The 230,686-nt window shown below is 36.9% G+C and carries 229 protein-coding genes, 1 other RNA gene, 1 pseudogene and 1 riboswitch (2 of these 232 cut by a window edge); of the genes and pseudogenes, 198 read left to right on the forward strand and 33 right to left on the reverse strand.

The genetic code is table 11. The features are described 5' to 3' along the window. From dpaA to glnA, 38 genes are all read left to right on the forward strand, one after another. Positions 1-354, forward strand: partial view of a dipicolinic acid synthetase subunit A gene (dpaA, locus tag NYE61_RS01175; RefSeq protein WP_095308722.1) — the final stretch only. Its footprint begins 531 nt before the window's first position; 354 of the gene's 885 nt are visible here — the last part of the coding sequence; the start codon falls outside the window, past its left edge; it ends in the stop codon at positions 352-354. Further along, positions 351-956, forward strand: a complete 606-nt coding sequence (gene dpaB / locus NYE61_RS01180) for a dipicolinate synthase subunit B (RefSeq protein WP_095308724.1) — start codon at positions 351-353, stop codon at positions 954-956. The genes dpaA and dpaB overlap by 4 nt, the downstream gene beginning before the upstream one ends. A 51-nt stretch (positions 957-1,007) precedes the next feature. Further along, a complete protein-coding gene (locus NYE61_RS01185; protein ID WP_095308726.1) occupies positions 1,008-2,054 on the forward strand; it encodes an aspartate-semialdehyde dehydrogenase in 1,047 nt (348 codons plus the stop codon). Positions 2,055-2,172: 118 nt separating this feature from the next. Beyond that, entirely contained in the window at positions 2,173-3,405 is a 1,233-nt protein-coding gene (dapG, locus tag NYE61_RS01190; RefSeq protein ID WP_095308728.1) for an aspartate kinase, read from the forward strand. Between the two features lie 41 nt (positions 3,406-3,446). Further along, positions 3,447-4,313, forward strand: a complete 867-nt coding sequence (gene dapA / locus NYE61_RS01195; protein WP_095308730.1) for a 4-hydroxy-tetrahydrodipicolinate synthase — start codon at positions 3,447-3,449, stop codon at positions 4,311-4,313. A 90-nt stretch (positions 4,314-4,403) separates the two neighbouring features. Further along, positions 4,404-5,132, forward strand: a complete 729-nt coding sequence (locus NYE61_RS01200) for a ClpP family protease (protein WP_118888909.1) — start codon at positions 4,404-4,406, stop codon at positions 5,130-5,132. Then, positions 5,129-5,335 (forward strand): YlzJ-like family protein, encoded by a 207-nt coding sequence (locus tag NYE61_RS01205; RefSeq protein ID WP_303448192.1) that lies wholly within the window; start codon positions 5,129-5,131, stop codon positions 5,333-5,335. The genes NYE61_RS01200 and NYE61_RS01205 overlap by 4 nt, the downstream gene beginning before the upstream one ends. A 199-nt stretch (positions 5,336-5,534) precedes the next feature. Continuing rightward, positions 5,535-7,811, forward strand: coding sequence for a DNA translocase FtsK (locus NYE61_RS01210; RefSeq protein WP_303448191.1), 2,277 nt, complete (start codon positions 5,535-5,537; stop codon positions 7,809-7,811). A gap of 361 nt (positions 7,812-8,172) precedes the next feature. Then, positions 8,173-8,898, forward strand: a complete 726-nt coding sequence (locus tag NYE61_RS01215; RefSeq protein WP_095308738.1) for a GntR family transcriptional regulator — start codon at positions 8,173-8,175, stop codon at positions 8,896-8,898. A 111-nt stretch (positions 8,899-9,009) separates the two neighbouring features. Then, positions 9,010-10,125, forward strand: a complete 1,116-nt coding sequence (locus tag NYE61_RS01220; RefSeq protein ID WP_095308739.1) for a BMP family protein — start codon at positions 9,010-9,012, stop codon at positions 10,123-10,125. A 446-nt stretch (positions 10,126-10,571) separates the two neighbouring features. Further along, the gene (locus NYE61_RS01225; protein WP_303451393.1) at positions 10,572-12,110 is read left to right on the forward strand and encodes an ABC transporter ATP-binding protein; all 1,539 of its coding nucleotides are present in this window, start codon (positions 10,572-10,574) and stop codon (positions 12,108-12,110) included. After that, complete coding sequence (locus tag NYE61_RS01230) at positions 12,097-13,143, forward strand: ABC transporter permease (RefSeq protein ID WP_095308748.1); 1,047 nt, start codon at positions 12,097-12,099, stop codon at positions 13,141-13,143. The genes NYE61_RS01225 and NYE61_RS01230 overlap by 14 nt, the downstream gene beginning before the upstream one ends. Further along, positions 13,144-14,097 (forward strand): ABC transporter permease, encoded by a 954-nt coding sequence (locus tag NYE61_RS01235; protein ID WP_095308750.1) that lies wholly within the window; start codon positions 13,144-13,146, stop codon positions 14,095-14,097. 135 nt (positions 14,098-14,232) lie between these two features. Further along, on the forward strand, positions 14,233-15,522 hold the full coding sequence (locus tag NYE61_RS01240) for a pitrilysin family protein (RefSeq protein WP_303449797.1): 1,290 nt from the start codon (positions 14,233-14,235) through the stop codon (positions 15,520-15,522). Further along, positions 15,515-16,798 (forward strand): pitrilysin family protein, encoded by a 1,284-nt coding sequence (locus NYE61_RS01245; protein WP_303449795.1) that lies wholly within the window; start codon positions 15,515-15,517, stop codon positions 16,796-16,798. The genes NYE61_RS01240 and NYE61_RS01245 overlap by 8 nt, the downstream gene beginning before the upstream one ends. A 15-nt stretch (positions 16,799-16,813) precedes the next feature. Then, a complete protein-coding gene (locus NYE61_RS01250; RefSeq protein WP_118888904.1) occupies positions 16,814-17,530 on the forward strand; it encodes an SDR family oxidoreductase in 717 nt (238 codons plus the stop codon). A 136-nt stretch (positions 17,531-17,666) separates the two neighbouring features. Beyond that, on the forward strand, positions 17,667-17,915 hold the full coding sequence (locus NYE61_RS01255) for a DUF3243 domain-containing protein (RefSeq protein ID WP_095308758.1): 249 nt from the start codon (positions 17,667-17,669) through the stop codon (positions 17,913-17,915). A gap of 282 nt (positions 17,916-18,197) precedes the next feature. Beyond that, positions 18,198-18,989, forward strand: a complete 792-nt coding sequence (locus tag NYE61_RS01260; protein WP_095308760.1) for a DUF3388 domain-containing protein — start codon at positions 18,198-18,200, stop codon at positions 18,987-18,989. 166 nt (positions 18,990-19,155) lie between these two features. Continuing rightward, complete coding sequence (locus tag NYE61_RS01265) at positions 19,156-20,070, forward strand: helix-turn-helix domain-containing protein (RefSeq protein ID WP_118888903.1); 915 nt, start codon at positions 19,156-19,158, stop codon at positions 20,068-20,070. A gap of 372 nt (positions 20,071-20,442) precedes the next feature. Then, positions 20,443-21,024: a CDP-diacylglycerol--glycerol-3-phosphate 3-phosphatidyltransferase gene (pgsA, locus tag NYE61_RS01270; protein ID WP_095308764.1), complete on the forward strand. Its 582-nt coding sequence runs from the start codon at positions 20,443-20,445 to the stop codon at positions 21,022-21,024. Next, positions 21,021-22,268 carry a competence/damage-inducible protein A gene (locus NYE61_RS01275; RefSeq protein ID WP_303449791.1) on the forward strand — a complete coding sequence of 416 codons (1,248 nt, stop codon included), beginning with the start codon at positions 21,021-21,023 and terminating at the stop codon, positions 22,266-22,268. The genes pgsA and NYE61_RS01275 overlap by 4 nt, the downstream gene beginning before the upstream one ends. Positions 22,269-22,441: 173 nt before the next feature. Beyond that, a complete protein-coding gene (gene recA / locus NYE61_RS01280; RefSeq protein ID WP_095308768.1) occupies positions 22,442-23,500 on the forward strand; it encodes a recombinase RecA in 1,059 nt (352 codons plus the stop codon). A gap of 427 nt (positions 23,501-23,927) precedes the next feature. Further along, positions 23,928-25,490 (forward strand): ribonuclease Y, encoded by a 1,563-nt coding sequence (gene rny, locus NYE61_RS01285; RefSeq protein WP_095308769.1) that lies wholly within the window; start codon positions 23,928-23,930, stop codon positions 25,488-25,490. 227 nt (positions 25,491-25,717) lie between these two features. Further along, positions 25,718-26,515, forward strand: a complete 798-nt coding sequence (locus NYE61_RS01290) for a TIGR00282 family metallophosphoesterase (protein WP_095308771.1) — start codon at positions 25,718-25,720, stop codon at positions 26,513-26,515. Positions 26,516-26,619: 104 nt separating this feature from the next. Beyond that, on the forward strand, positions 26,620-26,880 hold the full coding sequence (locus tag NYE61_RS01295) for a stage V sporulation protein S (RefSeq protein WP_011066027.1): 261 nt from the start codon (positions 26,620-26,622) through the stop codon (positions 26,878-26,880). A 148-nt stretch (positions 26,881-27,028) separates the two neighbouring features. Next, positions 27,029-28,588, forward strand: a complete 1,560-nt coding sequence (gene miaB, locus NYE61_RS01300) for a tRNA (N6-isopentenyl adenosine(37)-C2)-methylthiotransferase MiaB (RefSeq protein WP_095308772.1) — start codon at positions 27,029-27,031, stop codon at positions 28,586-28,588. Position 28,589: 1 nt separating this feature from the next. After that, a complete protein-coding gene (locus NYE61_RS01305; protein ID WP_095308774.1) occupies positions 28,590-29,018 on the forward strand; it encodes a YlbF family regulator in 429 nt (142 codons plus the stop codon). Positions 29,019-29,282: 264 nt separating this feature from the next. Beyond that, complete coding sequence (locus tag NYE61_RS01310) at positions 29,283-29,849, forward strand: outer spore coat protein CotE (protein ID WP_095308776.1); 567 nt, start codon at positions 29,283-29,285, stop codon at positions 29,847-29,849. Between the two features lie 160 nt (positions 29,850-30,009). Beyond that, entirely contained in the window at positions 30,010-32,589 is a 2,580-nt protein-coding gene (gene mutS / locus NYE61_RS01315) for a DNA mismatch repair protein MutS (RefSeq protein WP_303449781.1), read from the forward strand. 160 nt (positions 32,590-32,749) lie between these two features. Continuing rightward, complete coding sequence (gene mutL / locus NYE61_RS01320) at positions 32,750-34,615, forward strand: DNA mismatch repair endonuclease MutL (protein ID WP_095308779.1); 1,866 nt, start codon at positions 32,750-32,752, stop codon at positions 34,613-34,615. 555 nt (positions 34,616-35,170) lie between these two features. Beyond that, positions 35,171-35,620, forward strand: coding sequence for a DNA starvation/stationary phase protection protein (locus NYE61_RS01325; RefSeq protein WP_095308781.1), 450 nt, complete (start codon positions 35,171-35,173; stop codon positions 35,618-35,620). A 22-nt stretch (positions 35,621-35,642) separates the two neighbouring features. Continuing rightward, positions 35,643-36,575 carry a tRNA (adenosine(37)-N6)-dimethylallyltransferase MiaA gene (gene miaA, locus NYE61_RS01330; RefSeq protein WP_303449777.1) on the forward strand — a complete coding sequence of 311 codons (933 nt, stop codon included), beginning with the start codon at positions 35,643-35,645 and terminating at the stop codon, positions 36,573-36,575. Between the two features lie 40 nt (positions 36,576-36,615). Next, on the forward strand, positions 36,616-36,840 hold the full coding sequence (gene hfq, locus NYE61_RS01335) for an RNA chaperone Hfq (protein ID WP_095308785.1): 225 nt from the start codon (positions 36,616-36,618) through the stop codon (positions 36,838-36,840). Positions 36,841-37,144: 304 nt separating this feature from the next. Next, a complete protein-coding gene (spoVK, locus tag NYE61_RS01340; RefSeq protein WP_095308846.1) occupies positions 37,145-38,050 on the forward strand; it encodes a stage V sporulation protein K in 906 nt (301 codons plus the stop codon). A gap of 55 nt (positions 38,051-38,105) precedes the next feature. Continuing rightward, positions 38,106-39,338 (forward strand): GTPase HflX, encoded by a 1,233-nt coding sequence (hflX, locus tag NYE61_RS01345; RefSeq protein WP_303449774.1) that lies wholly within the window; start codon positions 38,106-38,108, stop codon positions 39,336-39,338. A gap of 69 nt (positions 39,339-39,407) precedes the next feature. Beyond that, the gene (locus NYE61_RS01350; protein WP_303449773.1) at positions 39,408-40,664 is read left to right on the forward strand and encodes a methionine gamma-lyase family protein; all 1,257 of its coding nucleotides are present in this window, start codon (positions 39,408-39,410) and stop codon (positions 40,662-40,664) included. Positions 40,665-40,794: 130 nt separating this feature from the next. Beyond that, positions 40,795-41,157: a MerR family transcriptional regulator gene (locus tag NYE61_RS01355; protein WP_118889011.1), complete on the forward strand. Its 363-nt coding sequence runs from the start codon at positions 40,795-40,797 to the stop codon at positions 41,155-41,157. Positions 41,158-41,381: 224 nt separating this feature from the next. Next, the gene (glnA, locus tag NYE61_RS01360; RefSeq protein WP_118888897.1) at positions 41,382-42,719 is read left to right on the forward strand and encodes a type I glutamate--ammonia ligase; all 1,338 of its coding nucleotides are present in this window, start codon (positions 41,382-41,384) and stop codon (positions 42,717-42,719) included. A 285-nt stretch (positions 42,720-43,004) separates the two neighbouring features. Here glnA and lexA read toward each other — a convergent pair whose 3' ends face one another. Beyond that, entirely contained in the window at positions 43,005-43,628 is a 624-nt protein-coding gene (gene lexA / locus NYE61_RS01365) for a transcriptional repressor LexA (protein ID WP_095308795.1), read from the reverse strand. A 279-nt stretch (positions 43,629-43,907) separates the two neighbouring features. On the opposite strand from lexA, the gene NYE61_RS01370 reads away from it, so the two are divergent. From NYE61_RS01370 to sirA, 4 genes are all read left to right on the forward strand, one after another. Beyond that, positions 43,908-44,546, forward strand: coding sequence for a recombinase family protein (locus NYE61_RS01370; RefSeq protein WP_095308797.1), 639 nt, complete (start codon positions 43,908-43,910; stop codon positions 44,544-44,546). Positions 44,547-44,722: 176 nt separating this feature from the next. Then, positions 44,723-44,956 (forward strand): DUF896 domain-containing protein, encoded by a 234-nt coding sequence (locus NYE61_RS01375; protein ID WP_095308800.1) that lies wholly within the window; start codon positions 44,723-44,725, stop codon positions 44,954-44,956. A gap of 228 nt (positions 44,957-45,184) precedes the next feature. Continuing rightward, entirely contained in the window at positions 45,185-47,188 is a 2,004-nt protein-coding gene (gene tkt / locus NYE61_RS01380) for a transketolase (protein WP_303449807.1), read from the forward strand. Between the two features lie 247 nt (positions 47,189-47,435). Beyond that, on the forward strand, positions 47,436-47,894 hold the full coding sequence (sirA, locus tag NYE61_RS01385; RefSeq protein ID WP_118890415.1) for a sporulation inhibitor of replication protein SirA: 459 nt from the start codon (positions 47,436-47,438) through the stop codon (positions 47,892-47,894). Positions 47,895-48,141: 247 nt separating this feature from the next. Here the strand turns inward: sirA and NYE61_RS01390 are convergent, their stop codons facing one another. Next, positions 48,142-48,366 carry a hypothetical protein gene (locus tag NYE61_RS01390; RefSeq protein ID WP_095308806.1) on the reverse strand — a complete coding sequence of 75 codons (225 nt, stop codon included), beginning with the start codon at positions 48,364-48,366 and terminating at the stop codon, positions 48,142-48,144. A gap of 101 nt (positions 48,367-48,467) precedes the next feature. Further along, a complete protein-coding gene (locus tag NYE61_RS01395) occupies positions 48,468-48,611 on the reverse strand; it encodes a hypothetical protein (RefSeq protein WP_158586315.1) in 144 nt (47 codons plus the stop codon). A 724-nt stretch (positions 48,612-49,335) separates the two neighbouring features. On the opposite strand from NYE61_RS01395, the gene NYE61_RS01400 reads away from it, so the two are divergent. From NYE61_RS01400 to NYE61_RS01410, 3 genes are all read left to right on the forward strand, one after another. Continuing rightward, a complete protein-coding gene (locus NYE61_RS01400) occupies positions 49,336-49,557 on the forward strand; it encodes a YneF family protein (protein ID WP_095308808.1) in 222 nt (73 codons plus the stop codon). A gap of 383 nt (positions 49,558-49,940) precedes the next feature. After that, positions 49,941-50,645, forward strand: coding sequence for a cytochrome c biogenesis protein CcdA (locus tag NYE61_RS01405; protein ID WP_251658864.1), 705 nt, complete (start codon positions 49,941-49,943; stop codon positions 50,643-50,645). Between the two features lie 166 nt (positions 50,646-50,811). Next, positions 50,812-51,285, forward strand: a complete 474-nt coding sequence (locus tag NYE61_RS01410; RefSeq protein ID WP_095308812.1) for a cytochrome c biogenesis protein CcdC — start codon at positions 50,812-50,814, stop codon at positions 51,283-51,285. A 442-nt stretch (positions 51,286-51,727) separates the two neighbouring features. Here NYE61_RS01410 and NYE61_RS01415 read toward each other — a convergent pair whose 3' ends face one another. Next, positions 51,728-52,186, reverse strand: a complete 459-nt coding sequence (locus tag NYE61_RS01415; protein WP_095308814.1) for a DUF2621 family protein — start codon at positions 52,184-52,186, stop codon at positions 51,728-51,730. Between the two features lie 236 nt (positions 52,187-52,422). On the opposite strand from NYE61_RS01415, the gene NYE61_RS01420 reads away from it, so the two are divergent. The 7 genes from NYE61_RS01420 to NYE61_RS01450 all read left to right on the forward strand — a co-directional run bounded on the left by NYE61_RS01420 (position 52,423) and on the right by NYE61_RS01450 (position 59,303). Further along, positions 52,423-53,532, forward strand: a complete 1,110-nt coding sequence (locus NYE61_RS01420; RefSeq protein WP_303449765.1) for an ATP-binding protein — start codon at positions 52,423-52,425, stop codon at positions 53,530-53,532. Positions 53,533-53,780: 248 nt separating this feature from the next. Next, entirely contained in the window at positions 53,781-56,492 is a 2,712-nt protein-coding gene (gene acnA, locus NYE61_RS01425) for an aconitate hydratase AcnA (RefSeq protein WP_303449763.1), read from the forward strand. Between the two features lie 627 nt (positions 56,493-57,119). After that, positions 57,120-57,731 (forward strand): TlpA disulfide reductase family protein, encoded by a 612-nt coding sequence (locus tag NYE61_RS01430; RefSeq protein ID WP_303449761.1) that lies wholly within the window; start codon positions 57,120-57,122, stop codon positions 57,729-57,731. 73 nt (positions 57,732-57,804) lie between these two features. Further along, positions 57,805-57,951 carry an FbpB family small basic protein gene (locus tag NYE61_RS01435; protein ID WP_095308848.1) on the forward strand — a complete coding sequence of 49 codons (147 nt, stop codon included), beginning with the start codon at positions 57,805-57,807 and terminating at the stop codon, positions 57,949-57,951. 101 nt (positions 57,952-58,052) lie between these two features. Then, on the forward strand, positions 58,053-58,277 hold the full coding sequence (gene tlp, locus NYE61_RS01440; RefSeq protein ID WP_095308822.1) for a small acid-soluble spore protein Tlp: 225 nt from the start codon (positions 58,053-58,055) through the stop codon (positions 58,275-58,277). A 301-nt stretch (positions 58,278-58,578) separates the two neighbouring features. Then, positions 58,579-59,004 (forward strand): thioesterase family protein, encoded by a 426-nt coding sequence (locus NYE61_RS01445; RefSeq protein ID WP_303449758.1) that lies wholly within the window; start codon positions 58,579-58,581, stop codon positions 59,002-59,004. Further along, positions 59,004-59,303, forward strand: coding sequence for a hypothetical protein (locus NYE61_RS01450; RefSeq protein WP_095308826.1), 300 nt, complete (start codon positions 59,004-59,006; stop codon positions 59,301-59,303). Before NYE61_RS01445 ends, NYE61_RS01450 begins: the two co-directional genes overlap by 1 nt. A gap of 81 nt (positions 59,304-59,384) precedes the next feature. Here the strand turns inward: NYE61_RS01450 and NYE61_RS01455 are convergent, their stop codons facing one another. The 4 genes from NYE61_RS01455 to plsY all read right to left on the reverse strand — a co-directional run bounded on the left by NYE61_RS01455 (position 59,385) and on the right by plsY (position 61,622). After that, positions 59,385-59,672, reverse strand: coding sequence for a HesB/YadR/YfhF family protein (locus tag NYE61_RS01455; RefSeq protein ID WP_095308828.1), 288 nt, complete (start codon positions 59,670-59,672; stop codon positions 59,385-59,387). Positions 59,673-59,783: 111 nt separating this feature from the next. Further along, positions 59,784-60,005 (reverse strand): membrane protein insertion efficiency factor YidD, encoded by a 222-nt coding sequence (gene yidD / locus NYE61_RS01460; protein WP_095308830.1) that lies wholly within the window; start codon positions 60,003-60,005, stop codon positions 59,784-59,786. A gap of 5 nt (positions 60,006-60,010) precedes the next feature. Next, positions 60,011-60,946 (reverse strand): GTP cyclohydrolase FolE2, encoded by a 936-nt coding sequence (gene folE2 / locus NYE61_RS01465; RefSeq protein ID WP_095308832.1) that lies wholly within the window; start codon positions 60,944-60,946, stop codon positions 60,011-60,013. A 94-nt stretch (positions 60,947-61,040) separates the two neighbouring features. Then, positions 61,041-61,622 (reverse strand): glycerol-3-phosphate 1-O-acyltransferase PlsY, encoded by a 582-nt coding sequence (gene plsY / locus NYE61_RS01470; RefSeq protein WP_095308834.1) that lies wholly within the window; start codon positions 61,620-61,622, stop codon positions 61,041-61,043. Between the two features lie 202 nt (positions 61,623-61,824). On the opposite strand from plsY, the gene NYE61_RS01475 reads away from it, so the two are divergent. From NYE61_RS01475 to NYE61_RS01570, 20 genes are all read left to right on the forward strand, one after another. Beyond that, positions 61,825-62,895 (forward strand): ABC transporter ATP-binding protein, encoded by a 1,071-nt coding sequence (locus NYE61_RS01475; RefSeq protein WP_095308836.1) that lies wholly within the window; start codon positions 61,825-61,827, stop codon positions 62,893-62,895. Next, positions 62,888-64,414: an ABC transporter permease/substrate-binding protein gene (locus NYE61_RS01480; protein WP_303449752.1), complete on the forward strand. Its 1,527-nt coding sequence runs from the start codon at positions 62,888-62,890 to the stop codon at positions 64,412-64,414. Before NYE61_RS01475 ends, NYE61_RS01480 begins: the two co-directional genes overlap by 8 nt. A 13-nt stretch (positions 64,415-64,427) precedes the next feature. Beyond that, positions 64,428-64,847 (forward strand): CoA-binding protein, encoded by a 420-nt coding sequence (locus NYE61_RS01485; protein WP_303449750.1) that lies wholly within the window; start codon positions 64,428-64,430, stop codon positions 64,845-64,847. Positions 64,848-65,253: 406 nt separating this feature from the next. Next, entirely contained in the window at positions 65,254-67,209 is a 1,956-nt protein-coding gene (parE, locus tag NYE61_RS01490) for a DNA topoisomerase IV subunit B (protein WP_095308842.1), read from the forward strand. 243 nt (positions 67,210-67,452) lie between these two features. Next, positions 67,453-69,903 carry a DNA topoisomerase IV subunit A gene (gene parC, locus NYE61_RS01495; protein ID WP_095308844.1) on the forward strand — a complete coding sequence of 817 codons (2,451 nt, stop codon included), beginning with the start codon at positions 67,453-67,455 and terminating at the stop codon, positions 69,901-69,903. Positions 69,904-70,261: 358 nt separating this feature from the next. Then, positions 70,262-70,888 carry a TetR/AcrR family transcriptional regulator gene (locus NYE61_RS01500; RefSeq protein WP_303449804.1) on the forward strand — a complete coding sequence of 209 codons (627 nt, stop codon included), beginning with the start codon at positions 70,262-70,264 and terminating at the stop codon, positions 70,886-70,888. 42 nt (positions 70,889-70,930) lie between these two features. Beyond that, positions 70,931-72,073: an acyl-CoA dehydrogenase family protein gene (locus NYE61_RS01505; protein WP_095308853.1), complete on the forward strand. Its 1,143-nt coding sequence runs from the start codon at positions 70,931-70,933 to the stop codon at positions 72,071-72,073. A gap of 24 nt (positions 72,074-72,097) precedes the next feature. Next, positions 72,098-73,732 carry an AMP-binding protein gene (locus tag NYE61_RS01510; RefSeq protein WP_303449741.1) on the forward strand — a complete coding sequence of 545 codons (1,635 nt, stop codon included), beginning with the start codon at positions 72,098-72,100 and terminating at the stop codon, positions 73,730-73,732. A gap of 10 nt (positions 73,733-73,742) precedes the next feature. Continuing rightward, positions 73,743-75,083 carry an acetyl-CoA carboxylase biotin carboxylase subunit gene (locus NYE61_RS01515; RefSeq protein WP_303449739.1) on the forward strand — a complete coding sequence of 447 codons (1,341 nt, stop codon included), beginning with the start codon at positions 73,743-73,745 and terminating at the stop codon, positions 75,081-75,083. 23 nt (positions 75,084-75,106) lie between these two features. Beyond that, positions 75,107-75,319: an acetyl-CoA carboxylase biotin carboxyl carrier protein subunit gene (locus NYE61_RS01520; RefSeq protein WP_095308858.1), complete on the forward strand. Its 213-nt coding sequence runs from the start codon at positions 75,107-75,109 to the stop codon at positions 75,317-75,319. A 224-nt stretch (positions 75,320-75,543) separates the two neighbouring features. Beyond that, the gene (locus NYE61_RS01525) at positions 75,544-76,326 is read left to right on the forward strand and encodes an enoyl-CoA hydratase (protein ID WP_095308860.1); all 783 of its coding nucleotides are present in this window, start codon (positions 75,544-75,546) and stop codon (positions 76,324-76,326) included. 15 nt (positions 76,327-76,341) lie between these two features. Further along, on the forward strand, positions 76,342-77,871 hold the full coding sequence (locus tag NYE61_RS01530) for an acyl-CoA carboxylase subunit beta (RefSeq protein WP_095308861.1): 1,530 nt from the start codon (positions 76,342-76,344) through the stop codon (positions 77,869-77,871). A 244-nt stretch (positions 77,872-78,115) separates the two neighbouring features. Then, entirely contained in the window at positions 78,116-81,745 is a 3,630-nt protein-coding gene (locus tag NYE61_RS01535) for a dynamin family protein (protein WP_303449734.1), read from the forward strand. A 15-nt stretch (positions 81,746-81,760) separates the two neighbouring features. Further along, positions 81,761-82,624 (forward strand): 5'-3' exonuclease H3TH domain-containing protein, encoded by an 864-nt coding sequence (locus NYE61_RS01540; RefSeq protein ID WP_118890421.1) that lies wholly within the window; start codon positions 81,761-81,763, stop codon positions 82,622-82,624. A 355-nt stretch (positions 82,625-82,979) separates the two neighbouring features. After that, positions 82,980-83,393, forward strand: a complete 414-nt coding sequence (locus NYE61_RS01545) for a PH domain-containing protein (protein ID WP_118890422.1) — start codon at positions 82,980-82,982, stop codon at positions 83,391-83,393. A gap of 26 nt (positions 83,394-83,419) precedes the next feature. Beyond that, positions 83,420-84,343 (forward strand): cysteine synthase A, encoded by a 924-nt coding sequence (cysK, locus tag NYE61_RS01550; RefSeq protein WP_303449730.1) that lies wholly within the window; start codon positions 83,420-83,422, stop codon positions 84,341-84,343. A 184-nt stretch (positions 84,344-84,527) separates the two neighbouring features. Beyond that, positions 84,528-85,169: a helix-turn-helix domain-containing protein gene (locus NYE61_RS01555; protein WP_303449728.1), complete on the forward strand. Its 642-nt coding sequence runs from the start codon at positions 84,528-84,530 to the stop codon at positions 85,167-85,169. Between the two features lie 45 nt (positions 85,170-85,214). Further along, complete coding sequence (gene rodA / locus NYE61_RS01560) at positions 85,215-86,363, forward strand: rod shape-determining protein RodA (protein WP_303449725.1); 1,149 nt, start codon at positions 85,215-85,217, stop codon at positions 86,361-86,363. Between the two features lie 26 nt (positions 86,364-86,389). Continuing rightward, positions 86,390-87,508 (forward strand): putative lipid II flippase FtsW, encoded by a 1,119-nt coding sequence (gene ftsW / locus NYE61_RS01565; RefSeq protein ID WP_095308870.1) that lies wholly within the window; start codon positions 86,390-86,392, stop codon positions 87,506-87,508. A 169-nt stretch (positions 87,509-87,677) separates the two neighbouring features. Further along, positions 87,678-88,394, forward strand: coding sequence for a hypothetical protein (locus NYE61_RS01570; RefSeq protein ID WP_303449723.1), 717 nt, complete (start codon positions 87,678-87,680; stop codon positions 88,392-88,394). Between the two features lie 138 nt (positions 88,395-88,532). Here the strand turns inward: NYE61_RS01570 and prli42 are convergent, their stop codons facing one another. Then, positions 88,533-88,670, reverse strand: a complete 138-nt coding sequence (prli42, locus tag NYE61_RS01575) for a stressosome-associated protein Prli42 (protein WP_095308872.1) — start codon at positions 88,668-88,670, stop codon at positions 88,533-88,535. Between the two features lie 173 nt (positions 88,671-88,843). Between prli42 and NYE61_RS01580 the strand changes: the two genes are divergently transcribed. Both NYE61_RS01580 and NYE61_RS01585 read left to right on the forward strand, forming a co-directional pair. Further along, complete coding sequence (locus tag NYE61_RS01580) at positions 88,844-89,971, forward strand: M20/M25/M40 family metallo-hydrolase (protein ID WP_303449720.1); 1,128 nt, start codon at positions 88,844-88,846, stop codon at positions 89,969-89,971. Between the two features lie 92 nt (positions 89,972-90,063). Further along, positions 90,064-91,317: a DNA polymerase IV gene (locus NYE61_RS01585; RefSeq protein ID WP_095308875.1), complete on the forward strand. Its 1,254-nt coding sequence runs from the start codon at positions 90,064-90,066 to the stop codon at positions 91,315-91,317. A 34-nt stretch (positions 91,318-91,351) separates the two neighbouring features. Here NYE61_RS01585 and NYE61_RS01590 read toward each other — a convergent pair whose 3' ends face one another. From NYE61_RS01590 to NYE61_RS01600, 3 genes are all read right to left on the reverse strand, one after another. Then, positions 91,352-92,722, reverse strand: coding sequence for an aldehyde dehydrogenase (locus NYE61_RS01590; protein WP_251658866.1), 1,371 nt, complete (start codon positions 92,720-92,722; stop codon positions 91,352-91,354). A 14-nt stretch (positions 92,723-92,736) separates the two neighbouring features. Next, positions 92,737-93,663, reverse strand: coding sequence for a ribonuclease Z (rnz, locus tag NYE61_RS01595; protein ID WP_118890429.1), 927 nt, complete (start codon positions 93,661-93,663; stop codon positions 92,737-92,739). A 184-nt stretch (positions 93,664-93,847) separates the two neighbouring features. Further along, a complete protein-coding gene (locus NYE61_RS01600) occupies positions 93,848-94,573 on the reverse strand; it encodes a glycerophosphodiester phosphodiesterase (RefSeq protein WP_118890430.1) in 726 nt (241 codons plus the stop codon). 177 nt (positions 94,574-94,750) lie between these two features. Here NYE61_RS01600 and NYE61_RS01605 point away from each other — a divergent pair, with 177 nt between their 5' ends. Beyond that, on the forward strand, positions 94,751-95,563 hold the full coding sequence (locus NYE61_RS01605; protein WP_303449715.1) for an SDR family oxidoreductase: 813 nt from the start codon (positions 94,751-94,753) through the stop codon (positions 95,561-95,563). Between the two features lie 38 nt (positions 95,564-95,601). Beyond that, complete coding sequence (locus NYE61_RS01610) at positions 95,602-95,925, forward strand: iron-sulfur cluster biosynthesis family protein (protein WP_118890432.1); 324 nt, start codon at positions 95,602-95,604, stop codon at positions 95,923-95,925. Positions 95,926-96,002: 77 nt separating this feature from the next. Here NYE61_RS01610 and NYE61_RS01615 read toward each other — a convergent pair whose 3' ends face one another. Continuing rightward, positions 96,003-96,923 (reverse strand): aldo/keto reductase, encoded by a 921-nt coding sequence (locus NYE61_RS01615; protein WP_303449712.1) that lies wholly within the window; start codon positions 96,921-96,923, stop codon positions 96,003-96,005. A 138-nt stretch (positions 96,924-97,061) separates the two neighbouring features. Here NYE61_RS01615 and NYE61_RS01620 point away from each other — a divergent pair, with 138 nt between their 5' ends. From NYE61_RS01620 to NYE61_RS01715, 20 genes are all read left to right on the forward strand, one after another. Then, positions 97,062-97,607, forward strand: a complete 546-nt coding sequence (locus NYE61_RS01620) for an NUDIX hydrolase (RefSeq protein ID WP_095308884.1) — start codon at positions 97,062-97,064, stop codon at positions 97,605-97,607. A gap of 2 nt (positions 97,608-97,609) precedes the next feature. Further along, positions 97,610-98,776, forward strand: coding sequence for an endonuclease Q family protein (locus tag NYE61_RS01625; RefSeq protein ID WP_251658868.1), 1,167 nt, complete (start codon positions 97,610-97,612; stop codon positions 98,774-98,776). Between the two features lie 87 nt (positions 98,777-98,863). Further along, complete coding sequence (gene spoIIM / locus NYE61_RS01630) at positions 98,864-99,502, forward strand: stage II sporulation protein M (RefSeq protein WP_303449709.1); 639 nt, start codon at positions 98,864-98,866, stop codon at positions 99,500-99,502. A 104-nt stretch (positions 99,503-99,606) separates the two neighbouring features. Continuing rightward, positions 99,607-100,062, forward strand: coding sequence for a Fur family transcriptional regulator (locus tag NYE61_RS01635; protein ID WP_095308886.1), 456 nt, complete (start codon positions 99,607-99,609; stop codon positions 100,060-100,062). Between the two features lie 598 nt (positions 100,063-100,660). Then, positions 100,661-100,858 carry a DUF4227 family protein gene (locus NYE61_RS01640; RefSeq protein ID WP_339317456.1) on the forward strand — a complete coding sequence of 66 codons (198 nt, stop codon included), beginning with the start codon at positions 100,661-100,663 and terminating at the stop codon, positions 100,856-100,858. A 5-nt stretch (positions 100,859-100,863) separates the two neighbouring features. Next, a complete protein-coding gene (xerD, locus tag NYE61_RS01645; protein WP_095308890.1) occupies positions 100,864-101,754 on the forward strand; it encodes a site-specific tyrosine recombinase XerD in 891 nt (296 codons plus the stop codon). Between the two features lie 94 nt (positions 101,755-101,848). Then, a complete protein-coding gene (gene deoB, locus NYE61_RS01650) occupies positions 101,849-103,027 on the forward strand; it encodes a phosphopentomutase (RefSeq protein ID WP_095308891.1) in 1,179 nt (392 codons plus the stop codon). 15 nt (positions 103,028-103,042) lie between these two features. Next, positions 103,043-103,864, forward strand: coding sequence for a purine-nucleoside phosphorylase (locus NYE61_RS01655; RefSeq protein WP_095308892.1), 822 nt, complete (start codon positions 103,043-103,045; stop codon positions 103,862-103,864). A 38-nt stretch (positions 103,865-103,902) separates the two neighbouring features. Then, positions 103,903-105,207, forward strand: a complete 1,305-nt coding sequence (locus tag NYE61_RS01660) for a pyrimidine-nucleoside phosphorylase (RefSeq protein ID WP_095308894.1) — start codon at positions 103,903-103,905, stop codon at positions 105,205-105,207. A 226-nt stretch (positions 105,208-105,433) separates the two neighbouring features. Beyond that, the gene (locus NYE61_RS01665; RefSeq protein ID WP_095308909.1) at positions 105,434-106,618 is read left to right on the forward strand and encodes a D-alanyl-D-alanine carboxypeptidase family protein; all 1,185 of its coding nucleotides are present in this window, start codon (positions 105,434-105,436) and stop codon (positions 106,616-106,618) included. 105 nt (positions 106,619-106,723) lie between these two features. Further along, positions 106,724-107,077 (forward strand): anti-sigma F factor antagonist, encoded by a 354-nt coding sequence (spoIIAA, locus tag NYE61_RS01670; RefSeq protein ID WP_095308895.1) that lies wholly within the window; start codon positions 106,724-106,726, stop codon positions 107,075-107,077. Beyond that, positions 107,074-107,514, forward strand: coding sequence for an anti-sigma F factor (gene spoIIAB / locus NYE61_RS01675; protein WP_095308896.1), 441 nt, complete (start codon positions 107,074-107,076; stop codon positions 107,512-107,514). Before spoIIAA ends, spoIIAB begins: the two co-directional genes overlap by 4 nt. Positions 107,515-107,524: 10 nt before the next feature. Then, a complete protein-coding gene (gene sigF / locus NYE61_RS01680) occupies positions 107,525-108,283 on the forward strand; it encodes an RNA polymerase sporulation sigma factor SigF (protein WP_095308897.1) in 759 nt (252 codons plus the stop codon). A 544-nt stretch (positions 108,284-108,827) separates the two neighbouring features. Further along, complete coding sequence (locus tag NYE61_RS01685; RefSeq protein WP_339316686.1) at positions 108,828-109,517, forward strand: stage V sporulation protein AA; 690 nt, start codon at positions 108,828-108,830, stop codon at positions 109,515-109,517. Next, positions 109,495-109,923, forward strand: coding sequence for a stage V sporulation protein AB (locus NYE61_RS01690; protein ID WP_095308900.1), 429 nt, complete (start codon positions 109,495-109,497; stop codon positions 109,921-109,923). The genes NYE61_RS01685 and NYE61_RS01690 overlap by 23 nt, the downstream gene beginning before the upstream one ends. Before the next feature lie 31 nt (positions 109,924-109,954). After that, the gene (locus tag NYE61_RS01695) at positions 109,955-111,418 is read left to right on the forward strand and encodes a spore germination protein (RefSeq protein ID WP_339316688.1); all 1,464 of its coding nucleotides are present in this window, start codon (positions 109,955-109,957) and stop codon (positions 111,416-111,418) included. A 95-nt stretch (positions 111,419-111,513) separates the two neighbouring features. Continuing rightward, positions 111,514-112,821, forward strand: a complete 1,308-nt coding sequence (lysA, locus tag NYE61_RS01700; protein ID WP_303449697.1) for a diaminopimelate decarboxylase — start codon at positions 111,514-111,516, stop codon at positions 112,819-112,821. 83 nt (positions 112,822-112,904) lie between these two features. Then, on the forward strand, positions 112,905-113,342 hold the full coding sequence (locus tag NYE61_RS01705; protein ID WP_095308902.1) for a peptidylprolyl isomerase: 438 nt from the start codon (positions 112,905-112,907) through the stop codon (positions 113,340-113,342). A gap of 25 nt (positions 113,343-113,367) precedes the next feature. After that, complete coding sequence (locus tag NYE61_RS01710) at positions 113,368-113,817, forward strand: site-2 protease family protein (protein ID WP_303449695.1); 450 nt, start codon at positions 113,368-113,370, stop codon at positions 113,815-113,817. 191 nt (positions 113,818-114,008) lie between these two features. Next, on the forward strand, positions 114,009-114,392 hold the full coding sequence (locus NYE61_RS01715) for a GNAT family N-acetyltransferase (RefSeq protein ID WP_095308905.1): 384 nt from the start codon (positions 114,009-114,011) through the stop codon (positions 114,390-114,392). A gap of 550 nt (positions 114,393-114,942) precedes the next feature. On the opposite strand, the gene NYE61_RS01720 is transcribed toward NYE61_RS01715, so the two are convergent. Beyond that, entirely contained in the window at positions 114,943-115,035 is a 93-nt protein-coding gene (locus tag NYE61_RS01720; protein WP_095308906.1) for a YjcZ family sporulation protein, read from the reverse strand. Positions 115,036-115,320: 285 nt separating this feature from the next. Here NYE61_RS01720 and NYE61_RS01725 point away from each other — a divergent pair, with 285 nt between their 5' ends. From NYE61_RS01725 to NYE61_RS01795, 15 genes are all read left to right on the forward strand, one after another. After that, positions 115,321-116,070 (forward strand): segregation/condensation protein A, encoded by a 750-nt coding sequence (locus NYE61_RS01725; protein WP_303449692.1) that lies wholly within the window; start codon positions 115,321-115,323, stop codon positions 116,068-116,070. 85 nt (positions 116,071-116,155) lie between these two features. Beyond that, positions 116,156-116,755 (forward strand): SMC-Scp complex subunit ScpB, encoded by a 600-nt coding sequence (gene scpB / locus NYE61_RS01730; protein WP_095308908.1) that lies wholly within the window; start codon positions 116,156-116,158, stop codon positions 116,753-116,755. Between the two features lie 245 nt (positions 116,756-117,000). Beyond that, positions 117,001-118,101 (forward strand): D-alanyl-D-alanine carboxypeptidase family protein, encoded by a 1,101-nt coding sequence (locus NYE61_RS01735; RefSeq protein WP_303449689.1) that lies wholly within the window; start codon positions 117,001-117,003, stop codon positions 118,099-118,101. Between the two features lies 1 nt (position 118,102). Next, entirely contained in the window at positions 118,103-118,687 is a 585-nt protein-coding gene (locus NYE61_RS01740; protein ID WP_095308913.1) for a nucleoside recognition domain-containing protein, read from the forward strand. A 2-nt stretch (positions 118,688-118,689) separates the two neighbouring features. Continuing rightward, positions 118,690-119,220: a spore maturation protein gene (locus NYE61_RS01745; protein WP_095308914.1), complete on the forward strand. Its 531-nt coding sequence runs from the start codon at positions 118,690-118,692 to the stop codon at positions 119,218-119,220. Between the two features lie 70 nt (positions 119,221-119,290). Beyond that, positions 119,291-120,034, forward strand: coding sequence for a pseudouridine synthase (locus NYE61_RS01750; protein ID WP_118889601.1), 744 nt, complete (start codon positions 119,291-119,293; stop codon positions 120,032-120,034). 52 nt (positions 120,035-120,086) lie between these two features. Continuing rightward, on the forward strand, positions 120,087-120,656 hold the full coding sequence (gene resA, locus NYE61_RS01755) for a thiol-disulfide oxidoreductase ResA (RefSeq protein WP_095308917.1): 570 nt from the start codon (positions 120,087-120,089) through the stop codon (positions 120,654-120,656). A gap of 36 nt (positions 120,657-120,692) precedes the next feature. Next, complete coding sequence (locus tag NYE61_RS01760) at positions 120,693-122,330, forward strand: cytochrome c biogenesis protein ResB (protein ID WP_303449155.1); 1,638 nt, start codon at positions 120,693-120,695, stop codon at positions 122,328-122,330. A 225-nt stretch (positions 122,331-122,555) separates the two neighbouring features. Then, entirely contained in the window at positions 122,556-123,746 is a 1,191-nt protein-coding gene (gene ccsB / locus NYE61_RS01765; RefSeq protein ID WP_095308919.1) for a c-type cytochrome biogenesis protein CcsB, read from the forward strand. Between the two features lie 218 nt (positions 123,747-123,964). After that, positions 123,965-124,681, forward strand: a complete 717-nt coding sequence (locus NYE61_RS01770) for a response regulator transcription factor (RefSeq protein WP_095308920.1) — start codon at positions 123,965-123,967, stop codon at positions 124,679-124,681. Further along, positions 124,681-126,447 (forward strand): ATP-binding protein, encoded by a 1,767-nt coding sequence (locus NYE61_RS01775; RefSeq protein ID WP_303449160.1) that lies wholly within the window; start codon positions 124,681-124,683, stop codon positions 126,445-126,447. The genes NYE61_RS01770 and NYE61_RS01775 overlap by 1 nt, the downstream gene beginning before the upstream one ends. 54 nt (positions 126,448-126,501) lie before the next feature. Next, positions 126,502-126,700: riboswitch (cobalamin riboswitch) on the forward strand. A 160-nt stretch (positions 126,701-126,860) separates the two neighbouring features. Then, entirely contained in the window at positions 126,861-127,289 is a 429-nt protein-coding gene (locus tag NYE61_RS01780; protein WP_240033787.1) for a DUF4430 domain-containing protein, read from the forward strand. 4 nt (positions 127,290-127,293) lie between these two features. Beyond that, positions 127,294-127,809 (forward strand): ECF transporter S component, encoded by a 516-nt coding sequence (locus NYE61_RS01785; RefSeq protein ID WP_095308923.1) that lies wholly within the window; start codon positions 127,294-127,296, stop codon positions 127,807-127,809. Positions 127,810-127,902: 93 nt separating this feature from the next. Further along, positions 127,903-128,448, forward strand: a complete 546-nt coding sequence (locus NYE61_RS01790; protein ID WP_303449164.1) for an RNA polymerase sigma factor SigX — start codon at positions 127,903-127,905, stop codon at positions 128,446-128,448. Further along, complete coding sequence (locus NYE61_RS01795) at positions 128,435-129,616, forward strand: hypothetical protein (protein ID WP_339316702.1); 1,182 nt, start codon at positions 128,435-128,437, stop codon at positions 129,614-129,616. Before NYE61_RS01790 ends, NYE61_RS01795 begins: the two co-directional genes overlap by 14 nt. A gap of 115 nt (positions 129,617-129,731) precedes the next feature. Here NYE61_RS01795 and NYE61_RS01800 read toward each other — a convergent pair whose 3' ends face one another. Beyond that, positions 129,732-129,983, reverse strand: a complete 252-nt coding sequence (locus NYE61_RS01800) for a ferredoxin (RefSeq protein WP_303449168.1) — start codon at positions 129,981-129,983, stop codon at positions 129,732-129,734. 108 nt (positions 129,984-130,091) lie between these two features. On the opposite strand from NYE61_RS01800, the gene NYE61_RS01805 reads away from it, so the two are divergent. From NYE61_RS01805 to NYE61_RS01840, 8 genes are all read left to right on the forward strand, one after another. Then, positions 130,092-131,156: a helix-turn-helix domain-containing protein gene (locus NYE61_RS01805; RefSeq protein WP_339316704.1), complete on the forward strand. Its 1,065-nt coding sequence runs from the start codon at positions 130,092-130,094 to the stop codon at positions 131,154-131,156. A gap of 23 nt (positions 131,157-131,179) precedes the next feature. Then, positions 131,180-132,730 (forward strand): ATP-dependent DNA helicase RecQ, encoded by a 1,551-nt coding sequence (locus tag NYE61_RS01810; RefSeq protein ID WP_095308929.1) that lies wholly within the window; start codon positions 131,180-131,182, stop codon positions 132,728-132,730. Next, the gene (locus NYE61_RS01815; protein WP_303449172.1) at positions 132,717-133,283 is read left to right on the forward strand and encodes a CPBP family intramembrane glutamic endopeptidase; all 567 of its coding nucleotides are present in this window, start codon (positions 132,717-132,719) and stop codon (positions 133,281-133,283) included. Before NYE61_RS01810 ends, NYE61_RS01815 begins: the two co-directional genes overlap by 14 nt. A gap of 11 nt (positions 133,284-133,294) precedes the next feature. Continuing rightward, positions 133,295-133,615, forward strand: a complete 321-nt coding sequence (locus NYE61_RS01820) for a hypothetical protein (RefSeq protein ID WP_303449174.1) — start codon at positions 133,295-133,297, stop codon at positions 133,613-133,615. Between the two features lie 320 nt (positions 133,616-133,935). Next, positions 133,936-134,514: a genetic competence negative regulator gene (locus NYE61_RS01825; RefSeq protein ID WP_095308932.1), complete on the forward strand. Its 579-nt coding sequence runs from the start codon at positions 133,936-133,938 to the stop codon at positions 134,512-134,514. Positions 134,515-134,558: 44 nt separating this feature from the next. Then, positions 134,559-135,497: a D-alanine--D-alanine ligase gene (locus NYE61_RS01830; protein WP_095308933.1), complete on the forward strand. Its 939-nt coding sequence runs from the start codon at positions 134,559-134,561 to the stop codon at positions 135,495-135,497. A gap of 108 nt (positions 135,498-135,605) precedes the next feature. Next, on the forward strand, positions 135,606-136,886 hold the full coding sequence (locus NYE61_RS01835) for a Glu/Leu/Phe/Val dehydrogenase (RefSeq protein ID WP_095308935.1): 1,281 nt from the start codon (positions 135,606-135,608) through the stop codon (positions 136,884-136,886). 183 nt (positions 136,887-137,069) lie between these two features. Then, positions 137,070-138,053, forward strand: a complete 984-nt coding sequence (locus tag NYE61_RS01840; RefSeq protein WP_118889602.1) for a YpdA family putative bacillithiol disulfide reductase — start codon at positions 137,070-137,072, stop codon at positions 138,051-138,053. Between the two features lie 496 nt (positions 138,054-138,549). On the opposite strand, the gene NYE61_RS01845 is transcribed toward NYE61_RS01840, so the two are convergent. Further along, positions 138,550-139,518, reverse strand: coding sequence for an asparaginase (locus tag NYE61_RS01845; protein WP_303449179.1), 969 nt, complete (start codon positions 139,516-139,518; stop codon positions 138,550-138,552). 88 nt (positions 139,519-139,606) lie between these two features. On the opposite strand from NYE61_RS01845, the gene prsW reads away from it, so the two are divergent. From prsW to NYE61_RS02025, 36 genes are all read left to right on the forward strand, one after another. Then, complete coding sequence (prsW, locus tag NYE61_RS01850; protein WP_095308938.1) at positions 139,607-140,290, forward strand: glutamic-type intramembrane protease PrsW; 684 nt, start codon at positions 139,607-139,609, stop codon at positions 140,288-140,290. Between the two features lie 260 nt (positions 140,291-140,550). Next, positions 140,551-141,360, forward strand: a complete 810-nt coding sequence (sleB, locus tag NYE61_RS01855; RefSeq protein WP_095308939.1) for a spore cortex-lytic enzyme — start codon at positions 140,551-140,553, stop codon at positions 141,358-141,360. 14 nt (positions 141,361-141,374) lie between these two features. Continuing rightward, positions 141,375-142,718, forward strand: coding sequence for a germination protein YpeB (ypeB, locus tag NYE61_RS01860; RefSeq protein WP_303449182.1), 1,344 nt, complete (start codon positions 141,375-141,377; stop codon positions 142,716-142,718). Between the two features lie 96 nt (positions 142,719-142,814). Next, a complete protein-coding gene (locus tag NYE61_RS01865; RefSeq protein ID WP_095308942.1) occupies positions 142,815-143,468 on the forward strand; it encodes a flagellar brake domain-containing protein in 654 nt (217 codons plus the stop codon). Positions 143,469-143,675: 207 nt separating this feature from the next. Continuing rightward, positions 143,676-144,347, forward strand: a complete 672-nt coding sequence (gene cmk / locus NYE61_RS01870) for a (d)CMP kinase (protein ID WP_095308965.1) — start codon at positions 143,676-143,678, stop codon at positions 144,345-144,347. A gap of 418 nt (positions 144,348-144,765) precedes the next feature. Next, entirely contained in the window at positions 144,766-145,899 is a 1,134-nt protein-coding gene (gene rpsA, locus NYE61_RS01875; protein WP_095308944.1) for a 30S ribosomal protein S1, read from the forward strand. A 196-nt stretch (positions 145,900-146,095) separates the two neighbouring features. Beyond that, positions 146,096-146,992 (forward strand): YIEGIA family protein, encoded by an 897-nt coding sequence (locus NYE61_RS01880; protein ID WP_095308946.1) that lies wholly within the window; start codon positions 146,096-146,098, stop codon positions 146,990-146,992. Continuing rightward, positions 146,989-147,174, forward strand: coding sequence for a hypothetical protein (locus NYE61_RS01885; protein WP_095308948.1), 186 nt, complete (start codon positions 146,989-146,991; stop codon positions 147,172-147,174). Before NYE61_RS01880 ends, NYE61_RS01885 begins: the two co-directional genes overlap by 4 nt. 248 nt (positions 147,175-147,422) lie before the next feature. Further along, on the forward strand, positions 147,423-148,733 hold the full coding sequence (gene der, locus NYE61_RS01890) for a ribosome biogenesis GTPase Der (protein ID WP_118889606.1): 1,311 nt from the start codon (positions 147,423-147,425) through the stop codon (positions 148,731-148,733). Between the two features lie 183 nt (positions 148,734-148,916). Continuing rightward, positions 148,917-149,954, forward strand: coding sequence for an NAD(P)H-dependent glycerol-3-phosphate dehydrogenase (locus tag NYE61_RS01895; RefSeq protein ID WP_095308952.1), 1,038 nt, complete (start codon positions 148,917-148,919; stop codon positions 149,952-149,954). Positions 149,955-150,013: 59 nt separating this feature from the next. After that, positions 150,014-150,274: a stage VI sporulation protein F gene (locus NYE61_RS01900; protein ID WP_095308954.1), complete on the forward strand. Its 261-nt coding sequence runs from the start codon at positions 150,014-150,016 to the stop codon at positions 150,272-150,274. A 244-nt stretch (positions 150,275-150,518) separates the two neighbouring features. Beyond that, positions 150,519-150,716: a DUF2768 domain-containing protein gene (locus NYE61_RS01905; RefSeq protein WP_095308956.1), complete on the forward strand. Its 198-nt coding sequence runs from the start codon at positions 150,519-150,521 to the stop codon at positions 150,714-150,716. 20 nt (positions 150,717-150,736) lie between these two features. Beyond that, entirely contained in the window at positions 150,737-151,465 is a 729-nt protein-coding gene (locus NYE61_RS01910) for a hypothetical protein (RefSeq protein WP_095308959.1), read from the forward strand. A 257-nt stretch (positions 151,466-151,722) separates the two neighbouring features. After that, entirely contained in the window at positions 151,723-153,201 is a 1,479-nt protein-coding gene (gene spoIVA / locus NYE61_RS01915) for a stage IV sporulation protein A (protein WP_095308961.1), read from the forward strand. Positions 153,202-153,960: 759 nt separating this feature from the next. After that, entirely contained in the window at positions 153,961-154,233 is a 273-nt protein-coding gene (locus NYE61_RS01920; protein ID WP_010650679.1) for an HU family DNA-binding protein, read from the forward strand. Positions 154,234-154,463: 230 nt separating this feature from the next. After that, the gene (mtrB, locus tag NYE61_RS01925) at positions 154,464-154,688 is read left to right on the forward strand and encodes a trp RNA-binding attenuation protein MtrB (RefSeq protein ID WP_095308967.1); all 225 of its coding nucleotides are present in this window, start codon (positions 154,464-154,466) and stop codon (positions 154,686-154,688) included. A gap of 130 nt (positions 154,689-154,818) precedes the next feature. After that, positions 154,819-155,604 carry a heptaprenyl diphosphate synthase component 1 gene (locus NYE61_RS01930; protein ID WP_339316714.1) on the forward strand — a complete coding sequence of 262 codons (786 nt, stop codon included), beginning with the start codon at positions 154,819-154,821 and terminating at the stop codon, positions 155,602-155,604. Positions 155,605-155,607: 3 nt separating this feature from the next. Further along, positions 155,608-156,315, forward strand: coding sequence for a demethylmenaquinone methyltransferase (menG, locus tag NYE61_RS01935; protein ID WP_095308972.1), 708 nt, complete (start codon positions 155,608-155,610; stop codon positions 156,313-156,315). Between the two features lie 381 nt (positions 156,316-156,696). Then, on the forward strand, positions 156,697-157,668 hold the full coding sequence (hepT, locus tag NYE61_RS01940) for a heptaprenyl diphosphate synthase component II (protein ID WP_303449196.1): 972 nt from the start codon (positions 156,697-156,699) through the stop codon (positions 157,666-157,668). A 77-nt stretch (positions 157,669-157,745) separates the two neighbouring features. Then, positions 157,746-158,192: a nucleoside-diphosphate kinase gene (ndk, locus tag NYE61_RS01945; protein ID WP_303449198.1), complete on the forward strand. Its 447-nt coding sequence runs from the start codon at positions 157,746-157,748 to the stop codon at positions 158,190-158,192. A gap of 66 nt (positions 158,193-158,258) precedes the next feature. Further along, positions 158,259-159,059 (forward strand): protein-glutamate O-methyltransferase CheR, encoded by an 801-nt coding sequence (locus NYE61_RS01950; protein WP_095308979.1) that lies wholly within the window; start codon positions 158,259-158,261, stop codon positions 159,057-159,059. 149 nt (positions 159,060-159,208) lie between these two features. After that, the gene (gene aroC, locus NYE61_RS01955; RefSeq protein ID WP_095308981.1) at positions 159,209-160,378 is read left to right on the forward strand and encodes a chorismate synthase; all 1,170 of its coding nucleotides are present in this window, start codon (positions 159,209-159,211) and stop codon (positions 160,376-160,378) included. Further along, positions 160,378-161,451, forward strand: a complete 1,074-nt coding sequence (gene aroB, locus NYE61_RS01960; protein WP_095308983.1) for a 3-dehydroquinate synthase — start codon at positions 160,378-160,380, stop codon at positions 161,449-161,451. Before aroC ends, aroB begins: the two co-directional genes overlap by 1 nt. Next, positions 161,448-161,822 (forward strand): chorismate mutase, encoded by a 375-nt coding sequence (gene aroH / locus NYE61_RS01965; RefSeq protein ID WP_095308985.1) that lies wholly within the window; start codon positions 161,448-161,450, stop codon positions 161,820-161,822. Before aroB ends, aroH begins: the two co-directional genes overlap by 4 nt. After that, positions 161,822-162,922 (forward strand): histidinol-phosphate transaminase, encoded by a 1,101-nt coding sequence (gene hisC, locus NYE61_RS01970; RefSeq protein WP_095308987.1) that lies wholly within the window; start codon positions 161,822-161,824, stop codon positions 162,920-162,922. The genes aroH and hisC overlap by 1 nt, the downstream gene beginning before the upstream one ends. Positions 162,923-162,931: 9 nt before the next feature. Continuing rightward, positions 162,932-164,032, forward strand: coding sequence for a prephenate dehydrogenase (locus tag NYE61_RS01975; RefSeq protein WP_095308989.1), 1,101 nt, complete (start codon positions 162,932-162,934; stop codon positions 164,030-164,032). Between the two features lie 30 nt (positions 164,033-164,062). Then, positions 164,063-165,349, forward strand: coding sequence for a 3-phosphoshikimate 1-carboxyvinyltransferase (aroA, locus tag NYE61_RS01980; RefSeq protein ID WP_095308991.1), 1,287 nt, complete (start codon positions 164,063-164,065; stop codon positions 165,347-165,349). Positions 165,350-165,571: 222 nt separating this feature from the next. After that, positions 165,572-166,840: a tetratricopeptide repeat protein gene (locus NYE61_RS01985; RefSeq protein WP_095308993.1), complete on the forward strand. Its 1,269-nt coding sequence runs from the start codon at positions 165,572-165,574 to the stop codon at positions 166,838-166,840. Between the two features lie 100 nt (positions 166,841-166,940). Further along, the gene (locus NYE61_RS01990; protein WP_095308995.1) at positions 166,941-167,489 is read left to right on the forward strand and encodes a ReoY family proteolytic degradation factor; all 549 of its coding nucleotides are present in this window, start codon (positions 166,941-166,943) and stop codon (positions 167,487-167,489) included. 83 nt (positions 167,490-167,572) lie between these two features. Then, positions 167,573-168,031, forward strand: a complete 459-nt coding sequence (locus NYE61_RS01995) for a YpiF family protein (protein ID WP_095308997.1) — start codon at positions 167,573-167,575, stop codon at positions 168,029-168,031. A gap of 198 nt (positions 168,032-168,229) precedes the next feature. Beyond that, complete coding sequence (locus NYE61_RS02000; RefSeq protein WP_095308999.1) at positions 168,230-168,742, forward strand: ubiquinol-cytochrome c reductase iron-sulfur subunit; 513 nt, start codon at positions 168,230-168,232, stop codon at positions 168,740-168,742. A gap of 6 nt (positions 168,743-168,748) precedes the next feature. Continuing rightward, entirely contained in the window at positions 168,749-169,423 is a 675-nt protein-coding gene (locus NYE61_RS02005; protein WP_095309001.1) for a cytochrome b6, read from the forward strand. A gap of 15 nt (positions 169,424-169,438) precedes the next feature. Then, positions 169,439-170,212: a menaquinol-cytochrome c reductase cytochrome b/c subunit gene (locus NYE61_RS02010; RefSeq protein WP_095309003.1), complete on the forward strand. Its 774-nt coding sequence runs from the start codon at positions 169,439-169,441 to the stop codon at positions 170,210-170,212. A gap of 76 nt (positions 170,213-170,288) precedes the next feature. Beyond that, positions 170,289-170,864 carry a DUF1405 domain-containing protein gene (locus tag NYE61_RS02015; protein ID WP_095309004.1) on the forward strand — a complete coding sequence of 192 codons (576 nt, stop codon included), beginning with the start codon at positions 170,289-170,291 and terminating at the stop codon, positions 170,862-170,864. Positions 170,865-171,030: 166 nt separating this feature from the next. Continuing rightward, entirely contained in the window at positions 171,031-171,303 is a 273-nt protein-coding gene (locus tag NYE61_RS02020) for a sporulation protein YpjB (protein ID WP_095309006.1), read from the forward strand. Between the two features lie 63 nt (positions 171,304-171,366). Continuing rightward, positions 171,367-172,047 carry a zinc metallopeptidase gene (locus NYE61_RS02025; RefSeq protein WP_095309007.1) on the forward strand — a complete coding sequence of 227 codons (681 nt, stop codon included), beginning with the start codon at positions 171,367-171,369 and terminating at the stop codon, positions 172,045-172,047. Positions 172,048-172,426: 379 nt separating this feature from the next. On the opposite strand, the gene NYE61_RS02030 is transcribed toward NYE61_RS02025, so the two are convergent. Beyond that, positions 172,427-173,299, reverse strand: coding sequence for a YitT family protein (locus NYE61_RS02030; RefSeq protein ID WP_303449209.1), 873 nt, complete (start codon positions 173,297-173,299; stop codon positions 172,427-172,429). Positions 173,300-173,464: 165 nt separating this feature from the next. Here NYE61_RS02030 and NYE61_RS02035 point away from each other — a divergent pair, with 165 nt between their 5' ends. The 10 genes from NYE61_RS02035 (at position 173,465) to nth (ending at position 185,129) form a co-directional block, all read left to right on the forward strand. Further along, positions 173,465-173,809, forward strand: a complete 345-nt coding sequence (locus NYE61_RS02035; RefSeq protein ID WP_095309011.1) for a nucleotide pyrophosphohydrolase — start codon at positions 173,465-173,467, stop codon at positions 173,807-173,809. Positions 173,810-173,824: 15 nt separating this feature from the next. Next, complete coding sequence (gene dapB, locus NYE61_RS02040; protein ID WP_095309014.1) at positions 173,825-174,619, forward strand: 4-hydroxy-tetrahydrodipicolinate reductase; 795 nt, start codon at positions 173,825-173,827, stop codon at positions 174,617-174,619. 215 nt (positions 174,620-174,834) lie between these two features. After that, entirely contained in the window at positions 174,835-175,977 is a 1,143-nt protein-coding gene (gene bshA, locus NYE61_RS02045; protein WP_251658880.1) for an N-acetyl-alpha-D-glucosaminyl L-malate synthase BshA, read from the forward strand. A 2-nt stretch (positions 175,978-175,979) separates the two neighbouring features. Beyond that, a complete protein-coding gene (locus NYE61_RS02050; protein WP_303449213.1) occupies positions 175,980-177,179 on the forward strand; it encodes a CCA tRNA nucleotidyltransferase in 1,200 nt (399 codons plus the stop codon). Continuing rightward, on the forward strand, positions 177,155-178,150 hold the full coding sequence (locus NYE61_RS02055) for a biotin--[acetyl-CoA-carboxylase] ligase (RefSeq protein ID WP_095309021.1): 996 nt from the start codon (positions 177,155-177,157) through the stop codon (positions 178,148-178,150). Before NYE61_RS02050 ends, NYE61_RS02055 begins: the two co-directional genes overlap by 25 nt. 241 nt (positions 178,151-178,391) lie before the next feature. After that, a complete protein-coding gene (gene dinG, locus NYE61_RS02060; protein WP_303449216.1) occupies positions 178,392-181,193 on the forward strand; it encodes an ATP-dependent DNA helicase DinG in 2,802 nt (933 codons plus the stop codon). Positions 181,194-181,572: 379 nt separating this feature from the next. Further along, the gene (locus NYE61_RS02065; RefSeq protein WP_240033788.1) at positions 181,573-182,085 is read left to right on the forward strand and encodes a DUF5590 domain-containing protein; all 513 of its coding nucleotides are present in this window, start codon (positions 181,573-181,575) and stop codon (positions 182,083-182,085) included. Positions 182,086-182,316: 231 nt separating this feature from the next. Next, the gene (gene asnS, locus NYE61_RS02070; RefSeq protein WP_095309101.1) at positions 182,317-183,609 is read left to right on the forward strand and encodes an asparagine--tRNA ligase; all 1,293 of its coding nucleotides are present in this window, start codon (positions 182,317-182,319) and stop codon (positions 183,607-183,609) included. 172 nt (positions 183,610-183,781) lie between these two features. Continuing rightward, positions 183,782-184,471 carry a DnaD domain-containing protein gene (locus tag NYE61_RS02075; RefSeq protein WP_095309027.1) on the forward strand — a complete coding sequence of 230 codons (690 nt, stop codon included), beginning with the start codon at positions 183,782-183,784 and terminating at the stop codon, positions 184,469-184,471. A gap of 4 nt (positions 184,472-184,475) precedes the next feature. Beyond that, on the forward strand, positions 184,476-185,129 hold the full coding sequence (nth, locus tag NYE61_RS02080; RefSeq protein WP_303449221.1) for an endonuclease III: 654 nt from the start codon (positions 184,476-184,478) through the stop codon (positions 185,127-185,129). Positions 185,130-185,214: 85 nt separating this feature from the next. On the opposite strand, the gene NYE61_RS02085 is transcribed toward nth, so the two are convergent. Together NYE61_RS02085 and recU are read right to left on the reverse strand one after the other, a co-directional pair. Continuing rightward, positions 185,215-187,956 (reverse strand): penicillin-binding protein 1A, encoded by a 2,742-nt coding sequence (locus tag NYE61_RS02085; protein ID WP_303449223.1) that lies wholly within the window; start codon positions 187,954-187,956, stop codon positions 185,215-185,217. Between the two features lie 18 nt (positions 187,957-187,974). After that, positions 187,975-188,559 (reverse strand): Holliday junction resolvase RecU, encoded by a 585-nt coding sequence (gene recU, locus NYE61_RS02090; protein ID WP_095309034.1) that lies wholly within the window; start codon positions 188,557-188,559, stop codon positions 187,975-187,977. Positions 188,560-189,214: 655 nt separating this feature from the next. Here recU and NYE61_RS02095 point away from each other — a divergent pair. From NYE61_RS02095 to NYE61_RS02120, 6 genes are all read left to right on the forward strand, one after another. Continuing rightward, positions 189,215-189,412 (forward strand): hypothetical protein, encoded by a 198-nt coding sequence (locus NYE61_RS02095; protein ID WP_303449226.1) that lies wholly within the window; start codon positions 189,215-189,217, stop codon positions 189,410-189,412. Between the two features lie 81 nt (positions 189,413-189,493). Continuing rightward, positions 189,494-189,844 (forward strand): DUF1798 family protein, encoded by a 351-nt coding sequence (locus tag NYE61_RS02100; RefSeq protein ID WP_095309038.1) that lies wholly within the window; start codon positions 189,494-189,496, stop codon positions 189,842-189,844. A gap of 57 nt (positions 189,845-189,901) precedes the next feature. Further along, complete coding sequence (locus NYE61_RS02105; protein ID WP_095309041.1) at positions 189,902-190,303, forward strand: cytidine deaminase; 402 nt, start codon at positions 189,902-189,904, stop codon at positions 190,301-190,303. 195 nt (positions 190,304-190,498) lie between these two features. Beyond that, positions 190,499-190,807, forward strand: coding sequence for a cell division regulator GpsB (gene gpsB, locus NYE61_RS02110; protein ID WP_095309043.1), 309 nt, complete (start codon positions 190,499-190,501; stop codon positions 190,805-190,807). A gap of 82 nt (positions 190,808-190,889) precedes the next feature. Further along, positions 190,890-191,263, forward strand: an RNA gene (gene rnpB / locus NYE61_RS02115) — RNase P RNA component class B. Between the two features lie 308 nt (positions 191,264-191,571). Next, on the forward strand, positions 191,572-192,699 hold the full coding sequence (locus NYE61_RS02120; RefSeq protein WP_095309045.1) for a class I SAM-dependent RNA methyltransferase: 1,128 nt from the start codon (positions 191,572-191,574) through the stop codon (positions 192,697-192,699). A gap of 50 nt (positions 192,700-192,749) precedes the next feature. Here NYE61_RS02120 and NYE61_RS02125 read toward each other — a convergent pair whose 3' ends face one another. The 3 genes from NYE61_RS02125 to NYE61_RS02135 all read right to left on the reverse strand — a co-directional run bounded on the left by NYE61_RS02125 (position 192,750) and on the right by NYE61_RS02135 (position 195,111). Continuing rightward, positions 192,750-194,360 (reverse strand): b(o/a)3-type cytochrome-c oxidase subunit 1, encoded by a 1,611-nt coding sequence (locus tag NYE61_RS02125; protein WP_303449305.1) that lies wholly within the window; start codon positions 194,358-194,360, stop codon positions 192,750-192,752. Positions 194,361-194,440: 80 nt separating this feature from the next. Continuing rightward, positions 194,441-194,944: a cytochrome c oxidase subunit II gene (locus NYE61_RS02130; RefSeq protein WP_303449231.1), complete on the reverse strand. Its 504-nt coding sequence runs from the start codon at positions 194,942-194,944 to the stop codon at positions 194,441-194,443. 29 nt (positions 194,945-194,973) lie between these two features. After that, positions 194,974-195,111 (reverse strand): cytochrome c oxidase subunit 2A, encoded by a 138-nt coding sequence (locus NYE61_RS02135; RefSeq protein ID WP_095309051.1) that lies wholly within the window; start codon positions 195,109-195,111, stop codon positions 194,974-194,976. Between the two features lie 413 nt (positions 195,112-195,524). Here NYE61_RS02135 and NYE61_RS02140 point away from each other — a divergent pair, with 413 nt between their 5' ends. From NYE61_RS02140 to NYE61_RS02150, 3 genes are all read left to right on the forward strand, one after another. Continuing rightward, positions 195,525-195,956: an SRPBCC domain-containing protein gene (locus tag NYE61_RS02140; RefSeq protein WP_303449233.1), complete on the forward strand. Its 432-nt coding sequence runs from the start codon at positions 195,525-195,527 to the stop codon at positions 195,954-195,956. Next, positions 195,943-196,305 carry a helix-turn-helix transcriptional regulator gene (locus NYE61_RS02145; RefSeq protein ID WP_251658885.1) on the forward strand — a complete coding sequence of 121 codons (363 nt, stop codon included), beginning with the start codon at positions 195,943-195,945 and terminating at the stop codon, positions 196,303-196,305. The genes NYE61_RS02140 and NYE61_RS02145 overlap by 14 nt, the downstream gene beginning before the upstream one ends. Before the next feature lie 269 nt (positions 196,306-196,574). Next, positions 196,575-197,036, forward strand: a complete 462-nt coding sequence (locus tag NYE61_RS02150; RefSeq protein ID WP_095309059.1) for an SRPBCC family protein — start codon at positions 196,575-196,577, stop codon at positions 197,034-197,036. A 366-nt stretch (positions 197,037-197,402) separates the two neighbouring features. Here the strand turns inward: NYE61_RS02150 and NYE61_RS02155 are convergent, their stop codons facing one another. Continuing rightward, complete coding sequence (locus tag NYE61_RS02155; protein ID WP_095309061.1) at positions 197,403-197,603, reverse strand: cold-shock protein; 201 nt, start codon at positions 197,601-197,603, stop codon at positions 197,403-197,405. 318 nt (positions 197,604-197,921) lie between these two features. Between NYE61_RS02155 and NYE61_RS02160 the strand changes: the two genes are divergently transcribed. From NYE61_RS02160 to NYE61_RS02215, 12 genes are all read left to right on the forward strand, one after another. Beyond that, positions 197,922-199,592 carry a formate--tetrahydrofolate ligase gene (locus NYE61_RS02160; protein WP_303449239.1) on the forward strand — a complete coding sequence of 557 codons (1,671 nt, stop codon included), beginning with the start codon at positions 197,922-197,924 and terminating at the stop codon, positions 199,590-199,592. After that, positions 199,592-200,182, forward strand: a complete 591-nt coding sequence (locus NYE61_RS02165; protein WP_095309065.1) for an HD domain-containing protein — start codon at positions 199,592-199,594, stop codon at positions 200,180-200,182. The genes NYE61_RS02160 and NYE61_RS02165 overlap by 1 nt, the downstream gene beginning before the upstream one ends. A gap of 299 nt (positions 200,183-200,481) precedes the next feature. Next, positions 200,482-201,438 (forward strand): thymidylate synthase, encoded by a 957-nt coding sequence (locus tag NYE61_RS02170; RefSeq protein WP_095309067.1) that lies wholly within the window; start codon positions 200,482-200,484, stop codon positions 201,436-201,438. A 17-nt stretch (positions 201,439-201,455) separates the two neighbouring features. After that, positions 201,456-201,944 (forward strand): dihydrofolate reductase, encoded by a 489-nt coding sequence (locus NYE61_RS02175; RefSeq protein WP_095309069.1) that lies wholly within the window; start codon positions 201,456-201,458, stop codon positions 201,942-201,944. A gap of 108 nt (positions 201,945-202,052) precedes the next feature. Further along, entirely contained in the window at positions 202,053-202,265 is a 213-nt protein-coding gene (tatA, locus tag NYE61_RS02180; RefSeq protein WP_095309071.1) for a twin-arginine translocase TatA/TatE family subunit, read from the forward strand. A gap of 18 nt (positions 202,266-202,283) precedes the next feature. After that, on the forward strand, positions 202,284-202,466 hold the full coding sequence (tatA, locus tag NYE61_RS02185) for a twin-arginine translocase TatA/TatE family subunit (RefSeq protein ID WP_095309073.1): 183 nt from the start codon (positions 202,284-202,286) through the stop codon (positions 202,464-202,466). 486 nt (positions 202,467-202,952) lie between these two features. Next, positions 202,953-203,720: a twin-arginine translocase subunit TatC gene (gene tatC, locus NYE61_RS02190; RefSeq protein WP_095309075.1), complete on the forward strand. Its 768-nt coding sequence runs from the start codon at positions 202,953-202,955 to the stop codon at positions 203,718-203,720. Positions 203,721-203,731: 11 nt separating this feature from the next. Beyond that, on the forward strand, positions 203,732-203,944 hold the full coding sequence (locus tag NYE61_RS02195; protein WP_095309077.1) for a YozE family protein: 213 nt from the start codon (positions 203,732-203,734) through the stop codon (positions 203,942-203,944). Positions 203,945-204,362: 418 nt separating this feature from the next. After that, positions 204,363-204,641 (forward strand): YqfQ family protein, encoded by a 279-nt coding sequence (locus tag NYE61_RS02200; protein ID WP_240033789.1) that lies wholly within the window; start codon positions 204,363-204,365, stop codon positions 204,639-204,641. Positions 204,642-204,796: 155 nt separating this feature from the next. Next, positions 204,797-205,756, forward strand: a complete 960-nt coding sequence (gene msrA, locus NYE61_RS02205; RefSeq protein WP_095309082.1) for a peptide-methionine (S)-S-oxide reductase MsrA — start codon at positions 204,797-204,799, stop codon at positions 205,754-205,756. 40 nt (positions 205,757-205,796) lie between these two features. Further along, a complete protein-coding gene (locus NYE61_RS02210) occupies positions 205,797-206,006 on the forward strand; it encodes a DUF6501 family protein (RefSeq protein ID WP_095309084.1) in 210 nt (69 codons plus the stop codon). 268 nt (positions 206,007-206,274) lie between these two features. Further along, entirely contained in the window at positions 206,275-206,835 is a 561-nt protein-coding gene (locus NYE61_RS02215) for a histidine phosphatase family protein (protein WP_303449247.1), read from the forward strand. A 94-nt stretch (positions 206,836-206,929) separates the two neighbouring features. Here the strand turns inward: NYE61_RS02215 and NYE61_RS02220 are convergent, their stop codons facing one another. After that, complete coding sequence (locus NYE61_RS02220) at positions 206,930-208,120, reverse strand: M14 family metallopeptidase (RefSeq protein ID WP_303449249.1); 1,191 nt, start codon at positions 208,118-208,120, stop codon at positions 206,930-206,932. A 143-nt stretch (positions 208,121-208,263) separates the two neighbouring features. Here NYE61_RS02220 and NYE61_RS02225 point away from each other — a divergent pair, with 143 nt between their 5' ends. Together NYE61_RS02225 and NYE61_RS02230 are read left to right on the forward strand one after the other, a co-directional pair. Beyond that, a complete protein-coding gene (locus NYE61_RS02225) occupies positions 208,264-208,503 on the forward strand; it encodes a ferredoxin family protein (RefSeq protein ID WP_303449252.1) in 240 nt (79 codons plus the stop codon). A gap of 172 nt (positions 208,504-208,675) precedes the next feature. Continuing rightward, positions 208,676-210,202 carry an FAD-dependent oxidoreductase gene (locus tag NYE61_RS02230; RefSeq protein ID WP_303449254.1) on the forward strand — a complete coding sequence of 509 codons (1,527 nt, stop codon included), beginning with the start codon at positions 208,676-208,678 and terminating at the stop codon, positions 210,200-210,202. 47 nt (positions 210,203-210,249) lie between these two features. Here NYE61_RS02230 and NYE61_RS02235 read toward each other — a convergent pair whose 3' ends face one another. Beyond that, positions 210,250-211,137, reverse strand: a complete 888-nt coding sequence (locus tag NYE61_RS02235; protein WP_303449256.1) for a LysR family transcriptional regulator — start codon at positions 211,135-211,137, stop codon at positions 210,250-210,252. Positions 211,138-211,233: 96 nt separating this feature from the next. On the opposite strand from NYE61_RS02235, the gene NYE61_RS02240 reads away from it, so the two are divergent. Beyond that, complete coding sequence (locus NYE61_RS02240) at positions 211,234-212,298, forward strand: citrate synthase/methylcitrate synthase (protein WP_339316741.1); 1,065 nt, start codon at positions 211,234-211,236, stop codon at positions 212,296-212,298. A gap of 660 nt (positions 212,299-212,958) precedes the next feature. Here the strand turns inward: NYE61_RS02240 and NYE61_RS02245 are convergent. Beyond that, positions 212,959-213,180 (reverse strand): annotated as a pseudogene (locus NYE61_RS02245) (alpha/beta hydrolase); the annotation flags it as partial. 271 nt (positions 213,181-213,451) lie between these two features. On the opposite strand from NYE61_RS02245, the gene NYE61_RS02250 reads away from it, so the two are divergent. After that, the gene (locus tag NYE61_RS02250) at positions 213,452-214,228 is read left to right on the forward strand and encodes a YqcI/YcgG family protein (protein ID WP_303449260.1); all 777 of its coding nucleotides are present in this window, start codon (positions 213,452-213,454) and stop codon (positions 214,226-214,228) included. Between the two features lie 447 nt (positions 214,229-214,675). Then, positions 214,676-215,995 carry an amino acid permease gene (locus NYE61_RS02255; protein ID WP_303449262.1) on the forward strand — a complete coding sequence of 440 codons (1,320 nt, stop codon included), beginning with the start codon at positions 214,676-214,678 and terminating at the stop codon, positions 215,993-215,995. On the opposite strand, the gene NYE61_RS02260 is transcribed toward NYE61_RS02255, so the two are convergent. Beyond that, a complete protein-coding gene (locus tag NYE61_RS02260; RefSeq protein WP_118889618.1) occupies positions 215,992-216,621 on the reverse strand; it encodes a LysE family transporter in 630 nt (209 codons plus the stop codon). The two genes, NYE61_RS02255 and NYE61_RS02260, sit on opposite strands and share 4 nt — an antisense overlap. Before the next feature lie 491 nt (positions 216,622-217,112). On the opposite strand from NYE61_RS02260, the gene NYE61_RS02265 reads away from it, so the two are divergent. Beyond that, positions 217,113-217,886, forward strand: a complete 774-nt coding sequence (locus tag NYE61_RS02265) for a hypothetical protein (protein ID WP_303449265.1) — start codon at positions 217,113-217,115, stop codon at positions 217,884-217,886. Beyond that, on the forward strand, positions 217,886-218,758 hold the full coding sequence (locus NYE61_RS02270) for a DUF3307 domain-containing protein (RefSeq protein ID WP_095306913.1): 873 nt from the start codon (positions 217,886-217,888) through the stop codon (positions 218,756-218,758). Before NYE61_RS02265 ends, NYE61_RS02270 begins: the two co-directional genes overlap by 1 nt. 245 nt (positions 218,759-219,003) lie before the next feature. Here the strand turns inward: NYE61_RS02270 and NYE61_RS02275 are convergent, their stop codons facing one another. After that, positions 219,004-221,037 carry a penicillin-binding transpeptidase domain-containing protein gene (locus tag NYE61_RS02275; RefSeq protein ID WP_339316745.1) on the reverse strand — a complete coding sequence of 678 codons (2,034 nt, stop codon included), beginning with the start codon at positions 221,035-221,037 and terminating at the stop codon, positions 219,004-219,006. A 28-nt stretch (positions 221,038-221,065) separates the two neighbouring features. Further along, positions 221,066-221,983 carry a class A beta-lactamase gene (gene bla / locus NYE61_RS02280; RefSeq protein WP_303449307.1) on the reverse strand — a complete coding sequence of 306 codons (918 nt, stop codon included), beginning with the start codon at positions 221,981-221,983 and terminating at the stop codon, positions 221,066-221,068. Positions 221,984-222,298: 315 nt separating this feature from the next. Between bla and NYE61_RS02285 the strand changes: the two genes are divergently transcribed. Then, the gene (locus NYE61_RS02285) at positions 222,299-224,068 is read left to right on the forward strand and encodes a BlaR1 family beta-lactam sensor/signal transducer (protein WP_303449309.1); all 1,770 of its coding nucleotides are present in this window, start codon (positions 222,299-222,301) and stop codon (positions 224,066-224,068) included. A 67-nt stretch (positions 224,069-224,135) separates the two neighbouring features. Further along, entirely contained in the window at positions 224,136-224,516 is a 381-nt protein-coding gene (gene blaI, locus NYE61_RS02290) for a penicillinase repressor BlaI (RefSeq protein ID WP_095306918.1), read from the forward strand. Positions 224,517-225,073: 557 nt separating this feature from the next. Here blaI and NYE61_RS02295 read toward each other — a convergent pair. Beyond that, entirely contained in the window at positions 225,074-225,844 is a 771-nt protein-coding gene (locus NYE61_RS02295) for an HAD family hydrolase (protein WP_303449271.1), read from the reverse strand. Positions 225,845-225,930: 86 nt separating this feature from the next. On the opposite strand from NYE61_RS02295, the gene NYE61_RS02300 reads away from it, so the two are divergent. Next, positions 225,931-226,629: a helix-turn-helix domain-containing protein gene (locus NYE61_RS02300; RefSeq protein WP_303449273.1), complete on the forward strand. Its 699-nt coding sequence runs from the start codon at positions 225,931-225,933 to the stop codon at positions 226,627-226,629. A 349-nt stretch (positions 226,630-226,978) separates the two neighbouring features. Here the strand turns inward: NYE61_RS02300 and NYE61_RS02305 are convergent, their stop codons facing one another. After that, positions 226,979-227,545, reverse strand: a complete 567-nt coding sequence (locus tag NYE61_RS02305; RefSeq protein WP_303449275.1) for an NADPH-dependent FMN reductase — start codon at positions 227,543-227,545, stop codon at positions 226,979-226,981. 12 nt (positions 227,546-227,557) lie between these two features. Then, complete coding sequence (locus NYE61_RS02310; protein WP_118889625.1) at positions 227,558-228,616, reverse strand: LLM class flavin-dependent oxidoreductase; 1,059 nt, start codon at positions 228,614-228,616, stop codon at positions 227,558-227,560. Between the two features lie 162 nt (positions 228,617-228,778). Between NYE61_RS02310 and NYE61_RS02315 the strand changes: the two genes are divergently transcribed. Further along, complete coding sequence (locus NYE61_RS02315) at positions 228,779-229,129, forward strand: helix-turn-helix domain-containing protein (protein ID WP_095306924.1); 351 nt, start codon at positions 228,779-228,781, stop codon at positions 229,127-229,129. Between the two features lie 49 nt (positions 229,130-229,178). On the opposite strand, the gene NYE61_RS02320 is transcribed toward NYE61_RS02315, so the two are convergent. Continuing rightward, a complete protein-coding gene (locus tag NYE61_RS02320) occupies positions 229,179-230,015 on the reverse strand; it encodes a Ku protein (RefSeq protein ID WP_303449279.1) in 837 nt (278 codons plus the stop codon). Positions 230,016-230,119: 104 nt separating this feature from the next. Between NYE61_RS02320 and NYE61_RS02325 the strand changes: the two genes are divergently transcribed. Continuing rightward, on the forward strand, positions 230,120-230,686 hold the beginning of the coding sequence (locus NYE61_RS02325; RefSeq protein WP_118889627.1) for a DNA ligase D. Its footprint extends 1,233 nt past the window's final position; 567 of the gene's 1,800 nt are visible here — the first part of the coding sequence; its start codon is at positions 230,120-230,122; its stop codon lies off the right edge, out of view.

Here is a 230,686-nt window from a genome sequence, read left to right on the forward strand (position 1 = left end):
AAGGTTTCGGTATGTGCAAGAAGTATTAGAGATTTAGCTAGAATCACCGAAATGGGATTACATGCGATTCCGTTGGAAAAGCTTTCTGATCATACCCATGACTGTGATTTACTTATTAATACAATTCCAGCCCCGATTGTAACGAAGGATGTAATCCAAAATTTGCCGCCAAATGGAATTATCATCGATTTAGCATCCAAACCTGGTGGAACGGATTTTGATTTTGCAGAAAAACGTGGAATCAAAGCAATTCTAGCGAGAAGCTTACCTGGAATTGTTGCCCCAAGAACAGCTGGGAAAATACTTGCGGATGTTATAACACAGATTCTTGATGAAACGAGGGAGTCCGAATGAGTTTAGCAGGGAAACGAATTGGATTCGGTTTAACTGGATCCCATCATACACATAGTCAGGTTTTCCCGCAGATTGAGAAGCTCATCGAGGAGCAGGCAGAAGTTATTCCAATTGTATCCTACACGGTTCAAACCACCGATACGAAATTTGGTAAAGCAACAGAGCATATTGAAAGACTTGAGGCTATCACAGGGAAAAAAGTAGTCAAAACAATTCCGGAAGCTGAGCCGTTTGGACCGAAAAATCCGCTTGATTGTATGGTAATCGCACCACTTACAGGAAATTCGTTAAGTAAGCTTTCGAATGCATTAACTGATAACCCAGTTTTAATGGCAGCTAAGTCAACAATGAGAAATCAAAATCCGGTTTTACTCGGTGTAACGACCAATGATGCACTTGGGTTAAATGGGATAAACTTAATGCGGCTATTAAACAGTAAATATATTTATTTTATTCCCTTTGGTCAAGATGACCCGTTTAAAAAACCAAACTCATTAGCAGCTAAATTAGATTACCTTGTAGATAGTGTGAAATACGCATTAAACGGAAAACAACTTCAACCACTTATTATTCCTTATATGGATGAAAATATGGTAAAATAAAATGCTATAAGATAAAAAAGATATATTCGATTTTGGAGGGAGTTATTGTAAATGGTACAGAAAACAGCATTTAATGTCGCAGTAGTAGGAGCAACAGGGGCAGTAGGACAGAAAATCATGCAATTATTAGAGGAGAAAAATTTCCCAATCAATAGAATTAAATTGCTCTCATCTAAAAGGTCTGCAGGTAAAAAGGTAGTATTTAACAATAATGAGGTTACAATTGAAGAAGCGAAGCCGGAAAGTTTTGAAGATGTGGATATTGCTTTATTCTCAGCTGGAGGCTCAATATCCAAGGCGCTTGCACCAGAAGCAGTTAAGCGTGGGGCAGTTGTAATTGATAATACAAGTGCATTTCGAATGGAAGAAAATGTGCCACTTGTTGTGCCGGAAGTAAACAATGAAGATATAGCGAAGCATAACGGAATTATTGCTAATCCGAATTGTTCAACTATTCAAATGGTTGCTGCATTAAAGCCGATAAAGGATGCTTATGGAATTAATCGTATTATTGTTTCTACGTATCAAGCAGTATCGGGTGCAGGAGCGCAAGCGGTTGAAGAGCTAAAGACTCAATCGGCACAATACCTGAATGATGAAAAAATGGAAGCAAACTTACTTCCTGTTTCAGGTGATGAGAGACATTATCCAATTGCATTTAATGCTCTGCCTCAAATCGATATATTCGAAGAGAATGGGTATACGTTTGAAGAAATGAAGATGATTAATGAAACAAAAAAAATTCTGCATGATACGGAACTATCTGTAGCTGCTACATGTGTAAGGCTTCCATTCTTTACCTCCCATGCAGAAAGTATTTATATAGAAATCGAGCAAGAGAATGTTCGTGTTGAGGATATTTGGAAACAACTTGAGAATGCTGATGGAGTGGAACTTGAAGACAATCCCAAAACACAGACATATCCAACACCGTTAAGTGCTGCAGATAAAGAAGAGGTCTTTGTTGGCCGCGTTCGTAAAGATATCGATAATGCCAAAGGATTCCATCTTTGGGTCGTATCTGACAATCTTCTTAAAGGCGCTGCTCTTAACACGGTTCAAATTGCCCAATCTTTAATAAAAAATAATTGGCTTTAAGAGGTCATAATTTCAATGTTTAAATCGAAATCAATTGAGGGAATCTGTATGTAAATACAGTTCCTTCTGTTTATGACCTCCTAAGTATCCGGTATTTGGTAATAATAGAGGTGTGATCATGCAAATATTGGTTCAAAAATTTGGCGGAACTTCTGTTCAATCAGAAGAAAATAGAGAGTATGTAATGAAACATATTAAAGAGGCTTTAATAAAAGGTTATAAATTAGTTGTTGTTGTTTCCGCTTTAGGAAGAAAGCCGGATCCATATGCTACAGATACGCTATTAGGGCTAGTTGATTACCCGCGTAATCAAAACTCCGCCCGAGAATTGGATCTCCTAATGTCTTGTGGAGAAATAATTTCTGCTGTTGTACTTTCAAATGAGCTTCAAAAATTCAGCATATCAGCAACTGCATTAACTGGATCACAAGCAGGCTTTTTAACGTCAGAGGATTTCAATAAAGCACGTATTAAAGAAGTAAATCCAACACGTATTTTAAAAGAATTTGAAACGCATGATGTTGTTGTTGTTGCAGGCTTTCAAGGTCAAAGCTATGCTGGTGAGATTACAACGATTGGTCGTGGGGGCAGCGATACAACTGCAGCTGCACTAGGAGTCGCACTTGATGCAGAGCGAATTGAGATTTTTACTGACGTAAATGGCATTATGACTGCAGATCCCCGTGTAGTTAAGAGCGCACGTCAACTTAAAATCGTCACATATACGGAGATATGTAATTTAGCATATCAAGGTGCAAAGGTTATTCATCCCCGCGCAGTGGAAATCGCGATGCAAGGGAAAATTCCGATGCGAATAAGATCAACGTACTCTGAAGATCTAGGCACGTTGGTTACTTCATCAAGAGTACTTGAAATGGGTGTAGATATACCAGATCGAATGATTACTGGAATTGCTCATATGTCCTCCATTACACAAATCAAAGTAAAAACAAAGGAATCAGCCTATCGATTACAGTCTGAAGTCTTTAAGTCAATGGCTGAAGCAGGTATTTCAGTTGATTTTATCAATATATCTCCAACAGGTGTTGTTTACACGGTTCCTGAAGCACTAACTGAGAAAGCTGTTCATATCTTGGAAGTATTAGGATTCTACCCAGAAGTAACAGAGGGTTGTGCGAAAGTCTCGGCTGTTGGGGCAGGAATGACGGGTGTTCCAGGAGTAGCTTCTAAAATCGTTCAGGCTTTAACGAATTCAGGTGTTCAAATATTACAGTCCGCCGATAGCCATACAACCATTTGGGTTCTTGTGCATCAAGTTGATTTAATTACAGCTGTAAATGCACTACATGATGTATTTGAGCTAAGTCATATAAATGAACTCCAAAGATAGAGAAGATACCAAATTTAGATAAGAAAGGTGATCGATCATTCATGAATTTTGGCGAAGTATTGACGGCGATGGTCACTCCGTTTGATAAAAATGGGCAAATTGATTTTGCGCAGACGAACGTATTGATTGATTATTTAATCGATAATGGGACTGATGCACTTGTAATAGCAGGAACGACTGGAGAATCACCCACACTGCGTACAGAAGAAAAAATTAATCTGTTTAAGTATGTCGTGAAGAAGGTGGATAGGCGAGTACCTGTTATTGCTGGAACAGGGAGCAATAGCACAGAGGCATCCATTGATTTGACAAAAAAGGCAGATGAATGTGGTGTTGACGGGATCATGCTTGTTACACCTTATTATAATAAGCCTGATCAACGCGGAATGTATACACATTTCTCTGCAATTGCCCAGGAAACGAATTTGCCTATAATGCTTTATAATATACCAGGACGTTCAGTGGTAAATTTAACTGCAGAAACTGTTATTAATTTAAGTCAAATTGACAATATCGTATCCATGAAAGAAGCAAGTGGAGATCTTGATCAAGTTGCGGAAATTATTGAACATACACCGAATGATTTCAGTGTGTACAGTGGAGACGACGGATTAACGATACCAATGTTGGCAATTGGTGCTGATGGAGTCGTTTCAGTTGCTTCCCATGTTATTGGTAATGAAATGCAGACAATGGTTCAGCAATTTAAAAATGGTCAGGTTCAGGAAGCGGCAGCGCTACATCGTGAATTGCTCCCGATTATGAACGGGCTTTTTACAGCGCCAAGCCCCAGCCCTGTTAAAGCAGCACTGCAATTGAAAGGAATCGAAACTGGCGGTGTACGTATGCCACTAGTTCCTTTAACAGATGAAGAGATAAGTAAGTTGAAGCTTCTATTAGATAAATAACAATACCGGCTATGGTTTTAGCCGGTATTTTTTGTATGTTTACGTTCATACTACCTTTATAGGTGAGTTTTTAAAAAGGAGTGTTCGTAAATGAATAACAATCCAGAAGAAAATGAAAATCAAGAGGACAAGCCCAATGCATCGTCGATTGTTGAGAAAATCCAACAGTTAGGTCAATCTAATATTCCACAAGCACCTGATTCAAATATTCACGTTCTGTCAATCATTGGTCAAGTAGAAGGACATATCCAGCTGCCGCCGCAAAATAAGACAACTAAATATGAACATTTATTACCACAGCTTATTGCTATTGAACAAAATCCAAAAATTGAAGGATTAATTATTTTGCTGAATACAGTAGGGGGAGATGTTGAGGCAGGGCTTGCTCTCGCTGAAATGATTGCTTCGATTTCAAAACCAACGGTATCGATTGTACTTGGCGGTGGCCATTCGATTGGCGTACCGATAGCAGTAGCCACAGACTATTCCTTTATTGTTCCAACGGCTACGATGACGATTCATCCAGTTCGGTTAACTGGCTTAGTTATTGGAGTACCACAAACCTTCGAATATCTAGATAAAATGCAAGAAAGGGTCATCCAATTTGTCGTCCAGCATTCAAACATAAAGGAAGAGAAATTTAAAGATCTTATGTTTGCAAAAGGTAATTTAACGAGAGATATTGGTACAAATGTAGTTGGAAAAGACGCTGTAGAATACGGATTAATTGATCAGGTCGGTGGTGTAAAAGATGCCATGAGTAAATTAACAGCGTTTATTGGAACTAATAATGGTGCAGAAGGCGGTGTCATACAATGATATTGTATACGCCATTAGCTCAACATGATATCTTTCCAGTAGAACAAGGAGGATTTTCAAATGTGGAGCATATCACATACGATGGAAGAATGATATATGCTATAAAAACGAAGGATGGCTCTTATCAAATTCAGCAGCTTGTTTCAACTGATCCACAAGATTATTTGCGGAAAGAATTTTCTCCTGGCAGTATTCTTTCATAAACATGCTATTGAAATTTAAACCCTAATATGCGAAGTAGGACTTAGCCTATCTTCTAGAGCGAATATTATATGATAGGAAATAGTCTCCACTGAATGAGGTTCTACTTTTATGGTATAATTAAGTTATTCAGTAAACCCTTGCCATTTTGTTGGTGAGGGTTTACTATTCATATATGTTGGAGTAGATAGAGGTGAAAAAATGGCGAAAAAGAGAAAGCGAAAAAGCACTAAAAAAACGAGGTCTATGCGGTTGGAACTTTTAGGTCTGCTGTTTATCTTTTTATCCATCTTCGGGAGTGGAGCAAGTGCAATAAGCGATGGTGCAATACCTGGATGGATGGAGCATTTCTTCCAATTCTTTCTTGGAATTTGGTATTTTGTTGCATCTGTTTTTCTGTTTATTACTGGTGTTCTGCTACTAGTTAAACGAAAATATCCGAATTTCTGGAGTAGGAAAATGGTAGGTTTTTATATTCTATTTGCTGGTATTCTACTATTGTCACATATACAAACGGTTGAGAGTTTACTAGTAACAGCTGGAAATGTGTCCATTATCGGAACAACTTGGAATAATTTCTTAGACTATGTTAGTGGTGCCGGTACTGTGGTGCAAACGGGCGGAGGAATGATAGGAGCAGTCATTTTTACATTTTGTAATTTTTTATTTTCATTAGCTGGCTCAAAAATCGTTGCTGTTTTTTCTATATTAATTGGTCTTATATTTATTACCGATATATCCGTTGGCGACTTATTTTCTAAACTCTTTTCGAGAATGAAAAAGAGTGCTGAGAATCAGTTTGTCAAATGGAAGGATGTTCGAGCAGCGAAAAAGCAGCAGAAGGAAGAACGGAAACTACAGGACGAAGCGGTTATAGAAACAATACAGCACGAAGAACCAGTAATTAATGATTTTACAGATATTGCCTATGCCGCAGACAATACGGAAAAAGAGCCTGCTCATGAAGCACCAGTAGCAGAAGAAAAAGCGAAAAAGAAAGAAGTGGACGAAGCGGACGACGTTCCGGAAATGGCACTGACAGAAACAGAAAACCCAGAATATATATTGCCATCTCCTAATTTACTGGCTGATCCAGCTCATAATTCACAGCAAAAGGAAAAGTCACAAATACAAGCTACTGTTCGAAAGCTGGAACAAACATTTAAAAGTTTTGGTGTTAAGGCTAGAATTACAAAAGTTCATGTAGGTCCAGCTGTCACAAAATATGAGGTATATCCAGAAGCTGGTGTTAAGGTAAGTAAAATTGTTAGTCTTCATGATGACCTAGCACTAGCACTGGCAGCGAAGGATATACGGATTGAAGCACCAATTCCCGGAAAATCCGCAGTTGGAATCGAAGTGCCGAACCAAGAGATTGCCATGGTATCATTACGAGAAGTGCTCGATAAAACGTGGAATAATAAATCTTCCAAACTACTTTATGCATTAGGTAGAGACATATCTGGTGAGGCTGTAGTAGGGGAATTAAACAAGATGCCCCATCTGTTAATTGCAGGTGCAACTGGTAGCGGGAAAAGTGTTTGCGTTAACGGAATTATTACGAGTATCCTGATGCGTACAAAACCACATGAAGTTAAAATGATGATGATTGATCCAAAGAAAGTAGAATTGAATGTTTATAATGGTATTCCGCATCTATTGGCTCCAGTAGTAACAGATCCTAAAAAGGCATCAAGAGCATTAAAAAAGGTCGTTTCTGAAATGGAAAGAAGATATGATTTATTTTCTGACACCGGGACACGTAATATTGAAGGATATAACGAATATATTCGCAAATATAATGTAGGATCAGATGAAACACAGCCACAACTTCCTTACATTGTAGTTCTCGTAGATGAGCTTGCCGATTTAATGATGGTCGCTTCAAATGATGTGGAAGATTCGATTACCCGATTGGCTCAAATGGCTCGTGCGGCAGGTATTCATTTAATAATTGCCACACAGCGTCCATCGGTTGATGTCATTACTGGTGTGATTAAAGCGAATATCCCGTCACGGATTGCATTTAGTGTTTCTTCTCAAACGGATTCAAGGACGATCCTTGACTCGGGGGGAGCCGAGAAACTGCTTGGTAGGGGGGACATGTTGTTTATGCCCGTAGGCTCCTCTAAACCAACCCGTGTACAGGGTGCATTTTTGTCCGACGAAGAAGTAGAAAGAGTTGTGGACCATTGTATTGAACAGCAAAAAGCTTCTTATCAAGAAGAGATGATTCCAGAGGATACAAATGATGCAGTAGAAGAAGTAGATGATGAATTATATGAAGATGCGGTACAAATGATTATTGAAATGCAAAGTGCTAGTGTCTCTATGCTGCAACGAAGGTTCCGAATTGGATATACCCGTGCAGCACGATTGATTGATGCGATGGAAGCACGCGGTATTGTTGGACCGTACGAAGGAAGTAAGCCTAGAACTGTGTTAGTTTCGCAGGTAACGGAGGAAAAAACGATGTAGCGTTCTATTAGTATCAATCCGAACGTCGCTAATCGAGCACTTCTGCTATTGTGTTAGCTCCTAGCAAAAAACCAAAATTGTATAAATAAGTAACCACGTATTTTTTATTAATAAGACAGGTGAAGAGTAAACTCACCTGTCTTATTTTAATAGTGACGAAGAAAACTCTTACCTGCGCGGACTTCGTTAAAAAACTTGTTGAAAACTAAGTTCCCTTGTCACAATTTGTTGATTTTTTTAAGGAATTTATCCTATTTCTATTTATTTATTTAATTAATAGTGGTAAGATAAATGACGGACAAATAGTCATACGTCAGAGGTCAGATCTCTTGGATTGCAGTTAGAGGAAAGAGGGGATTTTGTGTCGATTAAAACGGATTCAAGGCACCTATATTTACAAGTCATCGACGAAATTACAAAAGATATTGAGAATGGCAAGTATAGAGAAAAAGAAAAGCTGCCATCAGAATATCAATTGTCAAAACAATTAGGCGTTTCAAGAGCTACGTTAAGAGAGGCTCTTCGCATTCTTGAAGAAGACAATGTGGTAACGCGAAGACATGGAGTGGGTACCTTTGTAAATTCGAAACCAATTTTTTCATCAGGTATTGAGGAGCTAAGTAGTGTTACTCAAATGATTGAGCAATCCGGTAAAATTGCTGGTTCACAATATTTGTCTACAGAATTAATTGAAGCAACAGATGAAGATAAAGCAAAATTTTCCCCAGGAAAAGTGAATACTCTGGCTAAAATTGAAAGAGTCCGTACAGCTGATAATAAGCCCGTCGTTTTTTGTATTGATAAGGTACCGGAAAACTTAATACCGTTGGATCGAGTGCATGAAGTAGATTCTATCTTTGAACTTTTAGAAAATTATGCAAGTAAACGAATTGCATACGCAGTTACATACATCGAACCAATCAGCTATCATGACCGAATATACAGTATTTTAGACTGTGTACCAGATCAATCACTTCTATTGCTGAGACAGATTCACTATACAAGCAAAGATGAAGCCATCCTATATTCAGCCAATTATTTTCGTTCAGATGTTTTTAGTTTTCATGTCCTTAGAAAAAGGGTGTGACTTAAAAAACTGAATTTTTAGGAGGTGATGGGTGAAAATAGGAAAGGGTTTGCAGTGATTTTTTGTTCAACTTTAGTTTTACCTATCTCAACTAATTTAGGGGGCATTAAAATGAAGAATCGTAAGTTTATTCTATTGTTTGCTTTATTGCTTAGTTTTGGAATCGTTTTAGCAGCATGTGGAAGCGGTTCAAACGAGGACGATACAACCGCTTCAGACGATAACAATGATAATGCAGATAATACAGCAACTGAAGAAGATTACAGTATCGCAATGGTAACAGACCAGGGTGGAGTAGATGATAAATCATTTAACCAATCTGCATGGGAAGGTATCCAGGCATGGGGAGAAGAGAATGGTCTATCGCAAGGTAACGGATTTGACTATGCACAATCCGCTTCAAAAGCAGATTTTATGCCGAACATTACTCGTCTGGTTCGTGATGAGTACAACTTAATATTTGGTACAGGTTTCCTTTTGAAAGAGGATATTCAAAAAGCAGCAGAACAATTTCCAGAAACGTATTTTGCAATCGTAGATGATATGGTAGAAGCTCCAAATGCAGTAAGTGTTACATTTAAAGAGCATGAAGGTTCTTTCTTAGCTGGTGTTGCAGCTGCTAATAAAACAAATACAAATAAACTAGGATTTGTTGGTGGAATTGATTCACCTCTAATCAAAAAATTTGAAACAGGCTTTATTGCAGGTGTAAAATCTGTAAACCCTGATATTGAAGTTGATGTTCAATATGCTGAAACATTTGACGATGCTGCAAAAGGGAAATTAATTGCATCCAATATGTACAGCAACGATGTTGACGTAATTTATCATGCATCTGGTGGAACTGGAAACGGTGTGTTTAACCAGGCAAAAGATATTAAACAAAATGACCCGGACCGTGAAATATGGGTGATCGGTGTTGATGCTGACCAGCATGAAGAAGGTAAAATTGGCGACCATAATGTAACATTAACTTCCATGGTTAAACGTGTTGATGTTGCTGTTCAAGATGTTGCTAAAATGCTGCAAGCAGGTGAATTCCCTGGTGGGGAACACTTAGAATTTGGAATTGAAGAAGATGGAATTTCCATTGCTGAAACAAATACAGATGCATATACAGAAGATATCAAAAATGCTGTTAACGAATGGCAAGAAAAGATTCTTAGTGGGGATATAAAAGTACCTCAAACAAGTGAAGAATTGGATTCATTCATTGAAGCACTTTAAGTTTCTGTTCAAAAGGGAGGATAAAAAGGACCGAGAAGTTCGAGGAGGCGTAGTTTTGAGTACCGGGCTTCCCCAGGATGTGGTGACTTCTGTGTTGTCCACAGGACGTGGACGGTTTTAACAGAAGTTCATTGAATCCCTTGATACGTGAGGAACGGAAAACAAGCTAACGAGCTTCCGCAGGATGTGGTGACTTCGATGTTCGACACAGGACGTGTCGGTATTTAATCGATGGTCTACTGTTCTCGACGTGTCATTTTTACCGGACTTTTTGAACCTCTTTTAATAAATAGTGAAGAAGGCTAATCGCTTTTAGCCTTCTTCAATCATGTTAAGTAAGATCTTCAACTAAAGAGGATTAGAAACAGTAGTCCTTTTTATTTGATGATTTTATAACAACTAACTATGCAGTCAAGATGATGTGGTTAATAAAGGGGTGAAGACCAGTGGAATATGTAATTGAAATGTTGAATATACGTAAGGAATTTCCTGGAATCGTAGCAAATGATAATATTACAATTCAGCTTAAGCCAGGTGAAATTCATGCACTGTTAGGAGAAAATGGAGCTGGAAAATCCACGTTGATGAATGTTTTATTTGGTTTGTACCAACCAGAGCAAGGAGAAATTCGGGTCAAAGGAAAGAAGGCAAATATTACAAATCCGAATATTGCAAATGATCTTGGTATTGGAATGGTCCATCAGCATTTTATGCTAGTTGAACCATTTACCGTTACACAAAACATTGTTCTTGGTAATGAGCCAACCAAAAAAACAGGTGTTATTAATGTCGAGAAAGCAAGAGAGGACATTAAAGAAATTTCTGACCGGTATGGTCTAAAGGTCGATCCAGATGCAAAGATAAGTGATATTTCAGTCGGAATGCAACAGCGCGTGGAAATTTTAAAGACACTGTATCGTGGTGCAGACGTACTCATCTTTGATGAACCAACTGCAGTATTAACACCTCAAGAAATTAATGAATTAATGGAAATTATGCGTTCACTTATTAAGGAAGGTAAATCTATTATTCTCATAACACACAAACTCAAAGAAATAATGGAAGTTTGTGATAGATGTACAGTTATTCGTAAAGGAAAAGGGATTGGCACTGTTAATGTTGCCCAGACAAATACGAATGAATTAGCATCCCTCATGGTTGGTAGAGAGGTACATTTTAAGACGGAGAAGCAGCAGGCGGAACCGAAAGATACCGTTTTAACAATCGAAAATCTAGTTGTAAAAGATTCAAGAAAAGTAGATTTAGTAAAAGGACTAAACCTTGAATTACGTGGTGGAGAAATAGTCGGGATTGCCGGAGTTGATGGCAATGGGCAGTCAGAACTGATTGAGGCAATAACAGGATTGCGTCAAGCAGTTTCAGGGAGAATTAAGCTTAAAAATAAAAATATTACGAATAAGAGTCCAAGAAAGGTAACAGAAAGTGGAGTTGGTCACATTCCGCAGGACAGACATCGCTTTGGACTTGTATTGGATTATTCCATTGGTGAGAATATCGTTTTGCAAACATACTATAAGAAGCCTTATTCCAAAGCAAAAGTATTGAATTATAAAGCGATCTATGAGAAAGCAGAAAGTATTATTAAAGAATACGATGTTCGTACGCCAAGTGTCTACACAAAGGCCCGAGCGCTGTCTGGAGGGAATCAGCAAAAAGCAATTATTGGCCGAGAAGTGGATCGGTCACCAGATTTATTAATTGCTGCACAGCCAACAAGAGGTCTAGATGTAGGTGCTATTGAGTTTATTCATAAAAAATTGATTGAAGAACGTGACAAAGGAAAAGCAGTTTTATTAATTTCGTTTGAACTAGATGAAATTTTGAATGTTAGTGACCGAATTGCTGTTATGTTTGATGGAAAAATAGTTGCTGAAGTGACGCCAGAAGAAACGACTGAACAAGAGCTTGGTTTGTTGATGGCAGGAAGTCAGGTTAAGGAAGGTGATTCAAATGCCATCCAATAAATTATTTGCGCTGCTCGTCCCAATAGTTTCCGTTTTAATGGGTTTGATTGCTGGTGCAATCATTATGCTAGTATCTGGATTTAGTCCAATTGATGGCTATACTGCATTATGGAATGGTGCATTTGGAGATTCATATACAATCGGTGAAACAATTAGAAGGTCAGCTCCGTACATCCTTACAGGATTATCGATTGCATTCGCATTTCGCACTGGGTTGTTTAATATAGGTGCAGAGGGTCAGGTACTTGTAGGCTGGCTAGCAGCAGTATGGGTAGGTATAACAATTGATGCACCAATGTATATTCATTTGCCGCTTGCTGTTCTTGCTGCAGCTGTTGCTGGTGGATTATGGGCATTTGTCCCAGGTATTTTAAAAGCAAAACTTGGTGTTCATGAAGTAATCGTAACAATCATGATGAATTATATTGCTTTATTTACGACGAATGAAATTATAAGAAAAGTATTAACAAGTGGACAAACAACAACAGATTCGATTGCGCCGTCAGCATCGCTCGCTTCCGAGTGGATGCAAAGTATTACGTTTTATTCCCGTCTTCATTATGGAATTTTAATTGCATTATTTGCGGCAGCTATTATGTGGTTTATTATTCAACGAACAACAATTGGTTATGAACTGAAATCGGTTGGATTTAATCAGCACGCATCACGGTACGCTGGTATGAATGTAAGTAAAAATATTGTATTATCGATGGTTATTGCAGGTATGTTTGCAGGCTTAGCAGGTGCAATGGAGGGACTAGGTACTTACGGAAACATGTCCGTAACGGCAGGATTTTCTAATTTAGGTTTTGATGGAATCGCTGTTGCGCTTCTAGGGGCTAACACTGCGATTGGGGTTGTTTTTGCAGCATTTTTGTTTGGTGCACTAAAAGAGGGTGCAGGGGAAATGCCAACAGGAGCTGGAATTCCAACAGAGCTTGTAGATATTATTATCGCACTAATCATCTTCTTTGTGGCATCAAGTTACATTATTAGATGGGTAATCGTTCGCTTTAAAAAGGAGGGGAAATAAATGATTGAAATATTGCAATCTGTTATCCCTACAGCGTTATTTTATTCAGCTCCTTTAATTTTAACGGCATTAGGCGGCGTTTTTAGTGAACGTTCTGGTGTTGTAAATATTGGTCTTGAAGGTTTAATGGTGATGGGTGCATTTGTAGGAATTGTTTTTAATTTAACTTTTTCGGATGTACTGGGATCCTGGACACCATGGGTTTCCATCCTTGTAGCAATGGTTGTTTCAGCTATATTCTCGATTATTCACGCGGTAGCTTCCGTTTCTTTCCATGCTAGCCAAGTAGTAAGTGGTGTAGCAATTAATATGCTCGCACTAGGTATAGGGGTATATTTAACAAAACAATGGTATGGTAAAGGGCAAACAGATATGGTTGCTCAACCATTTTATACTACAGATATCCCATTACTATCAAAGATTCCAGTTATTGGGTCAATCTTTTTCCAAGGAATTTATATTACATCGTATTTGGCTATTATCTTAGCTTTCGTTGCTTGGTTTGTGCTGTACAAAACACCATTTGGTTTGAGACTGCGTGCAGTGGGAGAACATCCAATGGCAGCTGATACAAATGGAATTAATGTAAGCAGAATGCGTTATATCGCTGTTATTCTTTCTGGGGCGCTTGGAGGATTAGGTGGTTCTGTATTTGCACTAACAATTGCATCCAATTTCTCACATTCTACAATTGTTGGCCAAGGATTTATGGCACTTGCAGCTGTTATATTCGGTAAATGGCACCCTCTTGGAGCCATGGGTGCAGCGTTATTCTTTGGTTTTGCCCAAAGCTTGAGTGTTATCGGATCAAATATTCCGCTTCTGCAGGACGTACCACAAATATTCCTGTTAATCGCTCCATATGTGTTAACAATTCTTGCTTTAGCAGGATTTATTGGGCGAGCAGATGCACCTCGAGCAAATGGAGAGCCATACATTAAAGGTAGCAGATAATTATAGATGGACAATCCTGGACTGACTTGCTTATAATAGCAAGTCAGTTTTTTTTGCCGTATAATGGATGACAAATGGTAAATTTGTGCAAGATATTTGTGGTGATATAAGAATAAGTACTATCGGAGGTTGCCTATGGATACAATTCAAGAAAAGCGCTTGGACGAACAAGGTCTTAAGCTTCATTTTATTCAAACGAAGAAGTTTAAAACGATTAATATCATAGTAAAATTAAAATCAAAATTGGATAAGGAGACGATTACAAAGCGAGCGTTGCTTCCTTATATTCTGAAGCAAGGAACAAAGACTTATCCAGATAGAAGTGCTTTGCAGTTAAAGCTGGATGATTTATATGGTGCAGTATTAACTGCTGATGGTGGTAAAAAGGGAGAAAATCATATTATCTCCGTTCGCCTTGAGTTTGCAAACGAAAAATTTATTCCGGATGCATCAAACGTAATGGATGAAGCAGTTCAATTACTTAGTGAAGTGCTATTTCATCCGAATACAGGTGCAACTGGATTTGATGATGCCGTTTTCAAACGAGAAGTCGGTACATTAAAACAAAAAATAAGTGCAATACAAGATGATAAAATGAGTTACGCTAATATGCGACTTATTGATGAGATGTGTAAGGAAGAAGCGTATCAATTACACGTACATGGTTATGAAGAAGATTTAAACAACCTAACCAATGATGATTTGTTCAACTATTATCAGCACATGCTTGAACAAGATGAGATGGATATTTATGTTCTTGGAGATTTTGTTGAGGAAAAAGTAAAGCATTTAATCATGGATACGATGCAAAGGACGGAGCAGCAGGGTACAAAAGAAGCTGATCCAGCAGCTAAAAATTCGGTGATTGAGCAGAATGAAATAATCGAAAAGCAAAAAGTTCAACAAGCAAAATTGCATATTGGTTTTCGTACGAATACGACATACCAAGATGAAGCTTATTTTGCCTTGCAGGTTTTTAATGGATTGTTCGGCGGTTTTCCAAGCTCAAAATTATTTATTAATGTTAGAGAAAAAAATAGTCTTGCCTACTATGCATCATCAAGATTAGAAAGTCATAAAGGACTGTTGTTTGTTTTTAGTGGCATTGCGCCAGACGACTTTGAAAAAGCAAGGGATATTATTCGTTTGCAAGTGCAAGCAATGAAGGACGGCGACTTTACAGAGCAAGAACTAAATGAGACAAAAGATTTAATTGTTAATCAGTTAAAGGAAACAATGGATCATCCACAAGGTTTAATCGAAATACTGTACCAGCAAGTTATTGGAAATCGCCAAATGACACCAGCAGAATTGCTTGAAGGCATTCAGAATGTCACGAAAGACGAGGTCGTTCATGTGGCCAGCAAAATAGAAGAGGATACTGTGTACCTATTAACGAGTGAAGGAGGAGAACAAGGTGAATAAAGAAACCTATGAAAGTATTGGAGAGACACTTTATTCAGAAAAACTGGATAATGGCTTGACCGTGTTCTTATTACCTAAACCAGAAATGACAAAATCATTTGGCATTTTTTCCACGAATTATGGATCGATTGACCAAACCTTTGTCCCTTTAGGAGAATCTGCTGAAGTTACCGTACCAGAGGGGGTAGCACATTTTTTAGAGCATAAGCTTTTTGAAAAAGAAGACAGAGATGTTTTTGCTGATTTTGGAAAACAAGGAGCATCGCCAAATGCCTATACATCATTCACAAAGACTGCTTATTTATTTTCAGCTACAAGCCAAATCGAGAAAAATGTAGAAACATTAATCGACTTTGTTCAGGATCCATACTTTTCTGATCAATCAGTGGAAAAGGAAAAGGGGATTATCGCACAGGAGATTAAAATGTATGATGATCAACCAGATTGGCAGGCATTTATGGGAACAATTAAAAGTATGTTTCAGAATCATCCCGTAAAAATTGATATTGCAGGAACGGTAGATTCCATTACTTCTATTACAAAAGATGATCTATATACGTGCTACCATACGTTTTATCATCCGGAAAATATGACATTATTTGTTGTAGGTAATTTTGAAGTAGAGCGGATGATGGAAATGATTACATCAAATCAAAAGAATAAATCTTTTGAGAAGATGGCTGAGTTGAAGCGCGACTTTCCTGAGGAGCCCAAGGAAGTTGCGATGAAAGAAAATACGATTCATATGCCTGTATCCATTCCAAAGTGTACAATTGGGATAAAAGACTCTAATTCCGAATTGGAAAAAGAGGAATTTTTAAGAAAAGATCTATTAAGCGGTATGATTTTAAGTCATTTCTTTTCTACTGGTGGAGATTTTTATCAGGAATTGTATAAAGCAGATCTGATCGATGACAGCTTTTATTTTGAAACAAATCTTGAGAGAAATTTTGGGTATTCAATGATTGGTGGTAATACAGCTAAGCCAGAAGAATTTGCTGCTAAAATAAAAGAGCAATTATTATCAACAAAAAATTATGCGTTAACGGTTGAAGTGTTTGAACGAATGAAGAAGAAAAAAATCGGTCAATTGCTGCGTGCAATGAATTCTCTTGAGTTTATTGCAAATAAATATATCCAATACCATACAATGGGAATTAATTTGTTTGAAATTATTCCTGCAATTCAGGCGCTATCATTGGATGATGCACAGGCCTTTTTAAATGAGTGGATTGCTGAGGAACGTTTAGCCGTTTGTACGATAAGTGCATCATAAGGACAAGGAGAGACAATGGGGAAAAATATACTAATTATCGGAGCAAGCGGTGATATTGGCTACGCAATTGCAGAACGTCTAGCTCAAGATGGGTATCAATTATTGTTACATTATCATAAAAATAGATCTGGCATTGATCTGCTACGGAAACGATTAGCTAATGAGTCAGTGCTTGCTGTGATCCAAGCTGATTTAAGTAATCAAGATGAAATTAAGCATTTCCTAACGAAGCTAGTACTCCCGGTTGATGGAATTATCTTTGCAGGTGGTATTGCCTATTACGGATTATTGCAACATACTTCTGAAGAGGCTATGGATGCGATGTTAGCATTACATGTGAAAGCACCTTGGATGATTACCAAACATCTCTTGCCTCCAATGATAACGAGCAGAAAAGGGAATATCATCATGATTACATCGATATGGGGGAATGTTGGTGCTAGTTACGAAGTCATCTATTCGTCTGTTAAAGGTGCACAAAATAGCTTTGTAAAAGCCTTGGCGAAGGAAGTAGCGCCTTCTGGTATTTCTGTTAATGGGATAAGTCCAGGTTATATTGAAACGAAAATGAATAGTCATTTATCGGAGGAAGAAAGGCAAGCTATTATTGATGAAATTCCGATGAGCCGAGCCGGGCTGCCCAGTGAGATAGCTCATACTGTTAGTTTTTTGCTGGATGATCGATCAACTTATATTCAGGGAGAAATTATTAATATGAACGGAGGCTGGTAGAGCTGTTTTTATATGATGCTCAAATATCAACCGACAGAATGTTATACTTTTGATCTTATTGTTTGTGCTTTGCTTGTATAAATTATGCCAACCTTCATATACTATGCAAGATATTATGAATGGAGGAGGCTCATCAATGTCAGTATTAGATAATTTTGATACATGGAAAGGTTTTTTAGCTAATCGAATTCAGCAAGCGCAGCAGCAAGGAATGGATCAGCAAACGATGTCAACGGTTGCTGCTGAGGTAGGCGATTATCTAGCCCAAAGTGTTGAAGCTAAAAACAGCGAAGAAGCAGTTCTAAAAGAACTATGGAACGCTGCATCTGAGCAAGAACAGCAAGCCATTGCAAATATAATGATTAAGCTTGTCCAAAAACAGTAATAGTAAGAGTTGCAAACGTTATATTATAAAAAGCTATATAGACTTCTATATGGCTTTTTTGTGTATAAGCTAAAAATTATATGAAAACTATGGTAATTGCTATTTAGAAAAAATGAAAATAATGTTATATTACTTATAGAGGTTGGAAAGTTTAAACCACTGTGGTATATCATGCTAAAAAGTTTTAACAGTGTCATTATTGTGGAATATTAGTAATAAACTATTAAAGCGAGCTATCAATTGCTTAATATAAATAAAGTATGTAAAATAAAGGGGCTTATGATGGATAGAACAGAATGGTACCTTGAATATGAAATTCAAATTAACCGTCCTGGTTTACTGGGTGATATTTCTTCTTTATTAGGAATGCTTTCGATTAATATTATTACAATAAATGGTGTGGAGAACGCTCGCAGAGGAATGCTGCTCTTATCGAAGCATGATGAAAATATAATGCGGTTAAAGTCCATTCTGCAAACAATGGATACGATTAAATTATTTAAATTACGGAAACCTAAGCTTAAAGATAAAATGGCAGTTCGTCATGGGAAATATATACACACTGATAACGATGATAGAAAAACGATTCGCTTTGTCCGAGATGAGCTGGGACTTCTTGTTGATTTTATGGCTGAACTCTATAAGCAAGATGGTCATAAACTAATCGGAATTCGCGGTATGCCACGGGTTGGCAAGACGGAATCGATTGTGGCTGCAAGTGTTTGTGCAAGTAAACGCTGGTTGTTTGTATCAAGTACAATGATTAAACAGACGGTTCGTAATCAATTAATTGAAGGAGAGTATAATCAAGATAATATTTATATTATTGACGGGGTTCTCTCCAAAAGAATGGCAAATGAGAAGCATTGGCAATTAATTCGCGAAATCATGCAGTTACCATCGGTTAAAGTAGTAGAACATCCAGATGTATTTGTGCAGTCTACCGAGTACAGTATGGATGATTTTGATTATATTATTGAGTTACGCACAGATGTAGATGAAGAGATTACATATGAACCGGTAGAACAAGATCGGTTCAGCAGTAATAATGGCTTTTCGATGTTTGATTTCTAAAAGTTCATGTTTAAAAAAGAGGATTATAAGGATCGAGAGGTTTGTGGGTCATAGTTTTTTGCCAGGCTTCCACAGGACTTGTCGGTACCTAGTCGAATTCCTCTGCTCTCGATGAGTCATTTTTACCGGACTTTTTGAACTACCTATAAAATGGAAGGTGTTATATATGGATGTAGGGGCGAAGCTGAAAGAGGCGCGTCTTGCTAGTGGATTATCTCTGGATAGTTTACAGGAAACGACAAAAATTCAAAAAAGATATTTAGTGGCAATCGAGGAAGGGAATCTGCATATTTTACCTGGTAAGTTCTATGCAAGAGCATTTATTAAGGAATATGCAAATGCAGTCGGACTGAATCCGAACGAATTAGTAGAAGAACATAAAGAAGAAATTCCTAGTACAGAAGAAGAAAACGTACAATATACAAGAATGCAGCGGACAAGGAAAGAAAATCAGACGGAGAAATCATCCGGTGGCATATCTTCATTAATTCCAACTATAATAGTGGTCTTATTGATTGTCGGTATTGTCTTTGTTGCTTGGTGGTTTATTCGAGAAAACATGGCTGGGGATTCAACGAATCCTGTAGAGGAACCGGATGATAATGTTATTATTACGAATCCAAATGATACTGGAACAGGCAATGACGGTGCTGAAGATGAAGCAGATGGTTCAGATGAAAATACAAACGATGAAGAAAATGAAGATGAAACGCAAGAAGAATCAAATGAACAATCAGACCCTGAGTTTACGGTTACAGAGGAAGGAACTGGTTCTCAACCTGTTTCTACAATTGAAATGGCGAATGCTGGCGAAAAGGTAATCATTACATTGGAGTCTGCTGACCCTGAACATCATACATGGTTAGAAATCAGAGAAGAAGGTGGGGAAGCTTTCTATAATAGTAGTTTTTCTGCTGATGAATCACCGGTAGAAATTGATATCAGTGATGCCGAGACAATCTCATTTAATGTTGGGTATGCTCCTGCTTTAAAAATTTCTATTAATGGTGTTGAGCTGGAGTATCCTGTTGATGCTGGGCAGTATGTACACCAACGCTTGAATTTAAGTATTACGCGTTAACTATAGCATTTATGTTTTATATGGTGGATCGTTGTAGAAACTGAATACCATAGATAAAGTGAAACTTCATAATGTAGATTGTCTACTGCATGTAAGTTGAACAGATTCAGGAATTTATGGGCTGTTTATACCACAAGGGTATTACAGCCCGTTAATGTGTGATAAAACCCTTCCCTTTACCTATGAGGAAGGGTTTTTATATCATTTTTGAGTTAGGAAGTCCATAAGTGCAACTGAGACATTGGCCTAAAAATCCTGTACTCAAAAGTATAAGGGCTGCTAAGAAAGCAAAGATTGCTTACGTAAGAATCCCTTTAACGAATGCCAAGTTTTCAATCAATCAATTTTAAAAAATTAGGAGGAAACAAACAAATGAATTTACCAAATCGACTCACATTATCACGTATTATGATGATACCCATTTTTATACTTTTACTCAGCTTACCTTTGGATTGGGGTACTTGGGACATCGGTGCGGCAGACTTACCTATAGCACATTTTATTGCTGCATTGATTTTTATTATCGCAGCAGGAACCGATTGGATAGATGGTTATTATGCTAGAAAATTTAATTTAGTTACCAATCTAGGTAAGTTTATGGATCCCTTAGCAGACAAATTACTTGTTTCAGCTGCGCTTATTTTGTTAATTGAAATGGGATTAGCTCCTGCATGGGTTGTTATCATTATTATAAGCAGGGAATTTGCAGTAACTGGACTACGCCTTGTAGCTGCAGGTGAAGGAATTGTACTTGCTGCAGGAAAAATGGGTAAATTGAAAACAGCTACACAAATGATTGCAATCGCAGTTTTATTGCTGCATAACTTCCCGTTTGCTTATATTGACTTTCCGTTTGGTATAATTATGTTATATATCGCATTGTTCTTTACAGTAGTTTCTGGTATTGATTATTTCGTCAAAAATTGGCATGTGATGAAGGAGTCGAACAAATGAAACAATTGAAGGCTGAAATTGTAGCAGTTGGGACAGAGTTGTTGCTTGGGCAGATCGCGAATACGAATGCACAATGGTTATCTCAGCAACTGGCACAGTATGGGATTAATGTCTATAATCATGCTGTCGTGGGTGATAATTTAAACCGTGTTGAAGAGGCTTTTTTGCAAGCGCAAAATAGATCCGATATTATTATCGTTACTGGTGGGCTCGGTCCAACCGATGATGATTTAACAAGAGAGGCATTCCAGCAAATAAGTAAGCTGGAAATGGTGGAGCATAAAGCAACACTTGATAAAATTGAAAGGTATTTTAAAAATCATACTTCAAAGATGACTCCAAACAATCGCAAGCAAGCACGAATTTTTAAGGGGTGCACTGTATTGGAAAATAATGCAGGAATGGCACCGGGCATGAAAGTAGAACTGGAAGGAAGGGTATGGTTTTTCCTTCCTGGAGTTCCAAGGGAAATGAAACGGATTACAACGGACGAAATTGTGCCGTTTTTACGTGATTTGACTGGTGATGAGCAGATGATAAAATCATTAGTGCTGAAATTTATAGGTATTGGTGAGTCAACACTGGAACATGAATTAAAAGATCTAATTATTGCCCAGAGTAATCCTACTATCGCTCCCCTTGCTCAGGATGATGGCGTCGTTATTCGATTAACCGCAAAAGGGGCATCAGAGAAGCAGCTTGATGAACTGCTCGGAAAAACAAAAGAGCAGATTTTAGCAAGGGTTGGAGGTCACTTCTTTGGAGAAAATGATCAAACAATCGAGCAAGTCATTGTAGAGTTACTTCTGAAACAAAATAAAAAAATGGCAGCTGCTGAAAGTTTAACTGGAGGGATGTTTACAGAAAAAATCATATCTGTTAGCGGCGCTTCTCGTGTGTGTTCAGGTGGACTTGTTTGCTATGATACAGCAATCAAACGAAATATACTTGGTGTCACTGAGCAAACCATTCAGGAAAAAGGGACTGTAAGCGAAGCGTGTGCCTATGAGATGGCAGAACAGATCCGAATCAAGTTTGCTTCCCGGATTGGCATTGGTTTTACAGGAGTAGCCGGACCAGATGAAATGGAAGGTCAGCCAGTAGGAAAAGTGTATATTGCTATTTCTGATAAAAATGGCTACAAAAAAGTAGAGTCATTTTTATTCAATGGCGCACGTTCTGCAGTCCGCAAAAGGGCTTGTTTAAAGGGGTTAGAACTTTTGTTTAATTACTTAAAATCATAATTTAGACCAGCCTATACAATAAAAAATAATATTTAAGCGATTCAATACTATTAAAACTACGAATCTTGGATAATTTTTACTTCGAAAATATAAGAACATCTATTCGTTTTTTACTTGGCAAATACCGAAAAAACATGTATGATGAATATAGATAAATCAAGGAGGTAGTTTCGTTGAGTGATAGAAAACAAGCTTTAGATATGGCTTTGAGACAAATAGAGAAACAATTTGGTAAAGGCTCCATTATGAAACTAGGTGAAAATGAAGCTCAGAAAATAGCAACGATACCTAGTGGATCGTTGGCATTGGATGTTGCACTAGGTATTGGTGGATATCCTAGAGGAAGAGTTATTGAAATATATGGTCCGGAATCATCAGGTAAAACAACTGTGGCACTGCATGCAATCGCTGAGGCGCAAAAGCAGGGTGGACAAGCTGCGTTTATTGATGCCGAGCATGCATTAGATCCCATTTATGCGAGAGCCTTAGGTGTAAATATTGATGAGTTGCTTTTATCACAGCCTGACACGGGTGAGCAAGCACTAGAAATTGCTGAAGCACTTGTACGAAGTGGTGCTGTAGATATTATCGTTGTTGACTCGGTAGCGGCCCTCGTACCAAAAGCAGAAATCGAAGGAGACATGGGAGACGCACATGTTGGATTACAGGCGCGACTAATGTCACAAGCATTAAGAAAGCTTTCTGGAGCAATTAATAAATCAAAAACAACAGCTATTTTCATTAACCAAATTCGTGAAAAAGTTGGGGTTATGTTCGGAAACCCAGAGACAACACCAGGTGGACGTGCACTTAAATTCTATTCTTCTGTTCGTTTAGAAGTACGTCGTGCAGAAACGCTAAAAGCTGGAAATGATGCGGTTGGGAATAGAGCTAGAATTAAAGTTGTTAAAAATAAAGTCGCTCCGCCATTCAAACAAGCCGAAGTCGACATTATGTATGGTAAGGGAATTTCGAAAGAAGGAGAAATTCTTGATATCGGTTCTGAGTTGGATGTTGTGCTTAAGAGTGGTGCATGGTATTCCTACAAGGGAGAAAGACTAGGTCAGGGCCGTGAAAACTCGAAGCAATTCCTATTAGAAAACGAACCAATCATGAATGAAATTCATGGTGAAATTCGTAAGCACTATAACCTGGATGATGACGGTACAGAAGCAGAAGGAAAAGCAAGTGACAGCAAGGAAACAACTGAGCAGGAAACTTTGGATATGTAAGCATATAAAACCTTGATCGGTTGCTTATCGCATGATCAAGGTTTTTCAATTTGTAAATTATAAATGTTGAATGTTGTGGACAGCATAGCTACTGCAACAGCTATGTCCAGCGCCTAGCGAGACTTCTCTAACCTTGGTACGTCCCTATTCGAGCGCTTCCGCTTTTATTCTTTTGTAGGTTCAAGCGAAAAATAGTACAGCTTAAATATACTGATTTATTCATAATTTCAAAGACTAAAACCACAATCTGGAAAGTTTTTATACATATAGTTGTGGGTTTTCTTGACATTAGCTGTTTTCACAATTAAAATTAAAGATGTATAATTTTATAATTCTATTATAAAGTTACTTTAATGTTTAATGCATTCAGAATGTTACATGCCGACAATATGAATTGTACAATTTTATAGCAATAGGAGGTGAAATCATGGACATTATTCTTTTAATCATCTCCATTTTGCTTGCTCTGATCGTCGGTATTGTTGTTGGTTATCTGATACGTAAATCTATTGCAGAAGCTAAAATTTCCAGTGCGGAAACCTTCGCAAAACAAAAGATGGAAGAAGCTCGCAGAAATGCAGATGCGATTAAAAAAGAAGCGCTTCTTGAAGCAAAGGATGAAAATCACAAGCTTCGTCAGCAGACAGAAGAAGAGTTACGTGAGCGACGTTCCGAAGCTCAAAAACAGGAAAACCGTCTGATGCAAAAAGAAGAAAACCTGGACAGAAAAAGTGAAACATTAGACAAGCGTGAATTAATGTTAGAGAAGAAAGAACAATCTTTAACAGACAGACAACAACAAATTGAAGAAATGGAAAGCAAAGTGGAAGCTATGAAACAAGAGCAGCAAACTGAGCTTGAGCGCATTTCAGGATATACAACTGACCAGGCTAGGCAGATTATTTTAGAACGAATCGAAAAAGAAACGAAACACGAAGCTGCTGTAATGATTAAGGAAGCTGAAAATCGAGCGAAAGAAGAGTCGGATAAGAAGGCGAAAAGTCTCCTATCTTTAGCTTTACAGCGCTGTGCTGCTGATCATGTTGCAGAGACAACCGTTTCTGTCGTAAACCTTCCGAATGATGAAATGAAAGGTCGTATTATTGGACGAGAAGGTCGTAACATACGGACTTTAGAAACGTTAACAGGTATTGATTTGATTATTGATGATACACCTGAAGCGGTTATATTATCTGGTTTCGATCCAATCAGGCGAGAAACTGCTCGAATGGCACTAGAAAAGCTGGTGCAGGATGGTCGAATTCATCCTGCGAGAATCGAAGAGATGGTGGAGAAGGCCAGACGGGAAGTTGACGAATATATACGCGAAGTTGGAGAAGAGACAACGTTTGAAGTTGGAATACATGGGTTACATCCAGATCTAGTTAAAATACTCGGTCGTCTAAAATATCGTACAAGCTATGGGCAAAATGTGCTGAAACACTCAACAGAGGTTGCTTACTTATCTGGATTGCTTGCTGCAGAACTTGGCGAGGACGTGACGTTAGCAAAAAGGGCTGGATTACTTCATGATATTGGAAAGGCAATTGATCATGAGGTGGAAGGCAGTCATGTTGAGATAGGAAAAGAGCTAGCAATCAAGTACAAAGAGCACGAGGTTGTCATTAATTCGATTGCATCCCATCATGGAGATGAAGAAGCTACTTCAGTTATTGCGGTCCTGGTAGCCGCAGCCGATGCATTATCTGCTGCAAGACCAGGTGCAAGAAGTGAGACACTTGAAAATTATATCAAGCGTTTAGAAAAGCTTGAGGAAATTTCGGAGTCCTTTGAAGGAGTAGAGAAATCATTCGCTATCCAGGCTGGTAGAGAAATTCGAATTATGGTAAGACCTGATGAAATTGATGATATTGAATCTGTTCGCGTAGCACGTGATATACGAAAACGGATAGAATCAGAACTCGATTATCCTGGTCACATTAAAGTGACTGTTATTCGGGAAACAAGAGCAGTTGAATATGCGAAGTAAGAAGAGCACAGACATCCTAAATGGTGTCTGTGCTCTTTTGCATGTTAGGTGCTATATATCTTTATTAACAGCCAACTGGAATGAATTTGGAATCTGGCTCGTGAAACTCATGCTTATCGTTGATGGAAAATAAACTTATTAGACGATTGCCCCTTCGTGCTATCTTTTGACAATCAGCTTGCAATATGAAAAACTTATACTATTATAAACGATAGGATGATAGAACGATGAGAATACTATTTATTGGTGATGTTGTTGGTTCACCAGGGCGTGATATGGTGCAAGAATATTTACCTCGATTGAAGGAAAAATATCGCCCAAATATGACAATTATCAACGGCGAAAATGCTGCTTCTGGTAAGGGGATAACAGAAAAGATTTATAAACAATTCTTAGAATGGGGAGCTCAAGTAATTACGCTGGGTAACCATACGTGGGACAAAAAAGAAATCTTTGAATTTATTGATGATGCGAAATATATGATTCGTCCAGCTAACTTTCCAGAAAATAATCCAGGAAAAGGGATTGTGTATATTAATATAAATGGAAAAGAAGTAGCTGTTATTAATCTTCAAGGACGGACCTTTCTTCCGGCAATTGATGATCCATTTCAAAAAGCAGATCTATTAATCGAAGAAGCTAAAAAAAGAACGAATCTTATTTTTGTTGATTTTCATGGAGAAGCAACAAGTGAAAAACAAGCAATGGGCTGGTATTTAGACGGGAGAGTAAGCGCAGTAGTTGGAACACACACACATACGCAAACTGCGGACGAACGTATTTTACTAGGTGGAACAGCATATATATCAGATGTCGGGATGACGGGTCCTTATGATGGGATTTTAGGGGTGGATCGTGAAGCTGTGTTGAAACGGTTTTTAACATCATTACCAGTGCGTTTTGAAATTACAAAGTCGGGTAGAACACAATTAAATGGAATTGTGGTTACAATTGATGATAATTCGGGTAAAGCAACTAAGATAGAACGAATTATCATCAATGACGATCACCCATTCTTCGGTTGATTCATTGAATTCTTCTAACTTAGATACATTATAGGGAATAAGCTAACATCTCCACGAATATAGTAGCAATATAACTACAATAGCGCATGAAGGAGGTACTAGTAATGGAAGTATTAAAAGTTTCAGCTAAATCAAATCCAAATTCAGTAGCAGGCGCACTTGCGAATGTCTTAAGGGAGCGCGGCACAGCGGAAATTCAGGCGATAGGTGCGGGAGCACTTAATCAATCTGTGAAAGCAGTAGCCATTGCAAGAGGGTTTGTCGCACCAAGCGGAGTGGATTTAATTTGTATCCCTGCATTTACGGATATTTTAATTGACAATGAAGAACGCACGGCCATTAAGTTAATTGTTGAACCAAGATAATGTGACGAATTTGGCAACCTTCCTATTATCGTAGGAAGGTTTTTATTTGCTCTCTAGTTAGAAGTATTGTTAAATTTAGTTAGAAGCTTTATACTTTACTATTGTATACCTATACATAATGTGAAATTGACCTGAAAGGAGTTTCTTGATGAACGAAGAACAACGAAAACAACAAGCTCAAATTATACCAATAGATAATAACATAGAACGAATTAAAAATACGTCAAGTGATGAAATGATCTCAAAATATTTCCAGACAAGTTATGAACCACAATCTCCGGATATTAAAAAGGCAAGAAAGCGTCGGAATGAAGACGTTCAAATTCATTATGATTTTGCTATTCCAGAAGATGTAGCTACTATTGGAAAAGGAAAGAAGTTTTTAATTCGCACCTATGGTTGTCAAATGAATGAACATGATACAGAAGTGATGGCTGGTATTTTAACTGAAATGGGTTATGAACCTACATCCGATACAAACGATGCTGACATTATTTTGTTAAACACATGTGCCATTCGTGAAAATGCAGAGAATAAAGTATTTGGTGAAATCGGCCATTTAAAACCGCTTAAATTAGAAAAACCTGATCTGATCATAGGGGTCTGTGGCTGTATGTCCCAGGAAGAATCTGTAGTAAATCGAATTTTAAAGAAGCATCAGCATATCGACCTTATTTTTGGAACGCATAATATCCATCGCTTACCACAGTTAGTGAAAGAAGCGTTATTTGGAAAAGAAATGATCGTTGAAGTATGGTCAAAAGAAGGGGATGTTATTGAAAACCTTCCAAAGGTCCGTAATGGAAAGATCAAAGCGTGGGTAAACATTATGTATGGCTGTGATAAGTTCTGTACCTATTGTATTGTGCCAATGACACGTGGTAAAGAAAGAAGTCGCCGCCCACAAGATATTATCCAGGAGGTGCGTCATTTAGTCGCACAAGGCTATCAAGAAGTAACATTACTAGGTCAAAATGTAAATGCATATGGAAAAGATTTTGAGGACATTGAATATGGACTTGGAGATTTAATGAATGCTATTCATAAGATTGATATTCCACGAGTGCGTTTTACAACTTCTCATCCAAGAGACTTCGATGATCGTTTAATTGAAGTATTAGCACAAGGTGGAAATTTACTGGATCATATTCATCTTCCTGTACAATCTGGAAGCAGTGAAATCCTTAAGAAAATGAATCGTAAATATACGAGAGAAGATTATTTGGAATTAGTTCGTAAAATACGTAAAGCTATACCTAACGTAACACTGACAACTGATATTATTGTTGGCTTCCCAAATGAAACAGAAGAGCAATTTGAAGAGACAATGACCTTAATGGAAGAGGTTGGCTTTGAAGCTGCTTACACCTATATTTACTCTCCACGTGAAGGTACACCAGCAGCAAGGAAAAAAGATGATGTGCCAGAATCAGTGAAAAAGCAACGTCTTTATCGGTTAAATGAGCTTGTTAATAAACAATCGGCTGAGTCTATGAAAACATACAAAGGGAAAACGGTTAAAGTGCTTGTAGAAGGCGAGAGTAAGAAAGACCCAGATGTACTTGCAGGTTATACAGAAAAAAATAAGCTTGTTAACTTTAAAGGACCAAGATCATCCATTGGGAAAATTGTAGAAGTTGAAATAACCGAAGCAAAAACATGGTCATTAGATGGTGTAATGGTTGAAAACACAGTTGAGGTGAATTAAAATGGCTGAATATACTCGCAAAGAAGTACTAGATGAAGCAAAAAAACTGGCAACAATGTTGGCAAATACGGAAGAAATTGATCGTTTTAAGCAGGTGGAAGCTAAACTTAATGAGAATCAAAAGGTTCAAAAGCTGATTCAAAAAATTAAAACGCTGCAAAAACAGGCTGTTAATTTTCAAGCGTATGAAAAAAGAGAAGCTTTAAAGCGAATTGAATCTGAGATTGATCGACTGCAAGAAGAGATTGACAGTATTCCAGTTGTTCAGGAATTTAAAGAGACGCAAATTGTTGTAAATGATGTTTTACAACTCGTTTCAAAAACAATCTCACGTGAAGTGACGAATAACGTCATTGAATCCACTGGGGGAGATTTACTAGCGGGTGAAACTGGATCCAAAACAAATGATAAATCTGGCTGTAGCCATTAAGCAAAAAAGCGGAAGTCTCGCTACTGCTTTAACAGAAAAGCCAGGCAATTTTATTTAAATTGCCTGGCTTTTTTCTACTGTGTAGATCAAAAGTTCACAAAGTATATGTAATTGGAATAAGCTACTGAGACAATCCAAAACGCCTAGAAGTAATAATTAAAGTACTTAAAAAACCTACTATTCCTGGTTTTAATGAAATGCTATGCACTTTAGGTATTTGTCTTGCATAAAATGACTATGAAAAAAGAGGAGGTAAAAGTAATCATGACTTTTCTAGATAAAGAATATAGAGAAATCATAACAAAAGCAGTCTGTGGAAAAGGACGTAAGTTCACGCAGGATTCCCATGCCATCTCACCATCGCATAGACCTTCCAGTATATTAGGTTGCTGGGTAATCAATCATTTATATAATGCCAAGAAAAAATCAGAGGACACGGTAGAAATTAACGGTAGCTACGATATAAATGTCTGGTACTCGTACAATGACAACACGAAAACAGAAGTAGTTACAGAAAGAGTAACTTATAGTGATATCATCCCCCTATCCATTAAAGATGAAAAATCAATTAATAACGAATACGATGTCATTGCTAAAGTTATTCAACAACCGAATTGTTTGGAATGTAAGATCGCTAGTAATGGAAATAAAGTCACAATCGAAATTGAACGTGAATTTATTGTCCAAATAATTGGTGATACAAAAGTGTTTGTAAGAGTAAATCCGAATTGGGAGAAAACGGAAGAAGACGATGATGAAGCGTGGGATTTCGAAATGACAGAAGATGAAGCAAAGGATGTTAAGCCAGATTTTTTCCAAAAGAAAGACTAAAAAATGCGAGGGATAATACTCTCGCTTTTTTATTTTTTCAGCTTAAGTAAAGCGTACGATCGTGTTTCATCATTTTCAGTGTAATTTTTCGTTTCTACTATTGAGGCTGATTTATGCTATAATTGCAGAAGAATATTTTTGGGCAGTTGGAGGATTTACGATGGCTAAGCTTACACCAATGATGGAACAATATATGAAAATAAAAGCAGAATATAAAGATGCACTCCTTTTTTACAGATTGGGTGATTTTTATGAAATGTTTTATGAAGATGCAATTGATGCTGCTAGGGAGTTAGAAATTACCCTTACAAAAAGAGGTGGGGGAAAGAGTGAAGCAGAAATTCCGATGTGTGGAATCCCGCACCATTCTGCTGAAAATTACATAAAAACATTAATTGAAAAAGGATATAAAGTTGCGATTTGCGAACAAGTAGAGGATCCGAAAACAGCAAAAGGAGTAGTAAAAAGGGAAGTTGTTCAGCTGATTACACCGGGAACAGTAATGGAAAGCAATATGCTAAAAGAAGGAGAAAACAACTATATAGCAAGTCTCTCCCATTTTAAGGATGGTTCCTATGTAGTTGCTTATAATGATCTATCTACGGGGGAGAATAACCTTGCATTAATTACCGGTGGGTGGGATTCGGTTCTTCATGAACTGTTTAATCAGCCGATTCGAGAGATTGTTATTTCTTCCAATTTACCGGAAGAAATGCAGCTGCAACTGAAAGAAAGATTGAATATTACACTGTCATATCAAAATGAAGTAGCGTTCAGTGCGGAATATCGTAATCTAAGTGAGAACTTAAATGATGAACGTTTAATGAAAGCATTTAGTCGTCTATTGAATTATATTCAAGATACACAAAAGAGATCCCTCGACCATCTGCAGCCTGCAGAAGTTATTAGGTTAAAGGATCATCTCTCACTTGATATGTATTCCAAACGAAATTTAGAATTGACAGAAACGATTATGAAAAAGGGAAAACACGGTAGTCTGCTTTGGGTACTAGATAAAACTGCTACTGCAATGGGATCACGAATGCTCAAAAAATGGTTAGAACGACCATTGCTTGATCAGAATCAAATTGAAGCGCGTCTCGAAGCGGTTGAAGGATTTTATCGTGGTTTTATGGAGCGCGATACATTGCGTGAGGTTTTGAAATCCGTTTATGACCTCGAACGTTTAGCTGGAAGAATCGCATTCGGTAATGTGAACGCTAGAGACCTAATTCAGTTAAAAGTATCGCTGCAAAAGATTCCGGAATTGAAGAATACATTAGAGCAGTTTCAGGTAAAGGAACTTAGCAAACTTGCCGAACAACTTGTCTATCCTGAATATCTTGTTACATTATTAGATGATAGTCTTGTAGAAAACCCACCAATATCGATTAAAGAAGGATCGATTATTAAGAATGGCTATAATGAAACATTGGATACCTATCGGGATGCTTCTAAGAATGGGAAAACCTGGATTGCAGAACTTGAGAAAAAAGAAAGAGAAGAAACCAACATTAAATCCTTAAAAGTGGGCTATAATCGGGTATTCGGCTATTATATCGAAGTGACAAAAGCTAATATTCACCTTTTGCCTGAAGGTAGATATGAGCGAAAACAAACATTAACAAATGCAGAACGTTATATTACTCCTGAGCTGAAAGAAAAAGAAGTTCTCATCCTAGAAGCAGAAGAAAAAAGTGTTGATTTAGAATATACATTGTTTATCGAAATCAGAGAGAAAATAAAAACGCATATTCCTGAACTTCAGCAACTTGCAGAGGTTGTAAGTAAAATTGATGTATTACAAGGATTTGCAACAGTTAGTGAGGAAAATAATTACCAGCGTCCAACATTTGAAGGTACCAAATTAATGATTAAAAATGGTCGCCATCCGGTTGTAGAGCAAGTTATGAAAGAGGGCTTATTTGTACCGAATGATATTACATTGGATGAGGACAAGCGTATCTTGTTAATTACTGGTCCGAATATGTCAGGCAAGAGTACATATATGCGGCAACTAGCATTAACAGCTATTATGGGACAGATTGGTTGTTTTGTCCCTTGTGAAGAGGCTGAATTAATTATTTTTGATCAAATATTTACTCGTATAGGAGCAGCAGATGATTTGGTTTCAGGACAAAGTACATTCATGGTTGAGATGCTGGAAGCGAAGCATGCAATTGCAAATGCAACCGATCGAAGTTTGATTCTCTTGGATGAAATCGGACGAGGAACAAGCACATACGATGGAATGGCCTTAGCACAAGCTATTGTTGAATATATTCATAATAATATTCATGCTAAGACATTATTTTCTACCCATTATCATGAGCTGACGGCACTGGAGAATTCATTGTCAAATCTTAAAAATATCCATGTTCGTGCAGAAGAAAATGAAGGAACAGTTGTGTTTTTACACCAAATTAAAGAAGGTGCAGCAGATCAAAGCTATGGCATTCATGTTGCAAAGCTTGCTGAGCTGCCGGATGCTTTAATTGAACGAGCTACCGTCATTTTAGAGGAATTAGAAAGTGATGATAAACCAACACCGAGGACAGAAAAAATAGAAGATGGTCAATTAAGTTTCTTCGTTGAGGAAAAGCTTCCTGCAAAAAAAGAAAAGCAGTCTGCTAAGCAGCATATTGTTGTAACGGAATTAAAAGATTTAAATCTATTTGAACTGACACCATTGGAAGCAATGAATGAATTGTACAGATTACAGAAAATGGTGAAGCAATAAAATATGTGTTCAAAAGGAGCATAAAAAGGAACGAGATTGGCTAGTAGGTTAGAGGCGGCGAAGTTTTTGCGTGCGATACGGACTTGCACAGGATGTGATGTTCTCCACGTTCCTTTTTACCGGACTTATGAACTGTTTCAAAAAAGAAAGGATTTTTTGCATGCCTATTATACAAATGTCAGAGAGTCTCGCAAACAAAATAGCAGCAGGAGAAGTTGTTGAACGACCGGCTTCTGTCGTAAAAGAGCTCGTGGAAAATAGCATCGATGCAAACAGTACTTGGATTAAGGTAGATATCGTTGAAGCCGGCTTACAGCAGATTAAGATTACTGATAATGGTGACGGAATGTCCGAGCAAGATGCAACGAAAGCGTTCCTCCGGCATGCTACAAGTAAAATAAAAAACGAAACGGATTTATTCCATGTGAAAACCCTTGGATTTCGTGGAGAGGCTTTAGCTAGTATAGCTTCTGTTAGTAAACTAATTGTTAAAACCTCACAGGGTGATTCGGCAAGTACTTTTCTAGCTTTAGAAGGCGGAAAGGTATTAGAAAAAAAGAAGTCCGATGCACGTAAAGGAACGGAAATCATCGTAGAGAATCTTTTTTTTAATACGCCAGCTCGATTAAAGTATATGAAAAGTTTGCACACGGAATTAGGTCACATTACAGACCTGCTAAATCGATTAGCCCTATCCCATCCAGAAATACGCTTTGAGGCGACACATAATGGGAAAGGTTTATTCAAAACAGCTGGAACTGGTGACGTGCTTCAAGTTATTTCACAAATTTATGGAATGAATATTGCTAAAAAAATGCTCCCAATTAAGCATGAGACCCTTGATTTTTCAATTGGAGGCTATATTGCCAAGCCTGAAGTAACAAGGGCTTCACGAGCCTATATCTCTACTATTATAAATGGACGCTATATACGAAGTGTAGCATTGAACCAAGCAATTATTCGTGCTTACCATACGCTTTTGCCAATTGGGCGGTCACCCATTGTTGTGTTATCAATCAAAATGGATCCAATTCTGGTCGATGTGAACGTCCATCCAACGAAGCTTGAGGTTCGATTTAGTAAAGATAGGGAATTGTTTACAGCAATTGAAGAAACGATTAAACAAAAATTTCGAGAAATAACATTAATACCAGAAATGGAAAGAAAAGTGACACCGAAAGAGAAATCGGTCCAGCATACGATGAATTTTGATAGTCCTGTAGTGGAGAGAGAGCGTGAGAACGGAGGATTGCAGTCGAAAGAACAGCTGGTAAAATACAATCCACCAGTCAATGAGGTTCGAGAGCCTGATGCTTCTTCCGTTGAATACGAAGAAAAATATACAGCAACGAAAGATGAAGCGGATACTGAAGAGAGTTTTCCTGCCGCATCCTATATAGAGACACCAGTGGTAGAGCAACAGCCTATAGAAGTTGATCAACAGCGTGTGCCGACTATGTATCCTATTGGTCAGTTACAAGGAACTTATATCCTGGCTCAAAATGAAAATGGACTTTATATGATTGATCAGCATGCTGCGCAGGAACGAATCAAATACGAATTCTTTAAAGAGAAATTAGGTAAGCCTATGAATGAATCACAGGAATTGCTTTTACCGATGACCTTTGAATTCTCAAAACGAGAAGCAATATTTATTGAGCAATATAAAGAAAGTTTTGAGAAAGTGGGTTTGTTTTTCGAAGCTTTTGGGAATCAAACCTATGTAATTCGCTCACACCCAAATTGGTTTCCGATAGGGTTTGAGGAAGAAGTTATACGTGAGATGGTCGAGCAAATTATGAATGAAGAGAAAGTGAATGTGGAATTGATTCGTGAAGAAGCAGCAATTCTAATGTCCTGTAAACGTTCCATCAAAGCAAACCATTATTTAAAGCAGGAAGAAATGTTTCGACTCCTGGAAGACTTGCGAACGACAACCGATCCATTCACATGCCCACATGGCAGGCCAATTATTGTTCACTTTTCGACGTATGAACTGGAAAAAATGTTCAAGCGCGTTATGTAACCAACCATTGTCCGTAAAGTAAAGTTTGTAAGTTTGGTGTTTTGATTAGTTTAGAATCCACTATAGGCCCAAGGTTCTTTTGGTAACCTAGTTAAGTAGTATTTGAAAGAAACTCCGAACTAACTTCTCGGCTGTTTTCTTCAAGTATGTGCAACAATCGCCGTCCGGGATCGCTCCGGGCGGATGCTTTCCGTGGGCACGGGGCTTCAGCCTCTCCGGAAGAAACCCGCTTCCGGTGAGTCTTCAGACACGCGCTGTTCCCACTGGAGTCACCGCCCTGCGCTCACCCGGACTGGTAGCACATCGATATCGTGTTTATTAATTCCACAAGGAATAATTGGTGAGCATATACTAGCGAAGTATATTTCCGGAGCGGGCAGACGCACAATCCATTTAAATACACTAATCCACAGTTTATATATTATAAGAATCATTCGGATTACAGTTGGAACTTCTTAATCTGTACGGGAGTTAAATTCGATATGTATAAATTGTTCACACCATGCCAAAGCTAACACTATGCATTATTGCAAATACATTTTAGGTGTGTGTAAAGTGGAAAATCAAAAGCTAGTTAATTTCTTAAATCAATTACTGTCAAACTACTTTATTATGTATGTAAAATTACACCGCTACCATTGGTTTGTTCAAGGTAGACATTTCTTTCAGTTACATGAAAAGATGGAGGAATTATATACACGATTTGCGACAGATATTGATGAAATCGCAGAACGGGTTTTAATGATTGATGGAAAGCCACTTGCTACTATGAGCAAATATTTAAAAGAAGCAACATTGGATGAAGCTAACGCAGATGATAAAGAGGAAGAGATCATCCAACAATTAATTCACGATTTCGCTCAAATCATATCGGAAATGAAACAGACAGGCATTCCGCTTGCTGGGGAATTAAATGATGAACCAACATCAGATTTGTTAATAACATTACAAGGCCAGCTAGAGAAAGATGTCTGGATGTTAAAGGCTTATATAGCTTATGAATAAAAACGTAATTTAGGGGAATACTATGAAAAAAAATGTAGTCGCAATTATGGGACCGACCGCTGTTGGCAAAACAAAATTAAGCATTGAGCTTGCAAAACGATTTAATGGTGAAATTATCAGCGGAGACTCCATGCAAGTATACAAAGGACTAGATATTGGTACAGCAAAAATTAAGCAGGCGGAAATGCAAGGTATTCCGCATCATATGCTTGATATAAGAGAGCCAGATAAGGACTTCTCTGCTGCTGATTTTAAGGAGCTGGTACAGCAATACATTGCTGAAATTACAGCACGAGGAAAGTTGCCGATTATTGTTGGTGGGAGTGGATTGTATATACAGGCCGCCCTTTATGATTATAATTTTTCAGATCGTAAAAGGGACCCTCTACTTACTAAAGAGATGGAGGAAATAGTTAAGTTAGAAGGAATTATGCCGTTATATCAGCGGCTAGAGCAAATTGATCCAGAGCAAGCTAAGAAAATTCATCCAAATAACCACCGACGGGTTATTCGTGCATTGGAAATCTATGAAACAACTGGAATGACAATGAGTGAATACGAAAAAAACCAAGTGATGGAATCACCTTATAACCCGATATTGCTTGGATTAGAAATGCCAAGAGCGCTATTATATGAGCGAATCAACGATCGAGTAGATCAAATGATTGAGAAAGGTTTAAAAACAGAAGTAAAAAAAGTGTATGATGAAGGATATGCCAGCTGTCAATCGATGAAAGCGATCGGTTATAAGGAATGGATCAGCTACTTTAAAGGTGAACAAAGTTTAGAGGGAACGGTTGAATTGCTGAAACGAAATTCAAGAAGATATGCAAAAAGACAATATACATGGTTCAAAAACAAAATGGATGTTACATGGTATTCTGTAACTCCTTCCACAATTGATGAAGATTTTACATTAATTTTCGAGGAATTAGCAGGAATTTTGAAAAAATGATAGAATTAATACATACAGATAGAAAAGAGGAGGAAGTTTGATGGCGCAATCAGTCAATATTCAGGATCAATACTTAAACCAATTGAGAAAGAATCATATTTCAGTTACTGTGATTTTAACAAATGGCTTTCAATTGAGGGGTATTGTTAAAGCATTTGACAATTTTACAGTTTTAGTAGAAACGGATGGTAAACAGCAGCTTATTTTTAAACATGCTATCTCAACCTTTGCTCCAGTTAAAAATGTAACTTTGGATAAAGAATAGCTATTGTAACGGACGCTAATTGAAGCGTCCGTTTTCCTGCTTTTAGAGGTGGAAATATTTAGAGACACACCTCATGTAATCAATTGATGGGGTTGTACTGGTACATAAATGATATAAATGGCGACATATTAAGAAGCGTAACTGTTCGATTGGATTGCGATTAAAATGACTTTAGTGGTTACATGACTTCATTTTTTATAAAATCATGTTGCATTTGAAATACCATATGCTGGGCTATTGTCACGCATATCTTCCTGTTTGCGTATAATGGGATGGAATAAGGGGTGATTTCATAGTGACACAGATGCAAGGATATAAAAACGGAAAGATTAATATAATTTTACAGGAACGAAAAGATACTATACCAAACGCAAAACCACTATCAATCGAAAACAGTCCGTTCAACAAGGTTGATGCTGCTTTTTCTTCATTTGTTGGAATGAATAATTTGAAGCAGACGATAAAGGAAATTTATGCAACAATCTTAATGAATGAAAAACGGAAAGAAATGGGATTAAAAAGCTCGAAGCAAGTATTGCATATGCTTTTTAAAGGTAACCCTGGCACAGGTAAAACGACGGTAGCTAGAAAACTGGCTAAAATGTATTATGATATGAATATTCTTTCCAAAGGGCATTTTATAGAGGCTGAAAGAGCTGATCTTGTAGGGGAATATATTGGTCAAACAGCGCAAAAAACGCGAGCAATTATTCAGAAAGCGATGGGTGGCATACTATTTATTGATGAAGCATATTCCTTAGCGCGTGGTGGAGAAAAGGATTTCGGTAAAGAAGCGATTGACACCTTAGTAAAGCATATGGAGGATAATCATGATGACTTTGTCCTTATTTTGGCTGGCTATCCGTATGAGATGGACCGCTTTTTAACATTTAATCCTGGTTTGGAGTCCAGATTTCCTTTTATCCTTGAGTTTGCAAACTATGAGGTAAATCAATTGATGGAGATCGCGAAGCAGATGGCATCGCTTCGGGAATATAACCTAACAAAAGAAGCAGAAAGGGAGCTGCGAAATCATCTATATAAAAAGCTCTATGAGAAAAACAGAAATTTTTCCAATGCAAGGTATGTACGAAATGTGATTGAGCGTGCAATTCGATTACATGCAGTGCGTGTTTTAGAGCAAGCGACTTATACAACGAAAGATTTGATTCAACTTACTGGAAATGACCTACAATTAGACCCTGATTAACGTTCTTTGTTATGATGGAAATACAAAAGCAAGACATAAAAGAAAGAGGTTACAAATGTCTAAAGAAAAAATACTAATTATCGCAGTAAAACAAAAGACACAAAGTGATGAACTTTTTTCTTCCTCATTAGAAGAATTGATCTCATTAAGCAAAACTGCAGGTGGAACGGTAGAAAAGGTTATGACTCAAAATAGAAATCGTATCCACCCTGCTACATATATTGGTGAGGGAAAAGTGCACGAAATGATTGCGTTTATGGAAGAAGTGGAAATCGATCTCGTCCTGTCGAATGATGAGCTTTCGGCAGGACAATTAAGAAACTTGACAGACCTTCTTGGAGTAAGGATTATTGATCGCAGTCAGCTTATCCTTGATATATTTGCAATGCGTGCGAGAACGAAGGAAGGGAAACTGCAGGTTGAGCTCGCTCAGCTAGAATATATGCTGCCGAGGTTACATGGTCAAGGAGTGGCAATGTCAAGACTTGGGGGCGGAATCGGGACAAGAGGTCCAGGGGAAACAAAACTGGAAACGGACCGAAGACATATAAATAAGCGTATCGATGATATTAAGAGCAGATTAAAGCAAGTTGTTAACCAAAGAACACAGTACCGTAAAAGAAGAAAAAATAATGCTACTTTCCAAATAGCGATTGTAGGCTATACCAACGCAGGAAAATCAACATTATTTAACCGATTAACGATGAGTGACTCACTTGAGGAAGATCTCTTATTTGCAACATTAGATCCATTAACGAGAAAGGTTCGTTTGCCTTCAGGGTTTGAACTGCTTATGACAGATACAGTTGGATTCCTTCAGGAGCTTCCAACAGCATTAATTGCTTCCTTCAGGTCAACATTAGAAGAAGTCGTTGAGTCAGATTTTTTATTACATGTAGTAGACGCATCCCATCCGGACCAAGTGCAGCAGCAGGATACTGTAAATCGTTTGCTTGAAGAGCTTGAGGCAAATCATTTACCGATGCTGACACTGTATAATAAAAGAGATATGGTGGAAGGGGACTTTATACCAGAGAATCATCCATACCTGTTAGTAAGTGCATACGATAAAAAGGACAATGAGTTGGTTTTGCAAAAGGTGGAAGACATGCTTAAAGAACAGTGGCAACCTTATTCGGTTGAATTAAATCCCGATCAAGGCAATTTAATCAATAAACTTACGAAAGAGACAATTATTACTTATAAACAGTTTGATGAAGATAAAAATAAATATTTGATTGAAGGGTCTATAAGAAAAGACCATGCATTGAATCATTTCTTATTATAGAAAATGAATTAAATGTAGTCGACATTTCTTTTTACAAATGAACAGCTAGAAGAGGAGAAACAAAAACAGATGATAGAAAATTGGATAACACAAGCAGAAGAAAATTGCGGAGAGCGATTTAAAGAAATTAATACGATTGTAGAAATGAATCAAAAGAAAGTACTCGATGCTTTTATAAAAAATCGGATTAGCGATAGTCATTTTAATTCGACGACTGGTTATGGATATGATGATTTAGGGCGAGAGGGGATAGAAGCTGTTTATGCGGATGTCTTTGGCGGAGAAGATGCACTCGTTCGTCCGCAAATCGTCTCCGGGACACATGCGATTTCCACAGCTTTATTCGGGTTGTTGCGACCGAATGATGAATTAATCTATATAACTGGAAAACCTTATGATACGTTGGAAGAAGTAATCGGTAAACGAGGAAATAATGCGGGCTCCTTAATGGATTTTCATATTAATTATAATGAAGTTTCACTGACGGCGGATGGTTCAATTGATTATAGAAAGGTAAAACATGCAATCAATGAGAAAACAAAGGTTATTGGTATCCAGCGTTCGAAAGGATATGATGAAAGACCATCTTTTACAATTGACCAAATTGGTGAAATGGTTCGTTTTGTAAAGGAAATCAATCAAGACATTATTGTTTTTGTTGATAATTGCTATGGTGAATTTGTGGAAGATAAGGAACCACTTCAGGTTGGGGCAGACATTATGGCTGGTTCTTTAATTAAAAATCCAGGTGGTGGAATTGTACGAGCCGGTGGATATATTGTTGGGAGAGCGGATTTAATACACCAATGCGGGAATCGTTTAACAGCTCCAGGACTTGGTAAAGAGACCGGTGCTACGATGAACATGCTTCAAGAAATGTATCAAGGGTTCTTCCTTGCACCACATATTGTTGGGGAAGCGTTAAAGGGAGCAGTGTTAACCGCGCGTTTTCTGGAGTTAGTCGGGTTTCAAACATCACCAGATTATAAGGAGAAACGAACAGACTTAATTCAATCGGTAACCTTTAAAGAAGCGGATCAAATGATAGCTTTTTGTCAGGCCATCCAGCAATATTCTCCAGTAAATTCCTTTGTTACACCGTACCCTAGCGAAATGCCGGGATATGAGGATGAGGTCATTATGGCCGCTGGTACATTTATTCAAGGTGCAAGCATTGAACTATCAGCAGATGGCCCAATAAGAGAGCCCTTTACAGCATTTGTTCAAGGAGGATTAACCTATTCTCATGTGAAAATCGCTTTAAAAGAATCCGTAAAAGTATTATTGGATAAAGGTTTTTTACCGGTTAAAAAGGGAATAGAATGACTATAAAAAGTTTCTATGAAAAACGATGTTAGAATTCCTGACATATAATTGACAGGATACCTTACATAATTTATAATGTTGTTATAAAAGCTTAGGGGGTTATCTTTTGAATGATCAAGATCGTCGTTCGATGCCCTTGTTCTCAATTGGTATAGTTATGAAACTAACTGAACTAACAGCGAGACAAATCAGATATTATGAAGAAAATGAATTAATCACACCGGAACGAACCTCTGGCAATCAACGTTTGTTTTCCTTCAATGATGTTGACAAACTTTTAGAAATTAAGGACCTTTTAGATAAAGGCTTGAATCTAGCCGGGATAAAGCTTTTGCTTAAGGGGGAAGTAATCGTTGAGGAGAAGGTTGAGCAGAAATCGGATATATCTGATAAAGAACTTCGAAAAATTTTAAAACATGAGTTAAGTGAAGCTGGTAGACTGGGAAGAACAAGCTTGCGACAAGGCGAACTTTCAAGATTTTTTCGCAGTTAGGTAAGCTTAAAATTTCCTAACTGTACAGTTGTTCTCAAGAGGTTTGCACAAGTGTTGGGTTTTCTTAGAATTTGATGAATTAGTTTCTAAGAATAGCCTTTACGAATACCAAGCATCTAATGAAAAAGGTGTTAAGTATGTGAGGGAAGCAATGATATTTAACGACGTTTTTCAGGAGCTTCCCGCAGCATATTTATAATATATTTTTAGGAGGAGAAGCAAGTATGGGAGAGAGATTTACAAAGGAATCAATCAAGAAGCAAATTAAAGAGGAAAACGTTAAGTTTATCCGTTTGCAATTTACGGATATGCTTGGAACTATCAAAAACGTCGAAATCCCGCTAAGTCAACTAGATAAAGCTTTGGATAATAAAATGATGTTTGATGGTTCATCGATTGAAGGCTTTGTTCGTATTGAAGAATCGGATATGCAATTACATCCAGACTTGGATACGTTTGTAGTGTTCCCATGGACTTCAGAAAAAGGAAAGGTAGCTCGTTTTATTTGTGATATTTATAATCCTGATGGAACACCGTTTTCTGGATGTCCGAGATACAACTTGAAGCGTAACCTAAAGAAAATGGAAGAGTTAGGATTCACTGCATTTAATATTGGGACTGAACCTGAATTCTTTTTGTTCAAACTGGATGAAAATGGTGAGCCAACACTTGAATTAAATGATCATGGTGGATATTTTGACTTAGCACCAACAGATTTAGGGGAAAATTGCCGTCGGGATATCGTTTTGGAGTTGGAAGAAATGGGCTTTGAGATTGAAGCTTCTCACCATGAGGTAGCTCCAGGGCAACATGAAATTGACTTTAAATACTCTGATGCGATCAAGCATGCAGATGATATTCAAACTTTTAAATTAGTTGTTAAAACAATTGCAAGAAAGCATAATCTGCATGCAACTTTTATGCCAAAACCATTATTCGGAGTAAATGGCTCTGGAATGCATGTGAATATGTCATTGTTTTCCGGTAAAGAGAATGCCTTTTTTGATAAAAGTGGTGATATGGAATTAAGTAAAACTGCATTTCAATTCCTTGCTGGAATATTAGAACATGCAACGCATTTTACAGCTGTTACAAATCCAACAGTAAATTCCTATAAGCGATTAGTTCCTGGATACGAAGCACCTTGTTATGTTGCTTGGTCTGGATCAAACCGTAGTCCATTAATTCGAATTCCAACATCTAGAGGGTTAAGCACTCGTATTGAGGTTCGCAGTGTAGATCCAGCCGCAAACCCATATCTGGCACTTTCTGTATTGTTAGCTGCTGGCTTAGATGGAGTGGAAAATAAAATGGAGCCGCCAGTTTCGATTGATCGTAACATCTATGTAATGGATAAAGCAGAACGCGAAGCAAATGGTATTAAAGATTTACCTGCTACGTTAATGGATGCACTAACTGAACTTAAGAAAGATGAAGTACTTGTTGAAGCACTAGGTGAGCATTTATTTGAACACTTTATTGAAGCGAAGGAAATTGAATGGGATATGTTCAGAACAACTGTTCACCCATGGGAGAGAGAGCAGTATCTAACAAATTATTAAGCGTGTTTATTTGGTGAGTGCGGTTAAATATTTAGTGAAGTTCAATGCTTGATATTTGGCATGTACCCACGAAATAATCACCAAATTATCGGAGTGATGTATTGTAACTCCTTTTAATAAACTTCATATAACGATTAGTTCCAAATACCGTTCATACATAAGTGTGAACGGTATTTATATTGTTTATAAAACGTCTGATAACGAATAGAAAAAAGCCCAACACTTTTTGTGATAGGGCTATTGAATACGTATATATTGGAATATTATTCCGGCCGTGCCGATAGATTAATGAATATTTCGGTACAATCCGATTACTTTTCCTAAAATCGTGACATTTTGATAAATTAACGGCTCCATCGTCGCGTTTTCTGGTTGTAGGCGAATATGTCCTTTTTCTTTAAAAAATCGCTTTACTGTTGCTTCATTATCATCGGTCATTGCAACAACAATATCACTATTATCTGCAGTGTTTTGTTGCTTAACAATAACCATATCTCCATCAAGAATTCCGGCCTCTATCATACTTTCTCCATCAATTTCCAGAATAAATAAATTATCATCAGGACTTGCGGTTGTACTAGGAAGCGGAATAAATTCCTCGATGTTCTCAACGGCAGTAATTGGAATACCTGCAGTAACCTTACCGATCACTGGAGCATAGCGAACTTCTTCTTTAGGTATATGACTATCTTCTGATAGATCCATAATTTCGATTGCTCTTGGTTTTGTAGGATCCCGGCGAATATATCCTTTCGATTCAATTCTCTCAAGATGCCCATGAACGGTAGAACTAGAAGCAAGACCAACAGCGGCTGCTATTTCACGTACGGACGGTGGATATCCTTTTTTTCTAACTTCATCTTTTATAAACTCAAGAATCATTTGTTGTCTTTTTGAAAGTTTTGTCATCTCTTTTTCACCTCTCACATAGGATTTATTAATGATAGTTTACCATTTTACGTATACTTAAGCAAACATTCGTTCTAAAAAAAAGTTGACAAGACCATATGTTCGGTAGTATACTTTTGTTAATCGAACAGTCGTTCTTAAAAAGGGGGCTATAATCATGTTTGAAAAAATTTCAAAAACGGATGCTTTTTATTTAGTAGCTTTTGCGTTAACATTAGGGTTCTTATACTTTTCTATCATTATTAGTGGGTAAAATATTTTACGAAGGGGCACGACGTTTTGAATGCACTGATATACTGCCGTGTTAGTACAGATAAAAAAACGCAAGAAACTTCATTAGCTCGGCAGAAGCAAGAATTATTCAATCTTGCAGCAAAATATAATTTTACGGTTATTGATTGTATTGAGGAGCAAGAGAGTGGCTATCAAATTGAACGAGAAGGTATCTTTCAAATGCTCGATTATTTTTCTGCAAACAAAGCTAATTGTTTATTGATTCAGGATGAGACAAGACTAGGTAGGGGGAATACGAAAATTGCCCTATTTCATCAGTTGAATAAAATGCAGATTCCTATCTACACAGTGATGCAAGATGGAGAGTTGGAATTAACTGAATCAGATTCGATGGTTTTGCAGATTGTAGGAATTGTTGAGGAATACCAACGAAAAATTCACAACATGAAAATAAAACGTGGGGTGAAAAAGGCTATTCGAGAAGGTTATAATCCAAGTAAAAACCTCTCCAATATTAACCACGCACCAGGAAGAGATCGTATTTCATTTCCGATTGAGGAAGTTGTCCGCCTGCGTCAAAACAACCTTACCTTTGATGAAATTACAAAAACATTAAATGGATTGGGGTATAATGTTTCGAAGGCAACTGTTCATCGGAGGTATAAAGAATTTCGAAATACTTGAATATCGCTAGCGTGTAGAGTACGATGTAAAGACAGGAATTAGATTATTATTCTTGTCTTTTATTTTGCAAATAAGAAGGAATGCATACTACTTTGCAGTTTGGTAAGACATTCGCCTGAAATCTTGACGAATGCCAAGTTTTCTAATGTTATTTTAAATAGTGGGAGGTCCGTTCTATGCTATCAAAAGAAAAACTAGAACGTATTAATATATTGGCGAAGAAAGCTAAAGAAGAAGGTTTATCCGATAAGGAAAAAAAAGAACAAAAGCAATTAAGAGAAGAATATTTGAATAATGTACGGAGTTCTTTTAAAAACCAATTTAAAACAATGACAGTAATTGACCCTGCTGGAAATGATGTTACACCACAAAAAGTTCGAGATTTACAAAAAAGGAATAAAATGCATTAATCATAATGCTTGCTTGCATAAAGGACAGTTAGATCTACTATATAAGTGGTCAGCTGTTCTTTGTTTGTGTTATCTCCAATAGTTTTAATTTACGAAAGATTTCATTGTTAGCTTCTATTTTGTTTGGACAGCAAACAAAATAGAAGGAATTACTTGTTACAAAACCGGTTTCATTATAGAATGAAGAAGAATACTCCATTAATTTAGAAACGAGAGGTGCAAGAAACTATGTCACATGAGATTGAACAGTTATCAGTAAATACGATTCGTACATTGTCGATTGATGCGATCGAACATGCAAATTCAGGTCACCCGGGTTTACCAATGGGAGCTGCGCCAATGGCATATACGCTTTGGACGGACTTTATGAATCATAATCCAAAGAATTCAAAATGGTTTAACCGAGATAGGTTCGTACTTTCTGCTGGACATGGATCCATGCTTTTATACAGCTTGCTTCATTTATCTGGTTATAATCTTACAATTGATGATTTGAAAAATTTCCGTCAATGGGACTCTAAAACACCTGGTCATCCTGAAGTGAATCATACAGATGGTGTAGAAGCGACAACTGGACCACTTGGCCAAGGGATTGCAATGTCTGTTGGTATGGCAATGGCTGAAGCACATTTAGCTGCTAAGTTTAATAAAGAAGATTTATCCGTTGTTGACCATTATACGTATGCACTTGTTAGTGATGGCGATTTAATGGAAGGTATTTCACACGAAGCAGCATCGCTTGCTGGACATTTAGGTTTAGGTAAATTAATTGCGTTATATGATTCAAATGATATTTCACTTGATGGTGACCTAAACCGTTCCTTCTCTGAAAATACAGAGCAGCGTTTTAAAGCGTATGGATGGCAAGTAATTCGTGTAGAAGATGGAAACGATTTAAATGCAATTCGTAGTGCGATTAAAGAGGCACAAAGCAATACAACACAGCCAACATTAATCGAGGTAAAAACGATTATCGGCTATGGCTCACCGAATAAATCTGCTTCTGCATCTTCACATGGTGCGCCTTTAGGTACAGATGAAGTAGTATTAACAAAAGAATATTATAAATGGACACATGATGATTTCCATGTTCCGGATGAAGTATATGTAGATTTTAATGAAAAAATTGTACAAGATGGTGCAGAAAAAGAATCACAATGGAATGAATTGTTTACTGCGTATAAAGAGAAATATCCAGAAGCAGCCGGCGAGCTTGAGCTTGCAATAAACGGAGAACTTCCTGCTGGATGGGAAAAAGAACTTCCAGTATTCCAGCCAGGAGAAGATACATTGGCAACAAGAGCATCCTCTGGGAAAGTTCTGAATGCAATTGCAAAATCAGTACCTAATTTCTTCGGTGGGAGTGCTGACTTAGCAGGATCGAATAAAACAACAATGAATGATGATGAAGATTTCACTCGAGAAAATTATGCGGGAAGAAATATTTGGTTTGGTGTTCGTGAACATGCAATGGGCGCTGCGTTGAATGGTATGGCGTTACACGGTGGTTTAAATGTGTATGCAGGTACATTCTTCGTTTTCAGTGATTATCTACGTCCAGCCGTCCGTTTATCTTCTATTATGAATACGCCGGTTACGTACGTATTTACACATGATTCAATTGCTGTTGGTGAAGATGGACCAACGCATGAACCTGTAGAGCATCTAGCTGCGTTGCGTGCAATTCCGGGATTATCATTGATTCGTCCTGCTGATGCTAATGAAACACAAGCAGCATGGAGACTAGCAGTAGAATCAAAAGATCAGCCAACTGCACTTGTGTTAACAAGACAAGACTTGCCAACACTGGAAGGTACAAAAGAAAACGCCTACGAAGGTGTTAAGAAAGGTGCTTACGTAATTAGTAAGTCTAAGAAAGAAACTCCTGATGCACTGTTACTTGCAACAGGATCTGAAGTTCAATTAGCGGTAGCTGCACAGAAAGAATTACTAGAAAAAGATATTGATGTAAGCGTCGTAAGTATGCCTTCATGGGATCGTTTCCAAGAGCAAGACGTGGCATACCGTAATGAAGTATTGCCACCACATGTGAAAGCACGTGTCGGTATTGAAATGGCTTCATCATTCGGCTGGGACCGTTATGTTGGCAATGAGGGAGCAATCATCGGAATTGATCGATTCGGAGCTTCTGCAAAAGGAGAAAAAGTAATCACTGAGTATGGCTTTACAGTTGAAAATGTTATCAAGCATGTTAAGGACGTTTTAAAATAAAGCTTAAAATAAAGATGGTTCCATTTTGGAGCCATCTTTATTTTTATGCAAAATTGGATTGTTCGAAGAAAGCCTTTATAGTAAAATTTTGTTCATAAAAAAGGTGAAATAACAGAAAAAAATATACTTTCCCGGTTTGTTTTGTCAATTCGACAAAATTAGTTGGTATTTGCATGGTAATATGACATTCTTTTCTGCACAGCTTCTCTATAATAGATAATAGAGTTAAAAGGGGAGGAGAGTAGAGATGATGGAGTATGCTATTTATTGGATCAAAGAGGATGTCGCAAGATCTTATTTTCATAAAAGTGATATACTACACCGATTTCTTAAAGAATATGAGGCTAATCCAACTAGAAAAGATTTGAGAGACCAATACATATATATTACCCATCATATTTCTTTACAGGCCATTGCAGCACAGTTAAATAGTCAAGCTCTTAACCAGATGTCAATTCAAACAGATGGTCACATGCTGTACCTAACTAAAAATGATATTATGATTCGCCTTCATGCAGAAAATGGGCGTTTGCATTTTCAGTGCAACGAATTACAAGATGCTGCGATGCTGTTATTTCCTATGTTACGCAATTGCTATCCCTTTGTATTTGTCCAAGGAAAAAAAGCCCCCAATTATGGTTGGGTTTCTCCAATCACACAGAAAAACAGTGTTAGAATGAGGCAAATATTGTATTCTCACCGTTAATTTAATATACTTTTAAAAAGCTTTGTGCTGTAGTGTTTAGGGGCTAACCTAAATCAATTAGCCCCAGCTAGTCTATTAATGAATGTACTGACTGCTTTATCTTCTTGCTCTTAGTAGAATGAGAATAAATATCATATCAATAGTGTTTCTCAAACGAACAGCTATGGTTCTAGGTGGAACACCATTGTCAATTAATATCACTGCGTGTGGGGACCTTTTAATTGACAACACTTTATAAGCCATATCATCAAATTAAAATATCTCTTTGAATCTTATATTTTTGATTTACTTTGCTTACTAGTTCTTTCTCAATCAATTTGTCAAGTCCTTTCTGAACTTGCCAATAAACAACTTCATTGCATGTCATTTCTTCTATTGATGCTGAATTAGGAAATGCACGAATGAGATAAATAAGTATGCTTACTTCAATCAGATTTAAATAATACTCTTTTGCTATTTTAAGGTAATCCATTAGGGTGCTCCCTTATCTATGTAATTATATGGTTATTTCTATCAGGTTAAAGGAGGGCATGGAAATGTAGATGTTTATGTACTCCTATTTACCTTAGTTGCTTATTTAAATAGTTTTTTAATCATTTTGTTAGCAGATTCACTCTTTATCCTCTTGGTTATTTCTTGTTTTAGTTTGTCTTTCTTTTGTGTATCCATATCCTTCCATGCCTTAGCACCTTTTTTAGCAATAGATTTAAAGTCCATTTTATTCTCACCTCAATAGCATTATATCAGTAAATTGTGGCAAAATAATAGAATGATTGTTAAAGAATAATCTCTTACATTTTCCAACTTCTATCATTCCGTTTATAAGGAACAGCTTTATCTCCAATTAAATAGCGCTCCATAACCTTCCTCGTTATATCCTTTAATTGCACCGACGTATACCCAACGGTTTCATTTTTATAATTTAGTCGAGGTAGAGAACACTCGCGACTGCAGTTGAGGCATGGCTTCAGTTATGTTGATCAACCGACATCTATTGCAATTAAATTGGGTTAATTACTTTTATATCTGTATTTTTACCAACACATGTGTGCTAAGATAATGTATCTACTCGAAGGATTTAAAGATGAAGAACTGAATATACAATATGATGAGAAAGGTATTAACAAAGACATAATCAGGAAGGAAAAGAAATGTTTCTAAAAACTAACGAAGCATACGAAGCTGAAATTGTATGTAGATTATTAAGAGAGAGATTCAAATCCTTTTTCTTAATAACATCTACCCACGCATATTTTATAGTATTAAACAGATTCGTTTAGAAGCATTGATATGTATCTAAAGAAAAACTTGAATTAAGTGAAAAACGTTGAATGACCAGGTTTTCGATAAATTTGTTACAATCTTTTCGTAATCGATTGTATTCTCATCGTTAATTTAATATACTGTATTAGAGACAACACGAAGGAGGAAGAAACTAGAGATGAGCACAATTTGGGTCGTACTAATTGCTATAGCAGCGTTAATTGCTGGTGTTGCTCTTGGATTTTTTATTGCAAGAAAATATATGATGAGCTATTTGAAAAAGAATCCACCTATTAATGAGCAGATGCTTCGGACATTAATGATGCAAATGGGTCAAAAACCGTCGCAAAAGAAAATTAATCAAATGATGCGTGCAATGAATAATCAAGGTGAAAAGTAAAAGCACTCGTATCAAGGGTTTGACAGTAGTTAGTTAACCCTTTTACATAGGAAAAACTTTATTTGGTTAAATTGTCACAGCACTTTAGAAATAATTAGGTTAATTTTTCTCAAAAACCACTTACCTGTTGAAAAATGAAGCAGAAGGAGTGGTTTTTTTATGTTCTTGATCATTTTATAGCCCGCTAAGTATGTGTGGTGATATGTCATGCTAATAGAAAATGTTTTAAACGAGTATGAATAATATTGCTGATATAATTTTGTAGAGATATTTTCCTGTAATCGTACGTGTTAATCAAAGTGTACGGTATTTGTCAAAATCAATTGCTTTCCTTTATAACATTTTCTGTTAGAATAGAAAATGGAAATGATAGGGGGATTGTAATGTCAGAAATAAATATTTTCCTCGCATTTGGAGCGGGTTTTCTATCTTTTATTTCACCATGTGTGTTACCGCTTTATCCAGTTTTCTTATCTTATATTACTGGTATGAGTGTTAGTGAAATAAATGATGAAAATAAAAAACTCAATAAGAAAGCACTTATACATACGTTTTGTTTTTTGATTGGATTTTCAAGTATATTTATCATGATTGGATTTTCTACCACATTTATTGCAGAGTTTCTTTCGTTATACCAAGACCTTATTAGACAAATTGGAGCAATTGTAATCATTTTCTTTGGTCTTGTACTTGTAGGTATATTAAACTTTGAATTTCTGATGAAGGATAGAAAAATTCATTTTAAAAATCGTCCAGCAGGATTTTTTGGATCTATTATTATTGGAATGGCTTTCTCGCTTGGTTGGACACCATGTGTTGGTCCGATTTTGCTCATCGTTTTGTCGTTAGCAGCAACGAATCCAGAAGTGGGTATGGTTATGATGATCAGTTACATTCTAGGATTCTCTATTCCATTTATATTGCTATCCCTGTTTATCGGCAAATTAAAGTGGATTAAGAAGCACAGCAGCCGACTCGTTACTATTGGTGGTTGGGTTATGGTATTAATGGGAATTGCACTCTTTTTTGATTGGATGACTAAACTGACAGGATTTTTAGCGGGATGGTTTGGTTTTTCCGGATTTTAATGGATTTATACAGCCGCATATATTACTATAGTATTGAAAAACAAAAAAATGAAGTTCGTTTAATAGCCGTTGTGAATTGGCTTCTTTACAGGTGGGTTATTAAACTGTGAACTAAAGTGAATCAATGAATCTGGAATAGATTCATTTTTATGAAAGAGTGATTGACATGTTTTGGTTGGTTGCGAGTACAATTGTAGCAGCAGGTATGGCTATCGGAATGATATTTGTACGGTTAAATGCAGCGAAGAAGCCAGCTTCCGTAAAGAAAATTATCTTGCCGCCATTATTTATGAGTACTGGTGCATTGATGTTTATTTTCCCAGTATTCCATATTGCTTGGATTCAAGTATTGGAAGCGTTCTTTGTTGGTATGATTTTTTCCATATTACTTATAAAATCTTCAAAATTCGAAGTTCGGGATCAAGATATTTTTCTTGTACCTTCTCGGGCATTTCCATTTATCTTATTTGGACTTTTAATTGTAAGGATCGTTATTAAATTAATTCTCGGAAGTACGATTTCTTTTGGAGAAACAAGCGGAATGTTCTTTATTCTTGCATTTGGTATGATCGTAACATGGAGAGTATCGATGCTCTATCAATTCTTGCAACTTAAGAAAAGTGCGCTACCCAATGGGTAAGCGCATTTTTTTTAGGAAGCTATGAAATTTGAATCCCGTGGATAACTTAGATACCGGAGAAACTGCTTCCACGAAGAGCTAAAACCGTTGCAAGACTTTCTTCGCCTCATGATAATCTAAAGAATACTTGCCGAATGGCTGTCTAAGACATGTGGTTTAGTCGCATTTCTATCCTTGTTGTGAAATCGGGCCAGGCATCGACACTAGGCGAAGATTGGCTTACCAAAAACAGGTTAAAACCTAATGTCGGGAACCCCTGGAAGGGACATGTTTCCGATGAACTTGGCTTTTCGCCCATAATGGTGAAAAGCCAAGTTCATCTTATACTCCAGAGTGATTCTGCTACGTAAGAATGTTCAGGAAGTCGAACCATTCCAATGAACGGAGAGGGCAGACCGTAAATCGCTAGTCGACATGAATCTATTCGATGAGGAAAGATCATTTACTTATATTTTTCTTTCCAGTCTGTTGCGTAATTATCTTGAGACGCTTCGAAAAGATGATGGTATGGAGTGATATCGATTTCTTTTTGATTTAATTTTTTAATTAGAAATTTATGATCGCGTTTTGGTGTCGCAATAATATATCCTTCGATTAAAGTAGATTGTGTAATCGAATCTTGCTCTTTTTTTAAAGAGATTTCCCCAATTTTACTTGCAATTTTGTGTCTTGCCACATCTCTAAAAAGCTCAGGAACGGGCGATACTAATTCTTCAAGTAGTTGCTTTTCTTCATCTTTCCACATATGACGTGTTTTTTCCATATAGTATTCTTCCCAGTCCATGATTGATTTTCCGTCATCCTTTGGCAAACGTTTTAAGAACTTACGGAACATGAAAAATCCACCTATTCCCATCAAACTAATTAAGAAGAACCCCCATAATACGATAATTATTGACATGCTATTCACCTAACTTTTTAATGTACGAAACGCAATAGTTATGAATATTAGCTACAATTGTAATAATTAATTTATTTTTTGTTATACTTGTAGTAAAATTACATTGATTAATCATTCAAGTGGTATCTATTTCTTTCTATTATAATGGGAGTAAAAAAGATAAACAAGTGTCATACTCTATAAGTTATCATCATAATTATATTATAAGATGTGATTTACTAGAAAGGGGAGCAGTTATGGGAGTTAATAATAATAATGGCGAGGATATATCAGCTTTTTTTAGTAGAACAAATAATACCAATAGAGTTACTGCATTACCCCTATCCGTACAAAATTGGATTGAAGAAAATAGTAGTGATGCCTTTTTAATTGTCGATGGAAACGGGAAAATTGTTTATGCCACAAAAGCAGTCGAGACCACACTGAGCTACAAGATGGAAGATCTCCTGGGAACACACTGGGATGAAAAATTTACTGATAACGATGTGTTTTATATTCGAGAACAAATAAAAACTCAGAAAAATAGTAGGAAGAATTTCGTTCTGAACGTTCTTAATAACGATAGAAACCATGTTTTATTAGATTGTATTGTTGAAGAATGGACAGATGGCGGTACGAAACCTATGCATTACCTCGTTTACTTAAAGGATATTACGCATAAAAAAGAAACGGAAGAAATGATGGTTCGCTCCGAAAAAATGACAGTTGCGGGTCAGTTAGCTGCAGGGATAGCTCATGAAATTCGAAATCCATTAACTTCTCTAAAAGGCTTTCTACAGTTGTTGCAGGCAGGGGTTGATCGTAAAGAGGAATATTTCACAATCATGATTGATGAAATTGAAAAAATCGAAACGATTACTTCAGAACTTTTATACATATCGAAGCCCTTAACAGATAATAAGCAACTTGAACCTGTTATAAACATGCTAGAAGACATTGTCACATTATTAAGACCGCAAGCATCGTTAAACAATGTTGAAATCTTAATTGAACGACCAGTAAATGCGGAAATTATCTGTGATCGCTCCCAAATTAAACAGGTTCTAATTAACTTAGTGAAGAATGCAATAGAGGCAATGGAAGAGCCAGGGAAGATTATACTTTCAACGCAACAGGGAAATGGTAAGATTATTATTTCCGTCCAAGATGAGGGCCGTGGTATTTCAACTGATATTCTTCATAAGCTTGGAGAGCCGTTTTTTACGACGAAGCAAAGCGGTACAGGGTTGGGATTGCTAATCACAAAGCAAATTCTTGAAGCTCACCATGCAAATTTGGAAATAAAACAAAATCCGACGAAAGGCAGTACGTTCCAGCTTGTATTCACGGATTCAAATGAGGAATGAATTTTAATTGATAACTTGCAATGAAAACTTCAGGTGCATCGTATAAGGTTTAGTTATCGGTTTACATAAATTATTGATATAGCCTTAATTAGAACAATTATTTGTTTTATCTGGTAGATTCCTATATTATAAGTATGTAAGGCCTATTTTAATAATAATTTGATGCGTTTTTTGAAACGAAAGAATTTTGTCATACCTTTGTCTAATTAAAGGTGGGAACAAAAGTAGTGAATGAAAGGGGTAACAAAATGGCGAATCAAAATGTATTTAATGCTAAAAAGCAATTTGAATCGAAAGGTAAGAAGTATAACTATTATCGCCTAAAAAGCTTGGAGGAATCTGGGATCGGTAAAGTGGGGCGTTTGCCGTTTTCCATCCGTGTACTACTAGAATCTTTATTGCGTCAGCATGATGGACATCAAATCAAAGATGAACATGTTGAAGCCCTTGCAAACTGGGGAACGAAGGATGGAGAAGGTGTAGATGTTCCTTTTAAACCATCTCGAGTTATTTTACAAGATTTTACAGGTGTTCCTGCAGTTGTTGATCTTGCTTCCCTTCGAAAAGCAATGGTTGACCTTGGTGGGGAACCAGATAAAATCAATCCTGAGGTTCCGGTTGATTTAGTTATTGACCACTCTGTACAGGTTGATGAATATGGAACAGTAAATGCGCTACAAGCAAACATGGATTTAGAATTCAAACGTAACGCAGAACGCTATGAATTTTTGAACTGGGCACAAAAGGCATTTCATAACTATCGTGCTGTTCCACCTGCAACAGGTATCGTTCACCAAGTTAACTTAGAGTATCTTGCCAATGTAGTTCATGGTGTAAAAAATGATGCTGGTGAATACGATGCGTATCCAGATACACTTGTCGGAACAGACTCCCATACAACGATGATTAATGGTTTAGGTGTTCTTGGTTGGGGTGTTGGTGGTATCGAAGCAGAAGCTGGAATGCTTGGGCAGCCATCTTATTTTCCAGCACCAGAAGTAATTGGTGTTAAATTTACGGGAAGCTTCCCAAATGGAACTACTGCTACTGACTTAGCGCTTAAAGTAACACAGGTTCTGCGTGAGCAAAATGTAGTAGGGAAATTTGTAGAATATTTTGGCCCGGGATTACAAGATATGCCACTTGCTGATCGAGCTACCATCTCTAATATGGCACCAGAATACGGAGCGACTTGTGGCTTCTTCCCAGTAGATGATGAAGCGTTAAATTATCTTCGTTTAACAGGACGTAGTGAAGAGCAAATAAGTTTAGTAGAAACATATTGTAAGGAAAACAATCTTTGGTATACTTCAGATCAAGCAGATCCAGAATATACAAAAGTGATTGAGATTAACCTTTCCGAATTAGAACCGAATCTATCCGGGCCGAAACGTCCACAGGATTTGATCTCTCTATCCAATATGAAAAAGGAATTCAATAAAGCAATTACTGCTCCTGAAGGGAACCAAGGATTTGGACTTGATAAATCTGAATTCGATAAAGAAGTTATAGTACAACATCCAAATGGTGCTACTTCTACAATGAAAACTGGAGCTCTTACAATCGCTGCAATTACATCTTGTACGAATACTTCCAACCCGTATGTAATGCTAGGGGCTGGACTAGTAGCGAAAAAAGCTGTAGAAAAAGGGCTGAAAGTGCCGGAATATGTAAAAACATCATTGGCTCCAGGATCAAAAGTTGTTACACGCTATTTGGAAGATGCAGGCTTACAAACGTATCTTGATCAATTAGGCTTTAACCTTGTTGGTTATGGTTGTACGACTTGTATTGGAAATTCAGGACCTTTACTTGAAGAAATTGAAAAAGCGATTGTAGATAGTGATCTCATTGCTTCTTCTGTATTATCAGGTAACCGTAACTTTGAAGGGCGTATTCATCCGTTAGTAAAAGCAAACTATTTAGCTTCTCCGCCATTAGTAGTTGCTTATGCCTTAGCTGGAACAGTAGATATTGATCTAACAACAGAGGCTTTAGGTGAAGATAAAGACGGAAACGCTGTTTATATGAATGATATTTGGCCAACAATGCAGGAAATAAAAGATGAAGTACAAAGCGTTGTTACTCCTGAGATATTCCGTAAAGAGTATGAAGACGTATTTTCTTCTAATGAAAAATGGAATGAAATTCAAACAACAGATGAGCCGTTATTTGAGTGGGATAGTGAATCAACATATATTCAAAATCCACCATTCTTTAAAGGTTTAGCAAAGGATGCTGGAACAGTTGATCCGCTAACAGGATTACGTGCGATTGGATTGTTCGGTGATTCTGTGACAACTGACCATATTTCACCAGCTGGAGCAATTGCTAAAGACATGCCTGCAGGTAAGTTCTTACAAGAGAAAGGTGTATCACCAAGAAACTTTAACTCCTATGGTTCCCGTCGTGGAAACCATGAAATTATGATGCGCGGTACATTTGCGAATATCCGTATTCGTAACTTACTAGCTCCAGGTACAGAAGGCGGTTATACAACTTACTGGCCAACAGGCGAAGTAATGCCAATCTATGATGCTGCAATGAAGTATCAGCAAGATGGTACAGGACTTGTTGTTATGGGTGGTAAGGATTATGGTATGGGATCTTCTCGTGACTGGGCAGCTAAAGGTACGAACTTGCTAGGAATTAAGACAGTTATCGCCGAGAGCTTTGAACGTATTCACCGCTCAAACCTTGTAATGATGGGTGTGCTTCCATTACAGTTTGAAAAAGGAGAAAGTGCAGCGAAACTTGGCTTAACTGGTAAAGAAACATTCAACGTAGTAGTTGATGAAAGTGTTCGCCCGCATGACCTAGTGAAAGTTACTGCAACAGATGAAACTGGTAAAGTAACAGAATTTAATGCTATCGCACGTTTCGATAGTGATGTTGAAATTGACTACTATCGTCATGGCGGTATTTTACAAATGGTATTACGTGATAAAGTAAAAGCATAACTTATACAAAATCATTACTATCAAAAAATTGCTCTGCTAACTATGGCAGAGCAATTTTTTATTGCAAATATAATATAAACTTCGAACTAATGCGCATTGAGAGATTGTACGAATCCCCGCTCCGGAAACACACTACGCTTTTTTCGGCTGACCCGACGTTCTTTAGCGTCTCACTCTGGCCACGTACCCCGCAGAAGTCTACGTATGTTTCCTCCGCTAGAATTGGCTCATCAGCTAATTCTAACATAATTTACCGAAACAAAATTATTGCTTAAACCAGTTTGAGTGAGCGTTTGGTGGTGACTCCTCAAAAATACAAAGCAATTTTATTCGTGCGATGTAAAAGCTGACGAAGCATTCCTTGTCCTGCGGGAACAGCACGTGTCTGAAACCCGTAGGAAGTTGGTTTCTTCCATAGAGGAAGCCGTCCCTAAGATGCCCGGACGGCGATTATTGCACATACTTGAAGAAAACAGCTGGGAAGTTACTCCGCATTTTCTTTCAAATGTTTTTCATTCATGAATTTTTTAAGAACAATAATCCAATTACCTTTACAAAACATCGATATATACATACGATTGAAGAGAGTGTCTTGTTTAACTATTGGCCTGATAGAGGAGGATCAACTTGTTTAAGAAAATTTTTGGATTAACAATGCTGTTAGTATTAATTGGTATCGTTATTGGTAATTTTATTGATCATAGAAATGAATACAAAACGAACGAAACTGAGGATTCAGATACGTATCTATATGATGTTACTGGTGATACAAATGTTAAGGGAGGGGCGATTGCTCCTGCTGAAAGTGTAGGGATTGAACAAGGTAAGCTTGCACCGGACTTTGAACTGGAAACATTAGATGGAGAGCAATTCAAGTTATCGGACTTGCAAGGGAAAAAAGTGATATTGAATTTTTGGGCGACATGGTGTCCACCATGTCGAGAAGAAATGCCTGGAATGCAGCAATACTATGAAGAGAATCAAGATGAAGTCGTTGTGGTTGCTGTTAATCTAACAGATAAAGATACAAGTGAGCAAGCCGTTCGAAATTTTATTGATGAGTATGGTTTTACCTACCCAATACCATTAGATCGTGATGGAGATATTGCAAAAGAGTATGGTGTTATTGTTGTTCCTACAACTTATTTTATTGGAACTGATGGAATTGTACAACAGCCACGGGTAGCTGGACCTTTGGAGTATGACTATATGACAGAGATGGTTAATGCTTTAAATTAATTCAATTAATTATAAAATTTTGTAGAAATGGTAATACTTCTTAGTAGTACGTATATAAAAGGGGTGGATTACCATTTCTCTTAAAAAGAAGCTACGTTTTGATGAACTTGTTGCAGAAAATCGAAGACAGATTTTAGAAGACAGAAAACTTATGGAGCAAATTGAAAATAATTTGGACATGAGGATGCATCAGACTGTAAAGAAAGTAAATGAAAACTGAAAAGATGCTACTTCCTATCGTGAAAGGAAGTAGCATTTTTTTGTATAGTATTATATTTTATTGAAAGAATAAGCCTGTGTAATTGAGAAAGGAGAATCAGCATGACAGACAAGCATAATCAACAAGCTAAACCTGATGATCGCAGTGACAATGCAGAAAAAATCCAAAATATGGTGCAAAATACGATTGAAAATTTAGAAGCAGCACATGAAACAATGCAGTTCAGTTCTGGTGAAGAAAAAGAACAAATCATTGCAAAGAATCAGCGAAGAGAAGAAGCAATAGAAGGTTTCCGTGAAGAGATAAAGGATGAATCCAATCAATAACGGAATGAAACAGTCTCAAACTATTTGTGTTTGAGGCTGTTTCGCTTTTTAATCACTATAAGAGGTTGACCAAAAATTCCGGGAAAAATATACACATCCTGTGTAACACTGGTAGTCAAAACTATGCCGCTTCGAACTTCGACGCATAGGACGTGCTAGTGTCGGCGTCGCAAAAGGACATTGCAAACTTATCCGACCACGGTTCTTTTATTCTCCTTTTTGAGCACGCTTTACAAATCACTTTTTCTCATTTTTATGATACGATTAAGCAAGTGAGAAAATTAAGGGGAAGTGAAATGGAATGAAGAAAGTACGAACACCGTTGGAAGTAAGGTATCAAGAGACAGACCAAATGGGAGTTGTCTACCATGCGAATTATTTAGTGTGGTTTGAAATAGGGAGAACCAAATATATTGAAGCACTTGGACTTAGTTATGCTGCGATGGAAAAAGATAATGCTGTAGCTCCAGTACTCGATGCGCAAATTACGTTTAAGAAGCCCATACGTTATGGTGAGGATGCCTATGTGGAAACATGGTTGGAGGATTATGATGGGCTGCGAACGGTATATGGTTATTACATTCTGGATTCTGCCGGTGATATTGCTGTAAGTGGATTTACAAAGCATGCGGTTGTGAAGAAGGATACATTTCGGCCGATTTCGTTAAGAAGGGCTTTTCCAGAATGGCATCTTGCGTATTCAGAGCAAATTAAGGGTGAACAATAATGGCATTTGGAATTAAAAGAAGTGAATTACTTGCTTGGAAGGATAATGTGGCAAATGGGGAAGTAGCTTTTCTGACACATTATTGGATAGATGAACGTTTTCCTGGCTGCAATACGGTAACAAAAGTGGGATGCAGTGACTTGGGAAAATTGGCAGCCTGGGGCAGAGCCTATGGACTTCGAGAAGAATGGGTTCATCAGGATGAGACATACCCACATTTTGATTTGTTTGGTGAGCGCCAGCTTGAAATACTGGAAAAAGAAAATCAATGGGAACAAATAGAACGTTTTAAATTGTAAGCATTTAAAGAAACCAGCATATTTTTAGTGAATAAAAAGACGATGATCAGAGCTACAATATCATGATCATCGTCTTTATAATTATACATACTCTATAATCGGTTCATTCCGTTTTTTATCTAAACGCACTGCCAAATCGCTGTTCTCAAAATACCACGCATCAGCCTCTTCGATATAAAGCGTAATATTCTCCACTTCTGTGGATGCATAAATTGCTTTGGGTTTATCTAGTTTGACTCCAAGGGAAAATCCAGGAATCTTACCGCCGACCCCTCCATATCGAACGAAAAAACGTAATTGAGCTGTGTCTTCAATATCCAATTCTTCTTTATACCATTTTGCGGCTTCCGTGCTGACTGTTAGGTTCAATAAAGACAACTCCCTTTGTTAGTAAATACTATTTGTTTTTCTTGGCAGATAACAAAGTACAAAAAACTTTTTTATCTGCATAGGTAACTAGTTTGGTGGATGCCAAGCTTACTATTCCTTTTTCTCTGGTACATAGTCAACTCCACCAGGATGAAATGGGTGACATTTGCTAATTCTTTTTATCGTTAAATATGATCCTTTTATTGCGCCAAAACGCTTAAATGCTTCAAGTCCGTATTCAGAACACGTAGGATAGAACCTACATGTTGAAGGGGTAAAAGGACTGATTGCAGCTCGGTAAAATTTTATAAGCCCGATAAATAAATATTTCATCGCTGCTACTCGATTTCAGCGTTTTGCTTATCAAAGGTAATGGATGCAATTGCATCATGTAGATGAATCGATTCCTCATTTCTACAAGAGACATTGAATTTTGTGACAAAAGGCAACTCGTATAAATCGGCTGCAACTAAACGAACTATATCTTCGACGAATCGAGGGTTTTCATATGCTTGCTCTGTTACCATTTTCTCATCTGGTCGTTTAAGTACAGGATGAATTCTAGCACTTGCATTACTTTCCGCTGCTTGTAAGAGTGTTTCCTTCCAATCTGTTTTGTTTTCATCAAAGTCATCAGAAAGGGTGATATCCATTGCTACTTCGCCACGCTGATTATGCGCGCTATACTCACTAATCTCTTTTGAGCAAGGGCATAGTGTTGTAATCAAAGCAGATAAAGCTACATTCACAGATGTTCCTTTCGCTTGCTTGTAGGTTACGCGAATTGAAGCATTTGCATGATTTAACCCTGCAAGATTGGAGCTTGGACCTTTTCGTTCGTAAAACCAAGGGAAGTCCACTTCGATGGTTGCATCCTTTTGCTCAAGGCGTTCAGCCAATTCTTTTGCAAAAGATTTTAAATTAGCTAATGTGATGTTGAATCCTTGCTCATGGTATTGATTTAATTGTTCCATAAACCGGCTCATATTCGTCCCTTTACTCGTATTAGCTAAACTGGACGAAAATTTGAATGTACCTATACTTGTTTGAAAGCCAGGGTTCATGTTACTTTCAATTGTAATTGGGTATTTTACATTGGAAATCCCGACTACATTCAGATCAAAAAGAAAGTCTTTCTTTGTATTTTGCAGGTCTGCCATTTTACTCTTTTCAACAGGTTTTGTTCTTTCTGCTGGTTGGACAGAACCAAATAATTTATGACGTTGTTCTTTCGTCGGTAATTGCTTTAGCGGGAATATTTTGGTGTGTTGCAATATATAAGTCCCCTTTCAAATTCTCAAGTAATGATAAGTATACTGAATGGATATTTATTATTCAATTTATTGGATTGGAATGGTGATTATTGTATTACATCCATTTTATTTTAGGTTCCGTTCCATTGCGAATACGTTTGATATTTTCCAAATGCCTGTAGAAAACAAAAGCTGTTAGTAAGGCAACGACAATAATCAATCCGATGTCTTTAAAGAAGATTGATACAAAAACACTAATCACTCCAGTAACCATGGATGATAATGATACATATTTAGAAAGATATAAGGATGAGATAAAAGTGACAATCATGATTAAAAATAACAATGGATATATACCTAAAATAATGCCACCAGAAGTCGCAACAGCTTTCCCACCTTTAAATCGTGCAAATAAAGGGTACATATGTCCAATAACTGCGAAAACTCCAATTGCAAGTCGATAAATCTCCACATCAAATAATAATGGGACTAGTGTTGCTGCTGTTCCTTTTAAAATATCTGCTAATGTTACAATAATTCCTGCTTTTATACCGAGGACGCGAAATGTATTGGTAGCTCCAAGGTTGCCACTTCCATGCTCCCGAATATCCATTTTGTAACCAATTTTACCTACTAGCAGTGCTGATGGTATAGAGCCTAATAAATAAGCAATAATAGCAAATACGATATATTCCATATTTTTTCCTACTTTCATTATTAAATTAAATGATTTTTTTGATTGATGTGATGTACTATCGTTTATTTTAGCATGAACCGTAAAGATAAAGAACCTAAAATATGAACTATTATACGATAACGATTTAAGAATTAAAATGTTTATAAAAAAGAAAAGAGGGTATTACCCTAAAAGTAGACTTTGAATAACGAGGAGCAAAGCCATGATCGAATTTAAAAATGTACATAAAGTATATCCAGATGGAACGGAAGCAATTAAAGATTTTTCGCTAGAAATTAAAGAGGGGGAACTGCTGACATTAATTGGACCCAGCGGATGTGGAAAGACAACAACGATGAAAATGATTAATCGATTAATTGATCCCACATCAGGATCAATATACATAAATGGTAAAGCTATTACAGATTATAACATACACGAATTAAGATGGAATATTGGTTATGTTCTTCAGCAAATTGCATTATTCCCCCATATGTCAATTGCTGAAAATATTGCAGTAGTTCCTGAAATGAAAAAATGGAAAAAGCAAGAAATTGTAAGTCGAAGCCATGATCTTCTTGATATGGTTGGTTTAGATCCATCGACATTCGGGAATCGTATGCCGGGAGAACTTTCTGGAGGACAGCAGCAACGGATTGGTGTCATTCGTGCACTCGCTGCTGATCCAGATATTATATTAATGGACGAACCATTTAGTGCTCTGGATCCGATCAGTAGAGAACAACTACAAAACGATATTCAGAAATTACAGAAGGAAATTAAGAAGACAATTGTATTTGTAACCCATGACATGGATGAAGCATTGAAGTTAGGTGATCGTATTTGTTTAATGAAGGACGGTAAAATGGTTCAGGTAGACAAAGCGGAACAATTAGTTTTAAACCCAGCTAATAATTTTGTTAAAGATTTTCTCGGAAATAAAAAATCCCCATGGCAAACAGAAGTTGGGGGGATTGCAGATCAACAGATGGATGCAATTATAACGAAATCCATTTACGAGTCACAGACTTTTCCACGTCAGGGAACCTATATCGTAATCGATGAAAATAGTCATTATGTAGATATGGTTAGAAATGGCAGTGTGTTTCATGGAAAGACGATTCAACACGATATGCCATTGTATCAAGCTGTTGAGTTACTTCAGGAAAGTGATCAGACACTGTTCCCTGTTTTGAATAGACAACAAGTTGTTGGCATTTTAACTTATCCACAAATTGTTTCATTCCTAAAAAGTAAAACAGATACAGAAAATGGGGTGACACATATTGGATAATTTTATTGCTGTTTTCAAGCAACGACAAGATATGCTTTGGCAAACGATTATGGAACATCTGCAGATCTCCTTGATCTCATTAATTATTGCAATTGTTATTGCAGTTCCATTAGGATTGCTTTTGACTAGGTATCCTAAAGCAGCAGAGCCCGTAATTGGCATTTCAGCTGTTTTGCAGACAATACCGAGTCTTGCTGTACTGGCATTTCTTATTCCGTTCTTTGGGATAGGTACTACACCTGCAATTATTGCATTAATTCTTTATGCTTTATTACCAATTCTAAGAAATACATATACCGGTATTAAAGAAGTAAATCCTGCGCTAAAAGAAGCTGCTACTGGAATGGGAATGAATTCCTTCCGACGTTTAACTAAAATTGAATTACCAATTGCCATGCCAGTAATTATGGCTGGGATCCGAACGTCTATGGTCTTAATCGTGGGTACGACAACAATTGCTGCTTTAATTGGTGCTGGAGGATTAGGTGAAATTATTTTACTAGGATTAGATCGTGGTGCAGATATTCATCTAATATTACTTGGAGCGATACCTGCAGCATTGCTTGCAATTATATTGGATATGATATTGCGTATTTTTGAACGTTTTTCAAAAAAAGCAGGTTTAAAATCTTTTATAGCTATGCTTGTACTTGTAGTTCTAATCGTCGTCACGCCACTTATTTTTAATGGAACTAAACAGGATGATCTTGTTATTGGTGGAAAATTGGGATCTGAACCGGCTATACTTATGAATATGTACAAATTGCTAATTGAAGAAGACACAGACCTTGAAGTTGGATTGGAGCCAAATCTCGGGAAAACTGCCTTTGTTTTTAGTGCACTGCAAGAGGGGAGTATTGATATTTTCCCAGAATTTACTGGAACTGCTATCGTAACACACTTAGAAGACCAAGCAGCAAGCAATGATGCTATGGAAGTTTATGAACAGGCAAAACAAGGGATGAAAGAGGAATTTGGCATGGAATTGCTTATGCCAATGGAATATAATAATACGTACACCGTAGCAACGACAAAAGAATTGGCGGAAAGATACGATCTTGAAGAAATTGGTGATTTAAAACAAATTGAGAATGAGATTACTGCTGGGTTTACATTAGAATTTAACGATCGTTATGATGGATACGTGGGAATGCAAGACTTATATAATCTTCAAATCGCAGACGTAAAAACAATGGAACCAGGAATAAGAGAATCTGCGCTATCAAACGGTGAGGTTGACATCATTGATGCTTATGCCACGGATAGTTATATGGTAGAATTGGATTTAGTAACATTATCCGATCCAGAGAATCTATTTCCACCATATCAAGGTGCTCCTCTATTGCGTGAGGATACATTAGAGGAATACCCGGAACTACGAGATATTTTAAATCAGCTCGCTGGAAAAATAACGGATGATGAAATGCGTGAAATGAATTATCAAGTGGATTATGAAGATGAATCGCCAGAAGAAGTTGCAAGGGAATACTTAATACGAGAAGGTTTGATAACAAATTAAGGAGGGTGTTCAGGTGGCTTGGGAAAATCCAGCAAATGATGAATTAAAAGAAATATTAGAATCAGCAAAAACGATTGCAGTAGTAGGACTATCTAATAATCAAGATAAAACAGCCTATCAAATTGCAAAAATTATGCAGGAGGTCGGATATCGAATTATTCCTGTTAATCCGACAGTGGAAGAGGTGCTTGGTGAGAAGGCATATTCTTCGCTAACGGCTATTCCAGACAAGATTGATATTATAAACATTTTTAGAAGACCAGAGTATTTACCAGAAATTGCGAAAGAAGCAGTAGAGACTGATTGTCGTATTTTTTGGGCCCAGCAAGGAATTGTCAATGAAGAAGCCTATCATTACCTAAAAGAAAGAGATTTTACCGTAATTATGGATCTTTGCATTAAAGTGGTGCATGCTGTGCTTGTTAAAAAATAATGGTCAACAATTTAAAAAATGCTTGAAAAGGATGACGAACTTATGTCATCCTTTTTATTGGCAATTAAGCAAATAAACATTCGTCCACAGGGTTTTAAATGCGATTATAACTAAGATAAAAACAATGCAAGTACGGGGGATATATTTACTTTTTCTTCCAAATTTAGTATGTTTACAATTTCACACGATTTAAAATTACGTAGGGAATATATAGCACGTATAGAATGTTTTTTAGCTGTTTTATGCATTAAAATGGCAATTGTAGTATACTTATTAGCATATTCTGCGATATGATGATTGAATAGAAGGTGTCTTATAAAAAAAATGATTAATTTACAATTACGAACAATTGTTCTATTATAAAGAAAGTGGATTGTTTTTGTTTTTGAAAGGAGTAGTGGATTGATTGAATAATGAATTCCAATATTCGGATGATTCCATCCAAGTTCTAGAGGGTCTTGACGCTGTTAGAAAAAGACCAGGAATGTATATAGGAAGTACAGACAGCCGTGGGCTGCACCACCTTGTTTTTGAAATTGTGGATAATGCTGTTGATGAAGCTTTAGCAGGCTATGGAAATGAAATTAAAGTAACGATACATAAAGATAATAGTATTTCTGTTCAGGACAGTGGACGCGGTATACCCACCGGAATGCATAGCACTGGCAAACCGACAACCGAGGTTATTTTTACGGTGCTCCATGCAGGTGGAAAGTTTGGACAAGGTGGATATAAAACAAGTGGTGGATTACATGGTGTAGGATCATCCGTAGTAAACGCATTATCCGAATGGTTGGACGTAACAATACATCGGGACGGGTTTATATATTATCAGCGTTTTGAGGCTGGTGGAAAACCAGTTAGCTCGCTTGAAAAAAGAGGTCCAACAAGGAAGAAAGGAACTACTATTCATTTTAAGCCAGACCCGACGATTTTTAGTACAACAGATTATGATTTTGAGACCATTTCGGAACGTTTGCGTGAGTCTGCATTTTTATTAAAAGGTTTAAAAATAGAACTTATTGATGAGCGAAATAATGAAAAGGAATTATATGAGTTTCCAGATGGCCTCGTTTCCTTTGTCGACTATGTAAATGAAGAGAAGGATACATTACATCCAGTTGTATCTTTTGAAGGGGAACAGCATGGGTTAGAGGTCGAGTTTGCGTTTCAATTTAATGATGGTTATGCAGAGAGCATGCTTTCTTTCGTTAACCATGTTCGTACAAGAGATGGTGGAACACACGAATCTGGTGCGCGAAGTGCCATTACGAGAACATTCAATGAATATGCTAGAAGAATAGGTACATTAAAAGAGAAGGATAAAAATCTAGAAGGTACAGATATACGAGAAGGACTTACTGCAATTATTTCTGTTCGAGTGCCTGAGGATAAGCTTCAATTTGAAGGGCAAACGAAAGGCAAATTAGGCACTATTGAAGCTCGATCTGTTGTTGATGCAGTCGTATCTGAAAATCTAAATTATTTTCTAGAAGAAAACCCAGATGTATCTGGCATGCTCGTTAAGAAAGCAATAAAGGCGAAAGAAGCCCGCGAAGCAGCTCGTAAAGCACGTGAGGATGCAAGGTCAGGTAAAAAACGTAAAAGAAAAGATACGATTCTTAGTGGAAAGCTCACACCGGCACAATCGAAAAATCCACAAAGAAATGAACTCTACCTTGTTGAGGGTGATTCAGCAGGGGGTTCTGCTAAACAGGGAAGAGATAGAAAATTCCAGGCTGTTTTACCTTTGCGCGGAAAAGTAATTAATACAGAAAAAGCTAAGCTGCAAGACGTGTTTAAGAATGAAGAGATTTCAACTATTATCCATACAATTGGAGCTGGAGTTGGCGGGGACTTTGACTTGGATGATGTGCAATACGATAAAATTATTATTATGACGGATGCGGATACAGATGGTGCTCATATTCAAGTACTTTTATTAACGTTCTTTTATCGTTATATGCGTTCCCTTGTAGAAGCAGGAAAAGTATTTATCGCACTGCCGCCTCTATTTAAAATCTCTAAGGGTAAAGGAAAAAGTGAAAAAATTGTCTATGCTTGGGATGAGGCTGAAATGAAAGAAGCTCTTAAAGTGTTTAAAAATGGATACACGATTCAGCGTTATAAAGGTCTTGGTGAAATGAACGCTGACCAACTTTGGGAAACGACAATGAATCCAGAAACAAGAACATTAATCCGGGTAACCATTGAAGATATTGCAAGAGCAGAGCGTCGTGTAACAACATTAATGGGGGATAAAGTAGAGCCAAGAAGGAAATGGATAGAGGGACATGTTAAATTTGGTTTGGAAGAGGATACTAACATTTTAGAAAATGAAAGGATACATTCCGAACATTAAGTATATCGAATTTATTACGTATTAATGGGTTGTAATACCCCACGCTAAAATGGAGAGAAGTAAAAATGTGATGATGGGGTAAACATTCCGTAAGTTCCTGATTCTTTTCAAGGGCCTGCGGTTCTCCCTAGTGGTGCTGACATTAGTGGGAGAGAAAGTGAAACTCCCACTGAATTAAAGTTTCACTTTATAAAGCGATCCCAAAACAAGAATATAGATGGAAACAAGTAAGGGGGGATTGATTTGTCACAAACAGAAAAGTTTTTAGATCTTCCATTAGAAGAAGTAATTGGTGACAGATTTGGACGATACAGTAAATATATTATTCAAGACAGGGCTTTGCCAGATGCAAGGGATGGGCTAAAGCCAGTACAGCGAAGAATACTTTATGCGATGCATGAAGAGAAGAATACACATGATAAGCATTTCCGGAAATCTGCTAAAACGGTGGGTGTCGTTATTGGTAACTATCATCCACATGGTGATTCTTCAGTCTACGAGGCAATGGTTCGTTTAAGTCAAGATTGGAAAGTAAGAAATGTTTTGATTGAAATGCATGGGAATAACGGAAGTATTGATGGAGATCCACCGGCAGCTATGCGTTATACAGAAGCTAGATTATCCAGTATCTCGTCAGAGCTTTTACGTGATATTGACAAGGAAACTGTTGAATTTATCCCAAACTTTGATGAAACGAGTTCTGAACCAGTTGTTCTACCAGCGAAATTTCCTAACCTGCTTGTGAATGGCTCGACAGGTATCTCTGCAGGTTATGCAACGGATATTCCCCCGCATAATTTAGCAGAGGTAATTGATGCTGTTATTATGCGGATGGATAATCCAGAAGTTACTGTTCAGGAATTGATGCAAGTAATGAAAGGTCCTGATTTTCCAACCGGAGGAATTATTCAAGGTATTGATGGTATCCGAAAGGCATATGAAACAGGTCGCGGTAAAATTATTATTCGTGGAAGGGCAGAGATTGAAGCTGTTCGAGGTAATCGAGAACAAATAGTCATTACGGACATACCGTATGAGGTCAATAAGGCCAATATGGTTAAGAAGATGGACGAGCTGCGAATCGATCGTAAAGTAGAAGGTATTGCAGAAGTACGAGATGAGACAGATCGTACTGGTTTACGTGTTGTTATTGAATTGAAACGAGATGCAGATAGTGAAGGCATTTTGAATTATTTTTATAAAAATACGGATTTGCAAGTGACCTATCATTTCAATATGGTTGCCATTCAGGACAAAACTCCGAAACTATTGTCATTACCTCAAATGCTAGATGCGTATATTGGGCATCAGAAAGATGTAGTTACAAGACAAACCAAATTTGATTTAAAAAAAGCCAGAGATCGTGCCCATATCGTAGAAGGCCTGATAAAGGCAATCTCTATTTTAGATGAATTAATTGCGACAATCCGTGCTTCAAAAGATAAATCTGATGCGAAGAAACAAATTATGGAAGCATACGGTTTTACAGAAGCGCAAGCAGAGGCAATTGTTACACTACAATTATACAGGCTGACAAATACGGATATTACACAACTTCAAAGTGAAGCTGCCGAATTACTAAAAAGAATTGAACAATTAGAGGGTATTCTTAATAGTGAAAAGAAGCTACTTCAAACAATCAAAAAAGATTTGAAACAAATTAAAAAGACATTTGCTGAAGGTCGACGTACGATGATTGAAGCAGAAATTGAAGAGCTGAAAATCAATATTGAAGTAACTGTTGCAAGTGAGGATGTACTTGTTTCAGTAACGAAAGATGGATATATTAAACGCACAAGTTTGCGATCGTATAGTGCTTCAAATGGCGAAGATTTGGCCTTAAAGGAACATGATTATCCGATTAGTTTACTAGAAGTAAATACGACTGACAAAGTGCTTCTATTTACGAATAAAGGGAAATATTTGATCACTCCAGTTCACGAGCTTCCAGACATTCGTTGGAAAGACACTGGACAGCATGTATCGAATATTGCCCAGCTTGACAAGGATGAACGACTCATTCAATGTATTCCAGTACGCGATTTTAATGAGTCAATGAATTACCTGCTGTTCTTTACAAAAAACGGTATGGTAAAACGAAGCGAATTCAGTCTTTATGATGCGCAGCGGAAATCGAAAGCACTTATCGCATTAAATCTGAAAAATGGTGATGAGGTAGTTAATGTTTGTCAAACAGACGGAAATATGGATGTGTTCCTTGTTTCGAATAAAGGGTATGGATTATGGTACCATGAATCGGAAATCTCAGTAGTTGGACAGAGAGCTGCTGGCGTAAAAGCAATGATGCTCAAAGATGAGGAATTCATTGTTAATGGACAGGTATTTAATGAACTAACTAACCCTTCAATTGTTATTATTACACAGCGCGGAGCTTGCAAACGAATGAGAATGAGGGAATTTGAAAAATCAACTCGTGCTAAGCGTGGGTTAACCATGTTAAGAGAATTAAAAAGTAAGCCACATCGAATCAAAGGGTTTTTCGCAATAAATGAAAATGATACAATATGTTTTGAAACAAGTAATGGCAGTCTGCACAACTTATTCCCGCTTGAGTTATCTGCAAGCGATCGATCTAGTAATGGATCCTTTGTTATCGATTCGGATAACGAAGGTGAAGTAACTGAAGTGTGGAAAGAAGCGGTTTATCAAAAACCATTTGATGAAATAGAATAAAATTACAGGGGTAGCTTTTAAGCTGCCCCTATTTAATGTTGTTTAACATTATTATTTCTAGTACTGAAAATATATAAACTGTGGATTAGTGTATTTAAATGGATTGTGCGTCTACCCGCTCCGGAAATATCTTTGCTAGTATATGGAATTAAAAACGATATCGATGCGCTCCCGGACGGCGATTATTGCACATACTTGAAGAAAACAGCCGAGAAGTTAGTTCGCAGTTTCTTTCAAATCTAATTCAATGAACCAACTTTATTTATAACTATGAAAACACTTTCTAAATTCAGATTAGTATGGTAAAGTAAGAGTAAATTTATTGAAGGAGGGCTTATAAACGGAATTACGAAATAAAATCATCCAGTCGTCTTTAATTTTATTTGAACAATACGGGTTTCATGGAGTTAGTGTGAATCAGATTGTTGAAAATGTAGGTACTTCTAAAGGTGGATTTTATCATCATTTCACCTCTAAAGATGAATTATTATTTGAAATTCACGATACATTTATAACGCATGTATTAGAAAAAGGGATTTACGCATATGAAACGCATCATTCACCAACCCAAAAATTAAAAGCAATTGTGAAAGAATTTGTAAACGTTTTCGGCCTGTATAAAGCACATATTTCTGTCTTTTATCAGGAGAGTACGTATTTAAAGCAACAATATCAAAGGTCAGTGAAAGACAAAAGGGATCAATTCAAACAAATTGTCATGCGAACAATTGAAGAGGGAAAGAAGTCTGGTGAGTTTCGAGAAGAACTGTCCATTGAAATTACAACAATGGCAATCTTAGGAATGGTGAACTGGATTTATAAGTGGTACCGGCAATCAGGTGCAAACACGATGGATGAAATTGGAGATATCTTTGTTGATTTAATTTTGCATGCAGTTCTCCAAACAGAAACGATTTCTAAAGATAATTATAAAGAAATACTGTTAGACTTGCCATTCTTTGCAAAAGGGAATCGAAATGGCTAAAACAGACCAACTAGTCGGTCTTAACTTATGAGGGGGAATAGCATGAATTTCGAATTAACGAAAGAACAAGCGATGATTAAGAAGATGGTTCGAGACTTTGCTGAAGAAGTCATCCGACCAAGAGCAGTTGAAATTGACACGAAAGCAGAATTTCCAAGCGATATTTTTGATCAAATGGGGGAGCTTGGCTTACTAGGAATTCCGTTTCCAGATGAGTATGGTGGATCTGGTGGAGATACAGTTTCTTATGCGTTAGCAGTGGAAGAGATTGGGCGTGTATGTGGAAGTACTGGATTAAGTTATGCTGCGGCAGTTTCTCTTGGTGCAAGTCCACTCTATTATTTCGGAACTGACGAGCAAAAAGAAACCTATTTAAAGCCCCTTGCTTCAGGGAAAGCGCTTGGATCATTTGGATTAACCGAACCAAATGCTGGATCAGATGCAGGAGGAACGAAAACGACCGCGATAATTGATGGAGAAGATTATATCATTAATGGTGAAAAATGCTTTATTACGAATGCAAGCTTTGCCAAAATCATTATTGTAACCGCTGTCACTGGTAAAAATGAACAAGGAAAAAGCATGATCTCTTCAATTATTGTTCCTGCAGATACGAAAGGGGTTACGATAACGAGCAATTACGATAAGATGGGGGTTCGCGGGTCGGATACGGCTGAAATTGTACTTGAAAATGTTCGTGTGCCAAGAACAAATGTATTGGGAGAAGAACATAAAGGTTTCAATCAATTTCTCTATACCTTAGATGGAGGGAGAATTTCAATTGCAGCACTTGGACTTGGAATAGCGCAAGCATCACTTGATAAAGCACTAGCATATGCAAAAGACCGGAAGCAGTTCGGTAATTCAATTTCTAAATTCCAAGCGATCCAATTCAAGCTTGCTGATATGGCAATGGAAGTTGAGCTTGCAAGAAATATGGTGCATAAAGCTGCATGGTTAAAGGATCAAGGAAAGCCTTTTGGAAAAGAAGCCGCATATGCCAAACTGTTTGCGAGTGAAACAGCATTCCGCTCGGCAAATCAAGCGATCCAAATTCATGGGGGCTATGGTTATATGCGTGAATATGAGGTGGAACGCTATTTACGTGATGCAAAGCTACTAGAAATTGGGGAAGGAACGTCTGAGGTTCAACGATTGGTTATTGCTAGAGAACTAGGCTGCTAGTCCAGATTAGGAAGGGGAGAATTCATGTCATTATTAGGCTTAACTGTTGGTGAGCTGCTTGAAAAACAGGTGGATTTATATCCAAATCATGAAGCAATCGTCTATCCAGAATTAAAATTACGGAAAACATATTCGGAATTTAATGAAATGGTCAACCAAGCCGCAAAAGGATTGATGGCCCTAGGTATTCAAAAAGGGGAAAATGTAGCAATATGGGCTGATAATAAACCAGAATGGATTACATCACAATTTGCAACCGGCAAAATGGGAGCTGTCCTTGTAACGGTAAATACAAATTATCAAGCGAATGAATTAACATATTTACTAAAGCAGTCTGAAGCAACAACCTTAATAATGGCCGAAAGCTATAAAGGAACATCCTATGTTGATATTTTAAAACAGCTATGCCCCGAGTTAGGAGTTCAGGAAAAAGGAAAATTACGGTTAGAAACATTACCAAACTTAAAAAATATCATTGTAATTAGTAATGCGGAATATCATTATGCCTATACGTGGAAGGAAGTCATTGCAAAAGGTAATGGTATCAATAATGTTCATTTAGAGCAACGGAAACAATCGCTGAACGAAGATGATGTCATTAACATGCAATATACATCAGGAACTACTGGATTTCCAAAAGGGGTTATGCTAACACATCGAAACATTGTCAACAATGGCAATCAGATTGCTGATTGCATGAAGCTTACTCCTAACGATCGATTATGCATACCAGTACCATTTTTCCATTGTTTTGGCTGTGTATTAGGCATACTTGCTGCGGTATCCAAAGGTACAACGATGGTTATACTGGAGCAATTTCACGCAGAGAAGGTATTGCAAGCTGTTTCAGAAGAAAAATGCACGGGACTTCATGGCGTTCCTACAATGTTCATTGCAGAATTAAATCATCCTCGTTTTCATGAGTTTGATCTGTCTCATTTGCGAACAGGTATTATGGCGGGATCAACTTGTCCAGTAGAAGTAATGTCCAATGTGATGAATAAAATGGGCGCAAAAGAAATTACAATTGCTTATGGTCAAACAGAATCGTCACCGGTGATATCACAAACAAGAACAGACGATCCAATTGAATTGAAAGTAAATACGGTTGGAAAACCACACCCTAATGTGGAAGTAAAAATCGTTATACCTGGAACGGATACAGAACAAGAAATCGGTGTTCCAGGTGAGCTGCTAACTCGAGGGTATCTTGTGATGAAAGGCTATTACAATAATCCCGAGGCAACGAAGGAAGCCATTGATAAGCAAGGTTGGCTTCATACCGGTGATTTAGCGGTGTTGCATAAAAATGGCTATATTGAAATAACTGGACGAATGAAAGATATGATTATACGCGGCGGAGAGAATATTTACCCACGAGAGATTGAGGAGTTTTTATATCAGCATCCAGACATTCTAGATGTACAAGTAATCGGAGTACCTGATGAAAAATATGGAGAGCAAGTCATGGCTTGGATTATTTTAAAGGATAATAAACAGATAACAAGCGAAGAAATTAAAGATTATTGTAATGGAAAAATATCGAGGCACAAGATACCCAAGTATATCGAATTTGTCGATGTATATCCAATGACAGCTAGCGGGAAGATACAGAAGTTTAAATTAAGAGAGATTGCGATGCAGCAACTTCAATCCTAGGGGGGAGCATATGATAAAAAAGGTGCTTATTGCAAATCGAGGAGAAATTGCAGCACGAATTATTCGCACATGTAAGAAATTAGGAATTCAAACAGTAGCTATTTATTCAGAAGCAGATCAAGAGGCTCCATATGTATCGATGGCGGATCAGAGCTTTTTGGTTGGAGCTCCACGTGTAAATGAGAGCTATTTAAATGTTGAACGGATAATTGCTGTCGCAAAAGAAGCGAAAGCCTGCGCGATTCATCCTGGATATGGTTTTCTTAGTGAGAATGAAGCATTTGCTAATCGCTGTTTGGAAGAAGGATTGATATTCATTGGACCAACAGGGAGCGTCATAAAGCAGATGGGAAGTAAAATAGCGGCAAGAAATGCAATGAATAAAATTGGCATTCCTGTTGTGCCCGGAACGGATGAAGCGATTGCGGCGATAGAGGACGCAGTAAAAATGGCAGAGAAAATTGGTTATCCAATTATGCTCAAGGCCTCGGCTGGGGGTGGCGGAATCGGTATGCAGGTTGTTTACTCAGAAGAAGAGCTGGCCAAAGCATTTGAAGGGAATTCAAAGCGTGCACAGACATTTTTCGGTGATGGATCCATGTTTATGGAAAAGAAAATTGAAAATGCCCGCCATATTGAAATACAAATTTTAGCAGATCATCACGGAAATGCAATTCATTTATATGAACGTGAATGTTCGATACAGCGTCGAAATCAGAAAGTTATTGAAGAGGCTCCGTCACAGTTTATTTCAGAATCCACAAGACAGCGTATGGGCGAAGCTGCAGTTAAAGCTGTCAAGGCACTTGAGTACACCAATGCAGGGACGATTGAATTTCTGGTTGATGAATTAGAAAATTTTTACTTTTTGGAAATGAATACAAGAATTCAAGTTGAACATCCCATAACTGAAGAAATTACAGGAATTGATATTGTGGAAGAGCAACTACACATTGCTTCCGGTAAGGCATTAACAATTAAACAAACAGATTTGCAAATAGATGGTCATGCGATTGAAGCGAGAATTTATGCAGAAAATCCAGTTACGTTCTTCCCTTCACCAGGTCATATTTCTCATATTGAATTACCTGAGGGACCGAATATACGGAATGAAGTAGGTGTGACTGCCGATTATGATGTAACACCGTTTTATGACCCAATGATTGGAAAATTAATTGTAAAAGGGTCTAATCGCAAAGAAGCAATCGCTATATTAAAGGAAGCTTTATCCAGTTATAAAATCGATGGAATTAAAACAAATATTCCTATGTTGCAAGAGATTGTACAGCATGAACAATTTATAAAAGGAAACACAACGACAGCTTTTATTGAAAAATTCTATCATAAATAAAGGAAACTGAGGAGGATACGGATATGCAAGAAGTGAAAGCGAGTATGGCAGGGAATGTATGGAAAATTGTAGTGGCTGTAGGAGAACAAGTGGAAGAAGGTCAGGATATTGTAATACTTGAGTCCATGAAAATGGAGATACCAATTGCAGCGGAAGCATCTGGGGTAGTAAAAGAATTAAAAGTTGCAGAGGGTGATTTTGTAAATGATGAAGATGTTCTTGCCGTTATTGAATAGGTTAGAAAATAACTAGGCTGCTTCATAGAAGTGAAACTTCATTCAGTGGGGGGTCTTTACTCTCCCACCTTCACACATATTATTTCCCTCTTGTTTAGAGGTGGGAGTATAACAGACCATTAATGCATGATAAAAATGGCACGGACAGGTTGTGAAGGAACTGCAGATGATTGCGATTAGAATAAAAATAAGCCTAAAATAAACCTTCTAAAGGATGAGGATAAATGTCGGATTTAATTACGATCAACATACATGAGGAACATGTAGCTGTCCTAACGCTGAACCGACCAGAAGCTGCGAATGCGCTATCGCATGCATTATTAGTTGCATTAAACGAAGCAATAAAAGAAATTAACCAAAACAAATCGATTTATTGTACGGTTATTACGGGGGCAGGCGAGAAAGCTTTTTGCGCTGGTGCAGATTTAAAAGAACGAAAGGGAATGTCAGAAGATGAGGTAATGAAGGCGGTTCGTTACATAGGGGAAACTGTAACCGCAATTGAAGGGATGAATATGCCCGTAATTGCGGCAATTAATGGTGCTGCTTATGGTGGTGGTTTAGAATTAGCCCTTTCATGTGATATCCGAATTGCTGCACAAAATATTAAACTAGGCTTGACAGAAACATCTCTAGCCATCATTCCAGGCGCAGGCGGCACTCAAAGGTTGCCTCGTCTTATTGGAACAGGGCATGCTAAGCGTTTGATATTTACTGCGAAACCAATCGATGCTTCAGAAGCCATCTCTATTGGCCTGGTTGAACAAACAGCTGAACAAGCAGACCTGTTAACAGATGCATTGGTGTTAGCGAAAACCATTGCTTCCAACGGGCCGATTGCTTTAAAACAGGCGAAAATAGCTATTAATAATGGTACGCAAACAGATATAAAAGAGGGATTAGACATTGAACGTGCATGCTATGCGGAAACCATTCCGACAGTAGATAGAGTGGAAGGGCTTCAAGCATTCAAGGAAAAAAGGAAGCCATTATATAAAGGTATTTAGTGAGGAGGATGCAACATGTCTTATTTAGAAGAATTGCAGGAGAGAATGCGTAAAATAGAAAAAGGCGGAAAAGACAAGTACCATAAAAGCAATGAAGAAAAAGGGAAGCTTTTTGTCCGAAAACGATTAGAGATTTTATTTGATAGCGGGATGAACATTGAAGATGCATTTTTTGCGAATTGCCTGGACGACGATTTACCATCTGATGGGGTTGTTACAGGAATTGGAAAAGTCAACAATCAGGACGTTTGTGTGATGGCCAATGATTCAACAGTAAAGGCCGGCTCGTGGGGGAAGCGAACGGTTGAAAAGATATTGCGGATTCAAGAAACAGCAATGAAGCTTGAGCTGCCAATGATTTATTTGGTAGACTCTGCAGGTGCCAGAATTACCGACCAAATCGAAATGTTTCCAGGCAGACGTGGTGCAGGACGAATTTTCCATAATCAAATTAAATTATCGGGAAGAGTACCACAAGTATGTTTGCTGTTTGGACCATCTGCGGCTGGAGGAGCATATATACCAGCGTTTTGTGATATTGTGATCATGGTTGATGGGAATGCCTCCATGTATTTAGGTTCACCAAGAATGGCAGAAAAAGTAATCGGAGAAAAGGTATCATTGGAGGAAATGGGTGGTGCAGTCATGCATTGTTCAGTTTCTGGTGTTGGTGATGTGTTAGTGAAGACGGAAGAAGAGGCAATACACTATGCACAGAACTATTTAAGCTATTTTCCGGCTAATTTCAGGTCGAAGCCGAATAATGTTGAAGCGAAACCTGTTCCAGCATTTGAAAAGTCGATCACTGATATCGTACCAGAAAACCAAAATGCTCCATTTAATATGTATGATTTAATTGACCGAATTATTGATGAAGGCAGTTTCTGCGAAATCAAGAAGAAGTTTGCAGCTGAATTAATTACCGGGCTTGCACGGATTGAGGGCAGCTCTGTCGGCATTATCGCAAACCAGCCACGCGTAAAAGGCGGCGTTTTATTTACGGATTCTGCTGATAAAGCAGCAAAGTTTATCCAACTCTGTGATGCCTTTAATATTCCGCTATTATTCTTAACAGATGTACCAGGATTTATGATAGGAACAAAGGTAGAGAGACAAGGTATTATTCGACACGGTGCTAAAATGCTTTCAGCGATGAGCGAAGTAACGGTACCAAAAATATCGGTCATTGTTCGGAAGGCATATGGTGCAGGTCTTTATGCGATGTCAGGACCAGCGTTTGATCCAGATTGCTGTTTAGCTTTCCCAAATGCACAAATTGCGGTAATGGGACCAGAAGCAGCAGTAAATGCTGTGGAAGCTAATAAAATTGCCCAATTACCGGAAGAGGATCGTGCCGCATTTATTAAACAAAAGCAAGATGAATATAAAGAAAATATTGATGTTTACCGACTTGCATCTGAAATGGTAATCGATGCCGTAATCGATCCAAATACATTAAGACAGGAGCTAGTGAACCGTTTTTCCGTTTATGCAGCTAAAAATGTAACATTCACCGAAAGAAAGCATGGTGTATATCCTGTATAAACAGGTGATTATAAAATTGAGATGACAAATAAAACCTAGAAACTAAGATAATCATGTTTCTAGGTTTTTAACTATGAATTCCTAATCATTTAGATTACCATAATAATATTATGTAAACTAATAAACAAACTTATCTTTGCGAATCAATAATAACCTTATTTGTGAAATCGCTTTTATAATTTGTGGCAATCCAATGACTAATTTCGTATAATAGACTTTAAATTGGGATGTGGAAGAAGGGGACATGAATACCGTGATCGTAAAAGATAGAAAAGAGTCGTTAAATGCAGAACAGCTAGTTGCTTTGTATGCCCAGATGAGACAAAACGGGGATCATTTAAATGCATCTAAAATCCTTGACATTTATGAAAAGCACCAAAAACATGAGCTGATAATAAGTTTTGCTGGACACTTTTCAGCCGGGAAATCTTCGATGATTAATGCATTGTTAGAAGAAGAAATTTTACCGAAGAGTCCAATACCTACCAGTGCAAACGTTGTTAAAATTACTTCAGGTGATGCTGTTGCAAGGGTGTTTTTTACGACAGAGCAGCCTGTTGAATACAAAGAACCATATGATATTGAAATGATTAAGGAATATTCAAAGGATAAAGAGGCAATTAAAAAAATAGAAATAAGCACTGGTAAACAAATCGTACCTGTTGGATCTGCACTTATTGATACACCTGGTATTGATGCTGCAGATGATGCAGATCGAATTATGACAGAGGCATCCTTACATTTAGCTGACGTTTTATTTTATGTGATGGATTATAATCATGTACAATCAGAGGTTAATTTACAATTCTTGAAGTCAATTCAAGAGAAAAAATTGCCTTATTTTGTTGTTATTAACCAAATTGACAAGCATGATGAACAGGAACTACGTTTTGTATCGTTCGACAAAAGTATTAAACAAACGTTTGATCAATGGAACTTAAAGCCAAATAATATCTATTATACTTCACTAAAAGAACCGAATATAGCGCATAACGCATTTGAGCAAATCAAAGAAAAAATATTTATTATGATGGGGCCAGACCGTCCAAAATATCTTCATATTAAACAATCCGTACGACAAGTAATGGATGAGCACCGGTCATTTCTTGCAACAAAATATGAATCCCTGATTGATGATCTAACAGCCGGTGAGGCGACGAGATCCGATGATTCGTATTTAGATGAACTTGAAGCAACAGAAGAAAAATTATTATACCTAGAGAATGAACCGATAAAATTTGAGCAGGAATTTTTGGAAGAGCTGCAACAAACATTAAATAATGCCTATTTGATGCCAGCAAATCTTAGGGATAAAGCACAATTATTTTTAGAATCACAGCAATCCGATTTTAAGGTCGGGCTATTTGCCTCGAAAAAGAAAACGAAAGAGGAAAAAAATACACGAGCAGAACAATTTCTCGCTCTATTAAAAGAAAACATGCACAAGTCTATTGAATGGAAGTTTCGCGATAAGCTACTAGTATTGTTGAAAAAATATGCTATACATGATACTTCCCTTCAAAATGAAATTAATGGGATGGTGGTTACATACGAGCTTGACCATCTACTGCAATTAATGAAGCCTGGTGCGAAAGTGAATGGAGATTATGTATTAAATTATACGAATGATGTATCGGCAAATATTAAAAGCATATATAAACAGCTTGCAAGAAAACAATTGCATGTTATGCAATCATTAATTGTTAAAAAGAATGAGGATGCAAAGAGAGTCCATGAGCATAATTTTACTCATTTCAAAAATCAACAGAATATAAGTGAAACAATAAAGCAGCTGCAATCAGAATGGCAAGCAGCATATGCGAAGTTAGAGAGACAATATAGTGAACCAAAAGTTGATGCGTCCGGATGGGAATTAGTTAAGCAAGCATTAGAAAGGAAGCCCAAACCAATTAGGGTAGTGGCAGACAAAAGGACAGTCTCGACTAGAGAATACAATAAACCTAGTGAAAAGGATTTCAAGAATAATGGTTTTACGAAGGAAATGAAAATGGAGGATGTCGTTGAGAGCATTGAATCGACGATAAAACTAATTCGTGAGTTGCCAGGATTTGAGTCTTTAAAGACAGACTTATCGGAGAAAGCAAATCGACTGAGAAACCGCTCCTATACGATAGCTCTTTTCGGGGCATTTAGTGCTGGTAAATCATCGTTTGCAAATGCGTTGATGGGTGAGAAAGTATTGCCTGTCTCACCAAACCCAACAACTGCAACAGTGAACAGAATTTGCCCTGTTAATGATAAACACCCGCACGGTACTGTTGTCGTTACCTTAAAAGATCAAGCAATGTTAGCCCGAGACTTACAAATGATTACAAAGAAGTTATCACCAAAAGGTTCAGAGTTTGACGAACTAATTGAATGGGTTAAAGCAAATGAACTTGAGAAGAGTGAGCAATTAAACAAGATGTATCAAGCTTATTTACATGCTATGTTAAAAGGTTACGAGGTCCATCGAAACTTTATCGGGAAAGATATTACGATTAACCTTGAACAGTTTGCAAGCTATGTAACAGACGAGACGAAAGCTTGTTATATCGAATCCATTAGCCTATATTATGATTGTGCACTTACAAGAGAAGGGATTACACTTGTTGATACACCAGGAGCAGATTCCATTAATGCACGGCACACGAACGTTGCCTTCGAGTATATTAAGCATGCAGATGCAATTCTTTATGTAACCTATTATAACCACGCTTTATCACGCGCAGATAAAGACTTTTTGATGCAATTAGGACGTGTAAAAGAAGCATTTCAGTTAGATAAAATGTTTTTTATTGTCAATGCGTCGGATTTAGCCGCTGACGAAGCAGAATTAAAGCTCGTAACGGATTATGTGCAAGGACAATTATTACAATTAGGTATCCGACTTCCAAGGCTCTACCCGGTTTCAAGCAAAACATCATTGGAACAAAAAATAGCAAAACAATCGCTTAACAAACAAATGCAGCAACTGGAAGCTGATTTTTACCAGTTTATATATCATGACCTTTCGTCTCTCACAATTGAATCAGCAATTCGTGATATGGGAAGAACGAGCCACACACTAGATAATTATATCCAATCCATAAACATGGACCATCAGGAGAAAGAAACTAGGGCAAATGATATAAAAACGAAGGCAAATAAACTGGTATCAGAAATTAATGCCTATGATGCTTCAGTTTATCAGGATCAAATTGCTCAAAAAATAGAAAAGCAATTGTTTTATGTTTTAGAAAGACTATCAATTCGTTTTCATGATATGTTCAAAGAAATGTATAATCCGACAACCATTACCGAATCAGGGAAGAAAGCACAAAATCAGCTAAGAGAAAGCTTGGATAATTTGCTCGAATACATTGCTTTTGAGCTTCATCAAGAGCTGCAAGCTGTGTCGCTTCGAATAGAGTCCTATATGCACGAGCAATTAAATGAATTCTTCCAGGCTTTGGCCGGTAAAAGTGTAGAGAGCGATTCATTATTTGAACTGCCAGATATGAAACAGCTGGAAATTGATACACCAGCCTTTCAAAAAGGTTTATCTGACATTGATTCCAATCAATTTAATGCTGTATTTTCTAAGTACAAAGGCACGAAAGCTTTCTTTGAAAAAAATGAAAAAGAATTTATGAAGGAACAGATGTATGCTATAATAAAACCTTGTGCACAGCAATATTTAGATACAAATCATTCTTTCATGCAAAGCTCTTACCAAAATCAATTGGATAGCCTTGTTGAAAATATTCGTGCGCAAGCGGAACGAAATGCCCACTTGCAAGTAGATAATTATTTAAAAATGCTGCAATCTACAGTGGATATACCAGTTCTGCTAGAAAAGCAGAAACAGTTAAAGTCGATTATAAAGCATTAGAGGAAGTGTTAAAATATGGATAAAAAAAATGTATTGCTCGTTGATGGAATGGCCCTTTTGTTTCGTGGCTTTTTTGCAACATCTTTTAGAGGGAACTTCATGCGAACGAGTAAAGGAATTCCCACAAATGGTATTTATCAATTTATGCGTTACTTTTTAGATGCAGTCGATACATTTAAACCATCACATGTAATATGCTGCTGGGACATGGGCAGCAAGACTTTTCGTACAGAGTTGTATGAAGGCTATAAAGCAAACCGAGATGCGCCGCCAGAAGAACTGATTCCACAATTCGATTTGGTTAAAGAAGTAGTGGAAGCATTTGATATGCCAAACATTGGTTTAGTAAACTTTGAAGCAGATGATTGTATTGGAACTCTCGCGCGCATCTATAGCAAAACAGATGAAGTAATAATTCTTACTGGTGATCAGGACATACTGCAGCTTGTTGATGAGGGCATCCGTGTTGCGATCATGAAAAAAGGACAAGGAAACTACGAAGTGTTTGATCGTCATAATTTTTATGAGAAAAAGGGAATTTCTCCAGAGCAAATTATTGATTTAAAAGGACTAATGGGTGATACCGCTGATAACTATCCAGGTGTTAAAGGCATTGGCGAAAAAACGGCATTAAAGCTCTTGCAGGAATATGAAACAATTGATAATTTGCTAGATAATATAGATAAGCTTCCAAAAGGTGTTCAAACAAAAATTAACAACAATTTGGACATGCTTCACTTATCAAGGTCATTAGCTCGGATTAAATGTGATGTTCCAATCAGCTGTTCATTAGACACGGCATTATGGAAATATGATAAAGATAGAGTTTCAATGAAATTTGAGGAATTAGAATTTAAAAATTTAGCAAAATTAATATAAAGCTTTATTTCGAATCAATCCTCTGTATGCAAATATACAGGGGATTTTTTTGACCTTTTACATTTCCGGTATACGGCAGTGGGGTATATAACAAAAAAGCTGGGGTATTTATTTCTCTGAAGAAAATGGTTTCTGTTGTAGTTAAGCGGGGTTGGAATGTTTTAAACCAAATTCGTTCTTTATTAAGAAACAAACTATTTTTCCAGATAGTTCGTTATAAAGAAATTATTTGTAATGAAGTAAGATCAAAGATTTTCATTAGATATAAATAATGGTAATGGCTGCAAGAAATGTCTATAATAAAGATTACAAAACAATAATTATTTAAGTACTACGTAGTGGAGGAGGAAATGGAATGTATTTCCCTTCGAAAAAGGATAAATGGTTAACGATTGTAATCTGGGGAATTGCTTTGCTCGGATTTATCACACCACTAATAAAAGCACAGCTGATTTCCGCTTTTATCATGCTGCTTTTAGGGCTATTTCTTTTATGGTTTTGGTTTAAAACTGGTTATAAAATAGAGGGTGGAAAAATTAAAATTCATTATGGTCCAATCCGCCAAACAATAAAAATAAATGAGATTGAAGTTATCATGAAATCGAAGTCACCTTTAACAGCGCCAGCACTATCGATGGATCGTATTCAAATTAGATGTGGAAGGTATGATATATTTTCGATTTCTCCACAAAATCAAGATCGATTTTTAGAGGTTATTACGGATATGAATCCAGATATTTCACTTGATACTAGGTTACTAAATAAATAATTCAGAATGGAAAGTAGAGGTTAATTATGCAAGTAGTACATAATGTAACAGAATTAATCGGTAATACGCCATTAGTAAAGCTCAATAAGCTAGTTCCACAGGGCGCAGCAGATATTTATATTAAGCTGGAAATGTTTAATCCAAGTAAGAGTGTGAAAGATCGTGCAGCAGCTAATATGATTAAAGTTGCAGAAGAGAAGGGACTTATTAAGCCTGGAGACACGATTATTGAGCCGACGAGCGGAAATACAGGAATTGGCCTTGCGATGACTGCAGCTGCTAAAGGGTATAAAGCAATACTCGTCATGCCCGATAATAGTACAATGGAAAGAAGGAATATTTTAAAAGCTTATGGTGCAGAGGTTGTATTAACTCCAAGTGAAGAGAAGATGCCAGGTTCCATTAAAAAGGCACTGGAGATACAAGCGGAAATCCCTGGAAGCTTTATCCCGCAGCAATTTGAAAACACTGCCAATTCGGATATTCATCGAACGACAACTGCGCTGGAAATTATGGAGCAGACCGATGGGGAGCTGGATGCATTCGTCTGTACAGCTGGAACTGGAGGGACAGTAACCGGAACTGGCGAAACATTGAAGCAGAAAATTCCTGGAATTCATATAGCAGTTGTAGAGCCAAAAGGATCACCAGTCCTCTCGGGAGGAAAGCCGGGAAAGCATAAATTAGTCGGAACCAGTCCTGGTTTTATACCAGATATATTGAATACAAGTGTGTATGACGAAATTATTCAAATCAGCGATGAAGAAGCGATTGGTTTATTACGGAGATTGGCACAGGAAGAAGGTATTTTTATTGGGCCTTCTGGTGCGGCAGCAGTTTATGCTGCAATAGAAGTCGCTAAAAAGCTAGGTGAAGGAAAAAGAGTAGTTTGTATTGCGCCTGATACAGGTGAACGCTATTTAAGTATGAATCTTTTCGATGGCGTTTAATAATCATTGTTAATATCTTATCGTGATAAAGACCCTTGAAAAGTTCAAGGGTCTCTTAATTATGCCTTAAAAACCGTTGACCCTTGTGTTGACATTTTGTCAACGTGAAGGTATAGTACAACATAATGTGTATCCTCAAACACAGAATTTAATATGATTATTGATTGATAGAGAGGATGAGAGAATGGACATAAAAAGTGCAAATAATAAATTAGGTAAACGAATAAGAGAATTGTTACAGGATAAATCAATGTCAATGCGTCATTTAAGTAAGTTGACGGATATTGACACAGCGACAATATCACGAATTATTAATGGGAAAAGAAAAGCCAATTTAAATCATTTAGAAAACTTTGCCAAAAGCCTTGAAGTTCCAGTAGTCGATTTAATTGAAGCTGCTGGTTATCGTTCAAAAGATAACGAAGAAGAAAATCGTCCTGGTGTTGAGAAGGAGCTTAAATATACCAAAAAATTACTTGCCGCATATCAGATTGAAGAGGAAAGACTGACAATGGAAAATATCGAGCAAGAATTAAAAGTGCATCAGGAATATAGTCAAACTGATGAGGGGCGAAGAATGATTATTACAAGCTTTAAAGAAAAGCTTAAAAAAGCTGGCTCTGCAAATTCGTTTGTTCAGCAATTGGAAGACATGTACCATCGATTTCGTCTGCAAAAGGGTACAAAAACAGAGGTTACACTTTTGGGTGGAGCTTTGATTTATTTTATTTTGACGATTGATATGATTCCTGATTATATGTTTGCTATCGGTTTTCTTGATGATGTACTAATTGTTAAATATACAATGTTTCTATTGAAATTTTAAGATGCTTTTTTGTTTTAAATTTTTGAAAGGGTAAAAGGTTAGAACATGCAGAAAAAAAATAGTCCATTAGACTATCAGTTATTATTCATTATTTTAGTTCTTTTAATTTTTAGTTGTTTCGCTGTGTACAGTGGGTCTGGACAATATGGGGAATCAGGATACTATGTGCTTCGGCAAATTATCTGGTACTGCATCGGGATAGCAATCATGTTTGGAGTAGCAGCTTTTGATTATGAGCTGTTGGAGAAATTGGCAAAACCACTATATTGGATCGGGGTCTTTTCTTTACTGCTGGTTCATTTATTTGGTGTAGAAAAGAACGGATCACAACGATGGATTAGCCTAGGTTTCATTGAATTGCAGCCATCAGAATTTATGAAAATATTCTTACTCGTGTATCTAGCTGTATATTTGAAAAAAATAGGTGAAGATAGAATTTCCTTCAAAAAGAGTATTCCGGTAGTAATAAGAATCGGCATCATAACCATTATTCCTATCTTATTCATTTATACACAGCCTGATTTGGGCTCTTCTCTAATAATAATCTCCATTGCTTTAACTTTATTTTTTATTTCCAGTCTCTCGCTTAAGATGATTATGTTAAGTGTTACGGTTATGACAAGTGCTATTGGATTTCTTATGTATCTTTACACGTACAAAAATGATCTATTTACACATATTTTTAAGCCGCATCAGCTTGGGAGGATTTATGCTTGGATAAGTCCAGATAAATATTCTTCGGGATACGGATATCAACTAAAGCAATCAATGCTAGGTATTGGATCGGGGCAATTAACTGGTACTGGGTTTAATCAAGGTGTACAGGTAAATATGGGGAAAATACCTGAAGCGCATACCGACTTTATTTTTGCTGTAATTGGTGAGGATTTCGGATTTGTAGGTGCAAGTTTACTTCTCTTTACATATTTCTTATTGTTTTATCGGATTTTAAAAATTGCTCACAAATCGAACACTTTGCTTGGTGTTTATATATGTGTAGGGGCTATTGGTTTAATTGCCTTTCAAGTATTTCAAAATATAGCTATGACAATCGGTCTAATGCCAATAACAGGGCTTGCTTTACCATTGATTAGTTATGGGGGAAGCGCTCTAATAACGAACATGATTGCATTAGGCTTAGTTTGCAGTGTTCGTATGCGGTCTAAAAAATATATATTTAGTGATGGTGTTTAATTCATCTGAAAGATATGGTGGTAATCATGGCAACTTTTATTAGAAACAAATTTAGAAAAATAGATTATTCATTGCTAATCAGCATTTTATTATTGGCTGGTTTTGGTGTAATCATGGTATATAGCGCTAGTTACCCAATCTCATATGTCCATTATGGAGATGCCAATTATTTTTTTTCAAGACAGATTCAATGGTTGCTGATCGGCCTGTTCTTTTTTTCTATTGCAGCAATTTTGCCTTACCGGCTTTATGGTAAGTTAAGCCCAGCTTTCATATTCATGTCCATTTTATTGCTAATCATTATCTTAATGCCTGGAATTGGTGTTGAACGTAATAATTCACAGAGATGGATACAGCTTGGAGGGTTTGTTTTTCAGCCTACTGAGCCGATCAAGTTATTCATGATCATTTATTTTGCTTATTTTTATTCACAGAAGCAAGCCTATATCAATCAGTTTAAAAAAGGTGTTTTACCCCCGCTATTAATTTTGGGGGTTATGTTTTTATTAATATTGAAACAACCTGATTTAGGATCCGCTGCATTAATTTTATTCGTATGCGGAATAATTGTCGTTTGTTCCGGCGTAAGAAAAATTCATTTATTTATTTTAGGCAGTGTTGGATTAATTGGAGTTATTTATTTCGCTTTTACATCAGCTTACCGTTTTGAGCGCATTACCTCCTTTTTAAATCCGTTTGAAAACCATTTAGGTTCAGGCTACCAACTTGTGAACTCTTATATTGCTATTGGAACAGGTGGAATATGGGGAGCAGGTCTTGGTAACAGTGTTCAGAAATTAGGTTATTTACCAGAGGCTCATACGGATTTCATTATGGCTATTATTTTGGAGGAAATAGGAGTATTTGGCCTGATTATTGTTTTGGGTTCTTATTTGTTCATCATGCTTCGAGGAATAAGGATTGCGAAGGATTGTAAAGATATGTTTGCAAAGCTATTGGCGATAGGGATTACATTTCAAATTATGATCCAAGCCATTTTTAATTTAGGTGCGGTTTCTGGAATGCTTCCAATTACAGGTATCACGTTGCCACTCGTAAGCTACGGAGGATCTTCTTTATTATTTACACTAATTTCTGCCGGTATTTTGGTTAACATATCTACTTTAACTAAAGGTGCTGGCTAATATAGGGATACGATTTTGCTTTATTGGTTTTGGGTAATTCTCTTAACCGATAAAGCTTTTTTATTTTGTTACTCATGCGTCTCACAACTTTATAAAAAGTCATTTATTTTTCAACCTCAACTGGGCAACCTATAGAATGGCAAAAATAATGAAAGGGTGTTTATAAAGAATGATGAAAAAAATCTTGTTAACAGCCGTATTTATGACTGGTATGATTTGGCAGATGCCAAGTATTTCAGCTTCCTTCCATGAGGATGTGGTTTGGAAATCGTTTGGCAATCACAATGAAAAACAGGAAACGGATAAGCGTTTTTTCAAAAGTAAAGCATTGTTAAAGCTGCACGCTAAAGAATTAGGGATTGATATGGCGGGGAAGGACGATGAAACACTTGCCAAGGAAATATATGAGGCAATGGTTCTTCAAGCTGCTAAGAAGTTAGATATTGAATCAGAGGGGAAATCAACGGAAGAATTAAAAGAGGAAATTTATCATGCTAAAGTAATAGAAAAAGCTAAAGAACTTGATGTTGAGATGAAGGGGAAAGAGCCGGATGCATTGGCTCGGGAAGTGCATGAAATTCTAATGAAGCAAAAAGCAATTGAGCTAGGAGTTTCTGTGCAAGGAAAGGATTCTAACGCATTAAAAACTGAAATTAGGAAAGCTGCGCTAACAAAGAAAGCGGCAAAATTAGGAATTATGACAAAAGGAAAAGAAGTACATGAAATTAAAAATGAGATATATGTGGCAAAGATTATTCAATCAGCTGAAAAGCTAGACATTGATATAGCGAATAAAGATGCGGAGCAGCTTTTAGATGAAATTATTTCGGAGCACTTTGAACAAGCAAAGGAACTTCAAATCTACCCATTTAAAGCTTCATCATAAAAAAACAGGCTGGAAAAATCCAGCCTGTTTGGCAGATAGGAAGGTATGACACTTTTGATATCTGCATCAGTATAGCAGAGGAAGAAAACTTGCTTTCCAAGGAAGCAAAACACTTTCCTAAAAAATGCCTTTATCAAATTAGATGATAAATGCCAATCCAGCAGTCAAGGTCGACACGAGCATTAAAATAATCATGATATAAACAATAATTTTATTTCTTCGTTCACGTTTTGATTTTTTTCTTGGAGCCGATTTATAATTTGAATTTGCAGCCATTAAAGAACCTCCTTCTAAAAACACATTCCTATTGAATATTTTAACTTGAAAACCTATTATGGACAAGTCATAAAAAGAGCCTACCTGTTTTTCATTAGAAATGGATTGGAATATCTCGCTGTAAAAAATGCTCAACTTATAGTAGCCTATATATTAGGATAGGAGGATTTTATATGATAACTGTAAATCAAGAAAGATTAGTAGAAGAATTTATCGAGCTTGTAAAAATTGATTCCGAGACGAAATTTGAAACGGAAATTGCTGAAGTATTAAAAGATAAATTTACAAACCTAGGTGTAGAAGTGTACGAAGATGGAAGCAAAGATATGACCGGCCATGGTGCAGGGAATCTAATTTGCACATTAAAAGGAAATGTGGAGGGCGCTGATACCATCTACTTCACATCCCACATGGATACCGTTGTACCTGGAAGAGGAATACAACCATCAATTAAGGACGGCTACATTACTTCAGATGGCACGACTATTTTAGGAGCGGATGATAAAGCAGGCCTTGCAGCTATGTTGGAGTCAATACGTGTTATAAAAGAAAATAATATTCAGCATGGGGATATCCAATTTGTCATAACGGTTGGAGAAGAATCTGGTTTAGTCGGAGCGAAAGAGTTAGACCGCTCTCGCATTAAAGCTAAATATGGTTATGCGCTTGACAGTGATGGTGAAGTTGGTGATATCGTTGTAGCTGCACCGACACAAGCAAAGGTGTTTGCTGTTATTAAAGGGAAAACAGCACATGCAGGATTAGAGCCTGAAAAAGGTATATCAGCGATTACACTTGCTGCAAAAGCTATTTCGAAGATGCCGCTCGGAAGAATTGATGAGGAAACGACGGCTAATATCGGTCGATTTGAAGGTGGGAAACAAACGAATATCGTTGTGGACCATGTTGAAATCCTCGCAGAAGCAAGATCACTCGTACCTGAAAAAATGGAAGCCCAAGTAGCTAAAATGAAAGAGGCTTTTGAAAACACTGCAGCAGAATATGGCGGATCTGCTGAGGTTAATGTGAAAGTAATGTATCCCGGTTTCAATCAACGGGCTGGTGACCAAGTAGTAGAAGTAGCTCGTCAAGCTGCTGAATCAATTGGTCGAGAAAGTAAACTGCTAAAAAGCGGTGGGGGAAGTGACGCGAATGTAATCGCGGGTTTTGGTATCCCAACCGTAAACTTAGCAGTAGGTTATGAAGGGATACACACAACAAACGAGCGCATTGCTGTGGCTGATCTAGTCAAAGTAGCCGAACTCGTTACCGCAATAATAAAAGAGGCAGCCAATAGCTAGAATAGTCAACCTCCTATGTGTCGTCACACATAGGAGGTCTTTCTATTTATGATATACTAGAGTAATAATGCTAACAAAGGATGGAAAAAATAATGGCAATTTCTGAACAGAAAAAAGGAAGAGTCATTTTTCATATTGATATGAATTGCTTTTATGCATCAGTTGAAATGGCTTATAACCCGAATTTAAAAGGAAAGCCACTAGCTATCGCTGGAAACCCTGAGGAGCGCAAAGGAATTATCGTGACAAGCAGCTACGAAGCAAGAGCAAAAGGCGTAAAAACAACGATGACGATTTGGCAAGCAAGAAAGCTTTGTCCAGAGCTTATTATTATGAAGCCTAATTTTGATCGTTATCGGCTTGCTTCTAAAGAAATTTTTAAAATGCTTGCTGAAATTACTCCTTATGTTCAGCCTGTTTCGATTGATGAAGGGTATATGGATGTTACAGATACAGATGCACTAGGAACGCCGCTGGAAATTGCACAAAATCTCCAGCAAAGCATTTTAAATGAATTGGATATACCTTGCAGTATTGGAATCGGGCCCAATAAATTTTTAGCTAAAATGGCATCGGATATGAAAAAACCACTGGGAATAACGGTCTTGCGAAAGCGAGAGCTAGACCAAACATTATGGCCTTTACCAGTTGGAGAAATGTACGGTATTGGAGAAAAAACAGCGAATAAATTAAATACGATTCATGTTGAAACAATTGGAGATTTAGCTAAAAAGGATGTCTATGAGCTGAAGCAGTTGCTTGGGATTAATGGAGAGCGATTGAAAAACAGAGCGAATGGTATCGATTTAAGACCTGTTGATCCTGATGCAATTTATGAATTTAAAAGTATTGGAAGTTCACAAACCTTACCAGATGACACGATAGACTGGAATGAGATTAACAGCTTAATGCGTCTGCTGGCAGATAATGTGGAAAGGAGAATGAAACGTAAAAACGCAGCCGGAAGAAGTGTGCAAATTACAATTCGCTATCATGATCGTAAAACCATTACAAGAAGCAGGAAGCTGCAAACGTACATTGATCAGAAGGCGGATATTCTTTTTATAGCGAATGAATTATTCGAACAGCATTGGAATGGGGAGCCAATACGTCTATTAGGGATTACGGTTCAAGATGTAGAGGAAAAACAGCAGCTTGGCCAGCAGCTTGACCTATTTACTTATGAGAATGAAGCAAAAAAAGAGAAACTTTACGCTGTTATTGATGATTTGGCAGAAAAATATGGGAAAAATCCTTTCAAGCAATTGGAAGGTAACGAAAAAAAAGATAATGCACAGCCGAGAACAAGTTTTCAAAAAGACTTTCTCGATGACTATAAAAAGTAAATCCCGCAACCTTAAAGGTGCGGGATTTTGCATGCTATTTTATCATATTTTTCACTACTGTTTCTGCTAGTTTGCTTCCAGGGTAACGGAAAGGTAAATCGAATTTTGTTGTTTGTTTTAAGATACCTTTCTTGTGGGAGAAGGTATCAAAGCTGTGTTTCCCATGATAAGCCCCTATTCCGCTATTACCAACTCCCCCAAATGGAAGGTGAGGATTTGCTAAGTGATATAATGTATCATTTATGGATCCACCACCGAAGGAAACATACTCCATAACTTGCTGCTGCATTTTTTCATTATCACCAAAATAGTATAGTGCAAGTGGTTTTTCCATTTTTTTAATTTTATAAAGTGTATCTTCAATATTTGTGAATGTAAGCACAGGCAAAATCGGTCCGAAAATTTCTGATTTCATAACAGAGTCTTCCCAGGTGATTTTGTCCAATATCGTCGGTTCAATCATGAGTGATTCCCGGTCTGAATTACCGCCATGTAATACCGTGCCATCTGTCAGGAATGCTTCAAGACGATTAAAATGCTTTTCATTGATGATTTTCGTATAATCACTGTTCCGAAGTGGATCTTTCCCGTAAAATGATTTGATATACTTTTTCATTGCCTTAAGCAGCTTAAACTTAACGGACTCATGAACATATACATAATCTGGGGCAACGCAGGTTTGCCCAGCGTTCGTAAATTTCCCCCAAATAATCCTTTTCGCTGCAAGGTTAATATTTGCATCCTCGTCAACAATAGCTGGGCTCTTACCACCAAGCTCAAGTGTAACTGGTGTTAAATGCTCACTTGCCGCACGCATGACGATTTTTCCAACTTCTGAACTACCAGTAAAGAAAATTGAATCAAAACGTTGTTTCAATAATGCAGTACTTACTTCCTGTCCACCTTCAATAACGGTTACGTACGAACTATCGAATGCGCCCTCTATCATATCTGCCAGAAGCATGGAAGTTGCTTTTGCATGCTCTGACGGTTTTATAATAACACAGTTTCCGGCAGCGATTGCTCCGATAACAGGGGCTAAAGCTAGCTGTAACGGGTAATTCCAAGGTGAAATCACTAACACTACTCCATAAGGCTCTTTCATAATATAACTTTTGGAGCCCTTATGTGTAATTGGGGAAGGCACTTTCTCGGCAGCCATCCAGTACCTGAGATTTTTAATAGCTACATCAATTTCAGAGTAAAGAAACCCAAGTTCCGTTGTTAATGTTTCATGTTTTGATTTATTTAAATCCTTTTTCAATGCCATATAGATTTTGCTTTCATGCTTTTTTAGCATTTCTCTTAGCTTTTCTAATCTATCTTTGCGAAAAGTATAATCTACGGTATTTCCGTTTTGAAAAAAAGCTCGTTGATTATTTACAATTGTTTCGATGTATTCCATAAAAAAACGCTCCTCTAGTTTTTGGTTGCTATAAGAAACCGGGAAAAATCTTTTGCTAGATAGGTCTCGGAAAAAATTTCCCGAGCTTCCTCAATTATTTGTTGATCATCTTCTGTTTGATAACGCGAAGAAATATGTGTTAATAGTAGCTGTTTTACACCACTTCTAGCAGCAAGTGTTGCAGCCTCTGTATTCGTGGAGTGAAAGTAGCTTTGTGCTAACTCTGCTTTATCACTCGTAAAAGTAGCTTCGTGGATTAGTAAATCGGCGCCTTCAACGAACTCACCATAGTCCTTTTGACTTCGTGTGTCGCCAAGTATACAAATAACCCGTCCTTCTTTTTTAGGACCGATAAAGTCTTTTTGATATAAAGTTTGGCCGTCTTCTAATTGTACCATTTTATTGTTTTTAATTTGACTATAAATTGGCCCTGGTTCAATCCCGGTATCCATTAGTTTGTTAACGAGTAGCTCTCCGGTTTTATCTTTTTCTGTTATGCGGAATCCATAACTTGGAATACCGTGATCCAGCAGTTTAGCATGGACAGTGAACTTTTCATCTTCTAAAATAATGCCTTCATTAATTTCTACTGTTTTTAGTGGATAGTTGAGATGTGTACCACTGATGTCTAAGCATGTATGAATATATTCTGAGATTCCTTTAGGGCCGTATACGGTTAATAATCCTTCTCCAGCTTGAAAGGAGCGACTGCTTAAAAGACCAGGCAGACCATAAATGTGGTCTCCATGTAAGTGGGTAATGAAAATTTTATTTATTTTTCTAGGTTTAATGCTAGTCCGTAAAATCTGATGCTGTGTAGCTTCTCCGCAGTCAAACAGCCAAATGCTGTTTAACTCCTGTAATAGCGATAATGCTATTGCTGATACATTGCGCTCTTTAGAAGGAACCCCTGCGCCTGTACCAAGAAATATTACTTCCATAATAAACCTCCATCTAACATTCCGTTTCGTGCTATTTTAAGTGCGTGTTCAAAAAGAAGGATAAAAAGAACCGAGGTCGTCAAAGATCGAAATGTCCTTTTGCGACGCCGACACTGGCACGTTCTGTGCGAAGGTCTACTGATCTCGATTTGTATCATTTTTACCGGACTTATTGAACAACCCTTTAAAATTTATTTCGATATAGTAGTGCTTTATTTGGTACATCTGTAAATATCCCATCACAGCCTAGCCGGAAGCATCGCATCATTGGTGAAAAATGATTAACAGTATAGACACGAACTCGCATGTCCTCCTGCTGGCATTTTTGAATTAATGCTTTATTTAATAATCGATATTTAACATGAATTGCTTTTGCACCTAACTCTTTTGCATAACGTGCTAAATTATTGATTTTACGCGATGTCAGCAATCCAATTTCAATCGTTGAGCTTAATTGGCTAAAACGTTGTACACTTTTTGGGTTGAAAGTTGAAATAGTTGTCCGATCTACAACATTGTATTGATTAAGCAGTTCAAACACGATTGGTTCCAAATACATATAGTCTATTTTATTATTTTTCAGTTCAAGATGTAAGTGCAGAGGCGTATCACTCATCCATTGCAGAAATTCTTCCAGTGTTAGAATTGTTGCGCCTGCAAACTTTTTCGAAAACCACGAGCCCGCATCTAATTGTTTTAATTCTGCAAGGTGATAATCTTTTATGTAACCATAACTGTTTGTTGTTCGTTTTACTTGCTCATCATGAATTAGAACCGGGATATTATCTTTTGTTAACTGTACGTCCGTTTCAATTGCCTCAGCTTTCATACGAAGCGCTAGCTCGAATGCTGGCATCGTATTTTCTGGAGCAAGTTTGCTAGCGCCGCGATGCGCGATGATCATTGTCATACATTTCACCTCTTTATAATTGTGTTAGATTTTACGCTAAAAGTCAATTTAGACAAGCAAAGACTGCCTTACTAAAAATCGTTAAAATTGAAGTATGTAATGAAGGACGGTAGAATTAGTAATAATAAAAAGTTATGACTCTATTTAACTATATGGTATTGAATTTCAATTAAAAGATTGGAACGATTTGATATGATTCATACGGCACTTAACTCTAAAAAGATTATTGTTACAGGAGCATCAAGCGGTATTGGTGAACAGTTGTGCAAGAAGATAGCAGAAAATGGTGGTATTCCAATTATGCTAGCACGTTCTGAAGATAAACTATTAGCAATTCAAATGGACCTAAAATTGGAATTGCAAACAGAAAGTTATATCTATAAAGTTGATTTACAAGATAATGATGACATAGACTTCACTATCCAAACCATTTTAGCTGAGCATGAACAAATACATGGCTTGATTAATAATGCAGGGATTGGTGTCTTTGATGCTGTGGAAGATATGAAATGGCTAGATTTGCATGAGATGTTCCAGTTAAATGTTTTTTCGTTAATGCGAATCACGCAGTTGTTAATTCCTCACTTCAATCAATATAAGCAAGGGCATATTATAAATGTCGCTTCGCAAGCAGGAAAAATTTCCACACCAAAATCAGCTGCCTATGGCGCATCCAAACACGCTGTAATTGGTTTTACCAATACATTGCGTCAAGAAATGGATAGCAAAGGGATTTATGTAACAGCTGTTAACCTCGGTCCTGTCCGCACTAATTTTTTTAAAGTGGCTGATCCGAGCGGAAGCTACAGGCAGAGTGTGGATCGTTATATGCTTGATCCTCATCAAGTTGCTAATACCATTGTTCGTTATTTATTTACAAAGAAGCGGGAAATTAACATGCCTTTCTGGATGGAAGCAGGAAGTGTTTTTTATCGATTATTTCCTGGCCTTATGGAGAAACTCTTGCGTAGCTCTTTTAATAAAAAGTAAAAACGGGATGATTATAATATGAAAAGGGGAACTTAACCATGAAGTTAACAATTACACTTGAAGCTGAACAGAAACTAATGGATATAAGAACAAATGATAGTAGCCTAGTTTTATGGTACGATACAGAGGGATGTGGATGTGGTGTGAATGGACTTCCTACAATTCAATTGGTTTCCGAAAAACAGGATTATTATCAAGAGCTTGCGAGTAATACAATAATTCCAACATTCATTGATAGCAGACAAGCTGTTTTCTTCTCGGAAGACATGAAACTAGATATTCGAAATGGTGTTTTCCGACTTTCAAGTCCGGAAGGTATTCTAAATCCGTTTATTTCTATTCAACAAGCAGTACACAATTGAATTATATTGAATAATGAAAGAGCGAAAAGCAATCACGGATGATTGTTTTTCGCTCTTTTTATAAGTGGTTTTAAGATTTATCGATGACTCGTATACACATTGGCTTTTGTCAGTTGTTTTAACTTGTTATATTCCGCTGTTGTTATTTGCTCTGTGTCTTGGTGTTCGACATTTTCTTTTATCTGTGCCACCCGGCTAGCCCCGAAGACAGCTGTTGCTATTGCAGGGTGTTTTTGAACATACTTTAATGCAAGTGTATTCTGAGATAATTTATGCTGCATTAAGTGTGAAATACCTTGCTGTACCTCCAGTAACTCTGTATAGGAATAATCAAGAAACCCTTCATTTCCTTTTCTTTCAATAACCTTCCCGGCATCGTTGCTTAGCATTCCTTTGGCTAGTGGTCCACGCGCCAGTACGCTAACCTCGTTTGAATGAAGGAGATCTAATGTCGTTTCTTCTGGCCTGCGATCGAGCAAACTATATTGTGTCATTACACCATCAATAGACGAATGCTCAATATATTCACGGATAACATTTGGACGTATTGAAGAAATTCCATAGGCACGAATATGGCCTGCCTTTTTTAATTCTTCGAAAGCGTCAATTGTTTCATGGATCGGGTCATCAATTGTTCCACCATGCAACATATAAAAGTCGATATAATCTGTCTGCAGCCGTTTTAAACTATCCTTAACTGCTTGTTCGATATATTTTTTCGACGGATCCCAAAACCAAGTTTTCTTTTCTTTATCAAAATGATTGCCGACTTTTGTCGTCAGTACAATTTGATCTCTTTTATTTTTAACTGCTTCACCAATAAGTTCTTCATTTTTACCGAAATCATATAAATCCGCAGTATCTAAATGATTAATCCCATAATCAAGCGCAACATCGATAATTTCCTTCGCTTTATTTACATCGGTGCCAAGTGACATACAGCCTAAAGTTAGCTCTGAAATCATAATATCGGATTTTCCTAATCTGTTTTTCTTCATTATCTCCACTCCGTTTCTACATTGCAGTATTTATTTTAATTGTAAGGAGAGCTGTGATAGAAGACAAACTTTTTATACCGGCTACCTGAGATTTCGTATGCTACAATAGGGGAAGAATGTTAATAAGGGTGGTAAATAATGAAGAAGTTTGAAGAGAAAACAATTAAAAGCGAAGAAATATTTAACGGAAAAATAATCAGTTTGCAAGTGGATGATGTAACGTTACCGAATGGTAAAACAGCAAAAAGAGAACTCGTCAAGCATCCAGGTGCTGTAGCGGTTATTCCAATCACGAAGGATAATAAAATAATTTTTGTTGAACAATATCGTAAGCCATTGGAAAAATCGCTAATTGAGATTCCTGCCGGTAAACTTGATCTAAATGAAAATCCACTGGCTGCAGCAGTACGTGAACTAGAAGAAGAGACTGGGTATACGACAAATGATCTTTCATTTGTAACTTCCTTCTATACATCACCAGGGTTTGCTGACGAATTAGTTCATATTTATGTTACGGATCAGTTAGTCAAAATGGAGAATCCACCAAAAGGGGATGATGACGAGTTCGTTGAAGTGCTAGAATTAACACTAGACGAAGCGAAAGAATATGTAGTTGAAGAACGCATCCATGATGCCAAAACAAATTATGCGATACTCTATTTGCATGCCTTAGGGAGGCTTTAGGATTGAACGTCTACTTTGCTGATATGCATATTCATATTGGCCGTGATAAATACGGAAAGCCAGTAAAAATAACAGGCGCAAAAAGCCTAACATTAACGAATATTTTAATGGAGTCAAGTAGAAATAAAGGAATAGATATGATAGGGGTGATTGATTGTCACGCTCCTGCTGTCCAGGAGGAGATAAAATCACTGATTGATAATGGGGAGGCGAGCGAATTACCAGAAGGTGGTATTCGCTTTGAACGAGTAACGCTTATACTCGGTTCGGAAATTGAAATTTACGATGAAAATTGTCTCGGCCCGATTCATGTACTTGTGTATTTACCGACACTTTCCAGTATGGAGGCCTTTTCTAAGTGGTTGTCAACTCGAATGAAAAATATAACCTTAAGTTCACAGAGGTATTACGGATCAGCAAAGCAGCTCCAATATAAAGTAAAGGAATTAGGTGGATTGTTTATTCCTGCCCATGTGTTTACGCCGTTTAAAAGTTTATACGGAAAAGGCGTACGCTGCTCCTTAGGAGAAGTATTAGATCCTGATTTAATTGATGGAATTGAATTAGGACTAAGCTCAGATACTCAAATGGCAGACCAATTATCCGAGCTTCACCGATACACATTTGTAACGAATTCAGATGCGCATTCACTTCCGAAAATTGCTAGAGAATACCAGGAAGTCGTCATGCAGAATCCGACTTTTAAAGAATTTAACTGGGCTTTACATCGTGTTGACGGCAGGCAAATTAAACGTAACTTTGGGATGAATCCACTGTTAGGAAAATACCATACGACAGTGTGCAGCAACTGTTTTGAACAGGTAACAACAGATATTACAAAATGTCCAAAATGTGGTTCTACAAAGATTATTAAAGGTGTTTCTGACCGTATTGAAGAATTAAAAAATACGGATAAACAGGAGGTGGAACGACCTGACTATTTGTATCAAGTTCCACTTGAATATTTGCCAACACTCGGACCAAAAACATTTCAGAAGCTTTTAAATGCATTTGGAACGGAAATGGAAGTTATTCATCATACACCATATCAGAATTTAATAGAAGTTGTACCAGAGAAGCTAGCGAATTCTATTATACAAATGCGTGAGGGAAAATTGCCTATAAAAGCAGGTGGTGGAGGGAAGTATGGAAGCATAGGTCCTTCCTAATTCATTTGGAAATCTAGGATAATTGGTATTTTTATCTCGGAATCCTCATAGTTTTTAACTAAAGACTATCTTAGCAGGAGGATTCCGATGTATAAAAACAGCTTTCTTGTATGGGAACATATTAAAAATCATGCTACTATCTATCTATTTATGATTATTTTATTTTTAACAGGAATTATTTTTGGAGCAGTAATTGTCAACAGTATGGGTTTCATACAGAAACAGGATCTGTTTTTTTATCTGGAACGTTTTTTTGGACAAATAACGGAAGGTGTATCTATCGATAAAATTGATATCCTCTGGCAAAGTTTCACGTACCATGCCAAGTATCTTTTACTACTGTGTATATTAGGATTATCAGTAATAGGATTACCACTTGTATGGGTGCTAATTTTCGTAAAAGGATTGGTTATTGGCTTTTCAGTAGGCTTTATTGTGAACCAACTTGGATTACAAGGACTTTTATTAGCTTCATTATCAATCGCGCCCCAGAACATATTGGTAATACCAATTTATATTACAGCTGGTTCCATTTCAATGATATTCTCATTAACTTTGATAAATAAATTATTTTCTCGCAAAAATCATCAATTATTACTGCAGCCACTAGCAAAGTATAGTATTATCTTCGTAATATTGCTGGTCGTTTCGTTTGCCGCAGCTCTAGTTGAGGCCTATGTATCCAATCAAGCAATGCAAGAATTAATTAAATCGCTTTACCTATAATCAATGTTATATTATAATTATTATTATTAAAAGGTGAGAATATACTTTGACATAGAAATCAAAGGTGCATATAATAAAGATGGGAAATGAGGAGGCGAACTGCCGTGGAACATCGAATAGAACAAATAAAAAAGCAGCTGCATGCACAGAGCTACAAGCTGACTCCACAAAGAGAGGCAACGGTTCGTGTCTTATTGGAGCGAGAAGAGGACCATCTTAGTGCAGAAGATGTATATCTGCTAGTAAAGGAAAAATCTCCGGAAATTGGTCTGGCAACAGTGTACCGGACATTGGAGCTACTCTCTGAATTGAAAATTGTTGATAAAATTAATTTTGGAGATGGTGTGTCACGCTACGATTTACGAAAAGAGGGCGCGAAGCACTCCCATCACCATCTTGTATGTATTGAATGTGGATCCGTTGAAGAAATTGAAAATGATTTACTAGAAGATGTTGAAAAAATTGTATTAAATGATTGGGGATTCCAAGTAAAAGATCATCGGTTAACCTTTCATGGAATATGCAAGCAATGTCAAGAAGCAGCAGTTAAAGCAACATAAGTAGAGACCTTTTTCCAAATGGAGAAAGGTTTTTATTTTTTGCAGTATGAACTTAGCATGAGTTCAGTTTATACCTACATAAATATAAACTGTGGATTAGTGTATTTAAATGGATTGTGCGTCTCCCCGCTCCGGAAATATAATTCGCGCATCCAAAGGGGAGCTGGTGAGCCTCCTTGTGCTGTCGCACTGCGTAGTCTCACCATTAATAAAAACGATATCGATGCGCTACCAGTCCGGGTGAGCGCAGGGCGGTGACTCCAGTGGGAATAGCACGTGTCTGAAGACTCACCGGAAGTGGGTTTCTTCCGGAGAGGCTGAAGCCGTGCCCACGGAAAGCATCCGCCCGAAGCGATCCCGGACGGCGATTATTGCACATACTTGAAGAAAACAGCCGGGAAGTTAGTTTGGAGTTTCTTTCAACTCCTGATTTATTAAATACTTTCTCATATTTTGGTTTGAAGTTGGGTTGGACTTTATTTTTGTTATAATTTACAAATTGCTTGAAAAAGGTTACATTTGAATAGTATATTGTGATTCTAACCTAGCATATCTTTAAATAAACAACTATTTTAGGGAGTAGTGCTAGGTGAATAGAATGATACGAGATACGATAAAAGTGTTTGTGATTTTTACAATGTGTACCGTCATATTTTATGTATGCTTACAAATTATGCATCGGGAGTATGAAGAAATTCATCGTTATGATCCTCCCGAAGGCCCAGCTGTTAAGGTGTTTCATTCACAAACGAAGCTATTGGAACGATTTCAATTATTTTTTAAAGCAGGGGAGTAGTATGTATGTTGAAATACGCATTGGAGGATTTTATTCACTTTCTGCAAATCGAGCGCGGTTTATCAGAAAACACACTTGGCTCCTACGGACGTGATCTTAAACATTATATCGAACATATCGAAAAGGAAGCAAAGAAACAATCATGGGATCAGGTAACTAGAAATGATATCATAAGCTTCTTATATGTGCTTAAAGATAGTGGGAAGTCGACAGCAACCATTACAAGACATGTTTCATCTATTCGCAGCTTTCATCAATTTCTAATTCGCGAACAGATTGTGACGCATGATCCTAGTTTACATATTGAAACACCGAAAAAAGAAAGAAAGCTTCCTGATATTCTGTCTCAGGCAGATGTGGAAAAATTACTCGATATTCAAACGAACTCTTCACTTTCCATACGTAATAAAGCAATGCTCGAGTTGCTTTATGCAACAGGACTTCGTGTATCAGAACTAATTTCATTGAAGGTTGGTGATTTACATTTAACAATGGGATTCGTTCAATGTTTTGGAAAGGGCTCAAAGGAAAGAATTGTTCCATTAGGAGATGCAGCAAGAAATGCTTTAGAGCAATATTTAGATCTTGCAAGAGGGAAGCTTGTTAATAACAAATCTGAATCAGCATTGTTTGTTAATCAGCATGGCAGAGCCTTATCGCGACAAGGATTTTGGAAGATCCTAAAGGGGTTAGCAAGAGATGTAGGCATAAATAAAACGTTAACACCACATACGCTAAGACATTCCTTTGCAACTCATTTATTAGAAAATGGCGCCGACCTACGTGCGGTTCAGGAAATGCTAGGACATGCTGATATTTCGACAACCCAAATTTATACGCATGTCACGAAAGCGCGATTAAAAGACATGTATAAGGCATACCATCCAAGAGCTTGAACTTGATTTAACAGTGGTCTGACATCCTACATCATAAAAATGAAACATATATTCATAGTGATGCGGGAATATAGTAACAGGAGGTTTGATAGAGATGAATCAATTTAAACGTGTATTTTTAGTTGTTTTAGATTCAGTAGGAATTGGCGAGGCACCAGATGCAGCACAATTTAATGATGTTGGTGCTGATACGCTAGGGCATATTGCAGAACATATGAGTGGATTGAATATGCCTCATATGGGTGAATTAGGATTAAGTAATATTAAGGAAATAAAAGGAATTGGCAAGGCTATTCATCCAAAAGCACACTATACAAAAATGCAGGAAGCTTCAAATGGTAAAGATACCATGACTGGCCATTGGGAAATTATGGGCCTTCATATAAGCAACCCATTTCGAACGTTCCCGGACGGATTTCCAGATGAGTTATTAAATGAATTGGAAGAAAAATCCGGAAGAAAAATTATTGGGAATAAGCCCGCATCAGGTACTGAAATATTGGATGAGCTTGGTGAAGAGCATATGAAAACTGGTGCGCTGATTGTTTATACGTCTGCAGATTCAGTACTGCAAATCGCTGCACATGAAGAAATTGTACCGATTGAAGAGCAGTATCGTATTTGTGAAATTGCTCGCGCGCTAACATTGGACGAAAAATATATGGTTGGCCGTATTATTGCACGACCGTTTATTGGTAAACCTGGTGCATTTGAACGAACATCAAACCGCCATGATTATGCATTGAAGCCATTTGGCAGGACTGTAATGAATGAACTGAAAGATAATAAACTGGACGTGATTGCTCTAGGGAAGATTTCCGACATTTATGATGGAGAAGGAGTAACCGAAGCAGTTCGAACAAAGGATAATGATGATGGCATGACAAAGCTAGTAGCGTCAATGGATCAGGATTTTACCGGTATTAGCTTTTTGAATTTAGTTGATTTTGATGCAAAATATGGACACCGAAGAGATCCAGAGGGTTATGGAAAAGCATTGGAAGAATTTGATGCAAGATTGCCTGAGGTTTTAGAAAAATTGCAGAAGGATGACTTGTTAATTATTACTGCAGATCACGGGAATGACCCGACACATCATGGTACAGACCACACGAGAGAATATGTACCGTTGCTCGTACATCATAAAGCGATTTCAGAAGGAAGAGCATTGCCAATTAAAGAAACTTTCGCAGATATCGGTGCTACAATCGCAGATAATTTTAACATACCGATGCCTAATCACGGAAAAAGCTTTTTAAATGAAATTAAATAGAGGGGAATCAGCAAAATGAATCATATAGCAATTAAAGAAGCGAGCAATTATGTGAAAAGTAAACTAAAAGAGACACCAGAAATTGGCTTAATTCTTGGTTCTGGTCTAGGAGTTCTTGGTGAAGAAATTGAAAATCCGATAACCATTGCTTATAAGGACATTCCACACTTTCCAGAATCAACAGTATCTGGACATAAGGGGCAACTTGTAATTGGAACGTTAGAAGGTAAGCAGGTTATCGCGATGCAAGGACGTTTTCATTACTATGAAGGCTATTCCATGAACCAAGTAACATTTCCAGTACGCGTCATGAAGGATTTAGGAATCGAGTCCATTATCGTAACGAATGCCGCTGGGGGAATAAATGAGGAATTCAACCCCGGAGACCTCATGCTCATTACAGATCACATTAATAATATGGGTGATAATCCTTTAATCGGAAAAAACGATGAAGACTTAGGTGTTCGTTTTCCTGATATGTCCCAAAGTTATGATCGAGAATTCATAAAGCATGCAGAAAGCTGTGCAGCTTCACTTGGTATTTTCGTTCAAAAAGGAGTGTATGTCGGCAACACTGGACCAGCATATGAAACGCCTGCAGAGGTTAGAATGCTGAGAACGCTTGGTGGAGATGCTGTAGGAATGTCTACCGTACCAGAAGTTGTGGTAAGCAGACACGCTGGCATTCGAGTGCTTGGTATTTCTTGTATTTCAAATATGGCTGCAGGTATATTAGATCAGCCGTTAACACACGATGAAGTAATAGAAACAACTGAAAAAGTAAAAACAAATTTCCTGCAATTTGTTAAGAAAATTGTAAGTACATTGCCAGCGTAAATATGTACGAACTAAAATAATAAAAAAGGTGATTATAAATGAGAATGTATGACATCATTGAGAAAAAGCGAAACGGTGGGGAATTAACCAAGGAAGAGATAACATTTTTTATTGATGGCTATACAAACGGTGAAATTCCAGATTATCAAATTAGTGCTTTATTAATGGCAATTTATTTTCAGGACATGACAGAAGTGGAACGTGCAAGCTTAACGATGGCTATGGTTGAATCGGGCGATCAAATTGATTTATCGGCGATTGAAGGGATCAAAGTAGATAAGCATTCTACTGGTGGAGTTGGTGATACAACAACTTTAATACTTGCACCTTTAGTTGCATCACTTGGTGTACCTTTAGCTAAAATGAGCGGAAGAGGCCTTGGGCATACAGGGGGAACGATTGATAAATTAGAGGCTGTTCCAGGATTTCATGTAGAAATAACAAATGAGGCGTTCATCGACTTAGTGAATAAAAATAAAGTTGCGGTAATTGGTCAGTCTGGAAATTTAACCCCGGCTGACAAAAAATTATATAGTTTAAGAGATGTCACAGCAACCGTAAATTCAATTCCACTAATTGCCAGTTCAATTATGAGTAAAAAAATCGCTTCTGGTGCTGATGGCATTGTTCTAGACGTTAAAACCGGTGCTGGAGCTTTTATGAAAGATCTTGAGGATGCTAAAGAGCTCGCACATGCAATGGTTTCTATCGGGAATAAGGTATCAAGAAATACAATGGCTGTTATATCTGATATGAGCCAGCCGCTAGGGTATGCAATAGGGAATGCGCTTGAAGTAAAAGAAGCAATTGATACACTTCAAGGAAAAGGTCCTGAGGATCTAACCGAATTATGTCTTACATTAGGAAGCCAAATGGTTGTACTTGCTAAAAAGGCGAAAAATATTGATGAAGCACGACAGCTATTACAGGAAGCTTTAACAAATGGAAAAGCGTTCGATAAATTCAAACAATTTTTAGAGTCACAAGGCGGAAATGCAGAAGTAGCTGATAATCCGGAGTTACTGCCACAGGCGAAATTTAAAATCGATCTACCAGCTAAATCTGCTGGTAAGGTAGCAGCAATTATTGCTGATGAACTAGGTACTGCTGCAATGATGCTTGGTGCTGGCAGAGCAACAAAAGAGTCTGAAATTGATTTAAGTGTCGGAATTGTGCTCCATAAGAAGATTGGTGATTCTGTTACAGAAGGAGAATCCTTACTTACGATTCATTCTAATCAGGAAAATGTAGATCAAGTCATTGAAAAGTTGTATGAAAGTATAACGATAACGACTGAGCATATTGAAGCTCCAACATTAATTTATCAGACAATAACGGATTAACAAAAGGAAAAAGCGCACGGTTGTGTGCTTTTTCTTTTTTATTATTTTCGGTGTATGAAAATGCCAATATTCGGCAATCCTTTCATTATAGAGGATGTTCAAAAAGTCTGGACAAAAACGACATTTTGGCGTTATCAAATTGGAAGATAAAAAAGTATGGTTACTAGCCAATTTGCCTTCTCTTTTTTGAACACGCTTTTATATTGATTGCTGGAGGTAAAAGATGATGAATAAGTTTTTAAGACTCATTACAATTATGATGGTAATAGCTTTTGCAGTGCCTGTTTCTGCTTTTGCAGAAGAAAATAACTCGGAGGAAGAGAATAATGGACTAGCTCTTGCTCCAGATGCAAAATCAGCTATTTTATTGGAACAGGATACCGGCGAAATACTTTTCGATAAAAATGCTCATGAAAAGTTACCGCCAGCAAGTATGACTAAAATAATGACGTTACTGCTCATTATGGAAGCGTTGGATAAAGGGAACTTACAAAAAGATGAAATGATACGTGTAAGTGAACGAGCTGCTTCCATGGGAGGGTCGCAAATCTTCTTGGAAGCAGGAGAGGAAATGTCTGTTAATGATCTATTAAAAGGGGTAGCCATCGCATCTGGTAATGACGCTAGTGTTGCTTTAGCAGAGCGCCTTGCTGGAAGTGAAGAAGCATTTGTGAAAAAAATGAATGAACGCGCAAAGGAATTAAAGCTTGAGAACACGCATTTCCAAAATTCCACGGGCTTACCTGCAGATAATCACTACAGCACATCCTATGATATGGCGATGATTGCAAATGAACTATTAAAGTATGAAGCCATAACAGATTATACTTCGGTCTATGAAGATTATTTAAGAAAAGGACAGGACAATGAGTTCTGGTTAGTAAATACAAATAAGCTTGTTCGGTTCTATCCTGATGTAGATGGATTAAAAACAGGGTATACAAGCGAGGCGAAATATTGTTTAACTGCTACAGCTAAGCGAGACGATATGCGCGTTATTGCTGTTGTAATGGGTGCAGAATCTCCTAAGGAAAGAAATACGATGGTATCCGGTTTACTTGATTATGCATTCAATCAGTTTGAGACAAATAAGCTTTTTGATAGGGACGAAAAGATTACCGATATCCATCTCTTGAAATCAAAGCAAAAGAATGTTGATATTGTAACAAAACAATCGATTAGTACCCTTCATAAGAAAGGCGAAGAGGAAAAGGATATCCAGACAGAGGTGAAGCTTCAAGACACCTGGAATTTACCAGTTAAAAGAGGAGATGAAGTTGGTAAATTATATGTGAAGGATGGGGAGCAGGTACTATATGAAATACCTTTAACAGTTGAAGAAGATATTGAGAAAACAACCTATTTTTCACTATTAAAGCGCACGGTGCAAGAAATGGTGAAATCACGCTAATTTAATCTAATTTAAGTGAATAGACACTTCTTTTGTCAAGTAGCAGGAATTAGACCTCCCAATAAAGAAATAGATTCAATACAGTTCTTATAAGGAGGAATAAATATGGGGCTTCATTCAATATTTGATGTGAAGGGTGACGTCTTAATAGTAAGACTATCAGGTGAATTGGATCATCATGAAGCAGAATTGTTACGTGATAAGTGGAAAGATATGTTGTATGTAAATCCAGTTAAGCATATCATACTCAACCTTGAAGAAGTAACGTTTATGGATAGTTCCGGACTTGGTGTTGTACTCGGCCGATATAAAGAGGTTATTCAATTAGGTGGTGAAATGGTAGTATGTTCCATTTCACCACCTGTAAAGCGCTTATTTGAAATGTCAGGCCTGTTTAAAATTGTCAGACTTGAGGAGAATGAAGAATTTGCATTAGCAACACTGGGGGTGGCTTCATGAAAAACGAAATGAATTTGGAATTCTCAAGTGTGAGTGAGAATGAAGCTTTTGCTAGAGTGACTGTCGCGGCTTTTATAGCACAGCTGGATCCGACAATGGATGAACTGACAGAAATTAAGACTGTCGTTTCAGAAGCGGTAACGAATGCGATTATCCACGGCTATAATGGGGAAGCACATCATAAAGTTTATATTACATGTACATTGAATGATGAGGAAATTGAATTAACAATTAAGGATAATGGAATTGGAATTCCAAATGTAACAGAGGCATTAGAGCCGCTGTATACATCAAAACCAGAAATGGAAAGATCAGGAATGGGATTTACAATCATGGAAAACTTTATGGATTCTGTTGAGGTCATTTCGAACCCTAACGAGGGAACTGCAGTATATATGACAAAGCAGCTATCAAAGACCAAAACAGTCTATAACTGAGGGGGCTGCCATGAATGTAAATGTTAAAAACACCCGCCAAAAGGAACAGCTGTCAGATGAGAAAGTGAAAGAATATATATTAAAAAGTCAACAAGGCGATAAAGAGGCAAGAGACCTTCTTGTAGAAAGAAATATTCGCCTTGTGTGGTCGGTTGTTCAACGATTTATTAATAGGGGCTATGATCCAGATGATTTGTTCCAGATTGGCAGCATTGGGCTGATTAAGGCGATTGATAAATTTGATTTGTCTTATGATGTACGGTTTTCAACGTATGCAGTTCCAATGATTATCGGTGAAATTCAACGGTTTATTAGAGATGATGGAAGTGTGAAGGTAAGTCGCTCACTGAAGGAGACAGGAAATAAAATTCGTCGAAAAAAAGACGAGCTAACAAAACAATTGGGAAGGTCACCGACAGTGAAAGAAATTGCTGATGCATTAGAGATCTCATCGGAAGAGGTTGTCCATGCGCAGGAAGCTGCGAAATCACCTCATTCCATTCATGAAACCGTTTTTGAAAATGATGGCGATCCGATAACGCTTTTGGATCAAATTGCCGACCAGGATACAAAATGGTTCGATAAACTTACATTACAGGAAGCAATCCAGAATCTAACTGAACGTGAACGGTTGATTGTCTACTTACGCTATTACAAAGACCAGACACAAACAGAAGTAGCAGAAAGGCTCGGAATTTCCCAAGTTCAAGTCTCAAGGCTGGAAAAAAAGATTCTGGAGGATATGAAGAAAAATATGGATTCTTCCTAATAGATCTTTCTTTAAAACATCACATCTGTGGTGTTTTTTTGTTCGATTTAATATGACTTCTAATTAATGCGCATTGAGAGATTGTGCGACTAACCGCTCCGGAAACACACTACGCTCTTCGCGGGTGACCCGACGCTCTTCGTACTCCGTTCTACAGTGTCTCACTCTGGCCGCGTATCCCGAAGAAGTCTACGTGTGTTTCCTCCGCTAGAATTGGCTCATTAGCTATTTCTAACATAATTTACCGAAACAAATTTTTTGCTCAAACCAGTTCGGGTGAGCGTATGGCGGTGACTCCTCAAAAATACAAAACAATTTTCTTCGTGCGATGTAAAAGCTTGTCCTGCTGGAACAGCACGTGTCTGATGGCTCGTAGGCTGGAGGGGTTAAAGCCGTTCCCTTAGGTGCCCGGACGGCGATTATTGCACATACTTGAAGAAAACAGCCGAGAAGTTAGTTCGCCAGTTTCTTTCAAAAGAAAATTTAATAAAAATCATGATATGAAAGCGAAAAGTCATTTTGAAAAAGGTTTTACCACATTTGTATGATAAATTTATCACAACTGACAAATACTAAACGAAACAGTAATAGCTTAAATGGAAAGGAAGTTATTCCATTGGCAGAGATTATCTATCTTCGAATGAAAAAAACAGTGGAATTAAATACGCTTAAACAGCTTCTGCTGAAGGATATTGCACATATATCTGCTGCAAATATCCGGAAGTATAAGCTGGAAAACACGCCTGTATACAGACTTACCAAAAAGGATAAGAACATTGTTATTATCGACAGCTTCCTAATCATAGATCATTTAATAAACGAATATGAAGGGTTAGAAATCCAAATCTCTGGGCCGGAACAAACCATTGTACGAATAAACACGCAAAAAAAACCCTTAAACATATTGGTTGCATCATTTGTATGGATTTTGCTATTCATTGGTACAGCGATGACAATTATGAACTTCCACAATGATGTTAGTATGCAGGAGGTACAACAGCATCTTCATTTCCTGCTAACTGGCGAAGAAAATGAATTCCCATTATGGATCCAGATTCCGTACTCTTTTGGTTTAGGAATTGGAACATTGTTATTTTTTAATCATTGGTTTAATCGAAGGTTTAATGAAGAGCCTAGCCCGCTTGAAGTAGAGATATATAAATATCAACAAGACCTTAATAGTTACTTAAATCATCATGAAAACAAGTTAAATGATACAGAACTTAATCGTTAACTTCTTGCAAATGCTCATTGGTTTTAGTGGGGGTCTTGCTGTGGGGGCTGGGTTTGTCGCGTTTATAACGGTACTTGGTATTATCCCAAGGCTTATTCAATTAAGTAAAACAGAAAAACTAATAAAAGTATACAGTGCAAGTGTCATATTGGGGCTTTTGATGGGAACTTATTTTTCATTTGCGGAAGTAAATTTGCAGCAGCCGATTGTAGTACTACTGCTTTGGGGATTGTTTCACGGGATTTTCAATGGAATGCTTGCGGCAGCTTTAACGGAGGTATTGAATGTTTTTCCAATATTATCCCGCAGAGTGCGATTGGACCATTATTTATTAGTTCTTTTAATGGCAATTGTATTTGGAAAGATATTCGGATCCCTATTCCAGTGGACCTATTTTGTTAAATAAGAGGTGAATAAATTTGGGAAATAAAACTTCTATGAAAAAAATATCACCAAAAATTGAAGAAAATAAAGCCTATATGGAAGATAGACTAGGAATGGGCTATTCCTTCGATGTAGGGTATAGAGAATTAATTATACTGAAGCGGAAAATCAATATTTACTACGTTACTGGATTATGTGAAACATCTACTATACAAGAAATAATGGAGCAACTCATCGATATTAATGATGTTGAAACAAATTACAAAATGGTCGCCGAAATTATCGAAAACCGTATTGTGCATCAACAGGTTACTCTTGTAAAAACGATGGATGAAGCTGCAGATCAGATTCTTTCGGGTTTGATTGCCATTTTTATCGATGGAGAACAATTTGCATTTATAGTTGATGTCAGGAACTACCCGGGTAGAAGCCCAGAGGAACCTGACACGGAGAAGGTGATTCGAGGCTCAAGAGATGGTTTTACTGAAAACATAATTGAGAATACTGCCCTCACACGAAGAAGATTGCGTGACGAAAGAATTCGTAATGAAATGTTAAAAGTTGGAGAACGTTCGAAGACAGATGTTTGTATTACTTATTTACAAGATATTGCGGATGATGATTTGATTACCTTAGTGAAAGAGAAAATGGACGCAATCGATATCGATGGAATAACAATGGCGGAAAAAACAATCGAAGAGTTTATTATCGGGCAAAATTGGAATGTCTTTCCGCTTGTCCGCTATACGGAAAGGCCTGATGTAGCTGCAAGTCATTTGCTTGAAGGACACATTATAATCTTCGTTGATACGTCTCCCAGTGCCATTATCCTGCCCACTACTTTTTTCCATCATTTACAACATGCGGAAGAGTATAGGCAGGCACCTTCAATTGGTACGTTCATACGTTTTATTCGGTTTTTAGCTGTGTTCGCTTCCATGTATCTACTGCCAGTCTGGCTCTTATTTGCGCTAGATCCAAGCCTGCTGCCAAAGGAATTATCATTTATCGGTCCGAATGAACAAGGAAACATACCAGTAATGATACAAATTATACTTGCATACATTGGGATAGAATTTCTCCGAATGGCAGCAATTCATACACCGACACCATTATCAACTGCCATGGGATTAATTGCTGCAGTATTAATTGGTCAAATCGCTATTGACGTTGGTTTATTCAGTCCAGAAGTGATTCTTTACGTGTCTGTTAGTGCGATTGGAGCATATGTTACTCCGAGCTATGAGCTAAGTGTTGCCAACAAAATAATGAATTTATTTCTCGTCCTGCTTGTTGGTTTGTTCGAACTGCCAGGATTTGTGATTGGAATCTTAGTGAATGTTCTATTTTTAGCAAATATCAAATCACTTCGAACACCGTATCTATGGCCATTATTGCCATTTAATGCAAAAGCAATGTCTCATATTCTCTTAAGAAAGCCCGTTCCAGATATGTATACTCGACCAAGTATTGTGCATCCGAAGAATAATTATAGACGATCTAATAAAAAGAACTAACAGTGTTTAGTTCTTTTTGTTACTTGCGCTTTTATGTTTCAATATGATAAAGTATTCCTATTATTTCATACATTAAAAGTGGAGGAGTACATATTATGATAATTAATCATCATCCGTTTCAAACGAACGAAAACGGACATCTTGAGATTGGTGGAGTAGACACGATAACACTTGCTGAAAAATATGGTACACCACTTTATGTTTACGATGTTTCCATGATTCGTGAAAATGCAAGAAGCTTTGTCAATACATTTAAGGAACTGAACGTAAAGGCAAAAGTTGCATACGCAAGTAAAGCATTTTCTTCCATTGCAATGCTGCAAGTAGCGAAGCAAGAAGGTTTATGTCTAGATGTTATCTCTGAGGGAGAATTATATACAGCATTACAAGCTGGATACCCAACAGAACGAATCCATATGCATGGAAACAATAAAAGTGCCGAAGAAATTGCAATGGCAATTGAACATGACATCGGTTGTATTGTTATTGATAACTTCCATGATATTAAACTCTTGGATGAGCAGCTAAATGCCCAAAATAAGACAATGGATGTTCTTATGCGTGTTACACCTGGGGTAGAGCTGAAAACGCATGAGTATATTATGACAGGTAATGAGGACTCGAAATTTGGATTTAACCTTCAAAACGGTCAAGCAGTTCAGGCTATAAAACAACTTTATAATCATAAAACCATTCGACTTAAAGGGCTCCATTGTCATATCGGTTCACAAATTTTTGAAACAGAAGGATTTCAGGTAGCTGTAGATATCTTATTTAATGAACTTGCTAAATGGAAAGCAGAATATGATTATGTACCAGAAGTGCTTAATCTAGGAGGCGGTTTTGGAATTCGTTATACCAAGGCTGACCAACCGTTAGGGCATCACGAGTATGTAGAAGCAACGGTACAAGCTGTCCAAAAGAATTCGGAAGAGTTAGATATCCCGATGCCCGAAATTTGGATTGAACCAGGTAGATCCATTGTTGGTAATGCTGGAATAACGCTTTATACCATTGGCGCGATGAAAGATATTCCTGGAGTAAGGGAATACGTTTCCGTAGATGGCGGTATGACAGATAATATCAGACCTGCGCTATATCAAGCGAAATATGAAGCTGTTATTGCCAATAAACCGTTGGAAAAAATAACGAGGGAAGTATCAATCGCGGGTAAAGCCTGTGAATCAGGTGATATGTTAATTTGGGATCTACCAGTTCCAGATGTAGAACCAGGTGATATACTAGCTGTATTTGCTACTGGAGCATATAGTTATTCAATGGCAAGTCATTACAACCGATTCCCGAATGCTGCAGTTGTGTTTATTGAAGATGGAATCGATAAATTAGTCGTAAAACGGGAAACATATGAGGATGTAGTCAAAAATGACTTGTCCTATGAATAAAGAAGCGGCGATTCTTTCCAATCTAAATAATTAATGATAAAATAGTTTTGGATTTTACTAAATCAATGAGGAGATGTTGTTATATGTCTAAAAAAGGATATTTTCTATTAGAAAATGGAAATAAAATTGAATTTGAACTTTACCCAAACGAAGCACCAAATACGGTTGCTAACTTTGAGAAACTTGCAAATGAAAATTTCTATGATGGTTTAACGTTTCACCGTGTCATTCCAGGATTTGTAAGTCAAGGCGGATGCCCTATTGGGAATGGTACTGGGTCAGCAGGGTATACTATTAAATGTGAAACAGAAGGAAATCCACATACACATGTAGAAGGTTCTCTATCAATGGCACATGCAGGCAAAGATACAGGAAGCAGTCAATTTTTTATTGTTCATGAGCCACAACCGCATTTGAATGGCGTACATACTGTGTTCGGACAAGTAACATCTGGAATCGAGCATGCCAAATCCATGCAAAATGGCGATGTGATGAAAGAAGTTCGAGTAATCAGCGAATAAATACATTATTATCTAGGCAACTTCCATGAGTCTTTATTTATTTGTGTGCCTTGTTTTGATCATTGCACCAATTTGTACTTTCATTCATGAGCTTGGTCATGCATGCGGTGCAAAGTTGGTAAAAGCAGATCGTATTAAAATAAATTTAGGAATAGGTAAAAGACAATGGACAAGCGCAATGAATAACCTTGAGCTGACATGGCGTTCTGTTTACTTCATAGGTGGAGTAACCAAAACCGAGAGGGAAAGACCTTATAATAATTCAGAAATTATTTGGATTACATTTTTTGGCCCTATGTTTAATGGAGTGGCTGCGACGTTTATCTATATTATACTGGAAGTAAATACAAATGGTCTTTTACAGTTATTCTTTTGGTTTAATGTATGGATGGCTGTTGTGAATCTAATTCCTTTTAAATTCAAAGGGAAGCAAACAGATGGATTTACAATCTTTAGATTGATCAGCAGAAAATAATCTATTATACAATCGTATGATTTATGTGAAAATTGTCAATGCTTGAAACTGGAAACCTTTTTCCAGTATGTATATTTGACAAACACATTTAATAGTGCCATAAATATAATATAAGTATGTTTATAAAACAGTTTTCCATGTTCACAGATCATTTCTTAAAGATCAAAAGGTTTTATTAATGAGGGGTAAATATGTTAATTCGTTATAAAAAAAATCATGAAAAGATTGCAATGGGTCTATTGTCTTTTATGCCTGAAGAAAAGAAAGACGTTAAGAAATTGCAACAGACCATTAAAGAGTATGAATCCAATGATGACTGGCATCTTCATTTATGGAAAGAGGAAGATGATGTATTAGGTGCGATTGGAATTAGGATTGAAAATGGTATAGACGCAATCGTGCAGCATGTTTCAGTCAATCCTTCTCACCGAAATGCTGGAATCGGTCAAAAGATGGTCAATGAAGTCATTCGTATCTATCAGAACAAATATGCTGTTAGTACGACGGATGAAATACAGGATTTTTATAATAAATGTACACTAGCAGAAGACAGCGCAGATGCTTCTGATAGCTAAGCACAAAAGCGGAAGTGCCCAGTTAGGGACGTATGGACTGCGCCTCGAACATTCCTACGTAGGAGATTTATTCCAAAGTATAAGATGAACGATAACTTTCATCTTTTGGGAGAAAAGTCAAGTTCATCTAAAAGGAAACATGCCTCAGTAAGGGGGATGCTGACGTTAGGCTTGAGCCTGATTTAGTCGGCCATCCATTACCTGGAGTCGGAGCCTGATTTGACCACAAGGGCATAAGTGCGACTAAGCCTCATATGTCTTTGACAGTAGGCAAGTCTTCTTTATCGCGTCATGAGGAAAGTCTCGCTGGGTGCTATAGCTGAACGTGGCTGCTCTCGTATAAGAATCAGTCGATTTTATATTTCCTAACCAATAAGAAAAACCAGCCCCCTTTTCATAAGGGCTGGTTTTTCTTTGAAGCTACAAATTTTTATCTTACATGAACACTTAGCAGAGTTTCGGTTTTGTTCTAATTTATGATAACCGTAGTGCATTAGTAGCCTTCATAATTCCAGTGCTTTATATGCTATATAATTTTTCGGCTATCTAATTAGAACCAAGCACAACCGACAATAATCAAGAGAATGAACAAAACTACAATTAACGCAAAGCCTCCACCATAACCACCATAACCTTGACTCATAACGAACTTCCTCCTTTTTCTTCTTTCCAGAAATGTTTTGTGGTAACATTTATCTTACGCTAATAGCTTATGTTAAAAAAAAGTGTGTTGTATGGGCGCATATGCCAAACTATAAATAAATTTGTAACAAAAGAAAGTCAAAACACTTGCTGCGCTTGCCTTCAGGGTAGATCATGGTAAACTTAAACTTTCTATATTTTAATTGATACAGAAATATTGCAACGCTTCACCTGGGAATTATTAGTAAAAAGACTCAAATTGTACAAATGAAAGGAAGGAACTACTGTGAATCAAGCATACGAGGTAAAATTAGACGCATTTGAAGGTCCGCTTGATTTATTGCTGCATTTAATCAATCAGTATGAAATTGATATATACGACATTCCGATGGCACAGATAACGAAACAATACATGGAGTATATACATACCATGCAACAGCTTGAATTAAATATTGCAAGTGAATACCTAGTTATGGCCTCCACGTTAGTAGCGATTAAAAGTCAGATGCTACTGCCTAAACAAGAAATTATTGAAGATAATGATATGGAAGAATACGCAGAGGATCCGAGAGAAGAACTGATGCAACGACTGATCGAATATCGGAAATATAAAGAAGCTGCTGAACGGTTGAAGGAAAAGGAGGTAGAAGCAAATCAAATATTTACAAGACCACCAACTGTTTTCGATGAATTAACATTCGAAAAACAACCGGTAGTACAGGGAGATGTCTCCATTTATGATATGCTCGGTGCTCTGGGGAAAATGTTTGAACGTAAAAAGTGGAATAAACCACTAGATACTACTGTACAACGGATGGACATACCGATTGAGCAGCGGATGCAAGATGTGTTGACCAAAGTAAAGTCAACACAAGGTAAGGGGATTGAATTCGATCAGTTATTTCCCTATCCATCAAGAACTCATGTAGTCGTCACGTTTATTGCAATTTTAGAGCTTATGAAAGGTAAGGAAATCTATTGCAAACAAACGAAGCATTTCGATACATTGTATATATTTGCAGAAAATAAAGCATAAAGCTTTCTTTTCTGCTTCATTACATAGAAGGCATCGCTTAAGGATAAGCCCATGCCGAGTTTTCTAATATTTGGAGGAATAGATTGTGGAAATAGAAGAATTAAAAGCCGTTGTCGAAGGATTACTTTTTGCTAGTGGAGATGAAGGCATTACGATAAAGCAAGTGTGTAAGGTACTAGAAGTGTCAGAATCAGCAGTTGAACACATTCTTGAAGAACTGACATATGATTATGAACGTAAAGACCGTGGCTTAATGATTATGAAGTCGCATGAAGTACTTCATTTAACAACAAAGCCAGAGCATAGTAATTATTTCAAAAAATTACTTGAACTACCACAGACCAGCAGAATGTCACAAGCTGCTTTAGAAACATTGGCAATTATCGCCTATCAACAGCCAATAACAAGAACAGAAATTGACGAAATCAGGGGTGTTAAAAGTGATCGGCCAGTTCAAACACTGACGGCGAGATCGTTAATTGAGGAAGTAGGTCGTAAAGATAGTGTTGGACGGCCAATACTTTTTGGAACAAGCAAAGATTTTTTAACCTATTTTGGTTTAACTTCTCTTGGCGAACTTCCACCGCTGCCTGAACCATCCGAAGAGGATAATACAGACAGTAACGAAGCTGATTTATTTTTTGAGCGATTCAGTGATGAAATTGAGAATAATTTTAATGAATAAAAATTTGAGCCTTACATACTGGCATGTAAGGTTTTTTTGTTGTTCTTAAATCATCTAGCATAACAGCGTGTCCCGTGCATAAAATGTAAGGACATCTTTTTTGATAAATAGAAATAAAACTTTTTGATGTAAAAGTGCAGCGAATACTTTCACCTAAAAGCTTGCAATCCAAAGTATACATGTTATTAAAAAACAAAGAATGATCCTTTAACGAATGCTAAAGATTTCTAAGGAGGCATTAAACGATGCGATTTCTCATACTCATCCTTATTCTCTTAGTTGTGCAACTTGGTTTTCCAATTACAGGACAAGCAACCCCTGTTGTTTCTGCCAACAACGCCATCTTAATCGAACAATCCACAGGCAGGGTGCTTTATGAAAAGAAGGCACATGAAGAAGCGTCTATAGCAAGTATTACAAAAATAATGACCGCAATTATAGCAATTGAATCCGGGAAAATGGATGAGATGGCTACCGCCTCGAGAAGCGCAATTTATACAGAAGGATCATCCATTTATTTGGAGCAAGGTGAAGAAATGAAATTAGAAGACCTTGTTTATGGTTTGATGCTTAGGTCTGGTAATGACGCGGCAATAGCGATAGCTGAACATGTAGGGGGAAGTGAGGAAGGGTTTGTCTATATGATGAATGAAAAAGCTAAATGGCTAGGGATGACAAATACACATTTCGATAACCCTCATGGTCTTGATTCAGAAACCCATTATTCAACGGCATACGATATGGCAATACTTACGCGCTATGCGATGGAAAACAATACATTTCAAGAAATAAGCGGTTCGGAAAATTATATCTCTGAAAATAGATCATATAGCTGGAAAAATAAAAATCGTCTGCTTACACAGTTTTATGAATATTGTACAGGAGGGAAAACTGGATACACGAAGCAAACAGGTAGAACCTTAGTAACCACTGCTGAAAAAGACGGTATGAAGTTAATTGCAGTGACACTCGATGCACCAGATGATTGGAATGACCATATCTCGATGTTTGAGTGGGGATATGAAAATTATCAGATGGAACCACTTTCAGACGAAGGACCAATAAAATACAGGTTGAATGAAACAAATTTAACGGTAAACGGTTTTGTAGAGGACGAAGTATCCTATCCGTTATCTGTTGAAGAGATAGAAGTATTGACTTCGAGTACGTTTCTGCTTTCAAATTATTTGACGACAGATGAGGAGATTATTGGGAAAACTGTTTTTTACTTGGATGATGAACAATTGATGGAAACACATATTTTCCAAAATCGATTGGAGCCTAACGATCATGACTTCAAACAGACTTTTACGTCAATTTTAATACAAATAATTGGATTGAAGTAAAATGATCAATATAATTTGGGCGTGTATGGCAATTGTAGGTATTGTTTTCGCAATGTTTAATGGAACAATGGATGAAGTTAACAAAGCAATTTTTGAGAGCGCAAGCGAGGCAGTAACATTAGCCATTAGTCTAATAAGCATTCTTGTTTTTTGGCTAGGTATTATGAAAATTGCAGAAAATGCTGGGATTCTAAAAGGAATTGCAAAGGTATTTCGGCCGGTTATCGTAAAGCTGTTTCCTGAGATACCAAAAGATCACCCGGCAATCGGCTATATCGTATCGAATATTACAGCTAATCTCTTTGGTTTAGGCAATGCTGCAACACCACTTGGAATTAAAGCGATGGAGGAAATGAAAAAATTAAGTGGATCAGAAACTGCATCACGTTCAATGATTACTTTTCTCGCATTAAACACATCTGGTTTGACATTAGTTCCAACAACTGTAATTGCAATCCGTATGCAATATAATTCTGTATCCCCGACTGAAATTGTTGGTACTACGATTATTGCGAGTGGAGTTGCGGTTACCAGTGCTATTTTAATTGATCGTTTTTATCATTATAAAAGTACATGGAGGAAATAGTTATGGAGATCATCACGCTTGTAAGCACCTGGCTTATCCCAACCTTTTTACTCGTCGTATTGTCCGTTGCAGTAATCAAAAGAGTTCCCGCATACGAATTATTTGTAGAAGGAGGTAAGGAAGGTGTCAAAATGGCATTTTCTTTGCTTCCTTTTTTAGTAGGTATGATTGTATCTATTGCGATACTTCGTAGTTCGGGAGCATTGGAAGCTTTTATTAACAGCATTACCCCATTGCTGCAGATGGTTGGTATACCAGCTGATATCATGCCACTTGCATTAGTGAGGCCAATTTCTGGCACAGCTGCATTGGGCATGACAACCGAATTGATCGCTACACATGGACCTGATTCGTTTATTGGCCGGTTAGCCTCAACAATGCAAGGAAGTACAGATACTACGCTCTATATATTAACAGTCTATTTTGGAGCAGTTGGAATAAGGAAAATGCGCTATGCTTTAAAAGTTGGGCTGCTGGCGGACCTAATTGCTATACTTTCAACCATCATTATTGTTAAAATAGTATTCGGGTAACTAAAACTAGCGTTAATGCCATATTAACGCTATTATTGTGTAGAAAATAAAGTAGAAGTATGGTGATAGAATGGCAAATCAAAGTGAACGACTACAAAAAGTAATTGCACAAAGCGGCATAACCTCTAGAAGAAAAGCAGAACAGCTTATTATAGATGGGAAAGTCCGTGTAAATGGACAGACTGTAACAGAGCTTGGCACAAAAGTAACAAGTGATGATGAAGTTGAGGTGAACGGTGTCCCACTGGAAAAAGAATCACATGTATACTACATGCTATACAAACCAAGAGGAGTTATTTCCAGCTTGAAGGATGACAAAAATAGGAAAGTTGTAATTGATTTAATGGAGGAAGTGACAGAAAGAGTTTTTCCAATTGGCAGATTGGACTACGATACGTCAGGCATCCTGCTATTAACAAATGATGGGGAATTTGCTAATCTTTTAATGCATCCGAAGCATGAAATAGACAAGGTCTACGTCGCTAAAATTAAAGGGGTTCCTGATAAAAAAGAGCTCGGTAAGCTAAGAAAAGGGATTAAAGCAGATAAAGATATTTTAAAAGCAGTGAACTATACGATTTTATCTACGGATAAGAAAAAAAACACAATGGTGCTTGAATTAACCTTGCATGAAGGGAAAAATCGTCATATTAGAAGAATGATGGAGCAGTTAGGCTACCCTGTCATGAAATTAAAAAGAGAAAAATATGGTATGCTTACGTTGGATGGATTGAAACCAGGAGATTATCGCCCTCTGACACCGAAAGAAATAAAACAAATCAGGAACCAAGCTTCCAAAATTGTTAAAGAATAGTCAAATTTCATACTATATTTCGATGATATAATACGGTGTGGGAGTGATAATTTTGAGTTTGGATCAAATGAAGAGTAATAAACAAAAGAAAAAAAGAAACCGGTTCATTTTTAGAACAGCGATTCTTGCCGTTTTAGTAGCGGCGGTAGTTTTTGCACTCGTATCCCACTTAAAAGAAGATAACGGGGGATATAAGGTTGGAGATAAAGCACCAGACTTTAAGTTGCAGCAAATTAGTCAGAATCATGATGCAGAGGCAATTCAACTTAGTGATCTGGAAGGGAAAGGTGTCATGCTTAATTTCTGGGCAACATGGTGTAAGCCGTGTAAAGAGGAAATGCCCTATATGCAAGAGCTTTATCCTGAATATAAAGATAAAGGAATTGAAATCGTAGCGGTAAGTTTGGATGGAACAGAGCTTGTAGTTGATCGATTTATAGATGATTATGGCTTAACATTCCCAATCCTTCATGATAAAACAAGTGAAGTGAGGGATCTATATAAAGTCGTACCATTACCAAGCACTTTCTTTATCAACCCTGATGGAGAAATCCAAGAAGTCGTTAATGGAGCACTTAGCTTAGAAAGTCTTGAAGGGTATTTACAGGAAATACAGCCGTAAACAAATTGAGCATGAAAGCTATTGTGAGGGATTTAAATGAATAAAGTTAAATGTGAGTGTGGGCATGTTAACCCCGAAGGAACGGTTTTATGTGAAGCCTGTGGCAAGCCTATTGAAGGCAACCAGCACATAGATGGAAATGAAGGAAATAAATTACTGAATATGCGCTACGATGGAACTGCCCGTCGCTCACAAACCTACAACAAATCCATTATTGATAAAATATGGAGTTTCTTTTCTTCCGTTAAAGTGGGGGTTTGGCTAATTGTCATCGCACTAGTGGCGTCAATGGTCGGAACCATCTTTCCACAGGAAATTTACATACCAGCAGATGCAGTGTCTCGAGATCCTGCTATTTTCTATGAAGATCGATATGGCATTTTAGGATTAATTTACTATCAGTTGGGCTTTCATAATTTATACAGTTCATGGTGGTATATGGTATTAATTGCACTCATTGGTATTTCGCTTGTTATTTGTAGTCTGGATCGCTTTGTACCGTTGTATAAAGCGTTAAAAAGGCAGAAGGCAAAGCGCCATGAAACATTTTTAAATAGACAGCGCTTATACAGTGAGTCAGAACAAGTCATTCCAGATGATATTGAGACAGTTAAAGAGAACTTAAAAAAACAGCGTTATAAAATTACAGACGAGAATGGGCATATCCTTGCCGAAAAAGGCAGGTTTTCGAGATGGGGTCCATATGTTAATCATATTGGGTTAATCATAATTTTAATTGCAGCTATACTACGGACTACTCCGTTAATGCATACAGAAGAATATGTTTGGGTTCGAGAAGGACAGCAGATCGTTCTTCCTGGAACGAATGGAGAATACTATATCGAAAACAAAGAATTTATCATGGAAGTTCATGACGAAAATGATGAACGATTTGCACAAGCTATTCAGCAGGAAGGTGTAGTACCAAGTAATTTCCAGACAGATATTGTAATTTATCAAGAAACTAACGCTTCGGTACCAGGTGCTGAACCTGAACTTGAGCCAATATTGGAAGAATCAATTCAAATGAATAAACCAGCTAAATTTGATCGATATACACTGTATCAATCTGGATACCAGGTAAATGAATTTACAAATATGACCTTTAAAGTTCATGAAACAGATGATCCAGAAGAATCTTCATTAGGTTCTTTTACGATAGACTTAACAAATCCTGACTCTATATATGAATTGGATAGCGGGTTCCGCGTTCAAGTTGATCAGTATTATCCAGATTACATATTAGATAATGGAATTCCAACTTCGGAAACAAATTTTCCTAGAAATCCAGCTTTCGTCTTATCCGTATACCCTCCGGAAAGTGACACACCTGAAATCAGCTTTATCGGAATCGGGAAAAATATTGACGCTACTGGAGAAAACGAATACAAGGTAGGTATTGAAGATTTTGAATTACATGATGTTAGTGGTTTGACACTACGTGTTGATTTCACGTTGCCGTTCTTTATATTAGGGGCCGCAATATTCATGATCGGAGTTATCCAAGGGATGTACTGGCAACATCGTAGAATTTGGATTCATCCAAAAGAAAATGGCATCTTACTTGCAGCTCATACAAATAAAAACTGGTTTGGTATTAAAAAAGATATTGAGAAATCAATTGAAAATACACCAATTACGATGGCCCGAGACCAGCAGGAATTAGACGAATAGCATGCTATTGGGATATACCGAAGATGGGTAACTTTTTAAGACGAACAATGCACAAACTTAGCGAAGGAGATATACGTTGAATCCTGTAGGAGGAAAGGCATTAGGTGAGACACCAAATTGCGCGAGCATTTGAGCTCACCAGTCCACACCGGGGGCACCATGTATGTCTTCCGAAGCGGGTATTTGCACCAAGTCTCTACTGTTTTAGGATGAGGAGGAATTTTAATGGATTTACTTAATCTAAGTAGCACAATGCTTTATACAGCATTTATTTTATATTTGGTTGCTACACTTTTCTTTGGGGCAACAATTAGACAGGATAAGTCGGAAAGAAGAAAGAAGAGAAAATCCGGAACCATTGGTATTACCATAACGATTATCGGTTTTACTGCGCAGCTTGTCTATCTGATAACAAGATGGATTGCAAGTGGACATGCCCCGGTTAGTAATATGTTCGAATTTATGACATTTCTAGGTATGTCCATGGTTTTAGCTTTTATTATTCTTTATTTTTATTACAAGTTAAGCTTTCTTGGGTTGTTTGCACTCCCAATTGCAATGATCATTATTGCATATGCGAGCATGTTTCCAACTGATATTTCACCATTGGTACCATCGTTACAAAGTCATTGGTTATATATTCATGTAACGACTGTAGCTTTAGGACAAGGAATTTTATTCATTAGTTTTGCAGCAGGAATCATGTATCTAATTAGGCAAGTCGATCAGTCTAGTTTGAATAAAGGTAGCTTATGGCTTGAAATCGTGATGTACGTTATGTTCTTATTTATTGGTTTTATCGTGATCACCACTTCTTTTAACATAATGGATTATCATGCTGAATTTGAATATACAGAAGCTGGTAATGTGACGACAACAGATTATCATTTGCCAGCTATTGCTGGTCCAAATGAGGGAGCATTATTAACAGAAGGTGTTATGGAACCGTGGTTTGAAACTCCAACATGGATGCAAGGCGCAGACGCCGGAAGAAAATTCAATTCGGTCATTTGGTCATTTATTACTGGTACAATTTTATATGGACTCGTACGATTAATTATTCGTAAACGAGTTGGAGCAAAACTTCAGCCGCTTCTAAAAAATGTAAAACCGGATTTATTAGATGAAATCATGTATCGTTCCGTTGCCATTGGTTTCCCAGTATTCACACTTGGCGGTCTTATCTTTGCAGCGATTTGGGCACAAATTGCTTGGGGAAGATTCTGGGGATGGGATCCAAAAGAGGTATGGGCACTTGTAACATGGTTCTTCTATGCAGCTTTTCTTCACCTTCGTTTATCAAGGGGCTGGCATGGTGAGAAATCCGCTTGGTTAGCAGTAGGTGGTTTTGCAATTATTATGTTTAACCTAATTGTTGTTAATCTCGTATTAGCAGGCCTACATTCGTATGCTTAGATGTGAAAACAAAAGCGCGGGGCGCCCTGCAGGCTGAAAATGCGACGTCCTGTGCGTCGTAGTGACGTACGGAGGAAAGAAGTCTCTCTAGTAGTTGGGCGGTAAAGCTGGACGTGTCTGTTAACAAACGGGGTATCATTAGGATACCTCGTTTTTTTATACATTTACTTAGGATTGGTTTATACTAGATACAGTGTAAAGCATAGGGGGAAGTTAAAATGGATGATAATATTAAGATATTAGTTGTTGATGATGAGGAAAGAATTCGTAGACTCATCCGTATGTATTTAGAACGTGAAGATTATATTGTTGAAGAAGCAGAAAATGGAAAAGAAGCCTTAGATAAGGCATTAAATAATGATTATAATGTCATCTTATTGGATATCATGATGCCTGAAATGGATGGTATCGAAACATGTCAAGAGCTGAGAAAAGAAAAAGACACACCTGTTATTATCTTAACCGCTAAAGGAGAAGAAGCAAATCGTGTGCAAGGATTTGAAGTTGGGGCAGACGATTATATTGTAAAACCATTTAGCCCTAGAGAAGCTGTTTTACGAGTAAAGGCATTATTACGAAGAGTGACTGCCGCCTCTTTTCATGAAGCTGATACAGCTTCAAAAAATATATTAGTATTTCCGCATATTACAATTGATCATGATGCCCATCGTGTTTCAGCAGATGGTGAAGAAGTTAGTCTAACGCCAAAAGAATATGAACTGCTATGTTTCTTAGCAAAATCACCAGATAAAGTATTTAATCGAGAACATTTATTGAAGGAAGTATGGCAGTATGAATTCTTCGGTGATTTAAGAACAGTCGATACGCATGTGAAAAGACTTCGTGAAAAACTAAGCAGTGTATCCAAACCAGCCGCTAAAATGATTGTAACTGTCTGGGGTGTTGGTTATAAATTTGAAGTTGATGATGTATAATGTTTTGGCGTAGTGTAGTTGGTAAGCTATCATTAACGATTCTATTACTTGTTGCATTTGTTTTATTTATCTTGTCATTCTTCCTGATGGAGTTCTTTGAAAATTTCCATATACTTGAAGCGGAAGATGATATGTTGCAAACAGCTACAAAAATCTCCTCACTCGTTGAAAGGGGAGAAGATAGAGAATTTATCGAGGAAATGACAGAACTATTAAAAGATCCGTCTAGTCGAATTGTGATTGCGTATAATCAAGATGAACTTTGGACATCCACAAGTAATGATGGTGATTTATTGGAAACCGATGATCATTGGATTGAAGAAAGCGAAGAATTTTCACAAGTACTTCATAACCGTCGGGAAATACAGAAACAAATTATTCAGCCCGATGAGAATAATGAAATTATGATTGTTGGTTCACCAATTGAATCAGGTGGAGCGGTCTTTGTTTATCAATCGTTGGATGTGATTTATCAAACAAAAGCACAAACCTCAAAGTTAATTCTCCTTAGTGCAGGAATTGCGATTATGTTGACTACTTTTTTTGCAGTATTTTTATCAACAAGGATTACTTCTCCACTAATAAAAATGCGAGAAGCGGCATACAACCTTACTAGAGGAGAATTTAATACGAAGGTTCCTGTTTTGACACATGATGAAATCGGTGAACTTGCAACAGAGTTCAATCGCATGGGAAGACAGCTTAAATTTCATATTAATGCTCTAAGACAGGAAAAAGAACAGCTTTCAAGTATTGTTAGTTCGATGGCAGATGGTGTGGTAACATTAAATCGAAATGGCGACATTCTTGTCATGAATCCGCCAGCCAAAAAATATATTGAAAACTGGTATTTTGAAAATGACATTGCAGATGAGCAAAACCGGAAACTTCCAAGTGAACTTAATGAGGCGCTTCAAGAAGTTTTTGAAAGCGAACAGGCAGTGCTTCGGGAAATCAGCCTGCAAGGTAGAATTTATGTTATGTTAATGACACCTTTGTACGACCAATCCTATATTAGGGGCGCTGTAGCGGTTATCCGTGACATGACAGAAGAGAGACGCTTAGATAAGCTGCGTAAAGATTTTATTGCCAATGTTTCACATGAATTACGTACACCAATCTCTATGCTCCAAGGTTATAGTGAGGCAATTGTAGATGATATTGCGGATACAAAAGAAGCTAAAAATGAACTTGCGCAAATTATTCACGAGGAATCTTTAAGAATGGGGCGACTAGTAAATGAACTTCTTGATCTAGCTAGAATGGAGGCTGGACAAATACAGTTAAATTTAGAAAAAACAGCAATTGAGTCCTATGCAAAACGTGTTGTTAATAAATTTAAAAGTTTAGCAATAGATAACGGAATTGAGCTGTCTTTATCATTGGATATCGATTTCCCGGAAGCCATATTTGATCCTGATCGTATTGAACAGGTTTTTACGAATCTAATTGATAATGCGTTACGCCATACTTCAGAAGGCGGTAAAGTCCATGTTACAATAGCTAATCGTGAAAATGAGCTTTATGTAGAAATTGAAGATAGTGGTAGCGGTATTCCAGAAGAAGATTTACCATTTGTTTTTGAACGTTTTTATAAAGCGGACAAATCAAGAGTTCGTAATAAGGAGAAGAAAGGCACCGGTCTTGGTCTATCGATTGTAAAGCATCTTATTGATGCACATCATGGTGTGATTCTTGTTAAAAGTAAGTTGAATCAGGGCACAGCTTTCAGCTTCAGACTCCCGCAGAATAAACAAAATCACTAGAACTTTTCTATTCTAACGTCATATGCTATGATAATTTTGAACTGGAATGAAAAATTATATACATTGAATTTTGGTATTCTAAGAGAACATCAGGGTATTATTTCTTAGATTAGGGAAACCAGTGGAAATCTGGCACTGTCCTCGCAACTGTAATTGATACGAAATAAGCAATACCACCGTAGTAATTACGGGAAGGGCTTAAAGTAGGTTTGAATCTTAAGTCAGTAGACCTGCCAAATTCAATTTGTTTTTCTCAATGCTTCGAGGTATGAGTGATTGAGACATTCGAATACATATAGCTTTTTGTCTATAATTATTTGTTTGTCTAAAAATCCAGCTCGTCTTTGTGAACTGGATTTTTTTGTTCCCGAATATTTCCAGTTAGATACTTATAAAGATGGGGAGGAATTAAGTTGAAAAAATGGATTTTTCAGTTTGCGGTCATTGTAATGTCAGTTGGATTGCTGTTTGGTTGTTCTTCAGATGAGAATACAAACCAAAATACGTCTGTAAGTACGAATAACTCTTCACAATCTGAAGAAGTTGCAGAAGACTCTGTACGGATTACCATTTCTATTAATGAAGGGGAAGAATATGTAACAGAGGAAGTGATTCAGATAGAAGAAGGTGATATTCTGATGGATGTTATGGAGGAAAACTTCTACATCGAAACAGCGCATGACGGTCAGTATATTACAAGCATTGAACGAGTTGCTGCTAGCGATGAAGAGAAAACTGCATGGATGTTCTTCGTAAATGATGAAATGGCAACAGTTGGTGCAAGTGACTATGAGTTATCGCCTGGAGATGTCGTTGTTTTTGATCTACAACCCTGGGAATAAGTAAATGAGCACATACAAACTTACAATCCTTGCATTATTAGCTGCTTTGGCAGTAGGTGGAAGATATATCTTTCAATTTATTCCAAACGTACAGCCGGTAACAGCGATCATTATCATTTGTGGTATTATACTTGGTCCAACATCCGCTCTTCTTTTAGCAATTTTAACTACATTTCTTTCTAACATGCTTTTAGGCATGGGATTATGGACCTTGTGGCAGATTGTTTCCTGGGGTATTATTGGGATAATGAGCGGACTATTGGGTAAAATGCTAAAACGAGTTCCATTTCTTATCATTGTGCTTTTGGCTATATTCAGTGGTTACTTCTATGGCTTTATCATATCACTAACTACATACCAGGTTACAGGGAAATTTTGGCCATATTATATTGCAGGACTCCCTTTTGATACAAGCCATGCAATTGGTAATGCGGTATTTATTGTACTTTTGTATCCGATTATCTCCTTTTTATTTACAAGATATGCATATAATAGGTTTGATGTAAAAAATACCGACTGATATTCAGTTGGTATTTTTTCTTCATTTACATTATAGTTTAGATGAAACCTTTTTATATTTATAACGACTATATAACTGAACGGGAGGGTCTTTATGAAGGCCGTTTTCGATAAATTTTATGATACCTACCATCAAGACCTTTTCCAGTATATTTTCTATATGGTGAAAGATAAAGAAACAACAGAGGATTTGGTTCAAGAGGTTTATATAAAAGTATTAAAATCATATGCTAATTTCAAGGGTGAAAGTAGTGAGAAAACATGGCTTTTCTCAATTGCGCGTCACGTTACATATGATTATTTCCGTTCATTAAAAAGGAAGAGAGATAGAATATTTGAGTTTTTTGATTGGAATGATAAAGGAGATGTAATTCCTGATCAAAGCAAGCTACCAGATGAGATTGCTGAAGAAAACGATCAAATCAAACAGGTATATACATACTTAAACTACTGTACACTTGACCAACGGAATGTAATAATACTGCGTTATTTGCAATCATTTTCTATTCAAGAAACTGCTGAAATACTTAATTTTACCGTCAGTAAGGTGAAAACGACTCAGCACCGTGCATTAAAAGCATTAAAAAAAGCAATGCTTGAGAACATCAACGGAGGAGGGGATGCTAATGCGACACAATGAAGAATATGATAAAATTATCGCTAGTTTAAAGCAGCTACCTGTAGTTAAGGATAAGATGGATAAATCCGATTTATACAGTCGCATCTCCCCAAAACTGAAAGATAGCCAGAACGTAAAATCAAAGAGAAAGGTAAAAGTGGTGCCTATTCTGGCAACTGCGATGGTTGCTGTACTTCTGGCTATCATTCCATTTATACTCAATAATTCTTCAACTCAACAGGCAGATTATTCCATGAATCTTGATGTTGCAAATACGTATGATTATATGGAAGAGTCAGGAAAAACGGAGAGTAGTAATGAGCAAGAAGCCCATTCAGGCGGGATAGCAGATGATAGTCAAGAAGAGTCTGCTGAGACACGGGTGGCAATGGATGAAGCACCAATGCAAAGCCATATTATTTCTGCTGATGAAGCTGGTACATTTGTATATGGTGCTGTAGCGGATGCACAGAATCAGTACGTTATTCCGATTACTTTTATTGTGGAGGACTCTGTAAATGTTGCTGCATTCTATAATCAATTGGCAACATATATCCATGAGGATTCGTGGAATACGGCTGAATATTTACTTGAAGGCGCCTCATTTGAACTAAATGAGGCGGATAAAGAGGTATTTATTGAGCTTGAAAATGGATTTACCCTTGAAGAAGGCTCTACAAATGCTTATATATTTGAACAGATGCTTGCTACGATGTTTACACCACTTGGTATTGAAAAAGCTGTTTTTAAAAATGGAGCTGACTTAGGGTCCATAGGTTCTATAAAGGAAATGGTCTTGTATCAAGATGAGGCATTATATAAACTTTATAATAATGAGTTTCTAATCCCGGTACCTACCTCGAAAGAGCTGTCAATTGAAGAGGCTATTGCTGAAATGAGTCAAAATAAGCCTGAGTTTAATGTTAGTCGAACTATACCAGACGATGTTCAATTGGAAGTACAATCAAGTGGCAGCTTATTGGAATTAACATTTGCTGATGAGCAAGTGCTTCTTGACAATCAGGATATTTTAACAATGGTCGAAGCCATTTTAATGACTGCAAAAAGCTTTGGGTTTGAAGAAGTACAATTTCAGAATTCGCCTCTGCAACAAGTTAGTGAATATAATCTATCCAAGCCTATAAGTGTTCCAAGTGCAGCTAATCCTGTCGATTTAAGAGATGAATAAGCAAAAAATTAAAAAAAGTGTTTTTGAAATTATATTTTTCAAAAGCACTTTTTCCATGTATACTAGTAACAACAATTACCCAATTATGATAGCATTGTTAGGATAAAACTTGAGTTTATGTTTGACTATACCTCAACGGATTACCGTGAAACGGATGTTCTGCAATTTTAATTGAATCAGTTGGACATCCTTCATATGCATCGAATAAATCTTCCTCACAGCTTTCTGGAATTATAGAGGTACCTGTATTTTCATCGATGAGAACATAAGAAAGTCCTTCGTCATCATAGGTGAAAATCCTGGGAGCAGCTGCACCACATGCACCACAGGCTATACATGTTTCTTTGTCTACAATGGTGTACTTCACTTTATATTTACCTCCTGAAATCAAAAGCCTTAATCCTATTCTAAAACTGATTGCTATTCATTTCAATACCCGGTTTGTATGCATCTTTTAAAAAGGGGGCAGTCATTCTTGTTTTTTGAAAGTATTATTTTAAAATGCCTTTTCCAGCTAAATGGAGAAAGGACCATATCCAGCGTGTTTCATTTATTAAATGGAAGTAAATCGATTCAAACGATTCAAGACGTGCATAATTATCAGCTTAACATGTTTTATGGTGTTTATCGCCATTTAAACAGGAACCCGTTCAATCAAAGTGTATCTTTTTTGTTAAAAAATGAATATATACATGCTTCTGAAGGTGAAGTGAACACTTTTCAATTAACAGAAAAAGCATTACCATTTCTTGCTCAGTCCGAGCAGCAATTTCCATTCGAGTATTTCAATGGATTACGATACAATGAAACTGCAGACGTGTTTTATTTACGTTTACTGCTACTCATCCAAACATTAACCAATACAAAAATGAAATTTTATCATTTTATCCCGATAACTGACCAGCCTTCCGTTGAACAATGGGTTAAACAAATTTATAGGAAATTAAAAACCAATGAGACACATGCATTGCAAGGGATTTATCAAGAACTGTACCAGTTGTTAGAAATATTTCCAAATAACTTTGCCTCATTATTTGTAGATCGATTAACAGGATATAAAACTTATGGTAAGAGCTTGAACCAATTAGCAGAATTAAATATGCTGTCAATTGCAGATGTGAATCTTATACTGACAGGCATTATCCATAAAATAATTGCCATAATCGAAGAAAAACGAAAAGAGTTCCCTGTTCTTTCCTTCTTATTAGGTGACTTAACAGAGAAGATCCCGATTACAAATTCTACTAATCAAACCTATCAATTGTTACAAAAGAAGTATACGCTCGATCAAATAGCGCTGATGAGAAATTTAAAAATCAATACAATCCATGATCATATTGTAGAAATTGCTTTATATGATCCATTATTCTCCTTAGATCAATACATAACAAAGGAAAGGCAACAACAAATTATCAATGTAGTCAATCGGAGAAGTACGTTTAAATTAAGAGATATTAAGAATGCTGTCCATGATGACATTAGCTACTTTGAAATTCGACTTGTATTGGCGGCAACGAAAAATAAAAGCACTGGAAGATGATATTATTGAAATAAGGTGATAGTATGCAACAACACACGCTTAACTTAGAAGAAGCATTACAACAATATTTTCAATATGATGCTTTTCGAATTGGCCAAAAAGAAATAATCCAAGATATACTGGCAGGCAAGGATGTACTTGGAATTTTGCCCACAGGATCAGGAAAATCCATTTGTTATCAGTTACCAGCCAGAATCCTGAAAGGGGTGACGATAGTCGTTTCTCCTTTAATTTCCTTGATGATTGATCAAGTAAAGCAGTTAAAGGCCGCTAATTTTAAGGAAGTTGTTGCTCTTAATAGCTTTATGACACCAAGGGAAAGGCGAAATGTTTTTCAAAATCTTATTAATTATAAATTGATATATGTTTCACCAGAGTTGTTACAGCAGCAAGAACTAATAAGAAAGCTGAAAGAAATACATGTGGGTTTGTTTGTAATTGATGAAGCACATTGTATTTCACAATGGGGGCATGAATTCAGACCAGATTATTTAAAACTTTCCGCAACGATTAAAGAGCTAGGTAATCCAACTGTACTTGCATTAAGTGCAACAGCAACCCCAGAAGTTCAATCTGATATAATGAATGCCCTAGAAAAGCGCCAAATGATCAAGCGAATTTATCCAATGGACAGGGAAAATATAGCATTTATTCTAGAGGAAGTTGCAAATGACCAAGAAAAAATTGACAGACTTATTTCCATATTTAACATGTATCAAGTACCGGCGCTGATTTATTTTACAAGTCGTGCCACAGCAGAAAATATTGCGAGCATTTTGACGCAACGACTTGCAAATAGGGAAGTTGCTTTTTATCATGGTGGTATGGAACAGGTAGATCGCATCAGTATCCAGCAACAATTTATGAATGATCAATTAGACATCATTTGTTGTACGAGTGCGTTTGGAATGGGGATTAATAAAAGTAATATTCGTTTAATCATCCACTTTCATATTCCATTACAACTTGAAGCTTATATTCAAGAAGTAGGAAGAGCAGGAAGGGATGGTAAATCCAGTGTAGGTATATTGCTGTTTTCGCCGAGGGATGCGATCATTCCAAATCATATTATTCAAAATGAACTTCCAGATGAAACGGATTTGAAAAATGTATTCAATTATTTATATACAATCTGCCACACGGAAAGGGAAATTCCAGCAGATGAACAAATCCAAGAACATTTACAATTAAATGAAATTCATTGGAAATTTTTTAAGTATCAGATAGAAAAACATGGTATGATAAACAATAATTATATTATCTATCATGAGAACAATTGGAAAATAGCCTACCATTCCATTGAGCAAGTGATTAAAGAGAGAATGCAATATAAAGAAGACAAACTACATGAGGTATTAAGTTGGGTGCAATGTGAAAGTTGCTTGCGAAAAGACCTTTATCAATCCTTTCAGTCAACTTTTCGAAAACCAATGGAACAATGCTGTAGTAATTGTGGGTTTTTATGGAATGAATGGCATCCAGAAAATACAAAAAAAATAATAGAGCGGCATGAAGACTGGAGAGAACGCCTTAAAGATCTGCTGTTAGTTGGAGAAACTTATGAAACAAGCTGAAATAATCAAGCAATTATCCGATGCAGAATTAAGGAAACAGCTATTTTTATCACAGGGCATATTCATATGCATCAGTATCGGGTTGAGCTTTTTTCTTTTTGATCGTTTTTCGGACTGGCTGTTTTATTTTAACTGGAATTTTCGTGAAATTTTGATTTACGGAGTTCTTTCGGGTTTTTTCGTAGTTCTCATTGACCTCGTTCTATTATGGATTACTCCAAAACAATTTTTAGATGATGGCGGAATTAATGAAAGAGTATTTTATAATCAATCCATTCCATTTATTTTAATAATATCACTCGTTGTTGCTATTTCAGAGGAGTTATTGTTTCGAGGGGTCATCCAAACAGTATTTGGTTATATCGTAGCTAGTATGGTATTTGCACTTGTCCATTTTCGATATTTGAAAAAGCCGGTTTTATTTATTTCGGTAGTTGGTATTAGTTTTTTGATTGGATATCTATTTGAGATTACTGGAAACTTACTTGTGACAATTACGATGCATTTTATTATAGACTTTCTATTAGGTTTAGTGATTCGCTTTAAAAAGTGAGGTGCTTTACAGTGAATGTAAAATCAGAAGAACCAAAGGATCAAGCAGACGAACTTCGTCAATTATTTCAAGAAATTGAAGATGGACAGTCCACTGAGCAACATGTAGGAAATAAGAATTCTGAGCAGGAAAGTGAAGCAAAGCGAGACATTGATATTTTAAACCTCCCGCCCAGAAAGGAAATTCATTCAAAGGATAGTCGAACAAGCCTTAAATTAAGCGGGCCGCTTATTCGATTATTGTTTGTGATTTTTATTTTAATTGTTGGACTAGCTGGTGCATACTACATATGGGGAAACGAGCTTTGGGTACTAATTCAAAATCTGTCATAATGTTGTGGATAGATATGGTATATAGCACACAGAATGGTCAAATGACTTTTCCAGTATAAGAAGCCAAGGAAAAAGTTATCATCTTGCATAATTCGAATCATACTAATAGTAAAAGTAACGCTATGGAAAGGTCCACACCATTTGTATTTTATATTTTTGTAAGCAAAACTTCTACATTTAAATAGAATTAAGAAATTGTGCTGTACTGTTCAACAAATGACGAAGTTGCATATAATAAATGAAGTGCTTTCCATTATAATTCGTAGTTATGATGAAATTAGAAAACCATTTAAAAAGCGCCTAAATGAGGGGGATGCAGTATGCGTATTGAACGTTTATCAAATGACCAATTTACGATTTTTTTAACGTTTGATGATTTGATTGAACGAGGTTTTACAAAAGACGACCTCTGGCATGATGCATCGAGCGTCCGCAGCCTTTTCAGTGATATGATGTATGAAGCGAGTTCAGAATTAGGTATTGAGCTTGAAGGAATATTACTCGTACAGGTTCATTTAATGCAGGCACAAGGAATGCATATATTCGTCACGCAACAAGAGGAAGATATGTATTGGGATGATGATTTCATAGAAATGAAAGTAACGCTTGATGAAAGCAAGGAATTAATTTTTTCCTTTGAGGAATTTGAATCGGTTATCCAGGTCACGTCCTATTTATCACCATTAGCGATTGAAGGTGGTAAGGTATATCATATGGATGAACGATATTATATGATCTTAGATGAAGATGATTTATCCGATGTAAATAAAGAGGATATTATAGGAATTATGTCGGAGTATTCAAACCCAAGCATTGTGACATCCTATCGCTTACATGAATATGGCAAAATTATTTTCGATTCACAAGCAGTCAAGAATATCATCAAGTTATTTTATTAACACAACATTGTAGAGAAATAGTGGATGTCAAGGGAGTGCAGATAATGAAGATAGCAGTATTATATGGTGGTGTTTCAGGTGAGCGTGAAGTTTCGCTTTCATCAGGAAAAGGAATCATAGCAGCCTTAGAAAAAAACGGACATGAAGTTATTGGAATTGATTTTAATCCGAATCAATTGCAGGATATTATACAATTAGATGTAGATTTGGTATTTATTGGACTCCATGGGAAATATGGGGAAGATGGAAGAATTCAGGGACTATTGGATATGCTAGGTATACCTTATGTTGGTTCAGGGGTTCTTGCTTCTGCCTTAGCGATGGATAAAGCAAAAGCAAAACAAATTTTTAATATGAACCATATTCCACAAGCTAAAAGCGAAGTTTACAGGCTTTCTAAGTCGAATCAAGTTGAACAGATTGGTAACGAAATAAAGACAGCTTTTACACCACCATTTGTTATAAAACCGAATAAAGAAGGCTCTACGCTTGGATTAACAATTGTTACAGATACCAGCCAAATTGAGGAAGCACTAACAAATGCTCAAGCAAGTGACGATGCGATTCTAGTAGAAGAGTTCATTGCTGGTAGAGAGTTAACAGTGGCCGTAATGGGAGCAGGCGGGAATGAATTCGCCTTACCAATTATCGAAATAATTCCGAAAAATGCTTTCTATGACTATGAATCAAAATATGCACCGGGCGGGAGCGAGCACATTGTTCCAGCAATTATAGATGAAGCAACAGCAGAACAGATTAAAACATACGCAGTTCTAGCCCATCAATCGTTAGGCTGTGAAACTTACTCAAGAGTAGACTTTATTTTAAATAAAGAAAATGTGCCAATGATTCTGGAAGTAAACACATTACCAGGTATGACGCCAACTAGTTTGTTTCCTGATGCAGCGAAATCGATTGGAATTGAATATCATGAAATGATCGAGAAATTTGTAGAACTAACCATGCATTCTAGACAGGTATAACGAATTAAAAAATGAAACCTATTTTTATTGCATATTTAAATTGAACGTGTATACTAAACTCTGAGTGGGCTATATAAAACTTTTATATATATTGTAGGAGGTAAGTTCATGGTAGCCGAAAAAGCAGCAGATTCTATCAAAGAAAACCAAGAAAATACAGATGTTTTAAGTTCAACACGAACTGTTGTAAAAACTGCATTAGAAAAATTAGGTTACCCGGAGGAGGTTTTTGAGTTACTTAAAGAACCTCTGCGTATGATGACGGTTCGCATCCCAGTACGTATGGATGATGGATCGGTTAGAGTATTTACCGGATATCGTGCACAACACAACGATGCAGTAGGTCCGACAAAAGGCGGAATTCGTTTTCATCCAGATGTAACGGAATCAGAAGTAAAGGCTCTTTCTATTTGGATGAGCTTGAAAGCTGGAATTGTTGATCTACCTTATGGAGGAGCAAAAGGTGGAATTATTTGTGATCCACGAGAGATGTCCTTCCGCGAATTAGAAGCGTTAAGTCGTGGTTATGTTCGTGCAGTAAGTCAAATAGTGGGCCCTACAAAAGACATCCCTGCGCCAGACGTATTTACAAATTCTCAGATTATGGCTTGGATGATGGATGAATATAGTAAAATAGACGAATTCAATAGTCCCGGCTTTATTACGGGAAAACCAATTGTTCTAGGTGGTTCACATGGCAGAGAATCTGCTACTGCAAAAGGTGTTACGATTGTATTGAATGAAGCAGCGAAGAAAAAAGGTATTGAGTTAAAAGGAGCAAGGGTAGTCGTTCAAGGATTTGGAAACGCTGGAAGCTTCCTTTCCAAGTTTTTGCATGATGCAGGTGCAAAAGTTGTTGGTATTTCAGATGCATACGGCGCGCTGCATGATCCGGATGGACTAGATATTGATTATCTCTTAGATCGAAGAGATAGTTTTGGAACCGTAACCAAGCTATTTAACAATACAATTTCAAATAAAGAATTATTTGAGTTGGATTGTGATATTATTGTTCCTGCGGCTGTAGAAAATCAAATTACACAGGACAATGCACATAATATTAAGGCAAGCATTGTGGTAGAGGCTGCCAATGGTCCAACAACAATGGAAGCTACTAAAATTTTAACAGAACGGGGCATTCTTCTAGTCCCGGACGTATTAGCATCTGCTGGTGGGGTTACCGTATCATACTTTGAGTGGGTTCAAAATAATCAAGGATATTATTGGTCAGAGGAAGAAATCGATAAAAAGCTTCATGAAATTATGATTAGATCTTTTAATTCTATATATAACACAGCTGAAACAAGACGTGTGGATATGCGTTTAGCAGCGTATATGGTGGGTGTACGAAAGATGGCCGAAGCATCTAGATTCCGTGGTTGGGTTTAATGAAGCCGTTTAGCTGTATTGTACCAATTGATTTAATCCATATGTGAAATAAAAAACTCTTATCGGATAAGAGTTTTTTATTTTAGTGGCAGAATACGCACTAAACTGCCATTCGTTCAAAAGTTTATCATTACTAAATTTTGAAGTTTAAAAGTTATTTCAACAATAAAGGAAGTGCCTTATATGCAAATGGAAAAAGTAATTATTATTGGTGGAGGCCCGTGTGGTATGTCATGTGCTATTGAATTGCAACGATACGGAATTAATCCATTAATTATTGAAAAAGGTAATGTAGTAAACACCATTTATAATTTCCCTACGCATCAAACCTTTTTCAGTTCTAGTGAGAAGTTAGAAATTGGTGATATGCCGTTTATAACGGAAATGAAAAAACCTGTTAGAAATCAGGCATTGGCCTATTATCGTGAAGTTGCGAAGCGGAAACAGATTCGTATGCATACATATGAAAAAGTGAAGGAAGTAAAAAAGGATAACGATATATTTCGTGTGATGACGGAAAAGGTTGATGGACAAGAAACGACCTATCAGGCAGAAAAGGTCATTATTGCGACTGGCTATTATGATCAACCTAATTATCTTCATATTCCTGGAGAAAATTTGAAAAAAGTAATGCATTATTTTAAAGAGGCACATCCTTTCTTTAATAAAGATGTTGTTGTCATTGGAGGGAAAAATTCTGCTGTTGATGCGACATTGGAACTGCATAAAGCCGGAGCTAATGTAACAGTTCTTTATCGTGGAGGTGAGTATTCAAACAGTATTAAGCCTTGGATCCTTCCAGAGTTTGATTCGCTCGTTAAGAAAGGGATTGTAAAAATGGTTTTCCATTCACAGGTTACAAAAATTACGGAGGATGCAGTTTATTTTGAAGCTGATGGAGAAATAAATGTAATTAAAAATGATTTTGTATTTGCCATGATTGGCTATCAGCCTGATATTTCATTTCTAAATGCAAGTGGAGTAGAGGTTGATGCATCGAACGGGAAACCGAACTATAGTTCAGCAACATACGAAACAAACGTAAAAGGGATGTATGTAGCAGGCGTTGTGGCTGCTGGTTACAACAACAACGAAATATTCATTGAAAATGGGCGGTTTCATGGTCAGGAAATTGCCAGGTCAATCATAGAAGAAGCTGGGGCATAACAAAAGTGTTTAATGTTAAAGACGAACGATGCATAAGCTTAGCGCAGGAAATATACGTAGACTCCAGCGGGAGGTAAGGCATAGGTGAGACACCGTAGTGCGATAGCACAAGGGGACTCACCAGCCGCCTTTGGGTGCGCGAATTATATTTCGGGAGCGAGTTATTTGCATTAATCATGTTCGGTTTTTATTTCATAAAAGTACTTTTGTCTCAGTCTCACTATAACTTAAAAAAAGAAATAGTGGGTAAAGTCACCCGTCGATGACCTTACCCACTAATCTTAGTATGTTTTTTAGGTTATAAGGATTACTATAAAGTTACTGTGGACAGATTAGGTTCTTTAACAGCTCCATCCCAGCTAGCGATCTTGGTCAGCTTCGACTCCTTACGGTCCAAGAGTATTGACTTGATCGTCTCCATAAGAATGTGTGAGCAGTGGTACACGCGGCGGGCGCAACTCGTACGTCGCTAACCGAATGTGTCTGCTTTTGTGCTCTATAGCGTTTCAAATAGTTCTTTTAGATGGTTATAATTAGATGTCTTTTCTAGAGCAATTAATAAACGAATCCTCGCTTTTGGACCAGATAACCCCCTAGCAAAAATGACTCCTAACTGTTTCAGCTGCTTGCCTCCACCGTCATAGCCATATGTCGGTTGGACAACACCTTGGTAGCATCTAGATACTAGTACTACAGGTATATTGTCTTCAATCAGTTGTTGGATTGGTTTAATTGTATCCTTTGGTAAATTGCCTTGCCCAAGACCTTCAATCACGAGACCATCCGGTTTTGCGAGCCGAATTGATTGCAAAAATTGTTCATCCATACCAGCAAAGGCTTTCAGCAGAAATACCTTCTTCGATATTGTTTGAATGGGCTGTACTCGGCGAGTGCGGATTCTTCGATGAAAAAGTATAGAATCCTTTGTAATTAAGCCAATTGGTCCAAATTGCGGACTTTGGAAGGTTGCTACGTTACTAGTTGATGTCTTTGTTACGTTTTTAGCAGCATGGATTTCATCATTCATCACAACTAATACACCTTGACGTACTGCATCTTCATCGCTGGCAACGCGAATGGAGCTAATTAGATTGTACAATGCATCAGAGCCGATTTCGTTGCTCGAACGCATCGCTCCTGTTACGATAACGGGCTTGTCAATTTCCAATACAACGTCTAGAAAATAAGCTGTTTCTTCTAATGTGTCCGTGCCGTGCGTTACAACAATACCATCATAGTTAGGAATGAATTCAATAATTTTCTTTGCCAATTCTAGCATGTGAACTGGCGTGATTTGAGGGGAGGGTAACTCAAAAACAATTTTCTCATCAATTGTTGCGTAATGTCCTAATTGACTACCTAATGCACTTAATGGATGGATGTCTGCTGTATTTACTTCACCCGTCTCTTTATCTTCCAGCATGGAAATCGTCCCACCAGTATGAATAATGAGTATATTTTTCATGAAAATCACCTGTTCTTTAATTTCTATTTTCATTTACATGACTTAATGATACGATAAAAGTAATGTAATTGGAAAGAGGTAAACTATTATGATTGCAATTTTATCAGCTGGAATTGCACCGATTGTTGCATTAATGTCATTCATTTATTTAAAAGATCGTATTACGGAACCAATCCCTTTAATTATTCGAATGTTTATACTGGGGGCTTTATTGGTGTTTCCAATTATGTTTATCCAATATGCTTTTGCAGCTGAAGGGATAAATAGTAATCGAATCATTGAATCTTTTTTTCAGATTGCTTTTTTTGAAGAATTTTTTAAGTGGTTTATTTTTATGTTTGCTATCTATCACCATCCTGAATTTGATGACCATTATGACGGTATCGTTTATGCTGGATCTATTAGTATGGGGTTTGCATCTGTCGAGAATGTTCTCTACCTAGTAACAAATGGGATTGAGTACGCATTTTTACGTGCATTTTTCCCTGTGTCTTCCCATGCATTGTTCGGTATTATTATGGGTTACTATTTTGGAAAGGCCAAGATGAATGAACAAAAGCAGAAACTAAATTTAGGATTAGCATTTATTATTCCGTTTACGTTACATGGAATCTATAACTATATATTAACGAGCTTGGTTAGCTATTGGATGTACTTCTTAATCCCATTCATGGTCGTGTTGTGGGTTATTGCTTTGCATCGTATGAAAATAGCGAACAAAACACCACTTCAAATGGAACATCATAAACAGGTTATTCAAAAAGTCCGGTGAAAAAGAACAGAGGTCCTTCGACTAAGTACCCACACGTCCTGTGTCGAACGTTGAAGTCACCACATCCTTTTAAGCCCGTTACGGAGAGCTTTTCTGCCTCGAACTTCTCAGTCCTTTTCATTCATCATAAAGAAAATTACCTCCTGTAAATCTGTGGATTTGCAGGAGGTTTTTTATTTAAATGGCCAAAGATGAATAAAAAGGCTAATTACTCAAAAAATAGGTATTGCAATCCAATAGAACTAACGGGAGGAAAAAGTATGGTCAATCGAAAAGCAGTCTTTTTACTCATGATTATGATTATATCACTAATTGGACTGCAGCCAGATTCAACTACAAAAACTGTAAATGCTTTTAGCTCACAAGTCATACAGCATGGAGCGGTAGGGGATGACGTTATTGAATTACAATCCCGGTTGCAATACCTTGGTTTCTACAATGGTAAAATTGATGGTGTATTTGGCTGGGGTACGTATTGGGCACTTCGCAACTTTCAATATGAATTTGGTATGGAAGTGGATGGGTTAGCTGGTCAGACTACTAAAGATAAGCTTGTTCAAGCTAGTAACTATGATGAGGGGTTTGTAAAAGAAAATATTAATCAAGGGAAGGACTTTTCCCATTATGGTGGTGGCGATCGTAATGCACAGCAGCAACAAGGGCAAGGTGATCAATCCGGATCAAATGTAACGGCTGTGAATGTGCCTCAGGGATATTCACAAAATGATATTCAATTGATGGCGAATGCTGTATATGGCGAAGCACGAGGAGAGCCATATGAAGGTCAAGTGGCAGTTGCTGCCGTAATTCTAAATAGAGTAGAAAGTTCGACTTTCCCAAATACTGTATCAGGTGTTATTTTTGAACCGAGAGCTTTTACAGCAGTTGCGGATGGTCAGATTTGGCTAACACCAAACGAGACTGCAAGACAAGCTGTTCTTGATGCAATAAATGGGTGGGATCCTTCAGGAAATGCTACTTACTATTTTAATCCGGATACCGCAACATCAGGATGGATTTGGACAAGACCTCAAATCAAGAAAATTGGTAAACATATATTCTGTAATTAGAAAGGTGTGAGAAAATGTTTCGGTGGATATTAATTGGTTTACTTGCTTTAGGAATTGCAGGAACAGCGTTCTGGGGCTATATGGAACATCAAGAGAAAAACTCCATTCTAATCCAAGCGGAAAATACGTATCAACGTTCATTCCATGAATTAACGTATCATATGGACTTGTTGCATGATCAGATCGGAACTACTTTAGCAATGAATTCGTCAGAAAAATTATCACCCCAATTTGTAGAAATTTGGAGATTGACATCAGAGGCGTTAACCAATGTAGGGCAGCTGCCATTAGGTTTGCTACCTTTTAATAAAACCGAGGAATTTCTTTCCAATATCGGTGATTTTACGTATCGAACAGCTGTAAGGGATTTGGATGATTCACCTCTTACAGATGATGAAACGAGTACATTGAAAAAGCTATATAGTCAATCAGGAGATATTAAGGATGAGTTGAGAGAAGTTCAGCATATGGCTTTAGAGAATAATTTACGCTGGATGGATGTACAACTAGCATTGGCAAATGAAGATGAACCGATGGATAACACGATTATTGATGGTTTCACGACCGTTGAAAAATCGGTTGAAGGTTATTCCGAGGGATATGCGGATTCTCCAATTATTGGGACCTCTTCAGAAGAACATCAGTACAAACATTTAAACGGGAAAGAAATTGGAGAAGAAGAGGCATTAAAAAAGGGAATGGAAATTTTAAATGTAGAAAATCAAGAAAACCTGACTATAGCAGAAACTGGCGAAGGATCAGATATTCCGATTTACAGTCTTTCCTATCAGAATGGAGATGAAAGTGGTTATATGGATTTGGCCAAGCAAGGAGGTCACCCATTAACAGTCTTGATTACAAGACCAATTGCTGAAAATAAAATTAGTCTGAATGAAGGAGCAGAAAAGGCACAAGACTATTTAGAAAAGCATGATCTTGATAGTATGATGCTTTTTGAAAGCAGCGAATACGATAATGTCGGTCTCTATTCCTTTGTTTATAATCAAGATGGAGTAAGAGTATACTCGGATGCAGTAGAAGTAAAAGTAGCATTGGATGATGGAGAGGTTATTGGATTAACAGCGCGTAACTACTATATGAATCACACCGAACGTGATATACCTGAACCAACATTATCGATGGAAGAAGCGAAAGAAATGGTTAATTCGAATGTGGATATTCAGGAAGAGTTTTTAGCTGTTATCGACAATGATCTTGACGAAGAAGTACTGACCTATGAATTTTTGGGTGTAATGGATAATGACACCTATCGTATATTTATTAATGCAATGAATGGCAGAGAGGAAAAGGTAGAGAAATTAGACGGCACTGAAATTAATTTTGCAGCAAACTTTTAGGGATAGGCAAAAAGCCTTTCCCTTTTTCTATGTTTCTGCAATAATATAGGTATATCGTATGACGTTTGAAAATTGCATAAACTGGGGTGATTCATTATGGAAATCGGAACACTACTTAATCTTGAACTAAAAGAGTCCGGAAAACAGTATACTTATTATTGCAAAATTATTGAAAAAAATGATAACTATTTAATTATTGATTATCCAATCGATGAAAAAACGAGAAAAACAAAAATATTACCGAAAAGAAGACTATTTAAAGTAAAATTCGTAGGAAAAGATCAAGTCGTCTATCAATTTACATCTGAGATAGTGGCAAAGGTAAATTTAAACATACCAGCACTCGCTATTAAAAGTCCTTCACCAGATAAAGTGGAGCGGATACAACGCAGGGAATATGTAAGGGTTGAAACAGCAGTCGATATCGCCATACATAGTACGAATCATCAATTTGAACCATTTGTTACAGTTACCTCCGATATTAGTGGAGGTGGGCTTGCAGTCCTCGTACCAAAACATATTTCGTTGGAGATTGGTACAATAGTTGATGCTTGGTTTGCGTTACAAATGAATGATAATCAATTTTATTATATATATGCCCGGTCTGAAGTAGTTTTAAATAGGGAAGCTAATAGTCGAATTAATCTTATATCGCTGAAATTCCATACTATCACAAAGCCAAATCGTCAACTGATTGTACGATTCTGTTTTGATAAACAACGAGAAGCGAAAAAGAAAGAATTAACATAATATGTTGACTGGTTTGACGTATTTTATTGGTGCAACAGAGGAGTTATGTTATGATAAACTAAGTATGAAAAACTTGGCGTTTGCCAAGTTTTAATTAGTTATCTGCTGCTTTATATCCTACTTAATAGGTACATAATAAACAAGATGGGATTATTCAGTAATTAGCAGGCAGGAAGTTTTACTTGATGAGAGGAATGAATGTCAACAATGCAAAAAGGAAACATTGCAATTGCCATCGATGGCCCGGCAGCTGCTGGGAAGAGCACCGTAGCTAAAATTGTCGCAGAAAAATTATCTTATATTTATATCGATACTGGTGCTATGTACCGGGCGTTAACGTTAAAAGCAATAAACCAAGGTATTGATCTAGAAAATGATCAAGCTATTTTAGAAGTATTAATGCATACAGTAATTGAATTAAAACAATCGGAAGCTGGACAAGTTGTTTTATTGGACGGAAAAGATGTAACCAATGAAATAAGATTTCAAGATGTAACGACGAAGGTATCTCACGTTGCCAAGCATGCATCGATTCGGGAAGAAATGGTTCAAAGACAACAAGAGATGGCAAACGATCGTGGTGTAGTCATGGATGGAAGAGATATAGGTACACATGTACTTCCAGATGCAGAGGTGAAGATTTTCTTAATTGCTTCCGTTGAAGAGAGAGCGAAACGAAGATATGAGGAAAACATCAAGAAAGGCATTGCATCGAGTATGGAAGAATTAAAGAAAGAAATCGAAGAAAGAGATCGAATTGATACAAATCGCGAAGCTTCTCCTTTAATTAAAGCAAAAGATGCAATCGAGGTTGATACGACATCCCTAAGTATTAATGAAGTAGCAGGGGAAATTCTAAAAGCTGTGGCAAAGATATGAGATAGGGTCCATTGGAAGAGACAACATACCTAAAATTGGGCCATTAATTATATGCTTCAACCATATTCGAAATTGGATCCTTTGTTGAAATCACTTTTACAGCAAACATCTGTCTATAGTGAAAAAGGAATTGTTTGAAAGACGTTTTTTAGGGGAATTATGTTTATGAATCAATTCCTTTCCAGTAAAAAGAGGTCTTTCAGATAGAAAGTTTACTAACTAGAATCTAAAGCATCTCCAAAGTAAACGGCACATGACATCACACAGGAAATGATCGCTTTAAAAGAAAAATATCAAAATGAGTAAACTTTACTTGACAAATAATTGTAATTATTAGAAGTTATAGAAAGAATAGTTTTAATCATGTTTACTATTTCCATTATATTGGGATATTGGACTGTCTAGGAGGGCTATGGATATGAGTGAAGAAAACAAAGATTTACAGCAATTAAATGTAGGGGAAACGGTTACAGGAACTGTAATAAAATTAGAAGAGAAACAAGTTCTTGTAGATATTGGCTATAAAACGGAAGGTATTTTGCCAATCAGTGAACTTTCAAGCTTACATGTTGAAAGTACGTCTGATGTTGTAAAAGAAGGCGATACAGTTACACTAAAAGTAAAAAAATTAGAAGATGATGAAGTTATTTTGTCAAAAAAGGCAGTAGATGCTGAAGCTGCTTGGGAAGATTTAGAGCAGAAATACAACAACGATGAGGTATTTGAAACGGTTGTTAAAGAAGTTGTCAAAGGCGGACTAGTTGTTGATGTTGGGCTTCGAGGGTTTATCCCAGCATCGTTAGTAGAAACGCATTTTGTAGAGGATTTTTCTGATTATAAGGATACGTCTCTAACTGTTAAAATTGCTGATTTAGACCGTGAGCAAAATCGTATTATCCTCTCTCACCGCGCGGTAGTGGAAGATGAAGCAAACGCAAAAAAGAATGAGTTACTGCAATCACTTGAGGAGGGACAGGTTTTAGAAGGAACTGTTCAACGGATTACTAGCTTCGGTGCATTTGTAGATATCGGTGGTGTCGATGGTTTAGTTCACATCTCTCAATTAGCACATGAACATGTTGCTAAAGCTTCGGATGTTGTTTCAGAGGGAGATAAGATTCAAGTAGAAATACTATCTGTAGATCGCGATAATGAGCGTATTTCACTATCACATAAAAACACACTCCCAGGGCCATGGTCAGATATTGAAAATCGTGTTACTGCTGGATCGACTATTGAAGGTACAGTGAAACGCTTAGTGAACTTTGGTGCTTTTGTTGAGATACTACCTGGTGTAGAAGGGTTGGTTCATATTTCACAGATTGCAAACCGTCATATTGGCACACCACAAGAAGTTCTGGAAGTAGGGCAACAAGTAAAAGTAAAAGTACTTGATGTGAATGAAGCTGAAGAACGTATCTCATTAAGTATTAAAGAACTAGAACAGGAGCAAGAACAAAAAGAGTATCAGCAATATGAAAAAGATGACGAACAAACTGGCTTCCAGCTTGGTGACTTTATTGGTGATCAATTAAATAAATATAAAAAATAATACATTTTGGGGTGTTCTCACCCATTATTAAATGAAAATGGTCTCTGTATAAAAAACAGGGATCATTTTTTGTAGGTAATAAATTAATAACTTTTCGAAATACTATTCTCGATAACTTTTAATATCCACTACTATTTTATTCATTTTTAGACATACTACAAATAAGCATTTCTACAGAATTTCTAGAGGTGAGAAAATGAGTGGATATATTTTCCCGATTCTATTTGGGATTGTGACTGGAACAATAGCGAGAATTCTTTTATTGCGAACGGATTACAGACAATATCCTACTTATTTACACGGCAAAATCATTCATTTGTCATTAGGATTTATTGCCGCGTCGTTGGGGGCATTGGCTGTACCTGCTTTATTGGAAAAAGAATTCACTGCTGTGACGCTCTTAACGGTTGCTGCAACTCAATTTAGGGATGTACGCAATATGGAAAGAAATACATTAACAGAAATGGACAGCTTTGAACTTGTAACAAGAGGGAAGACATATATTGAAGGAATAGCAATCTCCTTTGAAAGCAGAAATTATCTAGTTATGTTTACAGGATTTCTAACAAGTCTAACGTATATTATATGGAATGTGTTTATCGCAATCATCATTGCTATTATCTGCTTTATTTTAGGGCATATTTTGATGAGTGGCTCAATACTAGAAGATATTGCAGAAATTAATCGAGCAGATATTTCCTTTGATGGAGCTGGACTTCATGTAGATAATATTTATATTATGAACATTGGATTAGCTGAGCGGCAAAAGGAGATTATGAAATATGGTATGGGGTTTATTGTAACACCTAAGAATATGAATGCAATAACTACAATTGGCAATCTTGGTCAACGTCAAGCGATTATTCACGATGTATCTGTTGCATTAGGTGTTTTTCGAGACTCCGGGACACCTGCACTTATGCCATTAATTAAACGTGACTTAGACGATGGTCGTTTGGGTGTTTTTGTTCTTCCGCAAATCCGTGATGCAGCGGTAGCTAAAAAAGTGATCGGCTCTGTACCAGTACTAGAAAATGCAGTTCGAATGCCTTCGGAAACAAACGCTTATAAAAAAGGAGCGCATAAGAAATGAATATCGAAAAAGCTATTCTAGCTGTAATTACAACCAATAGGGAAAAAATAGCTGGTGGTGCCCCGATCTTTTTATGCGAAACAAAACAGGAATTGGAACTAATTGCAGCTAATCTTGAAGCAATTATGGATGGGATTGCGCATGCTTTAAGTGAAGAACTGTTTATTATTGTGAAACATTAATACTTATTGTTAATATTTCCTTCTTTTGCTAGAATGTATAAAGTGAAACTTCATTCAGTGGGTGGTCTTACTCCTGCTGAAAGTTAGTACACAAGGGAGACCGAAAGCCTTGAACAGAATTAGGAATTTATGAGCTGTTCCTCTCCACTTTCACATGTTTTGGCTACTATAAGCATAAAGGTGGGGATTACAGTCCGTTATCGCGTGAACAAGGTAAATAGACATAAAGAGAGAGGATGTTCCTTTATATGAGGAAATCTGTGGTTGCAATTGTAGGAAGACCAAATGTGGGAAAATCAACCATTTTTAATAGATTGGTTGGTGAAAGAATATCAATCGTTGAAGATATACCGGGTGTAACCCGTGATCGGATATACGCTTCTGCTGAATGGCTGAATCAAGAATTTAATTTAATTGACACTGGTGGAATTGAAATCGGTGATGAACCATTACTTGTTCAAATGCGTCAACAAGCTGAAGTTGCTATTGATGAAGCAGATGTTATTATATTTATTCTCAATGGTAAGGAAGGAATAACGGGCGCAGACGAAGAAGTTGCAAAATTATTATTCAAATCGAATAAACCAGTTGTACTGGCAGTCAATAAAATTGATAACCCTGAAATGCGTGAGACGATTTATGAATATTATTCACTCGGATTCGGAGAACCATTCCCAATTTCAGGTTCACATGGACTTGGACTCGGTGATTTACTGGATGAGGTTGTCAGTCATTTTCCAGAGGTTTCAGAGGACGAAGTAAATGAAGATACCATTTATTTTAGTCTGATTGGTAGACCAAATGTTGGTAAATCGTCATTGGTAAACGCACTTTTGAATGAGGACCGAGTTATTGTAAGTGAAATAGAAGGAACGACTAGAGATGCCATTGATACGCATCTTTATAAAGATGATCAGGATTTCGTGATTATTGATACTGCAGGAATGCGTAAACGAGGGAAAGTATACGAAACAACAGAAAAATACAGTGTTTTGCGAGCTTTAAAGGCAATCGAACGATCAGATGTCGTCCTTATATTGATTGATGCAGAGACAGGCATTAGAGAACAAGATAAGCGTATTGCTGGGTATGCCCACGATGCTGGTCGAGGTATTGTAATTGTTGTAAATAAATGGGATACTGTTGAATCAGATGAAAAGGCAATGAAAGAATTTGAAGCAAATGTACGTGCGCATTTCCAATACTTAGATTATGCGCCAATTGTATTCTTGTCCGCAAAGACGAAGAAAAGGCTGCATACACTAATACCAGCCATCAAAATTGCAAGTGAAAGTCATGCAAAACGTATACCAACAAATGTACTCAATGATGTTATTATGGATGCACTCGCTATGAATCCAACTCCTACCGTAAAAGGGAGACGATTAAAGGTGCTCTATGCGACACAAGTAGCTGTGAAGCCGCCAAGCTTTGTCATTTTTGTTAATGATCCTGAATTGATGCATTTTTCTTATGAACGTTTTCTGGAAAACAAGATCCGGGATGCATTTGGTTTTACTGGTACACCAATTAAACTATTTGCAAGAAGAAGACAATAGTGAACAAAAGCGGAAGCGCCCGGTAAGCGATGTACGGACTCCCGTACTTTGGAGATTCACTTCACCGGAAGGGTATAAGTGCGACTAGGCCTCGTGTCTTGACAGTCGGCAAGTCTTCTTTATCATACGGAGGTGAAGGAAGTCTCGCTAGGCGCTGGAGCTAGAAAAAAGGAGACCAGACTTATGGCAAATGTTGCAGTGTTAGGAGCAGGAAGCTGGGGTACTGCATTAAGTATTGTACTAGCAGATAATGGGCATGATGTTCGCCTATGGTCACACCGTAAGGAACAGGCAGAAACCATTAATCGTACTCGTAAAAACGAAAAATATTTACAGGGCATTTTGCCGGAGCAAATAACAGCTTTTCACGATTTAAAAGAAGCTGTTACTGGAGTTGCCGCTATAATTGTTGTAGTTCCAACAAAAGCGATTCGAGAAGTTTCCCAGAATTTAAATAACATGTTAGCAGAAAAGCCCACCATTATTCATGCATCGAAAGGAATTGAACCAGATACATTAAAAAGGGTCTCTGAAATGATTAGTGAGGAATTGACAACCTACGATTATGAGGAAATCGTTGTTCTTTCAGGTCCTAGTCATGCAGAAGAGGTAGCATTAAGGCACCCTACAACTGTTACAGTATCTGCTGTTAACATGGATAATGCAAAGATCGCACAAGACCTTTTTAATAGTGATACATTTCGAGTTTATACAAGCTCAGATATACTTGGTATAGAGCTAGGTGGGGCTTTAAAGAATATAATCGCTTTAGGAGCGGGAATTTCGGATGGGCTTGGCTATGGCGATAACGCAAAAGCTGCATTAATGACTAGGGGGCTTGCTGAAATTGCTCGGTTAGGAACATCGCTTGGTGCAAATCCACTTAGCTTTTTGGGGCTGCCAGGTGTTGGAGATCTAATTGTAACGTGCACAAGTGTCCATAGCCGAAATTGGCGTGCTGGAAATTTATTAGGAAAAGGCAATAAGCTAGATGATGTTCTTGAGCAAATGGGAATGGTTGTTGAAGGTGTAAGGACCGTAAAAGCAGCATATCAATTTGCAAAAGAGCAACAAGTGGAGATGCCAATTACTTCGGGAATTTATCAAATATTATTTGAAGAAAAAACACCTAAAGCAGTTGTTGATGAACTCATGAGCAGAGATAAACGAGACGAAATGGATGATATTTCAATCTTATTAAACGAGCGTTATACGCAATAACACGTTATCAACCTCCTTGCATATACTATGTTGAATGATTATAGCAAGGAGGAGAATAAGTGAATAATTTTCAAAAGGGAATGTTTGACAAGTTACAAAAAAATGCCAATATTAACCCGGATGATGTTATGAAGGTGGCCGATTCTGTAAAAAACGCAAATTTTTCGGATGAAAAAACAGTTCGAAATTTAGTGAGGCATTTAGCAAAAATGGCAGATAGACCTTTAACAAAAGAAAAAGAAGATAAAATTGTTCAAGCAATTGTTAATAATAAAATGCCAGGGGACATGCAATCGTTAAACCATTTATTTAAAAAATAACGAATCATAGGTAACCTGCGGATACGATATACTATATCCTTGCATAAGATAAATCGCACAAGCATTCATGGATAGAGTTGCTGAGGATTTTATTTAGTCAACCCGGGATGGAGAGGCCCCCTTCATTTCGGGTATTTGTTTGTTGAAAGCGGCTGTACTAATTTACCATTTCGATACGTGCAGGTATGACTCATATGTTATAATACGGTGTGCAAAGGAAAATAGAGATCTGGGGTGAACAAAAATGTCATTATCGATGCTTATGATGTATATCTCTTTTGTTGGAATGTTTTTATTAATAGTAGCTATTGGTTTAATTGTACTGAGTAGAAAAAAATTGAAGGGATGGTTAGCTGGGATTGTGTCCTTTATGGCATACCTTTCATTAATTTCGGGTGGACTAATCATTCTTTACGTCGTATTAAGTGGTCCTACACGGTAGCTGATAAGGAGGCTATTGCAATGAAGCATACATATTATAAAATTATCGGAATACTATTACTTTCAGTGCTATTAAGTGGCTGTCTGTATCCACAAAGTGAAAGAGAGCAAAATCAAATTCCATACGAAGATCAATTGGATACCGTTCAAAATGCTGTTAACGATTATCGAGAAGAGAAACAAGGTTTGGTGCCAATACGTACAAAGTCGAGCGATACGCCAATCTTTGAAAAGTATTTAGTTGATTTCACTTTATTAAAAGAAAACGGCAATTTATCTAATGCACCTGGAAATGCTTATGAACAAGGCGGCGTTTATCAATATACATTAATCACACCTGAAGATGATCCAAGGGTTAAATTAATTGACTTACGTGTAACCGAAGCAATTCGCAGTGTAAATGTCCAATTAGATATTTTTCGGAGTGAACATATTTATCCAGCATACGGCGAAAAAATTGTAAACGGTCTATATACAATTGATTATGAAAAACTAGGTTTAAATAACGCTCCAACTGTAGTCAGTCCGTATTCGCAGGAGAATTTGCCTATTATTATGGATGTGGACGGTAATCTCTATGTTGATTACAGTATCGATTTAAATAATGCCTTAAATGAATATGATCATGATTATAAAGAAGGCGACGACATCCGTTACATTTTAGCCGATCACACTCCTTTTGTGCCAGCATATTCCCTTCCTTATACCATTAAAGATAATGAGCCGGTTTTCTTAATGGAAGAGGAGTAAAGCGTAGGATGAGAGGAAATTAGAAATAACGGTTAAAGTTTTGATAAATATAACATATAAATTCCCTTGTAACATATATTGTTGCAAGGGAATTTTATTTTTTTCATTTATTTTGCCTGAATAAATTGCTCTAGGGTGAATTAATTTAGGAAACAGACTGAAACAAGTCATATTTTAATAGGACAACATCATAGACTCATAATGTCAATATATTACGGGTGGTCCATATTAAAGTACGGAGATCGGGAGGGGATCTTTTGGAAAAAATCGATATTTTTAAAGATATTTCCAAACGGACAAATGGAGATATTTATCTAGGAATCGTTGGTGCAGTCCGTACAGGAAAATCGACATTTATTAAAAAGTTCATGGAGTTAGTTGTGTTACCGAATATTGAAGATGAGAGTGAACGAACGAGGGCGCATGACGAATTACCCCAGAGTGCAGCTGGACGTACAATTATGACGACAGAGCCAAAGTTTATCCCAAATCAAGCTGTTCAACTAACTGTGGATGAAGGGCTTGACGTAAATGTTCGTCTTGTGGATTGTGTCGGTTATGCAGTTGAAGGGGCTAAGGGGTTTGAAGATGAAAATGGACCAAGGATGATTAACACACCATGGTATGAAGACCCGATTCCGTTTCATGATGCAGCCGAAATCGGTACACGAAAAGTTATTCAAGAGCATTCAACGATTGGTGTAGTTGTGACCACAGATGGATCCATTGGAGAAATTCCGCGTAATGATTATGAAGATGCAGAATCCCGAGTTGTGGAAGAGTTGAAAGAGGTCGGGAAGCCATTTATTATGGTAGTTAATTCCGTTCGACCATCTAGCCAGGAAACAGAATTACTACGTCAAGACTTAGCAGAAAAATACGATATCCCAGTACTTTCTATGAGTATCGAATCGATGACAGAACATGATGTTTATAATGTTCTTCGTGAAGCGTTATATGAATTCCCAGTTCTTGAAGTGAATGTTAATCTTCCAAGTTGGGTCATGGTTTTAAAAGAAAACCATTGGCTAAGAGAGAACTACCAAGAAGCAATTCAAACAACCGTGAAAGATATTAGAAGATTACGGGATGTTGATCATATTGTCGGCAATTTTTCTGAATTCGAGTATATTGATAAAGCAAACCTTGCGGGAATGGAAATGGGTGAAGGGGTAGCTGAGATTGACTTGCATGCACCAGATCACTTATATGATCAAATTTTAAAGGAAATTGTGGGAGAAGAAATTCGTGGGAAAGATCATCTCTTAGAATTAATGCAAGACTTTTCATATGCGAAAAGGGAATATGATCATATTTCCGGAGCTTTACAAATGGTAAAGCAAACGGGATATGGAATTGCCGCCCCAACTTTGGAGGATATGTTATTGGATGAGCCTGAAATCATTCGCCAAGGCTCAAGATTTGGTGTTCGTTTGAAGGCCGTTGCACCTTCCATCCATATGATTCGAGTAGAAGTAGAATCTGAATTTGCTCCTATTATCGGAACGGAAAAACAGAGTGAAGAACTTGTTCGGTACTTAATGCAGGACTTTGAAGAAGACCCATTATCCATCTGGGAATCCGATATTTTTGGCAGATCACTCAGCTCCATTGTGCGCGAAGGTATCCAAGCTAAAATATCACTAATGCCTGAGAACGCCAGATATAAACTGAAGGATACGCTAGAAAGAATCATAAATGAAGGATCCGGAGGACTAATAGCAATTATTTTATAGCAGCTGATTATAAGCTGCTTTTTGTTTTGCTTTAACTTAGCTCAAAATGAATATAAACTTCGAATTAACACATAATGTTTGTGCGTATATCCGCTCCGGAAATATACTTCGCACACCTTAGGGGTGCTGGTGAGCCTCCTTGTTCTGTCGCACTGCGTAGTCTCACCGATGCTCTTCTTCCGGAGAGGCTGAAGCCGTGCCCACGGAAAGCATCCGCCCGAAGCGATCCCGGACGGCGATTGTTCCACAGATTAAGCAAATAATCACTAGTTCGCAGTTTCCTTCAATTCTAATGTATTCTCACGCTGTGAAAATAGGGATATAAAAATGACGTATTAATTATCTTTTTTTCATAGAAATTAACAAAATTTCAGTTTGCAAAGCTGAAATTTTTACTTCTTATAGGCTAATTATTGATAAAAAAATTTTTATGAACGGAAGGAAATTTACAGCTAGTGTCGTATATGTATAATAAACCAGCTGTAAGCCATGGGACACATAGCTTTTACAGATTTACCAAAAAATGGGTGGTTTTTCGTCATTCAGAGGGCATTTTTGGCTTTTTTGCAAATAAATATCAATAAAATCGTTACTTATTGTTGAATTTTATCGCAAACTCAGTTAATATAAGCCTTGTCATCAAATGAACTGAATGACATTTGCGTATAAAGAGGCAAACAAGTGTGCAGAATGGATTCATAGAAATGAATTTATTTTGTTCCCATGTCGAAGCATACATTTTGGGAGGAGGTGAATGTCATGAACAAAACAGACTTAGTGAATGCAGTTGCTGAAAAAAGTGAGCTTTCTAAAAAAGACGCTACAAAAGCTGTAGACGCAGTTTTCGAATCTGTCATGGATTCACTTAAAAATGGTGAAAAAGTACAGTTAATCGGATTTGGTAACTTTGAAGTACGCGAGCGTTCAGCACGTAAAGGACGTAATCCGCAAACTGGAGAAGAGATTGAAATTCCAGCAAGTAAAGTTCCTGCTTTCAAACCAGGAAAAGCCCTTAAAGACAGCGTAAAATAAGCTACATAGGGCGTAGAAAGGGTGCGTAATCATACGTACCCTTTTTCTATTATTTTGGCAGATATGAAAGTATAAAACTTTCATATCTGCATAAGTGATTCTAAGAAAGCAAAATACACTTACTAGGAATCCATTTAAAGAACGTCAAGTTTTCTAAAAACGCCGAGAATTAAATTGACTTTCATAATATAATAGGACATAGTAAATATAAAAAGGGGCAAAAAACAGCAATGAACAATTCTTCGATTAAATCGGATTTTTTTGTTATTAAGGCTTTAGAAGATGGAGTAAATGTAATCGGTTTGACCCGAGGGAATGACACGAAATTTCATCACACCGAAAAACTGGATGAAGGTGAAGTTATGATAGCGCAATTTACAGAGCATACTTCAGCTGTAAAAGTTAGAGGTAAGGCAATTATTCAAACGAGTCACGGTGAACTAGATAATCGATAAGGTTTTAGTAAATCCTATCACTTTTTAACCATCCTCCGTATTCTTTCGTTTTTATAACCGACAATATATGCTATAATAACGAAAGCACTCGAAGGATGAAAGGGCTAAGGTGATATCTTTGAACACTTCAATGACAGAAATTCAACATATAAGAAATCTACTAGAAGATAAAATCCATAATGAATATCTTGAAAGACATATACAAAAGCCCATAATTCATGAAGGGAAACTGCAGATTTTAGCTGAATTAGTCTTTAGTTGTGATTCTTTAAGCATCATTCAAAAGGAACGTTTCGTCATCACAACGATGATGGTGCAGATGGCACTTGATACACATGATTTAGTACCAATTGGTAATGAAGAGAATGAAACGAAAGAAGAGAAGCTAAGCAAGCAGCTTAATGTTTTAGCAGGAGATTATTACAGTGGATTATATTATTATCTATTGTCTGAAATAGAAGATGTTGAACTAATACATACACTTGCAATTGCAATTAAGAATATTAATGAATACAAAATGAAACTTTATTACAAAGAGATTGAAACATTTGAGACGTTTATGGATGTAACAAAACAAATTGATTCCATGCTGCTTGTACGAGTAGCGCGATTTCTTCATGGAGACGAATTGAGTCAAGTTATAACTGAGTGGTTGCTAACAGAAAGGTTAGTTCATGAAAAAATAGGTGCTACGGCTAATAGGACACCATTACTCGTACAGTGGAAGGAAATGAATATCGATACTTCGTATAAAACGGGGTTAAATCCAATTGATTCGTTAATCGAAAAACAACTAGATAAAGTTGATAAAGCTCTATCACAGGTACCTGGTAAATATGCAGCATTACAATCGTTAATTAGAAAAAAACTAGAAAATATGAGTTTTTATCAATCCTCGATTGTGGAAGAAGGTTGACTTATGCACGAACAAAGTAAAGAAGAACGTGTGCACCACGTCTTTGAAAAAATCTATACGAAGTATGACTCGATGAATTCGATTATCTCTTTTCAACGACATGTTGCATGGCGTAAAGATGTCATGAAGCGAATGCAGGTTAAGAAGGGGTCTAAAGCATTAGATGTATGCTGCGGTACTGGGGATTGGTCCATCTCACTTGCAGAAGCTGTTGCAAAAGAAGGCACCGTGATTGGTCTTGATTTTAGTAAGAATATGCTCTCTATCGCTAAAAAGAAGCAACAGGAATTAAAACTGGATCAATTGGAACTCGTACATGGAAATGCAATGGAACTTCCATTCGATGATAATACATTTGACTATGTTACAATCGGATTCGGGTTAAGAAATGTTCCTGATTATATGACGGTCTTAAAAGAGATGTACAGGGTTGTAAAGCCTGGTGGAAAGGTTGTATGTTTAGAAACATCACAACCTACGCTAATTGGTTTCAGACAGGGTTATTACTTGTACTTCCGTTTTATTATGCCTTTATTCGGCAAGCTATTTGCGAAAAGCTATAAAGAATACTCCTGGCTTCAAGAATCTGCGAAGGATTTCCCTGGAAAAACCGAATTAAAACAGATGTTTTTGGATGCTGGTTTCTCTCATGTTGAGATGAAAAGCTATACAGGCGGGGTTGCAGCAATGCATATGGGCTTTAAGAAATAATGGTAGAACAAAAGCTCGGTTAGTGGCATATGGACCTTGTCCCGGGTGGTTAAACTTGTCGATAATATCTTAGGCGAAGATTCACTCCTAAGTATAAGATAAACTATGACTTTTCCCGATTTGAACGAAAAGTCAAGTTCATCTAAAATGGAACATGCTCCTGTATGGAGATGCCGACGTTAGGTTTTGTCCCGGTATTATTCGGCCATTCTTCATATGAAATCGATGTTAATTTAGATTGTCAAGAGGGTGTGGAAGGCTTACTGCGGCTTTAGCACTTTGTGGACGTGGCTATACCGGTAACTAAGTTATTCACAAAATACAAATTAACCCCGCAAATATACTATTTATTTTTCAAGGTTATAAATAAGGTGACATAATATGAGACTTCCAAAAATGTATAGTTTTTTAAAAAAAGATTTAGATCTAATTGAATCCGCACTGCATCAAAGTATACAAGCAGAACATCCTGTTCTGCGTAATGCTTCTATTGCTCTTTTGGATGCTGGAGGAAAAAGAATCCGTCCAGTATTTGTATTGCTTGCAGGACAAATTGGGAATTATAACATAGAACGTATTCAAAAGATTGCAGTTACCCTTGAATTAATTCATATGGCAACACTCGTCCATGATGATGTAATTGATGAAGCTGAACTTCGGAGAGGGAAACCAACCATTAAATCTGTATATGGCAATCGTGTTGCTATGTATACAGGTGATTACATATTAGCAAGAGCTTTAGAGGTTGTAACGTCTATTAAAGACGTGCAAGTTCACCAATTGCTTTCTAAAACACTTGTTGAGGTAAGTATTGGAGAAGTAGAGCAGATCAAAGATAAATTTAAGTGGGATCAAACACTTCGTGACTACTTAAGAAGAATTAAACGTAAAACTGCATTGCTTATTGCAACGAGCTGCAAGCTTGGTGCGATCGCAAGCGGCTTATCTGAACGGGATGCAGGGAAATTGTATCGGTATGGATATTATATTGGTATGTCTTATCAAATTATCGATGATATCCTTGATTTTACATCATCTGCCAAGGAACTTGGAAAGCCAGCAGGAAATGACTTGCTGCAAGGAAATATAACATTGCCTGTATTATATGCGATGAGGGATCGAAGCTTTTACAAATTGTTGAGGGAGATTTTTGCAAATCCCAGCACAGTTGGCGATCAGGAGATGCAGCAGATTATTTCTGAATTGAAAAAGACACAAGCGATTATGCAGGCATACGAAACGAGCGATTTATACCTCCAAAAAGCTTTAAAATCATTGGATTCGTTACCGGCTTCAAAGGCAAAGCAAACCTTACAGGATATTGCGAAATATATTGGTAAAAGGCGTTCATAATGTATATTGTTATTTTTATAAAAATTTGTTAAAATTTTAGAGGTTACTGTTTTTATACATAATAACGAGGTGAAATAATGGAAAAGACATTTTTAATGGTAAAACCAGACGGCGTACAACGTAATTTGATTGGAGAAGTTGTAAAACGATTTGAATCAAAAGGATTTAAACTTGCTGGTGCAAAGCTAATGGTAATTTCAAACAAGCTTGCGGAAAAGCATTATGGTGAGCATAAAGAAAGACCATTTTTTGGCGAGCTTGTTGATTTTATTACTTCTGGTCCTGTATTTGCAATGGTTTGGGAAGGCGAGAATGTAATCGCGACTGCACGCCAGATGATGGGTAAAACAAATCCACAAGAAGCTGCTCCAAGTACAATTCGCGGAGATTTTGGCGTGACGGTCGGAAAGAATATTATCCATGGTTCTGACTCTCCAGAAAGTGCGGAGAGAGAAATTTCACTATTCTTTGATGAAAGTGAAATCGTTTCATACAATAAACAAGATAGTGCATGGATCTACTAAGTAAAAATAAACCTCCGTTTTTAACGGAGGTTTTTTTACAATTATGGGTGAAAGAGGCTAAGAACAATGAAAGATGACTATATGGAGTTCATTGAGAAGGTAAAGATAAGGCTAGGAATTAATTTACAGTTATATAAAGAAACACAGATGAAAAGACGAATTACAACACTGCGAAATAAAAGAGGCTATTCTAGCTTCGTATCTTATTTTGAAGCATTCAACAAAGATAAAGATATGCTAAATGAATTTACGGATCGATTAACAATTAACGTGTCTGAATTTTACCGCAATGCAAAAAGGTGGGAGGTTTTAAAGGACACTATCCTGCCAATTCTGCTAAAGGATAGGAATCGGTTATCTATTTGGAGTGCCGCTTGCTCAACAGGTGAAGAACCATACAGTTTAGCAATTTTGATGAAAGAACATTTCCCCACTGTACCTGTTCAAATATTGGCAACAGACATTGATACGAATGTGTTGGCAAAGGCAAAGCAAGGAATCTATATGGAACAGGCTTTGAAAGAGTTGCCAACAAGTTATAAAAAGAAGTATTTTGAAATGACGGGCAGTCTTTATAAAATTGATGAGTCACTAAAGCAAATGATTACATTCAAAAAGCATAATTTACTAGCTGATCGCTACCCTACAAACATTGATCTACTCGTATGTAGAAATGTTTTAATTTATTTTACGGATTCTGCTAAGGAAAATATTTATAAAAACTTCAGCAATGCATTAAAACCAAATGGCGTATTATTCGTTGGAAGTACAGAGCAAATTTTTAACCCAGCTAAATATGATTTCAATCTTGCAGAAACATTTTTTTATCAAAAAATTAATGAGTCACCAGTTAAAACGTCTCTTTAATTTTGGGTTACTCCGACTTCACCGCTTGTAAAATTATTTTTTTCGAAAAAATGCAACATAAACAAATGGAGTTATGGTATAGTAGTTAGAAAAACTTTGGATTTATCATATCCGCTTTTTAAGTAAATCATTGTAAAGGAGAATGTTCATTGCGCTACTTAACATCAGGGGAATCTCATGGGAAACAATTAACAACAATTATCGAGGGACTCCCTGCACAAATGCCATTATTAAAAGAAGACATTAATGAGTCCTTAATACGTCGGCAAGGGGGGCATGGAAGAGGAAAGCGAATGCAGATCGAGAAGGATCTGGTCGAGGTAACAAGTGGTATTCGACATGGATATACGTTGGGTTCTCCTATCTCGCTCGTTATACATAATGATGATTTTAAACATTGGACAGATATTATGGGAGAAGATCCTATTAAAGAGGATACAAAGCTTAGACGAGTTGTTACAAAACCAAGACCAGGCCATGCAGACTTAAATGGTGCATTGAAATACGGCCATCGTGACATGCGAAATGTTTTAGAAAGATCCTCTGCCCGAGAAACTGCTGCTCGTGTAGCTGCAGGAGCCGTTGCCAAAACTTTCTTAAAGCACCTTGGGATCGAGGTATGCGGATATGTGAAAGAGATCGCGGGTATTCGTGCAGAAGATAAGGACGACCTTACGATTGAAGAACGTATAAAGATATCGCAGGAATCACCAGTTATGGTTTTGGATAAAAATGTAGAACAAGAAATGATGGATAAAATTGATAAAACGAAAAAAGAAGGAGATTCCATTGGCGGAGTCTGTGAAGTATATGTAGAAGGCATGCCTGCTGGAGTAGGGTCTTATGTTCATTATGATCGTAAGCTTGATAGCAGAATCGCCGGAAGTGTAATGAGTATCAATGCATTTAAAGGGGTCGAATTTGGAATTGGATTTAAAGCTGCTGAATTGTTTGGTAGTGAAGTTCACGATGAAATTGCTTGGGACAAAGACAAAGGTTACTACCGTACATCAAACCGACTTGGCGGTTTTGAGGGGGGCATGACAACTGGTATGCCGATTGTTGTAAAAGGTGTCATGAAGCCAATTCCGACATTGATGAAACGACCACTACAAAGTGTCGACATTGAAACAAAGGAGCCATTCAAAGCAACTGTTGAACGTTCTGATGCATGTGCAGTTCCTGCTGCTTCTGTAGTCATGGAGCATATTGTCGCATTTGAACTAGCAAAAGCTATTACGGAGCAATTTCCGAGTGATGAATTCTCTAGACTGAAAAAAGCAATTGACGATTATCGCGAAGAAATAAGGTGTTTTTAGTGGAGAAAATTTTAGTTAAATCAAGCACTAACGCCTATACGATTTCAATTGGAGAATCATTACGATTGCAAATCAAGCAATTTCTGAATAAAGAATATTCATCCATTTTGGTTGTAACGGATGAGCATGTTGCAGCACTCTATTTAAAGGATATTCTGGAAAACCTACCTGCATATCGGGTTTTCCAGTCTATCGTCCCAGCTGGAGAAAAGTCAAAAAACCTCCAAACCTTCTACCAATTACAAACCGAAGCCATTGAATTTGGTCTGGATCGTGAATCACTAATCATTGCCCTTGGCGGAGGCGTTGTTGGAGATCTTGCCGGTTTCGTTGCTGCAACTTATATGCGTGGGATTGATTATATTCAAATACCGACAACGATTCTTGCTCATGACAGTAGTGTCGGTGGGAAGGTAGCAATTAATCATGAGTTTGGTAAAAACCTGATCGGTAACTTCTATCCGCCAGAAGCAGTTATTTATGATGTTGACACACTACATTCTTTAAGTGAGCGTGAAGTGCGGTCAGGCTATGCGGAATTGATTAAGGAAGCGTTGATTGCTGATAAGAATTTTTTCAATACATTGTTAATGGTGGATATTTATAATGTATCGAATCATGGGCTACAGAAGCATCTGAAGCAAGGCATTAGAATTAAAGCTGCTATTGTAGAAGCGGATGAAAGAGAATCAGGGGTGCGTAAGTATTTAAACCTTGGACATACATTAGGTCATGCATTAGAAGCTGAACTTGGATATGGGACATTGACTCATGGAGAAGCAGTAGCGATTGGTCTTTTATTTTCTATTCATGTGAGCGAAGCATTATATTCGATAAAATTACCATTTGATGAGCTTGTTCAATGGTTTAAAACGAATAAATATCCGATTATTGGAACGGACTTAAACAATTTAGCATTAATAAGTAAAATGAAGTCAGATAAAAAGGCATTAAAGAGCAAAATTCAAATGGTGCTATTAGAGGATGTAGCTAAACCAGTTACAAGAGAATTAGAGGATACTGAAATCGAAATTTATTTAACATCATTTGAGAGAAGGTTGATGGTACAATGAATAGGGGATTAAGAGGGGCGACTACGGTCTTACAAAACGAAGAAAACCAAATGATAGAAAATACAAGATTACTAATTGAGGAAATGGTAGCGAAAAATAATGTCCAACCTACTGATGTTTCACACGTTTTCATATCTGTAACGAAAGATTTAAATGCAGGATTTCCCGCAAAAGCTCTAAGGGAGATTTCGGGTTGGACATATGTTCCTGTCATGTGTATGGCTGAAATCGATGTGCCGAACAGTTTACCGAAATGTATTCGAGTAATGATGGTTGTTAATACAACGGAAGAACAAGAAAAAATTCAGCATGTTTTCCATCATGATGCTGTTAAATTACGACCTGACCTTGTAAAGGGGGATAATAACTAATGGAAGCAAAGCCAGTCTTAAGTCAGCTAACTCCTTACAAGCAGGGAAAGCAGACGAAAGAAATCCAGCAAGAATTTGGGTTAGAACGAATCGTAAAACTCGCGTCGAATGAAAACCCATATGGTTATTCAAATCAAGTGAAAGAGGCGCTTTTACAAGGATTGCCCGACTTTAATATATACCCAGATGGCTATACTGCTGAATTAAGGTCTGCATTAGCAAACAAGCTGGAGGTAGCAGAATCACAATTAGTATTTGGAAGCGGGACAGAAGAAATCATTCAAATGCTGTGCAGAACATACCTTGCTCCGGGATCGAATGTTGTTACAGCAACACCGACTTTTGGCCAATATAAACACTATTCCCTAATCGAAGGGGCAGAGGTAAAGGAAATTGAAGTAACTGCTGACGGTTATCATGCCTTGGATAAGATGCTTGAAGCTATTGATGAAAAAACAAGAATCATTTGGCTTTGTTCACCGAATAATCCAATCGGGACTGTAATTCCAAAAGAAGCATTTGAAGCTTTCTTGAACAATTGTCCGAAACACGTTCTTATTGCTTTTGATGAGGCTTATTTTGAATACGTTGATCCAGAAGCTAACATAGATGTGCTTTCGTACATCAAAAGTCATAACAATTTGATTGTAATGCGCACATTTTCTAAAGCTTATGGATTAGCAGGGTTACGAATTGGCTATGGTATAGCAAATCATATGATTATCGATAAGTTAAATGTTGTTAGAGGACCTTTTAACACTACCTCTATTGCACAGCAAGCTGCACTTGTTGCACTATCCGATGACGTATTTATAACGAATAGTTATGAAAAAAATAAAACGGTGAAAGCATCTTTTAAAAACTTTCTCAATCAAATCGGTTGGAAATACTTTCACTCAGAAACAAACTTTCTCCTAGTAGAAACACCGATAAGCGGTATCGATGTATTTCAGTATTTATTAGAGCGTGGTTTTATAGTAAGGCCTGGTGAACTACTTGGTATTCCAAAGACAATTCGAGTGTCTTTAGGGACAGGTGAAGATATGGAAGACCTACAACGCGTTCTGTTAGAATTCCATAACGAAGCAATAGTAAAGTAAGGTGATAAAATGCGAAAGACGATTTTAGTAGCAGGAATTGGTTTAATTGGAGGTTCCCTTGCAAAGGGCATGGCGCAATCAAGTGATCATCATATTATCGGATATGATCTGAATGAAGCTTCACTTGAGTTTGCACGTTTAAACGGTATCATTCATGAGGCAAGTACTAATTTTATAGAAGCAGCACAGCGATCCGATTTTATTATTCTGGCAGCACCAATTTCGGAAACAATCGCATTGGTGAATCTACTTAAAACGGTATCCTTTAAACGGAAAGTGATTATATCTGATACCGCATCCGTAAAGGGAGCGATTTTAAAAACAGCAAGTTCGTTAAACAGTGAAAATGTAACTTTCATTGGTGGCCATCCGATGGCTGGTTCACATAAAAGAGGTGTGCAAGCAGCAAAGGCACATCTATTTGAAAATGCGATTTATGTATTGTCACCTACAAATGGAAATCAACACAATGAGATTGAAGCTTTAAAAGGCGTTTTAATTCAAACGAAAAGTAAATTTGTTGTCTTAATGCCAAATGAGCATGATGAAATGACTGGTGTTGTATCACACTTTCCTCATTTAATCGCTTCATCCCTTGTACATCAAGCAAAAAAATGGGAAAATACGCATGCATTCCTACCAAAGCTCGCAGCAGGAGGCTTTCGGGATATTACGCGCATTGCCTCAAGCAATCCAGAGCTTTGGCAGGATATCTTCTATCATAATCGGGATAAAATGTCCGTGTTACTTCAAGAGTGGATAGAAGAGATGAAAGGTCTAAAGCAGCTTCTGGATCATGATCAAAAAGAGGAAATGATTACATATCTCAATAAAGCAAAGCTATATCGAGACGGTTTGGCAGAATCAAAAAAAGGTGCTATTCCTGCTTTTTACGACTTGTATGTTGATATTAGAGATCAGCCCGGTGCAATTGCTTCCATTGTGCAGTTATTGGCCCAAGAGAAAATTAGTATTAAGAACATAGAAATTCTTGAAGTTCGTGAAGATATTACGGGCCATATGAGACTGAGCTTTAGTTCAAAGAAAGCTCAGGTAGCAAGCTCAACATTATTAGAGAATAATGGGTACGAAACGATGATACAACAATAATGCCAATAGAATAAAGGATGTGAATAGATAGTGAGCGAATGTACATTGCAGCAATCGAACAATCCGCTTTCGGGAGAAATTTTAGTTCCGGGAGATAAATCAATCTCGCATCGAGCAGTAATTTTCGGTTCTTTAGCAAATGGAATAACGAAAATCACGCATTTTCTTGATGGGGAAGACTGCATGAGGACGGTGGAAGCATTTAGGGAAATGGGCGTTTCTATCGATGTTCATGATACAACATTAATAATTAAAAGTAAGGGTGTAAAAAGATTAGTTGAGCCAGATCAACCTTTAGATTTCGGTAATTCAGGAACAACAACTAGACTAATGCTTGGAATCCTAGCTGGGTTACCTTTCTTTACGACAATCTATGGGGATGCCTCTCTTTCCAAACGACCAATGGACAGAGTAGTGAATCCATTGAGACAGATGGGCGCAATAATTGATGGCAGATTTAATGGAAGCTTACTTCCAATAGCAGTCAGAGGGACGGCGATTAAAGGAATCAATTATACCCTGCCAGTTAAAAGCGCTCAAGTTAAATCAGCGATTCTTCTTGCTGGTTTACTTGCAGAAGGTGAAACAAAAGTTACAGAGCCAATTCCGACGCGAAATCACACGGAAAATATGCTTAAAGCCTTTGGTGCAGATCTAACAATTGATGGAAACACAATCACTGTTACGAACAAAAGTGATCTAACTGGGACAGATGTACATGTTCCGGGCGATATTTCATCTGCTGCATTTTTCTTAGTTGCGGGAGCTATTGTACCTGGTAGTGAAATTTTACTGAAAAATGTAGGGTTGAATCCTAGCAGAACTGGTATAATTGAAGTCTTAAATAGAATGGGCGCAAAAATTCAAATTGTAACTGAGCATTCTACAAGTGGAGAGGCATTTGGAAATGTTCGAATTGCCCATGGCTCTTTAAAAGGTATCACAATTGAAGGAGAAATCATTCCTCGATTAATCGATGAAATTCCAGTAATAGCTCTTTTAGCGACACAGGCAGAAGGGACAACGGTAATTAGAAACGCAGAAGAATTACGGGTCAAGGAAACAGATCGAATCACAGCAATAGTAGATGTTTTATCAACCCTAGGGGCTGATATTACAGCAACTGAGGATGGATTAATTATAAAAGGACAAACACCATTAAAAGGTGGTAAAATAGCTTCTTATGATGATCATCGTATCGCAATGATGGGAGTAATCGCCAGCCTCATAACAGATGGTGAAGTGACAATCGATGATACTAGCTGTATCGCAATTTCATATCCGAACTTCTTTAAAGATTTAGAATCCATCTCCTAATAAAAGAGTCTGCGCAAAGCAGGCTCTTTTTGTTTCAAACTAAAAACCAGATAACAATTTCTTCTCTTTTAACATAATGTACAACTTTGATGCAAAAACAAACGTATATAGATGCATTTCTGTTTCAGTCATCTTCGCTTTTATTGTATAATTGAATCAATCATTTATTTCATTAATAATAGTCGAAATTCATGCGAGTTTTTTGAAGAGAGGATGTTCGTCATGGACACCATTATGGAAGCAGTAAAATTAATAGAAAATAATCAAGCTGAAAAAGGGATCCAACTATTGGGGGATTACTTATCTAAAGCAAATGATGATGAAAAATATACGATTGCAGAGCTTTATAGACAATGGGGACATCTGCAAGATGCAAGACTTATTTTAGAAGATTTATTGAAACGATATCCGGACGAAAGCGATTTAAAAACCTCTTTGGCAGATATTTTTATTGAGCTCGAGGAAGATGAACCAGCAATAACGCTCCTTAATGAAATAGAAAAGGACGATACAGCATATATACAAGCGCTGATCCAATTAGCTGATTTATATCAAGCGCAAGGATTATTCGAGGTGTCTGAGCAAAAACTATTAACGGCGAAGCAACTTGCACCAGGAGAGGTTGTCATCGACTTTGCGCTTGGAGAATTATATTTTTCGATTGGTGAGTATCTCAAAGCGATTACCTATTACGAAAAGGTTAAGTCAAAGCGTGATGAAGTTGCCCATATTTCAATAGATGACAGACTTGGTGAATCCTATGCAGCTGCTGGCGAATATGAAAAATCATTAACCTACTTTACTGAGGATGGTAATGAAAATGCCGATAAGCTATTTAAATATGGAATTACTGCATATCAAACAGATCGAAATGATATTGCAATAAAAGCATGGGAGCATGTAATTGAAATCGACGAGTCTTACCATACAGCTTATTATCAGCTAGCAATGGTTTATGAAAAGGAAGGGCTATTAGAGGATGCGTATAAAACCGCAAAAAAAGGGCTCGAAATGGATGAATACAATAAAGAACTATTCTTTCTAACAGGTTCTATTGCACATCAGTTAGGTCAGGATGATGAGAGTGAGAAATTTATTCGAGAAGCAATCGCATTAGACCCTGATTATAAAGAGGCTATCCTGTTCTTAATTGAGTTATTTAAAAAGAACGAAGCACATATAAATATTACAGACCTTATAACAGAGGTGCAGAAATTAGGTGCAGAGGATCCACTTTATGATTGGGAATTAGCACGTGCATTTAATGAAATTGAATCGTTTGATAATGCATTAAAAAGCTACCGTGATGCATATACTAGTTTAAATCAAGATAGCGACTTCTTGAAAGAGTTTGGCTATTTTCTTACGGAAGACGGTAAGATCAAAGAAGCTATCCCAGTTTTTGAATCCTATGTTCGTTTGCAGCCGTTGGACGAGGAAGTTGAGTCATACTTAGCACGTTTAAAACAAACATATGAATTAGGTGAGTAGAATTTCAGCAGCTATTAAAGTGTTAGCCGTGTAAGTGCAACTAAGATATACACAAAGGAGCCTTGTTTTCTAATAAAACTTTAAAAGGGGGGTAAAACAGATGATAACGCCTGTCACTGCCAAAGATAAAAAAAGTTTTATTCAATGGTTTTTAAATCATTACCGCCTTAAAAAACGAGAAAGCGTCTGGATCCTGAATTATTTAATCAATCATAGTGATTTATTAGCAAATGTGCATTTTGTCAGAGATGTGAAATATTGTTCTAGAGGGATTATGATGACAAGTCACTGTTCTGATGAAGTAGCATTTCGATTTTACAAGGACCACCTTGTAACCACAGATGCAGAAAAGTCCTTCCATGATATCCGGCTCAATCAGGATGAGTCCTTATATTTACAGCTGAATTTTAAAAATGCTAATCAGAATTCATATTATGCTTCTGTACTGGAAGAAAATCCTTTCATCCCAGTTGATTACTATATTACAAATCAGGATAAGGATATTGCTAACCAGCTATTAAATTATTCCTTACATCAATATAAAAAGGAAAAAATACTCTCTGAAATTGATAATGCATTGAAGAGCAAAGACCGTGAGAGGTTCCTGGTACTTACAAAAGAATTAGCCGATTTGAAAAAATCAACCTAAGCTTTAGGTTGATTTTTTTTGTCTATATAAGATAAGATTTAATAATAGTACACAATTATCGTTATAGAAAGGATGATACAGCGGTGAAATGGAGAAAAGCAGATCTTCAAACATATTTCCAGAGTAAAGAATACATAGATTCTATTGTAGTTCCTCTAGTCCCGTTTGGTATTGCAAATGATGAAGAGTCAGAAAAAGCAGCTATTCAAGCCGAGATGATTACCCTCCTCTCACACGAACTCGAAAAAGAGTTAACCGGAAGAATGTTACTAGCACCACATTATTCTTACTTGAAGTCAATTGATAAACAAACAGAGGTAGCCCGATTGAATAGGTGGTCGGCAGAAATGAAAGAACAGCCTTTTAAGCATATCTTTCACTTAACATTTGACCCAAGTTGGAAAAAGCATGAGCAGGAACTAGAAAGTACCCTGTTATGGATACCGGCTGTACAAACAGGAGAGTTGAACTCAAAAGAAATGCATAAAACCGTCCGTGAACAAGTTGCTCAAATGGTAGAGTTAATTCGTGCATATTGGTAATAATAGATATAGTAGAAGTATAAAAAACGTCATATTTTAGTGTGTCAGTAATTAAAAAATTCTCGATAATGTGTCATCTTTTGTGTGTGAATATTGTTTTATATTGACCGAATAAAAAGATTGCGCTATCATGGTATTGTCCTAGTAATCTGATTAAAAATGATATGTCCGTGATTATGGTAAAGAGGGGGGAAAATCATGAGTGATGAAAAACAGCAAGTATCCCGAAGACAGTTTTTAAATTATACGCTTACAGGGGTAGGAGGATTTATGGCAGCGGGGCTACTTATTTCTCCAATAAGGATGGCCATTGATCCAGTATTAAAAGAATCTTCTGCAGGAGACATGGCAAACGTAGGTTTATCAGTCGACGATATTACAGCAGAGCCACAGCGAATCGATTGGACAATTGATCAAGTTGATGGTTGGTATGAATCTGAAGTAAATCGTGCTGCATGGGTTTATCGAAATGAAAATGATGAAATTGTAGCTTTTTCCCCAGTATGTAAACATTTAGGTTGTGTTGTTTCATGGGAAGGTAGTGACCAGCATCCAAACGAATATTTCTGCCCTTGTCATGATGGACGCTATTACAAGGATGGTACCAACGTTCCAGGTACACCTCCATTAGCTCCTCTAGACGAATATGAGCAGGAAGTAAGAGATGGAATGCTATTCCTAGGCGAACCAAAACCAAGAGGGGAGGCGTAATGACGAATGTTACAGAAAATATATGATTGGATTGATGATCGTATTGATATTACGCCGATATGGCGTGACATCGCAGATCATGAAGTACCAGAACATGTTAACCCTGCTCATCATTTTTCTGCATTTGTGTATTGTTTTGGTGGTTTAACATTTTTCGTTGTGGTAATTCAAATTCTTTCTGGAATGTTTTTAACAATGTATTATGTTCCAGATATTGAAAATGCATGGAAGTCCGTTTACTATCTGCAAACTGAAGTAGCTCATGGGCAGATTGTAAGAGGTATGCACCATTGGGGTGCTAGTGTTGTAATTGTCATGCTATTATTACATACCTTACGCGTATTCTTCCAAGGTGCTTACAAAAAACCACGTGAACTTAACTGGATGGTCGGTGTATTAATCTTCTTCGTTATGCTCGGCTTAGGTTTTACTGGTTATTTATTACCTTGGGATAATAAAGCATATTTCGCAACACAAGTTGGACTAGAAATAGCTGAACAAGTTCCATTTATTGGACAAGAATTGAAAACTTTACTGGCTGGAGATGCAACCATTGTTGGTGCCCAAACATTAACAAGATTCTTTGCAATTCATGTATTCTTCCTGCCGGGAGCATTATTTGCGCTATTAGCAATTCACTTTATTTTAATTCGTAGACAAGGTATATCCGGACCACTATAAAAAGGAGGGTAAGTGATGCATAAGGGTAAAGGTATGAAGTTTGTTGGGGATTCTCGAATCTCTGCTGAAAGAAAACCTAATATACCGAAAGATTATTCTGAGTATCCTGGAAGAACAGAAGCTTTTTGGCCCAACTTTTTATTAAAAGAATGGTTGGTTGGTGCAGTATTTTTAGTTGGATTTTTATGTTTAACATTGGCACATCCATCACCATTAGAGGGGATGGCCGATCCAACTAATGCGTCGTATATACCATTGCCAGATTGGTACTTCTTATTCCTATATGAACTATTGAAATATGAATTTGCAAGTGGAGATTGGACATTAATGGGGATACTAATCCTTCCAGGGCTTGCATTTGGTGCGTTATTACTTGCGCCGTTCTTGGACAACGGTCCTGGCCGCAGACCACACCAACGTCCAGTTGCAATTGGAATGATGCTACTTGGATTAGTAGCTGTTATATGGTTAACCTATACATCGGCAGCACATGTTGATTGGGAAGGCCGTGCTGAAGCGAACAAGCCAGTCCCACAAGCAGAAGTGACAATTGATGAGAGTCATCCTGGATTTGCAGCTTATGAAAATAGCTGTTTAGCATGTCATGGTGCTGAATTAGAGGGTGGCGCGGGGCCATCTTTAGTAGGAATTGAACTTAGCGCCGAGGAAATTGCTACGATTGCTGTAGATGGTATCGGTACGATGCCAGCAGATCAATTCCAAGGAACAGATGAAGAGTTAGAGCAGTTAGCCGACTTTATCATCACAGTAAATGAATCAGCTGAATAATTGCTTTTTAAAACACCTTTACCATTAAAATTGGTGAAGGTGTTTTTACATCGGAATGACAGGAAGGATAGGAAGAATGATTAAATATATATTACTAGACAAGCGATTTATTTTCTGCCTTTTTCTAATTAACTTTTTGGGTACCATTTATGGTTATTATTGGTATAAGGCGCAGCTTTCCATAACGCCAAGTATTTTTCTCATCTTCGTTCCAGATAGTCCTACTGCAAGCTTGTTTTTTACCATTTTTTTGTTGTTCTTTCTTTTCGGCAGAAATATTCCGTATGTGGAAGCTCTCGGTGTAGTGACCTTACTCAAATACGGTACCTGGGCGGTTGTGATGAACCTACTTACATTAATCATTGAAGGATCACTAAGCTGGCAAGGGTATATGTTAATGGCTTCTCATGCAGGAATGGCAATCCAAGGGCTTTTGTATGCTCCATTCTATAAAATTAAATTAAAACATATTGCAGTCGCTGCAATTTGGACTTTACATAATGATGTTATAGACTATGTATTTGAAATGATGCCAATGTATTCTTCTTTGACAAAGTACATGAATGAAATTGGTTATTTTACCTTCTGGCTAAGTATCCTTTGTATCTTTATCACGTATTGGTTAACAATTCATCGAAAAAAATTGATATAAGTGGTTGTTGTTCCAATAGCCATTAAAATGGCTTCGAGAACAAATGGTATTCATCGGATTAGTTTTTTGACTTCCTTATTAAAGGAAGTATTATAAACTTAACTGTTATATACCGAGATCTTTCCTCATACACTTCAAGTAATAATAAAAATATGAGGTGATCTCTATGGTAAACAGATTAAAACTGCTTGTTCGGGTCACAGCTGCGGTACTCATAGGGATAGGGTTAAACATTTACTTTGGAGTTGTATGGATTGAAGCGAGTGTGGGAAATACTGAACATATAGTTGAAAAGCAGTCTGGTATTACTCCGTTTATTTGGGCAGCTATAATTGTTGGTGGCTGTATAACGGCTACATTATCCTATGTAAGTTGGAGAAAATATAAAGCAGAAGTAAAAGCAAGAGAAGCACGTAATAAGGATAAATCAGTTGACTAATACATTAAATTTGACTAAAATTGACCTTAGAAAGTATTTTAAACTTCTAATGGAGGAATGCAAATGAGTTTAGGGAGTTACTTGATTTATATTGCTATATTAATGATTGTACCAATATGGGCGCAATCGCGAGTAAAAAGCACGTACAAAAAGTATTCAAAAAAGCCAACATCATCTGCAATGACGGGTGCTGAAGTTGCTCGCAAAATTTTAGATGATAATGGACTTTATGATGTTCAAATAGGACGAACAAAAGGAACATTAACTGACCACTATGACCCGCGAAATAAAGTAATTAAACTTTCTGATGGAATATACGATGGTCGCTCTATGGCTTCCTCTGCTGTAGCAGCTCACGAAGTAGGACATGCTATTCAAGACCAGCAGGAATATGCATTTTTGAAGTTTAGAAGTGCATTGGTACCTGTAGCAAACTTTGGTTCCAACATCTCCCTTTTCTTGATCCTTGGTGGTATGATATTAGGAGCCATGAACTTAGTACTATTTGGTATCATCTTTATGTCCGCCGCGGTATTATTCCAACTTGTTACACTTCCTGTAGAATTTGATGCATCTAACCGCGCGATGGGGCAATTAGTTTCTTCAGGAGTAATTCGAAATAATGAAGAACGAGAAACAAAGAAGGTTCTGAATGCCGCAGCTTTAACATACGTAGCAGCAGCACTTGTAGCGGTAGCGGAACTTGTTAGATTTATATTGATTTATCTTGCCAGCAGAGAATAGTATGTAAAAACGATCATTTGCTGAACACCATTTTAGGTAAATAAAGTAGAAAAAAGGATGACGCTACGGGTCATCCTTTTTCTATCTGCTCAGGAACTATAAAAGGCTTAGGCGCACTTATACCCTTGTGGTGACATCGGGCATCGTCTCCAATTAAAAGGGTGGCCGATTAAAACCAGACTACGCCTGATATCGGCATACCCCTAAATTGGCATGTTTCCTTTTAGATGAACTTGACTTTCGCCCTTGGAGACGAAAGTCATCGTTCATCTTATACTTTGGAGTGAATCTCCTGTGTAGGAATGTTCGACTCATCGAACACCAGAGTTCGGGGCGCAGTCCGTACGTCGCTAACCGGGCGTCCCGATTGTGTTCTTGCTTAATCTTGTATCGGATTTTTATTCTCATCGAGAGTAAAGCCTTCACCAAGCACATCGTGTACGGTCGTTACAGCGACAAATGCATGTGGGTCTATACTGTTAATAATCGCTTTTAATTTTACAATTTCGTTTCTTGCAACAACACAATAAAGTACATCTCGCTTTTCACCTGAAAAACTACCGCGCCCATCTAATACAGTTACTCCTCGATCCATTGAAGTAAGAATTTTTTCTGCGATTTCATTGCTTTTCCCTGAGATGATGGTTGTTCCTTTAGCTGAATAAGCTCCTTCTTGAAGGAAATCAATTACCCGAGCACCAACATATACAGCGACAAGTGTATACATACCTTCCACTAAATCTAATATTACAAATACGGATGTTGCTATAACAATAAAGTCGAATAAAAACATTGTTCGACCCATACTCCATCCGACATATTTGTTCACCAGTCTTGCAATAATATCAACTCCACCTGTTGTTCCTCCAAAACGGAATATAATTCCTAGGCCAACACCGATGAATACACCAGCAAATAAAGCAACCAACGTCATATCATTTTCTAACGGGACATTAAATTGGTAGGTCTGAAAAATCCTTAGAAAAACCGAAACCATAACCGTTCCAAGTATTGTATAAATAAAGGTGTTTCTTCCTAAAAATTTCCACCCAATAAAAAACAGTGGAACATTTAATATAATATTGGAGATAGCAGGATCCCATTCCCATAGAAAATAAAGCAGCAATGTAATTCCGGTAAAACCACCTTCACCAAGGTTATTCTGCATATTAAAGTGAACAATACCAAATGAAAAAATGGCGGCTCCTAGTACAATAAAAAGTATATTTTTAAGTCTTAACCCTTTTAGCATCTGCATAACCTCCAGATAACGATATCAATTTCGTAGATGAATTAAACCTCTTCTTATTATAGTCAATTTAATTTTGAACAACAATTTTATTTTCCCATATAAAAAATTTGTCAAACGTGTAGCTTTTAGCTAACATGAAAGGAGAACAAAAAGGAAGAAGGGAATATCATCGATACACCTACATATAGCACAAAAGAAATACAACAACGGGTTGATGCTTATATTTCTCAGTTTAAAGAGGGATACTTTTCACCTTTATCTCAAATGGCAAGATTAACAGAAGAAATCGGTGAACTTGCCAGGGAAGTAAATCATTATCATGGCGAAAAGCCAAAAAAAACTTCTGAGAAAACACATACTGTTGAAGAAGAACTAGGGGATATCTTATTTGTTCTCGCTTGTTTTGCAAATTCATTAGATATCGACCTTTCCGAGTCATTTCATATGGCGATAAGTAAAATTGAGACAAGAGATAAAGATCGTTGGACTCGTAAAAATGATCAGAACTAAAGGAGAGAGAAATTGATGACAATAAATATTATTTTAGCTGGACCAAGAGGCAGAATGGGTCAAGAAGCAGTAAATATGGTGAATCAGGAATCCGACTTTAAATTAGTAGCTTGCATCGATCGGAAAAATGGTGGTAAAGAAGTTAAGGATATTGCGGGTTTACCTCCATTACATGTACCAGTGTACGAAAATGCAAAAGAATGTTTTGAAGCAGTAAAAGCTGATGTTTTTATCGATTTAACTGTACCCGAGGTTGGCTACTACCATACAAAATTGGCATTAGAAAATAATATAAGACCTGTAGTTGGAACGACAGGATTTACAGATGAACAATTAAATGAGCTAGCGGAGCTTGCAAAGTCCAGTAATTTAGGTTGTATTATTGCACCCAATTTTGCAGTTGGTGCTGTACTAATGATGAAATTTTCCCAAATGGCTGCCAAATATTTTTCCGATGTAGAAATAATTGAAAAGCATCATGACCGAAAATTGGATGCCCCTTCTGGGACTGCAAAGAAAACAGCAGAATTAATCAGGCAATCTAGAGAATATAAAAAACAAGGTCATCCAGATGAAGAAGAAACAATAAGAGGTGCACGTGGCGCTGAAATGGACGGAATGCACATTCATAGTGTTCGATTGCCAGGGCTTGTTGCACATCAGGAAGTGATTTTTGGAAGCCCTGGTCAAACCCTATCCATCAAGCATGACTCTTTAAACCGTGAATCATTTATGGATGGGATTAAACTTTCTGTTAATCATGTTATGGACATGAAGGAGCTTGCCTACGGACTGGAAAACATCTTGTAAGTCATATTAGTAGGATGAAGTTGAATTTAGGATAGTACAAATTCTAACATCCAGTCAATATATAGTGATGTATTCTTATAGCTGTGAATATCTTTTGTTATGCTACATTAATCATAAAAAACAGAGGAAAGGCATTCATTGGCCTAGAATTGGTGGGTGTCTTTGTTTTCTAAAATGTAAAAAGTGAGAGTAATGGTATAGAAAGAAGGAGAAATGTGAAAAAAATAGGGATTACATGCTACCCAAGTGTAGGTGGATCAGGAGTAATTGCAACAGAACTTGGTAAACTGCTCGCTGAACAGGGAAATGAAATTCATTTTATTACGTCTAGCATTCCTTTTCGGCTAACGAAAATTCACCCCAGAATATTTTATCATGAAGTGGAATTAAATCATTATCCGGTTTTTCAATATCCACCATATGATTTAGCACTTGCAGCAAAGATGGCTGAGGTTATCGATCAGCAAAAACTTGATATCCTGCATGTTCACTATGCAATGCCGCATGCTATATGTGCTATCATGGCTAAGGATATTGCAGACCACGATGTAAAAATAGTAACAACCCTTCATGGAACGGATATTACCGTACTTGGTATTGACCAAACCTTTAAAAAGGTGATTAAGCACGGAATCGAAAAATCGGATGCTGTTACTGCTGTTTCAAAGAGTCTTGTTAAGCAAACAACTGAAATGCTTGATGTAAATAAGGAGATAGCGACAATCTATAATTTTGTAAATGAAGAGGACTATTATAAGCAAGATGTCCCTGCATTAAGGCAACAATACGGAATATCAAACGATGAAAAAGTGCTTATCCATATCTCAAACTTCCGAAAAGTAAAACGCGTACGAGACATCATATATGCTTTTAAACAAGTCCGAAATGAAGTCAAAAGTACATTACTACTTGTCGGCGATGGACCGGAATACCCTGATACGGTACAACTCGTAGAGGCACTTGGGTTAAAAGAGCATGTACGTTTTTTAGGAAAACAAACAAATATAAGTGAATTATTATCCATATCCAATTTAATGCTGCTATTATCAGAAAAAGAAAGCTTCGGTCTTGTTCTACTTGAAGCAATGTTATGCGGTGTACCATGTATTGGTACCAATATAGGTGGGATCCCTGAAGTGATTGAGCATGATAAAACAGGGTATTTGGTCGAGCTGGGAGATACTGATTCGGCAGCAAATTATGCGATTGAAGTGCTAACAGATAATCATTTAATGCGTCGTCTTTCGGAAAATGCTTTAATACAGGCTAAAGAAAAATTTGCGTCAGAAAAAATTGTAAACCAATATCAGCATCTATATGATACTGTTTTAACATCCAATATAGAAAATGGTGATTAACCATGCTACCAGGAGCATTTTTACAGGCAATACCAGTGCTTGAACATATTGAAAAACATCAGCACAAAGCTTATTTTGTAGGTGGATGTGTACGTGATTATTTGTTAAAGCGCCCTATCGGTGATATCGATATTGCAACCTCGGCATCACCTTCATTCATTCAGAAAATTTTCCCAAAGGTGATTCCTGTTGGTATAGAGCATGGAACTGTAATTGTACGACATAATCACGAATCTTTTGAGGTAACTACATTCCGTATCGATGGAGATTATACGGATAAACGACACCCCGACTCAGTCGTATTCATCGACAATATTGATAAAGATTTAGAGAGACGGGACTTTACCATTAATGCACTAGCAATGGACTTAAATGGTAATATGATTGATTTATTTGACGGAATCCACGATATTGAGAATCGAGTTATTCGAACAGTAGGAAATGGCTATGAGCGATTTACGGAAGATCCACTTCGGATTATACGTGCGATTCGCTTTTCAAGTCAGCTAGGATTTACAATTGACCCGAAAACCTTACAGGAAATGAAGGAAGTAAGCAGTGAAATTAAAACACTTGCAATTGAGCGGATTGCTAATGAATTTTCGAAGCTATTTGCTGGGAATGATGTTAACCAAGCTTTAACTTATGTGAGGAATTTGCAAATCGAACGATACTTACCTGTATTTTGCGATTCCCCTCAGATTCTTTTCTCATTGCCGGTATCAATAACACCATTACAATCCTTTGCCGAAGTTATTGCGCTATTCCATCTTGTCAATCCAAAGATAGAGGTCATTCGGTGGGTCAAGGAATGGAAATGCTCGAACAAAACAAAACAAGAGGCACTTCGATTAGTCGAGGCTTATTCTTATTTCGAAACGCATGGCTTGGATCGATGGCTTATCTATCAATTAACACCGTCTTTATATAAAGGTTTCATACGAATTAGCGAAAATTTAACACAAACAACAGTTAGCTTGCACAAGTTGGAAGCAATTGAACAACAGATTTCCATTCGTTTGAAAGAAGAGCTGACAATTGATGGATATGATTTAATGGCGATTTTCCCCGAGAGGAAGAGAGGGCGTTGGATACAAGAATTACTAAATTGTATTGAATATAAGGTTGTATCCGGTGAATTAAATAATAATAAAAAAGAGATAAAGGAGTGGATAAAATGGAATCCACCCGAGACCGATTGATTCAGCTCCTCGCAGAAAATGGAGATGCTTATATTTCTGGACAAGCTCTATCCGATGCGATCGGCATCTCAAGAAATGCTGTTTGGAAGCAAATGAAAGAACTCGAAAAAGATGGTTACCAAATCGAAGCTAAATCAAGAATTGGTTACCGTATAACTGAATTTCCAGATAAGTTAAGTAGTAATACACTAAAATGGGGACTCCGTACAGAGTGGATTGGAAAGAAGATTATTCATCATCCGACAGTAGATTCTACACAAGCAATTGGACATCAAGCAGCTCGTGAAGGGGCACCACATGGCACGATAATTGTCGCGGATGAACAAACTGGCGGAAGAGGAAGAATGAACCGATCATGGCACTCTGCAAAGGGACAGGGTATGTGGTTAAGTCTCATTCTAAGACCTAAAATCCCACCTACCCATGCATCTCAGCTTACATTATTAGCAGCTACTGTTTTAGCAGATGTATTGGATCGATATGATACTATTCAACCATTTATCAAATGGCCCAATGATATTCTGATTAACGAAAAGAAGACAGCAGGAATCTTAACGGAAATGCAGGCAGAACAAGATCAAATTCAATACATTTTAATCGGGATTGGTTTAAACGTAAATCAAGCGCGAGATGATCTACATCAGGATATCCAATCCAAAGCAACGTCATTGCGAATTGAAACAGGCAATGAACTATCCATTAAAAATATTATCCAAGAGCTGTTAATTGCTTTTGAAGCTTCCTTCGACAACTATATAGCACAAGGATTTTTACCAATTAAAAAGAAATGGGAAAGCTACGGTTTCAAAATGGGAGAAGATATTATTATCAAAACATTTAAGGATCGTTGGAGAGCGCCGTTTCTTGGGATATCTGACGATGGTGCACTCTGTACAGAATCAATGGAAGGTAAACCAATCTCACTTTATTCTGCTGAAATAGAGTGGTTTGATGATAGTAGCATGAAATAAACAGCTGAAACCTTCTTAACCTCAGCAACAGTTAGTAGTTGACGTTGGTAGAAATCCTGCTATCATTATTATGGAGCTCATTATTCTGTAAAAGGTATGGGCATACCACTAAGTTAACAAACTCTTATCAATATATACGATAAGAGTTTTGCTATTAATAAATAAAAGGTCTGAAAAAATCGAATGAATTTAATGAGAATAACATTTAGATAAACCGGACTCAGAAGGTAAGGTGGATCAGGTGAATAAATTTGTCGTAGTTGACTTGGAAACAACAGGGCATTCTCCTTTAAAAAATGATAAAATAATTGAAGTTGGTATCGTTGTTATAGAAAATAACGAAATCACGGATACCCGTACAACCTTATTTAATCCAAAGATACCAATTCCACCGTTTATTTCTAATTTAACCGGGATTTCTGATCGTGATGTGGAAGATGCACCGTTATTTAATGAGAAGGCTGATAAAATAGTTGATATTTTTAAAAATAGTTATATAATCGCTCATAATGTAAAATTTGATCTTGGTTTTTTAAACACAGAACTTGCAGCTAATGGAAGAGATCGATTGACAAATCCAGTTTTAGATACGGTAGAGCTTTCACGAATACTATTTCCTCAAGCACCTAGTTATAAACTTGGACAGTTAGCGGAACATTTGGATATTCATCATGATGACCCACACCGAGCACTGTCCGATGCATATGTTACTGCCAAGTTATTTTTAAAACTGATGGACAAATTAAAGACTTTACCATATGAAACGATTGCCCAATTATTAAAACTGGAGAAACTATTTATTTCCGATCTCCACGAAATTTTGTCAAATCGAATAGATGAATTGGCATTTGCAACTACCGCACCTGAAGAGCTAACAATTTATCAAGGTCTTGCATTTAAAGAAGCAACGGAGACAAAAATAGAGACACCTAATTTAAATCAGTCCTTTGGTGAATATCTTGATGGAATTTATGAAACAAATGGTTCTATGGAGAAGCAGATGAAAGGGTATGAAAAAAGAACTGGTCAACGTGAAATGTCAGAATTAATCTTTGACTCCTTTCAAGCGAACTCACATGCATTGATTGAAGCTGAAACTGGAACAGGGAAGTCGCTGGCATACTTAATTCCTGCAATTTTTGAAGCGGTAAAGTCAAATCAAAGGCTAATTATTAGTACATATACTACACAATTGCAAAGTCAATTGCTGGAAGAAGAGATTCCTGCTTTAAGAAGGCTGATTGCCATTCCGTTTCAGGTAGCACTCCTAAAGGGAAAAAGCCACTATATTAGCTTAGAAAAATTTGCATATGAGTTACATGATAGTTCAAACGACAACTATGATATTGCGTTAACAAAAGCAATGCTACTGATATGGTTAACGGAAACAGATACTGGAGATATTGACGAAATACAGTTACCATCCAGTGGATATTTTTTCTATCATAAAATATCCACGGATGCAGAAGGAAAGGTAGAGCCTTTCTCTCCATGGTACTCAAAGTCCTTTTATCAGAAAGCCCGCAGAAAAGCGCAAAAAGCTGATATTGTGATAACGAATCATGCATTACTATGTACAGATATGTTCAATGATTATCAATTCTTACCAGCATATGAAAAAGTAATTATCGATGAAGCACATCACTTTGAAGAAACTGCATCACATCATTATGGAATGAAACTTGATTACAACAATATACAATTTACCTTTAATCAGATCGGCCGGACGCATGATGGTAAATTATTTAGTAAGCTTGTATCGAGTTATTCATTGACAGATGTGGATGTTCCACTAGAAAAATGGGATCACCTATTTGATCAGGCAAAATATGAAATTGATGACTTATTTCAAAGCTTATATCAATATGTAGTGTCTCAACATAAAAACAATAAATCATTAAGTGATATCGGTAGATTACAATACCGACTTGATGAAGAAAAAGAAACAGGACAAACATGGGATGCAATTCAAGAAATGGTAACAAGGCTTACATTTTTTATTAGAGATCTTATTCATGTCCTTGCACTTATGGAACAGCATTTAACGAAAAAGAAGATAATGGACAAATATGATAAAGAAGAATTAGATGGAATTACGAACACATTTGAGGACTTTATTGATCGATTGGAACTGTTTTTCTTTATTGAAGGAAACGTTCCACATGTTAAATGGATTGAAATTGATACAAAAGGCACCAAAAATGTGGTTTATTTATATAGAGAGCCAGCAGAGGTTTCAGAACTACTTGCTAATGATTTTTTCCAAAGTAAGAAAAGCGTTATCTTGACAAGTGCTACATTGACGATGAAGAACTCATTCGATTACATTCAGAAAAGGTTAGGGTTAATTACGGATCGATTAATAACGAAGAAAATAGCGTCGCCTTTCTCCTATAAGAATCAAGTTCAATTACTTGTTCCAAATGATTTTCCAGATATTAAGTATGGAAACATTGATGATTTTATTTACGCTACATGTGAAGCAATATTGTCTTTGGCTGAAATTACCGAGGGTAGAATGCTCGTCTTATTTACATCGTACGATATGTTGAAGAAATCCTATACACTTTTAAAAGAAACGATTGATACAGGTAAATATGTCTTAATTGGACAAGGAATAACGAGTGGTAGTAGGTCAAGATTAAAAAAGAATTTTCAAACCTTTGATCATGCGATTTTGCTTGGAACAAGTTCATTTTGGGAGGGTGTTGATATACCAGGTGACGATTTGTCGTGCCTCGTGATCGTTAGACTTCCATTTCAGCCGCCAAACCATCCAGTGTTTGAAGCGAAGTCTAATCTGTTAAAAGAAGCCGGAAAAAATGCATTTATGGATTTATCATTACCAAATGCCGTTATTAAATTTAAGCAAGGATTTGGCAGGCTTATCCGTTCATCAAGTGATAGAGGCATTGTTTTTATTTGTGATGCCCGTATCATTAAAACACGGTATGGCAAATATTTCACAGACTCAATACCAGACGTACCTATTTCGTTTGATTCCACACAAGAGTTACTGGATAAAGCAGAAGAATGGTTTTAAACAACAACAGCGGGAGCCTGTAGCGGTATAAAGGGAAGAGGGAAGTCTCGCTCGCAGGAGAGGGACGAAAAAAACTACTGATGTTATTACACCAGTAGTGAGTGAAGATGTGATATGGGTTAGGTTTTTTTGGTCAAATTAACAAATTAAAGCAAAGTCTTCGACTACTGGATTATTGTAGTTGTGCTTTTTAATTCGACGTTGCTTTTATTGTTTACATCCTTACAAGAGCTATGTATAGTAAAAATATCTAAAATAGAAACACAATTGTTGGAGGGATGTTGATGAATCAATATACAGTAAGTTTATTTTCAAATACTTTTGTTGATTGTTCGCATCATAAAGTTAAAAATTCAATCTATAGGCTGAGTTATTAATAATGATGAATAAATCAAAATGGCTATTATGGAGCTCATTGACCTTACTTATTATCCTTATTGCACTAGGTATTTATGGTATCGTTCTCTACAATAACTTATATGATAGCAAGACAGCAGGATTTGATGAAACAAGCAGGCAGATCCTAAGTCAAACGTCTATTACAGAAATAGAAAAAATTGAGCAATATAATGGCTCGGCGGCTTATCATGTTTTATTTGGAAAAAATGATGCAAATGAAGAAAAGCTTATTTTTTACCCGCTCGAAGGGAATGAAAAAAGCTTGACAACGATTGACAAATCTGAAATATTGACAGAGGAAGAAATCATTGAAAGATGGCAAGCAGAATGCGATAGCTGTGAGCTCATCAAGGTCACACCTGCATTGGAAGAAAACGAAGCATTATGGGAAATTGCCTATAACGACATGAATGATGATTATGTGCTTGACTATAAGTCCATCTATGATGGATCCGACGTCCATATGTATCGATTTAAAAGAATGTTTAATTAGTGCTAAACCCACCCAGCGTTCTAAGACGAGCTATTTATCACGCATTACCTCAAAGATTGAGAATAAAAAATGTAAAGAAGAAGGATAAAACAGCTCGTAAATTCCTGACTCTGTACAAGGGCCTGTGGCTCTCCCTTGTGGTGCTAACATTCAGTGGGGAGGAAAGAAAGCCTTCACTGAATGAGTTTCATTTTATGGAAAAACATTTTAGTATTTGGAGGAAATATAAATATGAAAACAACTATTTCACAAGCAGCAAAACATAAAGATCAAGAAGTAACAATTGGTGCTTGGCTTACAAACAAACGATCTAGTGGAAAAATTGCTTTTTTACAATTACGTGATGGAACAGGATTTATTCAAGGAGTAGTCGTAAAGAATGACGTATCAGAAGAAACGTTTCAACTAGCAAAAAGTCTTACGCAGGAAACCAGTATGTATATTACCGGTAAAATTGTTGAGGATACAAGATCTTCTTTTGGCTATGAACTACAGGTTAGTGACATTGAAGTTATTCAGGAAGCAGTTGATTATCCAATTACACCTAAAGATCACGGTACTGAGTTTTTGATGGATCACCGTCATTTATGGTTACGCTCAAAGAAACAACATGCTGTGATGAAAATCCGAAATGAAATTATTCGTTCAACATACCAATTCTTCAATGAAAATGATTTTGTAAAAATTGATCCGCCAATTCTTACAGGATCTTCAGCAGAAGGAACAACTGAATTATTCCATACGAAATATTTTGACGAGGAAGCATACTTATCACAAAGTGGTCAACTTTATATGGAAGCAGCAGCAATGGCGTTTGGTAAAGTATTTTCATTCGGACCAACCTTCCGTGCAGAAAAATCGAAAACGCGCAGGCATTTAATTGAATTCTGGATGATTGAACCAGAAATGGCATTTGTCGATCATGAAGAAAGCCTAGTAATTCAAGAGAATTATGTAAGCTATATCGCTCAGTCTGTACTGAAAAATTGTAAACTTGAACTAGAAGTTCTTGGACGAGATACAACCAAATTGGAAAATATTAAAGCACCATTCCCTAGAATTACGTATGATGATGCGATTGAATTGTTAAAAGAAAAAGGCTTTGATGATATCGAGTGGGGAGAAGACTTTGGAGCTCCGCATGAAACAGCAATTGCTGAAAGCTTTGATAAGCCTGTGTTCATTATTAATTATCCAGCAGCGATTAAAGCATTTTATATGAAGCCTCATCCAGAACGCTCTGATGTCGTCCTTTGTGCAGATTTAATCGCACCAGAAGGCTATGGTGAAATTATTGGTGGCTCACAGCGTATTGATGACTTAGCATTAATGCAGGAAAGGTATGAACAGCACGGACTGACAGGACCAGCATATGAATGGTATTTAGAATTAAGTAAGTATGGAAGTGTACCACATTCTGGATTTGGATTAGGTCTAGAACGTACGGTTGCCTGGCTGTCTGGGGTTGAGCACGTAAGAGAAACGATTCCATTCCCTAGATTGCTTAATCGTCTATATCCATAAGCAACCCTTAAAATCCCTTGCAAAATTATAAGCAAGGGATTTTAATTTCTGTTTAAGGACTTGCTGGTCTGTCTTGTGGTGCTTACATTTGGGGGGATCCTACTAAATAAGCTCCACTTTATGTTAGAATATACCTTTCATGCTATACTTAAAATAGAGGTGCAGACAAAACATGACAAATAAATTTTCATTACAACAAATTATTCTCAATCAATTACAGGTACCAATCGAATTGCTTTCTAAGTATAAGCAACTAGGGTTAAATGAAAAGGAAGTAATGCTTGTTCTTCAATTACTTCGTTATCTACAAATTAGAAATGATTTTCCTACACCGTATGAGCTTTCTCTTCATGTAACAATGGATGAGCAAGAATGTGCAAACTTATTGCGAAAATTAGTCAAAAAAGACCTCCTTTCCATTGAAAAAAAAGAAAATGAAAGTAAGCAATTGAGTGAAGCTTACTCGCTGGATCCCCTTTGGGAAAAGCTATTTTCAAAAGAAGAAATTCAAGAAGAGCATTCGATTGATACGATTGGTACCATATTTATTGTGTTTGAACAAGAATTTGGAAGACCATTATCTCCTTTTGAGATAGAAACAATTAATGCTTGGATTGATGAAGATGAAATAACCCCAGCATTAATCAAAGCTGGCTTACGTGAATCTGTGTTAATGGGGAAGCTTAATTTTAAGTATATTGACAGGATACTTCGAGAATGGAAAAAGAAAGGGATTCATTCTGTTGATCAAGCTCGTAACGCAAGCAAAAAATTTCACCTAACCCAATCAACTTCCAATCAAGAAAATATACCAAAACGCGACACATCATTCTACTATAATTGGCTAGAGGAGGAAGATTGAGACAATGTTAACGAAAAAGCAAATAAGATATTGCCTTGATGTCATGGAGGAAATGTTTCCGAACGCAGAAGGAGAGCTTGTCCATTCCAATCCATTTGAACTTGTTATCGCAGTTTTGCTATCTGCACAATGTACAGACAAGCTTGTAAATAAAGTAACGGCAAACTTATTTAAGAAATATAAAAAGCCAGAGGATTATCTTAACGTGACACTTGAAGAACTGGAACAAGATATAAAGTCAATTGGGCTTTACCGAACGAAAGCTAAAAATATAAGAAAGCTTTGTCAAGTTTTACTCGATAATTATAATGGGGAAGTACCACAGACAAAAGAAGAATTAGTGAAGTTAGCAGGAGTAGGAAGGAAAACTGCAAATGTAGTTGCTTCCATTGCATTTAATGAGCCAGCAATTGCTGTGGATACACATGTCGAACGGGTTTCCAAACGGCTAGGTATATGCAGGTGGAAGGATTCTGTGATCCAGGTAGAAGAGACGCTTATGCGTAAAGTGCCAAGAGATGAATGGAGTGTTACACATCACCGTATGATTTTCTTCGGGAGATACCACTGTAAGGCAAGAAACCCAAATTGCCCAGAATGTCCACTGCTTGAGCTTTGTAGAGAAGGGCAAAAACGAATGAAAAAAGCGATCATGTAATTTTAGGGAATCGAAATGAATAATTTGCTTTAAATAACGAAAAAAGAGGTAAACTTTGCTAGTTTACCTCTTTTCGTTATCGTTATTACTCTTCAGATTCTTCCTGGCCTTGACCTTGGTCTTCTCCTTCACCTTGTCCTTGATCTTGGTCTTCTCCCTGACCTTGGTCTTGTTCAGGCTCTTCTTCGTTTTCTTCCTCTTCAGGCTCAACGCCTTCGTTTTCTGCTTCATTTTCATTAGCTTCTTCTTCCGCAGGGACCTCAACAGTGGTACTTTGAGAATCACCACGAGTATTATTCGCCCCAATTGGGGTAACATTAATTGTGTAGGTTTGACCTGGTGCTGCACCACTGATTTCAATTCCATTCGATTGAACAGTTTGTGTCTGACCGTTTACAGATACTTCAAAAGACGCATCTGGTCCGTCATAGTTCCAATTTACATCAATGATTGAAGATGCTGCAATATACTGTGCTGTTAAGCCGCTAACCGGCGGGATATCTTCCTCTTCATTTTCTTCCTCATCTTCTCCTGGAACTGTGACAGAGGTAGTACTTGGATCACTTTTCATGGAACCATTTACTGCGACAACCTGTATTTCATAAGAAGCCCCTGGTTCCACTTCAGTAATTTCCATTGATGTATCTTCTGTAGAGGATAGGTTTTGCATTTGACCACCGTCTACACTTGCGCTTACTTCAAAGCTAACGTCGTCATCAGCACTATAATTCCACTCAACCTGAATGGCGTTCGATTCCTCATCATAAACCGCGTTTAAGCCGGAAACTGAATCTAATTGATCGAATTTCTCTGATGTTTGTTTCGGCTCTGTTCCTTTCACAAATAACTCGGTAATTTTATCTGAGTCTGGTGTATACTCACTCGGTAATGCAGGTGGGTTAGACCCTTTCTCAACGGTAACCTCTACAACCGAATCGGGTTTTGCAAAATCAGGTGTTTCAATTCCTTCGGATATTTTTTGCATGGTGTTTTTAAATAATGCCTGCGCGATACTTGTATCATTTAATGGTGCCCGCTTTCCATCTTCTGTATAGCCGCCAGTCCAGGCTGTAATCGTATAATTGGTACTATATCCAGCAAACCATGAATCTCGATTTTCGTTTGTCGTACCAGTTTTACCAGCTACTGGAACACCAGGTACATTTGCTGCTGTAGCAGTACCACTCGTAACAACTGATTTTAACATATCCGTAACCATATAGGCTGTGTAATCGGACATTGCTGCAGTTGAATCTGGAGTTAAATCAACTACTCTTCCGTCTGGGAATTCAACACTTGTTACGGCATAAGGCTCTGTATAAATTCCTTGATTGCCAAATGCATGGAATGCTCCAGCTAATTGAAGTGGCGTTACATTTGTTTCAGTTCCACCAATAGCATCTCGAATGTTCATTTGATCATTAGGGAATTTGATTCCTAGTCCTTCAGCAAATTCTTGTGCCTTATCAATTCCAACTTCATCCAGTAACTTCAAAGTCGGTACGTTCAAGGATTGGCTCATTGCATGGCGCATTGTGATCCAACCAGCATGGCTTCGATTCCAGTTTCTAACCGGAGAAGAACCAGCAATTTCATATGGTGCATCATCATTTAGTTGATGATAGGTCGAAAGCTTATTATATTCAATAGCTGGACCAAATGACATAATCGGCTTGGCTGTTGATCCGATCTGACTACCATCACGAATGGCGTAATTGAATCCTTGAACTCCTTCATTATTTCTGCTACCACCTATCGCCTGAATGGCACCACTTTTTGTATCTAAAACAGTCATAGCTGCTTGCATGTTATCATCAGGATAGTTGATCGGATTCTCCTCACTGTCCGTAAGTAAAAATTCTACGTATTCCTGTGCTTTTGGATCTATTGTCGTATAAACCTTCAAGCCATCTGAATAGATATCTGCATCGCCGACTTTTTCTCTAACCTCTTTATCTACCTGTTGGAGGAATGCTTCGTACGGTGTTGGGTCTGGACGAGATTCAACCAATAGGGAGGGGATATCTACCTCTCTAGCTTCGTCAGCTTCTTCTTCTGTAATTTTCCCATGTCTAACCATTAATGTTAGCACCGTATTCATTCGCTTTTCTGTTAAATCCGGATTTTCAAAAGGATTATATGCAGTTGGACGTTGGGGTAAACCGGCTAGTATGGCCACTTCTGGTAACGTTAATTCATGTAAATCCGTTTTACCAAAATAGTTTTTCGCTGCCTCCGCTACACCATATGCTCTGTTACCGTAAAAGACTTTATTTAGATAGAATTCTAAGATTTCTTCTTTGGAATATTGTCTTTCCAACTGTAATGCCAGCCATTGTTCCTGTACTTTTAAACTTATTTTCTTGTCAGGTGGTAAAAATGATTTCTCAACGACCTGATGCGTAATTGTACTAGCACCCTGGGAACCAAAGCCGTCCGAAATATTTGCTAATATTGCGCCGCCAAGTCTTCGTAAGTCAATACCTGAATGTTCAAAGAACCTCGCATCCTCCGTAGCAGTTACTGCGTCTATTAATTCTTGAGGTAAGTCTTCATAAGATACTTTTGTTCGTTTTTCATCTCCACTTAGACTTGCGAATTCTTCCCCATATTTATCATAAACAGTAGAGGAGAAAGTATCTTCTAATTTTGTTGGATCCAATTCTGGAGCTGTTGCAATCCAATACGCCCCTAAGGCTGCGCCTCCTACTCCTAGTAATAAAAATATCAGGAGAAAGGAAAATAGTACTTTCTTCCAAATAGGTTTCTTTTTCGTTTTCTTCTTTTGTTTTCTTCTAGCTGCTCGACTCTGGCTATTATCTGCCATCGTTCAATACCTCCGTCTCTAAAAATAAAGCTTATCTATAATCGATAAATAATCAATACGCTTTTGAAAATGGAATGGAATTAAAAAACTTTCCTGCTGAATCTTTTCATAAGAAATAGATTTTTTCCCATTATTTAATTTGTCGTTCCAAAACTGGAAAAGTTTCTTTGCCTCTAAAAAATATGTTTCATCATAGGTTGCAAACCGAATAATAATAAAGCAAATCCCGCCTTGATTAACAATTGCTTTCATATGTTCTATCTGGTGATCATGTATGTTCGCTAACGGAAAAAGCGTTTTGTTTTTTGTTTCCTTTGCTTCAAAGTCAATATATTTACCTTGATAAATACCATTATAATCTGTAGTAGAAGCTTGCTTAAAATATGCTTCTGTAATAACAGCTGCACTTCGTTTTGGATAATTGACATTTACAATTTGGACAGGTGTCGGTTTTTTGTGAATGACTGCTTTACCTGTATCAAGATAAAATTGATTCGTAATATTAATATCCTCTTCTAAGGACATCCCTCGGTTGCTAAATGTATTTTTATCTTGCTTTATCCTAACTGGCATCAGTTTTTTTTGCCCATTTGGATAGTTCAAAAGATATTCCCTCCCAACATATGAAAGTATAATATCAGAAAAAGAGGTAAATGATAACTTTAAACCACAAAGAATAGCTTATTTTATTTGTATCGCATGCAAATAAAATATGTCGCTAGTACTTTATTATATCATGATATAACAATTTAAAACCGACCACATTATTGACAATTTAACGATTGTTTCGTCAGACACCTTCCATTCTTTATTGTACATAATTTCACAATTGATTCAAGTTTATAACAGTGATAAGAAGAAATATTAATGTAACGATAGGGATTTTTGTATGGGTAGAATAACAATTTAATTTCTCCAATAGTAATGTAAGTATGTAAAAGGATTTGTGTTGATAAACCACACAAATCCTTTTACATACAATAATTATTTTATTTAAGTAGATGGGCGGTTTGGTCCATTCAGTTTCTTATCACCAGTTTTTAATGATTTTTCTTCACGACCAGCTGCATTTTTGCGTGCGTTCTTCGATTGTTTCAACCATAACACCTCCTTTGGTTCTAGTCTGTCTCATTTTAGTGAAAAAATAACCCTTTACACTAGTTTTGTAATATTGCTTCTAGTTTTGTCGAAGGAGAAGGGGAGTAACCTCTCGTTGGAGAATTGTAGCATTATCAAATAAAAAATTAAGGGTGATATTATGTCCTATCCTTTAAAAGAACAAACTGGTATTAGCAAAAGTAAGGCACATCATACACTACAACAAATGGAGAATCAGTTAAGACTTATTGATCAAAAACTAAAAGTGCATGTGGACCGCGAAGTGTGGATGCACTTTCAAAATGAGATTCATCAAATTGACTATACCAAATCGTCAATTGAGAAAATGAGGGCCTGAAAGAAATAGATGCCTTCTTGACATAAAAATGGTAAAGTAGGGTATAAACAGTTATAAACAAATTAAAGGCGGAAATACAGCATGGAATTAAAAAAACAAACAGAAAGTCTGAAAAATCATCTCAACCAGTTAAAGGAAAGATTTGAGCATAATGAGGCACCTGCAGACAGTCGCGATAAGGCATTTTTTTTGAAAGTAAAAGAAGAAACCTTGCCAGTGTATACATTGTTGGAAGAATGGGAAGCATCTGCATTAAAAGTTGTTAAAAATAGAGAAGCAAAAGTGCATCCCCACCAAATAACGTCAACAAAAGAAAATATGGAACTTCTCTTAATGCACAGTTATTATATTGATGCACGTAGAAAACGATATATGGAACTATATACTTCCATTTTGTATGTGTTTGATTTACTGTTAGATGATATACCGTAATATATATTTCCTGGAAGTAACTTTAATAACTTGTAATAAAGCTAAAGGATGAGTGGAATGTCAACGAATAAACTAATTGAAGAAGCAATTAAAATAAGAGAACGCGCTTATGTCCCGTATTCAAAATTTCAAGTAGGTGCAGCGTTGCTTACTGAATCAGGGAAAATTTATACTGGATGTAATATTGAAAACGCAGCATATCCTGTTGCGTGTTGTGCTGAGCGTGTAGCAATCTTTAAAGCTATATCAGAAGGAGAGACAAAGTTTCAAGAGCTAGCTGTTGCAGCGGATACTGCAAGACCTGTTCCACCATGCGGGTCTTGTCGTCAAGTAATGAGTGAGTTCTTTGACAAGTCGATGCCAATTCATTTAACAAATCTAAAAAAAGAAATAAAATCGTTTACCATGGAGGAATTACTGCCATTTTCGTTTGAAACGAACGATTTACTTAAAAATTAAAGAATATTATACCTACTAAAGGTAGTCATTTTTCCTTATTTACGAAAAATAAAGGAGACTGATATTCAGTTTCCTTTTTTATGGTATAATAAAAATATAATTTCGGTAATAAAGCTTCTTTTGATTCATACATTTATAATTGAACCTAATTAATTCTATTAAAAATAGTATAGATGAAGATCATGAGGTGATGAGATGAGTATAAATCGAGTTCAACTTAGTGGAAAAGATATTTTGGAAAAGGATTTTAAAACAGCAATGCGTGGATATAATCAAGAAGAAGTTGATGAGTTTTTAGATATTATCATACAAGATTATGATTTGTTTAAGCAAGAAGTCGACCGATTACAAGCCGAAAATGAAAAACTCAGAAAAAATTCTACTGACCAAACAAGATCAAGAGCACCACAAGCTACTAGTCAAGTTAATTATGACGTATTGAAACGTCTATCTAATTTGGAAAAAGCAGTTTTTGGTAAAAAATTCGTTGAATCAGGTGAATAGTTTTTCTCGAGGTTTAAAGCAGTTTTATGCAGTTGTTGAAAAATGTTCACAGGTATGATATGCTTATACGTACGGTAATTAAATGCTCATGTAATCGCTGCATGTAAATGCAGAGGAAAGTCCATGCTCACACAGACTGAGATGTCAGTAGTGTTCGTGCTTGATGAATTCATAAGTCAAGGTAGCTTTTATGCTAACGGCAGAAAACATTCCTAAGTCAAAAATGATATGGAACTATTCTTTAAAGTGCCACAGTGACGTAGCTGGAGTGGAAACACTCTGGGTGGAACGAGGTAAACCCCACGAGTGAGCAACCCAAATAATGGTAGGGGCATCCTTTAGTAGGGAATTCAACCGAAACAGGGACAAGTTTTAACTTGTAGATAGATGATTACAACCGGAGTACGAGGTTGACCACCGTTTGCAGTACTATGGTACAGAACATGGCTTATCGAGCATTTAATGGTCTGATTACGAATAGAAACCTTTCTTTGCCGGTATCGGTATAGGAAAGGTTTTTTTATTTTTAAGTTCTAGAAGTTGTTTGAAAAAGCCTGGAAAAAATGACACATCGAGAACAGAGGACCTTCGACTAAGTACCGACACGTGCTAGTGTCGGCGTTGCAACAAAGCTTTTCGATAGGGCGAGTAATCGCAGTCCCAGAACGTTGTGTTCTTAGCCACCTTGGACCTTTTTATCCTCCTTTTTGAATGCACACTAATATGGTAAACTAGGACTAACTTAAATTGAAGGGAATAGTTGGATGCAAAAAGTAACATTAATCGCAACTGCAGCAATGGGTTTAGAATCAATAGTTGCACATGAAGTAAAACAATTAGGATACGAAGTAACTGTAGACAACGGCAAAGTTATATTTGAAGCACCACTTTCAGCTATACCGCGCTGTAATTTATGGTTGCGCAGTGCTGACCGAATTAAATTAATTGTTGGCCAATTTAAGGCTACAACATTTGATGAGCTCTTTGAAGCAACGAAAGCATTACCGTGGGAATATTATATCGCAGAGGATGGCCAATTCCCGGTCTCAGGTAAATCTGTGAAATCAACGCTATTTAGTGTGTCTGACTGTCAAGCTATTGTAAAAAAGGCCATTGCAGAAAGATTAAAACTAAAATATGGCCTGGCTACCAAAATGCCAGAAACAGGAGCTTTCTATAAAACAGAAGTTGCGATATTAAAGGATACTGTAACATTAACAATCGATACATCAGGTACAGGCCTTCATAAACGAGGATACCGCGTTGGACAAGGTGAAGCGCCGCTAAAAGAAACATTAGCAGCTGCACTGATTATGCTAACGAACTGGAAACCCGAATATCCGTTGATTGATCCATTCTGCGGTTCCGGGACAATTGCAATTGAGGCGGCCCTAATTGGACAAAATATTGCACCTGGCTTCAATCGGGAGTTTGCTTCAGAGGATTGGACGCTTGTAAGAAGAAAGCTGTGGGATGATGCTTTTGAAGAAGCAGAGGACAAGGCAAACTATGACCAAAAGCTAATGATTACAGGCTCAGACATAGACCATAAAATGATCCAAATTGCTAATGACAATGCAATCGAAGCAGGGCTAGGAGATCTGATAACCTGGAAGCAGATGCAAGTAAGTGATTTAACTTTACGCCAGGAGAATGGATATATTATTAGCAACCCACCATATGGTCAGCGTATTGGGGACCAGGACATTGTTGCAGAGATGTATCGAGATTTAGGAAATATAATGAAAAACCATCCGTCCTGGAGCGTTTATATCATTACTGCCTTTGAAGCATTTGAAAAACATTATGGTGCACAGGCAACAAAGAAAAGAAAACTATTCAACGGATTTATCCAAACGAATTATTATCAATATTTTGGTGGAAAATTATGAGTAAATAAAATGGAAGAAGCAGCTGTTATCGCTGTTTCTTCCATTTTATTTTAGGAATTACCAATTGGCCAGTCGAACGGTACTGATCCGGGTGGTGAATTCTGTATAATATCTACAAACGGAATGGTGTATGCAAAAAGTATTAAAGCTATCGTGATGGCAATCCATAGCTTCCAGTTTTCCATCCACTTTGGTGTCGGCTCAGCATTTTCTTCTTCCTCTGCAATCGGGAATTCTTCCACTCCTTTTGGTGAGAAAAAGGTCAGCTTGATGAAAATATATACCATGAGAATAATCCCGACAAAAAGAATGGTGCCTCCAATCGCTTGTGCCATTTGATAAGCACCCCACGAGACAGCTTGTTCAGTTCCGCCATAATCCGAATATGCAGAACGTCTCGGTCCACCTAGCAGACCTTGGATATGCATGGCTCCTGACATGATTAGCATACCGACTCCCCAGACAATCGTTTGAAAAATACCTAAACGATTAACGGATTTTGTAAGCTTCCTACCTGTTAAATGCGGGATAAGCCAATACGTAATGCCGAAAAACGTTAAAATAACTGTGGTGGCAACAGTAAGATGAAAGTGCCCCGTAACCCAAATCGTATTATGGACAAGCGTGTTCACTTGATGAGAAGCATTTATTATTCCACCTGCGCCCCCAGGAATAAAAGCTAGCATACCAACAAATGGAGCAAAGAAGCGAACATCTTTCCACGGTAGATGCTTAAACCAACCAAACAAACCTCCATATCCTTTGCGTCGGCCTGTAATTTCAAAAGTAGCAAATAAAGAAAATGCTGTCATTAAACTAGGAATGATAACCATAAATGTTAAAACTACCTGGATAAATTTCCATGTAGGGTCAATCCCTGGTTCTGTTAGCTGATGGTGAAATCCAACAGGTATGGAAAAAAACAGAAATAGCACAAATGATAATCTGGCTAAAGAATCACTAAACAGTTTTCCGCCAATAATCTTAGGGATAATCGCATACCACGCCATGTAAGCAGGCAATAGCCAAAAATATACTAATGGATGACCGAAATACCAGAATAATGTTCGACTAACGAGAACATTAATTGTTTCCGCATAACCAAGAGACCATGGAATAAATTGTACTAGTACCGCTGCAGCAACACCCAATGAAGCAATAAACCACATAATCATATTAATCGTTACCATAAATGCTAGTAAGGGAGATTTTTCTCCAGGATGACCTTTCTTCCATAAGTAGAGCTGGCGCCAATTTACAAAGGCAGCAACCCAAGTACCAACGATGACTAAAGCTAAACCGATATAAAAGGCTGGATGGGCTTTTAATGGTGCATAAAACGTATAGAGTACACTCGCTTTCCCTAATAAAATAGTTACGGCTGTAACCAGTGTTCCAATCGTCATAATCCAAAAGGCAAGCCATGATACCTTACGTTGTTTAACTGACATTCCAACCGTTTTACTCATTAACGTAAACTGAAAGCCGATAATAAAAAATGTTGTTAGTACAAGTGCTAGGATAACGCCATGTACTGTTAAAATTTGATAGTAACCAATACCAAATGGAAGTGTGAAACTTCCCGACCGAACTAGTACTTGCAACAAACCCATTAAACCACCAATAAATAAAGATATAAAAGCTACATACATAAAAGACATATAAAGTTTTGCTTCTTGTTTTGGAATTGCAAGCAATTGTCTAGGATCTTCATTAGGTAATACGACATTTCGAAGCGCCATTATTGATACACCTCCACGGTTGTATACATCATATGGTGACCAATACCACAGTACTCATTACAGAGTAAGGTAAATTCACCTGCTTGATTCATTTCAACCTCCATACTACTGATATAACCAGGTTCAACCATCATATTTACATTTGTCCCAGCAATATTAAAACCATGAATTACATCCGTTGTTACAACTTGAAATAGTACAGTTGCACCTTTAGGGATTTCAATATGATTTATTGCATTGCCATCTGCATCAACACCAAAGTCATAATGGAATGCACTTGCAACGACATTGACAATATAACGGTCTTCATCCACTTTTGTCAGCCCTAAATTTTCAGGCTTAAAAGCCTCATGGGCCTCTACATTTTGAGGGTCAATTGTCACACCATGGCTTTGAGGGTGAGTACCAAGATAAAAAGCTCCGTAACCAAGAATAACCAAAAATAGTACTAATGCTCCGATACCAAATGTAAGCCATATTTTTTCAAACTTATGAAAATGCATCTTTTCTCACTCCTTTTTAATCACCTTTCTTATCTTGAAAGGAAAATTGCAAAAACAACAGTCCAACTAATGACAATAAATAAACCTAAGGCTCCCACCGATAATAATGTACCTTTTAAATTTGGCTCTTTCTCATGATTCGTGTAAGTTTTCCCATTCTGTTTCACTGCATATCATCCTCCCATCATGTTATCGGTTACTTATATTTTCATCATACACAAAGTGGAAACATAAATTAGTGAAATAATTAACGTTTCACAATTTGTTCAATTACGCTAGTAACTATATATCTTAGGACTTTACTAACTTTTAAGTATAAAAAGTATGTGAAATAAGTATGAATAAATACCTATTTATATTGACAATAAACGGGACTACTGTATGGTTTTTTAGATTAGAAGAAATACGAAGAAGTAAACTATCCGCCCGTTCGCTCTATAAGGGCAATTTAATAATAAAGACTAAAGCGACCACTCCAAGTGATCGCCAACCGCTAAATTTAAGTGCAATTATAAAGTTGGACATAGTAGAAATATGTGCTAACCTATGGTTGCACGTCCTAAAGTTAGGAGGAGTGGTAATGAATGATGATCGTATTGAACGAGAGATCTTTATTAATGCATCTGTTCGAACGGTATGGGAGTTGATAAGCCAACCAGCATGGTGGGTGGGTGATGCACCAGGACCAGACAGGGTACAAGTAGACGGGGCACGTATTGTAGCGGATACGAAGTATGGTAAATTCACGGTATTAATTGAACAAGAAGATTCACCTAACTACCTTTCATGTCGGTGGGCAAGTTCATTTCCCGGTGAGGAGCCAGGAGAAGATAACTCTACACTCGTTGAGTTTATGCTGAAAGAAAAGGATGGGGGTACTTGGCTTAGTGTAGTAGAAAGTGGATTTTCCAGCCTTGCCGTTTCTGAGGAAGAAAAACATAAATTTTTTAAAGAAAATGTCAAGGGATGGATTTATCAATTGGAAACTTTGCGAAAACTTGCTGAGCAGTAATATGCCGTCTGCAGACAATAAAAATTTTGAAAAGGTTCTAATTGCGTTAGCAGACCCAACTCGTCGTGAGCTGCTTGACCACATTGCAATTATAGGACAAGTAACAGCAACAACATTGGCGACTAAGGTAACTGTATCTCGTCAAGCAGTTGTTAAACACCTTACAGTTATGGATAATGCTGGATTAGTTACCTCCAAACGTGTTGGGCGGGAAGTTCGATACAAAGTGTGTCCAGAACAACTATCGAGTGCAGCAGAGTGGATGGGAAATATAGCAACGGATTGGGATAGAAAATTAGAATGGATTAAACGTGTAGCAGAAACAAACAATAATTCCGACCTGACATAACCCATATAATCTTCGATACAACAATGGATAAACCTGAAAAATACAGCAGTGGACGACCTACCTGATGCAAGATTATGTAACTCTTGTGATTACCCCCTCAAAAATAGTTCAGATGTAACTATAAAACATAAAGTACATTCTAAGAGGAAAGAGGTATATACCTCAAAAAAAAGCTTGGATCGAAATGTTTGAAGCAATGAAAGATGTAGAAGTGTTAGTTAAAGAGACTTAAGAGGATTTGATTTTAAATGATGAAAGGAGAAATTAAAATGATAACACTGAATCATATACCGGTTATAAAATCAGAAATGCTTATTCGCAGACCGGTTGAAGAAGTATTTGAAGCTTTTATCAATCCGGAAATAACTACAAAATTTTGGTTTACCAAAAGCAGTGGGAGATTAGAAGAGGGGAAGCATATAAAGTGGGAATGGGAGATGTACGGCGTTTCTGATGACCTTTTTGTAAAAGAAATCGAGCAAAACAAAATAATTCGGATTGAATCCTCAGACAGCACTAAAACTGAGTGGATATTTACTCCCCGAACAGAAAACGAAACATTTGTCTCAATTACAAACTCAGGGTTTACAGGCAATGGAGATGATATGGTAAACTATGCTATTGGATCAATGGGAGGATACACGATGGTCCTTTGTGCACTAAAGGCACTTCTTGAGCATAACATCATTCTAAATGTTGTAGCAGACAAAGCTCCTGATGATCACATTTAATAGTAAGAGATAGTTTGTAATCTAACCTATGAACTTGATTTACTATTGTATATGCAAGAAAGAATAGCGTTTTTCCAATTGGTTCTGATGCTTCAGATATACTTGACCTCGTTCCGATAATAGATATTCGAATTTAAGGTTGCCAGAATTAAGGGTGACGAATAATGTAATTTTTCACCTGATCGATTGTGACAGACAGTGTTTGCTTGTTTAAAGTTTCCCAAAAAGGAGTAACTAAAAGCCCAATTTCTCATTTTTAATAAAGAAAAATTAGGCTTTTTGTAATTTCGTTAACGTTATTAATCCGTATTTTCTGGCAATAAAAAAGCAGTGAATAATCACTGCTTTCACTTCTATGTGTTTTGCTTATTTTTTTACAACATTTGCGGCTTGTGGACCGCGTTCGCCTTCAACAATTTCAAAAGTAACTTCTTGCCCTTCTTCTAAAGACTTGAAGCCTTCCTCTTGGATTGCTGAGTAATGGACAAATACATCATTACCTTCTTCCAATTGGATAAATCCATAGCCTTTTTCAGCATTGAACCATTTTACTACTCCGTTTTCCATGTCTTATTCCTCCCAAATTCCCACGTGAAATGCGTGTTAATACAAAGTATAGACTCAGAATATATTAAAAAAGGCAGGTTCTATAGAAGTGTAGGATCATATTGCATCCACTTCTATAGAAGCTGCCTTTTCGTCAATGATTCCGTACATCTTCTTTGCTTGCCCCTAATATAGCTTATTTAGAACAACTCGTCAAGAAATTAACACTTAAATTCTGCATTTATCAAATCTTTATATTTATCCATTATCCGTTTGTTAATGAAAAAAGCAATGGAAAGGGTTAAACTATATTATAGAACTATGAAAAGGAGCATCGATATGAAAACAGATATAGAAATCGCCCAACAGGCAAAATTAAAACCCATAACCGAAATTGCGAAAATGCTCGATTTAACCACGGATCACTACGAACCTTATGGTTATACAAAAGCAAAGCTTTCCGATAAATTATTAGAAAAATGGAAAGACAAGCCAAACGGAAAAATAATTCTCGTAACCTCCATTAATCCCACACCTGCAGGAGAAGGAAAGTCAACCGTAACAGTTGGCTTAGGGCAAGCGTTAAATCAGTTAGGAGAAAAGGCTGTTATCGCCTTGCGTGAACCATCGCTTGGTCCTGTGATGGGATTGAAGGGAGGAGCCGCTGGAGGAGGTTATTCCCAAGTATTACCGATGGAAGAAATTAATCTTCATTTTACCGGGGATATCCATGCAATCACGAGTGCAAATAACTTGTTATCTGCCGTAATCGACAATCATATTCACCGCGATAATAAGTTACATATTGATCCGAGAAAAGTGGAGTGGAAACGGGTTGTTGATATGAATGATCGAGCGCTGAGACAGGTAGTTGTTGGTCTAGGAGGTTCTTCCCAAGGTGTACCGAGAGAGGATGGCTATACAATAACAGCCGCCTCAGAAATAATGGCCATTTTATGTCTAGCAGATAACATGGAAGATTTGAAAACAAGACTTTCAAAAATTGTTATTGGCTATACATATGATGATCATCCAGTTACAGTGAAAGATCTTGAAGTAGAAGGAGCTTTAACATTACTTTTAAAGGATGCATTCAAGCCAAATCTCGTACAAACAATCGAAAATACCGCAGCTGTCATCCACGGTGGTCCTTTTGCCAATATTGCACATGGTTGTAATAGTATAATCGCTACAAAAACCGCTGCAAAATTAGGTGATTATGTTATAACTGAAGCTGGCTTTGGAGCGGATTTAGGTGCTGAAAAATTCCTGAATATAAAAACGCAAGCAGGTAATTTTCATCCTGATGCAATTGTTATTGTAGCTACTGTCAGAGCATTAAAAATGCACGGCGGCGTAACAAAGGAGAATTTGAATACAGAAAACATCGAGGCGTTGAAAGCGGGCATGGAAAACTTAAATAAACATATTGATACCATTGAACGATTTGGGCTCCCATATGTAATTGCCATTAATAAATTCCCAACTGATACAAGTGCTGAAACAGATTTTATCGAATCTTGGTGCCAATCCAGAGGAATCGATGTAGCATTAGCAGATGTATGGGCTAAAGGCGGAGCTGGCGGTATTGAGCTAGCTAGGAAAGTTATGACGAAAACAATGACGTCTGAAACCAAGTTTACTCGAACTTACAATGCTAATGATACGTTAGAAACGAAGATAAGAAAAATAGCACAGACGGTATATGGTGCTGATGATATTGAATTATCACTAAAGGCAAAGAAACAAATTGTTTTCTTTGAAAAACAAGGATGGGGCAATCTGCCAGTCTGTATGGCCAAAACACAATATTCTTTATCAGATGACCCAACATTATTAGGCCGACCGAGCGGTTTTACAATTTCTATTCGCGAGTTAAAAGCTTCTATTGGAGCTGGATTTATAGTTGTTCTAACAGGTGATCTTATGACAATGCCAGGATTACCTAAGACACCTGCCGCCTTACACATGGATATAGATGCAAACGGGAAAATTATGGGATTATCATAATGGAAAAAGAAGTACAAATTAAGCACATTCGAGATTATGTATTCACATTGTTTCAAGCTGACGAATCAGGTCATGATTATTTCCATATGGAACGTGTTGCACGTATCTCTAGAAAGATTGCTGAAGTGGAGCAGGCTAATGTTTTTCTTTGTGAAGCGGCTGCTTGGTTGCATGATGTTGGCGATAAGAAGCTCTTCCATAATCCAAATGAAGCTATAGAGGAAATGAACACTTTTTTATGTGATATTTCTTTAAATAAAATCCAAATTAATGAAATTAATCATATTATTTCTGGAATTTCTTTTAGTAAGGGAATTGCTGTTCCAGACACTTTAGAAGGAAGAATTGTTCAAGATGCGGACCGACTGGATGCGATTGGGGCAATTGGCATTGCGAGAACGTTTGCGTTTGGGGGTGCTAATCAGCAACTAATGTATCACCCAAACAGTAAATCGACATCCATTCAGCATTTCTATGATAAGCTTTTGACGTTAAAAGATTTAATGCATACAGAATCAGCCAGAGAAATGGCGAAAGAACGCCATCAATATATGGAATCGTTTCTTAAACAATTTTTTCAAGAATGGTAAACGTGCAGTTTAAGAAATTTGATCATTCTATTTTTATTCAATAAATAACTGTCACGTATATTTCTAGAAATATGTCTAGAAAGGAGGAAGCTGGGACATAACAAAAGTGTTTAATGTTAAAGACGAACGTTGCATAAACTTAGCGAAGTATATATCCGGAGCGTGTTATTTGCACCAATCATGTTCGGTTTTTATTTCATAAAAATACTTTTGGCTCAGCCTCAATAAAATCTGTTATAATAACAATTAATGTTTAAATACTGTTTCTTATGCAAGGCATAGGGGTTAGGAGTGATAGCATGATAAAAGGTGAACAAGCCTACTTGGATCTATGTCAGCATATCCTTGATAACGGCTTTAAAAAAGGAGATCGAACAAATACAGGAACATACTCTGTTTTTGGACATCAAATGCGCTTTGACTTAAGTGAAGGGTTTCCATTATTAACAACAAAAAGAGTACCATTTCGACTTGTTGCAAGTGAACTTCTCTGGTTTCTAAAGGGAGATACGAATATACGCTATCTATTGGAAAACAATAATAATATTTGGAATGAATGGGCGTTTGAAAAATGGATTCATAGTGAAAAATACACCGGTCCAGATATGACAAATTTCGGAATCCGCAGCCAAGAGGATGAAGAATTTAATCTGTTGTATCAGGAGCAAATGAACTTATTTAAGGAAAGAATCTGCAAAGATGAGGAATTTGCAAAGACGTTCGGTGATCTTGGGTCTGTTTATGGAAAACAGTGGCGTAAATGGAAAACGTCACGCAATGAAACAATCGATCAAGTACAGGAAGTGATTGAATCCATTCGTCATAACCCTAACTCCAGAAGGCATATTGTGTCGGCATGGAATCCAGAGGATCTTCCGGAAATGGCATTGCCACCTTGCCACACCTTATTTCAATTTTATGTTGCAGATGGCAAGCTTTCTTGTCAGTTGTATCAGCGAAGTGCAGATGTTTTCCTTGGGGTGCCATTCAACATTGCAAGCTATGCTTTATTGACACATTTAATTGCACATGAATGTAACTTAGAAGTTGGGGAGTTTGTACACACACTTGGAGACGCACATATCTATTCAAACCATGTTGAACAAGTTCAAACACAGCTTAAGCGTGAGGTACGTGCCTTTCCTAGCTTAAAGATAAATCAGGAAAAATCATCTATTTTTGATTTTGAACTTACAGATTTTGAAATTGTAGATTACAATCCACATCCAAGTATTAAAGCACCAATCGCAGTTTAAGCAGTGGAGGGACAGAAATGATATCATTATTACTCGCAATGGATCGCAATCACGTTATTGGTCTAAACAATGAAATGCCATGGCATCTTCCAAAAGATTTACGTTTTTTTAAAGAAAAAACAACTGGTAATACGATTATTATGGGGAGAAAAACATACGATTCCATGGGAGGCGCGTTACCGAATCGTGAGAATGTCGTATTAACGAAGTCAAAAACTGATTTTCCGGAACATGTGAAGGTAATTGACCAGTTACAAACAGTAGTTGAATGGAATACGGACAATCCGGATAAAGAGTATTTCATTATTGGCGGCGGAAATATTTTTAATCAAGTAATTGATATAGCGGATCGAATGTATATTACTTGGATTGATGAAGAATTTGATGGGGATACCTTTTTCCCGAGCTTTTCAGAAGGTGAATGGGAATTAACAGCTAAAGTTAAAGGTGAGAGAAACGAAACGAATCCTTATGACTATTATTTTTTACAATATGATAGAAAATAGCAGCGCTTGTTTAATAGGGAATAAAGAGGTAAAATATAGATAGAATTTGCTGTATTCTAAAATCAGCTGATTTTATGAGTTAAATTTTAGCATAGAGAAGGTGTACACATGTTAGCAAATATCGGGGTGCCTGGGTTAATATTGATTGTTTTACTTGCATTGATTGTATTTGGTCCAAAGAAACTCCCGGAAATTGGTAAAGCTGCTGGACAGACGCTGCGTGAATTCAAAAACTCTACTCGCAATCTAACAGAAGATGCGAAAGGGGAAATAAACGAAGTAAAGGCAATTGTTCATGGTGACAGCAAAGAAACTAAATAAATTTCGGAGTGATACAAAATGTTAGGTAACATTGGGATTCCTGGTTTAATTCTAATACTTATTGTTGCATTAATCGTTTTTGGCCCGTCTAAATTACCTGAAATCGGCAAGGCTTTTGGAAACTCTCTACGGGAATTTAAGAATGCTACACAGGGCATCGTAAACGATAAAGAAAATAAAAGCGAAGATAAAAACAGTTAATAGATCGGTGATGGAGGTGTAGGGACTATTCCTTACATCTTCTTTTGTGCTAACTTAGGAAGCAATAAAATTTGAATGCTGTGGATAACATTGTTACCTAAACAGCCAAGTCCAGCTGCAGCGCTTAAGCGTTAGCGATACTTCCCTCACCTCATGACAGGATAAAGAAGACTTGCCGACTGGCTAATACAAGAGGCCTAGTCGCACGTATACCCTTGCGGTGAAAGCTGGCACCTGACTTTAGTAAAAGGATGGGCGATTAAAACCAGGCTACGCCTAACATGGGCATACCCTAAAGGGGTCTTTTTAGATGAACTTGACTCTCGCCCGTAGAGGCGAAAGTCATAGATCATCTTATACTTTGGAGTGAATCTCCTGCATAGGAATGTTCGATCCATCGAACCACGTCAAAGTTCGGGACGCAGTCCGTACGTCGCTAACCGGGCGTTTGCGCTTTTGTTCTATAGATGGTAGGGAGTGATTAGAATGACAGAAGACCAGCAACAAGTAAATAACGATAAGGATATGAATTTAGTTGGCCATTTATCCGAATTAAGAAACAGACTCATTATAACAGCAGTTTTCTTTATTGTTTTTTTTATTGTTGGGTTTATATTTGTAGAAGATATTTATTCTTTTTTTCGTAAAGATATAGACTTAGAATTAACCGTAATAAGTCCAACTGAAATTATTTGGATTTATTTTTCGATGGCAGGATTAGTAGCAATCATTGGTACGATTCCAGTTCTATCCTATGAAATTTGGGCATTTATTAAACCTGGATTGACGCCGTATGAGCGAAAAGCATCTTTATCCTATATTCCAGCTCTATTTTTACTATTTATTGGTGGATTAGTATTCGGCTATATCGTATTTGTTAAATTGATTATGCCGTTTTTACTTTCATTAAACGATGGTATGTTTAATGTCATGTTTACAGTGGATCGCTATTTCAAATTTTTATTACGGGTAACCTTGCCGTTTGCGTTGCTATTTGAATTACCACTCATTACAATGTTCTTAACGACTTTAGGAGTAATTACTCCTGATTTCCTATCTAAAAACAGAAAATATGCCTATTTTATTTTAATTGTAATTGGTGTATTAATTACACCACCAGATTTTGTTTTACAACTTGTAGTGGCTATTCCGTTAATAATTCTATATGAAATCAGTATCTATATGTCTCGAATCGTTTACCGAAAGAAGCTGCGGAAAAATGAAGCCTTTATGCAAGAAAACAACATTTCGTAATGGGGGATTAGATGCGTTCTTTTTATCATTTCTTATTGACTTATCGTGGTAAAACAAGACCTGATGAAAAATCAAGACTTGCAGACTGGGCATTTAAAGATCATAATTTTCCTAAACAAGCAACGGATTATAATGATGTAAGTGATTATTTAGAATGGAACAGCCCCTTTCCAAATGCAGTAAATGTTTTTGATGAATTGTGGGAGATCTATCAATCCGATTAAAAAAGACCAAACTTCTCGCTTAACCAACCCCCTAGAAATGTATCTAGGGGGTTAGTTAAATTCTAAAATTAAACAAACGTTTGATCAATTATCAGAAATCCCATGTATGTTAAGTGTGGCATTAATATTACAAATTACGACTTATTTTTTGATTTAGAATGAGAGATCGTGTAGTATTTGTTGATTCCTGCGGTTTCCCAGGAAATATTTCCTCACCTATTTATTTGCCTACACATATTAATGCAAATAAACGTAAACTAATCATAGAGGATTTTATGTTGAAAGGGGATATCCTATGTTACTTCCATCCAGGCAACAAAGACAACGACAGTTCTATCCTTCCACAATGAACAGATCAATGCAGCGTAGCATACAACCTAGCCAATTGAAGACAACTAAAGTAGGAGGAAAAGGAGTTATGAGCGGTCTTTCAAAGACACTCGACGGGGTGCAGCAGGTACTAAACATGGTTCAAACAGGAGCTCCGATTGTGAAAGAATACGGACCAATGATAAAAAATCTACCTGCAATGTATCGAATGATAAAGGTTTTTAAAGAAATAGAAAAAAGTGATGATAAAGAAGAAGTCACTGAGACGCATGAAAGTAAACCATCTGAATCACAAGAAAGTGCGGCTGCATCAAGAACAAAACGGTCATCTACAATCAATGTTCCAAAACCCAGATTGTATATATAACATTTTAAGTCGCCCCACTTGATTTTTCTCTATAAAAAGGGAAAAATAAAGATAAGCCATTGGATTACTTTAAGTTAATCTGATAAAGATGATAATTTTCATATGAGTATATATAGTTTGATAAGAGCAATTCAATTTATACTGGAGGTATTTACATGTCTACAAATTTAAAGTTAGCAACATTTGCAGGTGGGTGTTTCTGGTGCATGGTCGAACCCTTTGATCAACGTCCTGGAATTGAAAGCATCGTTTCTGGTTATACTGGAGGGCATGTTGAAAATCCAACATATGAACAGGTTTGCACAAATACCACAGGACATGTGGAAGCAGTGCAAATAACATTTAATCCAAATTATATGTCTTATGAGGAACTAGTAAACACTTTCTGGCAGCAAATCGATCCAACAGATGCAGGGGGACAATTTAATGATAGGGGAGAGTCCTATCAAACAGCAATCTTCTATCATGATGAATCACAAAAGCAGATTGCCGAGAAATCAAAGCAAAAATTGGAAGCAAGTGGGAAATTCTCTAAACCGATTGCTACACAAATTCTTCCTGCTAAACCCTTCTACCGTGCGGAAGACAGTCACCAGGATTATTATAAAAAGCAATCGTTCCATTACCGGCTATATAAAAAAGGATCAGGTAGGGAAGATTTTATTAAGGATAATTGGCAAGAGAAGTATGATAAAGCAGCGTTAAAGAAAAAGTTAACACCAATCCAGTATCATGTAACACAAGAGAATGGGACTGAGCGTCCTTTTCAGAATGAGTATTGGGATAATAACAAGGAAGGCATTTATGTTGATGTTGTGTCTGGAAAAGCCCTTTTTTCCTCACAAGATCAATATGATGCTGGCTGTGGTTGGCCAAGCTTTACGAAGCCGATTGACGCATATCAACTAAAAGAAAACATGGATACTACTCATGGGATGATACGAACAGAAGTTAAAAGTAATAGTTCAAACTCTCATTTAGGACATGTATTTGAAGATGGACCAGTGGAGGCTGGTGGGTTACGTTATTGTATGAATTCTGCTGCAATGCGCTTTATCCCGAAAGAAAAAATGGCTGATGAAGGGTACGGGGAATACCTACATTTATTTAATTAACGGTAATATTATTATGTAAACCAGAAAGAAGGAATAAAAAATGATTCACTTAAATTGGGGAAATAGAGAAACACTAAAAAAAATTGAATGTGTTCATGCAGATGCTAAGAAATTTATTGTTCATCATAAGCTTACACCAGGAAAAATCTATGATGTAAAAAATGAATCGGATGAATTTTACTTTATCATTGATAATAGTAACCGGATGGCAGGATTTAGGAAAGATTATTTTAAAGAAGTGAAGAATTAAAAAAATAACAGGAGCAATCCTGTTATTTTTTATTCCTGCCAGGAAACTATATAGTTTGTATGCAGTGGATAACTTCATCTCGGAGCGACCACGACCAGTCACACCTCGCTATGCAGGTGCTTTTGCTTTTGTTCATTATATTTTCATTAAATTTTAGAATATATTGTTTTCTATTCCAACATTTGATGCTATAATTTATCTACTCATTTACAACTTATCCAACTGTAGACTTAGTAGAGAACCATCCAAACTGGAGGGATGATCGAACATGAAAAAAATTTATTTTGTCAGACATTGTTCCGCTCACGGTCAACACAGGGATTCTCCGTTAACAAAAGACGGAATTAAACAAGCAAGAGAGCTAGCCGAATATTTTAATGAGCTGCCGATAACGTTTGATCTAATTCTTTCAAGTCCTTACTTAAGAGCGATTGAAAGTATTAAGCCATATGCAGAATTAACAGATTCAACGATTCAAATTGACGAACGTTTAAAAGAGCGTATTCTTAGTGAAGAGCCGGTTGAAGACTGGATGGATGGACTGGAACGATCCTTTTTGGATGAACATTTTTCGTTGCCAGGTGGAGAGTCTGCACGAGATCTATTGCATCGATGTAATGGGGTTTTAAATCCTCTTTATAATGACTCTTCTATTAAACATGCTATTATAGTCAGTCATGGAAATTTATTATCCCATGTTTTTCATCAATTTGATAAACGCTTTGGCTTTAATCAATGGAAAGAATTAAGAAATCCAGATATCTATCTGTTGCAGTTTGATGATACTGACAGTATGTTGGAATGTGTCTGGAGACCAAATGAATTGTAAGAGGTTGTTCAAAAAAATGACACATCGAGAACAGAGGACGTTCGATTAGCTACCGACACGTCCTGCTTTAGGTCCTTTTCATCTTGAACAAGAATTATAAGTATAAATTTGCTAACATTATTCCTAAGCTGTCTTCATAAATTTCCTGAAATTGCTCGATCGGCAGGGGGTTGACACCTTCTCCAAGTTCTACTGTAAAGCCAGGTCTTCGAAATTCTTGAATAAACCAATCCTTATATCCTGCATAACTATCAACATATTGAATAGGTGTATAGCCACTGACTCTTTCATACTCATTTACAATTTCTGCGGATTCAGGTGGCTCTAATCCTTCAAATCCCCAAAAAATAACTTTTCCTTGAGTATGAAAAGCGTTCATCCTTCTAAAGTTTCTTTCTTCAGCTAAATTTGCCATTGCAATTGCTTCTGGTTCTGTTAATGGAGCAGTTCCTGGAAAATCTCTAGGTTGTGGAATTGTTGGTTTTCTATCTGCTTCAATTTCCCATAAAGCAGGAAATTGATTATTTAAATCAACGCCATTAATATTTGCCTTCCAACCTGAAAAATCTTGACTTTGCTGATTAATAGCTAAAACAGAATTACTATAGTCACCAGCTGCAGATGCTCCCTGTATTACGAGATTTACTCCATCCGGATTAACCATCGGCACAGCTGAAAATAGCGTTGCTTGGTACATTGGTAACGTTGCAAGGTCATTGATAGGCAGTCCATTTGTAAGCGATAAAGCATACTCATTAATAAATCGCATGATAATCGGAGTAGTAATCCATTCATTTGCATGAAATGATCCATTTAGGTGAACTTCAGTTGGTCCAGCACCAATTTGCAGTTCCGTAATATCTTTGCCCATTACAGAACTACCGATAGATCTTTTCATAATAAATGGATAAATGGAAAGCAGCTCATTTATATCTGTTACCATTCTTTCATACGTATAATTTGCTATATCATCAATTACAAATTCAGTAACTCTCCGAGGCAGATAAATGGTCTGGCCAACCTGAAGCTGTGAAGAATCAATTGTCGAATTCATTAATTCTATCAAATCTAATGGTATATTATTTTCGATTGCTAGTCTCCAAAATGAATCATTCGGTTCAATTGTATAATTTTCTCGTAAATAGCCTGGTATTTTAATTTCTTGCCCAACTTGAATTTGTAACGCATTTATCCCGGGATTTGAGGTTTCGATTAAGATTACTGGGATGTTAAATAACTGGCTATAATACCAAAGCGAATCACCTAAACGTACAGTAATTTTCATTATCATTCTCCCTTTCAACATGAATATTACATCATATGTTTATTGAAAAGAATGATGAATCTTTTATTTTTTTAAGATAATACGCTATAATAGGTAAACATACATGTAATAATACATCATTGTGTACGAAGGAGGAGATTTGTTTGGCTTTTGTAATTACATCACCTTGTAAAGCAGAAAAAGCAGGAGAATGTGTAGAAGTATGTCCTGTTGATTGTATAGAAGAAGGCAAAGATATGTTTTACATTGATCCTGACATTTGTATTGATTGCGGAGCATGTGAGGCAGTTTGTCCGGTAGAAGCAATTTTTATCGAAGACGAGGTCCCAGAAGAGGAAACACCTTATATTGCATTAAACCGTGCATTCTTTGAAGACAGATAACAAATCAGTAAGCCGCATACCACCATGGTTGCGGCTTTTTTTCTTGATGAAGCTAACTATACTAACAATCTGTTTCTTATCGTAGGATTTTTATATGCGTTTTGTAAGTCGTACATAAATTTCCCTGTATTGGTAATAATGATTCTATCTAAATAGATAGGAGAGAGGCAGATTGGCTAAACCAACATTACCACAATTTCCTGAACCTATATGGCGTGAAAATCTATCATTACCGAAATTCTCTACCTTAAATGAATCCATTAAAACAGATGTAGCCATTATTGGAGGTGGCATTACAGGAATAACTGCAGCGTATTTACTATCGAAACAGAATCTTAAGGTAGCATTACTTGATGCAGGCTCCATTTTAAATGGAACTACAGGCCATACTACCGCGAAAATAACAGCACAGCATGGCCTGATTTACGATGAATTAATTCACCATTTTGGTTTGGAAAAAGCATCCCTGTATTATCAGGCTGCTGAAGAAGCGAAACAGTTTATTGAAGACATAATAAGTAAGAAGGGGATTGAATGCAGCCTCACCACAGAGGATGCTTATCTTTACACAAACAATGACACATATTTGGAAAAAATAGAGAAGGAAAAAGAAGCATATGACAAATTAAAAATAACTAATAAATTAGTCGAAAGCATACCACTTAATATTCCAGTAAAAGCGGCTCTTGTTATGCAGGCACAAGCACAATTTCATCCATTAAACTATCTGAAAGCATTAGTGGAAGAGAGCTTACAAAAGTCTGTAACTGTTTATGAAAATACAACAGCTGTAGATATTGAATATAATAAGCATCCTAGTGTCATAACAAGGGATGGACATCGAGTAACATGTCGATATGTAATTGTAGCTTCTCATTTCCCTTTCTATGACCGGGAAAGCTTTTATTTTACTCGCATGTTTTCTGAAAGATCATATCTTATCGCAGGAAAGTCACCAAATGATTTTCCAGGAGGAATGTATATTAGTGCGGAATCACCAACACGCTCCATTAGATCTGTAAAGTTGCATGATGATAAGGAGTTTGTGCTCATTGGTGGAGAAAATCATAAAACAGGTCAAGGCGACTCTACGATTGCGCATTATGAAGCCTTGCAGAAATTTGCTAACGTACACTTTCAAGTCGAAAAAATTGACTATAGGTGGTCAGCACAAGACTTAACAACCTTGGATAAAGTGCCATATATCGGACCAACGATGAAAGACGAGGATGCAGTACTTGTTGCTACAGGCTATCGTAAATGGGGGATGACGAATGGAACAATTGCAGCTAAGATACTGTCAGATACCATCTTGCGTAAAGAAAATCCATATGCAGATCTATTTAAACCATCAAGATTTCAAGCTGATCCTTCGGTAAAGAAATTTATGGAGGTAAATGCCGATGTAGCGAAACATTTGTTAAAAGGAAAACTAGAATTTACAAAGGATACGGTTAAAGACCTTAAGGCCGATGACGCAACAGTTACCAGGATCGACGGTAATCGAGTTGGTGTTTATAAAGATAAAGATAGTAAACTCCATATGGTGGATACAACTTGTACACATTTAGGGTGTGAAGTAGAGTGGAACTCCGGTGAACGTTCATGGGATTGCCCTTGCCACGGATCTCGATTTTCTTATACAGGCGAGGTTTTAGATGGACCTGCTAAAAAGCCTTTAAAACGAATTAAAAATTAATTTAAAAACATGGTCCTATTGAACAGGACCATGTTTTTAATTGGAATTTAACTATAATGGTAATTTTTAATAAAGTGGACAAATTCTTTTTCTATCGGAAGTCCAGGCTTACAAATGATGTACATACTGGATGAAGGGACGTCTATAAAATCAATTGGAACTTCTAAAATTCTTCCTTCCATCAGTTCGCGTTTGATTATTGATTTTGGCAAAAAGCTAATACCAATGCCTTCCATTACAAAACGCTTTGTAGCATGTGTTTGATTTACTTTCATCATCCGTAAAGCAGGGATGAGCTGCTTGAGTTGTTCTTTTAGATTGCTCCAATAACTTGGATGATTATCTGTAAATAAAATATGATTCTCTAATAATTCTTTCGCATCGATAACAGGACCAATTTCCAAATCATATCCATCATGATTACAAACAAGGCTAACGGGTTCTTCGTGGAATTTTATTGACTTTACGTTTGATAACCCGGGAATACAGGATAAGCCAATATCAACTTCTCCATTTTCGATTAAAGAAGAAATTTCAATTGATTCAACAACTTGAATCGATACTTCAACATATGGATTTTCATCTATATATGTTCGTAATATACTTGGTAAAATAGTCTCTGTGAACATGGGAGAAATAGCAATACGAATCGTTCGTTGATATCCTTGTTTATATCGATTGATAGCTTCCAAGCTTTTATCCATTTGAGAAAGGATCTCCTGTGCCTCCTGATAAAAAAATCTTCCGAACTCAGTTAGCTGTACATTTCTACCGTGTTTTATAAAGAGCCTCTCACCAAGTTCTTTTTCTAATAGTTTCATTTTCGATGTGATTGCAGGCTGGGTCATAAATAATTTTTCTGCGACAATTCTAAAATTTTCAACCTCTGCAGCCATTAAAAATGTTTGTAAGGTTCTTTGGTCGATTATAATCACCTCATTGATAAAACTTATTTATTATTATACTAAAAAATTAAAAATTTTAATAATGATTCGGTTCATTTATAATTACAAGAGAAAGGGGAGGATTACGTGTATTATCCAGGTTTAAAAGGAGTTACAGCTGTTGAAACAAAATTAAGTGATATTGATGGAGCAAATGGTCATTTAACGTATAGAGGGATTTCAGTACAAAAATTGGTAGAAAATTATTCCTTTGAGGAAATAGCATATTACTTGCTGCATGGAGTTTTTCCAAATCCAAATCAATTGCAGCTGTTCCAAACAGCTTTACGTGGGAACAGGGAATTACCTCCTTATATTAGGAACATATTATCCAACATTCCTATAGAGCAATCGATAATGGATGCTTTACGTACAACGATTTCAGCACTTTCAGCAAAAGAAGAAGCAGAAGATACGGCCATACAATTAATCGCTATTATTCCAACCATTATCGCGAACCGTTACCGGGTAATGAAAAAAATAGGTGTAATTGAACCTAATCCAAGATTAAATCATGTAGAGAACTTTATTTATATGTTAACAGGTGAAACGAATACAGCTAACGCAAGAATACTTGAAGCGTATTTAATTATGACAATGGAGCACGGATTAAATGCATCGACGTTTGCAGCTAGAGTGACAATTTCAACAGAAAGTGATCTCGTTTCAGCAATCACAAGTGCCATTGGAACGATGAAAGGACCATTACATGGCGGAGCACCATCTGGAGTAATAGATTTATTAGAGGAAATCGCGACAAAGGATCAAATAAGTGAAGTAATTCACAATAAAATAAAAAATAAAGAGAGAATTATGGGATTTGGTCACAGGGTTTACAAGACTGTAGATCCACGCGCCGAAGCATTAAAGCAAATCATTTACAAACTGGAATCGTCACCAGAATGGATTGAATTAGCAGTTGAGACTGAAAAAGTAACGATTGATATATTAAATGAACTGAAACCAAATCAAAAGCTATATACGAATGTAGAATATTATGCTGCAGCAATTATGAAATCACTGGAATTAGATCCAGAATTATTTACAGCTATATTTAGTTCAAGCCGAATCGTTGGTTGGTGTGCACATGCAATTGAACAGAAAAATAACAATGTAATTTTTAGACCAAATGCAACATACGTAGGAAATTAAATAAAAAATTACGCTATGAATATATTTTATAGCGTAATTTTTTATTTTATCTCAATATCACAAGTATACTTATATTATGAGATGGGAATTTCGATTTTCTAGTTTACTTCCTATAATATATATTATGTAAACTAGGAAAAATTTATAGAAAAGAGGTTGTTTACTACAACCTTTTAATTGATAAAATGTAAACTATACCCTCTATCACGTCATTTATGAATAGATTATTCTCTTTGGAAATTTTTTTATATTAGTTAACAACTCTTTTTTATCATAAGTCGTTTTAAATTGAATCCGATCATCCGGTCTTGTTTGGCTATTAAAAGATATTTCATTTTGTGCTAATAAATTTTTCAGTCCAATTTCAATTAAATGATTGAGATGCATTCTCTGTTTTTAGCAATCATTTGAAATAAACTAATGTTCTACTACTAATATTTGCGGAAAGATATTCTTCCATTTTTCAAATCATCATTGTTAATATGCGTATAAATTTTACGTAATAATATAATTAAATGGTATTTTTACATGAATTATCTGTTCAAAGATATAAAAATCAAAATTATTAAGACAAGAAACTCTAAACTCCCCTCTTCTACAACTTTTAAGACATGAAAGTCTAAACGAAAAATTTGCTCATCATTATTTACTCGTTTAAAATAAATCTAATTCTTCTCGAATAGCTTCTATATCATATATTGTCTCCAAGAAACTTAATTGATACGGTTCATTGGCCTTGTCTGAATTACCTGCTTCTCTTAAATTTATCAAGAATACATTGTTGTTTTTTGTAAATGTCTCTGCAAAATAATCCCCTGTGTGATTAAATTCTGAATAATGATGAGTGACACAAAATGGGTCTCCTGTACCCTTTACAAATATTTCAAAAACACCACGTGATGTTTTTAAGTAAAGTTCTTTCCCAAATCCCCATCAAAATCTTCCTATCTTATAAAACAATCCTGCTTCGTTAGCTGAATTACACTTCTTTACAATTTTATCAAAACGTGTTGAAACATTTTATAATGTAGTTAATCAACCTGGAGAATAAATAATGGAGAGAAAAATCATGCAAAAAAGGTACCCGTGAAGGACCTTCTTCCATACTATATAGCAAAAGCCCATAATTATAAAATGCAGGAGCTTGTCTTTTATGCTATCAATAATCAAGGGAGATGTATATAGAGTGTTACCCCCTTCAACTATACTAACGAAGACAATTATCGAGGAGGATAATCAGTCTATCCCCGAATGGTTTAAAAAAGAATATGCCCATTGGAAAGAAGTGGTTTCTGACAGAGAATTTCCTTGCCCATTTGGAACAGTTGCTGAAATAAAGGGACATTTAAGGTATTTTTATGTTGAAAATGATAATTTTCATTCTTTGCCCCATGTCCTCAGGGAATTTCTCGATCTATCGAGAAGAACTAGGACTAGGCATGCCTTTGTTATTTTTATAAAACCAGAAATTCCAGAAAAACCTTTTGCTTATTATGAATCTTATTTTTGGGATATTATAAATTATTTACATGTGAATGATGAGATGGAATGGTGTGAAGATATCTCAATATATCCGGATGACGCCAATTGGGAATTTTGTTTTGATGGAGAACCAATTTTTGTTTCTGCCAACATGCCTGGGTATAAACACAGGATTACGAGAAACATTGGAAACAGCCTTATCTTAATCTTCCAACCGAGAAGAATTTTTAATGATATCTCTTACAAAACAAATCGTGGTAAAAATGCTATCAATTTAATTAGGTCAAGGGTGGAATCTATTGAAAAACTCCCTTTTCATCCAGATTTAGGAGAATACGGCAATGAAGGTTACAGAGAATGGAAACAGTATATTATTACAGATGGCATAGAACCAAGAAGCGGCCAATGCCCTTTTCGTTCAAATGAAATCAGGAATGAAAAAAAGTAATCACCTTGTTGCTTTGCATTGCACTGGTTTTCTTAGGAGGTGGTCTAATGAACCACCTCTTATCTTTATCTACACAACCAAATTCAGCCGATATATCTGCAAAAAAGCCCCCTTTGATTTCTGGGCCTATGTTATATTGTCTAAATTTATTTATAAAATTTTTCTGTATCTGGAATACGATTTTTCAGATTGATTACTTCCTACTTTTCCACATTCTTTATCCATTCAATTTGACCCATTTCACCTGTTTGTGATGCTTTTGTTTTATTGCCGATTTTGTATGAATTTTGTGAGCGTGACGCAAAATGGCTCCTGTTAAATTTCATACCAACATGCAGAAATTAGATATAGCTTTTGCTTATGTATTTCTAGTTCACTGATTATAATATCCAACATTTATTTCTGAATCTTGGGGATTATATAGAATGCGTGTGAAGGAGGATCAACATGGCAGGGTCAAAAATAGATGAGAAACATATGAAATGGTGGCAATTATCTTTATTTGGCGTGGGTTGTACGATTGGTACCGGCTTTTTTTTAGGTTCAAGTATCGGTATCGGGCAAGGTGGACCATCTATCGTCATAGCATATGTTTTGGCTGGAATCACAACATATATTGTTTTCGATGCGTTAGCCAAATTAACGGCAAGCCATCCTGAAAAGGGAGCATTCCGTTCCTATGCCAAACAAGCCTATGGACCTTGGGCCGGGTTTAGTATCGGATGGATGTATTGGTTTGCAGAAATATTAATAATGGGAAGTCAGCTTACTGCGCTGTCAATTTTTTCTCGCTTTTGGTTTCCTAATATCCCTTTATGGTTATTTGCAATCGGATATGCGATTCTGGGACTTTTTGTATTGCTCGTCGGCGCAAAGAAGTTAACGAGTATTGAAAATATATTTGCCGTCATAAAACTTGCTGCAATTCTCATGTTTATCATCATAGCCGGGTCATTTGTTTTTGGTATGTTTGATGGTGTAGAAAAATTACATATACCCAGTAGCATGGACGAGCTTTTTCCGACTGGATTCGCGGGATTTTGGGCAAGTCTGATTTTTGCCTTCTATGCATTCGGAGGTATTGAGGTAATGGGTCTTATGGCCGTACAACTGAAGCAACCTAAAGAAGCCCCAAAATCAGGCAAAGTAATGATATTATCACTAGTAACTATTTATACGATAGGATTGGCTTTGGCATTAGTTTTAGTGCCATGGGACGTTTTTAATACGAAGGAAAGTCCATTTATCGTTGCCCTTGAGGACTTTGATTTAGGATTTGTTCCACATATTTTCAATGGTGCATTGATTATTGCTGGTTTCTCCACCATGGTTGGATCTTTCTACGGTGTAACTACGATTCTCGTTTCATTAGCCCAAGATGGAGATGCACCTTCCTTTTTTGCAAAAGATGGGAAGTTGGCTGTACCGTTTCCTGCCTTAGGTTTACTTATTTTAGGGATTGCCGGGTCCATCGTGCTATCCCTGGCGCTTCCAGACAAAATATATACCTATATAACAACAGGTGCAGGTTTAATGCTCCTATACAACTGGTTATTCATCATCTTATCCGCCAGAAAATTACAGAAGGATAAACTAAAAAACCGAATTAAATACTACGTTGGGATTATGTTGCTAATTGCAGGTATTAGTGGTACATTGATCGATAAAACTAATCGGCCTGGCCTTTTTATCAGTCTAGGAATTGTCGGTCTAATAGGGGTTTTTGCATTTTTTGTGAATAGAAAAAGAAAGATTAAGGACCGCTAATGCTGGATTAATAATAAAATCCCTTGCCATCCAAAGAATAGCCCGAAGCCAATGAGTGCCAAACCGGAAATAAACGCGATGCCAGTAAGTATGCGTTCATTTAGTAGTTTTCGGAAACTACTTGAAACTGCAGCCATGATAAAGTCCCAGGTCAATAAACCGATAAAGATTGCACAACTATATAGAATTAAGGTTTGCGTTCCATAGCTTGATGCAGTTTTTGCAAGTACGGAACCATAAATACCTAACCAAAACAGAATAGTTAACGGATTTGAAATTGACATGATAAACCCTGCGAAAAAGGATTTATATAAGGGTTCTGCAGTCCTTTCATGACTTGCTTTTAATTCCTTGGCACTTATCATGCTCTCGAGTCCTGTGTAAATTAAAACAAATCCACCAAATAACCATAAGAATGTTTTTATAAATGGTGTGTCAACGATATGGACTACCCCCATATACACGATTAGCATATAAAATGCATCAGCTGTTACTGCTCCAAGTCCAACAAACCAAGCATGAAAAAAACCGCCTTTAATTCCCCGATCCATTTGAGCTGCGTTTACTGGTCCGATTGGTGCTGCAAGTGATAAGCCTAAAAGAATATAACTAAAAAAGACACCCAAAGTAAACACTCCTTCAATGACTGCAATGTAATTATTTATTTATATTCATAAAGGAGGGCATGTACAACTAGAAAGGAGGGGAATATTTATTACTTGTGTATTTCCTGAATACTCATGAACTAAGGGATTAGAGGAATTAAATTTCTTTTAATACTGTGGTAATTAGATAATTTATCTATTATGTTACAGAAACCATCAGATAAGGGAGATTTAGTAATTTTATTCATGTGATACCCTTCTTGATTATAATTTGGCATAATAAGGTAAAGTGTCTCTGAGTCTATTATTTAATATGATGAATTTTATTCAGGTGAATTGTTAATATGATAATAAACTTGTCATATAGGGAACGGTAGTCTGTTAATGATTGCATCGTATCAGTCTAAATCATCTAACTTCTATAAAGTTTGACTATTTCATCTAACATTTGTTATATTCGATTATATAATCAAACTACCCTGCTCTTTGGATAAGAAAGGAGCTGTTTATACATGGCAAATGAAGTCTCTGTCTTTATTATGGACGTAAGTAATTCATCTAAAGAAAATATCGGAAATGAATTAAGTGAATATCTAGAGCAATTAAAAAGTAGGATTGCTGAGTGGACACAACCTGTTGGCTTGACAAAGGTTAGTCACCGTGCTGGTGATGAATTGGTGGTTATAAGCAGTGGTTATGCATCGGCATATACACTTGCTTTCTATATAAGCCGTATCTGGAAGTTCACAGATCACAAGCCTTATTTTGGTTTATCCTTTGGTAATATCCAAGAGGATTTAAGCACAATAAACATAGAAACATGGATTCATCCATTAATGAAACAAGCGAGAAATGCTAATGATTACCTGAAAAAGCAACAGAACAGATTGCTATTTCGATTTGCATTACCTCGTTTATCAGATAAACAAGGCTTCACCGTTTTCAGCAAACAGTTCGAAACGTTAATAAATACAAGTTTAACTCTCAAGCAAGTTCAAATAAACGAACAAACCAATATACAATCTCGAGTATGTTCTTTATATTTAATGCTCGGTCAACAAAATAAAGTAAGCAAATATCTCGGTAGAACAACAGGTACTATCTCCCATCATATGAAACAGGGTAAAACGCAAGTCATCTTGCACGCATTTAATGACATTGTTAGGGTGCTGGATTTATTAGGTACGCAGAATGAGCAACGTTTAACAGATAAGCTGCAAACAACCATTCGAAACAATATTATGAACCATATAAACGATTACTTTCCGAGAGAAAGGAGATTATAATGCCTGTACTATTGCTGCTCCTGGCGCATTTGGTAGCTGACTTTTGGCTTCAAACAGATCTAATGGTGAAAAATAAAATAAAACATTTAAAAAAACATCTGCTTCATCATCTGCTGACAACTGGAATCGCACTTGTCGTTATATGGGGTTATCACTTCGCGTTTCAACATATTATCAAGTATTTTATTCTGCCATTTATTTTTATTATTATCACGCATCTTTTAATTGATTTATTAAAAATAAAATTAATAGACTCCATTCCAAAAAGTGCAACAGATAATATGAAAAAACTCGGATACTTTCTTTTAGACCAGGCACTACATGTCATAATGATAATCATATCCTGTATTCTTTTCTTTCATATGAAGGCCCCAGAATTAGCGGCGAGTCTTTTAAACTTGAATGGAACAAGTAGTTTAAGCTTGCCCAACATAGTATTATTTATGATTATCATTTATATTTTGGCAACAACTGTTAGTGGTCATATCGTTAAATATATCATTGGTTCGCTGCCATCAGAACTTGCAAACTTTGAAGGTGAACTGACATTAAAAAATCAATTGAGTGCTGGACAAGAAAATAATCGACCGAAGACAGAAAATAGTTTTACAGAGGAATATCATTACTTTACATACTCCTCCCCACTTCGTTCGCGTGGAAAACTCATTGGCTATATAGAAAGATTGCTTGTTATTACATTAACAGTGATTGGTGCATACCCGTCGATAGCTTTTATTATTGCTGCAAAGTCGATTGCCCGATTCAAACAGTTAGATGATCGAAACTGGGCGGAATATTTCTTGTTAGGTACACTATCTTCTATTTTTTTAGGACTGGTGCTCGGTCTAGTTGTACAGAGAATTATTATGTAAAAGATAAGGAGCCATTAACGAATGGCTCCACTTTCAGTTAAACATTTGAGATCATATGCTGCAATACTTTATTATGTTCTTCAATTTTCCAAAGCGTTTCAATTCCTAGCTGGAGGATCAGAACCAAAAATAAAATGAATATAACCAGGAAAATAAGATTTGCTCGATAAGAAAGTATGGCTCTTTTCTTTTATTCATACTCCTCCCCTACCTATCAAAACAACGGAGCTCATTTATATTCATTTCTAATCATTTTGGATCGTTTCAAAGATATGTTTTACTTTCGGGATCACATAACCACTGCCACCCCTTCCTTTGACATCCTCAACCATCATCGTTAGCAATAACGGAGAATCCTCCTCTGTCGTAAAACCGATGAACCAGCCATTCTCTGACCCGCTTTCATCACCTTTACTTGCTTTAATTTCTGCAGTACCAGATTTACCGCCGATTGTCATACCAGGGATACGGGCACGATACCCTGTCCCATCTGGATCTTGCACAACTTGAATTAAACTTTCCTTTATAAGCTCGGCTATACCGGCTTCAATCAGACTCTTTTTCCAAACAGTACGTTCTTCTGACTCAAGCAAATGTGGATATAATAAGTCACCTTGGTTTAAATAAGGTGTATAGGTTAGAGCAAGATGAAGTGGGCTCATCATGATTTCCCCTTGGCCATATGCTGAATCTGCAAGCTGTACTTCACGATCAATCCCATTATTAGAAAGGGTTGATGGCGCAATTGGAAATGGAATTGGCAGCTTTTCATCGAAACCAAATTTATATACTTCATTTGAAAATGAATCTATTCCCATTTCAAGTGCTTCTTGAGCAAAGTAAATATTGTCGGAATAAACAATTGCATCACGCAACGTTACTAATTTTTTATCGTGAACACGTGTAACATAATAGTCACCCCATGAATCATCCTTCTTCCAATGCTTACCTACAATTTTTCGAACTTCTTCCTGACTTGTAACACCAGTCTTTAATCCTACTGCAGCTGTAGTCGTCTTAAAGACAGACCCGGGAGAATAACGATTCGTAAAACGATTCAGAAATGGTTTGTTGGGATCTTCACTCCATTGCTTCCATTGCTCATCTGACAAACCTCTAACAAAAGTGTTCGGATCAAATGAAGGCGTACTGACTAAGGATAATATGGCACCTGTTTTAGGATCCAGTGCTACAGCCGCACCCGCGTCTTCCTTCAACTGTTCAAAAATTTCAAACTGCAGGGCTGCATCAATTGTTAATTCAATATTCTCTCCAGGGATTGCCTCTTCTTTAGCAAGAGTTTCTTTAAAACTTCCATCCGAACGCTTGATATAGATATGTCCTCCGTCTTTTCCTCTCAATCTATCTTCAAAAACTTTTTCCAGTCCACTATTCCCAACAACGTCTCCTGAAGCATATCCTTCTTGTTCTAATTCGCTTAGTTGATCAGCGGTAATTTCCCGAACATATCCAGTTATGTGGGCCGCTGATTCTCCAAATGGATATGTGCGAACTGTCTTTTCTTGTATTTTCACCCCGGGAATTTCTAAAAATGCATCCAGATTTGTTTCTCCCATCGGCAGCGTAACTAGTGGCACAAATACATCAGGCTCAACCCATTCTGCCTCTAGCTTGTGCTCTATCTCATCAATCGAAATCCCTAACAGCTTAGCTATTTTTGCCTTGGATGTTTTAGGTTCATCACCAAGTTTACTTGGAACAATACCGATCACATCAGCATGGTCATTGATAGCCACGCCGCTGCCATTACGATCGCGAATTTCCCCTCTAGAAGCCTTTAGCGTTTGAACTCCCACTTTATCGCCATCTTCGAGTGAGGGAAAAATAAGAGATGGATTCCAATCAACAAACCATTCTTGCTCAGAATCCCCTTTTTCTTTAATTAAAGTCGCTTGATGTGTAAATTCAATAGGTCCAACGAATGTTTCCATTTTTACCTTATAATCATAGCTGACAGAGGATTTATCTTGCTGCTTTTTGGTGTTGTTTGAATCAACTTTTGTATCAACTTGCAACTTGTTCATTTCCATTCCTTCGTAAATATTTTCATACCTTTCCACAAATTCCTTCTGGCTGATTTCTGCTTTTGCTTCCTTAGAAAGACTTTGATACATTGCTGCAAAATTCATCTCCTGCCAATTGGAAAGATAGGCATTAAAAATTTCTTCTGGTGTTTCCTTATTGGAACAGCCTGTCACAAAGATGATGATTGTAAAAATCATCGTCAATCCCAGCCAGAAATGTTTCAACTTTTTCAATCCCTTCCATAACTCTTTGTTAAAAAGGTTATTTAAGCGCATCTACTGTAATTTCAGTTGCTTGCTTTATCAAATCATCATTATATTCTGCGTCTTCTGTATCACGGTTTGAAAGAATTGCGATGACAATGGGTTCTCGATCAGGCGGCCATACAATCCCAATATCATTTCGAGTTCCATATCCTCCTGCGCCGCTTTTATCACCAACTGTCCAATCTTCAGGAACCCCAGCACGGATTAAAGAATCACCCGTAGTATTCGTTTTGAGCCATTCCAATAGCATATCTTGCTTAGACTCAGATAGTAACTGATCATCAAGTGCGAAAGCTTGCAGGCTAGTAGCAAGTGCCTTAGGAGTACTTGTATCACGAACATCTCCTGGTTTTGCTTCGTTTAAATTTGTCTCTGTCCGATCCGAATTTATAACGTTATCCCCTATTTCCCTCATTGCTTTCTCAAGACCATCAGGACCACCTAATTCATTAAATAATAAATTACCAGCAGTATTATCGCTGTAACGAATAGCCGCTTCACTTATTTCCAATAAGTTCATACCAGTATCAACATGTTTCTCAGTGATTGGTGAATATGTTACCAAGTCATCTTCCGTATAAGTAACCGTTTCGTTTAATTCTTCAAAGGAGTTCTGCTTTAGCACCGCTCCTGCAGCTAATGGTTTAAATGTAGATGTATAGGCAAACCGTTCATCGGCTTGATAATCAATAATTTTTCCTGAACCAGTGTCAAGCGCGTAAACACCGAGCTTCGCATCAAACTCCTTTTCTAATCGGGCGAAATCATTGTCTATTGTCTGATTGGTTTCTTCGTTATTGGATTGAGACGTTGACTCGCTTGAATCCGTTTCTTTTGCACACCCAATCAGTGCAACCATTGCCATTAAGCAAATTGCTAGCATGAATTTGCTCTTCCCCATGCTGTAAACCATACTGAATCTCTTCTTCAAAATAAACCCTCCTTAAAATTCAACTTGTAGACTACAAGTGTAATACAATACTACATTTGTAGTCATTCTGTTGTCAATTATTTTTTTAATCCATTTTTTTACATTGATAATGCTAATTTGGAATGTTAGAATCATAATATTACATTTGTAATATTAACTTGGAACAGAGTGCGCTGAATTGTTGATAAAGTCATTCTGGGTAATCCCCTTCTTAGCTAAGTGTTAAAGTTTACCTTATATGTTTTAGCCCTAATGCTTGATAACTTACTGGATACGTCAGAATTGAGGTCGAAAGCTATGTTCTTTACTAATTTTGTAATAAGTTTTATCCTATCTACTTTTACAATTACAGTAATTATGCTGATTAAAAAGATATTCCAAAAGCAGCTATCAGCAAAATGGCATTATAATCTATGGTTTTTGTTATTATTCGCGTTAGCTATTCCATTTTTACCGCAAAATCTCATTACGTTTGATAGTCATTTTATTTCACTGGATTCCATTCAAGGTAATGCTACTAATCACGGCACTGATCTTGGAGAAGCGGAAGCTGAAAGCAAAAATTGGATGAATGATTTTTCTGTATCCGTCAATCGCTCAAGCCCTGATTTCTTAAACATCATCTTCGCTTATTTATGGATTGCTGGAATACTATTCATGGGCATCTTAACCATAAAATCCTGGTATAAGCTAAAGACTATTAAAAGCACAACACAATCCATTAAAAATAAAGAACTTCTAACGCTATTTGAGCAATGTAAGCAGCATTTAAATATATCTAAGCCTTTTTTTCTTAGAGAATCTTCATTAATCAAATCTCCGATGGCTTTTGGTTTGTTTAAGTCCTATATTGTATTACCAACCAATTTAGATAAATGGCTCTCTACGGAAGATATAAAATACATTCTTCTGCACGAATTAAATCATTTTAAAAACAAAGATGTCTTGACCAATTACTTCGTTATCCTTTTCCAAATCTTTTACTGGTACCATCCACTAGTTTGGTATGCCTTTAAAGAAATGAGATTGGATCGTGAGATTGCATGTGATATTGCTGTGTTAAATTCAATGGGCGAACACTATTCCGTAAATTACGGAAATACAATCTTAAATTTTGCCGAGAAAACTTCACACTTAAAAAATCTGGCTTTGGCAAATCACTTAAATGGATCAAAGAAGCAAATTAAAAAACGTATTATCAAAATTGCTGCATTTACAAGAGAGTCTAAACTGCTGAAACTAAAAAGTGTACTCATTTTTCTAATGGCTGGGATAATCATATCGTGTCAGTTGCCATTTGTTTCCGCTATGACAAGCAACGATGATCAATACGAATTTAATCACCAGCGTGTGACTTACGAGGATCTTAGTGCATATTTTGAGGATTATGAAGGCAGTTTTGTATTATATGATGCACAGGCTGACAGATATAGTATCTATAATGAAAATCAAAGTACATTAAGAGTTCCTCCAAATTCAACTTACAAAATTTATAGTGCATTGTTTGGTTTGCAGGCAAATGCCATAACAAGTGAAAATTCTACCATCAAATGGGATGGCCAGGACTATCCTTTTGATTCTTGGAATAAAGATCATAATTTATCTACAGCCATGTCAAACTCAGTAAACTGGTATTTTAGTGAGTTAGATAAAACAATGTCACTTGATGATATCCAAGAGAATTTAAAAGGAATCCATTACGGAAATTACGACGTATCTGGTGGCAGAGAACAATTCTGGATAGAATCATCCTTAAAAATATCTCCAGTTGAACAGGTTCAATTATTAACAGCATTTTATTTCAATGAATTTGGGTTTGATGAGAAGAATGTGCAAGCTGTTAAAGATTCGCTGCGAATAGAGGAATTAGACGACTTCTATTTATCCGGGAAAACTGGTACTGGTACGGTCAATGGTAAAAATATTAATGGTTGGTTTATCGGTTACGTAGAAAAAGGAGAAAATATATACTTTTTTGCTACAAATATACAAAACGAAACGGATGCGTCTGGAAGTGCAGCTGCAGATATTACATCATCAATTTTAAACGATAAAGGCATCTATTAAGAATCAATTACGATTTCACCTTTAATCAAAATACTTTACAACAAATATGATCGGGAGGTTAGTAGCAGTGTCTAAACATATACCTAATATCTCAGAAGCAGAATGGGAAGTCATGAACGTGCTCTGGGAGAGAGCACCGCAGACAGCGAATGAAGTGATAGCCTCTTTACAGGCAAAAACGGACTGGAAACCGAAAACTGTACGTACGCTTCTTGATCGTCTTGCGCAAAAAGAAGTGGTCGGTATTAATAAAAATCAAAGAATCTATACTTTTTATCCGATTTATTCTCAGGAAGAATGTCAGCGAGCTGAAGCACATTCTTTTATTAAGCGAATCTATGGCGGAACGGTAAAATCGATGCTCGTTCAGTTCATGGAACAAGAATCTTTGTCTGAAGAGGATATTAAAGAATTGAGGACTATTTTGAATAAAAATCAAAAAAAATAATGTTAAAATAGCTTCATTCTGTGAGGTGTCCCTAACAGAATGAAGCGCAAAGTTAAAGAATTTACTCGGTTTCCTGTACAGTTTCCAGGACTTTAAATGTATCAAGCCCCTTCGAATAGTTCAACTTGTGCATAAGACTAGTATCAATCTCTTGTAATATACCCGAGCCCGTAGATATTAACTATTCTCGTTCACAAGTATCGACCTAATGACCTTTTATTTATAGTAATTATTGATAACGAAGTATATAGACCCGAGGAATTTTATACTAAATCAGTTTAATTGATAATCACCTTGAATAATTGATAATAGCGTCATCAATAAATTCAATCATGTCATTGGAAATATAAGAAGATAATACTTAGGGCTCATTTAGGCGGTTGCAGCAACAATCAAAATTGGCAATATACATAATGCCGTATGCTTAACTTGGAAGACACAGCTGGTACAAAAATGGCAATGGAACCCCTCTATTATAGGGTTTTCTCCATTAAATCTTACCTGTTTAAAGAGTAAGATTTGGTGGTTTACTAGCCTAAGTTAATTCTCTGTAAACGCTATATTTGTAACATATGTGGGCTTGCTAGCTTATCTAATCTATTTATTATTTTGCGTTCTATATCCTGTTCGATGAATAATTGCTCTGATGCAAATGGTTTTAACTGTTGATTATCACCTATCATTACAGTATGACCAGCATGCTGAAACATCGTTCTATCATTCGAATCATTACCAAATGCGATGTATTCCCTTTCTTTCACTCCCAACTGTTGCAAACCGCTCCATTTATCTATACCTTCAGGGCTAATATCGAAGATGCCCTCATCTCCATGGATGTGCACAACCACCTTCATTTTACTAAGTCGTTTCAATACTTCTTTTCTATCATCTGATGTAAGTATTAGTATCTTTATAATGGATGATAACTTATGTAATTCAACGTTCTTAGCTCGCTTTAGTGGATCCAGATTATTTAATATTGGATGGTCAGTTGGTCCAGTGTAAGCATAGTCCCATTCACTATCAATTAAATAAGTGATGTTAAATGCTTCTAGTAAGCGGCCCGTAGCTGCCAGTGTTTCTTCACTAAAACTTATGGTTGAAATGATTTTTCCGTTTGCTGCAACCATAGATCCATTCCCACCAACCATGGGGTAATGATGAAAACGCTCATGCAAGATAGGCAGTAGATCTCGTATTGGCCTGGCTGAAGCAAAAATAACTTCATGCCCTTTTGCTTTTAGATCTTCTATCGATGTGAGTAGATTTTCTGAGACAGGCTTGCCGTGAAAGCAGATTGTCCCATCTAAATCGAATACAAATTTCATTTTATCCCTTCTTTCTTCATTTATTGTCCATATTATCAGTTTATCTTATAATGAAAAGGACATATGTCCCAAAAAAGGAGATTTTCATGCGAAATATTCAAGATTCAGAGTTATTGGAGAAATATTTAGATGAATTTCAAATTAATAGAATGTTTCATCAATCAAAACAACTGCCATATCATATGCATCAATATCATTCAGGGGAAATTATACGCTTTGAAGGGATAGAAATGAATTCCCTATTATTCTTAGTCAATGGTAAAGCTAGAATAACATCAAGTATTGAAACCGGAAAAGCACTGCTATTACGTTTTATTTATCCCCTTTCTGTTATTGGTGATATTGAATTAATTCGAGATGTTCCTGTTCAGTCACAAGTTCAAGCTGTCGATGAATGTTTAGTGATCGGCGTTCCTTTTGATCACATCAAAAAATATGAAATAGACAACCCAAGACTTTTACATATGCTTTTAGAACATGTATGTTTTAAACTTCAAACATGTACAACAGCTTCTCGTGTAAATTTATTAGCATCTGTTGAAAACAAGTTTGCAAGTTATCTAATGTCTACGCTGTCTCCTGATGCGGATAACGAATTCGGGATCGAATTACAGACCTCGAGCGTTAAAGAAATAGCCAGTTTGCTAGGTACGACTTATCGACATCTCAACCGTGTAATATCTTCTTTAATCGAGCAAGGTATTATTGAAAGACAAAAAAACTCAATTCAAATATTAAACTGGAAGGAATTAGAAAAGGCAGCAAATGGAATTCGGTATAAATAAAGTATATAACACCTGAATGAATAATAAAGAATAAGATTTCTTCACGTACCTAGATTCACTTTGGATTATAAAGTAATAAAAAAGATAAGTCCTCCTAATAAAAACAGCCAAATCATTATGTTGCTTCTTCACCAGAAATTTCTGAAATCCTCCGTGACCACACGCATTTCTAAAAACAGATCTGTTTCATTGGTTTACGAAAAATTTATAATTTCTAGAATTTATCATTTCAAATGGCACACTTATTTTACTACTTAATAATATTTTTTTGATTCTTTATTGCAAATTTGTCTAGATAATAGAAAAAGCCGCCTTTTTTTAGACGACTTTGAAAAAATAAGTAACCGGCTTAAAATCCATAAGCTGCTTCTTTTTCTTTACGGATTTTAATATAGGTCTCTGCTAGTAAGAATGTATCTTCAATTAAGCGATCGATTCGAAATAACACATCATCACTCGTTATTTCGTTTCGATAAAAATCCTTCTCCTCTATAAATACATACTTTTGGACAATTTGAGCTTGCATGTATGCAAGTATTGGTTTTAATTGCTGTTCTGCAATTAAATAATGCTTGGAAGAACCTGCTGTAACAAGCAGACTGACTATTTTATCTTGAAATGCATTTATCGGCAGTAAATCAAATATATTCTTTAATGTAGCTGGGATTGATGCTTGAAAGATTGGCGTTCCAATTATGATAATATCTGCTTCCATGATTGTTTTTGCTACATACTTCGTATCCCCTGCATATTCTAAATAGTTACGTCCGTCACTAAACTGAATATCATAGTCAGCTAAATCAATCAGTGTCACATCCGTTACTGGAATTTTATCGTTTATTGATTTCACTGTGTAATTCATCGCTGTTTTTGTTTTCGTACCAACTTTTGATCCGGATAAAGCAACAATCTTCACTTTGCTTCCCTCCTATTTTCTTGCTGTATGCTTTTTAATTGCCGGTAAAATTTCTGTGCCAATCAATTCAATGTTTTTCTTTAACTTTTCAAATGGCACGCCACCGAAATCCATTTGGCCAATATAACGCTGGTGGCCAAACACTTCATGTTGATAAAGAATTTTCTCGATGATTTGTTGCGGGCTTCCAATATTCATAACGTCTCTTGGATCAGCCCCTTGAGCAAAATGCTGCTTTGGATAGCCTCGTCCATTCGTTAGCTTCATTCCTTCATTTATATAAGGATAATATTCTCTCTGAGCCTGCCCAGTTGTTTCGGCAGCATAGAAGAATCCTGCTGTTGATATCGGAAGCTCTGCTGGATCAAACCCGCTTTGACTCGCAGCTTCACGGAATGCATCAATCGATCGTTTGAAGCTTGTCGCTGGTCCACCTAGCATAGCCAGGAACATCGGGACCCCTGCATATCCTGCCTTAATAGCACTGGCAGGTGCACCGCCTACTGCACGCCAAATCGGCAGGGAGCCGTCTTTCGGACGTGGAATTACCTTTGCGTTGTTTAGTGGAGCACGGAATTGTCCGCTCCAATTGATAACCTCATTTTTATTGATTTCAAGTAATAGTTCAAACTTTTCTTCATACAATTCTTCATAATCACGAAGATCATATCCTAATAAATCAAAAAGTCCTATTCTAGAAGCACGCCCTGCTATAATTTCTGCTCGTCCTTTTGAAATTAAATCAATCGTTGCAAAATCTTCATAAACACGAACTGGATCCAATGTGCTAATAATTGTAGAGGAACTAGCAATCTTGATCTTACTCGTCGCCTGCGCAATGGCCGCTAGTACAACTGAATGTGCCTGTGTTGTGAAATAATCCTGATGGCTTTCACCTACACTGAAAAAGTCAATACCTGCTTGTTCAGCAAGTTTCGCTAATTCAATAATTTCATGAATTCGCTGTTCTGCTGAGATTCGTTTTCCTGTATGTGGATCTGAAATATGATCGCCTAATGTGTATAGTCCAAACTCCAATCCTTTACTTGTATCGATACGGTAATTTTCCATACATACTTCAACCTTTCACTTCTAATGTCCTAATGCCTTCTAACAAAGAAGAATCTTCTTCCATCACATTCTATATAATGTTATTATGTCTTATATAACGAAAAATTGTAAGTACGCACTTTAATGGTACATAGTATACTAAAAGATACTTAGGAGGATTACATGGAAAAGAAACCAGAACTTTGTCGTGTTGAAGACGCTTTAGGAATATTGGTTGGGAAGTGGAAACCAATTATTTTGTTAAATCTTTTACAAGAAGGAACCAAACGATTTAGCGAATTAAAGCGAAGTATGCCAGGAATCACACAAAAGATGTTAACGAATCAACTGCGGGAATTAGAGGCTGAGGATATTGTGATGCGTAAAGTTTATCCGCAAGTACCTCCAAAAGTGGAGTATTCCATTACAGAATATGGAAAAAGTTTAGAACCAATTTTAGAAGCAATGCATGAATGGGGAGTGAAACACACATTGCATAAAATGGAGAAAGAAAATCGAGAGAATATACAGTAATAAAGAATTGGTGTTTTCACATAAGATACCTCCAACAAGTGGAGATGTCTTATGTGGCAACCTTTTTCTTCGTTGTTTTTTTTCGTTTTGCTTGTTTTGGCTTTGGTTTGTCTTTTTTCGCTCTATCCAATGATGCTTGGAGTGCATCCATTAAGTTCGTAACATTATCTGGTACGGCTTTTTCCTTACCAGTAGCAGTCTGTTCATTGTTTTTCTTTTCTTCAATTAATTCCATTAAAGCTGTACGATAATCATCTGTATACTTCTCAGGTTCAAAGTCGTTCGTTAACTGATCGATCAACATTTTAGCCGTGTCTAATTCTTTCTTTACGATTTCAACCTCTTCTGGGATGTTCGGAACATCCTGAACGCTTCTTACCTCATCTGGATAATGAATGGTCTCTACAACGAGTACATTTTCGTAAACCCGGATAATTGCAAGCTGTTCCTTTGCTCGAATGATCATTTTGGCAATCCCGATTTTCCCCGTATCACTCAGCGCGCTACGCAATAATCCATATGCTTTACCCCCTCCTTCATTTGGAGATAAATAATAACTCTTTTCAAAATAAATCGGATCAATATCCTCTAATTGGACAAAGTCAAGAATTTCAACAGCTTTGTCCTCTTGTTCTTTCTTTAAGGACTCTAGCTCTTCCTCATCTAAGATAACAAATTTATTTTTGGCATATTCATATGCTTTTACAATGTCTTCGTTTTTAACCTCTTTTTCACAGATGGGACACACTTTTTCATATTTTACTGGGGATTTGCATTCCTTATGCAGCTGTCTTAGTTTAATATCTTTATTTTCGGTAGCAGCGTGCATCTTTACGGGAATATTAACCAAGCCAAAGCTGATAGTTCCTTTCCACATCGTATGCATCGTAACAACCTCCTTTTTTCTTTAGTTTGCTGTTACTTTAAAATTCTATTCGATGGATTAATTTTCTCGAAATATGCCACTTTATGAATATGGAGGTGCTTCCAATGGATATTATGAAGCCTAGAATATCTTCTGAAATTCCACTTGGTGAAGATTGGATTTATGAGATGAAATATGATGGATTTAGATGCGTGTTTACATGGAGTGCGGATGGGACAATTACATTAGTGAGTAGAAATAATACAGATTTAACATTAAATTTCCCAGAGATAACTTCGTTTTGTAAGAAATTTTATCCAAGTATCAAATCTTCTTTACCCTTAACATTTGATGGAGAACTTGTTATCTGCAATACTGACTACCAAAGCAATTTTTCCCTGCTCCAAAAGAGAGGACGATTAAAGAATCAAGAAACTATCCAAAGTGCCGCACGTGTTCGGCCAGCTACATTTATTGTGTTTGATTTGCTGGTGTTAAGAGGGAACTCATATAAAGCCCAAAAACTTTACGTAAGAAAAAAAGCTCTTGAAGCTATATTCCGTAAACTGACTGGATCGCGTATACGACTGATCGAATCATTCCGTAGCGACGAGCTAATTACCACAATTATGTTTGATCAAAAAGCAGAGGGTATTGTTGCGAAAAGGAGAACAAGCACTTATCAAATTGGA

This window comes from Oceanobacillus sp. FSL W7-1304 (genome assembly GCF_037969805.1).
Taxonomy (GTDB): Bacteria; Bacillota; Bacilli; order Bacillales; family Amphibacillaceae; genus Oceanobacillus; species Oceanobacillus profundus.

Coding starts and splice junctions, on each gene's coding strand:
- dpaB (WP_095308724.1), top strand. CDS start 351: ATGAGTTTAGCAGGGAAACGAATTGGATTCGGTTTAACTGGATCCCAT.
- NYE61_RS01185 (WP_095308726.1), top strand. CDS start 1,008: ATGGTACAGAAAACAGCATTTAATGTCGCAGTAGTAGGAGCAACAGGG.
- dapG (WP_095308728.1), top strand. CDS start 2,173: ATGCAAATATTGGTTCAAAAATTTGGCGGAACTTCTGTTCAATCAGAA.
- dapA (WP_095308730.1), top strand. CDS start 3,447: ATGAATTTTGGCGAAGTATTGACGGCGATGGTCACTCCGTTTGATAAA.
- NYE61_RS01200 (WP_118888909.1), top strand. CDS start 4,404: ATGAATAACAATCCAGAAGAAAATGAAAATCAAGAGGACAAGCCCAAT.
- NYE61_RS01205 (WP_303448192.1), top strand. CDS start 5,129: ATGATATTGTATACGCCATTAGCTCAACATGATATCTTTCCAGTAGAA.
- NYE61_RS01210 (WP_303448191.1), top strand. CDS start 5,535: ATGGCGAAAAAGAGAAAGCGAAAAAGCACTAAAAAAACGAGGTCTATG.
- NYE61_RS01220 (WP_095308739.1), top strand. CDS start 9,010: ATGAAGAATCGTAAGTTTATTCTATTGTTTGCTTTATTGCTTAGTTTT.
- NYE61_RS01230 (WP_095308748.1), top strand. CDS start 12,097: ATGCCATCCAATAAATTATTTGCGCTGCTCGTCCCAATAGTTTCCGTT.
- NYE61_RS01235 (WP_095308750.1), top strand. CDS start 13,144: ATGATTGAAATATTGCAATCTGTTATCCCTACAGCGTTATTTTATTCA.
- NYE61_RS01240 (WP_303449797.1), top strand. CDS start 14,233: ATGGATACAATTCAAGAAAAGCGCTTGGACGAACAAGGTCTTAAGCTT.
- NYE61_RS01250 (WP_118888904.1), top strand. CDS start 16,814: ATGGGGAAAAATATACTAATTATCGGAGCAAGCGGTGATATTGGCTAC.
- NYE61_RS01255 (WP_095308758.1), top strand. CDS start 17,667: ATGTCAGTATTAGATAATTTTGATACATGGAAAGGTTTTTTAGCTAAT.
- NYE61_RS01260 (WP_095308760.1), top strand. CDS start 18,198: ATGGATAGAACAGAATGGTACCTTGAATATGAAATTCAAATTAACCGT.
- NYE61_RS01265 (WP_118888903.1), top strand. CDS start 19,156: ATGGATGTAGGGGCGAAGCTGAAAGAGGCGCGTCTTGCTAGTGGATTA.
- pgsA (WP_095308764.1), top strand. CDS start 20,443: ATGAATTTACCAAATCGACTCACATTATCACGTATTATGATGATACCC.
- NYE61_RS01275 (WP_303449791.1), top strand. CDS start 21,021: ATGAAACAATTGAAGGCTGAAATTGTAGCAGTTGGGACAGAGTTGTTG.
- rny (WP_095308769.1), top strand. CDS start 23,928: ATGGACATTATTCTTTTAATCATCTCCATTTTGCTTGCTCTGATCGTC.
- NYE61_RS01290 (WP_095308771.1), top strand. CDS start 25,718: ATGAGAATACTATTTATTGGTGATGTTGTTGGTTCACCAGGGCGTGAT.
- NYE61_RS01295 (WP_011066027.1), top strand. CDS start 26,620: ATGGAAGTATTAAAAGTTTCAGCTAAATCAAATCCAAATTCAGTAGCA.
- miaB (WP_095308772.1), top strand. CDS start 27,029: ATGAACGAAGAACAACGAAAACAACAAGCTCAAATTATACCAATAGAT.
- NYE61_RS01305 (WP_095308774.1), top strand. CDS start 28,590: ATGGCTGAATATACTCGCAAAGAAGTACTAGATGAAGCAAAAAAACTG.
- NYE61_RS01310 (WP_095308776.1), top strand. CDS start 29,283: ATGACTTTTCTAGATAAAGAATATAGAGAAATCATAACAAAAGCAGTC.
- mutS (WP_303449781.1), top strand. CDS start 30,010: ATGGCTAAGCTTACACCAATGATGGAACAATATATGAAAATAAAAGCA.
- mutL (WP_095308779.1), top strand. CDS start 32,750: ATGCCTATTATACAAATGTCAGAGAGTCTCGCAAACAAAATAGCAGCA.
- miaA (WP_303449777.1), top strand. CDS start 35,643: ATGAAAAAAAATGTAGTCGCAATTATGGGACCGACCGCTGTTGGCAAA.
- hfq (WP_095308785.1), top strand. CDS start 36,616: ATGGCGCAATCAGTCAATATTCAGGATCAATACTTAAACCAATTGAGA.
- spoVK (WP_095308846.1), top strand. CDS start 37,145: ATGCAAGGATATAAAAACGGAAAGATTAATATAATTTTACAGGAACGA.
- hflX (WP_303449774.1), top strand. CDS start 38,106: ATGTCTAAAGAAAAAATACTAATTATCGCAGTAAAACAAAAGACACAA.
- NYE61_RS01350 (WP_303449773.1), top strand. CDS start 39,408: ATGATAGAAAATTGGATAACACAAGCAGAAGAAAATTGCGGAGAGCGA.
- NYE61_RS01355 (WP_118889011.1), top strand. CDS start 40,795: ATGCCCTTGTTCTCAATTGGTATAGTTATGAAACTAACTGAACTAACA.
- glnA (WP_118888897.1), top strand. CDS start 41,382: ATGGGAGAGAGATTTACAAAGGAATCAATCAAGAAGCAAATTAAAGAG.
- lexA (WP_095308795.1), bottom strand. CDS start 43,628: ATGACAAAACTTTCAAAAAGACAACAAATGATTCTTGAGTTTATAAAA.
- NYE61_RS01375 (WP_095308800.1), top strand. CDS start 44,723: ATGCTATCAAAAGAAAAACTAGAACGTATTAATATATTGGCGAAGAAA.
- tkt (WP_303449807.1), top strand. CDS start 45,185: ATGTCACATGAGATTGAACAGTTATCAGTAAATACGATTCGTACATTG.
- sirA (WP_118890415.1), top strand. CDS start 47,436: ATGATGGAGTATGCTATTTATTGGATCAAAGAGGATGTCGCAAGATCT.
- NYE61_RS01390 (WP_095308806.1), bottom strand. CDS start 48,366: ATGGATTACCTTAAAATAGCAAAAGAGTATTATTTAAATCTGATTGAA.
- NYE61_RS01395 (WP_158586315.1), bottom strand. CDS start 48,611: ATGGACTTTAAATCTATTGCTAAAAAAGGTGCTAAGGCATGGAAGGAT.
- NYE61_RS01400 (WP_095308808.1), top strand. CDS start 49,336: ATGAGCACAATTTGGGTCGTACTAATTGCTATAGCAGCGTTAATTGCT.
- NYE61_RS01405 (WP_251658864.1), top strand. CDS start 49,941: ATGTCAGAAATAAATATTTTCCTCGCATTTGGAGCGGGTTTTCTATCT.
- NYE61_RS01410 (WP_095308812.1), top strand. CDS start 50,812: ATGTTTTGGTTGGTTGCGAGTACAATTGTAGCAGCAGGTATGGCTATC.
- NYE61_RS01415 (WP_095308814.1), bottom strand. CDS start 52,186: ATGTCAATAATTATCGTATTATGGGGGTTCTTCTTAATTAGTTTGATG.
- NYE61_RS01420 (WP_303449765.1), top strand. CDS start 52,423: ATGGGAGTTAATAATAATAATGGCGAGGATATATCAGCTTTTTTTAGT.
- acnA (WP_303449763.1), top strand. CDS start 53,781: ATGGCGAATCAAAATGTATTTAATGCTAAAAAGCAATTTGAATCGAAA.
- tlp (WP_095308822.1), top strand. CDS start 58,053: ATGACAGACAAGCATAATCAACAAGCTAAACCTGATGATCGCAGTGAC.
- NYE61_RS01445 (WP_303449758.1), top strand. CDS start 58,579: ATGAAGAAAGTACGAACACCGTTGGAAGTAAGGTATCAAGAGACAGAC.
- NYE61_RS01450 (WP_095308826.1), top strand. CDS start 59,004: ATGGCATTTGGAATTAAAAGAAGTGAATTACTTGCTTGGAAGGATAAT.
- yidD (WP_095308830.1), bottom strand. CDS start 60,005: ATGAAATATTTATTTATCGGGCTTATAAAATTTTACCGAGCTGCAATC.
- plsY (WP_095308834.1), bottom strand. CDS start 61,622: ATGGAATATATCGTATTTGCTATTATTGCTTATTTATTAGGCTCTATA.
- NYE61_RS01475 (WP_095308836.1), top strand. CDS start 61,825: ATGATCGAATTTAAAAATGTACATAAAGTATATCCAGATGGAACGGAA.
- NYE61_RS01505 (WP_095308853.1), top strand. CDS start 70,931: ATGAATTTCGAATTAACGAAAGAACAAGCGATGATTAAGAAGATGGTT.
- NYE61_RS01510 (WP_303449741.1), top strand. CDS start 72,098: ATGTCATTATTAGGCTTAACTGTTGGTGAGCTGCTTGAAAAACAGGTG.
- NYE61_RS01515 (WP_303449739.1), top strand. CDS start 73,743: ATGATAAAAAAGGTGCTTATTGCAAATCGAGGAGAAATTGCAGCACGA.
- NYE61_RS01520 (WP_095308858.1), top strand. CDS start 75,107: ATGCAAGAAGTGAAAGCGAGTATGGCAGGGAATGTATGGAAAATTGTA.
- NYE61_RS01525 (WP_095308860.1), top strand. CDS start 75,544: ATGTCGGATTTAATTACGATCAACATACATGAGGAACATGTAGCTGTC.
- NYE61_RS01530 (WP_095308861.1), top strand. CDS start 76,342: ATGTCTTATTTAGAAGAATTGCAGGAGAGAATGCGTAAAATAGAAAAA.
- NYE61_RS01535 (WP_303449734.1), top strand. CDS start 78,116: ATGAATACCGTGATCGTAAAAGATAGAAAAGAGTCGTTAAATGCAGAA.
- NYE61_RS01540 (WP_118890421.1), top strand. CDS start 81,761: ATGGATAAAAAAAATGTATTGCTCGTTGATGGAATGGCCCTTTTGTTT.
- NYE61_RS01545 (WP_118890422.1), top strand. CDS start 82,980: ATGTATTTCCCTTCGAAAAAGGATAAATGGTTAACGATTGTAATCTGG.
- cysK (WP_303449730.1), top strand. CDS start 83,420: ATGCAAGTAGTACATAATGTAACAGAATTAATCGGTAATACGCCATTA.
- NYE61_RS01555 (WP_303449728.1), top strand. CDS start 84,528: ATGGACATAAAAAGTGCAAATAATAAATTAGGTAAACGAATAAGAGAA.
- rodA (WP_303449725.1), top strand. CDS start 85,215: ATGCAGAAAAAAAATAGTCCATTAGACTATCAGTTATTATTCATTATT.
- ftsW (WP_095308870.1), top strand. CDS start 86,390: ATGGCAACTTTTATTAGAAACAAATTTAGAAAAATAGATTATTCATTG.
- NYE61_RS01570 (WP_303449723.1), top strand. CDS start 87,678: ATGATGAAAAAAATCTTGTTAACAGCCGTATTTATGACTGGTATGATT.
- prli42 (WP_095308872.1), bottom strand. CDS start 88,670: ATGGCTGCAAATTCAAATTATAAATCGGCTCCAAGAAAAAAATCAAAA.
- NYE61_RS01580 (WP_303449720.1), top strand. CDS start 88,844: ATGATAACTGTAAATCAAGAAAGATTAGTAGAAGAATTTATCGAGCTT.
- NYE61_RS01585 (WP_095308875.1), top strand. CDS start 90,064: ATGGCAATTTCTGAACAGAAAAAAGGAAGAGTCATTTTTCATATTGAT.
- NYE61_RS01590 (WP_251658866.1), bottom strand. CDS start 92,722: ATGGAATACATCGAAACAATTGTAAATAATCAACGAGCTTTTTTTCAA.
- rnz (WP_118890429.1), bottom strand. CDS start 93,663: ATGGAAGTAATATTTCTTGGTACAGGCGCAGGGGTTCCTTCTAAAGAG.
- NYE61_RS01600 (WP_118890430.1), bottom strand. CDS start 94,573: ATGACAATGATCATCGCGCATCGCGGCGCTAGCAAACTTGCTCCAGAA.
- NYE61_RS01610 (WP_118890432.1), top strand. CDS start 95,602: ATGAAGTTAACAATTACACTTGAAGCTGAACAGAAACTAATGGATATA.
- NYE61_RS01615 (WP_303449712.1), bottom strand. CDS start 96,923: ATGAAGAAAAACAGATTAGGAAAATCCGATATTATGATTTCAGAGCTA.
- NYE61_RS01620 (WP_095308884.1), top strand. CDS start 97,062: ATGAAGAAGTTTGAAGAGAAAACAATTAAAAGCGAAGAAATATTTAAC.
- spoIIM (WP_303449709.1), top strand. CDS start 98,864: ATGTATAAAAACAGCTTTCTTGTATGGGAACATATTAAAAATCATGCT.
- NYE61_RS01640 (WP_339317456.1), top strand. CDS start 100,661: ATGATACGAGATACGATAAAAGTGTTTGTGATTTTTACAATGTGTACC.
- xerD (WP_095308890.1), top strand. CDS start 100,864: ATGTTGAAATACGCATTGGAGGATTTTATTCACTTTCTGCAAATCGAG.
- deoB (WP_095308891.1), top strand. CDS start 101,849: ATGAATCAATTTAAACGTGTATTTTTAGTTGTTTTAGATTCAGTAGGA.
- NYE61_RS01655 (WP_095308892.1), top strand. CDS start 103,043: ATGAATCATATAGCAATTAAAGAAGCGAGCAATTATGTGAAAAGTAAA.
- NYE61_RS01660 (WP_095308894.1), top strand. CDS start 103,903: ATGAGAATGTATGACATCATTGAGAAAAAGCGAAACGGTGGGGAATTA.
- NYE61_RS01665 (WP_095308909.1), top strand. CDS start 105,434: ATGAATAAGTTTTTAAGACTCATTACAATTATGATGGTAATAGCTTTT.
- spoIIAA (WP_095308895.1), top strand. CDS start 106,724: ATGGGGCTTCATTCAATATTTGATGTGAAGGGTGACGTCTTAATAGTA.
- spoIIAB (WP_095308896.1), top strand. CDS start 107,074: ATGAAAAACGAAATGAATTTGGAATTCTCAAGTGTGAGTGAGAATGAA.
- sigF (WP_095308897.1), top strand. CDS start 107,525: ATGAATGTAAATGTTAAAAACACCCGCCAAAAGGAACAGCTGTCAGAT.
- NYE61_RS01685 (WP_339316686.1), top strand. CDS start 108,828: ATGATAAATTTATCACAACTGACAAATACTAAACGAAACAGTAATAGC.
- NYE61_RS01690 (WP_095308900.1), top strand. CDS start 109,495: ATGATACAGAACTTAATCGTTAACTTCTTGCAAATGCTCATTGGTTTT.
- NYE61_RS01695 (WP_339316688.1), top strand. CDS start 109,955: ATGAAAAAAATATCACCAAAAATTGAAGAAAATAAAGCCTATATGGAA.
- lysA (WP_303449697.1), top strand. CDS start 111,514: ATGATAATTAATCATCATCCGTTTCAAACGAACGAAAACGGACATCTT.
- NYE61_RS01705 (WP_095308902.1), top strand. CDS start 112,905: ATGTCTAAAAAAGGATATTTTCTATTAGAAAATGGAAATAAAATTGAA.
- NYE61_RS01710 (WP_303449695.1), top strand. CDS start 113,368: ATGAGTCTTTATTTATTTGTGTGCCTTGTTTTGATCATTGCACCAATT.
- NYE61_RS01715 (WP_095308905.1), top strand. CDS start 114,009: ATGTTAATTCGTTATAAAAAAAATCATGAAAAGATTGCAATGGGTCTA.
- NYE61_RS01720 (WP_095308906.1), bottom strand. CDS start 115,035: ATGAGTCAAGGTTATGGTGGTTATGGTGGAGGCTTTGCGTTAATTGTA.
- NYE61_RS01735 (WP_303449689.1), top strand. CDS start 117,001: ATGCGATTTCTCATACTCATCCTTATTCTCTTAGTTGTGCAACTTGGT.
- NYE61_RS01740 (WP_095308913.1), top strand. CDS start 118,103: ATGATCAATATAATTTGGGCGTGTATGGCAATTGTAGGTATTGTTTTC.
- NYE61_RS01745 (WP_095308914.1), top strand. CDS start 118,690: ATGGAGATCATCACGCTTGTAAGCACCTGGCTTATCCCAACCTTTTTA.
- NYE61_RS01750 (WP_118889601.1), top strand. CDS start 119,291: ATGGCAAATCAAAGTGAACGACTACAAAAAGTAATTGCACAAAGCGGC.
- NYE61_RS01760 (WP_303449155.1), top strand. CDS start 120,693: ATGAATAAAGTTAAATGTGAGTGTGGGCATGTTAACCCCGAAGGAACG.
- ccsB (WP_095308919.1), top strand. CDS start 122,556: ATGGATTTACTTAATCTAAGTAGCACAATGCTTTATACAGCATTTATT.
- NYE61_RS01770 (WP_095308920.1), top strand. CDS start 123,965: ATGGATGATAATATTAAGATATTAGTTGTTGATGATGAGGAAAGAATT.
- NYE61_RS01775 (WP_303449160.1), top strand. CDS start 124,681: ATGTTTTGGCGTAGTGTAGTTGGTAAGCTATCATTAACGATTCTATTA.
- NYE61_RS01785 (WP_095308923.1), top strand. CDS start 127,294: ATGAGCACATACAAACTTACAATCCTTGCATTATTAGCTGCTTTGGCA.
- NYE61_RS01790 (WP_303449164.1), top strand. CDS start 127,903: ATGAAGGCCGTTTTCGATAAATTTTATGATACCTACCATCAAGACCTT.
- NYE61_RS01795 (WP_339316702.1), top strand. CDS start 128,435: ATGCGACACAATGAAGAATATGATAAAATTATCGCTAGTTTAAAGCAG.
- NYE61_RS01810 (WP_095308929.1), top strand. CDS start 131,180: ATGCAACAACACACGCTTAACTTAGAAGAAGCATTACAACAATATTTT.
- NYE61_RS01815 (WP_303449172.1), top strand. CDS start 132,717: ATGAAACAAGCTGAAATAATCAAGCAATTATCCGATGCAGAATTAAGG.
- NYE61_RS01825 (WP_095308932.1), top strand. CDS start 133,936: ATGCGTATTGAACGTTTATCAAATGACCAATTTACGATTTTTTTAACG.
- NYE61_RS01830 (WP_095308933.1), top strand. CDS start 134,559: ATGAAGATAGCAGTATTATATGGTGGTGTTTCAGGTGAGCGTGAAGTT.
- NYE61_RS01835 (WP_095308935.1), top strand. CDS start 135,606: ATGGTAGCCGAAAAAGCAGCAGATTCTATCAAAGAAAACCAAGAAAAT.
- NYE61_RS01840 (WP_118889602.1), top strand. CDS start 137,070: ATGCAAATGGAAAAAGTAATTATTATTGGTGGAGGCCCGTGTGGTATG.
- NYE61_RS01845 (WP_303449179.1), bottom strand. CDS start 139,518: ATGAAAAATATACTCATTATTCATACTGGTGGGACGATTTCCATGCTG.
- prsW (WP_095308938.1), top strand. CDS start 139,607: ATGATTGCAATTTTATCAGCTGGAATTGCACCGATTGTTGCATTAATG.
- sleB (WP_095308939.1), top strand. CDS start 140,551: ATGGTCAATCGAAAAGCAGTCTTTTTACTCATGATTATGATTATATCA.
- ypeB (WP_303449182.1), top strand. CDS start 141,375: ATGTTTCGGTGGATATTAATTGGTTTACTTGCTTTAGGAATTGCAGGA.
- NYE61_RS01865 (WP_095308942.1), top strand. CDS start 142,815: ATGGAAATCGGAACACTACTTAATCTTGAACTAAAAGAGTCCGGAAAA.
- cmk (WP_095308965.1), top strand. CDS start 143,676: ATGCAAAAAGGAAACATTGCAATTGCCATCGATGGCCCGGCAGCTGCT.
- rpsA (WP_095308944.1), top strand. CDS start 144,766: ATGAGTGAAGAAAACAAAGATTTACAGCAATTAAATGTAGGGGAAACG.
- NYE61_RS01880 (WP_095308946.1), top strand. CDS start 146,096: ATGAGTGGATATATTTTCCCGATTCTATTTGGGATTGTGACTGGAACA.
- NYE61_RS01885 (WP_095308948.1), top strand. CDS start 146,989: ATGAATATCGAAAAAGCTATTCTAGCTGTAATTACAACCAATAGGGAA.
- der (WP_118889606.1), top strand. CDS start 147,423: ATGAGGAAATCTGTGGTTGCAATTGTAGGAAGACCAAATGTGGGAAAA.
- NYE61_RS01895 (WP_095308952.1), top strand. CDS start 148,917: ATGGCAAATGTTGCAGTGTTAGGAGCAGGAAGCTGGGGTACTGCATTA.
- NYE61_RS01905 (WP_095308956.1), top strand. CDS start 150,519: ATGTCATTATCGATGCTTATGATGTATATCTCTTTTGTTGGAATGTTT.
- NYE61_RS01910 (WP_095308959.1), top strand. CDS start 150,737: ATGAAGCATACATATTATAAAATTATCGGAATACTATTACTTTCAGTG.
- NYE61_RS01920 (WP_010650679.1), top strand. CDS start 153,961: ATGAACAAAACAGACTTAGTGAATGCAGTTGCTGAAAAAAGTGAGCTT.
- mtrB (WP_095308967.1), top strand. CDS start 154,464: ATGAACAATTCTTCGATTAAATCGGATTTTTTTGTTATTAAGGCTTTA.
- NYE61_RS01930 (WP_339316714.1), top strand. CDS start 154,819: ATGACAGAAATTCAACATATAAGAAATCTACTAGAAGATAAAATCCAT.
- menG (WP_095308972.1), top strand. CDS start 155,608: ATGCACGAACAAAGTAAAGAAGAACGTGTGCACCACGTCTTTGAAAAA.
- hepT (WP_303449196.1), top strand. CDS start 156,697: ATGAGACTTCCAAAAATGTATAGTTTTTTAAAAAAAGATTTAGATCTA.
- ndk (WP_303449198.1), top strand. CDS start 157,746: ATGGAAAAGACATTTTTAATGGTAAAACCAGACGGCGTACAACGTAAT.
- NYE61_RS01950 (WP_095308979.1), top strand. CDS start 158,259: ATGAAAGATGACTATATGGAGTTCATTGAGAAGGTAAAGATAAGGCTA.
- aroH (WP_095308985.1), top strand. CDS start 161,448: ATGAATAGGGGATTAAGAGGGGCGACTACGGTCTTACAAAACGAAGAA.
- hisC (WP_095308987.1), top strand. CDS start 161,822: ATGGAAGCAAAGCCAGTCTTAAGTCAGCTAACTCCTTACAAGCAGGGA.
- NYE61_RS01975 (WP_095308989.1), top strand. CDS start 162,932: ATGCGAAAGACGATTTTAGTAGCAGGAATTGGTTTAATTGGAGGTTCC.
- NYE61_RS01985 (WP_095308993.1), top strand. CDS start 165,572: ATGGACACCATTATGGAAGCAGTAAAATTAATAGAAAATAATCAAGCT.
- NYE61_RS01990 (WP_095308995.1), top strand. CDS start 166,941: ATGATAACGCCTGTCACTGCCAAAGATAAAAAAAGTTTTATTCAATGG.
- NYE61_RS02000 (WP_095308999.1), top strand. CDS start 168,230: ATGAGTGATGAAAAACAGCAAGTATCCCGAAGACAGTTTTTAAATTAT.
- NYE61_RS02005 (WP_095309001.1), top strand. CDS start 168,749: ATGTTACAGAAAATATATGATTGGATTGATGATCGTATTGATATTACG.
- NYE61_RS02010 (WP_095309003.1), top strand. CDS start 169,439: ATGCATAAGGGTAAAGGTATGAAGTTTGTTGGGGATTCTCGAATCTCT.
- NYE61_RS02015 (WP_095309004.1), top strand. CDS start 170,289: ATGATTAAATATATATTACTAGACAAGCGATTTATTTTCTGCCTTTTT.
- NYE61_RS02020 (WP_095309006.1), top strand. CDS start 171,031: ATGGTAAACAGATTAAAACTGCTTGTTCGGGTCACAGCTGCGGTACTC.
- NYE61_RS02025 (WP_095309007.1), top strand. CDS start 171,367: ATGAGTTTAGGGAGTTACTTGATTTATATTGCTATATTAATGATTGTA.
- NYE61_RS02030 (WP_303449209.1), bottom strand. CDS start 173,299: ATGCTAAAAGGGTTAAGACTTAAAAATATACTTTTTATTGTACTAGGA.
- dapB (WP_095309014.1), top strand. CDS start 173,825: ATGACAATAAATATTATTTTAGCTGGACCAAGAGGCAGAATGGGTCAA.
- NYE61_RS02050 (WP_303449213.1), top strand. CDS start 175,980: ATGCTACCAGGAGCATTTTTACAGGCAATACCAGTGCTTGAACATATT.
- NYE61_RS02055 (WP_095309021.1), top strand. CDS start 177,155: ATGGAATCCACCCGAGACCGATTGATTCAGCTCCTCGCAGAAAATGGA.
- NYE61_RS02065 (WP_240033788.1), top strand. CDS start 181,573: ATGATGAATAAATCAAAATGGCTATTATGGAGCTCATTGACCTTACTT.
- asnS (WP_095309101.1), top strand. CDS start 182,317: ATGAAAACAACTATTTCACAAGCAGCAAAACATAAAGATCAAGAAGTA.
- NYE61_RS02075 (WP_095309027.1), top strand. CDS start 183,782: ATGACAAATAAATTTTCATTACAACAAATTATTCTCAATCAATTACAG.
- nth (WP_303449221.1), top strand. CDS start 184,476: ATGTTAACGAAAAAGCAAATAAGATATTGCCTTGATGTCATGGAGGAA.
- NYE61_RS02085 (WP_303449223.1), bottom strand. CDS start 187,956: ATGGCAGATAATAGCCAGAGTCGAGCAGCTAGAAGAAAACAAAAGAAG.
- NYE61_RS02095 (WP_303449226.1), top strand. CDS start 189,215: ATGTCCTATCCTTTAAAAGAACAAACTGGTATTAGCAAAAGTAAGGCA.
- NYE61_RS02100 (WP_095309038.1), top strand. CDS start 189,494: ATGGAATTAAAAAAACAAACAGAAAGTCTGAAAAATCATCTCAACCAG.
- NYE61_RS02105 (WP_095309041.1), top strand. CDS start 189,902: ATGTCAACGAATAAACTAATTGAAGAAGCAATTAAAATAAGAGAACGC.
- gpsB (WP_095309043.1), top strand. CDS start 190,499: ATGAGTATAAATCGAGTTCAACTTAGTGGAAAAGATATTTTGGAAAAG.
- NYE61_RS02120 (WP_095309045.1), top strand. CDS start 191,572: ATGCAAAAAGTAACATTAATCGCAACTGCAGCAATGGGTTTAGAATCA.
- NYE61_RS02125 (WP_303449305.1), bottom strand. CDS start 194,360: ATGTCTTTTATGTATGTAGCTTTTATATCTTTATTTATTGGTGGTTTA.
- NYE61_RS02130 (WP_303449231.1), bottom strand. CDS start 194,944: ATGCATTTTCATAAGTTTGAAAAAATATGGCTTACATTTGGTATCGGA.
- NYE61_RS02140 (WP_303449233.1), top strand. CDS start 195,525: ATGAATGATGATCGTATTGAACGAGAGATCTTTATTAATGCATCTGTT.
- NYE61_RS02150 (WP_095309059.1), top strand. CDS start 196,575: ATGATAACACTGAATCATATACCGGTTATAAAATCAGAAATGCTTATT.
- NYE61_RS02155 (WP_095309061.1), bottom strand. CDS start 197,603: ATGGAAAACGGAGTAGTAAAATGGTTCAATGCTGAAAAAGGCTATGGA.
- NYE61_RS02160 (WP_303449239.1), top strand. CDS start 197,922: ATGAAAACAGATATAGAAATCGCCCAACAGGCAAAATTAAAACCCATA.
- NYE61_RS02165 (WP_095309065.1), top strand. CDS start 199,592: ATGGAAAAAGAAGTACAAATTAAGCACATTCGAGATTATGTATTCACA.
- NYE61_RS02170 (WP_095309067.1), top strand. CDS start 200,482: ATGATAAAAGGTGAACAAGCCTACTTGGATCTATGTCAGCATATCCTT.
- NYE61_RS02175 (WP_095309069.1), top strand. CDS start 201,456: ATGATATCATTATTACTCGCAATGGATCGCAATCACGTTATTGGTCTA.
- tatA (WP_095309071.1), top strand. CDS start 202,053: ATGTTAGCAAATATCGGGGTGCCTGGGTTAATATTGATTGTTTTACTT.
- tatA (WP_095309073.1), top strand. CDS start 202,284: ATGTTAGGTAACATTGGGATTCCTGGTTTAATTCTAATACTTATTGTT.
- tatC (WP_095309075.1), top strand. CDS start 202,953: ATGACAGAAGACCAGCAACAAGTAAATAACGATAAGGATATGAATTTA.
- NYE61_RS02195 (WP_095309077.1), top strand. CDS start 203,732: ATGCGTTCTTTTTATCATTTCTTATTGACTTATCGTGGTAAAACAAGA.
- NYE61_RS02200 (WP_240033789.1), top strand. CDS start 204,363: ATGAGCGGTCTTTCAAAGACACTCGACGGGGTGCAGCAGGTACTAAAC.
- msrA (WP_095309082.1), top strand. CDS start 204,797: ATGTCTACAAATTTAAAGTTAGCAACATTTGCAGGTGGGTGTTTCTGG.
- NYE61_RS02210 (WP_095309084.1), top strand. CDS start 205,797: ATGATTCACTTAAATTGGGGAAATAGAGAAACACTAAAAAAAATTGAA.
- NYE61_RS02215 (WP_303449247.1), top strand. CDS start 206,275: ATGAAAAAAATTTATTTTGTCAGACATTGTTCCGCTCACGGTCAACAC.
- NYE61_RS02220 (WP_303449249.1), bottom strand. CDS start 208,120: ATGAAAATTACTGTACGTTTAGGTGATTCGCTTTGGTATTATAGCCAG.
- NYE61_RS02250 (WP_303449260.1), top strand. CDS start 213,452: ATGCTATCAATAATCAAGGGAGATGTATATAGAGTGTTACCCCCTTCA.
- NYE61_RS02255 (WP_303449262.1), top strand. CDS start 214,676: ATGGCAGGGTCAAAAATAGATGAGAAACATATGAAATGGTGGCAATTA.
- NYE61_RS02265 (WP_303449265.1), top strand. CDS start 217,113: ATGGCAAATGAAGTCTCTGTCTTTATTATGGACGTAAGTAATTCATCT.
- NYE61_RS02270 (WP_095306913.1), top strand. CDS start 217,886: ATGCCTGTACTATTGCTGCTCCTGGCGCATTTGGTAGCTGACTTTTGG.
- bla (WP_303449307.1), bottom strand. CDS start 221,983: ATGGTTTACAGCATGGGGAAGAGCAAATTCATGCTAGCAATTTGCTTA.
- NYE61_RS02285 (WP_303449309.1), top strand. CDS start 222,299: ATGTTCTTTACTAATTTTGTAATAAGTTTTATCCTATCTACTTTTACA.
- NYE61_RS02295 (WP_303449271.1), bottom strand. CDS start 225,844: ATGAAATTTGTATTCGATTTAGATGGGACAATCTGCTTTCACGGCAAG.
- NYE61_RS02300 (WP_303449273.1), top strand. CDS start 225,931: ATGCGAAATATTCAAGATTCAGAGTTATTGGAGAAATATTTAGATGAA.
- NYE61_RS02310 (WP_118889625.1), bottom strand. CDS start 228,616: ATGGAAAATTACCGTATCGATACAAGTAAAGGATTGGAGTTTGGACTA.
- NYE61_RS02315 (WP_095306924.1), top strand. CDS start 228,779: ATGGAAAAGAAACCAGAACTTTGTCGTGTTGAAGACGCTTTAGGAATA.
- NYE61_RS02320 (WP_303449279.1), bottom strand. CDS start 230,015: ATGCATACGATGTGGAAAGGAACTATCAGCTTTGGCTTGGTTAATATT.